This window comes from Rhizobium sp. O111 (assembly GCF_055616315.1).
In genome coordinates this window covers 2220852-2444057 of the sequence record NZ_JBSHXL010000001.1, presented here as the reverse complement: position 1 = coordinate 2444057, position 223206 = coordinate 2220852, and the positions used below count along the sequence as shown (strand labels likewise).

General features: G+C 62.5%; 219 protein-coding genes and 3 pseudogenes (2 of these 222 running past the window's edge). 105 read left to right on the top strand and 117 right to left on the bottom strand.

All coding sequences use genetic code 11. The annotated features are described in order from the left end of the window. Window positions 1-613, bottom strand: partial view of an acyltransferase family protein gene (locus ACVTFQ_RS12435; protein WP_112437459.1) — the 5' portion only. 533 nt of this gene lie to the left of the window's left edge; only the first 613 of its 1146 coding nucleotides appear in the window; the start codon lies at window positions 611-613; the stop codon falls past the left edge of the window. 306 nt (window positions 614-919) lie between these two features. Beyond that, a complete protein-coding gene (iolG, locus tag ACVTFQ_RS12430) occupies window positions 920-1912 on the bottom strand; it encodes an inositol 2-dehydrogenase (RefSeq protein ID WP_111562987.1) in 993 nt (330 codons plus the stop codon). 167 nt (window positions 1913-2079) lie between these two features. Between iolG and ACVTFQ_RS12425 the strand changes: the two genes are divergently transcribed. Continuing rightward, a complete protein-coding gene (locus ACVTFQ_RS12425; RefSeq protein WP_111562986.1) occupies window positions 2080-2346 on the top strand; it encodes a hypothetical protein in 267 nt (88 codons plus the stop codon). On the opposite strand, the gene ACVTFQ_RS12420 is transcribed toward ACVTFQ_RS12425, so the two are convergent. Together ACVTFQ_RS12420 and ACVTFQ_RS12415 are read right to left on the bottom strand one after the other, a co-directional pair. Beyond that, on the bottom strand, window positions 2347-2868 hold the full coding sequence (locus ACVTFQ_RS12420; RefSeq protein ID WP_111563019.1) for a hypothetical protein: 522 nt from the start codon (window positions 2866-2868) through the stop codon (window positions 2347-2349). Between the two features lie 74 nt (window positions 2869-2942). Further along, the gene (locus tag ACVTFQ_RS12415; RefSeq protein WP_047506354.1) at window positions 2943-3947 is read right to left on the bottom strand and encodes a LysR family transcriptional regulator; all 1005 of its coding nucleotides are present in this window, start codon (window positions 3945-3947) and stop codon (window positions 2943-2945) included. Between the two features lie 270 nt (window positions 3948-4217). Here ACVTFQ_RS12415 and chvE point away from each other — a divergent pair, with 270 nt between their 5' ends. The 11 genes from chvE to ACVTFQ_RS12360 all read left to right on the top strand — a co-directional run bounded on the left by chvE (window position 4218) and on the right by ACVTFQ_RS12360 (window position 15823). After that, window positions 4218-5282: a multiple monosaccharide ABC transporter substrate-binding protein gene (chvE, locus tag ACVTFQ_RS12410; RefSeq protein ID WP_018897233.1), complete on the top strand. Its 1065-nt coding sequence runs from the start codon at window positions 4218-4220 to the stop codon at window positions 5280-5282. A gap of 100 nt (window positions 5283-5382) precedes the next feature. Further along, window positions 5383-6921: a multiple monosaccharide ABC transporter ATP-binding protein gene (mmsA, locus tag ACVTFQ_RS12405; protein WP_047506352.1), complete on the top strand. Its 1539-nt coding sequence runs from the start codon at window positions 5383-5385 to the stop codon at window positions 6919-6921. Next, window positions 6918-8126, top strand: coding sequence for a multiple monosaccharide ABC transporter permease (gene mmsB / locus ACVTFQ_RS12400; RefSeq protein ID WP_018897235.1), 1209 nt, complete (start codon window positions 6918-6920; stop codon window positions 8124-8126). Before mmsA ends, mmsB begins: the two co-directional genes overlap by 4 nt. Before the next feature lie 126 nt (window positions 8127-8252). Further along, complete coding sequence (araD1, locus tag ACVTFQ_RS12395) at window positions 8253-9248, top strand: AraD1 family protein (RefSeq protein WP_162718149.1); 996 nt, start codon at window positions 8253-8255, stop codon at window positions 9246-9248. A gap of 83 nt (window positions 9249-9331) precedes the next feature. Further along, window positions 9332-10765: an aldehyde dehydrogenase family protein gene (locus ACVTFQ_RS12390; RefSeq protein ID WP_047506350.1), complete on the top strand. Its 1434-nt coding sequence runs from the start codon at window positions 9332-9334 to the stop codon at window positions 10763-10765. Window positions 10766-10828: 63 nt separating this feature from the next. Next, on the top strand, window positions 10829-12568 hold the full coding sequence (gene araD / locus ACVTFQ_RS12385) for an L-arabinonate dehydratase (RefSeq protein WP_111562983.1): 1740 nt from the start codon (window positions 10829-10831) through the stop codon (window positions 12566-12568). A 145-nt stretch (window positions 12569-12713) separates the two neighbouring features. Further along, window positions 12714-12968, top strand: coding sequence for a hypothetical protein (locus ACVTFQ_RS12380; protein ID WP_111562982.1), 255 nt, complete (start codon window positions 12714-12716; stop codon window positions 12966-12968). 102 nt (window positions 12969-13070) lie between these two features. After that, the gene (locus ACVTFQ_RS12375; protein ID WP_018897240.1) at window positions 13071-13544 is read left to right on the top strand and encodes a VOC family protein; all 474 of its coding nucleotides are present in this window, start codon (window positions 13071-13073) and stop codon (window positions 13542-13544) included. A 115-nt stretch (window positions 13545-13659) separates the two neighbouring features. Then, window positions 13660-13884 carry a hypothetical protein gene (locus ACVTFQ_RS12370; RefSeq protein ID WP_112991165.1) on the top strand — a complete coding sequence of 75 codons (225 nt, stop codon included), beginning with the start codon at window positions 13660-13662 and terminating at the stop codon, window positions 13882-13884. 79 nt (window positions 13885-13963) lie between these two features. Next, window positions 13964-14839, top strand: coding sequence for a transglutaminase family protein (locus tag ACVTFQ_RS12365; protein ID WP_111562980.1), 876 nt, complete (start codon window positions 13964-13966; stop codon window positions 14837-14839). A 99-nt stretch (window positions 14840-14938) separates the two neighbouring features. Beyond that, window positions 14939-15823, top strand: a complete 885-nt coding sequence (locus tag ACVTFQ_RS12360; protein WP_111562979.1) for a transglutaminase-like domain-containing protein — start codon at window positions 14939-14941, stop codon at window positions 15821-15823. Here ACVTFQ_RS12360 and ACVTFQ_RS12355 read toward each other — a convergent pair. From ACVTFQ_RS12355 to ACVTFQ_RS12345, 3 genes are read right to left on the bottom strand one after another with little or no spacing between them, the layout of a single operon-like run. After that, a complete protein-coding gene (locus ACVTFQ_RS12355) occupies window positions 15777-16601 on the bottom strand; it encodes a transglutaminase family protein (protein ID WP_111562978.1) in 825 nt (274 codons plus the stop codon). The genes ACVTFQ_RS12360 and ACVTFQ_RS12355 overlap by 47 nt on opposite strands. Before the next feature lie 12 nt (window positions 16602-16613). After that, window positions 16614-17555, bottom strand: a complete 942-nt coding sequence (locus tag ACVTFQ_RS12350) for an alpha-E domain-containing protein (protein ID WP_111562977.1) — start codon at window positions 17553-17555, stop codon at window positions 16614-16616. Window positions 17556-17559: 4 nt separating this feature from the next. After that, on the bottom strand, window positions 17560-18969 hold the full coding sequence (locus ACVTFQ_RS12345; protein ID WP_018897244.1) for a circularly permuted type 2 ATP-grasp protein: 1410 nt from the start codon (window positions 18967-18969) through the stop codon (window positions 17560-17562). A gap of 355 nt (window positions 18970-19324) precedes the next feature. On the opposite strand from ACVTFQ_RS12345, the gene ACVTFQ_RS12340 reads away from it, so the two are divergent. Beyond that, a complete protein-coding gene (locus ACVTFQ_RS12340; RefSeq protein ID WP_111562976.1) occupies window positions 19325-20224 on the top strand; it encodes a DMT family transporter in 900 nt (299 codons plus the stop codon). Between the two features lie 27 nt (window positions 20225-20251). Here ACVTFQ_RS12340 and ACVTFQ_RS12335 read toward each other — a convergent pair whose 3' ends face one another. From ACVTFQ_RS12335 to ACVTFQ_RS12315, 5 genes are all read right to left on the bottom strand, one after another. Further along, window positions 20252-21109 carry a CsgG/HfaB family protein gene (locus ACVTFQ_RS12335; RefSeq protein WP_113200176.1) on the bottom strand — a complete coding sequence of 286 codons (858 nt, stop codon included), beginning with the start codon at window positions 21107-21109 and terminating at the stop codon, window positions 20252-20254. Between the two features lie 68 nt (window positions 21110-21177). Continuing rightward, the gene (locus ACVTFQ_RS12330) at window positions 21178-21600 is read right to left on the bottom strand and encodes a curli production assembly/transport component CsgF (RefSeq protein WP_313760256.1); all 423 of its coding nucleotides are present in this window, start codon (window positions 21598-21600) and stop codon (window positions 21178-21180) included. Window positions 21601-21602: 2 nt separating this feature from the next. Next, complete coding sequence (locus ACVTFQ_RS12325) at window positions 21603-22106, bottom strand: hypothetical protein (RefSeq protein ID WP_470423899.1); 504 nt, start codon at window positions 22104-22106, stop codon at window positions 21603-21605. Continuing rightward, a complete protein-coding gene (gene csgH / locus ACVTFQ_RS12320) occupies window positions 22103-22426 on the bottom strand; it encodes a curli-like amyloid fiber formation chaperone CsgH (RefSeq protein WP_111562973.1) in 324 nt (107 codons plus the stop codon). The genes ACVTFQ_RS12325 and csgH overlap by 4 nt, the downstream gene beginning before the upstream one ends. Window positions 22427-22492: 66 nt before the next feature. Then, entirely contained in the window at window positions 22493-23809 is a 1317-nt protein-coding gene (locus tag ACVTFQ_RS12315) for a hypothetical protein (RefSeq protein ID WP_146618495.1), read from the bottom strand. A 299-nt stretch (window positions 23810-24108) separates the two neighbouring features. Between ACVTFQ_RS12315 and ACVTFQ_RS12310 the strand changes: the two genes are divergently transcribed. Further along, a complete protein-coding gene (locus tag ACVTFQ_RS12310; RefSeq protein WP_111562971.1) occupies window positions 24109-24837 on the top strand; it encodes a hypothetical protein in 729 nt (242 codons plus the stop codon). Window positions 24838-24994: 157 nt separating this feature from the next. Here the strand turns inward: ACVTFQ_RS12310 and ACVTFQ_RS12305 are convergent, their stop codons facing one another. Next, window positions 24995-26689, bottom strand: coding sequence for a DEAD/DEAH box helicase (locus ACVTFQ_RS12305; protein ID WP_111562970.1), 1695 nt, complete (start codon window positions 26687-26689; stop codon window positions 24995-24997). Between the two features lie 352 nt (window positions 26690-27041). Further along, entirely contained in the window at window positions 27042-27413 is a 372-nt protein-coding gene (locus tag ACVTFQ_RS12300) for a hypothetical protein (protein WP_111562969.1), read from the bottom strand. 279 nt (window positions 27414-27692) lie between these two features. Between ACVTFQ_RS12300 and ACVTFQ_RS12295 the strand changes: the two genes are divergently transcribed. After that, the gene (locus ACVTFQ_RS12295; protein WP_112950304.1) at window positions 27693-30911 is read left to right on the top strand and encodes a response regulator; all 3219 of its coding nucleotides are present in this window, start codon (window positions 27693-27695) and stop codon (window positions 30909-30911) included. Between the two features lie 27 nt (window positions 30912-30938). Here the strand turns inward: ACVTFQ_RS12295 and mnmC2 are convergent, their stop codons facing one another. Continuing rightward, a complete protein-coding gene (mnmC2, locus tag ACVTFQ_RS12290; protein WP_111562968.1) occupies window positions 30939-31679 on the bottom strand; it encodes a tRNA (5-methylaminomethyl-2-thiouridine)(34)-methyltransferase MnmC2 in 741 nt (246 codons plus the stop codon). Here mnmC2 and ACVTFQ_RS12285 point away from each other — a divergent pair. The 10 genes from ACVTFQ_RS12285 (at window position 31678) to ACVTFQ_RS12240 (ending at window position 37969) form a co-directional block, all read left to right on the top strand. Next, the gene (locus ACVTFQ_RS12285; protein ID WP_111562967.1) at window positions 31678-32856 is read left to right on the top strand and encodes an NAD(P)/FAD-dependent oxidoreductase; all 1179 of its coding nucleotides are present in this window, start codon (window positions 31678-31680) and stop codon (window positions 32854-32856) included. The genes mnmC2 and ACVTFQ_RS12285 overlap by 2 nt on opposite strands. 223 nt (window positions 32857-33079) lie before the next feature. After that, window positions 33080-33802 (top strand): DUF1045 domain-containing protein, encoded by a 723-nt coding sequence (locus ACVTFQ_RS12280; RefSeq protein WP_111562966.1) that lies wholly within the window; start codon window positions 33080-33082, stop codon window positions 33800-33802. Between the two features lie 98 nt (window positions 33803-33900). Beyond that, window positions 33901-34824, top strand: a complete 924-nt coding sequence (gene puuE, locus ACVTFQ_RS12275) for an allantoinase PuuE (protein ID WP_111562965.1) — start codon at window positions 33901-33903, stop codon at window positions 34822-34824. Continuing rightward, window positions 34824-35321 (top strand): 2-oxo-4-hydroxy-4-carboxy-5-ureidoimidazoline decarboxylase, encoded by a 498-nt coding sequence (gene uraD, locus ACVTFQ_RS12270; protein WP_111562964.1) that lies wholly within the window; start codon window positions 34824-34826, stop codon window positions 35319-35321. The genes puuE and uraD overlap by 1 nt, the downstream gene beginning before the upstream one ends. Before the next feature lie 60 nt (window positions 35322-35381). Then, window positions 35382-35675, top strand: a complete 294-nt coding sequence (locus tag ACVTFQ_RS12265; protein WP_111562963.1) for a nucleotidyltransferase family protein — start codon at window positions 35382-35384, stop codon at window positions 35673-35675. 41 nt (window positions 35676-35716) lie between these two features. Next, window positions 35717-36007, top strand: a complete 291-nt coding sequence (locus ACVTFQ_RS12260) for a nucleotidyltransferase family protein (RefSeq protein WP_111562962.1) — start codon at window positions 35717-35719, stop codon at window positions 36005-36007. Next, a complete protein-coding gene (locus ACVTFQ_RS12255) occupies window positions 36004-36366 on the top strand; it encodes a HepT-like ribonuclease domain-containing protein (RefSeq protein ID WP_047506317.1) in 363 nt (120 codons plus the stop codon). The genes ACVTFQ_RS12260 and ACVTFQ_RS12255 overlap by 4 nt, the downstream gene beginning before the upstream one ends. Window positions 36367-36371: 5 nt before the next feature. Continuing rightward, window positions 36372-36872 (top strand): ureidoglycolate lyase, encoded by a 501-nt coding sequence (locus tag ACVTFQ_RS12250; protein WP_111563016.1) that lies wholly within the window; start codon window positions 36372-36374, stop codon window positions 36870-36872. Then, window positions 36869-37225, top strand: a complete 357-nt coding sequence (gene uraH / locus ACVTFQ_RS12245; RefSeq protein WP_018897258.1) for a hydroxyisourate hydrolase — start codon at window positions 36869-36871, stop codon at window positions 37223-37225. Before ACVTFQ_RS12250 ends, uraH begins: the two co-directional genes overlap by 4 nt. A gap of 3 nt (window positions 37226-37228) precedes the next feature. Then, complete coding sequence (locus ACVTFQ_RS12240; RefSeq protein WP_111562961.1) at window positions 37229-37969, top strand: metallophosphoesterase family protein; 741 nt, start codon at window positions 37229-37231, stop codon at window positions 37967-37969. Between the two features lies 1 nt (window position 37970). Here ACVTFQ_RS12240 and ACVTFQ_RS12235 read toward each other — a convergent pair whose 3' ends face one another. The 4 genes and pseudogenes from ACVTFQ_RS12235 to ACVTFQ_RS12220 all read right to left on the bottom strand — a co-directional run bounded on the left by ACVTFQ_RS12235 (window position 37971) and on the right by ACVTFQ_RS12220 (window position 40831). Then, the gene (locus tag ACVTFQ_RS12235) at window positions 37971-38375 is read right to left on the bottom strand and encodes a type II toxin-antitoxin system HicB family antitoxin (RefSeq protein WP_111562960.1); all 405 of its coding nucleotides are present in this window, start codon (window positions 38373-38375) and stop codon (window positions 37971-37973) included. A 2-nt stretch (window positions 38376-38377) separates the two neighbouring features. Continuing rightward, window positions 38378-38583 (bottom strand): annotated as a pseudogene (locus ACVTFQ_RS12230) (type II toxin-antitoxin system HicA family toxin). A 43-nt stretch (window positions 38584-38626) separates the two neighbouring features. Next, the gene (locus ACVTFQ_RS12225; RefSeq protein ID WP_111562959.1) at window positions 38627-39769 is read right to left on the bottom strand and encodes an alpha-hydroxy acid oxidase; all 1143 of its coding nucleotides are present in this window, start codon (window positions 39767-39769) and stop codon (window positions 38627-38629) included. A gap of 93 nt (window positions 39770-39862) precedes the next feature. Then, entirely contained in the window at window positions 39863-40831 is a 969-nt protein-coding gene (locus ACVTFQ_RS12220) for a quinone oxidoreductase family protein (RefSeq protein WP_111562958.1), read from the bottom strand. Between the two features lie 98 nt (window positions 40832-40929). Here ACVTFQ_RS12220 and ACVTFQ_RS12215 point away from each other — a divergent pair, with 98 nt between their 5' ends. Together ACVTFQ_RS12215 and ACVTFQ_RS12210 are read left to right on the top strand one after the other, a co-directional pair. Continuing rightward, complete coding sequence (locus ACVTFQ_RS12215; protein ID WP_111562957.1) at window positions 40930-41766, top strand: LysR family transcriptional regulator; 837 nt, start codon at window positions 40930-40932, stop codon at window positions 41764-41766. 95 nt (window positions 41767-41861) lie between these two features. Beyond that, window positions 41862-42458 carry a dihydrofolate reductase family protein gene (locus ACVTFQ_RS12210; RefSeq protein WP_112437107.1) on the top strand — a complete coding sequence of 199 codons (597 nt, stop codon included), beginning with the start codon at window positions 41862-41864 and terminating at the stop codon, window positions 42456-42458. Here the strand turns inward: ACVTFQ_RS12210 and guaD are convergent. The 5 genes from guaD to ACVTFQ_RS12185 all read right to left on the bottom strand — a co-directional run bounded on the left by guaD (window position 42455) and on the right by ACVTFQ_RS12185 (window position 46157). Then, a complete protein-coding gene (gene guaD / locus ACVTFQ_RS12205; protein ID WP_111562955.1) occupies window positions 42455-43762 on the bottom strand; it encodes a guanine deaminase in 1308 nt (435 codons plus the stop codon). The two genes, ACVTFQ_RS12210 and guaD, sit on opposite strands and share 4 nt — an antisense overlap. Window positions 43763-43805: 43 nt before the next feature. After that, entirely contained in the window at window positions 43806-44279 is a 474-nt protein-coding gene (locus ACVTFQ_RS12200) for a hypothetical protein (protein WP_111562954.1), read from the bottom strand. Continuing rightward, window positions 44276-45520 carry a urate hydroxylase PuuD gene (gene puuD / locus ACVTFQ_RS12195; RefSeq protein ID WP_111562953.1) on the bottom strand — a complete coding sequence of 415 codons (1245 nt, stop codon included), beginning with the start codon at window positions 45518-45520 and terminating at the stop codon, window positions 44276-44278. The genes ACVTFQ_RS12200 and puuD overlap by 4 nt, the downstream gene beginning before the upstream one ends. Window positions 45521-45717: 197 nt before the next feature. Further along, window positions 45718-45903, bottom strand: coding sequence for a hypothetical protein (locus ACVTFQ_RS12190; RefSeq protein WP_313760257.1), 186 nt, complete (start codon window positions 45901-45903; stop codon window positions 45718-45720). After that, window positions 45903-46157 (bottom strand): hypothetical protein, encoded by a 255-nt coding sequence (locus tag ACVTFQ_RS12185; protein ID WP_111562952.1) that lies wholly within the window; start codon window positions 46155-46157, stop codon window positions 45903-45905. Before ACVTFQ_RS12185 ends, ACVTFQ_RS12190 begins: the two co-directional genes overlap by 1 nt. Window positions 46158-46370: 213 nt before the next feature. Between ACVTFQ_RS12185 and ACVTFQ_RS12180 the strand changes: the two genes are divergently transcribed. Continuing rightward, the gene (locus tag ACVTFQ_RS12180; RefSeq protein ID WP_112437112.1) at window positions 46371-46733 is read left to right on the top strand and encodes a hypothetical protein; all 363 of its coding nucleotides are present in this window, start codon (window positions 46371-46373) and stop codon (window positions 46731-46733) included. On the opposite strand, the gene ACVTFQ_RS12175 is transcribed toward ACVTFQ_RS12180, so the two are convergent. Beyond that, complete coding sequence (locus tag ACVTFQ_RS12175) at window positions 46727-47632, bottom strand: LysR substrate-binding domain-containing protein (protein ID WP_111562951.1); 906 nt, start codon at window positions 47630-47632, stop codon at window positions 46727-46729. The two genes, ACVTFQ_RS12180 and ACVTFQ_RS12175, sit on opposite strands and share 7 nt — an antisense overlap. 101 nt (window positions 47633-47733) lie before the next feature. On the opposite strand from ACVTFQ_RS12175, the gene ACVTFQ_RS12170 reads away from it, so the two are divergent. Next, the gene (locus ACVTFQ_RS12170) at window positions 47734-47949 is read left to right on the top strand and encodes a hypothetical protein (protein WP_313760258.1); all 216 of its coding nucleotides are present in this window, start codon (window positions 47734-47736) and stop codon (window positions 47947-47949) included. Here ACVTFQ_RS12170 and xdhC read toward each other — a convergent pair. The 4 genes from xdhC to ACVTFQ_RS12150 form a co-directional block, all read right to left on the bottom strand. Beyond that, window positions 47922-48740, bottom strand: coding sequence for a xanthine dehydrogenase accessory protein XdhC (gene xdhC / locus ACVTFQ_RS12165; protein WP_111562950.1), 819 nt, complete (start codon window positions 48738-48740; stop codon window positions 47922-47924). The two genes, ACVTFQ_RS12170 and xdhC, sit on opposite strands and share 28 nt — an antisense overlap. Before the next feature lie 308 nt (window positions 48741-49048). Beyond that, complete coding sequence (xdhB, locus tag ACVTFQ_RS12160; protein WP_111562948.1) at window positions 49049-51388, bottom strand: xanthine dehydrogenase molybdopterin binding subunit; 2340 nt, start codon at window positions 51386-51388, stop codon at window positions 49049-49051. A gap of 199 nt (window positions 51389-51587) precedes the next feature. Beyond that, window positions 51588-53054, bottom strand: a complete 1467-nt coding sequence (gene xdhA, locus ACVTFQ_RS12155; protein ID WP_111562946.1) for a xanthine dehydrogenase small subunit — start codon at window positions 53052-53054, stop codon at window positions 51588-51590. 33 nt (window positions 53055-53087) lie between these two features. Beyond that, entirely contained in the window at window positions 53088-53864 is a 777-nt protein-coding gene (locus ACVTFQ_RS12150) for a 3-hydroxybutyrate dehydrogenase (protein ID WP_111562945.1), read from the bottom strand. Window positions 53865-54257: 393 nt separating this feature from the next. Between ACVTFQ_RS12150 and glpK the strand changes: the two genes are divergently transcribed. Together glpK and ACVTFQ_RS12140 are read left to right on the top strand one after the other, a co-directional pair. Next, entirely contained in the window at window positions 54258-55751 is a 1494-nt protein-coding gene (gene glpK / locus ACVTFQ_RS12145) for a glycerol kinase GlpK (RefSeq protein ID WP_111562944.1), read from the top strand. Window positions 55752-55833: 82 nt separating this feature from the next. Further along, complete coding sequence (locus tag ACVTFQ_RS12140) at window positions 55834-56241, top strand: OsmC family protein (RefSeq protein ID WP_111562943.1); 408 nt, start codon at window positions 55834-55836, stop codon at window positions 56239-56241. Window positions 56242-56539: 298 nt separating this feature from the next. Here ACVTFQ_RS12140 and ACVTFQ_RS12135 read toward each other — a convergent pair whose 3' ends face one another. The 3 genes from ACVTFQ_RS12135 to ACVTFQ_RS12125 all read right to left on the bottom strand — a co-directional run bounded on the left by ACVTFQ_RS12135 (window position 56540) and on the right by ACVTFQ_RS12125 (window position 58866). Continuing rightward, complete coding sequence (locus ACVTFQ_RS12135; RefSeq protein WP_162718225.1) at window positions 56540-57571, bottom strand: acyltransferase family protein; 1032 nt, start codon at window positions 57569-57571, stop codon at window positions 56540-56542. A gap of 111 nt (window positions 57572-57682) precedes the next feature. After that, entirely contained in the window at window positions 57683-58624 is a 942-nt protein-coding gene (locus ACVTFQ_RS12130; protein ID WP_112437148.1) for an HlyD family secretion protein, read from the bottom strand. Then, window positions 58621-58866, bottom strand: a complete 246-nt coding sequence (locus tag ACVTFQ_RS12125; RefSeq protein ID WP_111562940.1) for a DUF3302 domain-containing protein — start codon at window positions 58864-58866, stop codon at window positions 58621-58623. The genes ACVTFQ_RS12130 and ACVTFQ_RS12125 overlap by 4 nt, the downstream gene beginning before the upstream one ends. 192 nt (window positions 58867-59058) lie before the next feature. On the opposite strand from ACVTFQ_RS12125, the gene ACVTFQ_RS12120 reads away from it, so the two are divergent. From ACVTFQ_RS12120 to map, 8 genes are all read left to right on the top strand, one after another. Further along, window positions 59059-59433: a YciI family protein gene (locus tag ACVTFQ_RS12120; RefSeq protein ID WP_018897284.1), complete on the top strand. Its 375-nt coding sequence runs from the start codon at window positions 59059-59061 to the stop codon at window positions 59431-59433. Then, on the top strand, window positions 59430-60689 hold the full coding sequence (locus tag ACVTFQ_RS12115; protein WP_111562939.1) for an RNA polymerase sigma factor: 1260 nt from the start codon (window positions 59430-59432) through the stop codon (window positions 60687-60689). Before ACVTFQ_RS12120 ends, ACVTFQ_RS12115 begins: the two co-directional genes overlap by 4 nt. Window positions 60690-60787: 98 nt before the next feature. Continuing rightward, on the top strand, window positions 60788-61249 hold the full coding sequence (locus ACVTFQ_RS12110) for an SRPBCC family protein (RefSeq protein WP_111562938.1): 462 nt from the start codon (window positions 60788-60790) through the stop codon (window positions 61247-61249). A gap of 30 nt (window positions 61250-61279) precedes the next feature. Beyond that, window positions 61280-61696 (top strand): DoxX family protein, encoded by a 417-nt coding sequence (locus ACVTFQ_RS12105; protein ID WP_111562937.1) that lies wholly within the window; start codon window positions 61280-61282, stop codon window positions 61694-61696. Between the two features lie 72 nt (window positions 61697-61768). Continuing rightward, on the top strand, window positions 61769-62020 hold the full coding sequence (locus ACVTFQ_RS12100) for a type II toxin-antitoxin system Phd/YefM family antitoxin (RefSeq protein ID WP_111562936.1): 252 nt from the start codon (window positions 61769-61771) through the stop codon (window positions 62018-62020). Beyond that, the gene (locus ACVTFQ_RS12095; protein ID WP_470423898.1) at window positions 62020-62442 is read left to right on the top strand and encodes a PIN domain-containing protein; all 423 of its coding nucleotides are present in this window, start codon (window positions 62020-62022) and stop codon (window positions 62440-62442) included. Before ACVTFQ_RS12100 ends, ACVTFQ_RS12095 begins: the two co-directional genes overlap by 1 nt. Before the next feature lie 103 nt (window positions 62443-62545). Beyond that, the gene (locus tag ACVTFQ_RS12090) at window positions 62546-63607 is read left to right on the top strand and encodes an LLM class flavin-dependent oxidoreductase (RefSeq protein WP_112437147.1); all 1062 of its coding nucleotides are present in this window, start codon (window positions 62546-62548) and stop codon (window positions 63605-63607) included. Between the two features lie 113 nt (window positions 63608-63720). After that, window positions 63721-64479, top strand: coding sequence for a type I methionyl aminopeptidase (gene map, locus ACVTFQ_RS12085; RefSeq protein ID WP_047506259.1), 759 nt, complete (start codon window positions 63721-63723; stop codon window positions 64477-64479). A gap of 103 nt (window positions 64480-64582) precedes the next feature. Here map and ACVTFQ_RS12080 read toward each other — a convergent pair whose 3' ends face one another. Next, window positions 64583-65164, bottom strand: coding sequence for a PadR family transcriptional regulator (locus tag ACVTFQ_RS12080; RefSeq protein WP_111562933.1), 582 nt, complete (start codon window positions 65162-65164; stop codon window positions 64583-64585). Between the two features lie 151 nt (window positions 65165-65315). Between ACVTFQ_RS12080 and ACVTFQ_RS12075 the strand changes: the two genes are divergently transcribed. Continuing rightward, a complete protein-coding gene (locus ACVTFQ_RS12075) occupies window positions 65316-66500 on the top strand; it encodes a YbfB/YjiJ family MFS transporter (RefSeq protein ID WP_111562932.1) in 1185 nt (394 codons plus the stop codon). A 123-nt stretch (window positions 66501-66623) separates the two neighbouring features. After that, complete coding sequence (gene bacA / locus ACVTFQ_RS12070) at window positions 66624-67889, top strand: bacteroid development protein BacA (protein ID WP_111562931.1); 1266 nt, start codon at window positions 66624-66626, stop codon at window positions 67887-67889. A gap of 939 nt (window positions 67890-68828) precedes the next feature. Here the strand turns inward: bacA and ACVTFQ_RS12065 are convergent. Continuing rightward, window positions 68829-69875, bottom strand: coding sequence for a polysaccharide deacetylase family protein (locus tag ACVTFQ_RS12065; protein WP_111562930.1), 1047 nt, complete (start codon window positions 69873-69875; stop codon window positions 68829-68831). 134 nt (window positions 69876-70009) lie between these two features. Here ACVTFQ_RS12065 and ACVTFQ_RS12060 point away from each other — a divergent pair, with 134 nt between their 5' ends. From ACVTFQ_RS12060 to der, 3 genes are all read left to right on the top strand, one after another. Next, a complete protein-coding gene (locus ACVTFQ_RS12060) occupies window positions 70010-70594 on the top strand; it encodes an NnrU family protein (protein WP_018897295.1) in 585 nt (194 codons plus the stop codon). Window positions 70595-70698: 104 nt separating this feature from the next. Then, window positions 70699-71382 carry a tetratricopeptide repeat protein gene (locus ACVTFQ_RS12055; RefSeq protein ID WP_018897296.1) on the top strand — a complete coding sequence of 228 codons (684 nt, stop codon included), beginning with the start codon at window positions 70699-70701 and terminating at the stop codon, window positions 71380-71382. Window positions 71383-71397: 15 nt separating this feature from the next. Continuing rightward, on the top strand, window positions 71398-72837 hold the full coding sequence (gene der, locus ACVTFQ_RS12050) for a ribosome biogenesis GTPase Der (protein WP_047506246.1): 1440 nt from the start codon (window positions 71398-71400) through the stop codon (window positions 72835-72837). A 72-nt stretch (window positions 72838-72909) separates the two neighbouring features. Here der and ACVTFQ_RS12045 read toward each other — a convergent pair whose 3' ends face one another. Further along, complete coding sequence (locus ACVTFQ_RS12045) at window positions 72910-73143, bottom strand: hypothetical protein (RefSeq protein WP_111562929.1); 234 nt, start codon at window positions 73141-73143, stop codon at window positions 72910-72912. 244 nt (window positions 73144-73387) lie between these two features. On the opposite strand from ACVTFQ_RS12045, the gene ACVTFQ_RS12040 reads away from it, so the two are divergent. After that, a complete protein-coding gene (locus ACVTFQ_RS12040) occupies window positions 73388-74650 on the top strand; it encodes an MFS transporter (protein WP_111562928.1) in 1263 nt (420 codons plus the stop codon). Between the two features lie 3 nt (window positions 74651-74653). Here the strand turns inward: ACVTFQ_RS12040 and ACVTFQ_RS12035 are convergent, their stop codons facing one another. Further along, window positions 74654-75826: a glycosyltransferase family 4 protein gene (locus tag ACVTFQ_RS12035; protein ID WP_111562927.1), complete on the bottom strand. Its 1173-nt coding sequence runs from the start codon at window positions 75824-75826 to the stop codon at window positions 74654-74656. Between the two features lie 215 nt (window positions 75827-76041). On the opposite strand from ACVTFQ_RS12035, the gene ACVTFQ_RS12030 reads away from it, so the two are divergent. Both ACVTFQ_RS12030 and ACVTFQ_RS12025 read left to right on the top strand, forming a co-directional pair. Next, on the top strand, window positions 76042-76938 hold the full coding sequence (locus tag ACVTFQ_RS12030; protein WP_111562926.1) for a hypothetical protein: 897 nt from the start codon (window positions 76042-76044) through the stop codon (window positions 76936-76938). Between the two features lie 2 nt (window positions 76939-76940). Further along, window positions 76941-77258 (top strand): hypothetical protein, encoded by a 318-nt coding sequence (locus ACVTFQ_RS12025; protein ID WP_111562925.1) that lies wholly within the window; start codon window positions 76941-76943, stop codon window positions 77256-77258. A gap of 13 nt (window positions 77259-77271) precedes the next feature. Here the strand turns inward: ACVTFQ_RS12025 and ACVTFQ_RS12020 are convergent, their stop codons facing one another. After that, window positions 77272-78183, bottom strand: a complete 912-nt coding sequence (locus ACVTFQ_RS12020; protein ID WP_111562924.1) for a sugar kinase — start codon at window positions 78181-78183, stop codon at window positions 77272-77274. 206 nt (window positions 78184-78389) lie between these two features. On the opposite strand from ACVTFQ_RS12020, the gene bglA reads away from it, so the two are divergent. Beyond that, window positions 78390-80039 (top strand): beta-galactosidase BglA, encoded by a 1650-nt coding sequence (gene bglA, locus ACVTFQ_RS12015; protein ID WP_111562923.1) that lies wholly within the window; start codon window positions 78390-78392, stop codon window positions 80037-80039. Here bglA and ACVTFQ_RS12010 read toward each other — a convergent pair. From ACVTFQ_RS12010 to ACVTFQ_RS12000, 3 genes are read right to left on the bottom strand one after another with little or no spacing between them, the layout of a single operon-like run. Next, window positions 80036-80278, bottom strand: a complete 243-nt coding sequence (locus tag ACVTFQ_RS12010) for a hypothetical protein (protein WP_470423897.1) — start codon at window positions 80276-80278, stop codon at window positions 80036-80038. The two genes, bglA and ACVTFQ_RS12010, sit on opposite strands and share 4 nt — an antisense overlap. Continuing rightward, window positions 80205-81392 carry a pyridoxamine 5'-phosphate oxidase family protein gene (locus ACVTFQ_RS12005; RefSeq protein WP_470423896.1) on the bottom strand — a complete coding sequence of 396 codons (1188 nt, stop codon included), beginning with the start codon at window positions 81390-81392 and terminating at the stop codon, window positions 80205-80207. Before ACVTFQ_RS12005 ends, ACVTFQ_RS12010 begins: the two co-directional genes overlap by 74 nt. Then, window positions 81389-81859 carry a pyridoxamine 5'-phosphate oxidase family protein gene (locus ACVTFQ_RS12000; RefSeq protein WP_111562921.1) on the bottom strand — a complete coding sequence of 157 codons (471 nt, stop codon included), beginning with the start codon at window positions 81857-81859 and terminating at the stop codon, window positions 81389-81391. The genes ACVTFQ_RS12005 and ACVTFQ_RS12000 overlap by 4 nt, the downstream gene beginning before the upstream one ends. A gap of 129 nt (window positions 81860-81988) precedes the next feature. Here ACVTFQ_RS12000 and ACVTFQ_RS11995 point away from each other — a divergent pair, with 129 nt between their 5' ends. After that, window positions 81989-82801 (top strand): arylamine N-acetyltransferase family protein, encoded by an 813-nt coding sequence (locus tag ACVTFQ_RS11995; RefSeq protein WP_162718250.1) that lies wholly within the window; start codon window positions 81989-81991, stop codon window positions 82799-82801. A gap of 32 nt (window positions 82802-82833) precedes the next feature. On the opposite strand, the gene ade is transcribed toward ACVTFQ_RS11995, so the two are convergent. Both ade and ACVTFQ_RS11985 read right to left on the bottom strand, forming a co-directional pair. After that, a complete protein-coding gene (gene ade / locus ACVTFQ_RS11990) occupies window positions 82834-84528 on the bottom strand; it encodes an adenine deaminase (RefSeq protein WP_111562919.1) in 1695 nt (564 codons plus the stop codon). 135 nt (window positions 84529-84663) lie between these two features. Next, window positions 84664-85140, bottom strand: coding sequence for a MarR family winged helix-turn-helix transcriptional regulator (locus ACVTFQ_RS11985; RefSeq protein WP_111562918.1), 477 nt, complete (start codon window positions 85138-85140; stop codon window positions 84664-84666). A gap of 315 nt (window positions 85141-85455) precedes the next feature. On the opposite strand from ACVTFQ_RS11985, the gene ACVTFQ_RS11980 reads away from it, so the two are divergent. Then, window positions 85456-86289, top strand: coding sequence for an alpha/beta fold hydrolase (locus ACVTFQ_RS11980; RefSeq protein WP_111563013.1), 834 nt, complete (start codon window positions 85456-85458; stop codon window positions 86287-86289). A 99-nt stretch (window positions 86290-86388) separates the two neighbouring features. On the opposite strand, the gene ACVTFQ_RS11975 is transcribed toward ACVTFQ_RS11980, so the two are convergent. The 6 genes and pseudogenes from ACVTFQ_RS11975 to ACVTFQ_RS11950 form a co-directional block, all read right to left on the bottom strand. Beyond that, on the bottom strand, window positions 86389-87492 hold the full coding sequence (locus tag ACVTFQ_RS11975) for a branched-chain amino acid ABC transporter substrate-binding protein (RefSeq protein ID WP_018897309.1): 1104 nt from the start codon (window positions 87490-87492) through the stop codon (window positions 86389-86391). 427 nt (window positions 87493-87919) lie between these two features. After that, window positions 87920-88237, bottom strand: coding sequence for an ArsR/SmtB family transcription factor (locus ACVTFQ_RS11970; protein ID WP_018897310.1), 318 nt, complete (start codon window positions 88235-88237; stop codon window positions 87920-87922). Between the two features lie 93 nt (window positions 88238-88330). Beyond that, window positions 88331-89086: pseudogene (locus ACVTFQ_RS11965) on the bottom strand (HugZ family pyridoxamine 5'-phosphate oxidase). A 31-nt stretch (window positions 89087-89117) separates the two neighbouring features. Beyond that, on the bottom strand, window positions 89118-90170 hold the full coding sequence (gene choV / locus ACVTFQ_RS11960; RefSeq protein WP_111562916.1) for a choline ABC transporter ATP-binding protein: 1053 nt from the start codon (window positions 90168-90170) through the stop codon (window positions 89118-89120). Next, window positions 90167-91012, bottom strand: coding sequence for a choline ABC transporter permease subunit (choW, locus tag ACVTFQ_RS11955; RefSeq protein ID WP_047506216.1), 846 nt, complete (start codon window positions 91010-91012; stop codon window positions 90167-90169). The genes choV and choW overlap by 4 nt, the downstream gene beginning before the upstream one ends. 80 nt (window positions 91013-91092) lie before the next feature. Then, on the bottom strand, window positions 91093-92049 hold the full coding sequence (locus tag ACVTFQ_RS11950; protein WP_018897314.1) for a choline ABC transporter substrate-binding protein: 957 nt from the start codon (window positions 92047-92049) through the stop codon (window positions 91093-91095). 234 nt (window positions 92050-92283) lie between these two features. Between ACVTFQ_RS11950 and ACVTFQ_RS11945 the strand changes: the two genes are divergently transcribed. The 3 genes from ACVTFQ_RS11945 (at window position 92284) to ACVTFQ_RS11935 (ending at window position 95281) form a co-directional block, all read left to right on the top strand. Further along, a complete protein-coding gene (locus tag ACVTFQ_RS11945; RefSeq protein ID WP_111562915.1) occupies window positions 92284-92886 on the top strand; it encodes a thymidine kinase in 603 nt (200 codons plus the stop codon). A 67-nt stretch (window positions 92887-92953) separates the two neighbouring features. Further along, a complete protein-coding gene (locus tag ACVTFQ_RS11940) occupies window positions 92954-94027 on the top strand; it encodes a hypothetical protein (RefSeq protein WP_470423895.1) in 1074 nt (357 codons plus the stop codon). A gap of 123 nt (window positions 94028-94150) precedes the next feature. Next, window positions 94151-95281 (top strand): DUF2333 family protein, encoded by a 1131-nt coding sequence (locus tag ACVTFQ_RS11935; protein WP_111562913.1) that lies wholly within the window; start codon window positions 94151-94153, stop codon window positions 95279-95281. Window positions 95282-95315: 34 nt separating this feature from the next. Here ACVTFQ_RS11935 and ACVTFQ_RS11930 read toward each other — a convergent pair whose 3' ends face one another. Beyond that, on the bottom strand, window positions 95316-96035 hold the full coding sequence (locus ACVTFQ_RS11930; RefSeq protein WP_047506206.1) for a helix-turn-helix transcriptional regulator: 720 nt from the start codon (window positions 96033-96035) through the stop codon (window positions 95316-95318). Window positions 96036-96310: 275 nt separating this feature from the next. Further along, a complete protein-coding gene (locus ACVTFQ_RS11925; RefSeq protein WP_111562912.1) occupies window positions 96311-96823 on the bottom strand; it encodes a TIGR00645 family protein in 513 nt (170 codons plus the stop codon). 152 nt (window positions 96824-96975) lie between these two features. Here ACVTFQ_RS11925 and ACVTFQ_RS11920 point away from each other — a divergent pair, with 152 nt between their 5' ends. After that, window positions 96976-98655, top strand: a complete 1680-nt coding sequence (locus ACVTFQ_RS11920; RefSeq protein WP_111562911.1) for a formate--tetrahydrofolate ligase — start codon at window positions 96976-96978, stop codon at window positions 98653-98655. Window positions 98656-98729: 74 nt separating this feature from the next. On the opposite strand, the gene ACVTFQ_RS11915 is transcribed toward ACVTFQ_RS11920, so the two are convergent. Further along, window positions 98730-99707 carry an extensin family protein gene (locus ACVTFQ_RS11915; protein ID WP_112436080.1) on the bottom strand — a complete coding sequence of 326 codons (978 nt, stop codon included), beginning with the start codon at window positions 99705-99707 and terminating at the stop codon, window positions 98730-98732. A 250-nt stretch (window positions 99708-99957) separates the two neighbouring features. Between ACVTFQ_RS11915 and ACVTFQ_RS11910 the strand changes: the two genes are divergently transcribed. Beyond that, window positions 99958-102219 (top strand): TonB-dependent hemoglobin/transferrin/lactoferrin family receptor, encoded by a 2262-nt coding sequence (locus ACVTFQ_RS11910; RefSeq protein WP_112436079.1) that lies wholly within the window; start codon window positions 99958-99960, stop codon window positions 102217-102219. A gap of 249 nt (window positions 102220-102468) precedes the next feature. Beyond that, the gene (locus tag ACVTFQ_RS11905; protein WP_111562908.1) at window positions 102469-104658 is read left to right on the top strand and encodes an anthranilate synthase; all 2190 of its coding nucleotides are present in this window, start codon (window positions 102469-102471) and stop codon (window positions 104656-104658) included. Window positions 104659-104734: 76 nt separating this feature from the next. On the opposite strand, the gene ACVTFQ_RS11900 is transcribed toward ACVTFQ_RS11905, so the two are convergent. After that, the gene (locus ACVTFQ_RS11900) at window positions 104735-105643 is read right to left on the bottom strand and encodes a LysR family transcriptional regulator (protein ID WP_111562907.1); all 909 of its coding nucleotides are present in this window, start codon (window positions 105641-105643) and stop codon (window positions 104735-104737) included. 96 nt (window positions 105644-105739) lie between these two features. Here ACVTFQ_RS11900 and ACVTFQ_RS11895 point away from each other — a divergent pair, with 96 nt between their 5' ends. Then, window positions 105740-106570 (top strand): SDR family oxidoreductase, encoded by an 831-nt coding sequence (locus ACVTFQ_RS11895; RefSeq protein ID WP_111562906.1) that lies wholly within the window; start codon window positions 105740-105742, stop codon window positions 106568-106570. 36 nt (window positions 106571-106606) lie between these two features. Here the strand turns inward: ACVTFQ_RS11895 and ACVTFQ_RS11890 are convergent, their stop codons facing one another. Further along, a complete protein-coding gene (locus tag ACVTFQ_RS11890) occupies window positions 106607-107287 on the bottom strand; it encodes a GNAT family N-acetyltransferase (protein WP_111562905.1) in 681 nt (226 codons plus the stop codon). Window positions 107288-107753: 466 nt separating this feature from the next. Between ACVTFQ_RS11890 and ACVTFQ_RS11885 the strand changes: the two genes are divergently transcribed. Both ACVTFQ_RS11885 and ACVTFQ_RS11880 read left to right on the top strand, forming a co-directional pair. Further along, window positions 107754-107990 carry a hypothetical protein gene (locus ACVTFQ_RS11885; protein WP_018897325.1) on the top strand — a complete coding sequence of 79 codons (237 nt, stop codon included), beginning with the start codon at window positions 107754-107756 and terminating at the stop codon, window positions 107988-107990. 8 nt (window positions 107991-107998) lie between these two features. After that, on the top strand, window positions 107999-108685 hold the full coding sequence (locus tag ACVTFQ_RS11880; RefSeq protein ID WP_111562903.1) for a DUF2161 domain-containing phosphodiesterase: 687 nt from the start codon (window positions 107999-108001) through the stop codon (window positions 108683-108685). A gap of 101 nt (window positions 108686-108786) precedes the next feature. Here the strand turns inward: ACVTFQ_RS11880 and ACVTFQ_RS11875 are convergent, their stop codons facing one another. Continuing rightward, on the bottom strand, window positions 108787-109278 hold the full coding sequence (locus ACVTFQ_RS11875; RefSeq protein ID WP_162718093.1) for a hypothetical protein: 492 nt from the start codon (window positions 109276-109278) through the stop codon (window positions 108787-108789). A gap of 256 nt (window positions 109279-109534) precedes the next feature. Next, window positions 109535-109888: a hypothetical protein gene (locus tag ACVTFQ_RS11870; RefSeq protein WP_111562902.1), complete on the bottom strand. Its 354-nt coding sequence runs from the start codon at window positions 109886-109888 to the stop codon at window positions 109535-109537. A 244-nt stretch (window positions 109889-110132) separates the two neighbouring features. Here ACVTFQ_RS11870 and ACVTFQ_RS11865 point away from each other — a divergent pair, with 244 nt between their 5' ends. Further along, window positions 110133-110357: a hypothetical protein gene (locus ACVTFQ_RS11865; RefSeq protein WP_047506184.1), complete on the top strand. Its 225-nt coding sequence runs from the start codon at window positions 110133-110135 to the stop codon at window positions 110355-110357. A gap of 23 nt (window positions 110358-110380) precedes the next feature. On the opposite strand, the gene ACVTFQ_RS11860 is transcribed toward ACVTFQ_RS11865, so the two are convergent. Continuing rightward, a complete protein-coding gene (locus ACVTFQ_RS11860; RefSeq protein ID WP_111562901.1) occupies window positions 110381-111349 on the bottom strand; it encodes a helix-turn-helix domain-containing protein in 969 nt (322 codons plus the stop codon). A gap of 96 nt (window positions 111350-111445) precedes the next feature. Between ACVTFQ_RS11860 and ACVTFQ_RS11855 the strand changes: the two genes are divergently transcribed. The 3 genes from ACVTFQ_RS11855 (at window position 111446) to queF (ending at window position 113517) form a co-directional block, all read left to right on the top strand. Then, window positions 111446-111943: a cysteine hydrolase family protein gene (locus ACVTFQ_RS11855; protein ID WP_111562900.1), complete on the top strand. Its 498-nt coding sequence runs from the start codon at window positions 111446-111448 to the stop codon at window positions 111941-111943. A 194-nt stretch (window positions 111944-112137) separates the two neighbouring features. Continuing rightward, on the top strand, window positions 112138-113052 hold the full coding sequence (emfA, locus tag ACVTFQ_RS11850; RefSeq protein ID WP_047506180.1) for a CDF family cation efflux transporter EmfA: 915 nt from the start codon (window positions 112138-112140) through the stop codon (window positions 113050-113052). Further along, the gene (queF, locus tag ACVTFQ_RS11845) at window positions 113053-113517 is read left to right on the top strand and encodes a preQ(1) synthase (RefSeq protein ID WP_037184229.1); all 465 of its coding nucleotides are present in this window, start codon (window positions 113053-113055) and stop codon (window positions 113515-113517) included. It abuts the gene before it with no gap. Between the two features lie 16 nt (window positions 113518-113533). Here the strand turns inward: queF and ACVTFQ_RS11840 are convergent, their stop codons facing one another. Continuing rightward, window positions 113534-114325, bottom strand: coding sequence for a glycosyltransferase family 25 protein (locus ACVTFQ_RS11840; protein WP_111562899.1), 792 nt, complete (start codon window positions 114323-114325; stop codon window positions 113534-113536). A gap of 316 nt (window positions 114326-114641) precedes the next feature. Here ACVTFQ_RS11840 and ACVTFQ_RS11835 point away from each other — a divergent pair, with 316 nt between their 5' ends. After that, the gene (locus ACVTFQ_RS11835; protein WP_112436078.1) at window positions 114642-115583 is read left to right on the top strand and encodes a sialate O-acetylesterase; all 942 of its coding nucleotides are present in this window, start codon (window positions 114642-114644) and stop codon (window positions 115581-115583) included. Between the two features lie 67 nt (window positions 115584-115650). Here the strand turns inward: ACVTFQ_RS11835 and ACVTFQ_RS11830 are convergent, their stop codons facing one another. Next, a complete protein-coding gene (locus ACVTFQ_RS11830) occupies window positions 115651-116466 on the bottom strand; it encodes a DUF2076 domain-containing protein (protein ID WP_470423894.1) in 816 nt (271 codons plus the stop codon). Between the two features lie 228 nt (window positions 116467-116694). On the opposite strand from ACVTFQ_RS11830, the gene ACVTFQ_RS11825 reads away from it, so the two are divergent. From ACVTFQ_RS11825 to leuA, 3 genes are all read left to right on the top strand, one after another. Then, complete coding sequence (locus ACVTFQ_RS11825) at window positions 116695-117279, top strand: ATP-dependent Clp protease proteolytic subunit (RefSeq protein ID WP_018897336.1); 585 nt, start codon at window positions 116695-116697, stop codon at window positions 117277-117279. Window positions 117280-117588: 309 nt separating this feature from the next. Next, window positions 117589-118773: a benzoate/H(+) symporter BenE family transporter gene (locus ACVTFQ_RS11820; protein WP_111562896.1), complete on the top strand. Its 1185-nt coding sequence runs from the start codon at window positions 117589-117591 to the stop codon at window positions 118771-118773. A 323-nt stretch (window positions 118774-119096) separates the two neighbouring features. Next, window positions 119097-120806, top strand: a complete 1710-nt coding sequence (gene leuA / locus ACVTFQ_RS11815) for a 2-isopropylmalate synthase (protein ID WP_018897341.1) — start codon at window positions 119097-119099, stop codon at window positions 120804-120806. Window positions 120807-120881: 75 nt separating this feature from the next. Here leuA and ACVTFQ_RS11810 read toward each other — a convergent pair whose 3' ends face one another. From ACVTFQ_RS11810 to ACVTFQ_RS11795, 4 genes are all read right to left on the bottom strand, one after another. Next, window positions 120882-121724 (bottom strand): anti-sigma factor family protein, encoded by an 843-nt coding sequence (locus tag ACVTFQ_RS11810; RefSeq protein WP_111562895.1) that lies wholly within the window; start codon window positions 121722-121724, stop codon window positions 120882-120884. Between the two features lies 1 nt (window position 121725). After that, entirely contained in the window at window positions 121726-122232 is a 507-nt protein-coding gene (locus ACVTFQ_RS11805) for an RNA polymerase sigma factor (RefSeq protein WP_018897343.1), read from the bottom strand. A gap of 173 nt (window positions 122233-122405) precedes the next feature. Then, complete coding sequence (locus ACVTFQ_RS11800) at window positions 122406-122966, bottom strand: tetratricopeptide repeat protein (protein ID WP_111562894.1); 561 nt, start codon at window positions 122964-122966, stop codon at window positions 122406-122408. Between the two features lie 147 nt (window positions 122967-123113). Beyond that, a complete protein-coding gene (locus ACVTFQ_RS11795) occupies window positions 123114-124022 on the bottom strand; it encodes a metallophosphoesterase family protein (RefSeq protein ID WP_018897345.1) in 909 nt (302 codons plus the stop codon). 122 nt (window positions 124023-124144) lie between these two features. Between ACVTFQ_RS11795 and ACVTFQ_RS11790 the strand changes: the two genes are divergently transcribed. Next, complete coding sequence (locus ACVTFQ_RS11790) at window positions 124145-124582, top strand: NUDIX domain-containing protein (RefSeq protein WP_051110766.1); 438 nt, start codon at window positions 124145-124147, stop codon at window positions 124580-124582. 14 nt (window positions 124583-124596) lie between these two features. Here ACVTFQ_RS11790 and ACVTFQ_RS11785 read toward each other — a convergent pair whose 3' ends face one another. Next, window positions 124597-125583 carry a glutathione S-transferase family protein gene (locus tag ACVTFQ_RS11785; protein WP_111562893.1) on the bottom strand — a complete coding sequence of 329 codons (987 nt, stop codon included), beginning with the start codon at window positions 125581-125583 and terminating at the stop codon, window positions 124597-124599. A gap of 116 nt (window positions 125584-125699) precedes the next feature. Next, window positions 125700-126590, bottom strand: a pseudogene (locus ACVTFQ_RS11780) (LysR family transcriptional regulator). A gap of 94 nt (window positions 126591-126684) precedes the next feature. Here ACVTFQ_RS11780 and ACVTFQ_RS11775 point away from each other — a divergent pair. From ACVTFQ_RS11775 to ACVTFQ_RS11760, 4 genes are all read left to right on the top strand, one after another. After that, on the top strand, window positions 126685-127788 hold the full coding sequence (locus ACVTFQ_RS11775) for an aldo/keto reductase (RefSeq protein ID WP_111562891.1): 1104 nt from the start codon (window positions 126685-126687) through the stop codon (window positions 127786-127788). Between the two features lie 213 nt (window positions 127789-128001). Further along, window positions 128002-128502, top strand: coding sequence for a GNAT family N-acetyltransferase (locus ACVTFQ_RS11770; protein WP_111562890.1), 501 nt, complete (start codon window positions 128002-128004; stop codon window positions 128500-128502). Window positions 128503-128574: 72 nt separating this feature from the next. After that, complete coding sequence (locus ACVTFQ_RS11765; protein ID WP_111562889.1) at window positions 128575-129888, top strand: MFS transporter; 1314 nt, start codon at window positions 128575-128577, stop codon at window positions 129886-129888. Window positions 129889-129955: 67 nt separating this feature from the next. Further along, on the top strand, window positions 129956-130354 hold the full coding sequence (locus tag ACVTFQ_RS11760) for a hypothetical protein (RefSeq protein WP_112991012.1): 399 nt from the start codon (window positions 129956-129958) through the stop codon (window positions 130352-130354). A gap of 18 nt (window positions 130355-130372) precedes the next feature. Here ACVTFQ_RS11760 and ACVTFQ_RS11755 read toward each other — a convergent pair whose 3' ends face one another. Genes ACVTFQ_RS11755 through ACVTFQ_RS11735 form a run of 5 tightly spaced genes read right to left on the bottom strand, consistent with a single transcriptional unit; the run spans window position 130373 to window position 137649 of the window. Continuing rightward, window positions 130373-130813 carry a GNAT family N-acetyltransferase gene (locus ACVTFQ_RS11755; RefSeq protein WP_111562887.1) on the bottom strand — a complete coding sequence of 147 codons (441 nt, stop codon included), beginning with the start codon at window positions 130811-130813 and terminating at the stop codon, window positions 130373-130375. Between the two features lie 4 nt (window positions 130814-130817). Then, window positions 130818-132887 carry a hypothetical protein gene (locus tag ACVTFQ_RS11750; RefSeq protein WP_112950205.1) on the bottom strand — a complete coding sequence of 690 codons (2070 nt, stop codon included), beginning with the start codon at window positions 132885-132887 and terminating at the stop codon, window positions 130818-130820. A gap of 1 nt (window position 132888) precedes the next feature. Continuing rightward, on the bottom strand, window positions 132889-135699 hold the full coding sequence (locus ACVTFQ_RS11745; protein WP_111562885.1) for a DUF4159 domain-containing protein: 2811 nt from the start codon (window positions 135697-135699) through the stop codon (window positions 132889-132891). Then, window positions 135696-136616, bottom strand: coding sequence for a DUF58 domain-containing protein (locus ACVTFQ_RS11740; RefSeq protein WP_111562884.1), 921 nt, complete (start codon window positions 136614-136616; stop codon window positions 135696-135698). Before ACVTFQ_RS11740 ends, ACVTFQ_RS11745 begins: the two co-directional genes overlap by 4 nt. A gap of 22 nt (window positions 136617-136638) precedes the next feature. After that, the gene (locus ACVTFQ_RS11735; protein ID WP_111562883.1) at window positions 136639-137649 is read right to left on the bottom strand and encodes an AAA family ATPase; all 1011 of its coding nucleotides are present in this window, start codon (window positions 137647-137649) and stop codon (window positions 136639-136641) included. 162 nt (window positions 137650-137811) lie between these two features. Here ACVTFQ_RS11735 and ACVTFQ_RS11730 point away from each other — a divergent pair, with 162 nt between their 5' ends. The 3 genes from ACVTFQ_RS11730 to ACVTFQ_RS11720 are packed head-to-tail and all read left to right on the top strand — an operon-like array spanning window position 137812 to window position 140332. Beyond that, complete coding sequence (locus ACVTFQ_RS11730; RefSeq protein ID WP_111562882.1) at window positions 137812-138435, top strand: DUF1285 domain-containing protein; 624 nt, start codon at window positions 137812-137814, stop codon at window positions 138433-138435. Continuing rightward, window positions 138432-139082 carry a CoA pyrophosphatase gene (locus ACVTFQ_RS11725; RefSeq protein WP_112436410.1) on the top strand — a complete coding sequence of 217 codons (651 nt, stop codon included), beginning with the start codon at window positions 138432-138434 and terminating at the stop codon, window positions 139080-139082. Before ACVTFQ_RS11730 ends, ACVTFQ_RS11725 begins: the two co-directional genes overlap by 4 nt. Next, window positions 139079-140332 (top strand): CCA tRNA nucleotidyltransferase, encoded by a 1254-nt coding sequence (locus ACVTFQ_RS11720; RefSeq protein ID WP_112436409.1) that lies wholly within the window; start codon window positions 139079-139081, stop codon window positions 140330-140332. The genes ACVTFQ_RS11725 and ACVTFQ_RS11720 overlap by 4 nt, the downstream gene beginning before the upstream one ends. A gap of 18 nt (window positions 140333-140350) precedes the next feature. Here ACVTFQ_RS11720 and ACVTFQ_RS11715 read toward each other — a convergent pair whose 3' ends face one another. The 3 genes from ACVTFQ_RS11715 to hemF form a co-directional block, all read right to left on the bottom strand. Next, window positions 140351-140536 carry a DUF1059 domain-containing protein gene (locus tag ACVTFQ_RS11715; protein WP_018897362.1) on the bottom strand — a complete coding sequence of 62 codons (186 nt, stop codon included), beginning with the start codon at window positions 140534-140536 and terminating at the stop codon, window positions 140351-140353. Between the two features lie 153 nt (window positions 140537-140689). Continuing rightward, window positions 140690-140950, bottom strand: coding sequence for a hypothetical protein (locus ACVTFQ_RS11710; RefSeq protein WP_111562879.1), 261 nt, complete (start codon window positions 140948-140950; stop codon window positions 140690-140692). A 102-nt stretch (window positions 140951-141052) separates the two neighbouring features. Further along, the gene (gene hemF / locus ACVTFQ_RS11705; protein WP_018897364.1) at window positions 141053-141967 is read right to left on the bottom strand and encodes an oxygen-dependent coproporphyrinogen oxidase; all 915 of its coding nucleotides are present in this window, start codon (window positions 141965-141967) and stop codon (window positions 141053-141055) included. Window positions 141968-142143: 176 nt separating this feature from the next. Here hemF and ACVTFQ_RS11700 point away from each other — a divergent pair, with 176 nt between their 5' ends. After that, window positions 142144-142404 carry a hypothetical protein gene (locus tag ACVTFQ_RS11700; protein ID WP_018897365.1) on the top strand — a complete coding sequence of 87 codons (261 nt, stop codon included), beginning with the start codon at window positions 142144-142146 and terminating at the stop codon, window positions 142402-142404. Window positions 142405-142407: 3 nt separating this feature from the next. Here the strand turns inward: ACVTFQ_RS11700 and ACVTFQ_RS11695 are convergent, their stop codons facing one another. Next, complete coding sequence (locus tag ACVTFQ_RS11695) at window positions 142408-144054, bottom strand: Na/Pi cotransporter family protein (protein ID WP_112436408.1); 1647 nt, start codon at window positions 144052-144054, stop codon at window positions 142408-142410. Between the two features lie 195 nt (window positions 144055-144249). Beyond that, window positions 144250-144711: a tRNA (cytidine(34)-2'-O)-methyltransferase gene (locus ACVTFQ_RS11690; RefSeq protein WP_047506121.1), complete on the bottom strand. Its 462-nt coding sequence runs from the start codon at window positions 144709-144711 to the stop codon at window positions 144250-144252. A 382-nt stretch (window positions 144712-145093) separates the two neighbouring features. Between ACVTFQ_RS11690 and ACVTFQ_RS11685 the strand changes: the two genes are divergently transcribed. Both ACVTFQ_RS11685 and ACVTFQ_RS11680 read left to right on the top strand, forming a co-directional pair. Then, window positions 145094-146962, top strand: a complete 1869-nt coding sequence (locus tag ACVTFQ_RS11685) for an ABC transporter ATP-binding protein (protein WP_111562877.1) — start codon at window positions 145094-145096, stop codon at window positions 146960-146962. 195 nt (window positions 146963-147157) lie between these two features. Next, window positions 147158-149032 (top strand): methyl-accepting chemotaxis protein, encoded by a 1875-nt coding sequence (locus tag ACVTFQ_RS11680; protein ID WP_111562876.1) that lies wholly within the window; start codon window positions 147158-147160, stop codon window positions 149030-149032. A 90-nt stretch (window positions 149033-149122) separates the two neighbouring features. On the opposite strand, the gene ACVTFQ_RS11675 is transcribed toward ACVTFQ_RS11680, so the two are convergent. Further along, entirely contained in the window at window positions 149123-149365 is a 243-nt protein-coding gene (locus ACVTFQ_RS11675) for a hypothetical protein (protein ID WP_018897370.1), read from the bottom strand. Window positions 149366-149527: 162 nt separating this feature from the next. On the opposite strand from ACVTFQ_RS11675, the gene ACVTFQ_RS11670 reads away from it, so the two are divergent. After that, the gene (locus ACVTFQ_RS11670) at window positions 149528-151396 is read left to right on the top strand and encodes an ABC transporter ATP-binding protein (RefSeq protein ID WP_111562875.1); all 1869 of its coding nucleotides are present in this window, start codon (window positions 149528-149530) and stop codon (window positions 151394-151396) included. An 18-nt stretch (window positions 151397-151414) separates the two neighbouring features. Here the strand turns inward: ACVTFQ_RS11670 and ACVTFQ_RS11665 are convergent, their stop codons facing one another. Next, window positions 151415-152347, bottom strand: coding sequence for an endonuclease/exonuclease/phosphatase family protein (locus ACVTFQ_RS11665; RefSeq protein WP_111562874.1), 933 nt, complete (start codon window positions 152345-152347; stop codon window positions 151415-151417). A gap of 287 nt (window positions 152348-152634) precedes the next feature. Between ACVTFQ_RS11665 and petA the strand changes: the two genes are divergently transcribed. From petA to ACVTFQ_RS11640, 5 genes are all read left to right on the top strand, one after another. Continuing rightward, window positions 152635-153213, top strand: coding sequence for a ubiquinol-cytochrome c reductase iron-sulfur subunit (gene petA / locus ACVTFQ_RS11660; RefSeq protein WP_026282791.1), 579 nt, complete (start codon window positions 152635-152637; stop codon window positions 153211-153213). Between the two features lie 13 nt (window positions 153214-153226). Beyond that, window positions 153227-154504 carry a cytochrome b gene (locus ACVTFQ_RS11655; protein WP_111562873.1) on the top strand — a complete coding sequence of 426 codons (1278 nt, stop codon included), beginning with the start codon at window positions 153227-153229 and terminating at the stop codon, window positions 154502-154504. Between the two features lie 26 nt (window positions 154505-154530). Further along, entirely contained in the window at window positions 154531-155397 is an 867-nt protein-coding gene (locus tag ACVTFQ_RS11650; protein WP_047506103.1) for a cytochrome c1, read from the top strand. Between the two features lie 166 nt (window positions 155398-155563). Next, window positions 155564-156859: a DUF2325 domain-containing protein gene (locus tag ACVTFQ_RS11645; protein WP_111562872.1), complete on the top strand. Its 1296-nt coding sequence runs from the start codon at window positions 155564-155566 to the stop codon at window positions 156857-156859. 140 nt (window positions 156860-156999) lie between these two features. Then, window positions 157000-157542: an adenine phosphoribosyltransferase gene (locus ACVTFQ_RS11640; protein ID WP_111562871.1), complete on the top strand. Its 543-nt coding sequence runs from the start codon at window positions 157000-157002 to the stop codon at window positions 157540-157542. 22 nt (window positions 157543-157564) lie between these two features. Here the strand turns inward: ACVTFQ_RS11640 and ACVTFQ_RS11635 are convergent, their stop codons facing one another. Next, entirely contained in the window at window positions 157565-158029 is a 465-nt protein-coding gene (locus ACVTFQ_RS11635) for a MaoC/PaaZ C-terminal domain-containing protein (RefSeq protein ID WP_111562870.1), read from the bottom strand. After that, window positions 158026-158514 (bottom strand): MaoC family dehydratase, encoded by a 489-nt coding sequence (locus tag ACVTFQ_RS11630; RefSeq protein WP_409527947.1) that lies wholly within the window; start codon window positions 158512-158514, stop codon window positions 158026-158028. The genes ACVTFQ_RS11635 and ACVTFQ_RS11630 overlap by 4 nt, the downstream gene beginning before the upstream one ends. A 75-nt stretch (window positions 158515-158589) precedes the next feature. Between ACVTFQ_RS11630 and ACVTFQ_RS11625 the strand changes: the two genes are divergently transcribed. Further along, a complete protein-coding gene (locus ACVTFQ_RS11625) occupies window positions 158590-159690 on the top strand; it encodes a hypothetical protein (protein ID WP_112436407.1) in 1101 nt (366 codons plus the stop codon). A 127-nt stretch (window positions 159691-159817) separates the two neighbouring features. Here the strand turns inward: ACVTFQ_RS11625 and ychF are convergent, their stop codons facing one another. Beyond that, complete coding sequence (gene ychF, locus ACVTFQ_RS11620; protein ID WP_112436406.1) at window positions 159818-160921, bottom strand: redox-regulated ATPase YchF; 1104 nt, start codon at window positions 160919-160921, stop codon at window positions 159818-159820. Window positions 160922-161111: 190 nt separating this feature from the next. Between ychF and clpS the strand changes: the two genes are divergently transcribed. Continuing rightward, window positions 161112-161423 carry an ATP-dependent Clp protease adapter ClpS gene (gene clpS / locus ACVTFQ_RS11615; RefSeq protein ID WP_018897383.1) on the top strand — a complete coding sequence of 104 codons (312 nt, stop codon included), beginning with the start codon at window positions 161112-161114 and terminating at the stop codon, window positions 161421-161423. Window positions 161424-161425: 2 nt separating this feature from the next. Here the strand turns inward: clpS and ACVTFQ_RS11610 are convergent, their stop codons facing one another. The 5 genes from ACVTFQ_RS11610 to ACVTFQ_RS11590 all read right to left on the bottom strand — a co-directional run bounded on the left by ACVTFQ_RS11610 (window position 161426) and on the right by ACVTFQ_RS11590 (window position 166649). Beyond that, the gene (locus tag ACVTFQ_RS11610; RefSeq protein ID WP_111562867.1) at window positions 161426-161881 is read right to left on the bottom strand and encodes a GNAT family N-acetyltransferase; all 456 of its coding nucleotides are present in this window, start codon (window positions 161879-161881) and stop codon (window positions 161426-161428) included. A gap of 2 nt (window positions 161882-161883) precedes the next feature. After that, window positions 161884-162630, bottom strand: a complete 747-nt coding sequence (pth, locus tag ACVTFQ_RS11605; RefSeq protein WP_111562866.1) for an aminoacyl-tRNA hydrolase — start codon at window positions 162628-162630, stop codon at window positions 161884-161886. A 122-nt stretch (window positions 162631-162752) separates the two neighbouring features. Beyond that, the gene (locus tag ACVTFQ_RS11600) at window positions 162753-163475 is read right to left on the bottom strand and encodes a substrate-binding periplasmic protein (RefSeq protein WP_111562865.1); all 723 of its coding nucleotides are present in this window, start codon (window positions 163473-163475) and stop codon (window positions 162753-162755) included. Between the two features lie 17 nt (window positions 163476-163492). After that, window positions 163493-165850, bottom strand: coding sequence for an EAL domain-containing protein (locus ACVTFQ_RS11595; protein ID WP_111562864.1), 2358 nt, complete (start codon window positions 165848-165850; stop codon window positions 163493-163495). A gap of 187 nt (window positions 165851-166037) precedes the next feature. Next, window positions 166038-166649, bottom strand: a complete 612-nt coding sequence (locus ACVTFQ_RS11590) for a 50S ribosomal protein L25/general stress protein Ctc (protein WP_111562863.1) — start codon at window positions 166647-166649, stop codon at window positions 166038-166040. Between the two features lie 391 nt (window positions 166650-167040). On the opposite strand from ACVTFQ_RS11590, the gene ACVTFQ_RS11585 reads away from it, so the two are divergent. Further along, window positions 167041-169821, top strand: coding sequence for an EAL domain-containing protein (locus tag ACVTFQ_RS11585; protein WP_111563012.1), 2781 nt, complete (start codon window positions 167041-167043; stop codon window positions 169819-169821). 82 nt (window positions 169822-169903) lie between these two features. Next, on the top strand, window positions 169904-171355 hold the full coding sequence (locus ACVTFQ_RS11580; RefSeq protein ID WP_111562862.1) for a hypothetical protein: 1452 nt from the start codon (window positions 169904-169906) through the stop codon (window positions 171353-171355). A gap of 66 nt (window positions 171356-171421) precedes the next feature. Here ACVTFQ_RS11580 and ACVTFQ_RS11575 read toward each other — a convergent pair whose 3' ends face one another. From ACVTFQ_RS11575 to lgt, 7 genes are all read right to left on the bottom strand, one after another. Further along, the gene (locus ACVTFQ_RS11575; protein ID WP_470423976.1) at window positions 171422-171856 is read right to left on the bottom strand and encodes a Kazal-type serine protease inhibitor domain-containing protein; all 435 of its coding nucleotides are present in this window, start codon (window positions 171854-171856) and stop codon (window positions 171422-171424) included. 166 nt (window positions 171857-172022) lie between these two features. Then, window positions 172023-172955, bottom strand: a complete 933-nt coding sequence (locus ACVTFQ_RS11570; RefSeq protein WP_018897392.1) for a ribose-phosphate pyrophosphokinase — start codon at window positions 172953-172955, stop codon at window positions 172023-172025. A gap of 106 nt (window positions 172956-173061) precedes the next feature. Continuing rightward, window positions 173062-173922, bottom strand: coding sequence for a hypothetical protein (locus tag ACVTFQ_RS11565; RefSeq protein WP_111562860.1), 861 nt, complete (start codon window positions 173920-173922; stop codon window positions 173062-173064). Between the two features lie 113 nt (window positions 173923-174035). Beyond that, a complete protein-coding gene (locus ACVTFQ_RS11560; RefSeq protein ID WP_111562859.1) occupies window positions 174036-175187 on the bottom strand; it encodes a M24 family metallopeptidase in 1152 nt (383 codons plus the stop codon). 5 nt (window positions 175188-175192) lie between these two features. Then, window positions 175193-175987 (bottom strand): peptidoglycan editing factor PgeF, encoded by a 795-nt coding sequence (gene pgeF / locus ACVTFQ_RS11555; protein ID WP_112435946.1) that lies wholly within the window; start codon window positions 175985-175987, stop codon window positions 175193-175195. Window positions 175988-176082: 95 nt separating this feature from the next. Then, window positions 176083-177183 (bottom strand): class I SAM-dependent methyltransferase, encoded by a 1101-nt coding sequence (locus tag ACVTFQ_RS11550; protein WP_111562857.1) that lies wholly within the window; start codon window positions 177181-177183, stop codon window positions 176083-176085. Between the two features lie 23 nt (window positions 177184-177206). Further along, window positions 177207-178055: a prolipoprotein diacylglyceryl transferase gene (gene lgt, locus ACVTFQ_RS11545; protein ID WP_181459272.1), complete on the bottom strand. Its 849-nt coding sequence runs from the start codon at window positions 178053-178055 to the stop codon at window positions 177207-177209. A gap of 193 nt (window positions 178056-178248) precedes the next feature. On the opposite strand from lgt, the gene ACVTFQ_RS11540 reads away from it, so the two are divergent. The 4 genes from ACVTFQ_RS11540 to ACVTFQ_RS11525 all read left to right on the top strand — a co-directional run bounded on the left by ACVTFQ_RS11540 (window position 178249) and on the right by ACVTFQ_RS11525 (window position 180596). Continuing rightward, a complete protein-coding gene (locus ACVTFQ_RS11540) occupies window positions 178249-178521 on the top strand; it encodes an accessory factor UbiK family protein (protein WP_047506065.1) in 273 nt (90 codons plus the stop codon). 394 nt (window positions 178522-178915) lie between these two features. After that, entirely contained in the window at window positions 178916-179416 is a 501-nt protein-coding gene (locus ACVTFQ_RS11535; RefSeq protein WP_026282796.1) for a type III secretion system chaperone family protein, read from the top strand. Window position 179417: 1 nt separating this feature from the next. Then, window positions 179418-180239: a pyrroline-5-carboxylate reductase gene (gene proC, locus ACVTFQ_RS11530; RefSeq protein WP_018897400.1), complete on the top strand. Its 822-nt coding sequence runs from the start codon at window positions 179418-179420 to the stop codon at window positions 180237-180239. A 15-nt stretch (window positions 180240-180254) separates the two neighbouring features. Then, window positions 180255-180596, top strand: a complete 342-nt coding sequence (locus tag ACVTFQ_RS11525) for a tRNA-binding protein (RefSeq protein WP_111562855.1) — start codon at window positions 180255-180257, stop codon at window positions 180594-180596. 50 nt (window positions 180597-180646) lie between these two features. Here the strand turns inward: ACVTFQ_RS11525 and ACVTFQ_RS11520 are convergent, their stop codons facing one another. The 5 genes from ACVTFQ_RS11520 to ACVTFQ_RS11500 all read right to left on the bottom strand — a co-directional run bounded on the left by ACVTFQ_RS11520 (window position 180647) and on the right by ACVTFQ_RS11500 (window position 184784). Then, the gene (locus tag ACVTFQ_RS11520) at window positions 180647-181228 is read right to left on the bottom strand and encodes a DUF1349 domain-containing protein (RefSeq protein WP_111562854.1); all 582 of its coding nucleotides are present in this window, start codon (window positions 181226-181228) and stop codon (window positions 180647-180649) included. Between the two features lie 6 nt (window positions 181229-181234). Continuing rightward, a complete protein-coding gene (locus ACVTFQ_RS11515; protein ID WP_111562853.1) occupies window positions 181235-182611 on the bottom strand; it encodes an ATP-binding protein in 1377 nt (458 codons plus the stop codon). Window positions 182612-182637: 26 nt separating this feature from the next. Then, window positions 182638-183339, bottom strand: a complete 702-nt coding sequence (locus tag ACVTFQ_RS11510) for a response regulator (protein ID WP_018897404.1) — start codon at window positions 183337-183339, stop codon at window positions 182638-182640. After that, window positions 183340-183849, bottom strand: a complete 510-nt coding sequence (locus ACVTFQ_RS11505) for a MarR family winged helix-turn-helix transcriptional regulator (protein WP_111563011.1) — start codon at window positions 183847-183849, stop codon at window positions 183340-183342. Between the two features lie 323 nt (window positions 183850-184172). Continuing rightward, window positions 184173-184784 (bottom strand): DUF1236 domain-containing protein, encoded by a 612-nt coding sequence (locus tag ACVTFQ_RS11500; protein WP_018897407.1) that lies wholly within the window; start codon window positions 184782-184784, stop codon window positions 184173-184175. Window positions 184785-184980: 196 nt separating this feature from the next. Between ACVTFQ_RS11500 and ACVTFQ_RS11495 the strand changes: the two genes are divergently transcribed. Continuing rightward, on the top strand, window positions 184981-185631 hold the full coding sequence (locus tag ACVTFQ_RS11495) for an MBL fold metallo-hydrolase (RefSeq protein WP_111562852.1): 651 nt from the start codon (window positions 184981-184983) through the stop codon (window positions 185629-185631). Window positions 185632-185721: 90 nt separating this feature from the next. On the opposite strand, the gene ACVTFQ_RS11490 is transcribed toward ACVTFQ_RS11495, so the two are convergent. The 6 genes from ACVTFQ_RS11490 to ACVTFQ_RS11465 form a co-directional block, all read right to left on the bottom strand. Beyond that, the gene (locus tag ACVTFQ_RS11490) at window positions 185722-186156 is read right to left on the bottom strand and encodes a BA14K family protein (RefSeq protein ID WP_018897409.1); all 435 of its coding nucleotides are present in this window, start codon (window positions 186154-186156) and stop codon (window positions 185722-185724) included. 137 nt (window positions 186157-186293) lie between these two features. Then, window positions 186294-186509: a cold-shock protein gene (locus tag ACVTFQ_RS11485; protein WP_018897410.1), complete on the bottom strand. Its 216-nt coding sequence runs from the start codon at window positions 186507-186509 to the stop codon at window positions 186294-186296. A gap of 463 nt (window positions 186510-186972) precedes the next feature. Continuing rightward, window positions 186973-187887, bottom strand: a complete 915-nt coding sequence (locus ACVTFQ_RS11480; protein WP_111562851.1) for a DMT family transporter — start codon at window positions 187885-187887, stop codon at window positions 186973-186975. Between the two features lie 125 nt (window positions 187888-188012). After that, a complete protein-coding gene (locus ACVTFQ_RS11475) occupies window positions 188013-189131 on the bottom strand; it encodes a PQQ-dependent sugar dehydrogenase (protein ID WP_112435945.1) in 1119 nt (372 codons plus the stop codon). 123 nt (window positions 189132-189254) lie between these two features. Continuing rightward, window positions 189255-190034, bottom strand: coding sequence for a class GN sortase (locus ACVTFQ_RS11470; protein ID WP_409527936.1), 780 nt, complete (start codon window positions 190032-190034; stop codon window positions 189255-189257). Next, window positions 190024-192375 (bottom strand): marine proteobacterial sortase target protein, encoded by a 2352-nt coding sequence (locus ACVTFQ_RS11465; RefSeq protein ID WP_111562850.1) that lies wholly within the window; start codon window positions 192373-192375, stop codon window positions 190024-190026. Before ACVTFQ_RS11465 ends, ACVTFQ_RS11470 begins: the two co-directional genes overlap by 11 nt. Before the next feature lie 340 nt (window positions 192376-192715). Between ACVTFQ_RS11465 and ACVTFQ_RS11460 the strand changes: the two genes are divergently transcribed. Both ACVTFQ_RS11460 and ACVTFQ_RS11455 read left to right on the top strand, forming a co-directional pair. Then, a complete protein-coding gene (locus ACVTFQ_RS11460; protein ID WP_111562849.1) occupies window positions 192716-193918 on the top strand; it encodes a pyridoxal phosphate-dependent aminotransferase in 1203 nt (400 codons plus the stop codon). 142 nt (window positions 193919-194060) lie between these two features. Beyond that, entirely contained in the window at window positions 194061-195215 is a 1155-nt protein-coding gene (locus tag ACVTFQ_RS11455; RefSeq protein ID WP_112435944.1) for a GGDEF domain-containing protein, read from the top strand. A gap of 86 nt (window positions 195216-195301) precedes the next feature. Here the strand turns inward: ACVTFQ_RS11455 and ACVTFQ_RS11450 are convergent, their stop codons facing one another. Beyond that, on the bottom strand, window positions 195302-196399 hold the full coding sequence (locus tag ACVTFQ_RS11450) for a calcium:cation antiporter (RefSeq protein ID WP_111562847.1): 1098 nt from the start codon (window positions 196397-196399) through the stop codon (window positions 195302-195304). Between the two features lie 235 nt (window positions 196400-196634). Here ACVTFQ_RS11450 and ACVTFQ_RS11445 point away from each other — a divergent pair, with 235 nt between their 5' ends. Next, window positions 196635-196916: a DUF2188 domain-containing protein gene (locus ACVTFQ_RS11445; protein ID WP_018897419.1), complete on the top strand. Its 282-nt coding sequence runs from the start codon at window positions 196635-196637 to the stop codon at window positions 196914-196916. 28 nt (window positions 196917-196944) lie between these two features. Here ACVTFQ_RS11445 and ACVTFQ_RS11440 read toward each other — a convergent pair whose 3' ends face one another. After that, entirely contained in the window at window positions 196945-197853 is a 909-nt protein-coding gene (locus ACVTFQ_RS11440; RefSeq protein ID WP_111562846.1) for a LysR family transcriptional regulator, read from the bottom strand. A 90-nt stretch (window positions 197854-197943) separates the two neighbouring features. Here ACVTFQ_RS11440 and ACVTFQ_RS11435 point away from each other — a divergent pair, with 90 nt between their 5' ends. Beyond that, entirely contained in the window at window positions 197944-198942 is a 999-nt protein-coding gene (locus tag ACVTFQ_RS11435) for an NAD(P)H-binding protein (RefSeq protein ID WP_409527937.1), read from the top strand. On the opposite strand, the gene ACVTFQ_RS11430 is transcribed toward ACVTFQ_RS11435, so the two are convergent. The 6 genes from ACVTFQ_RS11430 to trxB all read right to left on the bottom strand — a co-directional run bounded on the left by ACVTFQ_RS11430 (window position 198939) and on the right by trxB (window position 204914). Next, window positions 198939-199742, bottom strand: coding sequence for an aminoglycoside phosphotransferase family protein (locus tag ACVTFQ_RS11430; protein WP_111562844.1), 804 nt, complete (start codon window positions 199740-199742; stop codon window positions 198939-198941). The two genes, ACVTFQ_RS11435 and ACVTFQ_RS11430, sit on opposite strands and share 4 nt — an antisense overlap. A gap of 93 nt (window positions 199743-199835) precedes the next feature. After that, window positions 199836-200957, bottom strand: a complete 1122-nt coding sequence (locus ACVTFQ_RS11425; protein WP_111562843.1) for an alkene reductase — start codon at window positions 200955-200957, stop codon at window positions 199836-199838. Window positions 200958-201003: 46 nt separating this feature from the next. Next, window positions 201004-202173: an MFS transporter gene (locus ACVTFQ_RS11420; RefSeq protein ID WP_111562842.1), complete on the bottom strand. Its 1170-nt coding sequence runs from the start codon at window positions 202171-202173 to the stop codon at window positions 201004-201006. Between the two features lie 2 nt (window positions 202174-202175). Beyond that, window positions 202176-202469 (bottom strand): ArsR/SmtB family transcription factor, encoded by a 294-nt coding sequence (locus tag ACVTFQ_RS11415; RefSeq protein WP_047506019.1) that lies wholly within the window; start codon window positions 202467-202469, stop codon window positions 202176-202178. A gap of 551 nt (window positions 202470-203020) precedes the next feature. Continuing rightward, window positions 203021-203917 (bottom strand): LysR family transcriptional regulator VtlR, encoded by an 897-nt coding sequence (locus tag ACVTFQ_RS11410; protein ID WP_018897426.1) that lies wholly within the window; start codon window positions 203915-203917, stop codon window positions 203021-203023. Window positions 203918-203939: 22 nt separating this feature from the next. Beyond that, window positions 203940-204914, bottom strand: a complete 975-nt coding sequence (trxB, locus tag ACVTFQ_RS11405; RefSeq protein WP_018897427.1) for a thioredoxin-disulfide reductase — start codon at window positions 204912-204914, stop codon at window positions 203940-203942. A gap of 229 nt (window positions 204915-205143) precedes the next feature. Here trxB and ACVTFQ_RS11400 point away from each other — a divergent pair, with 229 nt between their 5' ends. Next, window positions 205144-205611: an Lrp/AsnC family transcriptional regulator gene (locus tag ACVTFQ_RS11400; RefSeq protein ID WP_018897428.1), complete on the top strand. Its 468-nt coding sequence runs from the start codon at window positions 205144-205146 to the stop codon at window positions 205609-205611. A 6-nt stretch (window positions 205612-205617) separates the two neighbouring features. On the opposite strand, the gene ACVTFQ_RS11395 is transcribed toward ACVTFQ_RS11400, so the two are convergent. Beyond that, window positions 205618-206670: a glycosyltransferase family 4 protein gene (locus tag ACVTFQ_RS11395; protein WP_162718063.1), complete on the bottom strand. Its 1053-nt coding sequence runs from the start codon at window positions 206668-206670 to the stop codon at window positions 205618-205620. A 29-nt stretch (window positions 206671-206699) separates the two neighbouring features. Then, window positions 206700-207176, bottom strand: a complete 477-nt coding sequence (gene greA / locus ACVTFQ_RS11390) for a transcription elongation factor GreA (protein WP_018897430.1) — start codon at window positions 207174-207176, stop codon at window positions 206700-206702. Window positions 207177-207423: 247 nt separating this feature from the next. Between greA and ACVTFQ_RS11385 the strand changes: the two genes are divergently transcribed. The 3 genes from ACVTFQ_RS11385 (at window position 207424) to ACVTFQ_RS11375 (ending at window position 210581) form a co-directional block, all read left to right on the top strand. Then, entirely contained in the window at window positions 207424-208656 is a 1233-nt protein-coding gene (locus ACVTFQ_RS11385) for a putative DNA modification/repair radical SAM protein (protein ID WP_111562840.1), read from the top strand. Further along, the gene (locus ACVTFQ_RS11380; RefSeq protein WP_111562839.1) at window positions 208656-210122 is read left to right on the top strand and encodes a UdgX family uracil-DNA binding protein; all 1467 of its coding nucleotides are present in this window, start codon (window positions 208656-208658) and stop codon (window positions 210120-210122) included. Before ACVTFQ_RS11385 ends, ACVTFQ_RS11380 begins: the two co-directional genes overlap by 1 nt. An 81-nt stretch (window positions 210123-210203) precedes the next feature. Then, window positions 210204-210581: a VOC family protein gene (locus tag ACVTFQ_RS11375; RefSeq protein ID WP_065693456.1), complete on the top strand. Its 378-nt coding sequence runs from the start codon at window positions 210204-210206 to the stop codon at window positions 210579-210581. On the opposite strand, the gene ACVTFQ_RS11370 is transcribed toward ACVTFQ_RS11375, so the two are convergent. The 3 genes from ACVTFQ_RS11370 to ACVTFQ_RS11360 all read right to left on the bottom strand — a co-directional run bounded on the left by ACVTFQ_RS11370 (window position 210565) and on the right by ACVTFQ_RS11360 (window position 216693). Further along, window positions 210565-211857, bottom strand: coding sequence for a T6SS phospholipase effector Tle1-like catalytic domain-containing protein (locus tag ACVTFQ_RS11370; RefSeq protein WP_113177559.1), 1293 nt, complete (start codon window positions 211855-211857; stop codon window positions 210565-210567). The two genes, ACVTFQ_RS11375 and ACVTFQ_RS11370, sit on opposite strands and share 17 nt — an antisense overlap. 156 nt (window positions 211858-212013) lie before the next feature. Continuing rightward, window positions 212014-215502 carry a carbamoyl-phosphate synthase large subunit gene (gene carB / locus ACVTFQ_RS11365; protein WP_018897435.1) on the bottom strand — a complete coding sequence of 1163 codons (3489 nt, stop codon included), beginning with the start codon at window positions 215500-215502 and terminating at the stop codon, window positions 212014-212016. Window positions 215503-215664: 162 nt separating this feature from the next. Then, window positions 215665-216693 carry a zinc-dependent alcohol dehydrogenase family protein gene (locus ACVTFQ_RS11360; RefSeq protein WP_111562837.1) on the bottom strand — a complete coding sequence of 343 codons (1029 nt, stop codon included), beginning with the start codon at window positions 216691-216693 and terminating at the stop codon, window positions 215665-215667. Window positions 216694-216867: 174 nt separating this feature from the next. On the opposite strand from ACVTFQ_RS11360, the gene ypfJ reads away from it, so the two are divergent. The 4 genes from ypfJ to ACVTFQ_RS11340 all read left to right on the top strand — a co-directional run bounded on the left by ypfJ (window position 216868) and on the right by ACVTFQ_RS11340 (window position 221725). Next, on the top strand, window positions 216868-217785 hold the full coding sequence (gene ypfJ, locus ACVTFQ_RS11355) for a KPN_02809 family neutral zinc metallopeptidase (protein ID WP_111562836.1): 918 nt from the start codon (window positions 216868-216870) through the stop codon (window positions 217783-217785). A gap of 105 nt (window positions 217786-217890) precedes the next feature. Beyond that, window positions 217891-218784 carry a LysR family transcriptional regulator gene (locus tag ACVTFQ_RS11350; protein ID WP_111562835.1) on the top strand — a complete coding sequence of 298 codons (894 nt, stop codon included), beginning with the start codon at window positions 217891-217893 and terminating at the stop codon, window positions 218782-218784. Between the two features lie 165 nt (window positions 218785-218949). Beyond that, window positions 218950-220197 (top strand): TCR/Tet family MFS transporter, encoded by a 1248-nt coding sequence (locus ACVTFQ_RS11345; RefSeq protein WP_111562834.1) that lies wholly within the window; start codon window positions 218950-218952, stop codon window positions 220195-220197. 139 nt (window positions 220198-220336) lie between these two features. Then, window positions 220337-221725: an MATE family efflux transporter gene (locus tag ACVTFQ_RS11340; protein ID WP_111562833.1), complete on the top strand. Its 1389-nt coding sequence runs from the start codon at window positions 220337-220339 to the stop codon at window positions 221723-221725. 12 nt (window positions 221726-221737) lie between these two features. Here the strand turns inward: ACVTFQ_RS11340 and ACVTFQ_RS11335 are convergent, their stop codons facing one another. Beyond that, entirely contained in the window at window positions 221738-222778 is a 1041-nt protein-coding gene (locus tag ACVTFQ_RS11335; RefSeq protein WP_111562832.1) for an acyltransferase family protein, read from the bottom strand. Window positions 222779-222941: 163 nt separating this feature from the next. Next, on the bottom strand, window positions 222942-223206 hold the end of the coding sequence (carA, locus tag ACVTFQ_RS11330; RefSeq protein ID WP_111563009.1) for a glutamine-hydrolyzing carbamoyl-phosphate synthase small subunit. It continues 941 nt past the right edge of the window; the window shows 265 of its 1206 coding nt (coding positions 942-1206); the start codon falls outside the window, past its right edge; it ends in the stop codon at window positions 222942-222944.

Below are 223206 nucleotides of genomic sequence, written 5' to 3'. Positions count from 1 at the left end.
CGGTGAGGCGGAGCGCCATGGAGATCGCGACGCCGGCGACAACCACGCCGATACTCCCGCGCAGCCATCCGAGCCTGTGGATGAAGAGCATCACGAAGGGCAGGGCCGCGTAGAACTGCATTTCGAGGCTGATGCTCCAATCCGGCAGCGGTGTGCGGAAGGCGTGTGCCGGCGACAGGCCGAAGAGGAAGCTCACATGTAGCAGCAGATTCTCGAGGCTGCCGTCGAGATAGCGTTCGGGCAGCTGCGGCGTCACGCCAAGGAAGTGGTCGATCACCATGCGGCTGTTGAAGATGACTGGGCCAAGCGCGATGGCGATCGCCAGCATCACGTAATAGAGCGGGGCGATGCGGAAGAAGCGGCGGTTCCAGAAATTCGACCATGTCGAGATCTCCGACCACGGCTCCTTTTCCTGGCGCAGCTGATAGTGAAACACCATCAGGAAGCCCGAGAGCATGATGAAGAGATCGACGCCGAGATCGGGGTCGCCGATCAGCGGCAGATGCCATCCGGTGAGCAGCATTGCGTGCCCGATCAGCACCCATAGAGCCGCAATGCCACGCAAGCCATCGAGGCTGCCAATTCGCCCGGAAGAGCCCGAAATTTCCGCCATCTATTGGTCACCCGGTTCGTCGGAGGTGGCATGAATGGCCCGAAAACTGAAGGAAACCAATGCTAATTTAGATATTTAGCGCAATGTAACATGCGCCGGACGTGCGAAAAATTTGCTAATATGCAAAGGCGGGCAATGCACTTGCGAGGGCCGAGCCAAGGTGCGTTTTGTGATCGGACCGGGCGAATGTTACAGGCGGCGTCAGAGGGTAGGGCGGTGACGGCGACTGCGCCGGAGGCAAAAACGAGAAATGGCCGGGTCGGGCCCCGGCCATCTCCTATGTGGCTTTCGGTCGGGAGAAAACCGTCAGCCGATTTTGATCAGCTTGCCTTCCTTGACCGACTGGACGGCCGCGTCGGCGAGCACGAGGGCCGCAAGGCCATCGGCGCCCGAGGGGGAGATCTTGGCGCCCTTTTCGATGGCGGCGATGAAGCTTGCGATCTCGTTGGCATAGGCTTCGGTGTAGCGGGTCATGAAGAAATCGTGCAGCGGCGGGCGGGTATAGCCTTCGCCATTGGCGACTTCGATCGAGACGGCGCGCTGGTTTTCGGCCGAGACCATGCCCTTGGAGCCGTGCACCTCGATGCGCTGGTCGTAGCCGTAGGTGGCGCGGCGCGAGTTTGAGATGATCGCCTGCTTGCCCGACTTGGTCTGCAGGATGACCGAGACGCTGTCGTAGTCGCCGGCCTCACCGATCGCCTTGTCGACGAGGACGGCGGCGGTTGCGGTGACGGCGACCGGCTCTTCGCCGAGCAGGAAACGGGCCATGTCGAAATCGTGGATCGTCATGTCGCGGAAGATGCCGCCGGAACGCTTGATATAGTCGACGGGCGGGGCGCCCGGATCGCGCGAGGTGATCGTCACCATCTCGACGTCGCCGATGCGGCCGTCGTCGATCGCGCTGCGCACGGCCATGAAGTGCGGGTCGAAGCGGCGGTTGAAGCCAACCATCAGCTTGCCCTTGGTCTCGTCCACGACCTTGATGCAGGCCTTGACGCGCTCGACGGAGAGATCGACAGGCTTCTCGCAGAAGATCGCCTTGCCCGCGCGGGCGAAGCGCTCGATCAGGTCGGCGTGGGTGTCGGTCGGCGTGCAGATGACGACGGCGTCGATATCGCTCGCGGCTTCTATCGCCTCGATGGTGCGGACTTCGCAGCCGTAAGCGGATGCGATGGCGTTGGCGGCCTCGGGAAAGGCGTCGGCAACCGCAACGAGCCTTGCATTGGCATCGCCGCTGACTGCCTTGGCGTGAACCTTGCCGATACGACCGGCGCCGAGAAGACCAAATCTGACTGTCATATAAACCTCCCTTGAATTCGGCCTCCCTCTCGCGGAATGGATGGGCCGAATTTATCTCTTTGTGGAATTTTCATTCCATTTTATCCGCGCGTCGTCAAGGCCGTGGGCCTTTCACATTTTAAGAAACCATCTTAAAGACGTGTAACAGTTTTACATATGGGAATGAGATGCAGCTGATCGATCCAAACCATCCGGCCTATCGCGCGCTGTGGGTGCGCGTTCTCATCGTCGCGGTCTGCTTCGGCTGGACCGGGATCGAGGCCTTATGGGGCGATCCCTTCTGGGCGGTACTGGCGGCCGGCGCCGGGGCCTATGCCGCCTACGTGCTCCTCTGGTCCTACAAGCCGGCAGAACCTGCCGAGGAAAAAGTGGCTGTCGAGGACAAGGCTGCTGACGCTGCCGAAACGCAGGACGCTCCCAAGAACGACGCGTAATCAGCGCCTGGCGCTTCTCGTCTTGCGGCGGATCGCTTCGTCGATCAATTGATTGGCGATCGTCATGCGCTTTGTGGCGTTGTCGCGAAACAGCGGGTGAACGCGATCGGGATGATTGGCCTTGGCGAAGCCGCGTCGCTTGTCGCTAAGGCCCTGGATGGTGTCGTTCGCCGAGATCGCCAGTTCGGCGGCGATCTCAGGCAGCGCCGTGCGGGCGAGGTGCTCCGGCATCGCCGGTTCGGGTTCGATCTCGGGGAGTGGCTCGGCCACCGGTTCGGGCGAGGGCGCGGGCGGCGGAGCAGCGTCGGTCGCCTCTCGCGGCGTTTCGAATTCCAGATTGTCGAAATAGGCCTGGCCGGGCCGCGCCGAAGGTGCGGAGACGCCCTCCATCACGTCGAAGGCTAGGCCCGTCGTAAAGCCCGGCATGCGGTGCGAGACGGGAGCGGCCTCTTCAATAGCTTCGCCGTCCTCTTCCTTCAGGCGATCGAGCACCGACTGGAACAGCGATTGTCCGAATAGCATGGAGCCTCCCTTGCGCGAATGCGCATAGAACGCGACCAAGATGGCGTGGGGCTTGTGAGGCCCCATCCAAACAGTCAGGTCCCGCCCTTCCGGCTCTCGGCCAATACCAGATCATAAAGCAGCCGCGCGCTCGGGGGCAGGGCGCGCTCCCTTGCGGTGATCAGGCTGTAGGGCCTGACGTTGATCTCGAAATCGATCGGCAGCACACGGACATCGGAGGCGCGCGAGCGCTGCGCCGCCAGGAAGTGGGCGACGTCGATTGCAATGGGGGCGATCGCGTCGGTCTGGCAGATGATCGCGCAGGTGAGCAGCAGCGACGAGGTGTTGACGATATTTTCCGGCACCGCAACGCCGCGCGACAGGAACATGTCCTCGATCGTGCGCCTGAGCAATGTGCCGGGCGGCTGGAAGACCCAGTCATAGTCCGTCAGGTCGGCCATGGTGGCCACGCCCTTCTGTAATAGAGGGTGGCCGCTGCGCACGATCAGGCAGGCGCGCTCGACGCCGATCTCCTGCACCTCGAAAAGCCGCGGGTTGAGATCATCCGGGATGCGGCTGATGACGAAGTCGTGGCGGGCGGCCAGAAGTTCGCGGGCAAGCACGTTGCTGGTCTCGACCTGGATGTTGACCTCGATGCCGGGAAGCGCCGTGCGGATCTGCTTGATGGCGGGTACGACGAGGCTCATGGCGGGCGCCGTCACTGCGCCGATGAAGACCGATCCGCCCTTGCCGGATCGGAGCTCGGCGATCTCGCGGCTTGCCTCTCTAAGTTCCAACATGATCTTGCGCGCACGCCTTGCGAGTGCCTCGCCGAAGGTGGTCAGCACCACGCCACGGGCTACGCGCTCATAAAGCGGAGTCTTAACAATGGTCTCCATTTCCGACAGCATTCGCGACGCGGCGGGCTGTGAAATGTTAAGTGCTTCGGCAGCCGCCGAAATCTGGCCGCTATCTTCGATTGCGACGATCATCCGCAGGTGATTCAGCTTGAGTCCCGCCCGCAGAAGGCCGTCGTCCCCAAAAATCTCTGTCTGTATATCCACGTTCTCTAATGCCACATGCCCTGAATTGCTCGACATGGTTGCAGCCTCCCCACTGCTCTCCATCAAAAGTAATACTTTTTAACGATATACCAAATTTGTTATGCCTTTTGCCACTTATTCTATTTGACAGTTATAGGAATCCATACCAGTTTGCCGCCGTGTGCTGGTTGGCACTCAACACGTGTGAGAGCGTGGAGGAGACCTACTTCGTTTCTCGCTATTGAAGTATTATCCAATACGAAACCCGCCACAGTTCGGGGTGGGCGAGGAGATCGCCCGCGCATTTATTAACTTAGGGAGAGAGAGATGAAATCCATTATCTCATTGATGGCAGCTGCCGCGTTCGGCGTTGCTTCGTTCGTTATGCCGGCTGTTGCCGCTGACAAGGGTCTCGTCGGTATTGCCATGCCGACCAAGTCGTCCGCTCGCTGGATCGACGACGGCAACAACATCGTCAAGCAGCTCCAGGACGCCGGTTACACGACCGACCTGCAGTATGCAGACGACGACATTCCGAACCAGCTGTCTCAGATCGAGAACATGGTCACGAAGGGCGCGAAGGTTCTCGTCATCGCTTCGATCGACGGCACCACGCTGTCGGACGTGCTGCAGAAGGCTGCTGACGCCGGTATCAAGGTTATCGCTTACGACCGCCTGATCCGCGATTCGGCCAACGTCAGCTACTACGCAACCTTCGACAACTTCCAGGTCGGCGTTCTTCAGGCCGGCACGATCGTCGACAAGCTCGGCCTCAAGGATGGCAAGGGCCCGTTCAACATCGAGCTCTTCGGTGGTTCGCCTGACGACAACAACGCCTTCTTCTTCTACGATGGCGCAATGTCCGTCCTGCAGCCTTACATCGACAGTGGCAAGCTCGTCGTAAAGTCCGGCCAGACCGGCATGGACAAGGTCGGCACGCTGCGTTGGGACCCGGCAACGGCCCAGGCTCGCATGGACAACCTGCTGTCGGCTAACTACACCGACGCCAAGGTTGACGCCGTTCTGTCGCCTTACGATGGTCTGTCCATCGGCATCATCTCCTCGCTCAAGGGCGTAGGCTATGGTTCTGGCGATCAGCCGCTCCCGGTCGTTTCCGGCCAGGACTCGGAAGTTCCTTCCGTCAAGTCGATCATCGCAGGCGAGCAGTATTCCACGATCTTCAAGGATACGCGCGAACTGGCGAAGGTTACCGTTGCCATGGTTGATGCCGTCATGTCCGGCAAGGAGCCTGAAGTCAACGACACCAAGACCTACGACAACGGCGTAAAGGTCGTTCCGTCCTACCTGCTGAAGCCGGTTGCCGTCACCAAGGAGAACTACAAGACCGTTCTCGTCGACAGCGGCTACTACAAAGAAGACCAGCTGAAGTAATCTGACGAACGCCGGAATCCGCGCTTTCGCGCGCGGGTTCCGGTTTCCGATTTTTAGAACGCCAGGCCGATCTTACGGCCACGGCGCTGGAATTTTGATCATGGAAAATACACTCCTCGAAATGCGGAACATCACCAAGACGTTCCCGGGCGTAAAAGCGCTCGAGAATGTGAACCTCAAGGTTCGCCAGGGTGAGATACACGCAGTTGTGGGGGAAAACGGGGCCGGCAAGTCGACCCTGATGAAGGTTCTTTCCGGTGTCTACCCCTCGGGCACCTATGATGGGGAGATCTTCTACGACGGCGACGTCCGCAATTTCAAAGTCCTGAAGGACTCCGAAGAAATCGGCATCGTCATCATTCACCAGGAACTGGCGCTCGTACCGCTGCTCTCGATCGGGGAAAACATCTTCCTCGGCAACGAGAATGCGAAGAGCGGCGTCATCAGCTGGGAAACCACCTTCAACCGCACCAAGCAGCTGCTCGCCAAGGTGGGCCTGCGCGAATCTCCGAACACGCTCGTGACCGACATCGGCGTCGGCAAGCAGCAGCTCGTCGAAATCGCCAAGGCCCTGTCCAAGAGCGTCAAGCTGCTCATTCTCGATGAACCGACCGCGTCGCTCAACGAAAGCGATTCCGATGCGCTGCTGAACCTCCTGATGGAGTTCCGCAAGCAGGGCATCACGTCGATCATCATCTCGCACAAGCTCAACGAGATCCGCAAGGTCGCCGACCAGATCACCGTTCTGCGCGACGGCATGACCGTCAAGACGATGGACTGTCACAAGGAAGAGATCAGCGAGGACACCATCATCAGAAACATGGTGGGCCGCGATCTCGAAGACCGCTATCCGCCGCGCTCGGTGCCGATCGGCGAAACCATCTTCGAAGTGAAGAACTGGAATGCGTTTCACCAGCAGCATCGCGACCGCCAGGTTCTGCACGACATCAACATCAACGTCCGCAAGGGCGAGGTTGTCGGCATCGCCGGCCTGATGGGTGCCGGCCGTACCGAGTTCGCGATGAGCGTGTTCGGCAAGGCCTACGGCCACAAGATCACCGGCGAAGTCTATGTCGACGGCAAGCAGGTGGACACCAGCACCGTTCGCAAGGCGATCGATGCGGGTCTTGCCTATGTGACCGAAGACCGAAAGCATCTCGGTCTCGTGCTCGCCGACAACATCATGCACAACACGTCGCTCGCCAATCTGGCGGGGATTTCGAAGAGCACCGTCATCGACGGCATCAAGGAAAGCAGGGTCGCGACCGACTATCGGTCGAAGCTGCGCATCCGCTCCTCGGGCATCTACCAGGAAACGGTCAACCTTTCGGGCGGGAACCAGCAGAAGGTGGTTCTGTCCAAGTGGCTGTTCTCCGATCCCGACGTGCTGATCCTCGACGAGCCGACCCGCGGTATCGACGTGGGTGCAAAATACGAAATTTATACTATCATCAACCAGCTTGCTGCCGATGGAAAAGGCGTTCTGATGATCTCGTCGGAAATGCCTGAACTGCTTGGCAACTGCGACCGCATCTATGTGATGAACGAAGGTCGCATCGTCGCTGAACTGCCGAAGGGCGAAGCGAGCCAAGAAACCATCATGCGCGCCATCATGCGCTCTGGGGAGAAGAAACAATGACTCCTGTCAACCCGACCAGCCACGAGGAAAGCAACGTCGTTTCCGTCGTCGATTACATCCGCGGCAACATTCGTGAATACGGCATGCTCATCGCGCTCGTCGCGATCATGGTGTTCTTCCAGTTCTACACCGGCGGCATCCTGTTCAGGCCGGTCAACCTGACCAATCTCGTTCTCCAGAACTCGTTCATCGTCATCATGGCGCTCGGCATGCTGCTGGTCATCGTGGCCGGCCATATCGACCTGTCGGTCGGCTCCATCGTCGCCTTCGTCGGCGCGCTGGCGGCGATCTTCACCGTCTCCTGGGGCATGAACTTCTGGCTCGCGGCCTTGCTTTGTCTGGCGATCGGCGGCGTTATCGGCGCCGCGCAGGGCTATTTCATCGCCTATCACCGCATTCCGTCCTTCATCGTGACGCTCGCCGGCATGCTGGTGTTCCGCGGTCTGACGCTCACGGTTCTCGGCGGCAAGAACATCGGTCCGTTCCCGAAGGAATTCCAGATCATCTCCACCGGCTTCCTGCCCGGCGACATGGTCGACATCTTCGGTGTACCGACGCAGATCACCTCGCTGGTGCTCAGCGTCATCCTGCCGGTCATCCTGTTCTACCTTGCATGGCGCCGCCGCAAGGTGAACGAAAGCCACGGCATCGACGTCGAGCCGATGGGCTTCTTCATCGCGCAGAACGTCATCGTTTCGCTGGCGATCGTGGCGCTTGGCTATCTGCTGTCGACCTATCGCGGCCTGCCGAACGTGCTTGTCGTCATGCTGGTGCTGATCGCGGCCTATGCTTTCGTCACGCGCCGCACGACGATCGGCCGCCGCATCTACGCGATGGGCGGCAATGAAAAGGCTACCAAGCTCTCCGGTATCAACACCGAGCGCCTGAGCTTCTTCACCTTCGTCAACATGGGCGTTCTCGCCGGTCTCGCCGGCATGATCGTGGCGCTTCGCCTGAACTCGGCGACGCCGAAGGCCGGCGTCGGCTTCGAGCTCGACGTCATCGCGGCCTGCTTCATCGGCGGTGCCTCGGCATCCGGCGGCGTTGGCAAGATCACCGGTGCTGTCATCGGCGCGTTCATCATGGGCGTCATGAACAACGGCATGTCGATCGTTGGTCTCGGCATCGACTTCCAGCAGATGGTCAAGGGCCTCGTGCTGCTCGCAGCCGTCTTCTTCGACGTCTACAACAAGAACAAGGGCTAAGCGCTTCGGCGCTGCCCACCTATTTGCAGTGACTTGAATTCGCAGTGACATGAACTTGTAATCCGGCTCCCTCGGGAGCCGGAATGGCGGAGCACATTCCGCGCAATGGAAAAAAGGATGAAGACCGTGCTTATTTCGCAGATCAAGGGTTCGAACGGAGAGATCGTCGTCGCCGTGCGCGAGCCGGGCGGTACCGCGAAAGCCGTCAACAATGCCGGCAGCGTCTATGCGCTCGCCATGGAAGCCGCAAACGGTGGCAAGTCGCTCGCATCGGTGATCGAGGCCCATGGCCTTGGTGACACCGTCGATCTCGAAAAGGCTTATGCCGAAGGCCGTTTCTTGGCCCCGATGACGCATCCTGACGCCGCGCACCTGCATCTGACGGGCACGGGCCTGACGCATCTCGGCTCGGCCGCGACGCGCGACAGCATGCACAAGAAGACCTCCGAGGCCGCGGAAGAAACGCTGACGGACTCGATGAAGATGTTCAAGATGGGCCTCGAGAACGGCAAGCCGAAGGCTGGCGAAAAGGGCGTTCAGCCCGAGTGGTTCTACAAGGGCAACGGCTATGGTGCCGCCGCTCCGGGTGCTGCACTCGTCTCCCCGTCTTTCGCGCTCGACGGCGGCGAAGAGCCAGAGATGGCCGGCATCTACGTGATTGCCGAGGACGGCACGCCGTTCCGCATCGGTTTCGCGCTCTCCAACGAGTTTTCCGACCACGTCACCGAGCGCCAGAACTATCTCTACCTCGCGCACTCCAAGCTGCGTCCGGCAAGCTTCGGCCCCGAGATCCGCATTGGCGCGGCGCCTGAGGATATCCGCGGCACCTCGCGCATCAAGCGCGGCGATAAGGTGATCTTCGAGAAGCCCTTCCTGTCGGGCGAGGCGAACATGTCGCACACCTTCGCCAACCTTGAGTACCACCACTTCAAGTACGGCCTGTTCCGCGTCCCCGGCGACGTCCACGTCCACATGTTCGGCACCGCGACGCTGTCGTTTGCCGAAGGCATCAAGACGGAAGAGGGCGACGTGTTCGAGATCGAGGTCGCCGAGTTCGGCCTGCCGCTGCGCAATCCGCTGAAGATCGACGCCGAAGAAGAGATCGTCGTCAAGCAGCTCTGATTTCTCAGCTCTGGTTTCTAGGGCCCGGCGCATTGGCTGTCGGGTCATTCTTTCATAAGCGGTAAAGGAGGCTTGCAGGGCCCATGACCATTTATCAGAACCTGATCGCCGGCGAATGGATCGGCTCGGACGCAACCAAGAACATCAACCCGTCGGATACGAACGAAGTCGTCGGCCTTTATGCCGATGGTTCGGCAGAGGACACCAAGAACGCGATTGCCGCTGCCAAGGCCGCATTCCCGGCCTGGTCGCGCTCCGGCATCTGGGAACGTCACGTCATCCTGAAAAAGGCCGGCGACGAGATCATGGCCCGCAAGGACGAGCTCGGCGCGCTGCTTGCCCGCGAAGAGGGCAAGACGCTTCCCGAAGCGATCGGCGAGACCATTCGCGCCAGCCAGATCTTCGAGTTCTTCGCAGGCGAAGTCCTGCGCCTTGCCGGCGAGACCATCCCGTCGGTTCGCCCGAACATCGGCGTCGAGATCACCCGCGACCCGCTCGGCGTCATCGGCATCATCACGCCCTGGAACTTCCCGATCGCCATTCCGGCCTGGAAGATCGCGCCGGCGCTCTGCTACGGCAACACCATCGTGTTCAAGCCGGCCGAGCTGGTTCCGGCCTGCTCCTGGGCGATCGTCGATATCCTTCACCGCGCCGGCCTGCCGAAGGGCGTCCTGAACCTCGTCATGGGCAAGGGCTCGGTCGTCGGCCAGGCCATGCTCGACAGCCCCGATGTTGCCGGCATCACCTTCACCGGCTCCACCGGCACGGGAAAACGCGTCGCCGCTGCATCGCTCGAGCATAACCGCAAGTTCCAGCTGGAAATGGGCGGCAAGAACCCGATGGTCGTCCTCGACGACGCCGACCTCAACGTCGCCGTCGAAGCCGCCGCAAACTCCGGCTTCTTCTCGACCGGCCAGCGCTGCACCGCGTCCTCGCGCCTGATCGTCACCGAAGGCATCCACGACAAGTTCGTGGCAGCGCTTACGGCCAAGCTCGAGACGCTTATCGTCGACAACGCCATGAAATCCGGGACCCATATCGGTCCTGTGGTCGATGAGAAGCAGCTGAAGACGGACACCGATTACATCGAGATCGGCAAAAAGGAGGGCGCGAAGCTTGCCTTCGGCGGCGAGCTCCTGAAGCGCGACACGCCCGGCTTCTACCTGCAGCCGACGCTGTTTACCGAAGCCACGAACCAGATGCGCATCTCGCGCGAGGAAATCTTCGGACCGGTCGTCTCGGTCATCCGCGTCAAGGATTACGAAGAGGCACTGGCGACGGCCAACGACACGCCGTTCGGCCTGTCTTCCGGCATCGCGACGACCAGCCTCAAGCATGCGACGCACTTCAAGCGCAACGCCGAGGCCGGCATGGTCATGGTCAACCTGCCGACAGCAGGTGTCGATTTCCACGTTCCGTTTGGTGGCCGCAAGGGCTCTTCCTACGGCCCGCGCGAGCAGGGCAAGTACGCCGCCGAATTCTACACATCCGTCAAGACCAGCTACACGCTGGCCTGACGTCAAAATAGCGATACGGGCCGTCGCGAGGACGGCTCGGCATCCCTCAAAAGGCAGAAGACAATGTTTAAAAAAGCGGAATGGCCGCGCAAGCTTCGATCGCAGGAATGGTACGGCGGTACCAGCCGTGACGTCATCTATCACCGCGGCTGGATGAAGAACCAGGGTTACCCGCACGACCTGTTCGACGGACGCCCTGTGATCGGCATTCTCAACACTTGGTCGGATATGACGCCGTGCAACGGCCATCTGCGCGAACTGGCGGAGAAGGTGAAGGCGGGCATATGGGAGGCTGGCGGCTTCCCGATGGAAGTTCCCGTCTTCTCGGCTTCCGAAAACACCTTCCGCCCGACCGCGATGATGTACCGCAACCTCGCGGCGCTCTCGATCGAGGAAACCATTCGCGGCCAGCCGATGGACGGCTGCGTGCTGATGGTCGGTTGCGACAAGACCACGCCGTCGCTTCTGATGGCGGCCGCCTCCGTCGACCTGCCGTCGATCGTCGTCACCGGCGGCCCGATGCTGAACGGCTACTTCCGCGGCGAGCGCGTCGGCTCCGGCACGCACCTCTGGAAGTTCTCCGAAATGGTGAAGGCCGGCGAGATGACGCAGGCCGAGTTCCTCGAAGCCGAAGCGTCGATGAGCCGTTCGTCCGGCACCTGCAACACGATGGGCACCGCGTCCACGATGGCGTCGATGGCCGAAGCGCTCGGCATGGCGCTCTCGGGCAATGCCGCGATCCCGGGCGTTGATAGTCGCCGCAAGGTCATGGCGCAACTGACCGGCCGCCGCATCGTGCAGATGGTCAAGGACGACCTGAAGCCTTCTGATATCATGACCAAGCAGGCCTTCGAAAACGCCATCCGCACCAATGCGGCGATCGGCGGTTCGACCAATGCCGTCATCCATCTGCTGGCCATGGCCGGCCGCGTCGGCATCGACCTGACGCTCGATGACTGGGACCGTTGCGGCCGCGACGTGCCGACGATCGTCAACCTGATGCCATCGGGCAAGTACCTCATGGAAGAGTTCTTCTATGCGGGTGGCCTGCCTGTCGTCATCAAGCGTCTCGGCGAAGCAGGCCTGCTGCACAAGGATGCGCTGACCGTTTCGGGCGAAACCATGTGGGACGAGGTCAAGGACGTCGTCAACTGGAACGAAGACGTCATCCTGCCGGCAGAAAAGGCGCTGACGCAGTCGGGCGGGATCGTCGTTCTGCGCGGCAACATGGCGCCCAAGGGTGCGGTTCTTAAGCCGTCGGCTGCTTCGCCGCATCTGCTGACGCATCGCGGCCGCGCCGTGGTGTTCGAGGATATCGACGACTACAAGGCCAAGATCAACGACGACAATCTCGACATCGACGAGACCTGCGTCATGGTCATGAAGAACTGTGGTCCGAAGGGCTACCCAGGCATGGCCGAAGTCGGCAACATGGGTCTGCCGCCGAAGGTGCTGAAGAAGGGCATCACCGACATGGTGCGCATCTCGGATGCCCGCATGTCCGGCACCGCCTATGGCACCGTCGTTCTGCACACCTCGCCGGAAGCCGCCGTCGGCGGTCCGCTCGCCGTCATCAAGAACGGCGACATGATCGAGCTCGACGTGCCGAACCGCCGCCTGCATGTCGATATCTCCGACGAAGAGATGGCGCGCCGCCTGGCCGAGTGGAAGCCGCAGCACGAGCTGCCGACCTCGGGCTATGCGTTCCTGCACCAGCAGCACGTCGAAGGTGCCGACACCGGCGCCGACCTCGACTTCCTCAAGGGATGTCGCGGCAGCGCGGTTGGCAAGGACAGCCACTAAGCGGTCGTTTCGATCGGATGAATTGACGAGAGGCGGGGCGAAAGCTCCGCCTTTTCCGTATCCGGGAAGCTGGGAACTTATAGTTAAAGATTTAATAAAATCGTGCTAGTTTGCACCTCGCACTGCAATGACGACGAGGCCAGACATGCGCAAGCCCGCGCCGAAGACCACTCACCACGACGCCGACGGGACCGAGACGGAAGACAATCGCCAGCTGGTGAACCGTCTGCTCGAGAACGCGCAGCGTGAGGTGAGGGCGGAGGCGCCTGTTGCTGTCGAAGAGGTCCGCCAGACGCGCCATTCGGTGCTCGAAATCGCCGTGCTCATCTGCTTCATCCCGTTCTACTGGCTCTACTCGCTGGCGACCCGTCGCACGGCTGAAAAATACGAGAGCCTCTGAGCCCGCCTTCACGATCCGCTCCCAAGAGACCATTGCGCTGGTCAACTGATATCGCTGCCTTATGTGTCCTGACATAGGCAACGAACGCGGGAGGAGCGCGTAATGGCAAAGAACACGATCTGCGTATGGTACGACAAGGATGCGGAGGAGGCAGCGCGCTTTTACGCGAAGACGTTTCCTGACAGCTCCGTCGGGAAGATCACGCGTGCACCGGGGGACTATCCCTCTGGCAAGGAGGGGCAGGTGCTCGTCGTCGAGTTCACCGTTGCCGGCGTTGCCTGCATCGGCCTCAATGGCGGCCCCGTCTTCAAGCACAACGAGGCCTTCTCGTTCCAGATCTCCACCGAAGATCAGGAAGAAACCGACCGCTACTGGAACGCGATCGTCGGCAATGGCGGCGAGGAGAGCGCCTGCGGTTGGTGCAAGGACAAATGGGGCGTATCATGGCAGATCACGCCGCGCGTGCTGACGGAGGCGATGAACGCCGGCGGCGCCGAGGCCAAGCGCGCATTCGATGCGATGATGGACATGGGCAAGATCGACGTCGCGGCGATCGAGGCTGCCCGCCGGGGCTGAGCCATTGCTGGGCGACCCCAGCCATATTTCTTCTCCAGACCGCCCGTTCTCAGGAACGAAACGGGCGTCCTGCCGTTATCGCCGCAGGAGAGCGTCAATGCCAGGAGTGCGGAAATTGATTGTGCTGAGCGCGTTCAACATCGATGACAGCGGCGCTCTTGTCCATGCGTTCGAGCCGCGCCGGATGAAGGGCGAGGACACGGCCGTCTATGTCGCCGAAACGATGGTCAATGACTATGCCGGCGTGGTCGTCTGGTGCCGTGAGGCCAATGTGACGGTCGGCGAGCAGGGGCCGTCGATCATTCTCTTCCAGTCGGGGCAGGTACCGGAGTTCGATTAGAAGCGTTGGATTATGCGCGTTCGATTAGCAGACTTCGAGTAGCAAGGCGTCCGCCCGGACCGTGGCGGGCGAGGGCAGCATGACCGTATATTCCGTCAGGCACATCACCCAATACAGCTACAAGCGGCCCGTCACCTTCGGCCAGCACCGGGTGCTGTTTCGCCCGCGCGACAGCTTTGACCAGCGGCTGCTCGACGCGACGATGGTGGTCGAGCCGACGCCCGCGCGGGTGCGCTGGATCCACGACGTGTTCGGCAATTGCATCGCGCTGGTCGATATAGAGGGCGCGTCCGATCATCTCCGCTTCGAGACCAATATCCGGCTCGATCATACACCCGAGGTGCCCGTCGAGTTCGAGATAGACAGCGAAGCGCTGACCTATCCCTTCTCCTATGAAGAGGACGAGCTTCCCGATCTTAACTGCACCATCGCCCGCTCCTATGACGATCCCGAGGGGGCGGTGGCGCACTGGGCGCGGCAGTTCACCGGCGCTGGTGCTTCGGTGCAGACCGGGCATATCCTGATGACGCTGTGCTTTTCGATCCGTCAGAGCTTCGTCTATGCGCGGCGTGTCGAGCGGGGGACGCAAACACCCCTGGAGACGCTGCAGCGGCGGCAGGGAACGTGCCGGGATTTCGCGCTTTTGATGATGGAAGCGGCGCGCTCTCTCGGCTTTGCCGCGCGCTTCGTTACCGGCTACATCTACGTGCCTGATCGCGACGGATCGCGCACGCTTGGCGGTGGATCGACGCATGCCTGGTGTCAGGTCTATCTGCCGGGCGCGGGCTGGGTGGAGTTCGATCCGACCAACGGTATCGTCGGCAATCAGGACCTTATCCGCGTCGGCGTCGCCCGCGACCCACACCAGGCGATCCCGCTCTGGGGGAGCTATGACGGCACTAGTGACGACTTCGGCGACATGCTCGTGCAGGTCAATGTGACCACCGAAACATGATGCCGTGAACCGGCCGCCACGCGTGGAACCGATCGGTGCCGGTGACGTTCCCTGAAAGCGCGCCAATGCCGCCACGCCGCTTTTCGAGAAGGAACGATCATGAAGATCCATGCCGGTTTCACGATAGGATATGAATGCGTGCAGCCGACGCCGATGCTTCTAACGCTCAACATCCATCCCTCGAGACGGGTCGATCTTCTGACCGAGCAGGTGCTGGAGTTCGACCAGCCTATCGAGGCGTGGGGCTACACCGACGATTTCGGCAATGCCTGCACCCGCATCGTGGCGCCCGCGGGGATCACCACCATCTCGACCAGCTTCGACATCTACGACAGCGGCCAGCCGGATGTGATCCCCGTCGATGCGGTGCAGCACGAGATCAAGGACCTGCCTGACGAGGTGCTCGTCTTTCTGCTCGGCAGCCGCTACTGCGACACGGACAGGCTCGCCGATTTCGCCTGGGAGACCTTCTCGGCCACCGCGCCCGGATGGACCCGCGTGCAGGCGATCACCGATTTCGTGCACGGCCATATCCGCTTCGATTACATGAACGCCGATCTCCTGCGCACCGCGCATGGCGGCTACACGGACAGAACCGGCGTGTGCCGGGATTTCGCGCATCTGGCGATTACGCTTTGCCGTTGCATGAACATTCCGGCGCGCTACTGCACCGGCTACCTCGGCGATATCGGGGTGCCCAAGGATCCGGCGCCGATGGATTTCAGCGCCTGGTTCGAGGTCTACCTCGGCGGCCATTGGCACACGGTGGATGCGCGCCACAACACCCCGCGCATCGGCCGTATCCTGATGGCGACCGGCCGCGATGCCACGGACGTCGCAATCTCCACGGCGTTTGGCCCGGCGCGGCTGGCGCAGTTCGAGGTCGTTACCGATGAGATCGTGACTGGCGATACCCTGCCGCCGATGCCGCTGATTTCTAGCTCTGGGACTGACTCTGAGATTGCCCCTGGTCCGCGACCTTGACGATCACCTGCAGCTTTTCGCCCGGCGTGCCGATGCGCATGCCGGAGACGGGCGCTGCGTCCTTGTAGGACAGGCCGCTGGCGATGCGCACATAGCGCTCGTCCGGGCAGATCTTGTTGGCGGGATCGAAGCCGACCCAGCCGAGGCCGGGAATATGCGCTTCGGCCCAGGCATGGGTTGCCGCCTGCTCTATCTTTTCTTCCATCATCAGATAGCCGGAGACGTAGCGCGCGGGAACGCCGAGCGCATGGGCGGCTGCGACGAAGATGTGGGCGTGGTCCTGGCAGACGCCGGTCTTCTTTTCCAGCGCCTGCTCGGCCGTGGTCTCGACGTCGCTGGTGCCGGGCTGGTAGTTCACCGTTTCGTGGATCGCGCCCATCAGCGCATGCATGCGGCCAAGCTCGTTGTCGCCGCTGACACCCTTGATCAGTTCCTTCACCAGCTTGCCGGGCTTGGTGCGCGGCGTGTCGCGCAGGAAGAGCCAGAGCGGGCAGAAGCCCGCGTGTGGGCCGGTGACGCCGTTCAGATCCTCGGTTTCGACCTCGCCCTCGGCGACGATGCGCGTCACCTGTTGCTCGCCTTCCAGCGAGACCAAGTTGACGTGGTTGCCGAACTGGTCGTCATACTCGACTTCAGGCTTGGCGCCCTCGACATGCAGCGACCAGCTCAGCACCTTTTGGCCCGGACCGGACGGCGGTGTCAGCCGCAGGCGCTGCAGCGAGAAAGCGGATGGCTCGTCGTATCGGTATTCGGTGACGTGGCTAATCTTCAGTTTCATGTCGCGACCCGCCTAGACGTAGAACCGGTAACCATCGGAAATTTCCTGTCCGAGCTGGTTGTTGCGTGAGACGAAGTCTTCGAGGAATTCATGCAGGCCCTGATCCATGATGTCCTTGATCGCCTGCTTCTTCAGCGACTGGCGGATGGCGTCGGCGGTGTCGTGCGCCTTCAGCCGCTCGCCGTAATCGGTGGCGAGGTGGCCGAGTTCGCTGGTGATCTTCTCGTAGCAATAGGCGAGCGACCGCGGCATCTGGCCGTTGAGGATCAGGAAGTCGGCGATGTTGGTCGCGCGGTATTCGCCGTCATAGGCCCAACTGTAGGAGCGGTGGGCGGAGACCGAGCGCAGGATCGATTCCCACTGGACGTTATCGATCGAGGTGCCGACGGCCGAGACGGCCGGCAGCAACACGTAATATTTCACGTCGAGGATGCGGCTGGTGTTGTCGGCGCGCTCGATGAAGGTGCCGATGCGGGCGAAGTTGTAGAGCTCGTTGCGCAGCATGGAGCCGTGCAGCGCGCCGCGGATCAGGCCGGCGCGGTGCTTGATGACGTCGATTGCCTGCGGCAGGTCGGCGGGCTTCAGCCGCTTCGACAGGAGATCCTTGAGCTCGATCCAGAACTCGTTGGTCGCTTCCCAGGTCTCACGGGTGAGCGCCGTGCGCACCATGCGGGCGTTGTTGCGGCCGAAATCGACGCAGGACATGACGCTCGACAGGTTGGTGCGGTCGCGCAGCAGGTAGTCGATGGCATCGGGGCCGGTCAGCTTCGAATGGCCCTCGTCATAGGCTTCGCGGACTCCGGCGCTCTGCAGCACGCCGTCCCAGTTGTCGTCGCTGCCGCTGCTTCTGGTCAGCGACATGCGGATGCCGGCATCGATCAGGCGCGCGATATTCTCGGCGCGCTCGAAGTAACGGAACATCCAGTAGAGGCCGTTTGCGGTTCTTCCGAGCATCAGATCAATCCTCCAATACCCAGGTGTCTTTGGTGCCGCCGCCCTGGCTGGAATTGACCACCAGCGAGCCCTGCTTCAGCGCAACGCGGGTAAGCCCGCCGGGAATGATCTGCACCTTGTCGGAGACCAGCACGTAGGGACGCAGGTCGACGTGGCGCGGCGCGATCCCCTTGTTGACGAGGATCGGCACCGTCGACAGCGAGAGCGTCGGCTGGGCGATGTAGTTGCTCGGCTTGGCGCGCAGCTTCTCGGCGAAATCGGCGCGTTCCTTCTTGGACGCGGTCGGGCCGACCAGCATGCCGTAGCCGCCGGAGCCGTGCACTTCCTTGACGACGAGCTCTTCCAGGTGCTCCAGCACGTATTTGAGGCTGGAGGCTTCCGAACAGCGCCAGGTCGGCACGTTTTCCAGAAGCGCCTTGCGGCCGGTGTAGAACTCGACGATCTCGGGCATATAGGAATAGATCGCCTTGTCGTCGCAGATGCCGGTGCCCGGCGCGTTGGCGATGGTGATGTTGCCGGAGCGGTAAACATCCATGATCCCGGGGATGCCGAGGGCGGAATCCGGGCGGAAGGTGAGGGGGTCGAGGAAGTCGTCGTCGACGCGGCGGTAGAGCACGTCGATCGCCTCGTAGCCGCGCGTGGTGCGCATCTTCACCTTGCCGTCGATGACGCGAAGGTCCGAGCCCTCGACCAGTTCGACGCCCATGGTGTCGGCGAGGAAGGAGTGCTCGTAATAGGCGGAGTTGTAGATGCCTGGCGTCAGCACGGCGACGCGCGGCTTGCCCTTGCAGCCGGGAGGGGCGAGCGAGGCGAGCGACTGGCGCAGCAGATAGGGGTAATCCTCGACCGGGCGCACCTTGTTCTCGTGGAACAGCTCCGGGAACATGTGCATCATCGTCTCACGGTTTTCCAGCATATAGCTGACACCGGACGGCGTACGGGCATTGTCTTCCAGAACGTAGAACTGGTCCTCGCCGGTGCGCACGATATCGGTGCCGACGATGTGGGTGTAAACGCCGCCGGGCGGGCGGAAGCCGATCATCTCGGGCAGGAAGGCATCGTTCTTCTCGATCAGCTCGCGCGGAATGCGGCCGGCGCGGATGATCTCCTGCTTGTGGTAGATGTCGTCGAGAAAGGCGTTGAGCGCGATGACGCGCTGCTCGATGCCCTGCGCGAGCTTGCGCCATTCGCGGCCGGAGATGACGCGGGGGATGATATCGAAGGGGATAAGCTTTTCGGAACTGTCGGCGTGGCCATAGACAGCGAAGGTGATGCCGGTCTTGCGGAAGATGTTTTCCGCGTCGCGGGATTTGGCGATCAGATGCGCGCGATCCTGATTATTGTACCACTCAAAGTATTTTTCATATGGCTGTCGAGGGCTTTCGTCCCCGGTGATCATTTCATCAAATGCCAAAGGTGTGGCTCCCCTTTTTTCTTCATTTGAGTACAACGGAGAAAGCAATGCAAGAACCATGCTCAGTTCAAACGGAAGATTCCTAAAATCGTAACGATCGGCCGAAAGAGCCGAAAAACTGAGCATTTCCGGGAAGGTAGCGCCGGGGCGACAAAGAGCAATTGTATCTCGCCGCTTAAAACATGAGCATGTGATTATTTTCCACGCGTGGCGCGATTCATTTTCGGGCGATCGAGATGCTGGAGCGATTTTGCGACGGCTTCAATGAAACTTACAATAAGCATCAACGCTTCGCCTTTGACTGCCGGCACCCGCAGCGGCTATCTCGGCCCATTTCCGTTTTCCAAGGCCGCCCATGTCGCTCGATCGCCTCGCACCCGCCATCTTCGTTCTTCTCTGGTCCACCGGCTGGGTCGTGGCGAAATACGCGGCCATCCATTCCGAGCCCTTCACCTTTCTTTCCGCGCGCTTCGCGCTGTCGGCGGTCGCGTTTCTGGCGCTCTGTCTCGTCATCAGGGTGCAATGGCCGGATAGGGCGGTCATGTGGAAAGCGATCTATTCGGGACTCTTCCTGCACGGCTTTTATCTCGGCGGCCTGTGGTGGGCGATCGCCAATGGCGTGCCGGCGGGTATCTCCGGCATCATCGCGGCGCTGCAGCCGCTTCTGACGGCGATGGCCGCACCTGTACTGATCGGCGAAAGGCTGCAGGCGGTGCAGAAGGCCGGGCTCGCGCTCGGCTTCGTCGGCATCGCGATTGCCATCTCGCCGAAGCTCTTCGATCCCGCCAACGCCAATCTCGCCCATGCCCTCGTGCCGCTCGCCATCAACCTCTTGGCGATGGCGTCGGTCACCTATGGAACGCTCTATCAGAAGAAACATCTGCAGGCCGGAAATCTGCCTGCCATCGCGACGCTGCAATATGTCGGCGCGCTCATCGTCAGCGTGCCGCTGATGCTCAGCTTCGAGCGCATGCATTTCGACGGGTCGGCAACGGCGGTGGCGGCTCTCGTCTGGTCGGTCTTCGGCCTGTCGATGGGTGGCGTCGGGCTGCTTCTCTATCTGATCCGACGCGGGCAGGTGTCGCGCGCGGCATCGCTGATCTACCTGATGCCGCCGACCGTGGCGCTGGAGGCCTTCATCGCCTTCGGCGAACCGCTGACCCTGCCGCTCATTATCGGCACCATCGTGGTCGTCACCGGCGTCTATCTGACCAACCGGCAGGCGGCAGCGCCGCTGCGCGAGCAGGCGCAGTAGAGCGCTCCAGCTAGCAGATGTCCGGCATCAGGACTTCGGCGTCGTGCTGCTTTCGGCCACCTTCATGGCCTCCGCCTCGCTGGGCTTGTCGCGCTGGATATATTGCTGCACCAGCCGTTCGCCCACGCTTGGATCGGCGAAGCTCCAGATGTGGTTGCGCACGCCTTCGATGACGGCGGAATAGACCGCGAGGTCGATCGCCTGGCGCACGGCGAACTGCGTCGGCTCGTTGCGTGTCACGCCGGCTTCGACCTGCAGCAGCTTGTCGACGGAGACGAACTTGTAGACGCTGGCATTGATGCCGGTCGAATAGATCGTCTTCGTCGTCGTAACGCTCGACAGAACCTCGCCTGTTTGTACCGAGACGATGCGCACGCCAACGGTCACGACATCGCGGCGATACTGGACGTCGCCGCCGATACCGAGGAAGTTCGCGCCGACGCCGCCCGTGATGGTGTTGGCGTCGTAGGTCAGGATGCCGCCCTGGACGAGAAGGCCGGCAAACAGGATCGGCGGCAGCGGCTTTGCGATATCCTGGGTGTATTCCTGACGGGTGGCGCGGATCAGCTGGCGCTCCTGCAGGAGATCGTTGAGGCCGGTGCGCTCGACCACCGTGAACCAGTTGCCGTTGCCAGCCCGCTTCAGCGCATCGATGATGAGACCGGAGCCGCCTTGCGTGACGGCGCGCGAGAAGACCGCGACGTTCTCGTTCGGCTCGTTCTTACCGGTGAGATCCGGGAACTGGTAGACGGCGATGCTGACCTTGCGCGACGGGGGCGGCAAGTTTTCGAGATTGACCGCCGTCGGCGACGGGCGGGCCACGATCGGGCGCTCTTCGAGCGGTTCACGCTTGGGCCCCCCCTGGACGCAGCCGGCGAGAAGCATCGTGCTGAGCAGGGCGGTTACGCGGATACAGGAGACTGCCTGTTTTACAAGATGATGCATGGTGCGGTTCACGGTGCTGCGGGAACGGAGATATTGGTGACGGAGGTGCCATCGTTGATGGCGATCTGGATTTCGCCGCCGACGCGCACGAAGGAGATCGTCGTCCCGGCCAGCGTATAGGTGCCGCTGGTCTGGGCATTGGCGCCAAAGATCGCTTGGGTGATCTGGTTGGCGAGCGAGCCGTAGAGCTGGCTGGTCAGCTGACTGGCGAAGATCTGGCCGGTGGTCTGCGATGGCGAAAGCGACGAGGGACCGGCACCGCTTTTCGTATACTGGTTTTGCGCCTGGGCCTGCGACATCTGCCAGTTGCCGTTGAGAGGGCTGCCGCCGAAGGCGGGGTTGACCGGCTGGTAGACGAGCGCGCCGGCGTGGCTGCTCATTGCACTTAAAGAGAACGCTGCGAAAGCGATTACAGATACACGCATCCTCATGGCTATTTGGCTCCTGTCTGATTGATCGTGATGGATTTTCCACTCATCGTGCTGGAGATGCCGTAGCTCAGGTTGCTGCCGACCTGAGACTGCGAGACCGTATTGTTGCTGCCTGTGAGATTGAGGCTGAAGCTGTTGGAATTGCCGACCTGCAGGGTCGAGACGTTGTTAGAATTGCCGGTCAATGTCAGTGAGGAGACGTTGTTGTCGCCGATCTGTGTCTGGGTCGCGGTGTTGGCAAAGTCCTGCTGGATCAGCGCGGTCTCGTTGTTGCTGCCCGTCTGGTTGACCGATGACGTGTTGTAGCCGGTCCCGAGCGGCTGCTCGCTCTGCGGAGCCTGCACGGTTTGCGGAACCGCATCGCTGCTGCCACCGACCAGATAGCCGGAGAGGTCGGTATAGACCGATCCGTCGGCCTGTTGGGCCATGGCGCCGCCGGCGGAAAGGCCGAGCGTGACGAGGGCCGCGATCATCGCGGCGTGGATTGGAAGCGTTGCGCGGGTCATTTGGAAATCTCGTCGAAATCGCAGCTGAATTTCTGTCCGAGGCCTTCGCCGGACAGGCGGGCTCTCACGCGGGTGCCCTTGCTGAAGTCGACCTTGCTCTGGCCGGCGCCGACCGTTTCGCCGACGGACAGCGTGAAGTTTCCGGATTGCTGGACGGAAGAGCTGCCGCTCCTGCCTTCCTTGTTTATCTCGAAGATATAGCGGCCGGTCGCCGGCGAAATGCTGACGATCACGCCATGCACATTGATCGCGCCCCGAGACTTGTCAGCCTCGATGTGGCACGAGATCACCGGCGGTGTCCCCGTATCGGCGGCATCCATCCCGCACATCCCCCTCAAATCATTTGCGGAAGGTGACGGGGCGCCGAGGCGCCCCGTCTTTTGCCGTTAGTTCTGCTGGACCATAGCGATGTTGTTGTTGCCGGTCTGGGTAAGGTTCGAAGTGTTGTAATTTCCGTTCTGCGTCAGGTTCAGGTTGTTGTTGGCGCCTGTCTGAGCGTAGACGGACTCGTTGTAGTTTCCGCTCTGGGCGACGACTGCCGTATTGGTATACGAGCCCCAGCCGCCGGACTGTGAACCGGTGCTCCTGTTACCCGTGCCGGTCTGGGTGATCGTCGCGGTGGCGACATCTGCCTGGACGTTCATCAGGTAGTTGCCGGTGCCGCCGGACTGCTTGGCGACCAGAACATCCGTGCCGTACTGAAAGTTGTAAGCCTGCTGGTAGCTGTTGCTCTGGTCGAAGTCTGCAGTCGAGCCGTTGCCGGACTGATAGGTGCTGATGTAGTTCAGCGAGTCCTTCTGGATGCCGGTCACCGTGTTGTTCGTGCCAGTCTGGGTGTTGAGCAGCTGCTGATTGGAGCCGATCTGGTAGAAGGGCGCGTTTGTTCCGGGACCGACCTTGCCGAGCGAATTGTTGTAGCCGGTCTGGTACGATGTCACACTGTTGCTCGCGCCGTCTTGCCAGACCGATGCAGTCTGCGACATGCCATCCTGTCCGAGCGACATGCTGTTCCAGTCGCCGCCGCCTTGAACGGCGTAAACGAAGCCCTGCGAACCGCCGCCGCCAAGGCCCTGATTGATGGTGATGGTACCGCTGGAGGCGTGGTCGCTCGGGTAGGCTTTGCCATAGGTGGCAGGATTATTATTGTTCAGGACGCTATAGTCCGTGCCGCCGAACGCTTGACGAACGACTGCCTTCTGGTTGTCGCCTGCCTGGGTCAGATTCAGGTTGCTGTAGTTTCCGCCCTGCCAGATGTTGAAGCCGTTGTAGCTGCCGTTTTGGATGACCGACATCTTCGCGTTGCTGCCGCTCTGCAGGATATCGCCCGCAGCGCCATAGCTGTTGATCAGGCTGCCGGTGCCGTTGTACGAGCCTATCTGAAGCAGTTCGACATTGCCGCCACCAAGCTGGCTGATGCTGACATTGTTGCCGGTGCCTGATTGTTTGCTGAGGCCGTAAAGGCCAATGGTATTGCCGCCGGCCCACTGGTCAACCTTCAGGTTGTTGTAACCGTAGCCTGTTCCATTCTCCTGAACGAACGCGCTGGTGCTCGTTCCGACAGAGTTGTTGTTGTTGCTCTGTTTGATATCGGCCTTCTGCGTTTCGCCAGACTGATACAAATACACAGTATTACTGTCAGCAAACGCTGCCGAAGCAAAGATCACACCCAGCGCCGTAGTTGACGCGAAAACAATCCCTCTCATTACAAGTCCTCCTGTTTGATCGATCTTGTTGAGCCCCTTCGTCCAAGGGGTGCCGTAACTCGCTTCAGTCGCGAAACGATACAGTCGGGATATTCTTTTCACGGTTGCAATTATTAAGCAATAGTTAATGTTATGAAGTTTTCATGTATAGATAAGACTCTATTTTTGTTTGCTGCAATGCAAAATGTTATCATAAAGAATCGATCTGACATTTCGTAAAACTGTTGCTATAGATATTCATGGTATTAATGACTTTTACACTTGTGTGGTCATGTGCGTTTTTGCGTGGGGAGGGGTTAATGGTTGAATCGGCAATGTCGGTCCGTTCAAGCATGGTCGTGCGTACTGTTCTGGCTGGCGTTGTGCTTCTGGCGATCGCGGACGGCGCTCTTGCGCAGGCGGCTTCTGCACCGTCGAATGGGGGACAGGCTCAAGCTGCACCCGGTGCTGCGCCGGCACAGGCCGCGGGGTCTGCCGCGCCTTCGCCTCAGGGCTGCGATACCGCCTGCGTCATCGCCAACATGGATCGCGCCGGTCCGGCCTGCACGCGCGCGATCGAGGCAAGGGCGCCGATCGATTTCGACTGGCTCACGCGACCCTTTACCGGCGTTTTCCAGGAGGCGGACCCTGTCGGCGGCGCGTCGCCCGTCGTCGTTTATCGCGGTGATTCCATTCGCTTTCTGACGCCGCGCGGGCAGTGGGTGCGCCATACCTACGAGTGCCCGTTCGATGTCGCTGCCGGTGCCATCGGGCCGGTCAAGGTTTGGGCCGGGCGTATCGGCCAACCAATGCCGGCGGCGGCTGTCGCGGGCAAGCCTACGGCACCCGCCGCTCCGAAGAGCGCCGGCGCGGCGGATGGCAAGGTCGATGGAAAGGCGCTGGCGGCTGCAATTTCGCAGGCAGTTCAGGCACGCGGGGCGCAGGCTGCGAAACCAGCGAGGCAGCCGGCGAAGGCGCCCGCCAGGATCAAGCTTGGCGAAGTCAGCCCCGTCGAAGTCGAGCAGATGGATATGGATGCGCAAAGATAGTCTTGCGCCGATGGGCCGATAGGCGGCCGGGTTTGCGTATCGCTCAAACAAAGACCCCGAGGCCGTTTCCGGTCTCGGGGTCTTTGTTCTTCAGGCGTTTGCGGTTGCCTGCAAGGCTTTTTCGCGCATGCCGCTATTTAAACGAAGCGCTTAAACCTTACGCGCGTTCGCGACGCTGGCCGCCATTGCCGCCGCGCGAGGGGCCGCCGCGGCGGTTGCCGCCGTTGCCTTCGCGACGTTCGCCGCGTTCGCCACCGGCATTCTGCTGTGCGCCACGGTCTTCGCCATGCTTGCGGGCCGGACGACCCTGGCCGTTGCGGGGGGCATTGCGGGCGCCGCCGCCGGGCTGGTGACGGTTGGCGTCGCCATGGGCGTGGTTGCCGTGCTGCGGGCGCTGCTGCTTGCGGGCCTGGCCTGCGCCACGAAAATCCGAGGTCGAGGCGAGATCGTTGTCCGGGCCTGCCGTGACGGGCGCGACTTCGCCGCGACGCTGGCCGCGGAAGTCCTCGTTGCGCTGCGTCTGGCGTTCCGGACGGGGACGACGCTCACGGCGTTCCTCGTTGGCGCGCACTTCCTCGCCAGCTTCCGGGCGCGGACGGCGCTCGGGGCGACCGGCGCGGGCGTTGCCGCGGCCTTCACCACCACGACCTTCACCGCCACGACCCTGGCCCTGGCCACGGTTGCCGCCATTGCCGCGCTTCGGTGCCGCGTTCATGTTGGCCGGTGCTTCGCCAGAGGCAACCGCGATCGAGATGTTCATCAGGCGCTCGATATCGCGCAGCAGACGGGTTTCATCAGGAGCGCAGAAAGCGATCGCGATACCATCGCGACCGGCGCGAGCCGTACGGCCGATGCGGTGAACGTAGGCGTCGGGCACTTCAGGCAGATCGTAGTTGTAGACGTGGCTGACAGCCGGGATGTCGATGCCGCGAGCCGCGACGTCGGTCGCGATCAGTGTCTTGATCTCGCCGTCCTTGAAGGCCTTCAGCGCGCGCTCGCGCTGACCCTGGCTCTTGTTGCCGTGGATCGAGGCGACGGAGTAGCCGACATGCTCGAGATGCTTCATCAGCTTCTCGGCGCCGTGCTTGGTGCGCAGGAAGACGATGGCGCGGCCATCGGGGTTTTCGGAGAGCGACTTCTTCAGAAGGTCGGTCTTGTCGTTCTTGCCGTTGACGAAGTGGACATACTGCTCGACCTTGTCGGCAGCCTTGCCCGGAGGCGTCACTTCGACTTTGACCGGATCGGTCAGGAAGTCGGCGGCCAGATCGGCGATCGCCTTCGGCATGGTGGCGGAGAAGAGCATCGTCTGGCGACGCTTCGGCACCATCTTGGAGATCTTACGCAGGTCGTGCACGAAGCCGAGGTCGAGCATCTGGTCGGCTTCGTCGAGCACGAGGTAGCGCACGGCGGTGAGGCCGATTGCGCGACGGGCGACGAGATCGAGCAGGCGGCCGGGGGTGGCAACCAGGATGTCGGTGCCCTTTTCAAGCTGCAGCTGCTGCTTGTTGATCGACACGCCGCCAACGACGACGTTGATGCGCAGATGCGACTTGCGCAGGAAGTTCTTCAGGTTCTGGGCGATCTGGTTCACCAGTTCGCGGGTCGGCGCCAGGATCAGCGTACGGGTGGTACGGTTGTCGGGGCGGCGTTCTTCCGGGATCAGCTTTTCGATCAGCGGCAGGCCGAATGCGGCCGTCTTGCCGGTGCCGGTCTGGGCAAGGCCGATCAGGTCGCGGCCTTCGAGAAGAAGCGGGATCGCCTTTTCCTGGATAGGGGTCGGCTTTTCGATGCCGAGCTGGAACAATGTGGCGACGATCGGCTTGGAGACACCAAGCGATTCAAAATTGGTCAAGTCATAACCTTTTTAGGGCGCGCCAAAACAAAATCGCCGGAACGCGGGGGTGCGGTCCGGTGTTACTCTGGCGTCAAGCACCCCGCGTGAAGTGGGAACTTGTCTTGTTGGAAAAAGCTTTCCAGCGCTTCTGCCGCGTCCCTTGGGATGCGGTCCATTCGAAATGCGCTTTTGTCCTTCTTCCTGCATCCTATTTGCTGGCAGGGGCACGCTCACGCGGCGGCCGGAAGGTGAAAGCTGGCCTGCATTTGGTCTAGTTCGGCCGGAAAGTCAAGGGGAGGGGCGCAAAAGGCCGAGCAGGGCCACGGCGCGGGAGGCGTATCGCGCGCCGTGGTCGGGCGATCGGCTAATGTCAGTACGGGCAGACGCGAACGCGGTAGGCCTCGCCCCATCCGTTGCGCCGCCATTCGAGATGGCAGGTGCGATAGGGCTGGACATAATGCGTGCGGTAGACCGGATAGGCGCGGTAGGGCCGGTACGCCCTATAGGGATATCCGTAGCGATAGCCGTAGGTATAGGGATAACCGTAGCCGTCGGGATAGCCATATGTGTAGGGGTAGGGGCGCAGCGCCTGCGACAGCAGCACACCGCCGACGAAGCCGGCCGCGGCGCCGCCCCAGGCGTAATGTTCATGCGCTATCGCCGGCGAGGCTGATGTCAGCGTCGCCGCTGTCAGCGTGAGCAGGATAGAGCCGGTTGCCATGCTTTTATGAAGTACGGACATGTTCGCCTCCTATAGCGGAAGAGTTGTTCTTGAGGCCGGCAGCAGAAGATCGCGGCGGCCTCAAGAAATGGCTGCGATTTTAGCACGATTTTCGAGGTTTTGCTTGGCGACGACAGGAGCATCAGCCACTGCAACCACGCATGCTCTTCTTCTACTCTTCTCAATTTGCAGTGTTATTTTTATCCGGCCGGGTCATGGTTAATTCGTTGTTAAACGCCTCTCGGCTATGGTCGATGACGTAGCAATTTGCCTAGTGTTTTCATGGTGGAGCAGGTGTTTTTGGGACCGAACGGGGACATTCTCGAACTGGCATGCCGCCGGATCGCGGATCTGGACAACCCTGCCTATGTCAAGAACAGCGAACTGCGCTATGTCGCGGTCAACCAGGCCTATGCGGATTTCTTCGGCAAGGAGATTTCCGATTTCATCGGCCGCCGCAGCCGCGAGCTGTTCGATCGCCCCGACGAGCAGGACCGCGAGGACAAGGAGCGCCGCGCGCTGGTGTTCGGCAGCGAGGAAAGCGCGCTCTGCTTCGACGCGACAGGCGATCTCCATGACCGCGTGAGGATCGAGAGCTTCGCGCTGTCGGACGAACGAATCTACGTGCTCGGCATGTTCGAAGAAGCGCGTAAGACGGCGCGGCCGAAATGGCCGGCGACGCGGGCGCTCGGTGAAATCAACACGGATATCGATTTCCTGCGCGATGTGATCGAGGCGCTTCCAGTCGCCGCCTTCGTGCGCGACGAGGATCACCGGCTGGTCTATGCCAACGCATCTTACGAACAGTTGACGGGACTGCCGCGGGCCGAGGCGTTGGGCAAGACCGAGCGCGAGATGTTCGGCAAGGCGGCCGGCGACATGGTAAGCCGCGGCCATGTGCAGGCGCTGGCCAAGGGCGAGGCGCGCGATATCGAGAGCCTGGTTCCTGGCGCCAAGGGCGGGGTCTATCCGATCCTGGCGCAGATCAACCGGATCGATGGCGACGACGGTCGGCATTATACGGTCGGTTCCTTCTCGGATGTCTCGCTGCTGAAGGAGCGCGAAAGCGCGCTGATCGCGGCGCAGGCCCATACCGAAATTCTCCATCGCGACATGGCGCGCGTGCTGAATTCTCTGCCGGTCGGCGTTCTGATCCTCGAGAGCGATCTGACGATCCGCTACGGCAACCACGCCTTCTATACGATCTCGGAGCTGCCCGAAGGCCTGTTCGACGGCAAGGGCTTTGCCGAGCTTGTCGAATACAATCACACGCTGGGGCGCTATCCGCCCGGCGTGACGGCCGAGGAGATCCTGGCGCGCCGCACCGATCAGTTCCGTTCCGACCAGCCGGCGGCGGCCGAGATCAACTGGGGCGACAAGTTCCTTCTGGTCGACAGCCGCAAGATCTCCACCGACCGCATCCTGCTCACCTATGCCGATGTCTCGGCCGTGCGCCTACATGAGCGCGAAATCCACGCCGCCCGCGAGGAGCTCGAAAACCTCGGCGAGCTGATGGGTGACGCGACGCATGCGATGTCGCAGGGGCTGCTCGTGCTGCAGGATGGCGAAATCCTGCTCAGCAACGATGCGCTGGCCGGGATGCTGGACCTTGCATCCGAGCGCGTCGCCGTCGGGCGCAACTGGCGCGAGATGCTGGCCTTTTGCGGCAAGCGCGGTGATTTCTCGGAAGATGCCGACCACCTGCTCAACGATATCGGCCAGGCGCTTGCCGACGGCCAGCCCGCGTCACATCTGTTTCGCATGCCCGATGGCCGCTGGGTGCAGATGGACGTCATGGTCAGCGCGCGCCGGCATTGGGTGGTGCTGTTCACCGACATTTCGGCGATGAAGATCCGCGAAGGCGATCTCGAAAGCCTGCTCGAACGCGCCGAGGTCGCCGATCGGGTGAAGTCGGAGTTCCTGGCCAATATGAGCCATGAAATCCGCACGCCGATGAACGGCGTTCTCGGCATGGCGGAGCTGCTGTCGAAAACCAACCTCGATACGCGCCAGAAGACCTTCGTCGATATCATCACCAAGTCCGGCAATGCGCTGATGACCATCATCAACGACATTCTCGACTTCTCGAAGATCGATTCCGGGCAGATGACGCTGCGCCGCGTGACCTTCGATCCGATTGAGGCCGTCGAGGACGTGGTGACGCTCTTGTCGTCGCTGGCGGCGGAAAAGAGCATCGAGCTTCTGGTGCGCGTCATGCCAGGCTTGCCGGCGGCGATCATCGGCGATGCCGGGCGTTTCCGGCAGATCGTCACCAATCTGGTCGGCAATGCCGTCAAGTTCACCGAGCGGGGCCATGTGCTGGTCGAGCTCGGCTATGTCGCGGGTGCGGCCGATGAGATCATGGCGACGCTGCGCATCGAGGATACCGGGATCGGCATGCCGAAGGACAGGCTGGACCAGATCTTCGGCAAGTTCTCGCAGATCGATTCTTCCTCGACGCGGCGTCACGAAGGCACCGGGCTTGGGCTGGCGATCACCGCCGGTCTCGTCGATCTGTTCGGCGGTTATATCGAGGTCGACAGCGCTGTCGGCGAAGGCTCGGTCTTTACCGTCACCCTGCCGTTTACAGTCGGCGCCAAGCGGGCGGAGCCCCGGCCGCTGCCGGTCAATGTGCGCGGCGCGCGCGTGCTTGTGATCGACGACAACGCCGTCAACCGCCAGATCCTGACCGAGCAGCTCACGCAATGGGGCTTCGATGGCGCGGCCGCGGAAGACGGCGTCGAGGGGCTCGCCATTCTCGAGGAAGCATCCGCACTCGGCGTTTCGATCGATGCGCTGGTCCTCGACTACCAGATCCCCGGCATGAACGGCGCCGATATCGCCCGCCTGCTGCGCGCCGACGAGCGCTTCGCCGACTTGCCGATCGTCTTCCTGACCTCGATGGATATTTCGGGCACCGAGAAGGAATTCGCGGCGCTGAACGGCCAGGCGCATCTGATGAAGCCGGCACGGGCCAACGTGTTGCGCAACACCATCGTCGATGTCGTGCGCACCAACCGGATCAGGCTGGCGCCGACGCTGCGGCCCGTTATCGAGGCACCGCCGCTCGAACCTGAGCTCTTGCCGGAACCTCTCAACGAAAGACTGCCGCCATCCTTCATCGACGTGCTCGTCGCCGAGGACAACGAGGTGAACCAGATCGTCTTCACGCAGATCCTGCAGGCGACGGGGCTGAACTTCCTCGTCGTCAAGAACGGCGAAGAGGCCGTTGAGGCCTGGGAGACCTATACGCCGCGCATCATCATGATGGACGTGTCGATGCCGGTCATGAACGGCCACGACGCGGCGCGGCGCATCCGGGAGCTTGAGCGCGGGCAGGGGCACCGCGTGCCGATCATCGGCGTTACCGCGCACGCGCTCGACGCCGACCGCGATCTCTGCCTCGATGCCGGCATGGACGACTACATGGCCAAGCCGATCAGCCCGGAACTGCTGGAAGAAAAGATCGCGCTCTGGCTCGGCAAGGAAGGCCGCGCGAGCGGGATTTCGCTGAGCTGATCCAGATCTCGACCTAGCTCCGGGGGGCTAGCCCTCGGCGCGCTTGACGCCGCAGAGCATTTCGCGCTTACCGGCAAAGCCCGGACGACGCTCGACCGCGAAGCCGGCCGCACCCAGATTGCGCCGGACGAAACCGGCCGCTGCGTAGGTCGCGAAGGTGCCATTTGGGACCGTCTTTTCACAGACCAGCGTCATCAGTTCCTGCGACCACATGTCGGCATTTCGCGACGGCGCGAAGCCGTCCAGATACCAGGCATCGAAGCCGGCCTTAGCGGCGGCCACGCCATCGAGCGCACGGCCGCAGACGACGCTGAGCGTGGTCTGCTCGTCGAGCTTCAAGGACACGGTTCCCTCGGGCATATCCGGCCATGCAGAGGTGAGCGCGATGCGCTCGGCGTCGATCTCCGGCCAGTGCGACAGCGCGCGGTCGATCTCGTCGCGCCGCATCGGGTAGAGCTCGAAGGACATGAAGTGCAGGTGCTGGCCTTCGGCGCGCCTCAGCTTCCAGTTCCGGAATGTCTCGGCGAAGTTCAGGCCGGTTCCGAAGCCGAGCTCGCCGATCAGGAAGTTTTGCGCCACGGCCCATCGCTCGGGCAGGCCGTTTCCGGCGAGGAAGACATGGCCGCATTCGAGGCGGCCGTCGGTCTGGCAATAAAAATGGTCGCCAAATGCCGGCGAATAGGGCATATCGCCGTCGCGCCATTCAAGCGGCCGGTTCGCCATCTCAGCCTGTGCCAAGTTAATCTGATCGGGATCGATGTCTGTCATGTCAACAGCCGATAGTCCGGCCTTGCCCTCGGGTCAATCGTCCACTCAACTGTTGATCGTCGGCGGCGGCATCATGGGGCTCTGGGCGGCTGTCTACGCCGAGCGCATGGGGATCGGCGCGGTACTGATCGATGCCGGCGTGCTTGGAGGCGGGGCGAGCGGCGGCCTGCTCGGCGCGCTGATGCCGCACATGCCGGATAAATGGAACCCGAAGAAGCAGTTTCAGTTCGATGCGCTGGTGGCGCTGGAGGCCGAGGTGGCGCGGCTGGAGGTCGAGACGGGCCTGTCGACCGGCTACCGCCGCTCCGGCCGCCTGATCCCGCTGCCCAAGCCGCATCTGCGCGATATCGCGCTCGGACATTCCGCCGATGCCGACAGCCATTGGCGCGCAGGAGAGCGCCGCTTCCACTGGCATGTGATCGATACGCCCGCAGTATCCGGCTGGCCGGACGCTTCCGGTATGGAGGGCGGCTTCGTGCATGACACGCTGGCCGGCCGGGTGGCGCCACGATCGCTGACGGGTGTGCTCGCAGCCTTTCTCCGCCGCGCCAAACATGTCCGCATCGTCGAGAATTCAGCCGTTCGCGGCATCGACGCCGAGCGCGGGATCGCCGAGACCGATGCCGGTGCGATCGCCTTCGGACATTGCATCGTCGCGGCCGGTTACCAGTCGTTTCCGCTTCTGGCGCGCGATACGGCAGGGCTGACACAGCCGCTCGGCCAGCCGGTGAAGGGCCAGTCGGCACTTTTGAAGGCCGATATCGATCCATCGCTGCCGACCATCTTCCGCGACGGGCTTTATGTGGTGGCGCATGAGGGCGGGCATGTCGCAATCGGCAGCACCAGCGAGAACCGTTTCGACGCACCCTTTGCGACCGACGGGCAGCTGGATGTTCTGGTCGAGAAGGCGCGGGCGCTGGTACCCTTGCTGCGCGATGCGCCCGTCATCGAGCGCTGGGCCGGGCTGCGCCCCAAGGCGATCGACCGCGACCCGATGATTGGTCCGCATCCCGCGCATGAGAGACTGCTGGCGCTGACCGGTGGCTTCAAGGTCAGCTTCGGCCTTGCGCATCGGCTGGCCGAGGCGGTTGTGCACATGGCTATTGGCAGCGCGATACCGTTTGCGGTGCCCGAGAGCTTTCACCTGATCAATCATATTCACGTCGCTTCACGCTAAAGTGCCTCGCGATCGCTTGAATTTTCTCGTTTCGCTTACGCTTTTCCGTTTTTTGCTGTTTAATCCTGAAATCAGCAGCCACTTTCGCGAGATATTTGGCAATTCACGTTAAACGTGAATTAGCACTCGCTATCCTTCGTCAATCTGTCATGCAAATCGCCTATCTGCTTGCAAAACGGCGGCGCGCTGACGAGTCGCGCCTGGTGCCGACGGAGATAATTGCATGCGATACGCCATCTGCTTCACGCCCGCCGCGAATGACCCGCTGTCGCATGCGGCTGCCAATTGGCTTGGCCGAAACGTGTTTTCCGGCGAGATGGTCGAGCCCACGGCGATCCGCGGGCTCAGCATCCACGAGGTCGCCTTTCATACGGCGGTGCCGCGGCGCTACGGTTTTCACGGCGCGCTGAAGGCACCCTTCCGGCTTGCGGCCGAGATGTCGGAGCCGCAACTCCTGCGGGAGCTGATGCGCTTCTGCGGCACGCTCACGCCGTTTTCCATTCCGCGGCTCGAGGTCGCGCGCACCGGTAGCATCTTCAGCCTGGTGCCGTCGCTGCCCTGCGAGAACGTCCAGTATCTGGCGTCCTCGATCGTGCAGCAGTTCGACGAGTTCCGCGCGCCGCTCAGCGATGCCGATATCGAGCGCAGCGATCCGGATGGGCTTTCGGCGGCGCAGTTCGCCAATCTGCATCGCTGGGGTTGCCCCTATGTGATGGACGAATTCCGCTTCCACATGCCTTTGACCGGTCCGGTCAGCCTGATCGACATGTCGCGCATCGAGCGCTCGCTGCGCAGCGTTTTCGAGCCGGTTCTCGTCGATCCCGTGAAGATATCGAACGTGGCGCTGATGGTCGAAGAGGGCAATGGCGGGCCGTTCCGGGTGCATTCGCTGCATCCGATGGGCAAGGTCAGCGCGCGGCGCGAGCGGGTTCCCGTTCCGGCCTAAGCGATTGTGCGATAAGCGCAAAAGGCTGTTGCGCAGTTTCCGTCTCGACATTCGCTCTTGAGGTGTTACCGTTCGCCGACTTTCTGGAAGGTGATTTCATGGTATCCGAGACTTACCCGCGCAATCTCGTCGGCTATGGCCGCAACACCCCCGACCCGAAATGGCCCGGCGGCGCCAATATCGCCGTGCAGTTCGTCATCAATTACGAAGAGGGCGGCGAGAGCTGCATTCTGGATGGCGACGCGGCCTCGGAAAACCTGCTGTCGGAGATCGTCGGCGCGGCCGCATGGCCCGGCCAGCGCAATCTCAACATGGAATCGATCTATGAATACGGCTCGCGAGCCGGTTTCTGGCGGCTGTGGCGGATGTTCACCGAGCTCAAGGTGCAGGCGACCGTCTATGGTGTGACGCAGGCCATGGCGCGTAACCCCGAGGCGGTGGCGGCGATGAAGGAAGCCGGCTGGGAAATCGCCAGCCACGGCTACCGCTGGTTGGAATACAAGGATTTCCAGGAAGAGCTGGAGCGCAAGCATATCCTCGAAGCCGTGCGGCTGCACACCGAACTAACAGGCGAGCGGCCCTACGGTATGTACCAGGGCAAGCCATCTGACAACACGCTGCGGTTGGTGCAGGAGGAGGGCGGCTTTCTCTATTCGTCGGACAGCTACGCCGACGATCTGCCTTTCTGGGTGAAGGGCGTGGATGGCAAGCCGTTCCTGATCATCCCCTATACGCTCGAAACCAACGACATGCGCTTTGCGACGCCGCAGGGTTTCAACTCGGGCGACCAGTTCTTCACCTATCTCAAGGATGCCTTCGACACGCTTTATGAAGAGGGCGGGGCGGGCAGCCCGAAGATGATGTCGATCGGCCTGCATTGCCGGCTTGTCGGCCGCCCGGGCCGCGCGGCGGCGCTGAAGCGCTTCATGCAATATGTGTTGGACCACGAGAAGGTGTGGATCCCGCGCCGCATCGAGATCGCCGAGCATTGGCACAAGCACCACAGACCGGAGACCATCTGATGATCGCGCGCGACGAATTCATCTCCCGCTTCGGTGGCGTCTTCGAACACTCGCCCTTCATCGCCGAGCGGGCCTTCGACGACGGTTTCGTCGGCGAGACGCTCGACGTCGACCGCGTGCACACGGCGCTGGTGGCGATCTTCCGCGCCGCGAGCCCGGAGGAGCGCCTCGGCGTTCTGCGCGCCCACCCGGATCTCGCCGGCCGTCTGGCAATCGCCGGTGAGTTGACCGAGGACAGCAAAAAGGAACAGGCCGGCGCCGGGCTCGACCGGCTGAGCCCGGAGGAGCATCAGCGCTTCACCGAACTCAACCGTGCCTATGTCGAAAAATTTGGCTTTCCCTTCATCATCGCGGTGAAGGGTCTCGACAAGCAGGCGATCCTCGCTGCCTTCGAAAAGCGCATCGACAACAGCCGCGACGCGGAATTCGAAACGGCGACGGCGCAGGTGGAGCGCATCGCGCTGCTGCGGCTTGAGGCGCTTCTGCCCTCGCGCTGAGCGACGCCGCTTTTCTCTTGTCGGTCCGCCGCTTATAGTCGTCGAGAGGGAGCGTAGACGATGAGACCATCGGAAGTGCTGGAGAGAAATAGGCAGGCTATCCGCGAGGCGACCATGCGCTTCAACGCGGCGAACCCGCGTGTGTTCGGATCGGTGGCGCGGGGCGAGGATCGGGCGGATAGCGATCTGGATATTCTGGTGGACGCGTTGCCCGGCGCGACACTTCTTGATCTCGGTGGTTTGCTCGATGAACTCGAGCAGATGATGCTGGGTACGCCGATACACCTTTTGATACCGGGCGACTTTCCCGAAGATGTCCGGCGGCGCGTTCTCGAAGAGGCGAAGCCGATATGAATTCGACCATTATTCTTGCCGAATGGTAGCGTGAGAAGACGATGAGGCCATCGGAAGTGCTGGAGCAGAACAGGCAGGCGATCCGCGAGGCGACGACGCGCTTCAACGCGGCGAACCCGCGTGTGTTCGGTTCGGTGGCGCGCGGCGAGGATCGGGCGGATAGCGATCTTGATATTCTCGTCGACACACTGCCGGGGACGTCTCTTTTCGATCTCGGTGGGTTGTTGGAAGAGTTGAAGGATATTCTGGGGGTGAAGGTGGATCTGGTGACGCCGGGCGGCTTGCCTGAGAACATTCGCGAGCGTGTTTTGTCGGAAGCGACCCGCATATGAGCGCGGAGAGGCTGGTCGATTACATCGGTAGGATGCAGGCCGCCGCCGAGCAGGCGCGGATGCTGACCGAAGACATGGACGAGCAGGCTTTCCTGTCCGACGTGCGCACGCAGCTTGCGGTGACCATGTCGCTGGTGTTGCTCGGCGAGGCGGCATCGCGGATCGCCAGCAATCATCCGGAGTTTCCTCGTGAGCATGAGCAGATACCCTGGGCGCAGATCCGGGGCATGCGCAATCTGATGGTTCACGACTATTATCGCGCCGATCTTCCCGCGATCTGGACCACCGTGCGTCGTGACCTGCAGACGCTGATTTCCGAGCTCGAATCCCTACGCCACTGGCGCATACAAGGCGAATGACCGACGTGACAGACTTCCTCGATATCCAGCCGCTGACCAAAGCCGCCTTCGCGCCGTTCGGCGAGGTCATCGAAGCCGATCCTGATACGATGCGGTATATCAACAACGGCACCACGGAGCGGTTTCACGCGCTGGCGTCGGCCGACGTCGTGGGCGAGGGCGCGCGTGTGATCATCAACCTGTTTCGCGGGCAGCCGCGCGATTTCCCTTACACGGTTGGCATGATGGAGCGGCATCCGTTCGGCAGCCAGAGTTTCTCGCCGATCTCCGGCCGGCCGTTTCTGGTCGTGGTGTCCGAGGACGAGAGCGGCAAGCCGGGGCGTCCGCAGGTGTTTTTGGCGCGCGGCGATCAGGGCGTGAATTATGGGCGCAATGTCTGGCACCATCCCTTGATGTCGCTTGGCGCCGTCAGCGATTTCCTGGTTGTCGATCGCGACGGGCCGGGCAACAATCTGGAAGAATATTTCTTCGACACTCCCTTTATTATCAGCGAGCCCATTTCATGACCGGATTGACCACCCATGTCCTCGACACCGCCTCCGGCAAGCCGGCCGAGGGGTTGAAGATCGAGCTCTTCCATATCGAGGCCGAGGTTCGCCGGCATGTGAAAACCGTCGTCACCAATGCCGATGGCCGCGTCGATGGCGGGCCGATCCTTGTTGGCGAGAGTTTTAGGGCCGGGACCTACGAGCTTCTGTTTCATGCCGGCGATTATCTGCGTGGCACTGGTGCTGCGCTCCCGCATCCCGCCTTCCTCGACCTCGTGCCAATCCGCTTCGGCATCGCCGACGAGAGCGCGCATTATCACGTGCCGCTCCTGATCTCGCCCTATGGCTATTCGACCTATCGCGGGAGCTGAGCGATGCGTTTTGCCGCGATTGCCGATGTGCACGGCAACCACCTGGCGCTGGAAGCCGTGCTTGCCGATATCGAAGCGCAGGGGATTTCCGAGATCGTCAATCTCGGCGATTGCCTGAGCGGGCCGCTCGAGGCCGGCAAGGCGGCGGACCGGCTGATGTCGCTCGATGCGCTGACGGTGCGCGGCAATCACGACCGCTACCTGACCGAAAGCCCCGCCGACGCCATGCCCTCCTGGGAGCAGCATGCCTATGGGCAATTATCGGCCGCGCATCTCGGCTGGCTGCGGAGCCTGCCGTTCAGCGCGGTCTACCGCGACGAGGTCTATCTCTGCCACGCAACGCCTAAGCATGACGAAACCTATTGGCTGGAATCCGTCTCGCCAGACGGTCATGTCTTCCTGAAGCCTCTCGAGGAGATCGAGGCTCTGGCCGAGGGGATCGAGCAGAAGCTGATCCTTTGCGGCCACAGCCATGTGCCGCGCATGGTGCGTCTCAGCGACGGCAGGCTGATCGTCAATCCCGGCAGCGTCGGCTGCCCCGGCTACAGCGACGACACGCCCTATGAGCACAAGGTCGAGGCCGGACATCCGCTGGCGTCCTATTGCATTGTCGAAAAGACCGCGTCCGGTTTCGCGCCGCAGTTCCGGACCGTTGCGTACGACCATATGGCGATGTCGCGGCTGGCGCGGGAGAACGGGCGCGACGGCTGGGCGAGTGCGCTGGCGACGGGGTGGGTGCGCTAAATCAAGCGGCCGCGTTGCGCTCGATCTCATGCTTCGCGGCCTTGGCGAGAAAGGCGGAGCGCGAGAGGCCGGCTGCTGCGGCGACGGCGTCGATGCGGGCCAGAACATCTTCCGGCAGCGTCACATTGATGCGCACGGCCCTGCTGGACGCTGCTTTCAGCGAGACGAGGATAACGACGCCGTCCTTATTCTCCGGGTTGGCCATGACGGTTTCGAGCGAAGAGGGTTGTGGAAGCGTCTCGCCGTCCTCGATTAAACCTTCGACGTGAAATGCCAGAGCTTCTTCCGCCATTTCACGCGCCTCGTCCAGCGTCGAGCCAGCCGTGACGGCGCCGGGAAAATCCGGAAAGGAGACGCCGTAGTCGCTCCCGGCGTCCTTGTGGATGAGTCCGATATAGTTGCGCATGATCACCTCAACTTCAGGCCCGACTGCTTTTCAATGCTGCGCAGCGTCCCGATCGGAGTGTCCCGTTTGGGATGCGGCACCGTCACGCGGCCTAGCTTGTCCGCGTGCTTGAACTGGGCATGACTAAAACTGGCGATTGCTGGCCTTTGCGGCCGACCTCGAACCAGCCGGCTTTCAGCAGCAGGGCAATGACGTCGGCGCTCTTCATCGGGCTGAATTATACACAATGATGTGTATAATTCAAACCGCGCCTACTGCCGTCCCGCGATGATCGAGGAATTCACATCCTTGATGTCACGCTTGCCGCAAAGCGCCATGGTCACGTCCATCTCCTTGCGCAGGATGCTGAGCGCCAGCGTGACACCTTCCTTGCCCATGGCGCCGAGGCCGTAGAGGAAGGGGCGGCCGATGTAGGTGCCTTTGGCGCCGAGCGCCACGGCCTTCAGCACGTCCTGGCCGGAGCGGATGCCGCCGTCGAGATGCACTTCGATCCTGTCGCCGACGGCGTCGACAATTCCTGGCAGCATGCTGATCGAGGAGGGGGCGCCGTCGAGTTGGCGGCCGCCGTGGTTGGAGACGATGATGGCGTCGGCGCCGGTGTCTGCTGCCGCCTTCGCATCCTCGACATCGCAGATGCCCTTGATGATCAGCGGGCCGCCCCACTGCTCCTTGATCCAGGCGACATCGGCCCAGGAGAGCTGCGGGTCGAACTGCTCTGCCGTCCAGGAGGAGAGCGAGGATAGGTCGGAGACGTTCTTGGCGTGGCCAACAATGTTGCCGAAGGAGCGGCGCTTGGTCTGCAGCATGTCCAGGCACCAGAAGGGCCGCGTCGCCATCTGCCAGATGTGTTTGGGCGTGAACTTCGGCGGCGCCGAGAGGCCGTTGCGCAGGTCCTTGTGGCGCTGGCCGAGGATCTGAAGATCGGCGGTCAAGACCAGCGCGGAGCACTTGGCGGCCTTGGCGCGGTTGATCAGGTTCAACACGAAGTCCTTGTCCTTCATGACGTAGAGCTGGAACCAGAAAGGCTTGGTCGTCACCGAGGCGACATCCTCGATCGAGCAGATGCTCATGGTCGACAGCGTGAAGGGAACGCCCGCCTCTTCGGCCGCCTGCGCCGCCAGCATCTCACCATCGGCGTGCTGCATGCCGGTCATGCCCGTCGGGGCGAGAGCGACGGGCATCGACACCTTCTGGCCCACCATCGTCGTCTCCAGCGTGCGGTTCGTCATGTCGACGAGCACGCGCTGACGCAGGCCGATCTTGGCGAAATCGCTCTCGTTGGCGCGGTAGGTCTGTTCCGTCCATGCGCCGGAATCGGCGTAGTCGAAGAACATCTTGGGGACACGGCGCTGGGCGAGGGATTTCAGATCGGCAATGGTGAGAGGTTTGGTCATGGATAAGACTTTCACATCTGAATAATGCAACCGGCCATATCACATATAATTTACATCCGAAACGGTATCTTTCTCGCTCTGTCGGAAGCGCGTTTACGGGATCAGCAACAGGCTGCCGCTGCTCCGTCCGGCCTCCAGTTCAGTGTGGGCCGCGGCGGCATCGGAGAGGGCGAATTCGCGGGTGGGAAGCGTGAGAATGCCGAGCCGGATAGCCTCGATCGCCGCCGTCGCCGCCTCCAGATAGAAGGCCGGATCGGTGCTCGCCGCCATGATGCTCGGGTGCGACAAAGACTTGTTCGGGCGCAGCGCCTCGATCGCCACCGGCGGTATCGGCCCCGCCGCCTGGCCGAAGCTCGCGGCCATGCCAAAGGGGCGGATGCACTGGATGGTCTTCGCCAGCATCGCGCCGCCGATGCCGTCATAGCCGACATCGACGCCGCGCCCTGATGTCAGCGCCATGACGTCTGCGACCAGATCGGCATCGCGGCCGATCACCAGATGGTCGGCGCCGTTCTCGCGAGCCAGTGCCGCCTTCTCCGCGCTGCTGACCGTGCCGATGACGGTGGCGCCGAGGTGCTTGGCCCAGCGCACCAGAAGCGTGCCGAGACCGCCGGCGGCGGCATGCACCAGGATGGTGCTTTCAGGCGTCACCGTGTGGATGCGGTGGAGCAGCATATAGGCCGTCATGCCCTTGAGCATCATGGCGGCGGCCTGTTTCGAGCCGACATCATCGGGCAGGCGGATGGCGCGGTGGGCCGGCAGCAGACGCGTCGAGGCATAGGCGCCGACGGGCGCGCCCATATAGACGACGCGGTCGCCGGGAGAGACCGTCTTCACCTCGGAGCCGACGGCCTCGACCACGCCAGCACCTTCGGCGCCGATGACGGCGGGGTAGGCGGGGAGCGGATAGAGGCCCTTGCGGTGGTAGATGTCCAGGAAGTTGACGCCGGTGGCGTCGTGGCGGATGCGGATTTCGCTCGGTCCCGGCGCCTGCGGTTCTTGCGGGGTGATCTTCAGCTGGTCGATGCCGCCCGGGGTGGCGAGGGTGATTGCGATATCCATTTGTCCGATCTCCTGTGTGTGTCTGGCGCTGAAGATGGGGGATGGCTGCGTGATTGAAAATTCCCTATGATCTCACATTGCTTGGGAAAAAATGATCAATGCTGGATTGGGAAGATCTGCGCCATCTGCTGGCGCTGTCGCAACTTGGAACCTTATCGGGGGCCGCGCGAGCGCTTGGGGTCGAGCATGCGACGGTATCGCGGCGGGTGGCGCATCTGGAGCGCGCGATCGGTGCCAAGCTGGTTGACCGGCGCGGGCGACGCATTCTGCTAACGGCGGAGGGGGTGCGTGTTGCCGCGATCGCCGAGCGCATGAGCGCCGATGCCGTGACCATCGCGCGCGGCGGTATCGGCGCCGATCAGACGCACATCGGCGAGGTCCGCATCAGCGCGCCGCCGGCCTATGCGGGCGCGGTTCTGGCGCCGCCGCTGGTGCGGCTGAGGGCGCGCCATCCCGGCATCCGCGTCACGCTCATCGGCGAGACGCGCTATGCCTCGCTCGGGCGGCGGGAGGCCGATATCGCCGTGCGGCTCAATCGGCCTGAGAGTGGCGACCTGACTGTCTCGAAGATCGGCGAGGTGGGTTTCCATGCCTACGCGGCATCAGGCTATGCTGAGACGGTCGACGAGCGCGACTGGACGTTCATCGGCTATGACGAGGGGATGGCGTCGTCGCCGCAGGAGGAACGGCTGGCCGAGATCGCCGCCGGTCGGCCGATCGCGATCCGGGCCTCGACGCTGGAGTTTCAAGTGGCTGCGGTCAAGGCCGGCGGCGGCGTGGCGCTGCTACCCGATTTCATCGTGGAGGGCCAAGGGCTAGCGCGGCTTGATCTTGATGGCGCCGATATCACGCGGGATCTGTGGCTTGTCGTCCATAGCGACATCAAGGATGTGCCGCTGGTGCGGGCGGTTATGGATGCGCTGCGCGAGCGTTGACGGTGATCGTTGGTTGACGATGCATTTTGGTTCGGCAGATTGTCGGAATATGTCGGGCCACCGCGTCCTTGGGGAGAACACAAGAGGAGGAAGCGATGCGAGAGTTGATCCTGGCCATGGCGATGACGCTCGATGGGTTTGTCAGCGGCCCCGAGGGTGAGACCGAGTGGATTTTCACCGGCGACGAGGAAGCGATCGCCTGGAAGGTCGAGAACGCCTGGAATGCTGGCCTGCACATCATGGGCAGCCGCACATTCGAGGGAATGGCGCGCTTCTGGCCGACATCGACCAACGTCTTCGCACCGGCGATGAATCAGATTCCCAAGGCGGTCTTTTCGAAGAAGGGCACGTCGATCCTGCCGAAGGCGATCGACGCGGCGCCATCAGGCGAGCCGCAACCCGGCGCTGATAGCTGGAGCAAAGCCTATGTGGCGAGCGGCGATCTCGCCGAGGAAATCGCCAGGCTGAAGGCCGAAGACGGCAAGCCGATCATCGCCCATGGCGGCGCCGCCTTCGCCCGCAGCCTCATCGCCCATGATCTGGTCGATCAATATATGCTGATGGTCTATCCGCTGGCGCTCGGTCGCGGCCAGCCGATCTTCTCCGATCTGGCGCAGCCGAGGCAGTTGCAACTGCTGAGCACGCGGGTGTTTCCCAAGGGCGCCATCGCGCAGGTCTATCGGCGGGGTTAGAGAGCCGCCTTCGCCGCCACACCCGCGACATAGGTCTCGACGATGGCGCGGTCGTCGCCCATGGTCTGCAGCAGGAAGAGTTCTTCCGGCAGCGTTTTCACCACTTCCATCTTCAGCGCCATGGCCGGTGTCGCGGCGGCATCGAGCACCACCACGTCGGCATCGGTGCCCTTGTCGAGCGTGCCGATGCGGTCGGCGAGAGAGAGGGATCGGGCATTGCCAAGCGTCATCAGGTAGTAGCTTTCCAGCGGGTTCAGGCGTTCGCCGAGCAGCTGCTGGATCTTGTAGGCCTCGTCCATGGTGCGCAGCATGGAATAGCTCGAGCCGCCGCCGATATCGGTGGCGACGCCGATCCTGACCGGCTTGTCGCGGCGCATCAGCGCCTTCAGCGGGAAAAGGCCGGAGCCGAGGAAGAGGTTGGAGGTCGGGCAGTGGACGGCGATAGCGCCGGCCTCGCTCATGGCGTCCGCCTCGCGCTCCGACAGGTGGATGCAGTGGCCGAACAGCGTCTTGTCGCCGAGCAGGCCGTAGCGGGCGTAGATATCGGTGTAGTCGATCGCGTCGGGATAGAGCTCGCAGGTGAACTTGATCTCGTCGTGGTTCTCGGAGAGATGCGTCTGGATGTGGAGGTCGGGGAACTCGCGGGCGAGCGCCTGCGTCGCTTCCATCTGGGCGGGCGTCGAGGTGATGGCGAAGCGCGGGGTGATGGCGACGTGGTTGCGGCCCTTGCCGTGCCATTCCGCGATGATCTCTCGGGTCTCGTCATAGCCCATCTGAGGCGTGTCGAGCAGGCCCTGCGGCGCGTTGCGATCCATCATCACCTTGCCGCCGACCATGCGCATGTTGCGCTTCATGGCTTCCGCGAAGAAGGCGTCGGCGGAGGTCTTGTGGACGGAGCAATAGGCGACCGCGGTCGTTGTGCCGTGGCGGATCAGTTCGTCGTAGAAATGCGTGGCGATACGCTGAGCGTGCGCGCTTTCGACGAAGCGGCATTCCTCGGGGAAGGTGTAGGTGTTCAGCCATTCGAGAAGATTGGCGGCGTAGGAGGCGATCACCTGCATCTGCGGGAAGTGCAGGTGCATGTCGATGAACCCCGGTATGATGAGATGCGGGCGGTGGTCGATCTCCAGCGCGTCGGCTGCGGCCTTCGCCTTGACCTCGGCATAGGGGCCGCTTTCGACGATGACGCCATTATCCATCAACAGGCCGCCATCGGTCTCGTAGCGATAGCTTTCGCTGTCAGTCAGGCTCTGGGGTGCCCTGACGAAGGAGAGCAGGCGGCCGCGGAGAAGGGTTTGGGTCATGGGCGTTCGCCTTTATCGATTGCGTGTCGTCGTCGGAGTGGGCTCAGGGCGCCGGCTTGGCGGGGAGGGCCGCCACGGATGCGGCGCAGCCGTATAATGTCCTGTCCTGAAATACCAGCTTTGCCGCGAGATCGTAACGCTTCGCGGATGCGCCGTCGACGCAGGTCTCTTTGGTGACTGTCAGCGTGTAGCGCTGCGGCGGGTGGGTGATGGTCCATGTCGCGCTGTCTTCAGTCATCGCCATCGGGCCGGGGTTTATGGTGATGACGTCGTTCTTGCCAGCCCGGCTGAAGGTGATCTGACCCTCGCGGATGCTGAGCGCCCAGAAGGGGCCGGTGCCCAGCACATTGACCTCGCCCCATATTTCCTTGGGGGCGGTGATATCAGCGGGGACGGTTCCCGTGGTCTTCACGTCTTCCTGTTTTGCAATGGCCTCCTCGGCCCGCGCTTCCGTCCATGCCTGCCCCGAGAGGGCGATAAGATTGGCCAGAAGCAGGGGGCGGAGGCCTTTGATCATTCGCGTTTGCCCTCGACAGCACTTTCGAACCAGGCGACGAGCAGCTTGCGCTCGTCCGGCGTGATGTCGGTGACGTTCCCCGGCGGCATGGCGTGGCTGCGGCCGGCCTGGATGTAGATCTCGCGGGCGTGTGCCGCGATCTCGGCGTCGTTTTCGAGGATCACGTTTTTCGGCGGCCGCGCCAGGCCCTCATAGACCGGCTCTGCGGCATGGCACATGGAACAGCGTGTGCCGACGAGCTGCTTGACGGCCGGGAAGTGCGGATCGCCGGCGAATTGCTGGAAGGCGGGGGCGACGGTTTCGGCGGCCGCGTCCTTCTCGCCCGTCAGCACTTTCGGCACTGTCGAGAGCCACATGATCAGGATGAACAGGATCACCGTCGCCAGCCACGTCCAGGTCGGGCGGCCCTTGCGGGCATGCGTGGTGTTGAACCAGTGGCGAATGGTGACGCCCATCAGGAAGACCAGGGCGGCGATCACCCAGTTATAGGCCGTGCCGAAGGCCAGCGGATAGTGGTTCGACAGCATGAAGAAGATGACGGGAAGCGTCAGGTAGTTGTTGTGCAGCGAGCGCTGCTTGGCGATCGCCCCGTACTTCGCATCCGGCGTGCGGCCGGCGATGAGATCGGCGACGACGATCTTCTGGTTGGGGATGATGATCATGAAGACGTTGGCCGACATGATCGTCGCGGTGAAGGCGCCGAGATGCAGGAAGGCGGCGCGGCCGGTGAAGAGCTGCGTGTAGCCCCAGGCCATGAAGACGAGCACGGCATAGAGCACCACCATCAGGCCCCAGGTGTTCCGGCCGATCGGCGACTTGCAGAGCAGATCATAGACGATCCAGCCGACGGCGAGCGAGGCGAGCGAGATGGCGATCGCGACCGGGGCGCTGACATCGAGCACGTGGCGATCGATCAGGAACAGATCGGCGCCGCCGTAATAGACGATACAGAGCATCAGGAAGCCGGACAGCCAGGTGAAATAGCTCTCGTATTTGAACCAGGTCAGGTGCTCGGGCATCTGCGCCGGCGCCACCAGATATTTCTGGATGTGATAGAATCCGCCGCCATGCACCTGCCACTCCTCGCCATAGGCGCCGACGGGCAGATGCGGACGCTTCACCAGACCGAGATCGAGCGCGATGAAATAAAAGGACGAGCCGATCCAGGCAACGGCGGTGATGACGTGGAACCAGCGAGCCGCAAAGGCCAGCCATTCCCACGCTATGGCGTATTCATACATTCAGTTCCCCTATTCTCTCCGATTCAGCAGTGTGCAGAATGTTTGGGCGGGAGAAAAGGGGGATTAGGGCAACACCGCCACGTTGTGGGCGCGGAAATCACGGCTTTCGGACGTAGAGCGGGAATTAGGGTGCCCATAGCTCCCGCCGTGTGTCCCTCTACGCTGCCAACGGAACGCTGCGGCGCTCCCGCGTATCCTTATTTGGCAACCTTGTCCCGCTCGAGCGATTGAAGCAGTTCATCGGCGGTGTCGAAGACCTTGCCGTGACCGGCCTTGATAGCTCGGGCCTCCTCCATCGCGGCGATGGTCTTCGCGTTGGGACGGGCCAGTTCCACGGGCCACGCTTTGCCATGGGCGATCCTGGGCGCGATCTCATCGTCCATCAGCGCAGGCCCCAACGGCGCATTGCGCTGTCTATCTCTCGCGCGATCTCTTCGGGATGCTTTCCACTGAGCGCGTCGCTCGCCACCTGATTGATATAACTAGGATCTCGGGTGTCGTAGCCCAGCGGGTCGGCCGTCCGGCGATGAAGCGCGGGGCGGGATTGGGGTGCCTCGTTCGGCACCGCTTCCACATCGGCTGGACTCAAGACGTCGCCGAGATTTTTCTGCAGGTTGATCGGGCGAATGCTCTGCATATCGGACGCTCCCAACATTACGCAAATTTACATAATCCCGGCTCCGCGCGCAAATATTTCACGCCACTGCATTTGAATGCCCACGGTGAAGCAAAGCCGATCAAGCCGCCGCCATTGAAATGCCAAGACTTCATTACAGTTTTACTCAAGGCCGCCGAGACGAGGGGAAACCGCATCGGCGTGGCGGCGCATTCATCGACGGAGAAGATGCTGATGCGCAGTATTCTTGTGGTTGTGATGATTGCCTTTTCGTCCTGTGTCCAAATCCCCGGCGTCCAGACCAGTGGCGCCCAGGCCCATGACGCCCCGTCCGGTTGGGCTTACGAGCCCTATTGTTGCAACGGCGACAACGAGACGGGCGATTGCCAGATGATCCCGCCGAAGAGCGTCGCGATCACGCCGAACGGCTATCGGGTGACGCTTCTGCCAGGGGATCACCGGCTCGTCACCCACGCCCACGTCTTTCTGCTGCCGATGGGCCGGGCGATGAAATCGGGCGATGGCGACTACCATCTCTGCCTGTTTCCCAACGAGGATACGCCGCGCTGCTTCTATGCGCCTGAAATGGGCTACTGAGCGCTCTCTTTGTCGCGAGCGATCTCTTCGAGGATCCAGCTGCGGAAGGCCTTGATCTTCGGGACGTTGCGGCGGTTTTCGGCGTAGACCAGCCAGTAGCCGCGATCGTCGCTGCAGGTCATCTCGAAGGGCTGGTAGAGGCGGCCCTGGGTAAGTTCGTCGCCGTAGAAGGCGGGCGTCAGGATGGCGACGCCCTGGCCGGCCATGGCGGCACTCGCCTCGAAGGTCTGCGAGCCATACTGGCTGCGCGGGCGCGATTCCAGGCCGAGATCGGTCAGGCCTGCTGCCTTAAACCAGATCTGCCACCAGGGATCGGTGGCGCCGATGATCGGCAGCTTCATCAGATCCTCGGGCTTGTGGATGCCGCCGATGCTTTCCGCCAGTTTCGGGCTCAGCATCGGGGTGAAGTCGACATCGAGCAGCTTGTCGGCGATCAGCCCGCGCCAGTTGCCGTCGCCCGAGCGGATGGCGACGTCGACGGATTCGCGGGTGAAGTCGATCAGCGCTTCCGACGTCGATAGCCGCACCGCGATCGCCGGATGCCGGAGCTGGAAGGTTCCGAGGCGACGCGCCAGCCAGTGCGAGGCGAAGGTGGCGATCGTGTTGATCAGCAGCGTCGATTCGATCTCGCCGCGCGCCTCGGCCATCGCCTCGTTCAGAAGCACGAAGGCGTCGGACACTTTCGGGAGCAGCAGTTCGCCGGTGTCGGTCAGGCTGATCTGGCGCGGCCGGCGCAAAAACAGCGGCTCGCCGATATTCTCCTCCAGCAGTTTTACCTGGTAGCTGACGGCCGTCTGCGTCATGCCGAGCTCGTCGCCGGCCTTGGTGAAGCTGCCCAGCCTTGCCACGGCCTCGAAGACGCGCAGCGCATTCAGCGGAACCTGCTTGGACAGCTTCATGGATAAGTTCTCTTTATGCATGCAGACGGTTGTTCGATTGGAATTGCAGCACTAACCGGCGCAATCTGCAAGTCATCAGATCAGATTATCGAGGTGATGTCATGGCTTGCGTAACCAACGAACATATGGCCCAACGCGTGGCCGAACCGACCCATATCAGGGCTTTCGAGTGGCTGGCGCATCTGTTGCGGGGGCTTGCCGTGCGTCTGGCGCGGCCGGACCGGCTGGATCTCGAGGGTATGCCGGATCGCGTCAAGCGCGACCTCGGATTCATGGACGGGCGCGATCCCTATATCGAGGATGCGCGGACACGGTAGGCGGCGAGCGCGGTCAGGATTTCGGCCGCGGTCATGGCGGCGATCACTTCCGGCCGCTTGTCGCGCACCTGTTGGCCGCCGATCGGCAGCGTCAGCCGCTCCATCCACGCCCTCTCGCCACCCGCCTCGCGCTGCAGCCAGCTTGAGAAGGTGGCGCGCTTGGTGGCCGAACCGATCATGCCGGTATAGGCAAGATCGGTGCGGGCGAGCGCCTCGCGGGCGATCAGGAAGTCGAGGGCGTGGTCATGCGTGAGGATAACGATGACGGCGCCCGCGCGCATCTCCTGCACCAGCGCTTCGGGCATGGCGACGAGCCGGGCGTTGATACCCTCCGGCAGATGCGCGAGTTCGTCCTCACGGGTTTCGATCACGGTGACGTCGAGCGGCAGCGGCGAAAGCGCTATCGCGAGCGCGCGGCCGACATGGCCGGCGCCGAACAGCCAAACCTCCGGCCGCCGCTCCGCCTCGTCGCTGCGCCGCTCCTCCAGCTCGCGGACCACGTCCTCTGTCACACGACGAAACCGCAACTGCGTGCGCCCGCCGCAGCATTGGCCGATTTCGGGGCCGAGGGGGATATCCATCACGTTGCGGCCGTCGGCGCCCTGCAGAAGCTTGCGGGCGTTGGCGATCGCCATGAACTCGAACTGCCCGCCGCCGATGGTGCCCCAGATGGTGTCGATTGCAACCAGCATGAAGGTGCCGGTTTCGCGGGGGGTGGAGCCTTGGGTGCCGGTGATGTCGATCAGGATGGCGTCGGGGTGGGTGGCGATGAATTGGGGGAGGGTGGTCATTGTGGGATGACCGGGGGGGGGTGTGGGGATGGGGTTGTTCGCGGTGGGGCCTTTATGGGCGGAGTTTATGAAGGTGAGGTTTGTGGGTGTGATACCCCCCTCTGCCCTGCCGGGCATCTCCCCCACAGGTGGGGAGATTGGCTGGGGGCGGCCGCTCGTTTCACGCTCAATTTTTGCGAAAGCCTCGCCACTTGCCGATCTCCCCCCTTGTGGGGGAGATGCCCGGCAGGGCAGAGGGGGGTGTGCCACACCCGCAAGGCCAGCAAATCCTGCGAGCCCAGCAAACCCACCAAACCCCTTATTCCCAGTCATACCGCCTTCATCCGCTCGACCGCCATCAGCACCCGCTCCGGCGTCGCCGGCGCGTCGAGCCTCGGGCAGACCTTGTAATCCGCCACGCTCGCCACCGCCATCGACAGTGCCTCCAGCACGGAGATCGCCAGCATGAACGGTGGTTCGCCGACGGCCTTGGAGCGGCCGATCGTCTGTTCGGCGTTTTCGGACCATTCGGCCAGCTTGACGTTGAAGATCTTCGGGCGGTCGGAGGCGAGCGGGATCTTGTAGGTGGAGGGGGCGTGGGTGCGCAGGCGGCCCTTGGCGTCCCACCAGAGTTCTTCCGTCGTCAGCCAACCCATGCCCTGCACGAAGGCGCCCTCGACCTGGCCGATGTCGATCGCAGGGTTCAGCGAGCGGCCGACATCGTGGAGGATATCGGTGCGGTCGATCAGATATTCGCCGGTCAGCGTGTCGATCGAGACTTCGGTGCAGGAGGCGCCGTAGGAATAATAATAGAAGGGCGTGCCCTTTCCGGCGGCGCGGTCCCAGTGGATCTTAGGGGTCTTGTAGAAGCCGGCGGCCGATAGCTGCACGCGGGCGAAATAGGCTTGGCGGATGAAGTCGGGGAAGGGGATTTCCTGGTTGCCGACGCGCACCCGGTTGGGCAGGAAGGCGATCTCGGAGACCGGGACGTCCCATTTCTCGGCGGCGAAGGCGACGAGGCGTTCCTTGATCTGGCGGGCGGCGTCATAGGCGGCCATGCCGTTGAGATCTGTGCCGGAGGAGGCCGCCGTGGCGGAGGTGTTGGGCACCTTGCCGGTGGTCGTCGCGGTGATCTTCACATGCTCGATATCGATCTGGAAGCTGTCGGCCAGAACCTGAGCCACCTTGGTATAAAGGCCCTGGCCCATCTCGGTGCCGCCGTGGTTCAGGTGGATCGAGCCGTCCTGGTAGACATGGACGAGCGCGCCGGCCTGGTTGAAGGCGGTGAGCGTGAAGGAGATGCCGAACTTCACCGGCGTCAGCGCGAGGCCCTTTTTGATGTAGCGGCTGTCGCGGTTGAATTCGATGATCTCTCGGCGCCGCGCCTGGTAGTCGGCGCTCTCCTCGAGCTCGCCGACGATCCGCTCGAGGATGCTGTCCTCGACCTCCTGGTGATAGGGCGTCAGCGTGCGGCCGGAGCCGGGCTGGCCGTAGAAATTCAGCTTTCTGATATCCAGCGGGTCCTTGCCGACGGCATAGGCGATTTCCTCGATGAAACGCTCGGCCCCCAGCATGCCCTGCGGCCCGCCGAAGCCGCGAAAGGCGGTGTTGGAGACGGTGTGGGTCTTGAGCGGCTTTGAGGTCAGGTGCACATGCGGATAGAAATAGCTACTGTCGGCATGAAACAGCGCGCGGTCGGTGACGGGGCCTGAGAGGTCAGACGAGAAGCCGCAGCGGGCGGCATAGGTGGCGTCGACCGCGTGGATGCGGCCTTCCTCGTCGAAGCCGAGTTCGTAATCGACCATGAAGTCGTGACGCTTGCCGGTGGCCGCCATGTCCTCGTCGCGGTCGGGGCGGAACTTGATTGATCGTTTCAGCTTCTTGGCGGCAATGGCTGCGAGTGCCGCGAACTGGTTGCCCTGCGTTTCCTTGCCGCCGAAGCCGCCGCCCATGCGGCGCACGTTCACCGTCACGGCGTTTGAGGGGATGTTGAGCACATGGCCGACGATGTGCTGGATCTCGCTCGGATGCTGCGTCGAGGACCAGACGGCGACTTCGTCGTCCTCGCCGGGAATGGCCATGGCGATCTGGCCTTCGAGATAGAAGTGCTCCTGGCCGCCGATCCGCATCTGGCCCTTCAGCCGGCGGGCGGCGTTTGCCATCTCGCTCTTCGCCTCGCCGCGGCTCAGCGTCATCGGACTGGTGACCAGCGCGCCGCCGTTTTCAAGCGCGCCGTCGATGTCGCTCCAGTGGGCGAGGTCGCGATATTCGATCTTCGCCTTGCGGGCGGCGCGGCGCGCGATGTCGCGGGTCTCGGCGATCACGGCAAAGATCGGCTGCTGGTGGAATTCGACCTTGGTTTCGGCCAGCAGCGGCTCGTCGTGGCTGCCATTGGAGCTGACGTCGTTGATCCCGGGCACGTCCTTGCCGGTGAAGACCCAGACGACACCGGGGGTGGCGGCGACCTCGGAGAGGTCCATGCTGACGATCTCGGCATGCGCCCGGTCCGACAGGCCGAGCGCGCCGTGGAGCAGGCCTGCGGGCTCCGGAAGGTCGTCGATGTAATCGGCCGTGCCGGTGACGTGCTTGTGGGCGCTGTCATGGCGGCGCGAGGCGTGCATCGGGCCGGAGATGATGAAGGTGGGGTCGGGGAAGGCAGACTTGTCCATCAGGGGTTGCCTCCTGTGGTGAGGGTTTGGGGGTGGGGGGTTATTGAGGGCGTGCCGTGTGGCCCCCTCATCCGACCCTTCGGGCCACCGACCGGGGGCGGGCCGCTCGCTCCATCTTCCCTTCGCCCCATAGGGGAGAAGGTGGCCCGAAGGGTCGGATGAGGGGGCCACACGGCACAACGCTGCGTATCAGCAATCATCACGCCACCTCCTCGAACCGCCGCAACTCAGCCGGCGCACCCGTCGTCTCCAGATAAAACCGCGTCAGCAAATTCTTCGCCGTCAGCTGCCGATACGCAGCCGTCGCCCGCCAATCCGAAAGCGGCTGGAAGTCGGCGTCGAAGGCGTCTCGCACCGCCTCGATCGTCTCTTCGCTCCACGGCCGGCCGATCAGTTCGTTTTCGACGGCGCGGGCGCGTTTCGGGGTGCCGGCCATGCCGCCGAAGGCTATCCTCACATCGTTGACGTCGCCTTGCTCGTCGAGCGTCAGATAGAAGGCGCCGAGCACGGCGGTGATGTCCTCGTCACGGCGCTTGGTGATCTTGTAGACGGCAAAATGCGTGTCTTCGGCCGGGTAGGGCACGAAGAGGCTCTCGACGAACTCGCCCGGGCGGCGATCCTGCTTGCCGTAGTCGATGAAATAATCCTCCAGCCGCAGCATGCGCGTGCCCTCCGTCGAGCGCAGCTTGACGGTGGCGCCGAGCGCGATCAGCGGCGGCGGGCTGTCGCCGATCGGCGAGCCGTTGGCGATGTTGCCGCCGATCGTACCCATGTTGCGCACCTGCTCGCCACCGATGCGGGTGATCAGCCGGCCAAGCGTCGGGACCTTGCTCGCGATCGTCTCGAAGGCGCGGGTGTAGGTCACGCCGGCGCCGATGGTGATGCCGCCTTCGCCTGAGGTGATCGTCTGCAATTCCTGGAGATGGTTGATGAAGACCACGGGGTTCAGCGCCCGCATCTGCTTGGTCACCCACAGCCCGACATCGGTCGAGCCGGCGACGATGGTTGCCTTCGGCTCGTCGGCCAGAATGCGCGCCAGCGCTTCCAGCGAGCCGGGCACCAGCAGGCGGTCCTCGCCCGAGGTGATCGAGATTGTGCCCGATCCCTGCATCGCCCACAATCTTGCGACGATGTCGGAGCGCGTGCGCTCCAGTGGGTCGAACAACGCGCTGGGGCGTGTCCTCGCCACCTGTTCGGCGGCCTTGACGATCGGCTCGTAGCCGGTGCAGCGACAGAGATTGCCCTGCAGCGCCTTTTCGATCTCGCCACGATCGGGATTGCTGTTTGCGAGCCACAATCCATACATCGACATGACGAACCCAGGGGTGCAGAAGCCGCATTGCGAGCCGTGACAGTCGACCATCGCCTGCTGCACCGGATGCAGCGTGCCGTCCTTGGCGGCCAGATGCTCGACGGTGACGACATGGGTGGCGTTCAGCGAGCCGATGAAGCGGATGCAGGCATTGACGGATTCATAGTGCAACTTGCCGTCGATCAGCCGGCCGACCAGAACCGTGCAGGCGCCGCAGTCGCCCTCCGCGCATCCTTCCTTCGTGCCCGTCAGCCGGCGCTTCAGCCGCAGGAAATCGAGCAGCGTCTCGGTAGGCTTGACGTCTCTCAGCGTGACGTCTTCCCCATTCAGGATAAAGCGGATGCTGTCGTTCATGTCGTTCCCGATTTTTCTCTTTATTTTAGATGGTTATGCCGCCGTCCAGCCCCCGTCAATCGAGATGTGGGTGCCCGTCACCTGGCGGGCCTCGTCGCTGGCGAGATAAAGCGCTAAGGCGCCGATCTCCTCGGCCTTGACGAATTCATGCGTCGGCTGCGCCTTCAGGATCACCTCGGTCTTGACCTGTTCCTCGGTCATCCCGCGCGCCTTGGCGGTATCCGGGATCTGCTTTTCCACCAGCGGGGTCAGCACGTATCCCGGGCAAATGGCGTTGACGGTCACGCCCGTTTCGGCAAGCTCGAGTGCGGCCGTCTTCGTCAGGCCGAGTATACCATGCTTTGCCGCGACATAGGCGGATTTGAACGGCGAGGCGACGAGCGCATGCGCCGAGGCGATATTGATGATGCGCCCGTGCTTCTTCTCCTTCATCAGCGGGATCGTCGCGCGCATCGTGTGAAACGCGCTGGAGAGATTGATCGCGATGATCTGGTCCCACTTGTCGATCGGGAAATCCTCGATCTTCTCGACATGCTGAATGCCGGCATTGTTGACGAGCACATCGACGCCGCCGAAGGTCTTGGCGGCGGTGGCGATGAGGTCGGCGATCTCCTCCGGCTTGGTCATATCAGCAGGGTGATGGATGACGCCTGCCTTCGAGAGTGATTCAAGCCGTTCGGTTATGCCCTTGATTTCCTCGGGCTTTCCGAAGCCATTGAGGACGATGTTGTCACCCTTGCCGGCGAATGCGGTGGCGATCGCCAGGCCGATGCCGCTGGTGGATCCGGTGACGACGACTGTTCTGGCCATGAGGTTCTCCGATTTGTCCTGCGACGCGGTTGTGTGGAGCGTAGTCCGGAATCGGTTGGGCTGGCAATTGGGGGACGGTGTTGTGGGGAGGCATCGGTGTCGGGAGAGCCATTCCCGTAGTGCGGATGGGACGTGCTTAGATCCTCGGCACGAGGCCGAGGATGACGCCGAGATTTTTGTAACCGATTGAACACTAAGCGAATTCCCGCCCGCAACGTCATCCTCGGGCTCGTCCCGAGGATCTAAGCACGCCGCCAGGAATGCAACGGTGATGGGATCCTCAAGGCCGCAACGCTCAAAACCAACGGCCCAACAAATTTCACTTTAATTTCTTTTCACATTCGTTTGCCTGCATTATTCATTCAATCCGAAGCAGTTCATGGGAGGATGACAATGGCGGGGTATGTACTGGCGATCGACCAGGGGACGACGTCGACGCGGGCGATCGTGTTCGATGGCGAGATGAAGATCGCCGGCGCGGGCCAGAAGGAATTCAAGCAGATCTATCCGCAATCCGGCTGGGTCGAGCATGATCCGGAGGAGATCTGGGACAGCGTCGTCTCGACCATCAAGATGGCGATCCGCGAGGCGAAGATCAGCGCCAAGGACATCGCAGCACTGGGGATCACCAATCAGCGCGAGACCGTCGTGGTCTGGGAGCGCGAGAGCGGCAAGCCTATTCATAACGCCATCGTCTGGCAGGACCGCCGGACCGCGAGCTATTGCGACAAGCTGAAGAAGCAGGATCTGGAAAAGACCTTCACCAGGAAGACCGGCCTGCTGCTCGACCCCTATTTCTCCGGCACCAAGCTTTCCTGGATGCTGGCCAATGTAAAGGGGGCGAGGGCGCGGGCGGCCAAGGGCGAGCTCTGCTTCGGCACGATCGACACGTTTCTGATCTGGCGGCTCACCGGCGGCAAGAGCTTCGTCACCGACGCCACCAACGCCTCGCGGACGCTGATGTACAACATCGCCAGCAACGAATGGGACAAGGACCTCCTGGAGATCCTGCGCGTTCCCTCGGCCATGCTGCCCGAGGTCAAGGATTGCGCGGCCGATTTCGGCGTTACCGAGCCTCACATCTTCGGCGCCGCGATCCCGATTTTAGGTGTGGCCGGCGACCAGCATGCGGCGACGATCGGGCAGGCCTGCTTCGAGCCGGGCATGATGAAATCCACATATGGCACAGGCTGCTTCGCCGTGCTCAACACCGGCGCCGACATGGTGCGCTCGAAAAACCGGCTCTTGACGACCATCGCCTACCGGCTGGACGGCGAGACGACCTATGCGCTTGAGGGTTCGATCTTCATCGCGGGAGCCGCCGTGCAATGGCTGCGCGACGGGCTCGGGATCATCGACAGCGCGTCTAAGACCGGCGAACTGGCCGATGCCGCCGATCCCTCGCAGGAGGTCTATCTGGTGCCTGCCTTCACCGGGCTCGGCGCGCCACACTGGGACGCGAACGCCCGCGGCGCGATCTTCGGCCTGACGCGCAACAGTGGGCCGAAGGAGTTCGCGCGCGCGGCACTCGAAGCCGTCTGCTACCAGTCGCGCGACCTGCTCGACGCCATGCACAAGGACTGGAAGGGCGGCGTCGACGAGACCGTGCTGCGCGTCGACGGCGGCATGGTGGCTTCCGACTGGACGATGCAGCGGCTGGCCGACATTCTCGACGCGCCGGTCGACCGTCCCGTCATCCTCGAGACCACGGCCCTGGGCGCCGCCTGGCTCGCCGGCAGCCGCGCGGGTGTGTGGCCCGACAAGGCGGCGTTCGCCAGGAACTGGAAGCGCAACAACCGCTTCGAGCCCGATATGGACGAGAAGACCCGGGCGGCCAAGCTCAAGGGCTGGCGCAGTGCGGTGAAGCGGACGCTGAGCGAGGGGTGACGCGGACGCGCTGGCGGTGTCTTTGACGCCTTCGCCGATCGTTCTACAATGCCTGCCAATCTTGACATGTGGAGGAGCAGGCATGGTGTCGATGACGGTCGAGCTGCGCAATGTCGCGGGAACCCAGGCGGCGATGGGATGGGCCGGTGGCCATACCATCGTCGTCGACAGGCCGCAGGGCAAGGCGGGCGGGCAGGGGCTCGGCTTCAACGGCGCGCAGTTGCTGGCGCTGGCGCTCGGCGGCTGCTTCTGCAACGACCTGCGCTATGTCGCCGAAGAGATGGGGTGCGAGCTCGGCAGCATCGCGGTGTCTGTCACCGTGGAGCTCGATGGCAGCCCGCTGGTGACGACCGCCGCGCATATGCAGGTCGCCTGCGAGATGGCCGACGGCTCCAGCGCCGACGCGGTGATCGAGAAGGCAAGGGCTAGCTGCATGGTCAGCAATTCACTTCAGCGCGGCGTTGCCGTCTCGATCGAGGCGGTGCGCTAGAGCCTTTCCTGGTTAGATTGAAGCATTCTGTTGGCTCAAACGGAGTCGGATGGTCGACCGGCCGGCGCGCGTCGTAGCCAACGCATACGGCCAAGCCGGCCGGACGATCAGGCGGCCCGTTTCAGCCAACCCCCGCTGGTTTGCTTCGCAAACCGGCTAGGGGCCGGGCATCTCTCCGCCAGGATCAAAGGCGATCGGCTCGACCGTACCTGGGGTATGCCCTTCGCCAATCGCCTTTGCCCTGACGAAAACCTGCTCCGGCAGAATGCTTCAAGCTAACCAGGAAAGGCTCTAGGCTTTACGTCGCAACCACCTGCCGCTGGCGTCTTGCCGGCGGGGCATAGAGCCAGCCGGCGCCGCCGCGGTCGGCCACGGCGCGGATTGCCAGCGACAGGCCGATTGCAACGACCACCACCAGCGGCGCCGTGAGATAGCCGAGCGTTGCGCTTTCGCCGATCGCGGCGGCGATGGTGGCGACCAGGAGCGAGACGATCATCACATGGGTGACGTAGACGGGCAGTGTGTTGCGGCCGAAATAGGCGAAGGCATTGCGCACGCTCTCCCACCGAGACAAGAGGACCGCCGTGCCGCAGAGCCAGGCAAGGCCGGCGATGGAAGAGGCCAGCGCCCAGCTGCCCTTGTCGACGGCCTGCAGCCGCCAGCGCAGCACGTATAGCGCCGAGAACAGAAGGAAGCCGCCGAGCGCCGTCAGAAACGGGCGGGCGGTGATGAGGTGCACGACCGAGCGCCCGTACCAGCATCCGAACAGGAAGAAGACGAAATACTGCAGCACGTTGCGATGGGTGAAGAGATCGATCGCCAGATGGTCGCCGAAGGTGAGGATGGAGACGATGGCGGCTATGGCGATGGTGATCGCATGCGGCGTCGATTGCAGCAGCTTGGTGGCGACCATGAAGATGGCGAGCGCCCAGATAAACCAGATGCCGGTGTTCGGCGCCCACCACATTTCCAGCAGCTGATAGGGATCGCTGCCTTCCGTGGGGACGAGCGCGTTCTGCTGCACGTAGCGGAAGAACAGCCAGCGGGCGGTGCTCCAGATGGCGAAGAGGTAGACCAGCAGCCAGATCTTGCGGCGCAGGAAATCGCTCCACGGCGCGCGCATGGCCGATGCCGCCAGGAAGCCGGAGACGGTGAAGAACAGCGGCATGCGGATCGGCGTCATGATGGCGCTGAAACGGGCGTAGAGATCGGGCGCGATGGCGTGGAAGTCGTGATAGAGCAGCGTGTGGTAGATCACCACCAGGATGATCGACATGCCCTTGGCGATATCGAGCCATTCGATACGGGTCTTCTCCTGCCGCTGCTCCAAGCGCCGTCCTCCATTTTGCATTGCAGCAAATTGAAGGGGGCATTGTGGCGAAAACGTGGGATAGCAGAAATTTATGGTCGCTATCCGCAGTTGTCTTCTGTGGGAGGGCGCTCAGAACGGATTGACGTAGTTGGTGATGGCGATCTGGCGCAGCAGCACCTTGCGGATGATGTGCGTCGGCGTGACGTGATCAGTGTAGATCGCCGCATCGCCGGTGCTGCCGGCCGGCAACACGTCGGCGACGTCCTTGTCGTCGAGCCTGATGCGCACGGCAAGCGGCAGGGCGGCGATTTCCTTCGGCGCCACCGCCAGGCCAGAAGTCTGCGTCTGGCCGCTCGCCACCGCCTGCAGCACGCTTTCCACCTTGCCCGGATAGACCTTGCCCGGCGCGTATTTGAACGTGATCTCGACCGGCTGGCCGGGAGTGATGTAGCGCGCGTTGATCTGCGCGATCTCGATGCCGATGATGGTGTCCGACGTATCGATGAAGGCCATGACGGGTGACAGCGGCAGGCTGCTGACGCGCGCACCCTTGCGAAGCGCGAGATTGGTGACGTAGCCGTCGGCTGGTGCCCGGACCACCGTCTTGTCGAGGTTCCACTGCGCCTCGGCGATCTCGGCCTTCAGTTGGTCGGTTTGCGCCTGCGCCTGCTCGACGTCGAAGCCGCAGCCGGCGCCGGTGGTCTGCAGCCGTGTCGTCTCAGAAAGCCTCAGAGTGGCGAGTTCGAGCTGCGCCTTAAGCGCGTCGAGCTTGGCCTGGTAGGGCACGGGGTCGATGCGGAAGAGCACGTCGCCAGCCCTCAGCGGCGTGTTGGCGATAACAGGGACATCGATGACCTCGCCGGCGACATTGGGGACGATCGCCACGGAATTGCGCACGACCAGTGCCGCTCCCTGCGGCGCGCCCCAGCCCATCGGGATGAACAGGCCGATCAAGAGAAGCAGGAAGACAAGCGCCGGCGAGACCTTCCAGAAGAGGTTGAAGGGTACGATCTTCAACTTCACCAGCAGGAAGAGGATGACCAGATAGACGTTGAGGAGAACGACGATCATCGGTTCTTCTCCGCGCTTGTCACGCGTGGGACGTCAACATAGGCCCAGATCACCACCAGCGGCCAGAACGCGAAGCCGAGCAGCAGCGTCACCCAGCCGCCGACGCTGACGGCCTGAGCCCAGGGATGATTGCGCCTGCGGGCGATCATGCCGGGCAGCATCGCCAGGAAGAGGATGACCGCAAGCGTGCTGGCCGCCAGCACGATCAGCACGATCCACGCGAAAATATCGACGGCGCTCATGCGGGGTCTCCCTGCCGGTCAAGATCGACGGCAGCAGACCATGCGGCGGCGGCGGTGCGGAAGTACGTTACCGTAAATGCAACGGTGCTGTATCCGGTCCCGCCAGACCGCGAGCCCTGACCGCCGCAATTTTTTGCTGCGTCCTGTCGGCGGGCGGGTTACTCCTTCGTCATTGAGGAAGAGGAGTATGAGATGCTGTATGCGATCCTTTGCTATGCCGATGAAGAGCGGGTTTTCTCCTGGACCAAGGAGGAAGAGGACGCCGTGATGGCGAAGCTTTATGCGGTTCAGGCGCCCTTGGCCGAAAGCGGCAAGCTCGGGCCGGTCGGCCGGTTGATGCCGACCACGGCGGCGACCACGGTGCGCAAGGGCAAGGAAGAGCCGCTGGTGCTCGATGGGCCGTTTGCCGAGACCAAGGAAGCGCTGCTCGGTTTCTACGTGGTCGATTTCGACACGCTGGAGGAGGCCGTCGCCTTTTCCAAGGAGCTTTCATCAGTCAATCCCGGCTCCACATCCTATGAAATCAGGCCGTTCTACGTGTTCCGGCCGGGAGAAAGTGCGACATGACAGACATTGCCTGGATCGACGTGACGCTCGCTTCCGCCCGGCCGAAGGCGCTCGGCGCGCTGCTCAGATACTTCCGCGATCTCGATATCGCGGAAGAGGCCTTCCAGGAGGCCTGCCTGCGCGCTGTCAGAACCTGGCCGGACAAGGGGCCGCCGCGCGATCCGACGGCATGGCTGATCTTCGTCGGCCGCAACAGCGGCATCGACGCCGTGCGCAAGCGCTCGAAGACCCAGGCGTTGCCGGATGAGGAGCTGATCTCGGACACGGAGGATGCCGAAAGCGATATCGCCGAGCGGCTGGACACGTCCAACTACCGCGACGACATCCTGCGCCTGCTCTTCATCTGCTGCCATCCCGACCTGCCGGCGACGCAGCAGATCGCGCTGGCGCTCCGGATCGTATCCGGCCTTTCGGTGCAGCAGATCGCCCGCGCCTTCCTGGTCGGCGAGAGCGCCATGGAGCAGCGGATCACGCGGGCCAAGGCGCGTGTCGCCAAGGCCGGCGTTCCCTTCGAGACGCCGGATGCGGCGGAGCGGGCCGAGCGGCTGTCGATCGTTTCGACGATGATCTATCTCGTCTTCAACGAGGGCTACAGCCAGGCCGACCCCAAAGCGGAGGCCTGCGCCTTTTCCGACGAGGCGATCCGGCTGGCGCGGCTTTTGCTGCGCATCTTCCCCGGCGAGCCGGAGCTGATGGGGTTGCTCGCGCTGATGCTCTTGCAGATCTCACGCCGCCCGGCGCGCTTCAGCGCCGACAACGAGATCGTGCTGCTGGAAGATCAGGACCGGTCGCTCTGGAACCGCGAGCTGATCAACGAGGCCCTTGCGCTGCTCGACAAGGCGATCCGCCATCGGCAGCCGGGGAGCTACCAGTTCCAGGCGGCGATCGCCGCGCTGCATTCACGCGCCAAGAGGGCTGAGGATACCGACTGGGAGGAGATCGAGCTGCTCTATCGTGCGCTGGAGCGCATGCAGCCGTCTCCCGTCATCACGCTCAACCGAGCGGTCGCCGTCTCGAAGCTCAGAGGGCCGGGCGAGGCGCTGACGCTTGTGGAGACGCTTGGCGAAAAGCTCGACGGCTATTTCTATTATCACGGCCTGCGCGGCGGCCTTCTAAAGCAGATCGGCCGCCCGCGCGAGGCGCGCGAGGCGTTTGACCGCGCGATCGCGCTGGCGCATTCGGCACCCGAGGCGGCGCATATCCGCCGGCAGATTGACAGCCTGAAGATGGAGCCGGTGCTGCCGGCGGTGAAATAATTCCGAAAATCACCTTGCGCCCTGTCGGATCGGCGACATCTCACACGTTCTTGTAACAGACTGATCAAGAACAGGTTTCACGAAACAGGAGACGACACATGACCGCCATGCACGAGCTTATTCTCGTCCGCGAATTCGATGCGCCGCGCGAAAAGATCTTCAAGGCCTGGACCGATCCCGAGCTGATGAAGGAGTGGTTCGTGCCGCGTCCGTGGACGATATCGGACGCCAAGCTCGACGTGCGCGCCGGCGGCGCCAATCTGATCGTCATGCGCAGCCCCGAGGGGCAGGAGTTTCCCAATCGCGGCGTCTATCTCGAAGTGATCGAGAACGAGAAGCTGGTCTTCACCGACGCCTATACCAGCGCCTGGGTGCCATCCGAAAAGCCGTTCATGACGGCGACCGTGCTGCTCGAGGATCTCGGCAATGGCCGCACCAAATACACGGCAACGGCCGTGCACTGGACCGCCGAGGACAAGAAGACCCACGAGGAAATGGGCTTCCACGAGGGCTGGGGCAAATGCGCAGACCAGCTCGCCGAGCTTCTGGCGCGGATTTGATTTGAACAAACCGAACAAGGGGATGGGACGATGTCCGCAGTCATTGATTCAAATCCGGCGCAGCCACGCTGGCAGACAGTCACAGGCCTCGTGCTGAGCGGCCTCATCGTCGCCTTCCTCGTCTTCGACGGCGCGATCAAGCTGGTGCCGATCGCGCCCGTGACCGAGACGCTGACGGCGCTCGGCTACTCCGCCGACCCGATGCTCGCCCGTAGCCTCGGCATCATCACGCTTGCCTGCGCCCTGCTATACGCCATCCCGCGAACCTCGGTGCTCGGGGCGATCCTGCTCACCGGCCTGCTCGGCGGCGCGATCGCCACGCATTTGAGGGTCGGGAGCCCGGTGTTTTCGCACCTGCTCTTCGGCGTCTATCTCGGGCTGATGGCCTGGGGCGGGCTCTATCTGCGCCACGAGGCGGTTCGCAGGATGATTCCGTTCAGGCTTTGAAGTGCTTGAAATGAGAGTCGGATTTGGCGGCGCGCAACTTATGTAGTAACGTAGCTACAAAGAGGTGCCGCCATGACCATCATCAGCAGCCGCGAATTCAATCAGAACCGATCGAGCGCCTTCCGTGCAACGGCAAAGGGTGCGGTGATCATCACGGACCGGGGGAAGCCGGCCTATGTGTTGCTGACGGTGGACGAGTACCGGAAGCTGACCAAGCAGGAGGACTCCATCAGCGAGGCCTTCTATGTTCCGGGCGCTGACGAGATCGAGTTCGAGATCCCGAAGCTCGATGACACCGGCATCAAGCCGGTCGATTTCTCCTGATGTATCTGATCGACACCAACGTCGCCTCCGAGCTTCGAAAATTGCGAAACGGCAAGGCCGATCCGGCCTTTGCTGCCTGGTTTGGCGGTATCAGTCTCGATGTCGTCTATCTCTCGGCGATCAGCATTTTCGAGATCGAGTACGGCATTCTGCTTCTCAAGCGCCGCGATCCCATTCAGGCGGAGGTTCTGAAGGAATGGCGTGACAAGATACGCGAGCGGCTACAGTCGCGGGTCATTCCTGTTGATGAGGCGATCGCTCTTGATTGCGCCGCGTTGAATGTGCCCGTTACGCGGCCGCTAAGCGATGCCTTCATCGGCGCGACAGCGCGGACGCATGGACTTGTTCTCGTTACCCGCAACGTCAAGGATTTCCAGAACATGGGGCTCGAGGTCGTCAACCCATGGGATGGGCCGGCCTAGCTCCCCCATCAACTTTATCGAACGATCCGTTCTAGAATTTGTCATTGCGCCCCACCTCGGCCATCCTTATCTGCAATCTAAAGATTTCAACGGGATGCACGCCATGGAACTCGGCCTTTATACCTTCGCAGACGTCAACCCCAATCCTTCGAGGAGCAAGGGGGCGGAAGGGGCCGAGAGGTTGAAGCATCTGATCGAGGAGATCGAGCTTGCCGATCAGGTGGGGCTCAATGTCTTCGGGCTGGGCGAGCACCACCGGCCGGATTATGCGGCGTCCGCGCCGGCCGTGGCGCTGGCAGCGGCCGCGGTGAAGACCAAGAACATCCGGCTGACGAGCGCCGTCACCGTGCTGTCCTCCGACGATCCGGTGCGGGTGTTTCAGCAATTCTCGACGCTCGATCTTCTTTCCAACGGCCGCGCCGAGATCATGGCGGGGCGGGGGTCGTTCATCGAATCCTTCCCGCTGTTCGGCTATAATCTTGAGGATTACGACCAGCTGTTCGAGGAAAAGCTCGACCTTCTGCTCGCCCTTCGTGACAGTGAGGCGGTAACTTGGTCGGGCGAGATGCGGCCGGCTATCAACGGGCGCGGCGTTTATCCCCGGCCGCTCCAGGATCCTTTGCCGGTTTGGATCGCGGTTGGCGGCACGCCGCAGTCGGTGGCGCGCGCCGGTGCGCTCGGGCTGCCGGTGGCGCTGGCCATCATCGGCGGCGAGCCGCATCGGTTTGCGCCGCTGTTCGATCTTTATCGCGAGGCCGCACGGCGTGCCGGGCAGGATCAGGCCAAGCTCAAGACATCGATCAACGTGCACGGCTTCGTCGCCGACACGACGGATGCGGCGGCCGATCAGTTCTACGGGCCGCAGGCGGAAGTGATGAACCGGATCGGCCGCGAGCGCGGCTGGGGGCCGACGAGCCGTCCGCATTTCGACGCCTCGCGCGGGCCGAAGGGTGCGCTCTTCGTCGGCGATCCCGAGGTGGTGGCCGAAAAGATCATCGCCCATCACAAGCTCTTCAAGAACGATCGCTTCCTGTTGCAGATGGCGATCGGGCTGATGCCGCACGACCAGATCATGCGCGGGATCGAGCTCTACGGCACGAAAGTCGCGCCGATCGTCAGAAAGGCATTGACTGAGAGCGGCGAAGGGGCGAAAGCCAGCGCCTAAAGCAGGAGCTTCATGGCGTAAAGGATGAATTGGATTTCCCCCGGCGTCGTGTTCTGTTCCAGATTCGAGAGCCGGCCGACCGGCCGTAACCTTAGGGCCGGAAACGGAATTTCATGATTATCGAGACTGAAGACGAACTCCTGAAGCTCAAAGAGATCGGCCGCATCTGCGCCAATGCGATCCAGATCATGGCGTCGTCCATGGAGCCCGGGATCACCACGCAGGAGCTCGACGATATCGGCCGCAAGGTGCTCGAAAGTGCCGGCGCGCGCTCGGCGCCGGAGTTCTGCTACCAGTTTCCCGGTGCAACGTGCATCAGCGTCAACGAGGAGATCGCGCATGGTATTCCCGGTTCGCGCGTCATCCGCCCGGGTGATCTCGTCAATATCGACGTCTCGGCCGAAAAGGACGGTTTCTTCTCCGATACCGGCGCCTCCTTCGTCGTGCCGCCGTCGAAATCCAAGCTCGACAAGCTCTGCCGCGACGGCAAGCGGGCGCTTTGGGTCGGTCTCAACCAGGTGAAATCGGGCGAGCCGCTGGCCAAGATCGGCCAGGCGATCGGCGCGTTCGCGGCCAAGAACCGCTATACGCTGGTGGCGAACCTCGCCAGCCACGGCGTCGGCCGTTCGCTGCACGAGGAGCCGGGCGAACTTTCGACATGGCCGGATCCGTCCGAGAAGCGGATCATGACGGATGGGCTGGTCTTCACCGTCGAGCCCTTCCTGTCGCTCGGCGCCACATGGGCCGAAGGCGGCGACGATGCCTGGACGCTCTATGCGGATCCGCAGGCGCCGACAGTGCAATACGAACACACCGTGGTCGCGACCCGCAACGGGCCTATGATCCTGACGCTGCCGGATGGGCAGGCTTAAAAACGGCTTCGACGATCTGTCTTACGATATAACGGCCCCATAATGCGAGACGCCCTGCTCAGAGAGCAGGGCGTTTCCGTTTGGCTTGGTGAAGCCGTCGTGATTAGTCGTTCTTGGGCTGCTGCAGGATCTCGGCGGCGGCCCTTTCGAGGATGCCGGCGATGCGCTTGGCTTCGTCCTTCGACCAGGGATAGCGCAGCTTCAGCGCCGATTTCAAAAGCATGCGGGCGGCGGCGACTTCGCTCTTGTCCTCGGGGAAGGCTTCTTCCTCGCGTTCCCTGCCATAGCTTTCCGGGCCGCGGCTTTCCGGATCGAAGATACGGCGCACATGCGCCATCTTCTCGCCGATGCGCTCCAGCTTTCCAAGCGTCATTTCGATCATGGAACTGTTCTCCTCGACCTGTTTGCGGCCGCTTTCGGTGATGCGGTAGAGCTTCTTCGTGCCCTCCGCCTCGACCTCGGCGAGGCCGGTTTCTTCCAGATAGGTCAGCGCCGGATAGATGACGCCGGGGCTCGGGACATAGAAGCCGCCAGAGCGCTCTTCCAAGAGCTTGATCAGCTCGTAGCCATGGCGCGGCTGTTCGGCCAGAAGCGCCAGGATCACCAGCTGCAGGTCGCCTGCCGCGAACTTCCGCCCCATGCGAAAGCCGCCGCCACCCATCATTCCACCTCTAAAACCTCTCATCGATCACTCCTTATGATGTATCGTTGATTATGTCGTAAAACATATATCGTAAGATATGACGTTTCAAGGGCGGGCCGAAAATTTCCGGAATTGATGGGTTCATCAGAAAATCTTGATTGCGGCTCGCGGTATGCGGCGCGATAAGCGAGCCATGTTGGCTCGCAATGAACTCCCCCACGCCCCCCTGTTTCGCACGGCATTGGCCGGAATGATCGCCATGGCGGCGGCCATGGGCTTTGGGCGGTTTTCCTATACGCCGATCCTGCCTGGGATGATGAGCGGCGTGCCGCTGTCGGCTGCCGATGCCGGCTTCATCGCGTCCGCCAATTTCGTCGGTTATCTCGTGGGCGCGGTTCTCGCCGCCTATGGCTGGGCGGCGGGGCGCGAGCGCAAGGTGGCGCTGTCGGCACTTCTCGCCAATGCCATCCTGCTCGCCGCTATGGCCACGACCCATTCCGTCATGCTCTTTGCCGTCATCCGCTTTCTCGCCGGCCTCGCCAGCGCCTTCGCCATGATCTTCACTTCGTCGATCGTGCTCAGCCACGGCGCTGCCGCTGGCAACGACCATGTGCAGTCGGCGCATTTCGGCGGGCCGGGGGCGGGGATCGCGCTGTCGTCGGTGATGGTCTTCGTCATCGGGCTCATCGCGCATGGCGGCCCGGATGCCTGGCGGATCGACTGGATCGGCGGGGCGATCTATTCGGCGATCAGCCTGGTGCTCGTCTGGCTGCTTTTGCCTTCGGGTCCCGTTGTCAGCGGGCAGACCGGCAAGGAGCCGCCGATCACATGGAGCCGGCCGATGCTGCTCGTGACACTCTCCTACGGGCTGTTCGGCTTCGGCTATGTCATCACCGCCACCTTCTTGGTCACCATCGCCCGCATGGCGGCATCAGGTGCCGTGGTCGAATTCCTCTGCTGGTTCATCGCCGGATTGACGTCTGCCGTCGCGCTGTTTGCGTGGAAGCCGCTTGTGCGGCCGCTCGGGCTCGGCTGGATCTATGTCGCGGCCCTTCTGGTCGAGGCGCTCGGCGTGCTCGCGACCGTGATGCTGCCGCCATCGGTGGCGCCGCTGATCGGCGGCGCGCTGTTCGGCGCGACCTTTCTTGCCATCACCGCCTACGGGCTGCAGATCGGTCGCAAGCTGGTGCCATCAAGCCCGCGCCGGGCATTCGCAATGATGACGGCGGCCTTCGGCTTCGGCCAGATCGTCGGTCCGATCGTCGCCGGCGCGCTTGCCGAGCGCACGGGAAGCTTCGTCGCGCCCACCTATGTGGCGGCAGCCGCGCTCGTCGTCTGCGCCATCATGGTCATGCCTGTGATCAAGAAGCTCTCCTAAGCGGTTACAATTGCGTAACAATGGCGTCAGGCCATTGCCGCTTTCCGCGAACTGCCTTAATTTCCGGCGCAATCGCTCTTATAGAGCTTGCGAAGACACTCGTTCAGGAAAGCAATCCCACCCGTGTTTCTATCCTACTTCCCGAAGCCGAAACTCTTCTTCACATCGGCCGTCGTCTGGGCGCTCATCGGCGTTCTCCTTTGGTATTTCGGAGGCTCGAGCCTCGGCGCCGCGATCGGCCTGCCGCCGCTGGCACCAGGTCAGGAAGCGCCGATCGGCGTGTCCGTGTTCTGGTCGACGCCGTTCCTGTGGTTCTACATCTACTACGTCGTCTTCATCGCCATCTTCGCCGGCTTCTGGTTCACCTACAGCCCGCATCGCTGGCAGATGTGGTCGGTGCTCGGCTCGGCGCTGATCATCTTCAACACCTATTTCTCGGTGCAGGTGAGCGTCGCCATCAATGCCTGGTACGGTCCGTTCTACGACCTTATCCAGCAGGCGCTGGCAAAGACGGCGCCCGTCACCGCCTCGCAGCTCTATCTCGGCATGCTCGGCTTTGCCGGCATCGCCTTCGTGGCGATCACGGTCGGCGTGCTCAACCTGTTCTTCGTCAGCCACTGGATCTTCCGCTGGCGCACGGCGATGAACGAATACTACATGGCCCACTGGCCGAAGCTGCGCCACATCGAAGGCGCCTCGCAGCGTGTGCAGGAAGATACGATGCGGTTCTCGTCGACGGTCGAAAGCCTCGGCGTCAGCCTGGTCAGCTCCGTCATGACGCTGATCGCCTTCCTGCCGGTTCTCTTCAAGATCGGCGCCAGCATCACCGAACTGCCGCTGATCGGCGACGTCCCGCATGCGCTCGTCTGGGCGGCGATCTTCTGGTCGGTGTTCGGCACGGTGTTCCTCGGCCTCGTCGGCATCAAGCTGCCCGGCCTCGAATTCCGCAACCAGCGCGTCGAAGCGTCCTACCGCAAGGAACTCGTCTACGGCGAGGACCACGCCGACCGCGCGACGCCGCCGACGGTGGCCGAGCTCTTCGCCAATGTGCGCCGCAACTATTTCCGGCTCTATTTCCACTACATGTACTTCAACGTCGCCCGCATCTTCTATCTGCAGGCCGACAACCTGTTCAGCCTGATCGTGCTGGTCCCGTCGATTGTCGCCGGCAAGCTGACGCTTGGCCTGCTAACGCAGATCAACAACGTCTTCGACCAGGTGCGCGGCTCGTTCCAGTATCTCGTCAATTCCTGGACGACGATCGTCGAGCTGCTCTCGATCTACAAGCGCCTGCGCACCTTCGAATCCGCCATCGACGGCGAGCCGCTGCCGGATATCGACCAGCGCTATCTGGAGCGTGAGCAGGGGGTCATTCACGCCGACGGCTAGTTGGGGTGAGGTTGGGTTTGGGAGACGCCGCGTGTCTTGGATGCGCGGCGTTTTTTGTTTGTGGGGTAAAAGACCCTCTCTGCCTGCCGGCATCTCCCCCACAAGGGGGGAGAACGCTGGGGGTGGCGGCTCGCTCCACGTTTGCTGTCTGGGCGAGCGATATCCACGAGTCTTCTCCCCCCTTGTGGGGGAGATGGCCGGCAGGCCAGAGAGGGCATGACCCGGCAAAGCGCCAAACTTATCCCACCCACCACGCACACCAAAACCGCGCGCGAAGCAAAGCCTCGCGACGGTCGACGTCATAAAGCGGGAAGGGCAGGCAGTTTGTTATAGGTGGTATTGGTTGTCAGGCTGTCCGCCTGCCCGATCACCTCGGTTTTCGGTTTGCCCGACCTGACAGGAGCGTCTCTCGGATCGGTCTTGCCGGTGGATCATCGGCCCTGACGGCGTCCGATCCCCTTGGCAACCATCACCACACGCCGGATTTCGAGCGGCTGAGCATCCGGTTCGCGACCCGGCTCCCAGTGCGGTGACGAGGGGAGTATGGCGGGGTGGTGTGGGGTGGGGATGAGAAATGTGTGGGGTTGGGGTTAGGGTGTTGAGTGGGTTGAGGGATTTGTTTTCTGGGGTGGGTGGTCGTGCCCGTGCGGTGGGGTGGTGGTATGGGGAGGGTTCTACGGCGATGTCGCTAATGTCAGTGCCGAGCCATACCCCCCTCTGTCCTGCCGGACATCTCCCCCACAAGGGGGGAGATCGACTCGTGGCGTGCTCTCCATGCAAACATTGAGGTCGGAGCGAGTGGGTGCGCCCAGCCAATCTCCCCACCTGTGGGGAGATGCCCGGCAGGGCAGAGGGGGGTATCACACGGCAAAACGTTCAATGGCAGGTGGCTGAGGGCGGACACGGCAGAACGCCTACGGTTCTCCACCACCCCGCCAATCACAACCCCGAAGCCGGCGTCCCCTGCAGCTTGCCGCGCGCCTTGATCACAGGGATCGCCTCAGAATAGCTCACGCAGGCCACATCTTGGCGATGGCAGACGTCGCTCACCAGCCGGTCGAGCGCCCGCCAGTAGGCGCCGCCGTTCATCTCGACGAAGTGGAAGCCGAGCTGCAGCGGGATGCGGTCGCCCGTATACTGCTTGTCGAAGGCGCGGGAAAAGGCTGCGTAGGCGCGGTCTTCGAATTCCTTGCTGTCGGCCTTGTCTTCCTCGCCCTTGGAGTGGCGGACGAAGAGGTTGTAGTCCATGCCGACGATCGGGCGGTCGCGTGGGCCCTCGGGGATCAAGGGCAGGCCGAAGCGGATGATGCCGCCTTCCTCGACCGGCATGGCCGGACCCTTGGTGACGAGGCTGGCGTCATAGGTGAAGCCGGCCTTCTTTTCGGCGGCGATCATGTCCGAGCCAGCGGTCGCCGACAGATAAGGGGCGCGAAAGCCGTGGATGCCGTGGTCGACGAGATCCTGCCAGCCCTTCGGCTCTTCGAGGCCGACGCCCTTCCAGGCGTTCTTCAATGTCCGATGGAAGGTGGCGTATTCGTCCGACCAGTCGGCCTCGCTCCACTGGCGACCGTCGAAATGGCCGCAGGCGTGGCTGGAGATGTCGTGGCCCTCGAGATGGGCGTGCCAGATGTTGCCGAGGCGCTCGCGGATCTCGTCGTCGCTCTGGGCGAAGCCGATGTTGGAGCGCCCGGGCTTCTGGTGCGGCGCCTGATAGGCCTTCTTCATCTCCTTGTTCATCAGGAAGGTGCAGGAGAGGAAATAGGTGAAATGCGCGCCGTTCCTGGCCGCCATCTCGCGGCTCTTCTGCCACAGCGCGTTGTCGTGGGCGCCGTCGAAGGAGATCATCACCAGCTGCTTCGGCTTGGTCGCCGGGTTGGCGTTTGAGGCGCCGTCGGCGGTCTGGGCGAGCGCCGGGGCAATTGCCGGCGCGAGCAGCGAGAGGGCAAGCGACAGGGAAAGACAGGAACGAGAGATAAAACCAGACATCAAAGTAGACATGGGCACCGCGACAATTTGTTTCGGGCTTTTCTGTTACAGAATTGAGGCGAAGCTGCGGTGCCGCTGGCATTTTCCTCTTCGCGACGATAAGCCTGTCTCATAGTCAAAACAGGAATTTAGCGATGCAGCTTCTCATCTTGAGCCTCATCCTCTTTATCGGCCTTCACCTGATCCGCGTCATCGTTCCGGATTTCCGCCGGTCGATGATCGACAAGCTCGGCAAGCCGGTCTGGGGCGCCGTCCACGGCATCCTCAGCATCGTGACGTTGCTGTTCCTCGCCTACGCCTTCGATCAGGCGCGCGGCATGTATGGCACGCTCTACAATCCGCCGATCTGGATGGCGCATATCACGCTGACCCTGATGCTGATCGCGATGATCTGTCTGGTGGCGGGCTTCCTGCCCGCCGGGCATATCCGCGCCAAGCTGAAGTTTCCGCTTCTGGTGGCGATCAAGATCTGGGCGCTGTCGCATCTTCTCGCCAATGGCGAGCCGGAGGCGATCGTGCTGTTCGTGGCTTTCCTCGCCTGGGCGGTGCTTCTCCGGATCTCGATGAAGCAGCGGCTGCGCAATGGGGAAATCAAGCTGCCCGTGTTCGTCTCGGCCAAGTATGATCTCTATGCCGTGGTCATCGGCGCGGTGCTTTGGGCGGTCATCCTGTTCAAGCTGCACGAACTGGTGATCGGCGTTTCTCCGCTTGTGATGTGACGATTCTTTCACATCCCCCTTACAACGGATGCAAAATGGGGTAGAAGGCCCGACAATGTGCGTGCAACCCGCATGATTTTGCATATCCGCTGCCGGAGACGAGAATGGCATTCAACGACGATAGCTTCATTCGTGAGGTCAATGAGGAACTGCGTTCGGACCAGATGAAGGGTGCGTGGCAGCGTTTTGGCCGCTACCTGATCGTTCTGGCCGTCCTCATCGTTCTCGGCACTGTCGGCTACAAGGTGTTCCAGTATTGGGATAACAACCAGTCTTCGGGCACCGGCGACCAGTTCATCGCGGCCATGAAGCTTGCCGACGAGAACAAGAGCGACGAGGCGCTGACCGCGCTTGAGAAGCTCGAGAAGGAAGGCCATGGCGACTATCCGATCCTGGCCCGTCTGCGTGCTGCCTCCGTGCTTGCCCAGAAGGGTGACGCCACGGGCGCCATCGCCGCCTTCGACGTGATCGGCAAGGACGCCAAGGCGCCGGCACCGATCCGCGATGCCGCCAAGATGCGCGCCGCATGGCTCCTGATCGAAAACGGCACCTATGAGCAGGTCTCGGCCCAGGTCGAGGAAATGGCCGTTCCGACCAACGCATTCCGCCACTCCGCTCGCGAAGCGCTCGGCCTTGCCGCCTATAAGGCCGGCAACATGGCTCAGGCCCGCCAGTGGTACCAGGCGATCGCCGACGATGCGCAGTCACCGCGCAATGTTGCCAATCGCGCCCAGATGATGCTTGATAACATCACCGCATCCGGCAAGGCGCCCGCCGCACAGGGCTGAGTTTAGGGTATTTCAATGAGCTTTACGGTCGCGATCGTCGGTCGCCCGAATGTCGGCAAGTCGACGCTTTTCAACCGGCTGGTCGGAAAGAAGCTGGCGCTTGTCGACGACACGCCCGGCGTCACCCGCGACCGCCGCCCCGGCGACGCGCGTCTGATGGGGCTGACCTTCACCATCATCGATACCGCCGGTCTGGAAAAGGCCGAGGCCGAGAGCCTGCAGGGCCGCATGCGCGCCCAGACGGAAGCGGCGATCGACGAGGCCGATATCTCGCTCTTCGTGGTCGACGCCAAGTTCGGCCTGACGCCTGTCGACAAGGAACTGGCCGAGATGCTGCGCCGCCGCGGCAAGCCGGTCGTTCTCGTCGCCAACAAGTCGGAAGCCAAGGGCTCGGACGGCGGCTTTTACGACGCCTATACGCTCGGCCTCGGCGAGCCGGTGCCGATCTCGGCCGAACACGGGCAGGGCATGCTCGACCTGCGCGACGCGATCGTGGAAGCGGTCGGCGAGGATCGCGCCTATCCGCCGAAGGAAGACATCGCCGAGACCAACGTCAATCTTCCCCACGAGATGGAAGAGGACGAGGACTACGAGCCGGAATATGACGACACCAAGCCGCTGCGCGTGGCGATCATCGGTCGCCCGAATGCCGGCAAGTCGACGCTGATCAACCGCTTCCTCGGCGAGGACCGCTTGCTCACCGGCCCCGAAGCCGGCATTACCCGCGACAGCATTTCCGTCGAGTGGGACTGGAACGGCCGCACGATCAAGATGTTCGACACGGCGGGCATGCGCCGCAAGGCGCGCGTCACCGAGAAGCTCGAGAAGCTGTCGGTTGCCGATTCCTTGCGCTCCATCCGCTTCGCCGAGACCGTGGTCATCGTCTTCGACGCGACCATTCCCTTCGAGAAGCAGGACCTGCAGCTGGTCGACCTCGTGGTTCGCGAGGGACGCGCCGCGGTTCTCGCCTTCAACAAGTGGGACCTGATCGACGAGCCGCAGGCGCTTCTGGCGGACCTGCGCGAGAAGACCGAGCGGCTGCTGCCGCAGGCACGCGGCATCCGCGCCGTGCCGATCTCCGGCCAGACCGGCCGCGGCCTCGACAAGCTGATGCAGTCGATCATCGACACCGACATGACGTGGAACCGCCGCATCTCGACCGCCAAGCTGAACCGCTGGCTGGATTCGATCACGACGCAGCATCCGCCACCGGCCGTCTCCGGCCGCCGCCTGAAGCTGAAGTACATGACCCAGGTCAAGGCCCGCCCGCCGGCCTTCATGATCTCCTGCACCCGCGCAGACGCGCTGCCGGAATCCTACACCCGCTATCTGGTGAACAGCCTGCGCACGGATTTCAACATGCCCGGCGTGCCGATCCGGATCATGTATCGCGAGAAGGACAATCCGTACGAATCCAAGAGCGGCGGACGCCGCAAGCCGCAGCCTGCCAAGTAGCAGCTTGGCCAAGTGATATGTCGGGTGCAGCCAAGGCTGCGCCCGCTTCCTTAGCGATGAAGATGAGCTGTCTCAGCCGTCGAAGTAATAGATCGGCTCGCGGGTCAGTTCGCCGTTGCCGACGTGGCCGTAGACGTCGTTTCCAAGAATCCAGAAGCTTATCGCCTGGGTCTCCATGGAAAAAATATAGTCTCCCGATATCCAGTGCTCGGCTTTACTTCCGGATAGCGAAAACAGGTGTTCGCCGGCCTGGTACATGACCGCCTTGTGCGACTTCGAATCATATAGATAACGTTCGTCAGCCATGTTGCGCCCTGATTCTACATGGAAAGAATCTCACGCCGACCTGTGTTTGTCTAATAATCCTGATTTAATATGTATGACCATTTTTGGTATAAAGGCCGCCGGGGCTGCGCGCCGGACGGGCAATTCTTGAAAATTATGTGACAGGCTGTCGGATGCGGCCGATGTCGGACGTCTTGATGGGGAGGGCACGGATCGTCTTTTATAGGGCATCCGCGCCGGATCGGTTCGCACAGGGAGGTGCACGATGATGAGCCATTCGCATCAGGGGTCCTATCGGTGGGTGATCGTGGCGGCGGGGGCGCTGATGACCTGCGTCGCGCTGGGGGCGATGTTTTCGCTGGCGATCTTCCAGGAGCCGATCGCGCTCGATACCGGCTGGTCGCATATCGGCATCGCCAGCGCGATGACGCTCAATTTCATCGTCATGGGGATCGGTGGCTTCGTCTGGGGCGCCGCGAGCGATCGCTTCGGGCCGCGCGCCGTGGTGCTTGTGGGCGCCGCATTGCTCGGGCTGGCGCTGGTGCTTTCCAGCCGGGCGGTGACGCTCCTGCAATTCCAGCTGACCTATGGCATCCTCGTCGGCATTGCCGCCAGCACCTTCTTCGCGCCGATGATCGCGGCGACCACCGCATGGTTCGACGAGCATCGAGGGCTTGCCGTCTCGCTGGTCTCGGCTGGCATGGGCGTGGCGCCGATGACCATCTCGCCCTTCGCCCGCTTTCTGATCTCGGCCTATGACTGGCGCACCGCGATGCTGATCATCGGCATCGGCGCCTGGGTGCTGCTCCTGCCGGCAGCGCTGCTGGTGCGGCGCGCGCCAGAGAGCGCCGACGATGATGTTGGCGCGGCATCGCCGAACGGCGCGATGGCCGCTGGCTCAACGCCGGCGGAGCGGGGGAATGCGCGGCTCTCCGACGTGTTCCGCTCGCCGCAGTTCATCGTGCTCGGGCTGACCTTCTTCGCCTGCTGCGCGGCGCATTCCGGACCGATCTTCCATATGGTGAGCTACGCGACGATCTGCGGCGTGGCGCCGATGGCCGCCGTCAGCATCTATAGCGTCGAGGGGCTGGCGGGGCTGGGCGGCCGGTTGATCTACGGTTCGCTTGCCGATCGCGTCGGCGTCAAGCCCGTGATCGTCGGCGGGCTGCTGATCCAGGCGATTGCGCTGATGGGCTATCTCTTCGTCAGCCGGCTCGGCGAATTCTACGCGCTGGCGGTGATCTTCGGCAGCGCCTATGGCGGCGTCATGCCGCTCTACGCGGTGCTGGCGCGTGAATATTTCGGGCAGAAGATCATCGGCACCGTCTTCGGCGCCGCCACCATGCTCTCCAGCCTCGGCATGGCCTTCGGCCCGCTGATCGGCGGCTGGATCTTCGATCATTTCGCCAATTATTCCTGGCTGTTCATCGGCTCGGCGCTGGTGGGGCTGGGTGCGGCCGCGATCGCGCTGGCGTTTCCGCCGCTGCCGGGTGAGCGGGGGCGTCAGGTGGTGGGGGCTGCGGAGTAGGGTTTACACCATCGTCGCCGCATCCCCATCGCCGAGGCGCTTGTTGCGCGGCAGGGACTTGGCGGCGTATTGCCAGGCCTTCTTCCATTTCGGGGTGATCACCCCGTTGGCGGCGCGGATGTTGGTGATGAACTGCAGCGTTGCCGCTTCCCAGGAATATTGGACGGCGAGTTCGCGGGCCTTTTCGCGCGAGGCGGAGAGCGCCGCGAGGCAGGCGATACGCAGGTCGTCGTCGAGTGCGCCGACCTCGCTATCCTCGCCGATGATGTCGAGCGGGCCGGTGACCGGGTAGGCGGCGACGGGGACGCCTGAGGCGAGCGCCTCGAGGATGGTGTTGCCGAAGGTGTCGGTCAGCGACGGGAAGACGAAGACATCGGCCTGGGCGTAGATCGCGGCCAGTTCGGGGCCGACCTTGAGGCCGGTGAAATGAACATCCGGATAGTGCTTCTCGAGCTCGGCGCGGGCCGGGCCATCGCCGACGACGACCTTCGAGCCGGGCAGATCAAGATCGAGAAAGGCCGGCAGGTTCTTTTCCAGCGCCACGCGGCCGACCGTCATGAAGACCGGGCGGGCAAGGCCGAAGGGCTTTTCCTCGAGCTCGGCCGGGTGGAACTGATTGGCGTCGATGCCGCGGCTCCAGGGCATCAGGTTGCGGATGCCCTTTTCGGAGAGTTCGCGCGCCAAAGAAGGCGTCGCCACCATGCAGCCGGCGCCGGAATTGTGGAACCACTTGACGAAGGCGTAGAGCCAGCTCTTCGGGATGGGGAGCCGGGCGGCGACATATTCGGGAAAGCGGGTGTGATAGCTGGTGGAGAACGGCATGCGGTTCTTCAGGCACCAGCGCCGCGCCGTCAGCCCCAGCGGGCCCTCGGTGGCGATATGGACATAGGACGGCTTGTGCTTGGCGATTTCGCGCGCGACGCTGCGATAGCGGGCGATCGACAGGCGGATTTCGGGATAGGTCGGGCAGGGGATATTGCGGAAACCCTGCGGCGTCACCATCGCCACCTCGACGCCGATTTTCGCGAGTTCGCGGTTGGTGTTTTCGATCGAGCGGACGACGCCGTTGACCTGCGGATGCCAGGCATCCGTGACGATGACCAGCCGCTCCGGCTTGCCCATCGGCAAGGCGGCGACGTTTTCGCCATCGCTGGCATTTTGCAGGCGTTGCAACATGATCCGACTTTCATCCGCGCCATCGGCGCACAGCTCCGGGCGGGCGCCGGATAATCGATTCCCGCGCTCATATTCTCGCTGCTGTCGATGATGGAAATATTACAGGGTGGGCGGGTGCAGCCGGATGCAACCGGGGTGGCGATCTTTGGTTGTGTGCGGTTTGTTGTTTGCAATCGGCAATGTGCTATCCCTAGCCGAGGTTAGGGGAACAATCCATGTTGAAACGATTGCGGGTGCTGGCGTTGCTGGCGACGTCGATGCTTGTCGCGTGCGCGAGTGTGGATGCGACTGATATTCAGAAGTTTGGCGTGGCAACGGCGGCGGTGGCGCAGGCGGCGCGGGATGCCGGTACGATAAATCAGGCGATGGGAGATAAGCGCGACGTCGAGAAGGAGGCATATCTATTCACCAACGGCAACAGGGCATACGCTTTTCCGCCCAAAGGTGCGCCTTCTCAAGCTCACGTAGACAGACAATGGAACCAGCGGATCGCCTTCGCGCAGGCGCTTTCCGACTATGGTCAATCTCTCGCGAAAGCGGCTGCGGGCGTAGCGGGAGACCAGCTCGATACGTCGCTCAGCAATCTGCAAACGGCGGCGACTACCGTGGCGCCGAAGTTGACTGAAAGAAAGAACTTCGATGCCGTCTCAAGCGGAATTAGCTTGCTCGCGCATAAGGCCATCACGGAGGTTGCGTACCGGAGGATCCAGCACATTGCTGCGCAGGCGCATCCCTCGATCGTCAAAGGACGCGTGCTTCTTGCTGAGGATTTCCGTTTCATGGCCAGAAATGCCCGCTCGTCATATCTCGATTGGGCGCTGTGGCAAAAGGCTTCGCTTGATGCAATCCAATCGCGCTCAAGCGGCCGCGAGCGATACGCGGCCTATCATGACTTCCTGAAAGATCGTGGCGATATGCAGACTGCGGTGGCCGCGCTCGTGCCGCGTTCGTCGACTGATCGGCCCAGCTACGAAGTGCTTCTGGACAAGCTCGTTGCGGCTCACAAGACGCTGGCGGACGGTACGCCAGATCCCGAGAACCTTGAACAGTTCATAGCAGCAGCAAAAGAGCTGCAGGCGGCAGTCGAGCCGTTTCTCGGCGATAGGGGGTAGGGATGGTCACATACCGAAATGCATATGAACGTATCGAGCAGGCCATGTTGGCGGCCACGACCGCGAGCATAAAGTCTACGTCCCATAAAGATCAAAAGCGGTTTGCCGATCTCAGCGATATATTCAAAGCAGAGCTGAATGAACTGACGGCGAAAGCTCTTGAACATAGTTCATCGCAATACGTGCCTCAGACCGCCGCGATGCGGTGGGGGAAGACCAAACTGGACGAAGTAAGAAAGGAACTTGAAGATTGGGCGCGGGTCAGCGATGCGGCAGCGAAAATAGTGGAGGCGATAATGCGGGTTCTCACGTTGCTTTAGCCGACATCCCCACTCAAACCCCAAGCTTATCCTTCGCCACCAGCGCCCCATGCTCGCTGACAACCCGGGCCGCGACCTTGGCGGCGAAGCGGGCGGATGCGGGGGCGTCCTTTGTTTCGAGATAGTGGGCGATGAAGGCGCCGTTGAAGCTGTCGCCGGCGCTTGTTGTGTCGACGACCTGCTCGACCCGCTCTGAGGGCACGAAGGTCTCTTCGCCGTCGAAATCGAGCGTTATCCCGTCGGCGCCGTTCTTGACGACGACGTCGCGGACGCCCAGCGCGCGGTAGCGGTGGATGGTCGCCTCGATCGAGACGTCGCCGAAGTGCAGAGCCTCGTCCTCGAAGCTCGGCAGTACCAGCGATGCGGCGCGCGCGCCTTCGCTGATGGTGGCGTGCATCTCGTCATAGCCCGACCACAGGCGGGGGCGGATGTTGGGGTCGAAGGCGACGAGCTTGCCGGAGGCCTTGGCGCGGCGTGCTTCGGAGAGCAGCGTATCGGCGTCGTCGCGCGAGAGGATCGCGAGCGTGATGCCGGAGAAATAGACGACGTCGGCGCCTTCGATCGCCTGGCGCAGGAAATCCGGATCGGCGGCGAGCTGGCGGGCGGCGGAGTTGTCGCGCCAGTAGCTGAAGGAGCGTTCGCCATCCTTCAGGCTGATCATGTAGAGGCCGGGCGCCTTGCCCTTGATGCGGCGGATGCTCTGCGTGCCGATGCCGGCGTCAGCGAAGAAGGCGACCATCTCGTCGGACATGGCGTCGTCGCCGAGCGCGGTGCAGTAATCGACCGACCAATCCTGATCAAGGCAGGCGCGGGCATACCAGGCGGTGTTCAGCGTATCGCCGGCAAAGCCCTTGCGCAGCAGCCCGGCGCCGGCCTGCGACAGCTCCACCATGCACTCACCGATCGATAGAAAACGTCCGCCCAATGTCATTCTCCCGCTTGTCCTCCGTTCGCTGATACGCGCCGCGCGCGACGCTGACAAGCGCGGATTGGCCGGATATGGCGATGTCCGGCTCGCGGGCTGGCCGGTGTCTTTGCAACTGGCGCGCAAAAAGACGTGAGCGCGGTTGTCTTTTGCTTTCTGCGCTTTAGTCTCGGCATGGACACGAACATGGCGAGGATATGCGACAGATGGTGGTTCGGACGGGCGGGAATGCGGACTGGTGGCGGGGTGCTGTTGTCTATCAGGTCTATCCGAGATCGTTTCAGGATACGAATGGCGACGGGCTCGGCGATCTCAAGGGGATCACCAGGCGTCTGCCCTATATCGCCAGCCTCGGCGTCGATGCGATCTGGCTCTCGCCCTTCTTCAAGTCGCCGATGGCCGACATGGGCTACGACGTTTCAGATTATTGCGACGTGGACCCGATCTTCGGCACGATCGCCGATTTCGACGAGATGATGGTGGCCGCGCATGCGCTGGGGCTGAAGGTGATCATCGACCAGGTGATCTCGCATACCGCTGATGTGCACCCATGGTTCGTCGAAAGCCGCTCCAGCCGCACCAACGACAAGGCGGACTGGTATGTCTGGGCCGACCCGAAGCCGGATGGAACGGCGCCGAACAACTGGCTGTCGATCTTCGGCGGACCGGGCTGGGAGTGGGACGGCGTGCGCCGGCAGTATTACCAGCACAATTTCCTCACCTCGCAGCCGGATCTCAATTTCCACAACGCCGACGTTCAGGACGCGCTGCTGAAAACGGTGAAATTCTGGCTCGATCGTGGGGTTGACGGCTTCCGGCTGGATACCGTCAACTACTATTTCTGCGACAAGCTTCTGCGCGACAATCCTCCGCACGAGCCCGATGTCAGCGATGGCGGGCTGGATGCGCCGGATACCAACCCCTATGGCATGCAGAACCATCTCTACGACAAGACGCAGCCCGAAAACATCGGCTTCCTGCAGCGTTTTCGCGCGCTGCTCGACCGCTATGAGGGGCGCACGACTGTCGGCGAGGTGGGCGATGGGGCGCGCTCGCTGAAGACGGTGGCGGCCTACACCACCGGCGGCGACAAGCTGCACATGTGCTACACCTTCGACCTCCTGGGTCCGGAGTTCACCGCGGCCCATATCCGCAACTGCGTCGATGCCTTCCAGAAATCCGTAGCCGATGGATGGGTCTGCTGGGCCTTCTCCAACCACGACGTCAACCGCCATCTCAGCCGTTTCGCCAAGACGGTCGAGGAGCGGCCTGTCGTCGCCAAGCTGGCGATCTCGGTGCTTGCGGCGCTGCGCGGCTCGATCTGCCTCTACCAGGGCGAGGAGCTCGGTCTGCCCGAAGCTGATCTCGCCTTCGAGGACCTGCGCGACCCCTACGGCATCCGCTTCTGGCCGGCCTTCAAGGGCCGCGACGGATGCCGCACGCCGATGCCCTGGGAAGCAGCCAAGGCCCATGCCGGCTTCACCACGGCCGAGAAGTCCTGGCTGCCGGTGCCCTATGAGCAGGCAGCGCTTTCGGTGGATGTGCAGGAGGGCGATGCGCATTCGGTGCTCACCCACTACCGCGACACGCTGGCCTTCCGAAAAAAGCATCCGGCGCTGATCGACGGGGCGATGACCTTCCTCGATACGAACCAGGATTTGCTGGTGTTTACGCGCAGACAAGAGGGCGAGACGCTGCTGTTTGTGTTCAACCTGACACGGGAGCCGGCGTCGTTTGGTTTGCCTGTTGGCTTTGAGAAGGTATCTCCGGTGGAAATGCCGGGCTTCGTTTCGCGCATCGAAAAGGGTGTGGTGATGTTGAACGCGCTGGATGGCTTCTGCGCGCGGCTTGGCTAATCGCCGTCCATCGTCGTTTCCTCGACGAAGACAGGCTGTCCGTCGAAGGTCAGCGAAAACTGTCCGCGCCCGGTCGGCACCAGCTGGATGGGCGAGGTCTTGTCGGCGAGGCGGCGGCGCAGGAGGAGAAGCCGGGTCTCGAGATTGTCCTTGAATTCGGGAAGCCTAAGCGATGTGGAGAGGCGCAGTTCGCGGTTGGTGAAACCGGTACGGCCGCTCTCCACATGGGCGCGCAGCATGTGGTTCAGCAGCCGGCCGGCAATGCCCTTGATGATGTATTCGTCGGCAATGAAGATGCTGTCGTCGAAGGCGTAGTAGCGGATTTCGATCCGATGGGTGTTCTTCCCCGGCGGCTGCCCTGATGGCGCCGGCTTCTGGTCTTCCGGCAATGCCTGCGACAGGGCGATGATACCGGCCAGATGCTGGGCCGCAAGCGTCAGCGCTGCCTCCCGCACTGCCGCAAAAGGCGAGCCTCCGGCGGCTTTCGGCGCCGAGAACGCCGATGAGGTGACCGCCTGAGATCATCGGCACTGCAATTTGGCTCATGGTCTCGGCATCCATCGGCGGGGCGATGGTGCGGGTCAGATTTTCATTCTCGGCCGATGCCTTGACCGCGGCGCTGTAGCGTCGCGCCCGGCTGAGATCGCTGATCTTGACGATATCCCGCTCACGGGCCGCACTGCCGAAGACGCCGTCTCCGAAGGCGATCTCCGAGCCGACGCCCGACCGCTCGTAGCCCAGGCTGCCCGCCGTCGCGAGCTGGCCGCTGTTTTCGTCGGCGAGAAACACGACGGTCTGGTCGCATTCAAGCGTGTCGCGCATCCATTCCAGCGTCGCGTCAAGGGCGGTGTCGATCTGCGCGGGAAGGTGGGCGAGTGTCATGGCGAGGCTGGCGGTTGCCTCGAGCAGCGGTTCGCGCGCGACCGGCTCGATCGGGGCATCTACGGGCGAGGGGTAGATCGTGATATCGACCACCCGGAAGATATCGACGCCGCGAAGCCGCATGATGCCGGCCATGCCGACCTGCGCGCTCGTCGCATCGAGTTGGGTCGAAACGCGGCTGAACAGCGGACCGTCGAAGACGGTCTTTTCATAAACCGCGCGCAACCGGCACTGGCCGCCACGGGCGCCATCGACCAGCAATATGGCTGCCTTCGGGTTCTCCGCGAGATTGGCCATGGTCGTGTTGAAAAACTGGTTGGAGAGGCCGACGCGCTCGTCGTCCACCAGCACGACATGCGAGAGGTAGGAGACATTGGGAATGCCGTCCGCCGAGGACGTGGCGATGATCGAGGGGACGATGCCCTCGAAGAAGGTTTCCATATCGCGTAGCCGCAGCGCGATCTCCTTCATACGGGTGCTCTGATCAGCGCGCCGGCGCTGCTGCCGGGCGTCTTGATGGAGATGGTGCGGACATCGAGTATGACGGTGGCGAGATCGCGGGATGTCAGCCAGACCTCGATCATCGACGAGGGAACGCCCTGCTCGGCGAGCGCTGCGGTGACGCCGGCGATATAGCGCTCGCAGAGCGCTCGGTCGTCTTCGGTGGCGGTGCGCAGGCTGGCGCTGCCCTTCAGCTGCAGCGAGCGATAGTCGGACGGGCGCACGAAGGTGAAGGCGGCTTGCCCGGTCTCGATTATGTTGGCGAGCGTATCCGGCCACTGCCAACCGGAGATCAAGACTTCGATGGTTTCGCCGCTCGGCAGGACGCGGCAGCCGACGCCGCGGCCGACATCGGGCTGGTTGGCACTATCGCTGGTGCCGACGATCATCATGACAGGGCCGGCAATGAAACCGGCGATTTCCTCATCGAAACGCACCCGACCGATCCCCCAGATTTCCCCGCCGCCAGCATAAGCGAGGGGCTGGGCCGTTAGCAAACTTTTAGGGAGCGGCGGCAAATGGGCGACGGTACAAGCTTGGTGTCACACCAGATGAGGGATCAGGACATGTTTGACTTCGACCAATATGCGAGGCGGATCGGCCTCAAGGACATCGACATCACGTCGGCCGGGCTCACCGCCCTGCAGCGGGCGCAGCTTGCCACCATTGCATTCGAAAGCATCGACCCGTTTCTTGGCCGGGTTCCGAGCCTGCAGCCCGCCGATATCTGGAACCAGCTCGTCGAGAAGAAGCGCGGGGGATATTGCTTCCAGCTCAACTGGCTGTTCGGCGAGGCGCTGAAGCATCTCGGGTTCGAGGCGCGGCCGATCCTCGGGCGTGTGCGCATGGGCGCGCCGGTCGGCGGCATCAGGGCGCATCTCGCCTGGATCGTGACCATCGGCGGCGAGGAGTGGCTGGCGGATGCAGGCTTCGGCGGGCCGGGACCGCGCGATCCGATTGCCATCCGGCCTGGCGAACAGCTGATGGGCGGCATGACCTTCCGCCTGCGGGACGACACGGCAACCGGCGAACTGGTGCTGGAATGGCAGGGGCCGGACGGGTGGTTCCCGCTCTTCGGCTTCGATGAAAGCCCGTTTACGCAGGCCGATCTCGAAGGCGCCAACCAGCTTTGCACCGTCTGGGCGGCGCTGCCGTTCCGCGACAACCTGATGATGAGCATCCGCCTGCCGGATGCCGATGTGGCCTTGATGAACCGTGGCCTCCGGCGCGCGGGCGCGCAGGGAACGAAGAGCCTGCAGATCGGATCGGCCGACGAGCTGGCGACCTCCCTGCGTGATCTCTTCGGTCTCGATTGCGAGCCGGAAACCGTGGCGCGGATCTGGTCAAGGCTCGACACGCCGGTGCGGGCTGCCGCCTGAACCGGAAGGTGGATCTTCTTTCCGCGTGGATGTCAGATCAGCCTGAACTGGTCGACATCCACCATGCCCATGTCCGATATCTTCAGATGCGGGATAACCGGCAGCGGCAGGAAGGCGACCTGGAGGAAGGGTTCTTCTAGGGTCGTGCCGAGGGCGTAGGCGGCTTTTCTGAGGTCGTGCAGTGTGTCGCGGACGGTTTCGTAGGGTTCGAGGCTCATCAGGCCGGCGAGCGGCAGCGGGATTTCGCCGGTGACCTTGCCGTCCTCGACGACGACGAAGCCTCCCTTGATTTCGCCGAGCCGGTTGGCGGCCATGGCCATGTCGTCTTCCGAGACGCCGACGACGCAGATGTTGTGGCTGTCATGGCCGACGGTTGAGGCGATCGCACCCTTCTTCAGACCGAAGCCCTGGACGAAGCCGTTGGCGTGGTTGCCGTTCTTGCCGTGGCGCTCGATGACGGCGACCTTGATGATGTCGTTGTCGAGATCGACCGCGGTCTGGTTGCCCTTGACGGGCAGCCGGTAGCGGCGGTGCTCGGTGATGATCTTGCCCGGCATGACGCCGATGACAGGTGTTTCGCCATCGGCGACCGGCACGCTGAAGTGGGCGGCATTGACCGTTCGGGCCTTGACGCTGTCGAGGCCGACGGGGGCGACGGGCTTGCGGGTTTCGAAGAGCGCCGATGTGACCTTGCGGCCGGCGGAGAAGACCATCTCGGCCTTGCAGTTTTCCAGGCTGTCGAGGATGGCGAGATCGGCGCGCCAGCCGGGGGCGACGAGGCCCCGGTCCCTGAGACCGAAGGCGCGGGCGGCCGAGATCGAGGCGGCGCGGTAGATGGCGAGCGGCTCGACGCCGTTCTTGATTGCGGTGCGGATCATGTAGTCGAGATGGCCCTGCTCGGCGATATCGAGCGGGTTGCGGTCGTCGGTGCAGAGCGCCAGATGCGGCGACAGACGCTCGGTGATGATCGACATCAGCGCGTGCAGGTCCTTGGAGACGGAGCCTTCGCGGACCAGGATGTGCATGCCCTTGCGGATCTTCTCCAGCGCTTCCTCGGCGCTCGTGCATTCATGCTCGGTGCGGATGCCGGCTGAGAGATAGCCGTTCAGATCATTGCCCGAGAGAAGCGGGGCGTGGCCGTCGATATGCGCTCCTTGAAATGCCGCGAGCTTGGCCATGCAGACGGGGTCCTTGTGGATCACGCCGGGGAAATTCATGAATTCGGCAAGGCCGATGACCTTCTCGTGGTCGCGGAAGGGCAGGAGCTTTTCGATCGGCAGGTCGGCGCCTGATGTTTCCAGATGCGTGGCGGGGACGCAGGAGGAGAGCTGGACGCGGATGTCCATGATGGTTTGCTCGGCGGACTCCAGGAAATAGCGGATGCCTTCTTCGCCGAGCACGTTGGCGATCTCGTGCGGGTCGCAGATCACGGTCGTGACGCCATAGGGGAGCACGCAGCGGTCGAACTCGTGCGGGGTGACGAGCGAGCTTTCGATGTGGAGATGCGTGTCGATGAAGCCGGGCACGACGATCTTGCCGGATATGTCGATCTCGGTTTTTCCGGTGTAATCGCCACAGGTGCCGACGATGGTGTCGCCCGAGATGGCGATGTCGGATTGCACCAGTTCGCCCGTCACCAGATCGAAGAACCGCCCGCCCTTGAGCACGATATCGGCCGGTTCGCGGCCGGTTCCCTGGTCGATGAGGCGTTCTAGTCTTTCGGTCATGGGGCTCTCTGGTTCGGTGTCGTTGGGTGGCCACTCTAGAGAGGCGGGCGCTCGATGGGAAGGCGCGGATCGGTCTTGTCCTCGTCCATGCCGTCGCAGGGGGCGCCCCGGTTCCACGGTAGGGAAGGTTTGCGTCTACTCGCTCTTGCCGAGGGCGCCGATCAGCGTGTGGATCTGCTGGTTCAATACTTCGATCTCGGTCAAGGTCATGCCGGAGCGGCTGAGCAGCGTGTCGCCCAGGCATTTGCTGCGGGCGAGCATGTCGCGGCCTGCTGATGTCAGGAAGACGTTCACCTGGCGTTCGTCCTGGGTCGAGCGGCGACGTTCGAGGAGGCCTGCCTGCTCCAGGCGCTTTACTGGCGGGGTGATGGTGCTCGATTCCAGCGACAGCCGGTCGGCGATAGCGCCGATCGTGGCGCCATCCTGCTCGCCCAGCACATTCAGCACCAGATATTGCGGATAGGTGATGCCCATCTCGTCCAGCATCGGCTTGTAGGTGCGGTTGATGGCGAGGCTTGCCGCATAGAGCGAGAAGCACAGCTGGTCGTCCAGCGGCGGCGTGGTGGTGCCGGAGGCGGGGGGCTTATGGGAGGCGTGTATCTGATCGGTCATGCCGAGGCTCCATCTGTCTGTGCGATTACCACTATCATAAAAATGATATCGCGATAATCTTTTTCGTAGACAAGAAAATTTCAGGTGCTATGAATATATTTATCGCGACATCGATTATCGCGAAAACAAATGGAGATGAACATGACTGACGACATCGAAAATGCCTCAAGACGGCATGTTATGGTCGCAGGGCTCGGCCTCGTCGCGACGGCCGCTGCCGCCTCCTTCACCAATTCGGCTGAAGCCGCGAGCCACAAGCATTCCGCAGCCGCCGACCAGAAGACCGCTCACTCGACAGGTAAGGACAAGAACGCCATGACCAGCAGCTACATCACCACCAAGGACGGCACGCAAATCTTCTACAAGGACTGGGGCACCGGTCAGCCGATCGTGTTCCATCACGGCTGGCCGCTCAGCGCCGACGACTGGGATGCGCAGATGCTCTACTTTCTCGGCAAGGGCTACCGGGTGATCGCCCATGACCGTCGCGGCCATGGCCGCTCCAGCCAGCCGGGCCACGGCAACGACATGGACACTTACGCGGCCGATGTCGCCGAGCTCGCTGAACATCTCGATCTCAAGAATGCCATCCATGTGGGCCATTCGACCGGTGGCGGCGAAGTCACCCGTTATGTCGGCAATTATGAAAGCCGCGGCCGTATTGCCAAGGCGGTGCTGATCGGCGCGATCCCGCCTGTCATGCTGAAGTCCGACAAGAACCCGGGCGGTCTGCCGCTTGAAGTGTTCGATGGCTTCCGCACGTCCATTGCCGCCAACCGCGCGCAGTTCTATCGCGACATCCCCGAAGGTCCGTTCTACGGCTTCAACCGGCCGGGCGCCAAGGTCTCGCAGGGCGTGATCGACAATTGGTGGCGGCAGGGGATGATGGGCAGCGCCAAGGATCAGTATGATTGCGTCGAGGTGTTTTCCGAGACCGATTTCACCGAAGACCTCAAGAAGATCAAGGTTCCGGTTCTGGTCATGCATGGCACTGACGACCAGATCGTGCCGATCGCCGATTCGGCCCTGCTTGCCGCCAAGCTTTTGAAAAACGGCACGCTGAAGACCTATGACGGCCTGCCGCACGGCATGGCGACCACACATGCCGACATCATCAATGCCGATCTCCTGAAATTCTTCCAGGCCTGATCGAGGCTTGTGGCGAAGGCCATTTCGAAGGATTCGCAAACGAAAACCGGGCGCCCGCGAGGGCGCCCGGTCTGTATTTGATCGCAGTGGCGAGCCGAATTACTCGGCGGAGACAATCTTGCCGTCTTCCCACTTGTAGAGGGAGAAGCTCTGCGAGGTCAGGTCGCCGGTTTCGCCGTAGGTGAGCTTGCCGATGGCGGTTGCGATCGGCTCGCCGGCCTTCAGCGCCGTTGCGACGGCTTCGGAATCTTCGGCGCTTTTCGCCTTTTCGATGCCGGCCTTGATGACTTCGACGGCGGCGTAGGCGTTCAGCGTGAAGGCTTCGGCCGGGATGCCCTTGGCCTTCAGCGCGTCGGCGGCGGCCTTGGAGTCGGGGCTCTTGGTGGCATCGACGGCGTTGGTGAAGATGGTGCCGGCGGCAGCATCCGTGCCGATGTTCCAGAACTCGGTGTTCGACAGGCCATCGCCGCCGATGATGACGGCATTGACCTGCAGGTCATGAAGCTGGCGGGCCAGCAGGCCGCCTTCCGGGTGGTAGCCGCCGAAATAGACGACGTCGACCTTCTCGGCCTTGAGGCGGGTGGTCAGCGCGCTGAAATCCTTGTCGCCGGGCGAGAGCGCGTCGTCGAGGACTTCCTTGATGCCGCCGGCGTTGATCGTCGCCTTGAAGTTGTCGGCGAGACCCTTACCGTAAGCGCCCTTGTCGTTGATGATGGCGATGCGCTTGTCCTTGAAGTTCTTCAGGACATAGTTGGCGGCGACTTCGGCCTGCTGGTCGTCGCGGCCGCAGGTGCGCAGAACGTTGGCGAGGCCACGCTTCGTCAGGTCAGGGGCGGTCGCGGTCGGGGTGACCATCAGCACGCCGTTTTCAGCGAAGACGTCCGATGCCGGGATGGCGACGCCCGAGGTGACCGGGCCGACGACGAAGCGGATGCCGTCGCCGACGAGCTGGTTGGCGGCCGAAACGCCCTGCTTGGGTTCGCCGGCGTCGTCGGCGGTCTTCAGCACGACCTTCTCGCCGAGGATGCCGCCGGCCTTGTTGATTTCGTCAACGGCGGTCTGGGCGCCGTTCTTCACCTGGTCGCCGTAAGCGGCAACCGGGCCGGTCAGCGGTGCGATCAGGCCGATGGTGATGTCGGCATGCGCCAGCGGCGCGAAAGAGATGGAGGCAACCAGCGCCGCCGTCAGGGTCTTCAGGGTCATTTTGTCTCTCCTTGGATGGGTCTTCGACCCGCGACTGTCCTGCCGCTGCGATCAATCCAGGCCGTACAAACATCCATTTCAGGATGCGCCAAAGACGACGGATTGCGCGCGGCAAACGCGCCAATCGGCCATGTTTGGCTCGAAGGACGCATGGCAAGTTTATTAGGAATTTCGCGGTGAATGCGCAAGAAGATAAAGAAACGCAGCCTGTTTTTGCCACGATCGGCAAAAATCGCGCCGGTTTTGACGATTTTGGATCAAGTTTTTGCGATTTCTGAGTGGCGGTGAAACCACATGCGCGCGTCTTGCGCTTGAGCGCACAAAAAAGGATCGGCAAACCAGAGGTCGCCGATCCATCAATATCAAATGGTGCTAAAAATAGTCAGTCGTTCCATTGAGAAGCGACCGGAAACGGTGTGATGGGATATCAGGCCGCGGACTTGGCGCGGACGGGTTCGGCGTAGATCTGGGTCAGGGTTTCGAGAATGCGAATGACCTGATCGGAGGTGCTGGAATAGTAGATCGTCTGTGCGTCGCGGCGGGTCTTGACCAGCTTCTGGGCGCGCAGCTTGGAGAGGTGCTGCGACAGTGCCGACTGGCTGAGGCCGACTTCGGTGGCCAGCGCGCCAACGGGGATCTCACCCTTGACCAGATTACAGAGGATCAGAAGTCTCTTGGGATTTGCCATTGCGGACAACAGTGCGGCGGCAACATTCGCGTGAGCGGTCAAATCTATTGTGTCCATAATCATCTTCCCATGGAAACGGAATTCAAAAAAACGTCTGCCTGAAATTGCCGACGGTGAAAACTAGCAAGAGGGGTTCAAGATTGTATATAGCTAAATTTCAGGTATTGAGTATTTCATGTTAGATATATGTGAATAAAGTTCAACGCGGCTGCTGATCGGTGTGTCAAACTCGTGCCGCAGCAGCAAATCGCCCGAAATCACATCAAAACCGGCGCAATCGACTCCACAAATAGCCCATCTGGTGCCCGCACGGGCTTTATGCGCGATCGCTGTTTTCCTTGCCAAATCCGGTTCAAGGGCTAGCAAATCTTGCACTACCTCGGCGGCGTTTTCCGCGAGCTCCTCGTTGGCGTCCGAGCGGATGATCAGCTCCTCTCCATCAAGAATTTAGGCGCGGCCGAAGCCGCCATTGAGGCTGGCGCTCTCGGGAATCAGCCGGAAAAACCGGAAATCAGGGAAATCGACGTAGAGTTTCGCCTTGGAATGGCGGGCCAGAAAACGGTCACGAATGCGTGTGTGGGCGGCGCTGTCGCGCTCGACGGCTGCCGCACTGCACTGAGTCGTCAGCCGCGCATGGGCCAACGGGTCGCCCTTGCCGGGCTCGCCGGTCAAAAGCGAGGCGCGCGGATCGGCATCGAGCGCACGGGTGTGCGCCGAAAGACCGGAGACGAGGATGACGGGAACGCCATCGAAATCGGTGCCGAGAAGCACGCGGCTGGCGAAGGGGAAGCCGGTCTTGGGGTCGAGGACCGCAATGGCGGCGTAGCGGGCGGAACGGAGAAGAGTGCGCGCCAGCTTGCGCGCCTCTTCGTCCGTTTCCCTGATGACAGAAGCTTGATCTTTCATGTCCACTTTTTGGCGGAAGCGGAGGAGGGGATCAAGCCTGTTCTTTCTTCCTGTGCTGCGTCAGGCCGGCGACGACGTCCTGGGCGGAAATCGTGCCGATGATGGCGCCGTTTTCGACCACGCCGATGCTGCCCGGCTGGCGGGACAGCGCGTCGAGAATGTCGATCAGCGGGGTCTCTGCCTTGGCCGTGCCGCTGACGCTGGCACCGCTTGCTGCATCGCCGAGGCCCGCATGCATGACGTCGCGGGCGGTCAGCATGCTGATCGGGTTCATGTGCTGTACGAAATCGGCGACATACTGGTCGGCCGGGTTCTTGACGATGTCCTGCGGCGTGCCGCACTGGATGATGCGCCCGCCTTCCATGATGGCGATGCGGTTGCCGATGCGGAAGGCCTCGTCGAGATCGTGGCTGACGAAGAGGATGGTCTTCTTCAGGCGGCGCTGGAACTCGAGCAGTTCATCCTGCAGGCGGGTGCGGATCAGGGGATCGAGCGCGGAGAACGGCTCGTCCATCAGAAGGATCGGCGCGCCGGTCGCAAAGGCGCGGGCAAGGCCGACGCGCTGCTGCATGCCGCCGGAGAGCTCGTTGACCTTGCGATCGGCCCACTTGGTCAGGTTGACCAGCTCGAGCTGTTCGGCGACGCGCTTCTTGCGCTCGCCCTCGGCCATGCCGGCGAGTTCGAGGCCGAAGCCTACATTGTCGGCGACCGTGCGCCACGGGAGCAGCGCGAACTGCTGGAACACCATCGAGACGGTGTGCATGCGCAGGTCCCGCAGGCCCTTGGCCGAGGTCTTGTAGGGGTTGACCGGTCCCGACGACGTATTGACGGTGACCTCGCCGCGCACGACGGGGGCAAGTCCGTTGACGGCGCGCAGAAGGGTCGACTTGCCGGAGCCGGACAGACCCATGAGCACGAGGATCTCGCCCTCCTGGATTTCCAGCGAGGCATCGGCGACACCGAGGACGAGCCCGGTTTCGGCGCCGATCTCGTCGCGGGTCTTGCCCTTGTCGGCAAGGGTGAGGGCAGCTTCCGGCTTGTCGCCGAAGACGATGCTGACATTATCGAAGCGAACCGCGGTCATGCGCCGTCTCCTTCACCCGCCGCGCGGAACATTCGGTCGAGAATGATCGCCAGGATGACGATGCAGAGACCTGCCTCGAAGCCCTTGGCGACGTTGACGGTGTTGAGCGCGCGCACGACCGGAACGCCGAGGCCGTCGGCGCCGACGAGTGCCGCGATGACGACCATCGACAGCGAAAGCATGATCGTCTGGGTCAGGCCGGCCATGATCTGCGGCGTGGCATAGGGAAGCTCGACCTTGCGCAGCACCTGCATCGGGGTCGCGCCGAAGGATTCGGCGGCTTCGACCAGCGAGGGCGGCGTCGAGATGATGCCGAGGCGCGTGAGGCGGATGGGGGCGGGGATGGCGAAGATGACGGTGGCGATCAGGCCGGGCACCATGCCGAGGCCGAAAAGGATAAGCGCTGGAATCAGATAGACGAATGTCGGAATGGTCTGCATGAGGTCGAGTATCGGCCGCAGCAGCGAATTCACCCAGGGGCGGCGGGCGGCCGCGATGCCGAGGGGAATGCCGACGACCATGCTGACGAAGGTGGAGGCTAGCACCAGCGCCAGCGTCGCGGTCGTTTCCTTCCAGTAGCCCTGGTTCATGATGAACAGCAGCCCAAGACAGGTGAAGACGGCGACGACGAAGGAGCGCCTCAGCCAGTAGGCGATCGCGGTGATCGCCAGCACGACGATCAGCGGGTGCGGCTTCTGCAGGACGAACAGGATCCCGTCGATGACGTGGGACAGCACGAAGGCAAGCTGGTTGAAGAACCAGTCGGCATTGGAGGTGAGCCAATCCACGAAGGCTTTCGCCCAGGGACCAATGGGAATTTTAAAGTCGGTGATCCAGTTCAAGGGCGTGCCTATCCAGAAAGAACAACAACAGGGGCGAGGATAGCGAAAACGGGGTGGTCAGAGCCACCCCGTACTCGATATCAGAGGCCGAGGCTTTTCTTGACGGCGGCAACGCCGTCGCCGCTGCCGTCAAGCGTCTTGACGCCTGCGAGCCACGGCTCGATTGCCGTCGGATTGGCCTTCAGCCATTCCGTCGCGGCCTTTTCCGGCTCGTCGCCGTCGTTCAGGATCTTGCCCATGATCTGGTTCTCCATCGGGAGAGAGAAGACCATGTTCTTGAGCATGGTGCCGACGTTCGGGCATTCCGTCAGATAGTTGGCGCGAACGTTGGTGAACACCTTGGCACCACCGAAGTCAGGACCGAAAACGTCGTCGCCACCCGTGAGATAGGTGAGCTTGAAGTTTTCGTTCATCGGATGCGGCGCCCAGCCGAGGAAGACGACCGGCTTGCCGGCCTTCTCGGCGCGGGCAACCTGCGCCAGCATGCCCTGCTCGGAGGATTCGACGACCTCCATGCCCTTCATGCCGAAGGTATCCTTCTCGATCATGTTCATGACGAGACGGTTGCCGTCATTGCCCGGCTCGATGCCGTAGATCTTGCCTTCGAGATCTTCCTTGTGGGCGGCGATGTCCTTGAAGTCCTTGATGCCGAGCTCGGCGCCCTTGGCGTTGGTCGCCAATGTGTATTTCGCGCCGGTCAGGTTCGGGCCGAAGGATTCGACCGACTTGTCATCGATGAAGGGACGAACATCCTTTTCCTGCGTCGGCATCCAGTTGCCGAGGAAGATGTCGATGTCCTTGTTCTTCAACGACTGGTAGGTGACCGGTACGGAAAGAACCTTCACGTCGGGGGTGTATCCGAGACCCTTGAGGATCACGGATGCGGTTGCTGTTGTCGCGGTGATATCGGTCCAGCCCACATCCGACAGATGGACGGTGGAGCAGCTGGCGGGATCAGCGGAATATGCGGCGGTTGCGACAGAGAGTGCAGCAACGGCTGTGGCAGTGATCAGTTTGAATGCGCTTGTCGTTTTCATTTATAGACTCCCAGTCTTACGTTCCCAAGCCAATCACCAATAGCCGAGTTTTACAAGCGACCTCAGTGTGTTTGCGCCGCATTGCGGTATCCGATTGCGACGTGTCGTATTTAATGGATCGCTTGAATTTTGTCAGTTTTGAAGGGGTTTTCAGGCAATTTTCTGTGATTAACGACGGCCGGGGGTTTTCTTGATCGTATCCAGCTTTCAAGAAGCGGAGAGACGGAGAATGCAATGGCGAAGCTCTACTTCAACTACTCGACGATGAATGCCGGCAAATCGACGATGCTGCTGCAGGCCGCGTATAATTACGAGGAGCGCGGCATGCGCGTTCTTCTGCTGATCGCGGCGTTCGACGAGCGGGCGGGCAGGGGCATCATCGGCTCGCGGATCGGGCTGCAGGCCAATGCGGTCGCCTTCGAGCAGGATGCCGACCTGTTGTCGCTGATCGCCGAGCAGGGGGATGCGGGCGAACCGATTGCCTGCGTTTTCGTCGACGAGGCGCATTTCATGACGCGCGAGCATATCTGGCAGCTGGCACGCGTCGTCGACCGGCTGAATATCCCCGTCATGGTCTACGGGCTGCGCACGGATTTCCAGGGCAAGCTGTTTCCCGCCTCGCAGGAGCTGATGGCGATCTCCGACGAGATGCGCGAAGTGCGCACCATCTGCCATTGCGGCCGCAAGGCGACGATGGTCGTGCGTCTCGACGGCAACGGCGCGGTGGCGCGGGAAGGGGCGCAGATCGAGGTCGGGGGCAACGAGAAATACGTGTCGCTCTGCCGCCGCCACTGGGACGACGCCATGAACGGCGAATGGGTCGCCGAGGCGGTCTGAGCAAGCTTCTTCCATTTAGGAATGAACGGCTCTAATTTGACGGCATTCGATTCCCCGGGGATATCAGGTGCGCAAGCCTGTCTCGTTTGACACCACATTTGATGCAGCCAGTGCGATTGCCGACGAACTGCCGGTGAAGGTCAAGACCTGCGCCGATTTCGTCGGCGAGTTCGCGCGCCATCCTGCCGAGATCGACGACGAGCGCTTTCTGGTCGAAAACGAGCGCTTCCAGGGCTTTGCCGCCGATGCGAGGAACCTCGCGGAGCTGCTTGCCGAGCTGGTGGCGACGCTGGATGCAATGACGGTCAGGGTGTCGTCGGATCTCGACAGTTTCCGCGGGCTGACGGCGACCGAGCGGTTTATCGGGCATTTCTCGCGCCAGCGCATGTGGCGACGCCACAGCAGCCGGGTCCGGGCGGCACCCGTGGTCGAGCGGCTGCGCGACCTGATGGTCAAGTCCGACAGCGTTGCGGGACTGATCACGCAGCATCGCGAGGTCGTGCTCACCGCCCACAAGGAGGCGGAGCGCAGGCTGGTCGATATCGTCGAGCGCCGGCGCCGGCTGGTCGATGAGATCGACATTGCCCGCATCCGCATCAAGGAGCTCAATGCCAAGGCGCTGACGACGCAGGGGCGCATCGGCGTCTATGGCAGCAAGGCGGAGTGGGAGCGGATGGAGGAGGAGCGCAAGGCGCTGAAGGCGCAGGTCGATGAGGTCTCCACCCGCGAGCACGAGCTGCGAGACGAGAGCCAGCGGCGCGAGCGCTTCATCGGGATATTCCAGCTTCTGGTGGATGGGCTGAACACCGAGATCGGCCAGTGCAACACGCTGATGCGCAAGCTGATGATCGATACGGAAGAGCGCTTGCTGATCTATCAGGCGCAGGTGGATACCGATATTCCGGGCTCCAAGGTGCAGATTTCGTCCGAGCTGTTTCCAAATATTGCCGATGCCATCGTTCTCTTCGAACGCGACATGCTGCTGCCGCAGGAGATCGAGCATCGCAAGCGCACCGCCGACGCGCAGTTCGGCAAGCGGTTTCCGGCCTATGCGCATCAGAACGAGGATGTGCCAGGTGCGCCTTTGATCGACACGATGAAGATCTCCTCGCGGCTGCGCTTCCGGATGCCACGCCTTTAGGCGTGCCGCCTCTAAACAGGGCCGAAGAAACAATAATATCAGCACGATGTTGCCGTTTCGGATGCGGATGCATATTTGAGAGCGGGTGAAACACGCGCTTTTGGATGCAGAGGGGAATGGGCGATGCTTGACGGAATCTCCGGTTTTTTCAGATCGATCGGCCGGGCGATTGGTCGTTGGGCGCGGCTTTTCGTGGCCTGGGCCTTCTGGCCGTTGATGGCCGCGCGCGGCTGGTATGGCCGGCGTAGCTGGCTGGTCAGGCTTCCCGTCATCGGCGTGCTAGCGCTACTCATCCTGATGTACGGCTATTTCTTCGTTCAGACGCAGATGTGGACCGGCTTCAACCCGTCCTTCGTCGATCAGTACAAGCTTGCCGAACGCAAGGTTCAGGTTGGCCAGGAAGTTCCGCCCGCCGAGGGGGCGACCACGCCTGCGGCCAAGACCTGCCAACGCTCGGCGATCGTCGACGTCACGGCCGATCTCACGGATTTCAACGTCAACCAGAACGCATGGATCTCCTCCATGCTGCTCTATCGTCTCGGCTTCTTCGGGATCGACTGGGACCACACGCCGTTTCTCGACAACAAGGCCTCGTTCCAACGCGGCGTGAACCAGGCGCTGCGCCGCACCTCGGCGGAGCTCGTCGATACGCTGGGCCGCGTGCGTGGGACCTCCGGCATCAACAACGACCTGCAGAGCGCGCGCGGCAACCTGCAGTTCGACGAGTACAGCTGGTATTTCGGGCTTAATCCGTTCGGCCCGAAGACGCCGACGCCGAGTTATTATCGCTCGGCGATCGACAGTCTGCGCAAGTTCAATACGGACCTCTCCAATTGCAACGCGGTCTTCGATACGCGCGCCGACAACCTCATCCAGTTCATCGATCGTATCGCCAACGATCTCGGCGGCACCGCCGACATGCTGGCGGAGCGTTCGGCCAACCATGCGAGCGGCTGGTTCGATACGCGCGCCGACGATCGCTTCTGGTTCGCCTATGGCCAGCTCTACGGCTACTACGCCATTCTGGCGGCTGCCCAGTCGGACTTTTCGCGGGTGATCGCCGAGCGCAATCTCGGCGCGCTCTATGGTGCGACGAACGCTCAGTTCCAGGCGGCGCTGCGCATCCAGCCGGCGATCATCTCAAACGGACGCGAGGACGGCTGGATCATGCCGAGCCATCTGGCGACCATGGGCTTTTATATTCTGAGAGTGCGCTCCAACCTGGTGGAGATGCGCGCGGTGCTTGGCCGCTAAGGGCGAGGCCGGCGGCGCTACATACGGCGTGGCGTCAGGTGATCAGCTTGTAGCGGATCGCCTTGGCGACCAGCTGGGTGCGGTTGACGCAATCGAGCTTCCTGATGGCGCTGGTCATGTAGGCGTTGACCGTGTGGTCCGATAGCGACAGGATCTGGCCGATCTCGATCGAGGTCTTTCCCTGCGATGTCCAGCGCACGACTTCGCGCTCGCGGGCAGACAAGGGCGGGTGCTCGCTGGTCTTGGCCGATTTCACCAGATTGAAGGCGTCGAGCGCATGCAGCAGGATCATGGTCAGTTCGTTGACCTCGGTCTGGCCAAGCGGCGCGCGGGTTCCGGAGAACCAGAAAAGCAGGCGATTGCCATCGACAGAGCAGACGGGAAAAGCAACGCCGACCTGCATGCCGAATTCGCTCTTGAGATCCTGTAGTTCGGGCGGGAAAATGTCGGACTGATCACGAAGGTTCCAGTAACGCGGGAGGACGGAACTGGACATGCCGGAGGAAAACAACGGCAGTTGCATGAAGCGCGCGCGATCGAAACGGCTGACATAGCTATCGGGCAGGTTTGTTTCGATCAGGAGGGACTTGAGGAGAAAACTCTCGGCGGTCGGGGCATCCATCAGCGTGGCATATTTGAAGCCGAAAGCTTCGGCCGTTCGAACCAGAATTTGGACGAATGCCGGCCGCGTCTTCACGCCTGTGATTTCAGCCGTGAGTAACGACTGTCTTTCCGAGGTAGTTACGTAAGACATCAACTAGTCCATTGGTGCGCACAACTCGACTAATAAGATCTACTATCTGATATATTTGCTAGTCAGAATTTGTGCGGTGCACCGTGATTAAATTAAGGTGTTATAATTTAATCACGAAATATCCGCCTGCGGTTGTTTTTAGTTTTTCTTAAATCAACCAGGTGGAGTTTTTCGTATTTTGGCGCACGAAATACGCGCAAAGGCAAATGGAAATGAAACGATTTGCCTTGCGCGATATGTCGCAGGCGGCCGGGCCGCCCGCGAATCGCTTGGCTCTAGATCTTCGACGTATCCTTGGCCTTTTTCATCAGCTGCTCGAGGAAACCGAGCATGACGGCGGAGACGACGAAGGCCAGATGCATGGCGGTCAGCCACATGATCTTGCTGTCGGTGAACTGGTTGGAATTCAGGAAGACCTGCAGCAGGTGGATCGACGAGATGGCGACGATCGACGAGGCGACCTTGATCTTCAGGCTGCCGGAATCGAGCTTGCCGATGAAGGAGACATCGGTTTCGTTGTCGTCGAAGCGGCTGACGAAATTCTCGTAGCCGGAGATCATCACCATGACGATCAGGCTGGCGACCAGCGCCGCGTCGATGAGGCCGAGCATGGCCAGGATCATCTCACCTTCGTCATAGGTAAAGACGTTGATCGCCACCTTGGAGAACTTGTAGGCGAAGGAGATCGCGTAGACGGCCAGCGACAGCGCCAGGCCGAGGTAGAAGGCGACAAGGATCCACCGGCTGGACAGAATGATGCGCTCGACGATGAGCTCGAGTGATTTCATGGTTTACCCCCGTAAATGCTGAATCAATGCGTTGGTGATAGAGGCTGTGGGCTGCTGTGCGCAACCGCCGACGCCTTCAAACTTTCGGTATATTTCACCATGCCATTGGCATAAACGTGACCTTCACGAGACGAAATAGATCTGAGGGCGGCATGGCTGAGTATAAAACCGACATCGAGATCGCGCGTGCCGCGGTGAAAAAGCCGATCTACGAGATCGGCGACAGGCTCGGGATTCCGGCGGCTCAGCTCTCGCCCTATGGCCACGACAAGGCGAAGATCAGCGCCGAATTCACGGCGGCACAGGCGGGCAAGCCCGATGGCAAGCTCATCCTCGTCACCGCCATCAACCCGACGCCGGCGGGCGAGGGCAAGACGACCACGACGGTGGGACTCGGCGACGGGCTGAACCGGATCGGCAAAAAGGCCGTCATCTGCGTGCGCGAACCGTCGCTCGGTCCCTGCTTCGGGGTGAAGGGCGGGGCCGCCGGCGGCGGCTATGCGCAGGTCGTGCCGATGGAGGATATCAACCTCCACTTCACCGGCGATTTCCACGCGATTACCGCGGCGCATAACCTTTTGTCGGCGATGATCGACAATCATATCTACTGGGGCAACGCGCTCGATATCGACGTGCGCCGCATCACCTGGCGACGCGTGATGGACATGAACGACCGGGCGCTGCGCGAGATCGTCGCCTCGCTTGGCGGCGTCTCCAACGGGTTTCCGCGTGAGAGCGGCTTCGACATCACGGTTGCCTCGGAAGTGATGGCGATCCTGTGCCTGGCATCGGATCTTCACGATCTGGAAGAGCGCCTCGGCAACATCATCATTGGCTATCGCTTCGACAAGACGCCGGTCTTCGCGCGCGATCTGAAGGCCGACGGCGCCATGGCCGTGCTTCTCAAGGACGCGATGCAGCCGAACCTGGTGCAGACGCTGGAGAACAATCCGGCGCTGGTGCATGGCGGCCCGTTCGCCAATATCGCCCACGGCTGCAATTCCGTCATCGCCACCAAGACGGCGCTGAAGCTTGCCGACTACGTGGTGACCGAAGCGGGCTTCGGCGCGGATCTCGGTGCCGAGAAGTTCTTCGACATCAAGTGCCGCAAGGCCGGGCTGAAGCCGGATGCGGCGGTGATCGTCGCGACCGTGCGGGCGCTGAAGATGAATGGCGGCGTGGGGAAGGGCGATCTCGGGCGCGAGGATGTCGGCGCGGTGACGCGCGGCTGCTCCAACCTCGGCCGCCATGTGGCCAATGTCCGCAAGTTCGGCGTGCCCGTCGTGGTCGCCATCAACCACTTCGTTTCCGATACGGATGCCGAGGTGCAGGCGGTGAAGGCCTATGTCGCGCATCTCGGCGCGGAAGCCATCGTATGCCGCCACTGGGCGGAAGGCTCGGCCGGGATCGAGGAATTGGCCTGGAAGGTGGTGGAGATGGCCGAATCCGGCGCTGCCAAGTTCGCGCCGATCTATCCCGACTCCATGCCGCTCATCGAAAAGATCGAGGAAGTCGCCGCCCAGATTTATCATGCCGGCGAAGTCAGCGTGCCGAAGACGGTGCGCGACCAGCTGAAGGTCTGGGAAGAGCAAGGCTATGGCGATCTGCCCGTCTGCATCGCCAAGACCCAGTATTCCTTCTCGACCGACCCCAACCTGCGCGGCGCGCCGGAGGGGCATGTGGTCTCGGTGCGCGAGGTGCGACTATCTGCCGGCGCCGGCTTCATCGTCGTTATCACCGGCGAGATCATGACCATGCCCGGCCTACCGAAATCGCCGGCCGCCGAGCGCATCCATCTCAACGAGGATGGCGCGATCGAGGGGTTGTTTTGATCTCTCGCATCAATTGAAGATGCTCGGTTTCTGATTCACCTAGTGCAAGCAAGCCGTTGACGCTACTGCCATTTTCAATGGCAATAGCGGTATCCGCCCTTCCTCTGCAGGACGTCGAGATGGAAGTGGGTCTCGTGGGCGGCGTCGCTTTCGGGGTCGAGCACCGTTGTGAAATAGAGGCAGCCGGCGGCGCTGACGGTGCGCTGGAAGGCGCCGATCAGGGTCGAATCTTCGCGCCTCGGCTTGACCGCGATATCCTCTCCCTTCTCGAAGCTGAAGCTTGCGATATCGACCGCGTTGCCGCGCGCGTGTTCGGAGATCTTGCCGGTCTCGGCGCTGTTGCGCAGGCGGCAGATATAGGAGGAGGCCTGGTTGATGGTGGTGATGCGGCCCTGATCCGCGGCGGCAATGGCTGCTGCCGGGATGACCGTTCCCTTCATCCAGCGCGCCAGCGCCAGCGCCACCGGGCAACGGAAGACGCCATCCGGCTTGAGCTTGATGCCGGGCAGGGCTTCGGTGACCTTGATCGGCTTATCGATACCGCAGCCGTTGCCGTCGTCGATACGGCCGAGATCGGTGGAGACGACGCCGAGCGTTTGCAGCTCCTTGACACATTCGGAGTGGTCGGCATCGCTTTCCGGCTCGATCGTCAGATGCTGGGCCTCGAGCGTCTGCTTGTCTGGAGGGTTGTTGTCTGGAAGGTTGGGGCCCTGCACCTCGCGCTTGGGCGCGGCTGCGTCCTTGGCTGACGTGTCGGAGGCGGGGGCGGGCTGGTCGCCTTCGGTGGTCTTCTCACCGGGCTTTGTGTCCGGCTTTGGAACATCGGGGCTGGCAGCGTCAGGTGCTGCCGTATCGGGTTTAGCACCTGGCTTGGGCTGCGGCTTTGGCGCGACATCAATATTCGCGGGGTCGTCGGCCTGCTGTTCGACTTGTTTGTCGCCGGGTTTTACTTCCGGTTTGGGGCCGGTCTCGGGCAGGCCGGCGCCGGTCAACATGATGAGGCAGAGAAGTGCTATCGCGATCTGGCCTGTCTTCTTCACGCATCCATCCATCGTTTTATTCCCAGCGGAATAACAACGTATGAGGGCGGATTTCGTTGCAATTTCGCAACGTTGATCGGCATCGTTAAAACATGACCATTTAGATCATGATATCTCGGCTACATATATTGACAACTATACTCATGTTTTTTATGCGGCAAGAAGAAGGCGGAATTATTCGCCTCAACACCTAGCCAGCCCCTCCAAGCGCGAATGCGTGACGACCAGCCAGCCCGGTACTTTTTTCATTGAGGGGTTGATTATGGTTATCCGACATTGGCGCTCGGCGCTTTTGGTGAGCGCGGCGTTTGTCTGCGCTGGTCAGGTCTCGCAGGCGCTGGCGCAGAGCGCGCAAACGACGACGCCGGCTGCTACTGCTGAGACGGACGAAAACGGCACGGCGCTGCAGAAGATTGTTGTGAAGGGCAAGCGAGTTGTGAACGCTGGCGATGCCGAAAACACGCCGCTCGCGACCGAGACAAACGAGGCGCAGATCGAGCGCAACCAAATCCAGAGCATCGAGAACCTTGGCCGTACGGTCGACCCGGCCGTGAATTTCAATCGGACGACGAGCTCTATCAACATTCGAGGACTTGAAGGCAACCGAGTAGCAACGCTGGTCGACGGTATCCCACTCAGCTATCTGAGGGATGGTGCACGCGGCACGAGCGGCGGTACCGATAGCTTCGACTTCTTCTCTCTTACAAGCGTCAATGTCGTGAAGGGTGCGGACAGCAGCCGTATCGGTGATGGCGCGCTTGGCGGCGCGCTGCTGCTGCGTACGCTCGAACCCGCAGACCTGATCGGCGAAGGCAAGGACTGGGGCGGCAAGGTCGGCACCGGCTTCGATACCTCCGACAAGAGCTGGTACGGTGGTGCGGCTGTTGCAAAGCGTATCGAGAACACCTCGATCATGTTCCTCGGCAGCTACAAGAAGGGCCATGAGGACCGAAACCAGGGGACGGTCGGCGGCTACGGTACGACGCGCACCGAAGCAAACCCGGCGGACTACGGTCAGAACAACCTCTTGTTCAAGCTGCGCCAGGACACCGATTCCGGACATTCGTTCGGGTTCACCGCGGAGCGGTTCCACTACGACAAGGACACCGACCTGCTGCGAGACAGGACGGCCACAGGCAACTATCGCCCAAGCGGCAAGCATACCTCTGGCGAAGAGAACGAGCGGACCCGCTTCTCACTCGACTATGAATACGAGGCTCCAAGCACCGACGGCCTGATCGACGCCGCGCAAGCATCGCTTTACTGGCAGAAGCAGGTGCGCGCGATTACCCAGGACTCCCAGCGGTTCGGTGCGTTGGCTGGTCCGTTCATCCGCCGCAACGAAATGACCGAAACAGGCGTCGGCTTCAACGGCTATATCGACAGCGGTTTCAAGACGGGTGTTGTCGATCACGTCTTCACCGTTGGAACGAACATTTTCATCTCGAAGGCTGATCAGTATTCCTCCGGCATGGACGCGTGCTACACGCTGACGCCACAGCCGGCCACTTGCGCCTTTCTGCATACCAACCAGTCGGACATGCCTGACGTCGACAGCAAGAAGTTCGGCATCTATGCGCAGGACCGGATGAGCTTCGGAGATACGGGCTTCTCGCTGACGCCTGGCCTGCGTTTCGACTGGTACGATCATAGCCCGCAGGATTCTGCCGCCTACTCCAACGGCCCGTTGTCGCCTTCGCTTCCAAGGGGATCCAGTGACAGCGCGATCTCGCCAAAGCTTCTCGCCGAATACGAAGTAGCACCGGGTGTCACGCTGTTCGGACAGTGGGCCATGGGCTTCCGTTCGCCTACGGCCAACGAGCTTTACATGACCTATGGTGGCGTCGGCACGTATCTGTCGATCGGCAATCCCGACCTTCAGCCTGAAACCAGCAATGGCTTCGAGCTTGGGGCGCGTTTCGGAGACGACGATTTCGGCGGATCGGTCAGCGGCTTCTACAACCGCTATCGCAACTTCATCGATACGCGTGCATTCACCACGGCGGAGGCTCTTGCTGCGGGCTACGATCCGGCTGACTATGGCAACAATGTCAGCGGGTATCAAAACGTCGCGCGCGCCCAGATTTCGGGTATCGAATTCAACGTCCACAAGCAGTTCGATAGTGGTATCAATCTGCGTGCCGGGCTTGCCTACACACGCGGTATCAACCTGGTAACGGACAGGTATCTTAGCTCCGTGGCACCCATGAAGGCTGTTCTGGGCGTTGGCTACGAGCAGGAGACCTGGGGTGTGGACGCCCTGTGGACAGGTGTTGCAGGCGTTTCCGACAAGTCGGCTGCGACCTTCAAGGCGCCGGGCTACGGAATTGTGGACCTGACGGCATGGTGGACGCCGGAGAAGCTGAACGGCATGCAGATCAATGCAGGCGTCTACAACCTGTTTGACAAGAAGTATTTCGACGCACTGAGCAATGCGACCCAGTCGGGTGTGACGGTTGCCAACCGCGACTACTATTCAGAGCCGGGCCGCTACTTCAAGGTTTCGCTGACCCAACGCTTCTAAACCAATCGAAAGGGCGGCCTCCGGGTCGCCCTTTTTCGTGGCCGTATTCGCCTCTTGCGCTCGACCTGATCTCACGCTAACAATTCCGCCCATGAACATGTCCTTGAACATCGCAATCTGGTGGTGGGCTCGCTAAGGCGGCCTCGACCAATCGTGTCCAAAGACGACGATGAGCCGCCCGGAAAACACCAGGCGGCTTTTTTTGTTTTTAAGGCCGCCTGTCATCCGGGCCGATAACGGAGTGAAGCAATGGTAACGATCATCAGGGATGACGGAGCGGAGATTTACGAGACCAAGGGTGGCATCACGGTCACGCGGCAGCGCCGGGCGATCCCTTATGCCGACGCGGTCTCCTCCTATATCGACAAGCTCGACGAGCGGCGCGGCGCGGTATTCTCGTCGAACTACGAATATCCGGGCCGCTACACGCGCTGGGATACCGCCGTGGTCGATCCGCCGCTCGGCATCTCCTGCAATGGCCGCAAGGTCTGGATCGATGCCTATAACGAGCGCGGCGAGGTCATCCTCGGCTTCGTCACCGAGCGGCTGAAGACGATCTCAGAGCTGGAACTCGGCGCGTCGACCAAGCGGCGGCTGGATCTCACCGTCAAGGCGCCGGACCGGGCGTTCACGGAAGAAGAGCGCTCGAAGATCCCGACGGTTTTCACCGTGCTGCGCGCCGTTACCGATCTCTTCTATTCGCAGGCCGATGCCAGCCTCGGGCTCTATGGCGCCTTCGGCTACGATCTCGCCTTCCAGTTCGACGCCATCAACCTGAAGCTCACGCGCCCCTCCGACCAGCGCGACATGGTGCTCTACCTCCCTGATGAAATCCTCGTCGTCGACAATTATTCGGCCAAGGCCTGGATCGACCGCTACGATTTCGAAAAGGGCGGGCTGACCACCGAGGGCAAGGCCGGCGATATTCCGGCCGAGCCGTTCCAGCGCACCGACACGATCCCGCCGAAGAGCGACCATCGCCCCGGCGAATATTCCGAGCTGGTGGTGAAGGCGAAGGAAAGCTTCCGCAAGGGCGACCTGTTCGAGGTTGTGCCCGGGCAGAAGTTCATGGAGCGTTGCGACAGCAAGCCTTCGGATATTTCCAAGCGCCTGAAGGCGATCAATCCGTCGCCCTATTCCTTCTTCATCAATCTCGGCAACCAGGAATACCTGGTCGGCGCATCGCCGGAAATGTTCGTGCGCGTCTCCGGCCGCCGCATCGAGACCTGCCCGATCTCAGGCACGATCAAGCGCGGTGACGATCCGATCGCCGATAGCGAGCAGATCCTGAAGCTCCTGAACTCCAAGAAGGATGAGTCCGAGCTCACCATGTGCTCGGATGTCGATCGCAACGACAAGAGCCGCGTCTGCGAGCCGGGTTCGGTCAAGGTCATCGGCCGCCGGCAGATCGAGATGTATTCGCGCCTCATCCACACGGTCGACCATATCGAAGGTCGCCTGCGCGACGACATGGATGCGTTCGACGGCTTCCTCAGCCATGCCTGGGCGGTCACCGTCACCGGCGCGCCGAAGCTGTGGGCCATGCGCTTCATCGAAAGCCATGAGAAGAGCCCGCGCGCCTGGTATGGTGGGGCGATCGGCATGGTCGGGTTCAATGGCGACATGAACACGGGGCTGACGCTGCGCACCGTGCGGATCAAGGACGGGATCGCCGAAGTCCGGGCAGGGGCGACCTTGCTCAACGATTCCATCCCAGAGGAAGAAGAAGCCGAAACCGAACTGAAGGCGTCCGCCATGCTCTCCGCCATCCGCGATGCCAAGGCCGGCAATACGGCCAAGGCCAGCCGCGACGTCGCCACTGTGGGCAAGGGCGTCAAGATCCTGCTCGTCGACCACGAAGACAGCTTCGTGCATACGCTGGCCAACTATTTCCGCCAGACGGGCGCCGAGGTTTCGACCGTGCGCTCGCCGGTGCCGGAAGAGATTTTCGACCGGCTCGATCCCGATCTCGTCGTGCTCTCGCCCGGTCCCGGCAATCCGAAGGATTTCGACTGCAAGGCGACGATCAAGAAGGCGCGGGCCCGCAACCTGCCAATCTTCGGCGTCTGCCTCGGGCTTCAGGCGATCGCCGAGGCCTATGGCGGCGAGCTGCGTCATCTGGCGCTGCCGATGCACGGCAAGCCGTCGCGCATCCGCGTGCTGGAGCCGGGCCTGGTATTTTCAGGCCTCGGCAAGGAAGTCACCGTCGGCCGCTACCACTCGATCTTCGCCGACCCCTCCACCCTGCCGCGCGATTTCATCATCACCGCGGAGAGCGAGGATGGCACGATCATGGGCATCGAGCACGCCAAGGAACCGATCGCGGCCGTGCAGTTCCATCCGGAATCGATCATGACGCTCGGCGGCGACGCCGGCATGCGGATGATCGAGAACGTGGTGGCGCATCTGTCGCGGAAGGCGAAGACGAAGGCGGCTTGAGGGCTCAAACTCTCAAGGTTTTCCGACATGGCGGACGGGTTGAAAACAGATATCAACCCGTCGCCCGATGGCAAAATCATGCTCGGCTGCGCTGCCGCTCCACCTCTTTCAGGACATCGATGAAGGCGCGCAGCGGGGATGGAACGTGGCGATAGCCGGGGTAATAAAGCACGTTGCCCGGTATGGCCGGGCACCAGTCGTCGAGAAGCGTCATCAGCGCGCCGCGCTCCAGTTCCTCATGGGCAAAGAGGTCAGGCACATAGGCTATGCCGAGACCGCCGGCCGCGCTTTTGACCATCAGGGCGTTGTCATCAAGGGTGAGGTGGCCCGGAACATCGATCGACAGATCCTCGCCGTTACGGCTGAACTCCCAGCGATAGCGTCTGCCACCCGGCAGACGCTGGCGGATGCATGTATGTTTCGTTAGGTCGTCTGGCACCGACGGTTGGCCATGCGCCTGCACATAGCTTGGGGAGGCGACGGCGATGAAGCGAATGCTGCCGCCGAAGGGCACGGCGATCATGTCCTGGGGCACGGATTCGGCCAGGCGGACACCGGCATCAAAACCCTGCTCGACGATATCGACAAGGCGCCCCTCCGAAACGAGGTCGAGTTCGACAGCGGGATAGCGCGCGAGGAATGTCGGCACCACGTTGCCCAGAAGCCATTGGCCGGCGCCCCGGTTGGTGTTGATCCGCAGGATACCCGCCGGCTCGCCGCGTTCGTCGGCTATGCCGTCGATCGCCTCTTCGAGATCGCGCAGAACCGGATCCAGCCTTTCCAGCAGCCGCCGGCCGGCATCTGTGGTGGCGACGCTGCGCGTTGTCCGGTTGAGAAGCCGAACCCCCATGTTTTTCTCGAGGTTGATCAGCGTGTGGCTCAGCGACGAGCGCGACACGCCCAGCGCATCGGCCGCCTTGCGGAAGCTGCGGTGACTGGCGACGGCGCGGAAGGCTTCGAGTTCACTCAGTGTCGGTCTGGTCATTGGTGAAAATATCACACGATCTCATGCGTAATTGGGTGACTTATATCACCAAAAGAAAAGGACGATATGGGGTCTGCTTGAAAAAAGGAGATAGCCATGAGCAAGACCTGGTTCATTACCGGCACATCGTCCGGCCTTGGCCGAGAAATGACCGAGCAGTTGCTGTCACGTGGTGACAGCGTCGTGGCGACCGTGCGGCGCGCCGATCAATTGGACGCGCTGCAGGCGCAGTATGGCGAGCGGCTTGTCGTGCTGACGCTCGACATCCTGGATACAGCCGGCATCCGCTCCGCTGTTGCTGATGCATTCCAGCGCATGGGGCGCATCGATGTCGTCGTCAGCAATGCTGGATATGGTCTATTCGGTGCGGCCGAAGAACTCGGCGATGCGCAGATCGACCAGCAGATCGCCACCAACCTGACGGGGTCGATACAGCTCATCCGCGCGGCCTTGCCACATCTGCGCCAGCAGGGCGGGGGACGGATCATGCAGGTCTCGTCGGAGGGCGGGCAGATTACCTACCCCAACTTCAGCCTCTATCATGCAACGAAGTGGGGCATCGAAGGCTTCGTCGAGGCGGTCGCCAAGGAGGTCGCTCCCTTCGGCATCGACTTCATCATCGCGGAACCGGGCCCGACCGTGACGAACTTTGGAGCAGGTCTGGTGCACGGCAAGCCGATGGATGTCTATGAGGCGACACCGGCGGGCGATGTCCGCCGCGCCGTCGCAAGCGGCAGCTTCGACATCAAGGGCGATGCGGCACGCACCGTGGCTGCGATGATCGCCGCCGCCGACATGGAGCGGCCGGCGCTCCGTTTGGCGCTCGGAAGCATTGCCTACCGCTCGATCTCCACGGCGCTCGCGGAACGGCTTGCGGCGATCGAGGCGCAGCGTGATGTTGCCTTCTCGGCGGATCGCGACGGCTAAGAGGTCATGGGAGAGGCGTGACCGGTCTCGCGCTCCTCAGCCCCGCCGCTGCACGATCTTCACATTCATCCGGCTGCGCAGCTTGAAACCTAGTTGCTCGTAGAGCGCAATCGCCGAGGTGTTGCTGGCATAGGCGTGCAGAAACACCTCTTCACCGCGCGCCGCGATCTCGCCGGCGACGAAGCGGAAGAGGAGGGTGCCGAGGCCGCGTTTCTGGAAATCGGGGTGGGTGCAAAGGCCGCTCAATTCGGAAAGGCCGGGATGGCGCATGCGCTGGCCGGCCATCGCCGCCAGGCGACCGTCGATCTTGACGCCCCAGAAGGTGCCGAGGCGCTGGGCGCCGAGCGTGAAGGGGCCGGGCTTCGTCAGCAGCGCCAGCGCCAGCATCTCCTCGGCATCGTCAGCTGTCAGCGGCTCGATACTCATGTCGTCGATGCGTTCGTACGGTCGGTCGCCGATCATCTGCACGAGCGTGCTTTCGATCAGCACGTCGTAGCCATCAGGGACTGTGATCGGGCCGGCTTCGACCAGCGCCATGATCTCGCCGGGCGCGGAAAGGGCCGCCAGCGCTGCCAGGCTCTCCGGCGTGTCGTCGCGCGGGGCGGCGAAGGGGACGATCGAGGTGGGGTAACGCATCGCGAGCGGACCGCCTTCGGCGAGATCGGCATGCACGGTCAGAAGCGCGTTCCAGGCGGGACGGTCGAGGCTGTGGGTCACTGGTGGTCCTCCCTGATCGCGTTGCGGGCGTATCCGGGACGCGGGCCGGTCCGACGCAATCATTCTTTCGCTCAATTTAGAGCCGTTTGCCGGTCAATGCCATAATGTCGATCGCTTCAATTTCCGGTCTTTGGGGTCTGCTGGGAAGGCGCGCCGCTCGGTTTGCCAGGGCTGTGGGTGTGATGCCCCCCTCTGCCCTGCCGGGCTACCGGGGCAGAGCCACGCGTCTCTGCCCGCGCTTCGCGCCCCCCACAGGTGGGGAGATTGGCTGGGTGCGCCCGCTCGCTCCAAATTTCGTTGGTTGGCGTAAACCTCGCCGCGAGTCGATCTCCCCCCTTGTGGGCGAGATGTCCGGCAGGACAGAGGGGGGTAACGCAGCCTCGACCCATGCTTTCATCCACCCATACCATTGACATCCGCCCTCAAATCAGAACGTTTCAGGAACGATCAATCGGGAATCCTGCGCGTGTCCACTGGTGAAAAGTTTATCGTGATCCCCTACCGCAGCAATCGCGGCAAGCTGGTGCCGGGCGAGATGCGGCAGGCGTCGAATCCGATCAGCGCGGAGAAGATCGCGTCCGCCATGTCGGAGCGCTTCGCGGGTGTCGCGGCCTATGCGATCACCGTTGACGAGGAGACCGGCGACATGCTGTCGCCACGGCTCTTGGCGCAGTTCGGCGAGATCGCCGATCTCAATCCGTAAGCGTTATCATGGAGACCTCGCTCTATCTGCCGGTGAAGGCCTTTCTGGAGGCGGCGGGATATGTCGTGAAGGGGGAGGTCGCGACCTGCGATGTCGTCGGCTTGAGCGAAAGCGAGCCGCCGGTCGTGGTCGTCTGCGAATTGAAGATGTCGTTCAATCTCGAGCTTATCCTGCAGGCGGTCGACCGGGCGGCGATGGCCGATGAAGTCTGGATCGCGGCAAGGGTCTCGGCCAAGGGCCGGGGGCGGGAGGCGGACAGGCGCTATCGCGATCTCTGCCGGAGGATGGGGATCGGCATGCTCGGGATATCCGATACCGGCGAGGTCAGCATCATCGTCAGTTCCGTGTCGCCGATGCCGAGGACGAACCCGAAGCGGCGGACGCGGCTTGTGAAAGAGCACCGGAAGCGACAGGGCGACCCTGCGCTCGGCGGCGCCACGCGCTCGCCGATCATGACCGCCTACCGGCAGCAGGCGCTGATCTGCGCCTCGGCGTTGCAACAGGGGCTGGCGCGGCCGCGCGACATGAAGACATGGGCGCCGCAGGCGGGACGCATCCTGCTCGACAACGTCTATGGCTGGTTCGACCGGCAGGGGAAGGGCGTCTATGCGCTCAATGAGGCCGGCGAGGCGGCGTTGTTGCGGTGGCCGCAGAGGTTGGTGTTTGGTGGCGATGCGGGTGAGGGCGGGGAGTAGTGGCGGCGGTTCCCGCTTTTTTCAGAATTGAATCTCGATCTGCTCGGGTGGCTCCTGGTTGAAATCGGAGTATCGAATCCATCGTGGCGTCGCTTTGAAGATCACGGCCCCTCTCTCGATGAACTCTCTGGCGGCCGGAAGGCTGTCGAGATAAGCCTCCTGGTATTCTTCGATATCCGCGGCAGCAACCCTTGTTGCCTCACCCTCGTTGAGCGGCCCATCAGCGCAAATGTGTATCCCGCGACGGCTCCACCGATCCCTGCAGCGATAATCAGGTTCTGACGGTCTTCGTTGAGGCCGGGTGCCAGATGCAGCATCAGTGCAATCGTGCAAAGACCGGAAACCAAACCTGCACAAGCGAATAGCCACGTGGAACTTTGTCGGGCTAGGGCGATTAGCAGGATTGAAAGTAGAGCGAATGGCAACGCAAATGGAAGTGCAACTAAATAGACCGGAGGCGTCATCATCAGCGCGACTATCAACGGCATAGGGGTACAGAACCCGTCGAGGAGCGCGAATAGAACGACCAACAACACATAGGTTCCGACGAGATGCGCGATCACCAGGTTCTTCAGCGGAAGTCTTGTTACCATCGCAATCGGTCCAATTGGGTGTTCATGCCAAGGCTGTGGTCGGCTAAGGTCAATGGAGGCCTTAACGTCCTCGATAGGTGGCGTTCACCCAGAAATTCCGTCAATCAGCGCAACATCAAGCCGATACTTGCAGCCATTGCTAGACGCAAGGGTCTGATTTGGGTGTAGGTTAATCTGCTTCGACTGAAGGAACGTCCGCTTCTGGCGTGATCCCGCCAAAGAGGCTTTCGCCCCTAAGCGGACAGAGGGTTCCTTCTCATCGGCGCTGCCGGGCTTCGCGCAGCAATCGGCATAGCCCAACACCGTTGAGTATCACGAGCATCCCAGCAAAGATCATGATGAATCCGCTGAACATACCTGCACCGAAGCCGCCAGGTCCGTCATAGAGGCCTGCTTCAAAGCCCGCGGAAATTGGGTCAAGAATCCACCTGAGCCAAAGAAATGCTCCAAGCACTTCTACACCGTACACGACAATGGCGGCGAGGCTACCGATCCTGCGCTTGATCAGTGCGATGAGAGTGTGGAAGACCAAAGCAAACGGGCTTGTGACCGTAAATACGACCAACAGAACGACGAACGGCCCGGCGACATTGACGAGTATCTCTCTCAACTTGGGTCTCTTTGCTCAGACTGTTTTTCCGAAGATAGAATGTATTCCGTTCAATCCCGCAATGGTTCCTATCCGCACAAAGCCGCTTACCGTCAAATGCGCTGGTGGCATTCCTGCGGCGGCTCATTGATCCCCGACGCGAACCTCAGTGCGCGATTACATATCTGCGTTGCACAATAAGCAGTACGCGTTTGCCTAAAACGGGAGCATAAAGCGCGCAGTGCCGCAGGTAAGGATATTTGCCATGGACTGGTTTCCCATAGTCTTCGTGATTTTCAAGGTTCTCGCGTTGGGCACGGGAATGTACTTCGCCATCAAGTGGCATTACGATCAGGTGGACAAGATCGAGAGAGGCTCGGTACTGCTCGCGGGCGGCAAGATCGCGGGAGCCTTCGTGCTGGCGCTTTTGGGCATCGGGGTCGTCGCCTTCGTCATGAGCAGCATGCTTGGGTTGGACCTGGGTCTCTGACGGCGACTTTGGCGCAAAACTAGCTAGGATTTTCCCGACATCAGAGACAGCGCGGCACCGGGGACCCTCTGGTGCGCCAGCCATTGCACCGGCGTCACGCCGACTTCGGTGCGGAATGCCGTGCGTAGTGCATGGGCATCAGGGAAACCGCTGCGCAAGGCGACGTCGTCCAGCCCGCGTACGCCGGCCACCAATAGCTCCTTCGCTCGTGCCACGCGAACGCGCCTTATCCATTCGCCGAGACTGCCTCCGGTACGGGCCCGGATATGGCGTGTCAGGCTCCGGCGGCTCATGTTCGAGCGCTTGGCCAGTTCATCCAGCGAAGGCGGCGCGATGGGATCGGCGCGCAGGACTTCGAGAAGTTCGGTCACTCGCCGATCGGCAGTCGATCCGATCGCTGGTCGCTCGATCAGTTGCGGTTGTCCGCCCGCGCGCTGAGGGGCGACGACGAGATGGCGCGCTATCCGGTTTGCTTCACCAATGCCGCAAATCCGGCCAAGCAGATGCAGGCAGCAATCCAGCCCCGAAGCGACACCGGCGGACGTCAGGACGCGGCCTTCGTCCACGAACAGCGCGGCCGCATCGACCGTTACACGCGGATAGCGGGCCGCGAAGGTCTCCGCATGCGCCCAATGGGTCGTTGCGCGCCGCCGATCGAGCAATCCCGCCTCGGCAAGGCCGAAAGCCCCCAGGCACAAGCCCACGATGATGGATCCTCGAGCATCGGCCGCCTTCAGCTTGGCAACGATATCGGGCGATACGGGCTCGTCCACGCTCCGCCAACCCGGTAAAATGACGATATCGGCGTCATCGACCGCATCCAGCCGATGGGCGGCCTCGATGATCATGCCGCCGCTCGTGTTCAGCCGGAACTGATCCGAGCACACTTGCACCTGATGTCCACCTGCAAGGAGCCCCTCGCCAAACACGGCCAGCGGCGTGGATAGCATGAATGGGCTGATATGGTCGTAAGCGATGATAGCGATGCGCATTGGCCCGATTTACACGATAAAAGGCAATCAGGCCACTCAACGGCGACGAAATCGGATGTCATCACTGTGGGCGAAACATCAAAATGGAGCCTCCGGATGACCCGCACCCTTCTCGTGATCGACGTTCAGAACGACTATTTCCCCGGCGGCGCACTGCCGCTCTGGGAGGCCGAAGAAACAGAGAAGCGGGTCGTCGAAGCGATCCGGCAAGCACGCGCAAGGGGTGACGGGATTGTTCTCGTTCGGCACGTTTCGACAGCTTCTACGGGCCTGTTTGCCGCCGGCGGTGATGGTGTTGCAATCCGCCCGGCTGTTCTGACTGCGGCTGGCGATGCTCCTGTCGTGACGAAGCAGTATGCAGATGCATTTCAGGAGACGAATCTCGCAAATCATTTGAGGGGAACGACGGAATTGCTGATCTGCGGGATGATGACACAGAACTGCGTGGTGTTTACGGCATTGTCACGCGCTGCGGAGGACTTCCAGATCAAGGTGATCGACGATCTTTGCACTGCTCCCCTGGAGGTCGTCCATCTGATCGCCTTGAGTGCCTTGCGGTCCAAGACACGGGTGATCCATTCTTTCGAGGTTTGAGGCGCGGCCAATCAGCCCGTCGACCTCCTGTCGCCACTTCCGCTTTGACAAATCGCCATTTCTGGCCCATATCCCCCCGCAACAGCCGCCTGCGCGATTTTCGCGCGGGCGGTTTTGCGTTTGAATGGCATTGTTTCTGCAATTCGTTCGCATCCGCACCGGTATTTGGAAAGCTAAGAGGCAGAGGGACAGAGATGAGCGAACAGGGAAACCTTACGGTTCGGAAGCTGGCATTCTGGGGCATTCCGATGTCGCTTGGGGTCATGGGCCTGAAGATGGTGGCCTGGTGGGTCACGGGGTCGGTGGCGCTTTTGTCCGACGGGCTGGAATCGACGGTCAACGTCGTGGCCGCCTTTATCGCCTTCTTCGTCATCCGCTATGCGCAGAAGCCTGCGGATCATGATCATCCCTTCGGGCATCACAAGGCGGAGTATCTCTCGGCGGTCACCGAGGGCGTGCTGATCGTTGTCGCAGCCCTTCTGATCGTCAACGAGGCGGTGGGGCATCTTGCCGATCCCCGTATGCTCGAAGCGCCGGTGCTGGGTCTTGCCATCAATTTCGCGGCCGGCGTGATCAATGCCGTCTGGGCGCGGCTTTTGATCACGACCGGGCGCAAGTATCGCTCGGCGGCGCTGACGGCGGATGGCCAGCATATCATGTCTGACGTCGTCACCTCCGTCGGCGTGCTGATCGGCCTGCTGCTGGCGATCGCCACCGGCTATGCGATCTTCGACCCCATCCTCGCCATTCTGGTCGCGATCAACATCCTCTATCAGGGCTGGAAGGTGATCTCGCATTCGATCGGTGGGCTGATGGACCAGGCGGTCGAGCCGCAGGAAGAAGAGGCGATCAAGGCTGCCATCGCCACGCACGCGACGGGTTCGCTCGGGGTGCATGATCTGAAGACGCGTCGCGCCGGCGCCGTCACTTTCATCGATTTCCATCTTGTCGTGCCCGCCGCAATGTCTGTAAGGCAGGCGCACGATATCTGCGATCGCCTTGAGGATGCCATTCGTGCCGTGCATCCGGGCTCCAGCATCGCCATTCACGTCGAGCCGGAGGGCGAAAAGGCCCACGGCATCCGCGTCAAAGTCATCAAGGAGGCTTGAATGCCCAATACAGACGTCTCCAGCCTGTCCATGCTGGGAAAACAGACCGAAGCGCCGACCTCGCCCGAAACGGCGGTGCTGGAAAAAGTGCCCGCCAGCAATGCCGGCACCGATTACGTGGTGCGCTTCACCGCGCCCGAATTCACCTCGCTCTGCCCGATGACCGGGCAGCCGGATTTCGCCCATATCGTCATCGATTACATCCCGAACGAATGGCTGGTGGAATCCAAGGCGCTGAAGCTCTTCCTGCACTCCTTCCGCAACCACGGCGCCTTCCACGAGGATTGCTCGATCTATATTGCCAAGCGCATCGTCGAGCTGCTCGATCCGAAATGGCTGAGGATCGGCGCCTACTGGTATCCGCGCGGCGGCATCCCGATCGACGTGTTCTGGCAGACCGGCAAGCCGCCCGAGGGCGTATGGCTGCCCGACCAGGGGGTTGCGACCTATCGCGGTCGTGGTTGATCGGCCGCGGCTGAGTTTAGTCAGCTGATTTGGCGGGATCGGGCGGGAAACTTGCCCGGTCCATGCGCAGTGGGCGCTTCTCGCCACCAAGCCAGCCACGAATGAGGTTGCGGGCCTTAATCGCCTCCAGCTTCAGCCTGAGCAGGTTCTTGCGCAGCTTGCTCGGCGTGAAGGCGCGGTCGATCGATTTGCGGATGAAGGCCGCCTTGTCTGCGCTGCCGTCGAGAAACTGCATCTGGATGACCGGGGCGGGCTCGATCTGGTAGGCCTTCAGCCAGGCGCGGTGCCACATATAGGCGTCGAGCAGGCCATAGGTCTCGGTGTCCTTCAACATGCGCGCGGCGGCACCCGGGCCGATGACATAGCCGGCCGTGCCGACGCGGTTCTGGAACACGCGCCGGGCGCTATAAGTCCCGTCGGTCCAGAGCGGATGTTTCGCGACGATATGATCGCGTGGCGCGAATTCGAGATCGTAGGCGATATCGTCGCCATCGGGGCGTGCTTCGATGCCTGCAAGGGCGTCGGCGAAACTCTGCGACAGCACGGCGTCGTCTTCCAGGATCAGCATCCGCTGATTGCTATCGATGATCCTGCGCCAGGCGATGCGGTGCGAGGTGAAGCACGCGACATCTTCGCGCAGCGTCGGGCTCGGCCAGCTGTCGGCGGCCTTCTGGCACTCTTCCGGCGTCAGGTCGCGGGCCTCGAAGGCATCCAGAAACTCGAAATCGAGGCCGAGCGCCTGCATCTGCCGCGTCTGGAAGCGCCGCCTTGTTTCCTCGGCCTTGCGGCTGATGATGAGGGTTTTCAATGCTCTGTCGTCCGCTCTGCGTTTCGTGAGGTCGATGATCGCGGCGGACCTTATCGATGCGGCGAGGGCATATCAATCGGTCGCGCGTCGCATGCACTGAAAGCTTGCATCCGGCCTCGGCGCTGCAACAGCGCCACGGTCGAGCATGCGTTGCAGCAATCGGCATCGTTCATTCGTATGATGGCTCATCCAATCAGGGTAATTGCAGTCCTGAGTTTCATATCTAGTGTAGAGAAAGACAATTTGAGCGGGTAGGCAATTGCGAGCGGCGGGGCCTACTGACAGCCATTGATGCTTTCCAGAATTGGACGATCGGATGTTTCGAAATCTCGTTTTCGGATGCGCCGCATTGCTTGCGGTGTTCATCTCCGGTGGCATGAGTGCGCGGCACGAAATGTTTCCCTGGCCCCAGTTTTCAGCGCTGAAACATCAGTTCGTCGCTCCCGAACCGCCGCCTCCGAGCCGCTATACGTTCGATGACAAGGAGCGTCTGATTGGAGACGAGACGAAGACGGCGGTCGCATGCCCCGCCCAGACCGATCGAACCGCTGTTCTCCTGGTTCTCGGACAGTCGAACGCCGCCAATGACGGCGGCCAGCGGCACCGGTCGATGTATGGCGAGCGCGTGATCAATGAATTCGATGGTCATTGCTTTACCGCCGCATCGCCGCTTCTCGGCTCGACGGATACCAAGGGCGAATATTGGACGGAGGTCGGCAATTCGCTGATCGCATCCGGGCGCTATGACAATGTCATCATCGCGCCGGTTGCCTATTCCGGCTCCGAGGTGGCGCGCTGGGTCGAAGGCGGCGATATCAATCCGGTGCTTGTCGACAGCACGAAGAAGCTTCACGCTGCCGGCTATCGCGTGACCAACGTGCTTTGGGTGCAGGGCGAGGCCGATTTCGTCAAGGGTACCAGCACGGAGGTTTACGAACAGCGCTTTCTGTCGATGGTGGGGACGCTGCGCGGGCTTGGGGTCGCGGCGCCTGTCTATATCTCGGTGGCGACCAGATGCCTTGAGCCCGCCAATGGCGGTTTCAAACAGCATACGGACGACAATCCCATCCTGCGGGCGCAGCTTGCTTTGCCGAAGAGCGGCAACGGCATCGTTCAGGGCGTGAACTCGGACGCGCTGCTCACCGGTGACGATCGTTACGATGATTGCCACATCGGCGGTTCGGGCGCCGAGAAAGTCTCGGCCGCATGGCTTGATCTTCTGCTTGCGGGTCCGCAGTTGCAGGCTTCGTCGCAATAAGGATCTACGTGGTACATGTTTGGCAGGGGCCGCCTCAACGCGGCCCCTGATGCGTGTGAGGGGATCCTCAGACGTTGAAGCTGTCGTCGCTGCCGAAGTCGGACTGATCGTCGAAATTGTCGTCGTCGTTATCGTAATCGGCCTGCTGCAGGCCGCTGTCGTCGTTATCGTTGTTATCGGCGACGTTGTTGTCAGCGACTGTGCGGGTGTTGTCGGCCTGCTGGCTGCCGCCGTCATTGTTGTAATAGTTGTTGATGACGGTCTCTTCCGTCGGCGCGCTTGCTGGCGTGGCGCCCGAGCCGAGGCCAAGCGACGACATGTGGTTGCCGCTGAAGATGCCGCTCAGCGAATTGGCGAGCAGCATGCCGCCGGCGACACCGGCTGCGGTGCCGAGCGCGCCCTGCAGGAAGCTGCCGCCGGCGGATGGGGCGGACGCCTGCTGGCTCCAGGGGCCTGAGGGTTGCTGCTGCATGCGCGGGGCGGTGTCGAAGCCCTGGTTTTCACGGATCTGCTGGCGCGGGGCGCTGCCCCAGGGGCCGCTTGATGCCGCGTCCGAAGGTGCCGGCTGCTGCCGCTGCTGCGGCGGCTGGCTGCTGCCGAAGATGGAGGAGAGAAAGCCACCGCCTTGCTCGGCCTTGTGGGCGTCGCTCTGATCTGCCTCCAGCTGGCGGACGCGTTCTTCCAGCTCCTTGATATGGCTGGCGGCGGCCTCGAGGCCCTTTTCCTGCACGATCACGGCTTGGGCCAGATAATAGGCAGCATAGGGCTGCTCGCGGGTGCTTTGCTCGACCAGCTGTTCGGCGTCGCGGTCGCGCGGCGTTGCGGCCGCGGTGCGGACACGCTCGAAAAGGGCGGTCAGGAGTTGGCGTTCTTCGGGTGACATCGGCTGTCTCCTTTGGCTCTGGGCTCGCATGTGGTCTCAAGTGTGTCGCTTGAGAAGGACGTAGGAACGGATTGAGACTTTTCAAAGCCTCCACAAGTTACATTTCAGTAAGCCGATGACCCCTAACCATATCTTCACCCGTTCCGTGGCTTGTCTTTTTCACGCATTGTTTTACGCATTGAGTCGCACTATGTGCGGGGAACCCGAATTTACGTGAGAGAGGTTCGAATGAACGACGAAGACCAGGACGACAAGACGAAGGAACTGCCGCTCGGCAAGGAAACGGAGGCGAACCTTTTCAAGTCGCGTTCCATCTTCATCTATGGACCGATCAACCAGGAACTGGCGCAGAAGGTCTGCTCGCAGCTCGTGGCGCTTGCCGCGGCCAGCGACGAGGACATCCGCATTTACGTCAATTCGCCCGGCGGCCACGTCGAGTCCGGCGATTCGATCCACGACATGATCAAGTTCATCAAGCCGAAGGTCTGGATGATCGGAACCGGCTGGGTCGCCTCTGCCGGCGCGCTGATCTATGTCGCCGCGCCCAAGGAGCAGCGCCTTTGCCTGCCCAACACCCGCTTCCTGCTGCACCAACCCTCGGGCGGCACGCGCGGCATGGCGTCCGACATCGAGATCCAGGCACGCGAGATCATCAAGATGAACGAGCGCCTGAACAAGATCATGGCTGACGCTACCGGCCAGTCTTACGAAAAGATCGCCGCCGACACCGACCGCGACTACTGGCTGTCTGCCGAAGAAGCCAAGGCCTACGGCCTGGTCTCGCGCATCGTGACGTCGCAGAGCGACATCTGATCGGATTGAGATGAGAGCGCCCTTGGCTGCCGGATGGTGGGCGAGGGCGTTTTTTTGTTTTTGTGGGGGAGCTAACTCACCTCATCACGGCCTTGTGCCTGGATCCAGCCACGGTGCGCCTGTGCCGTGAAAGAGCTGCTTCAAGTTATGTGCCGCAAAAGATTCTTTCGCCGCGCGGACGCGCGTCGGCTGGATTCCCGCCACAAGGGCGAGAATGAGGGAGGTGGGGGAGGCAACCGGCCCATCTGGTCTTGCGCCCCCGTTTGCGATACGGCTGCATGACGCCATTCTTCGCTCCGAGTCCCCCGCATGCTTAAAGACTTCTCCGTGCAGGCCCTGTTCATGGGCGTTCTCACCGCTTTCGTCGGTTTCGCCAGTTCGTTTGCCGTCGTGCTGCACGGGTTGCAGGCCGTTGGCGCCACGGAGGCGCAGGCGGCTTCGGGGTTGATGGCTTTGTCGGTCTCGCTCGGGCTGTGCGCGATCGTGCTCAGCGCCACATCGAGGTTGCCGATCAGCATGGCCTGGTCGACGCCGGGCGGCGCGCTTTTGGCTGCGACCGGTGTGGTCGAGGGCGGGTTCAATGCGGCCGTGGGCGCCTTTATCATCTGTGCGTTGCTGATCGTGATCGCGGGGCTGTTCAGGCCGCTCGGGCGTGCGGTGGCGGCGATACCGGCGCCGCTCGCGAATGCGATGCTTTCGGGCGTGCTGATCGGGCTCTGCTTCGCGCCGGTCAAGGCTGTCGGGTTCAATCCGCTGCTCGGGCTGCCGATCGTGCTTGCCTGGATCGTCGTCGGTGCCTTCAAGCGGCTTTGGGCCGTGCCGGCGGCGCTGGCGGCTTTCGTGCTGGTCGTGGTCTTCGGGGTCGATGTGCCCGTGGGCGCGCTCGATACGGTCAAGCGCTCGCTGGTGCCGACAATCGAGTTCGTCATGCCGGTGTTCAACGTGCCGGCATTCGTGTCGATCGCTTTGCCGCTCTTCATCGTCACCATGGCCTCGCAGAATATTCCTGGGATCGCGGTCATGAAGGTCAACGGCTATGAGACCAAGCCTGGGTCGCTCTTTGCCTCGACCGGCTTCTTCTCGCTTTTGTCTGCGCCCTTCGGCGGCCATGCCGTCAATCTTGCGGCGATCACGGCTGCCATGTGCGCCGGGCCGGACGTGCATCCCGATCCGAAGCGCCGCTACTGGGCGGTGATCGTCTGCGGGGTCTGCTATCTCATCCTCGGGCCGCTTGCGGGTGCGGTGACCGCATCCGTCGCACTGGCGCCGCCGATCCTGATCCAGGCCGTGGCCGGTCTTGCGCTGGTCGGCGCCTTCTCCGGCTCCGCTATGGCCGCCTTCCAGGCGCCCGATACGCGGGAGGCAGCTGCGATCACATTCCTGGTGACGGCATCAGGCGTCTCCTTCGGCGGCATCTCCGGCGCCTTCTGGGGGCTGCTGGCCGGCGGGCTGATGATGGCGTTGCAGCGATTTGTGCAGATGAGGAAAAAATAATCGGGCACTTGCCAGTTTTTCGCGCGGCGGCTATACAGGCCGGCATGAAGAGCACGGGCATCATGATTTCTGAGCAGATTGCACGCGGGCGTATCGCCCTGCGCGACAATACGCGCGCCCTGACCTCGCTTCTTCTCCTCGGCCTTACGCGCGGTTGCCGGGTCCGTTGAGGAGCGCCCGGCGGCCCAAAGCCCGCCGGCCATAGCTCCTCTTCACATATCCCAAAAATCGATAAACCGGACGCTTTGCGCCGGATTCGTCATCGCCAACAGGCAAGCCATGCGCTATGACGCGGCCAGATGACGGGAATAGGAAGAGAAGACATGGACACGAAGACCCGCTCCCACGGCATGCCTGACGCGGCGATGAAGTATCGCCCTTATCCGCAGGTCAACATCCCCGATCGCACATGGCCGACCAAGACGCTGACCAAGGCGCCGATCTGGTGTTCCGTGGACCTGCGCGACGGCAACCAGGCGCTGGTCGACCCGATGGGCCATGACCGCAAGGCGCGGATGTTCCAGCTGCTGCTCGACATGGGCTTCAAGGAAATCGAGATCGGCTTCCCGTCGGCCTCGCAGACCGATTTCGACTTCGCGCGCTGGTGTGTCGAGCAGGGCAATGTGCCTGACGACGTGTCGCTGCAGGTGCTGGTGCAGTGCCGTCCCGAGCTGATCACGCGTACATTCGAGGCGCTTGAGGGCGCCAACAAGCCGATCGTGCATTTCTACAACTCGACCAGCGAGCTGCAGCGCCGTGTCGTGTTCGCCAAGGACGTCAACGGCATCAAGCAGATCGCGGTCGACGCGGCGAAGATGATTTCCGACATGGCGGCAAAGGCCGGTGGCGGTTATCGCTTCGAATATTCGCCGGAGAGCTTCACCGGCACCGAGCTGGAAGTGGCGCTGGAGATCTGCAACTCGGTCATCGAGGTGATGAAGCCGACGCCTGATAACAAGCTGATCATCAACCTGCCGTCGACCGTCGAAATGGCGACGCCAAACGTCTATGCCGACCAGATCGAGTGGATGTGCCGCAATCTCGACAACCGCGAGAACCTGATCATCTCGCTGCACCCGCACAACGACCGCGGCACCGGCATCGCTGCCGCTGAGCTGGCCTTGCTGGCCGGCGCCGATCGTGTCGAGGGCACGCTGTTCGGCAATGGCGAGCGCACCGGCAATGTCGACGTCGTGACGATGGCGCTGAACATGTTCACGCAGGGTGTGGATCCCGAGATCGACTGCTCTGATATCGTGCGCATGAAGGACGTGTTCGAATATTCCAACCAGATGCCGATTGGCGAGCGCCATCCTTATGTCGGCGAACTGGTCTACACGGCGTTTTCCGGCTCGCACCAGGATGCGATCAACAAGGGCATGAAGGCGATCAAAGTCGCCAATCACCCGGTCTGGGAAGTGCCGTATCTGCCGATCGATCCGCAGGACGTCGGCCGCTCTTACGAGGCGATCATCCGCATCAACTCGCAGTCCGGCAAGGGCGGCATCGCCTATATCCTGCAGCAGGATTACGGCCTCAACCTGCCGCGCAACCTGCAGGTGGAGTATCGCGAGGAGATCCAGCGGATCACCGACGAAGAGGGCAAGGAACTGCCGTCGAAGCGGATCTACGACCACTTCATCGAGCGCTACGTGACGCAGCCGAAGGGCCGCATCAAGTTCGTCGATCACCAGACCTTTGCCGATCCCGAGCACAAGGGCGTTCGCGTCGTTTCCGCCGAGATCACCGATAACGGTGTGACGAAGACGATCGAAGGGCGCGGCAACGGCCCGATCGATGGCTTCATCAATGCGCTCTCGGAGTATCTCGGGGTCGAGATGGCGGTGCAGGATTATTCCGAGCATTCGCTGCAGCACGGCTCGAATGCATCCGCCATCTCCTATGTCGAGACGTCCTATCCCGGCGGCAAGCTCTTCGGCGCCGGCATCAGCACCAACATCGTCGGCGCATCGCTGGAAGCGATCGTCTCGGCCGCGAACCGGGTGCTTGATGTGAGGGCTGGCAAGGCCTGATCGTAGACCACGGAATCATGAAGCGGGCGTCGCATGCGGCGCCCGCTTTTTTATGCGCGCTTTAAATCTGGCGGTTCAAATCGCGGTGGCGATCTGCATGGCGAGTTGGCTGAGTGATGCCTCGGAGGAGGGGCCGATCAGCATGTAGGAGGTGCCAGCATTGTGCCAGGTGACCAGGCCGATCTCGTCGCGGATCGTTTCCTTGAAATCCTCGGCGTCTTCAGGCTGGTTGTCCTTGCGGAAGGCGATGGTTGCGAGGTCGCCGTCGGAGCTGGTGTAGACCAGCTGGCCGACCGGGCGGCCGCCGGCGAGCGTCACGCGGGCGCCCTGGAAGGTCCATCCCTCGGAGACGAGATCGGGGACGCGGAAGGCGACGCCGACGGAGGTGGTGAGCCAGGTGGAGATCTCTTCCGGCTGCGTGGCCGGGACTTCGAAGATGTGGCGCGGCTGGCGGGCGAGTAGCCTCTGGTTGGCGAGCATGTCGCCCAGCCATTCCGTCGCTTCGCTGGTCTGCGCGGCATCGACGGCCTGCGCAGTCTGCGACGCGGTATGGCCGGCGCCGACGATATAGCCGATGCCGCAGCCGGCGATGAGAAGCACGATGGCGGCCACCAGCGCCTGCGGGCCCGAGGGCGCGAACTTGAACGGCTGGCGCGACTGGCGCGGCGCGACGGGGGCCTTGGGCGGCTGCACGCTCTTGATCGAGCGCACCAGCGCCAGCGGAACCGGCTCCTTCAGTATGTCGTCGAGCCGGCGCTTGCCGAAATCGGCGCCGTTGCGCAGCTTGTCGTAGATCCGCCGCGCGCCGTCGTCGGTTGCCAGGCGCTGTTCCAGCTCGTGCTTCTGCTCAGGCGTCGTCTCGCCATCGAGAAGGGCGGTCAGCTGGGCATCGAGCGGCAGTTTCTTGAAGTCGAGCAAATCAGAACCTGTGGGAATGGTCGTCGGCGAGGCTGGCAAAGTGCAGTTTCGCCTGCGCCAGCTGCGACATGATGAGGGTGGGGGCGACGCCCATGATGTCGCCGGCCTGCTGGTAGCCATGGCCTTCGATCGATACCAGCAGGAAGGCGCTGGCGATGCCCTCGGGCATCTCCGCGATCATCCGGTGGATCGCGTCGGAATCGATGATGGCGGCGCGGTCGCGCGTGGCTGTGCGGATATCGGTGACGTTGGTCTTGTTGACCGCATGCGGCTTGCGCTTGCGGTGGTCCTCGCTCCATTGCTGGCGCATCAGCGTGTAGACCCAGCTGTCGAGCCGGCCTTCGCCCTGCCATTGATTGCTCTTGGCAATCGCCCGCTGACAGCCGGCCTGGACGAGTTCGTCGGCGCCAGCCGCATCACCCGCGAGCGTCATCGCGAACCGCCGCAACCGGGGCAGAAGACCCACTAGATCGCGTCTGATATCGATGGTCGTCACAGGTTGACGCATGGTTTTCCCAAGGTGAATGCCTGGTATCGGGAGCCATTACGGAGCCGTGACCTGGCGCATGTGCGAATTATATCGTCTCTGTGTCCTTTATGAAACAAATCGCCGCTGCTTCGCAAGCAAAAGGCCACTTATCTCACGGGTTCCCAAAGCTTTTTTCGGGTGATCCCTCGGGCTCAATAGGTCCTGTAGCCGTGGAGCGACTGAAGGAGCGAGCGGTAGGCCCAAGTGTTCTCGCCGCCGCGGTCTCGGATCTCGACCAGCTGCACGCGCGCGCCCTGCTCATCACCCTGTTCCATCAAAGCTTGTCCCATATATGACCGTGCGAGAATATAGTTCCCGTCGGCCTGTAGCGCCTTGCGATAATAGGACATGCCAAGCTCCATCCGGCCGGCCTTGCGGTTGGCGTAGCCCAGATAGTTCAGGATGCGCGGGTCGTTCTGGTTGCGGGCGAGGTTGAGCACGGTGATGGCGTTGTCGTACTGGCCCGCATAGGCGAATTCGCGTGCGGCCTTGTAGAGATCGTCGTCGTTGAAGGTCTGCTTGTTCGGCGTGACGCATTCCTTCTTCTTCTTGTCCCAGACCTTGCCGTCGGCGCACTTGGTGGTGGTTTCGGTCTTTGGCGGCGGCTTGGTTTCGTCGGTCTCTTCGCCGGCGGCGAAGGCGGTGGCAGAGAAGGTGAGGGCGAGGCAGCCGGCGAGCGCCAGGCCTCGGAGCGTACGGGTCGTGGATGGCATGCGACGTCTCCGAATATAAGATCGCTAATATAAGGAGTGTACGCCTAGATCGGGAAATACCAAGAGGCGATCGGCGCCGATCTATCGTTTTTCGCCTGAGTTCGCGCAGTGATTCAACTTGCCGCGAAACTGATTCCGGAAATGGCGCTAAAGCCTGAAGATATCGACGCTTTCCGGGTTGATGTCGTCGCCCGAGGGGCTGAGGCTGAAGCGTTCGCCCTTGAGGCTCCAGGCCCCGGGGGAGCCGTCGATGCTGAAGAGATTGTAGGCGGCGGGCGGCTTCGAACCGCCGGGGCCTTGCGAGCCCGAGGCGATGCCGACGACGGGAACCGGTCCGGTCTGGCCGCGCAGCCAGTGCACGGTGTTCAGATGGGTGTGGCCATGCAGCACGAGCTCGGCGCCGCCGGTGGAGATGACGGCGGCGAAACGGCGGATGCCGATCATGCGCTTGTGGAAGGATGTGGCGCCACGAATGGGCGGATGGTGGATCATGACGACGCGAAACAGGCCTGCTTCACCGGCTGCGCGCAGCATGTTCACGGTCTCGCGGGCCTGTCGTTCGCCGAAGAAGCCGCTGGCGGCGAAGGGTGGCGTTGCCACCGCCGTCGAGCAGCCGACGATCGCGACTTTTCCGCGAATGCGCAGATAGGGGAAGATGTGCTTGTTTTCCTGCCATTCGGCAGGCGCGAGATCGCCGCGTACGTTATCGTACCAGGCGCGCATCGACTTTTCGTAGGCGCCGGGCACATAGGCGTCGTGATTGCCGGGCACGACGGAGTAGTCCTTGGGATCGCCGAGCTCGCGCAGCCAGCCGGCGGCGGCGCGGATTTCAAGTCCGCTTGCGAGATTGACGAGGTCGCCCGTGATCGCCATGTGATCCGGCTGCTTTTCGCGGATATCGTCGAGCAAGAGATCCAGCGTGCCGCCGAAAAGGTGCTTGCGCCGATTGCGATGCCAGTTCACAAAGCCGGTGATACGCTTGGAAAAGAGTTCACGGAAAGAGATGTGGGGCAGCGGCCCGAGATGGACGTCTGAAATGTGCGCGAGCTTGAACATGGTTGCACACATAGCTCACGGCAGCCGTATTTCAAACACATCTCCTCGCACATCTGCTTGAACGGATTGATGGAATTGGAAGACGCGTGAAAGAAATCCGCCACTGGCAATCGCGCCTGATGATGCGCGTGGTGCATATCTACTTCGCCTTCGCGCGCGGCATGACCATGGGCGTGCGCGCCGCCTGCTTCGATGACAGGGGCTATGTGTTTCTGGTGCGGCACAGCTACGTGCCCGGCTGGCATATGCCGGGCGGCGGTATCGAGCGCAACGAGACGGCCGAGGACGCGCTGGTCAAGGAGCTGCGCGAGGAGGGCAATCTCGTGATTGTCGGACGGCCGGAGCTCGTTCAGGTTTATCTCAACACCTCGGCCACGCGGCGCGACCATGTCGTGTTCTACCGTGCCAAGGTCGAGCAGACGGCGCCGAGGCTGCCGGACCGTGAGATCGTCGAATGCGGTTTCTTCGCGCTCGACGCGCTACCCGAGGGGACGACGGCGTCGACGCACCGTCGTCTTGCCGAGATCGCCGGAGAGCGGCAGCCCGACCAGGTCTGGTAGGTCGGGCGGCCTAATTAAGCGGCGGCGCGCTCGCCGCGGCCGTGCGGGCGGTCAAGTTCCAGTTCTGGGCCGACGGGGACGATACCGGTCGGGTTGATCGTCTTGTGGCTGCGGTAGTAGTGGTCCTTGATGTGGCGGAAGTCGACCGTCTCCTTGATCCCTGATGTCTGGTAGAGATCGCGCAGATAGGCCGAGAGGTTCGGATAGTCGGCGATGCGGCGGACGTTGCACTTGAAGTGGCCGACATAGACAGGGTCGAACCGCACCAGCGTTGTAAAGAGCCGCCAATCGGCCTCCGTCAGCCGGTCGCCCAGGAGATAGCGGCCCTTGCCGAGGCGGTCTTCCAACATGTCGAGCGTTTCGAAAAGCTTGAGCACGCTTTCCGAATAGGCGTCCTGGGCGGTGGCGAAACCAGCCTTGTAGACGCCGTTGTTGACGGTGTCGTAGATCAGCGCGTTCAGATCGTCGATCTCTCCGCGTAGATCTTGCGGGTAGAAATCGGTGGTCGAGCCGGTCAGCGCGTCGAAGGCGCTGTTGAACATGCGGATGATCTCGGCGGATTCGTTGCTGACGATGGTGTTGGTCTTCTTGTCCCACAGGACGGGCACGGTGACGCGGCCGGAATAGTGCGGATCGGCCTTCACATAGATGTCGGAGAGCGCCTTGGCGTTAAACAGCGGATCGCCGGTGGCGCCGTCGCCGACCTTGAATTCCCAGCCCTTTTCCAGCATCAGCGGATCGACGACGGAGACCGAAATCAGGTCTTCCAGCCGCTTCAGCTTGCGGAAGATCAGCGTGCGGTGCGCCCAGGGACAGGCAAGGGATACGTAGAGATGATAGCGCCCGGCCTCGGCCTTGAAGCCTTCCTTGCCCGACGGACCGGCGCTGCCATCCGGCGTGATCCAGTTGCGGAACTGCGAGGCGGCGCGCTTGAAGTGACCCTTGGTCTCCTTCGTATCGTACCAGACGTCCTGCCAGACGCCGTCGACCAGCATACCCATGGTGTCTACTCCTTCGATCTTTGGTTGCCCGTTAGATATCGCGCTTGGGCGGATTTTGCAGTGGGGCAATGATTGAACAGTGCGTCACGTGATGATTGCGCCCTGCGATGCGATTGCTACTTGACGCTCAAGGCGGCGATCAGCGCGCGCAGCGCCGGCGGCGATTGGCGGCGGCTCGGGTGGTAGAGGTGGAAGCCGGGGAAGGGCGGGCACCAGTCGTCGAGCACCTGCACCAGCGCGCCCGACGCGATCTCGTCGGCCACGTCGTGCTCCATCAGATAGCCGAGCCCGACGCCGGCGCGCACGGCTGCTGCCGGAAGCTCGCCATCATTGACGATAAGCGGGCCGCTGGTGCGGATCTTGATCTCCTTGCCGTCCTTTTCGAACTCCCAGGGAAGCAGCCCGCCCGAGGTCGTCAGCCGGTAGCCGATGCAGGCGTGGCGCTCGAGATCGTAGGGTGTTTCCGGTGGCGGGATGCGTGCGAAATAGGAGGGTGTGCCGACCACGACGGTGCGCAGTTCAGGCCCGACGCGCACCGCGATCATGTCCTTCGCCACCGTTTCGCCGAGGCGGATGCCGGCGTCGAAGCCTGATGTGACGATATCCGTCAGCCCGTCCTGGATGATCACCTCGACGTTGATCTCGGGATGGGCAAGCAGGAAGGCGGGGAGCTTCGGCACGAGCACCATTCTGGCGGCGTAGGCGAAGGTGGTGATGCGGACCGTGCCGGAGGGGTTGTCGCGCCATTCGGCCAGCGCCTCGAGGCCGCCTTCGATATCGGAGAGCGCCGGGTTGAGCGATTACAGCAGCCGCTCTCCGGCCTCGGTTGGCGCGACGCTGCGGGTGGTGCGGGCGAGAAGCCGGACGCCTAATCTCTCCTCCAGCCCGCGCATCGCGTGGCTGAGCGCCGAGGGCGACATGCCGAGGACGGCGGCAGCGCGGGTAAAGCTGCGCTCGCGGGCGACGGCGGCGAAGGCGAGGAGATCGTTGAGCGTTCCGCGTTCCATTACTGCATTCTGCTCACAAGTTCATGCGACAGGCAACCGCTAATCCCGTGGGGTCCGCCGGCCTAAATGGTGGGGGTGAACAAGGAGCACGGATATGGACCTTACCAGCTATCGCACCCTCGGCCGCTCGGGACTGATCGTCAGCCCGCTGGCGCTTGGCACCATGACCTTCGGCGCCGGGCGATGGGGCGCCAACGAGCAGACTTCGCGGGCGCTGTTTGACGCCTATGTCGATGCCGGCGGCAATTTCATCGATACGGCCGACATCTATTCGGCCGGCCGCAGCGAGGAGATGCTTGGCGCGTTTCTCTCCGACAGCGGGCAGCGCGACCGGCTGGTGGTGGCGACCAAATCGGGATTTCCGCGCGGCGCGGGCACACCGCTCTGGGGCGGCAACGGGGCGAAGAACATCCGCCTCGGTATCGAGGGATCGCTGAAGCGGCTGCGCACCGACTATATCGATATGTACTGGATGCATGTGTGGGACCAGACGACGCCGGCCGATGAAGTCCTGCAGACGCTCTCCGATGCGGTGCGCGCCGGCAAGATCCTGCATTACGGCTTTTCCAACACGCCCGCCTGGTATGTAGCGCGGATCGCGACGCTTGCCGAGGCGCACGGGCTGCCGAAGCCGATTGGCCTGCAATATGCCTATTCGCTGATCGATCGCGGCGTCGAGCTCGACCTCATGCCTGCCGGCGCCGAGTTCGGGCTTGGCATGGTGCCCTGGAGCCCGCTTGCGGCGGGTCTTTTGACCGGCAAATACGGCCGCGAGATGTTGGCCGAGGCCGGGCGGGCCACCGCGCTGCCGGACAAGACCTCGGAGACATCGGAAAGCGGCAGCAACGGCCGGCTGAACGGCGACAATCCTTTCGGCGGCATGCTGTTTACCGAGCGCAATTTCGATGTGGTCGATGTGGTGACCTCAGTCGCGGCCGAGATCGGCCGGTCGGCCGCCGAAGTCGCGCTCGCCTGGGTGGCGCGGCGCGGCGGCGTCTCGTCGGTGCTGATCGGCGCCAGCCGGGTGGAGCAGCTGCAACAGAACGTCGCTTCGCTGGATGTTGATCTCGACGAGGCGATGCTTGAGAGGCTGGAGCAGGCAAGCGCGCTGCCGCTGCTCAACCCCTATTTCATCTTCCAGATGCCGACCAGCCGGCTGTTCGGAGGCCAGACGGTCGAGCGCTGGGCGAGGGGATGATATCAGCTGCCGCCGCCGTTTCAGGCGGCGGTGGCATCGACCGCGACGTTTTCCCATAGACGACCGATTTTTTTCCTGCTATCGGCCTTTCCACGATTTCAGGAACCCGATTTGATGTGCGCATACAGAACCCTGCGACGACGCTGATGCTCCCGAACGCCCAAGGGCGTGTTCGAGAACCCATCATTTTGTCTATCCGGTTTCTGTCTCTTCATGCACAAGCACGATCTGGTCTACCTCACTGAGGACGCGTCGCACGACGCCGCTATCGAACACATCAACGAAGAAGCATTCGGCCCAGGCCGGCACACACGCGCCGCCGCCCGCATCCGCGAGCAGGGGCCGCATGACCTGTCGCTGTCCTTCATCTGCGCCGATGACGGCGAGACGATCGCATCGGTCCGGATGACACCCGTCATGGCCGGCGACGTGCCCGGCCATCTGCTCGGCCCGCTTGCCGTTCGCCCCTCGCACAAGAACCGCGGCATAGGCCGCGAGCTTGTGCGGATCGCGGTGGAAGCGGCCAAGCGCAACGGCTCCGAGGCCGTCATCCTCGTCGGCGATCCGCCCTATTACGGGCCGCTCGGCTTCGAGAAAGTCGCCTATAACGCGCTGACTTTTCCGGGACCGGTCGATCCGGGCCGGGTGCTTGTCGTGCCGCTCGGCGAGGACGTGCATGGCCGGCTGAAGGGCACGATCGGCTGGCGCAAATAGGCCATCTGTTCTATTGAGCTATGACGGAGGCCGCGCTTCGCGTGGTCTTTCATAGGCTTGAGGGGGGCGGGCATGAGTCGCATTTCAATCGACGAGGCGCTTGATCGCGCGGGGACCGGACCGTTTCAACGGCGGCTTCTCGGCATTTTTGGTCTCGTCTGGACGGCGGATGCGATGCAGGTGCTGGCGGTCGGCTTTACCGCTGCCTCGATCGCCGCGAGTTTCGGGCTGACGGTGCCGCAGGCGCTGCAGACGGGAACGCTGTTCTTTCTGGGGATGCTCATCGGCGCCTACGCCTTCGGACGGCTGGCCGACAAGGTCGGGCGGCGCAATGTGCTGTTGCTCACTGTCGCCTGCGATGCGGTGTTCGGGGCGCTATCGGTCTTCGCGCCGAGTTTCACCATCCTGCTTGTCCTGCGCTTTCTCACCGGTGTGGCCGTCGGCGGCACGCTGCCGGTGGATTACGCGATGATGGCGGAGTTCCTGCCGTCGAAAAGCCGTGGCCGCTGGCTGGTGGCGCTGGAGGGCTTCTGGGCGATCGGGACGCTGATCGTCGCGCTTGCGGCATGGGCTGCCAGTGTCGCGGGCGTTCAGGATGCCTGGCGCTACATTTTCGCGGTGACGGCGGTGCCTGCCATCCTCGGGCTCGGTCTGCGCCTGTTCGTGCCGGAATCGCCGCTCTATCTCTTGCGTGGGGGGCGCGGCGAGGAGGCGAAGAAGACGATCAACCGGGTGCTGGTGGCGAACGGCAGGCCCGCGCTCGGCGCCGACGACGAGCTGGTGTCGCCGTCGCATGCGGCCTCCGAAGGCGTGTTTTCGGGCGCGCTTCGCCGTCGCACCGTGATGATCCTGGCAATCTGGTTCCTGGTGTCGGTCTCCTATTACGGCGTCTTCACCTGGATGCCGGCGAAGCTTGCGGGCGACGGCTTCGGCTTCGTCCGGGGCTATGGCTTCCTGGTTTTCGTGGCGCTGGCGCAGATCCCCGGCTATGCGCTCGCCGCCTATGGCGTCGAGGCCTGGGGCCGCAAGCCGACGCTGATCGGCTTCTGCCTATTGTCGGCGGCGGGATGCCTGCTGTTCGTCGTCTCCAGCGTCGATATCATGGTCGGGGCGTCGCTGCTGATCATGAGCTTCGCGCTGCTCGGCACGTGGGGCGCACTCTATGCCTACACGCCGGAGCTCTACCCGACCGCGGTGCGGGCGACCGGCATGGGCACGGCGGGCGCGGTCGCGCGGCTCGGTGGACTGCTTGCACCGTCGCTGATGGCGCTTGTCGTCTCCGAAGGGCTCGGCGTTGCGATCGGCCTCTTCGCCGGCTTTCTCGTGATCTCGGCGCTGGCGGCCGTTGCGATCGATTCGGAGACGCGGCAGGTGTCAATCGCCTAAGGGGGCGCTTTCTTGTTCTTTGCATGCCGCAATGCCATATTGAAATAAGGCAGAAGGATCGACGCGCGTGACCGATAGCGAGACGGCAAAAATGCTGGCGATTATGGAAGCCATGTTCAATGGTCAGAAACGGACCTTGGGCATGGTCGAAGCCGCTATCGACAAGTTCAGCACCGTCGAGACAGAAATCTCCAAGCTCAATCGCAAAATGAACAGCCTGCATGAGCTTGCGCTCCGGCATCACAGCGAGACTTCAGGACGGTTGGAGGCGATCTCGGCTCGGCTTGAGGAGACCGAAAGGCTGCTTGACGACCGCGCCAACGACCTCAAGCGAACCCAGATCGATGTGGTGGGGCAGTACAATGAGGTGCTGACAGCCTTGCGCGATGCATCGCATGCATCTCGCATCGCGGAAGAGGTTCAGTCGCGATTGACCGAGGTCGAGGCCAAGATCGCGCATCTCTAAAGCGAGCGACAGGCTCCGCTATTCGGCGCCAGCACCAGAAGGCGTCAGCGCCTTGCGCAGAAACGTCCGTGTGCGGCCCTTCGGGAAGTCCGGCAGTTCGCCGAAGATCTCGTATCCCTGTTTCAGATAGGCCTTGAGCGCCGTTGGGCTGAAGGTGTCGATCCAGGCGCCGTGGCAGCCGCGATTGGCGGCTTCCTCTTCGGCCATTGTCAGAAGCCGGCCGGCGAGGCCGGTGCCGCGTTGGCCTTCGGGGATGAAGAGCAGCTGGGTGAAGAGCCAGCCCCAGGCGGTGTAGCCGGAGAGGCCGCCGATCACCGTTCCATCCTCGTTGCGGATCAGTACCGCCAGCGTCTGGCGATCGGCTGGGCCGACGTCGGCGTGGTTGAAGGCGGTGAGGGTCTCGCCGATGACCGCGAGGTCATCGGGGGAGGGTGTGGCGGTCAGTTCGAGTTGCGGCATCGCGTCAGCGGCCCTCGCGCCACCACATGGCGCCGAAGGCGAGGAGCAGGATGCCGACGCCGGCGAAGCCCGCAAAGAGCGGCAGCGTGTTGATACCCTTCAGCACCGTCTCGTTGGTCAGGCGGATCTGCATGCGGTCGTCGTCGGCGACGCGGATCTGGCCGCGCACGGGAAGGATCGGCGGGATCTCGACATTGCCGTCGGTGTCCGAGACGCGGGCGACGAGGCCTCTGGTCTTGTCCGATATCGGCTTCAGCACGTCGGGCGTCGAAATCATCGCCTTGAACTCCGGCGCATCGACGGCGCCGACATGCACGAGTGTGCTCATTTCGCCGTTGCGGATCTCGAAGAGGCCGATTTCGTCCATGCGCTTTTCGGCCTTGAAGAGGCCGGGCTCGGACTGGACGAGCGGCAGCGTCTCGGTCTTGCCGGAGGGGTAGCGCACGGCGGCGTTGCCGGGATTGTCGCCGATGGTCTGGCGGGTAATCTCGAGCGTGCGGCCGGAAGCGCGGGCGGTGAGCGCTTCCTCTTCCAGCGCCGGTTCCTTCATCAGCCAGTGCGCGACGCGGCGATAGAGCGAGACGTGCGGGCCGCCGCCTTCGAAGCCACGGGCCCAGAGCCAGCCCTGGTCGGACAGGAGCATGGCGACGCGGCCCTGGCCGGCGCGGTTCAGCACCAGGAGCGGATTGTTGTCTGCGCCGACCATGACGGTCTCGCCCTGTGGCGGCTCGACGCCGACCGAGCGGAACCAGCGGCCCCAATGCGGCGGTTCGTCGTTGGAGCCGTCGAGACCACGGGTGACGGGGTGTTTCTTTCCTTCGTCGGAGAGGCGCGGATAGAAGGCCTTTTCGACCATCTGGCCGGTCGGGGCGGCGGGGAGAACCGAGGAGAGCGGTGTCAGCGCGATCGAATCCGGGCCGGCATGCTCGGGACCTGCTGCGATCAGCAGCGCGCCGCCGTTTTCGACATATTGCGCGATGTAATCGTAATAGAGGATCGGCAGCACGCCGCGATGCTGGTAGCGGTCGAAAATGATCAGGTCGAAGTCCTTGATCTTGTCGACGAAGAGCTCGCGGGTCGGAAACGCGATCAGCGACAGTTCGTTGATCGGCGTGCCGTCCTGCTTTTCCGGCGGCCGCAGGATGGTGAAGTGCACGAGATCGACGGAGGCGTCGGATTTCAAAAGGTTGCGCCAGGCGCGCTCGCCGGCATGCGGCTCGCCGGAGACCAGCAGCACGCGCAGGTTCTCACGGATGCCGTCGATGACGTGAACGGCGCGGTTGTTGGCTTGCGTCACTTCGCCGGGAAGGGCGGCGACCGAGAATTCCAGCACATTGCTGCCGCCGCGCTCGACCTTGAAGGAGAAGGGCGTGTCGCGGCCGGGCGTTGCCTGCAGCGTGGCGATCTCGTTGCCGTTGAGCTTGACCGTCACGTCGGCGGTGCCGCCTGGGCTCGGGCCATCGTCGAAGACGCGCAGCACCAGCTGCTGCTCCTCGTTGACGATGCCGAAGCGCGGCGCCTTGATGACCTCGATGCGGCGGTCGAATTCGTTGGCCTTGCCGGTGATCAGCCCATGGATTGGGGCGTCGAAGCCGAGCGCCTGGTTGACGCCGGGCACGTCGTGGATCTGGCCGTCGGTGAGCATGATGGCGCCGCCGATGCGGGCGGGCGGCACGTCGGCGACGGCGGCAGACAGCGCGTTGAAGAGGCGCGTCGAGGGGGCGTTGGAATCTTCTGGCTCCGTGGCGTCGACATAGCGCGGTTCGACATTCGGGAAGCGGGCGAGGCGGTCCTTCAGCGCGGCCAGCGCGTCGTCGGTCATCTTGATGCGCTCAGGCGTCTGCTGGCTCTGGCTGCGGTCGACGATCACGGGGACGACCGTCGAGAGCTGCTCGCGGTCTTCCTGCATCAGCAGCGGATTGGCGAGCGCTGCCAAAAGCGCCAGCGCCGCGACGGTGCGGATCCAGGCGCCGCGTACGCCCCTGAAGATGGCGAGTGCGGCTATGGCGACGACGATGACGGTCAGGCCGGCAAGCAGTGGCCAGGGGATGAAGGGCGCGAAATCAACCGTCATGTCACTGCCCCAGCCGTTCGAGGAGGGCGGGGATGTGGACCTGGTCGGTCTTGTAGTTGCCTGTGAGCATATACATCATGATGTTGACGCCGCTGCGGTAGGCGTATTCGCGCTGCGCCTCGTCAGGGGGTACGGTCGGCAGCAGCGGGACGCCATTGTCGTCCACGGCCCATGCGCCGGCGAAGTCATTTCCCGTGATCAGGATCGGCGAGACGCCATCGGCGGTTGCCGCCGACTTGGCGTTGTTGGAGCGGTTGTCCTGGCGCGCCTCGATCCAGAGCGGGCTGCCGGCATAGCGGCCGGGGAAGCTCGACAGAAGATAGAAGGACTTGGTCAGCACGTGGTCGGAGGGGACCGGCTCCAGCGGCGGGATGTCGAGATTGGCGAGGATCTGCTGCAGGCGCTCGCCATTGGCGCTGCTGCCGCCGCTGTTGTCGAGCGCGCTGAACTGGTCGCGGGTGTCGAAGAGCACGGTGCCGCCGGCGCGCATATAGGCGTCGATGCGGTTGATCGAGGCGGCCGACGGCATGGGCGCGGTGGCCGAGATCGGCCAGTAGATGATCGGATAGAAGGAGAGCTCGTCCTTTGTCAGGTCTAGGCCGACGGGGGCGGCCGGCTCCAGCGTCGTGCGGAAGGTGAGATATTCGGTCAGGCCCTCGAGGCCGCGCTCGGAGATGCGATCGACTTCGGCCTCGCCGGTGACGACGTAGGCGAGGTGGGTGTTGTCGAGCCGCTGGAAGATCTGCTCGTCGCCGGGCTTGCTGTCGTCGGCGCGCGACTGGCCGGGCTGCACCAGGAAGGCGGCGCTGACGGCGACCGCGATCATCGCGGCCGTGCGGGCGGCCGGGCGCAGGCGCGAGAAGGCGCCGCTCATGAACATGACGATCAGGCTGTCGGCAAGCAGGAGCAGGAAGGCGATGAGGAAGAGCGAGGGCTTGGCCGACCATGTCTCGCCGCCGATCAGGCCTTCGCGCACCAGCGTCACGCCCGAGGCATCGAGGGGTTTCAGTTCGGCGTTTGCGGGCAGGACGTTCAAGGCTGTGAACCCTTCCTCGGAGCCATAAAGGCCCGGCGGATTTTCGAAGCTGGCCACAGGGGCGGCCTTGGCGTTGGGGATCAGCGGACGCGCCGCGCCGGTCTCGGTGGTGAGCGCGCCCTTGGCGGTCAGCAGCCGGAAGGGCGGCAGCGCTTCGGCGGTGGTGGCGCCGCCGGATTGCGAGGTGACACCGCCGGAGCGCGACAATTGCACGAGACGGCGTAGCATCTCGACGAAATTGCCTGATATCGGCAGGTCGGACCATGTGGCCTCGGCGCTGACGTGGAAGAGCACGATGCGGCCTGATGTCATCGGCTTCATCGTTACCAGCGGGGTTCCGTCGGCGAGGCTCGCCCATGTGCGCTCGGCGAGATCCGGCGTCGGCTCCGCCAGCACCTGGCGTTTGACGGTGACGTCGGTCGGGCGCGCCATGCCGGCGAAGGGGCCGAAATTGGGGAATTCGGCAAGCTGTTGCGGCTCGGCCCAGGAAAGCGCGCCGCCGAGCGCGCGCTCGCCCTGGCGCAGCGTCACCGGCACCAGCGGATCATCGGCGGGGGCAGCGGCGAGGCGCGGGCCGGCGAAGCGGATGAGGGTGCCGCCATTGTTGATCCAGCGCTGCAGCGGATCATAGGTCTCCTGCGGCAGGCGGCCGATATCGGCCATGACGATGACGGAGGGGTTCTGCGCCAGAAGATCGGGAATGGAGGTGGCGAGATCGGGGGCGTTCGGCTCGATCAGGTCGGCATATGGCTGCAGGGCGCGCTGGATGTAATAGAGCGGCGACAGCAGCGGTTGGAAGCTGTCGCTGGCCTCGCCGGACAGAAGCACGACACGGCGGCGCTTGAAGCCGTCATCGAGCAGGTGGACGGCGCCGGCCGTTGCGTGGTTGTCGATGCTGAGCCGCGCGAAGTCGTTGCGCATCTCGAAGGGGGCGGTGATCGAGCCTGAGGCCACCGACTGGCCGGGCTGGAAGGAGACGGAGCCCGAGGCGATGGCGCGGCCCTGCGCGTCCTGGGCGGTCAGCGGCAGGGTGGCGGCCGAGGCGCCGTCGAGGCGGGTCGCGGTGACGGTCATGGCGTCGGCGGCGTTGTTGGCGCCTGTTATTGCAACCGTCTGCGCGGCGTCGCCGGCGATCAGGCGCAGTTGGCCGGGCTGCAGGTCGGAGAGCTGGCGCACGGTCGCGTCGTTGTCGTTGGCGGCTGCACCGTCGGTCAGGAAGGCGAGCGTGCCGGGATGCACGCCGTTCAGCGCCGCACGCAGCGCCTCGAAGGCGCGCTGGCGGTCGGGGACAAGCGGCTGCGGCTCGGCGGCGCGCAGTTTTTCGCGAGCGACGGCGGCGGTGCCCGCGACGGCATCGTTGCTTGGATCGGCGGTGAAGGTGATGGAGACGGGCAGGCCGGCGCTATCGGCGTCGTCGATCAACGCCTCGGCGGTCTGTACGCGGCGTTCCCAGTCGGGCGCGGTCGCCCAGCCATTGTCGACGAAGAGCACGAGCGGGCCGCCCGCGGCGATCGAGCTGGTGCGCGGGTTGAATACCGGATCGGCGATGGCGAGGATGACGGCTGCTGCGAGCAACATGCGCAGCAGCGTCAGCCACCAGGGGCTCTGCGCCGGCGTTTCCTCGCGCTTCAAAACGGTGGCGAGGATGCGCAGTGGCGGAAAGACTTCCGTCTTCGGGCGCGGCGGGGTCAGGCGCAGCAGCCACCAGATGACGGGAAGCGCCACGAGGGCGCCGAGAATGGCCGGATAGGCAAAGGCGAAGGGAAGCGCGTTCACAGCTGGCCTCCATGCGTTGCTTTCCCGGGCATGCCCGAGAGGTGCATGTGGACGGCGACCAGCGCCTCGGAGGCGAGGTGATCGGTGCGATGGCTGATGAAGGTCCAGCCGAGGTGGCGCAGGTTCTGGCCAAGACCATCGCGGCGGCCGAGATAGGCGCGCGTATAGGCGTCGCGGATATTCTCGGCGCGGCCGGAGGTGAGCTTCGAGCCGGTCTCGGGATCAGTGAACTCGGTGCGGCCGGTATAGGGAAACAGCTCCTCGGCGGGATCGGCCACCTCGATGACATGGCCGCGCAGGCCACGTCGGGCGAGCGGGCCGATGCGGGCCATCACGGCCTCGGCATCATCGAGGAAATCGCCGATCAGCACGAGATCGCTCGAGCCGCGGATCATGGCGGTATCGGGCAGGCCGCCGGTGAGGGGCGCATGCATCAGCGCGACCGCCAGGCGCTCGGCGGCGTTGCGGGCGGAGATCGGTTCCATCACGCCGGGGCAGCCGACGCGTTCACCGGAGCGGGCAAGGATTTCAGCGAGCGCCAGCATGATGACGAATGCGCGGCTTTCCTTCGAGACGCTGCCGAAGGTCGACTTGTACATCATCGACGGGGACATATCGGCCCAGAGCCAGATGGTGTGGGCCGCTTCCCATTCGCGGTCGCGGATATAGGTGTGGTCGTCGCGGGCAGAGCGGCGCCAGTCGATGCGCGCCAGGCTTTCGCCTTCGCTATAGGGCCGAAACTGCCAGAAATTTTCGCCGATGCCACGCTTGCGGCGGCCGTGCCAGCCTGCGATCACGGTGTTGGCGATACGCTTGGCCTCGACGAGGCAATCCGGCAACAGGCTGGCGCGCTGCCTTGCACGTGCAAGGGCATCGCTGCCTGGGGTCGGAGTGACGGTCTGTCCGATCGATGCCACGCGTGAGGCTTCCTTCCTGAGCTTAGCCCTTGGCCTGCTTGACCAGCCCGGCGATCACGTCGCGCACCGACATGCCTTCGGCGCGGGCGGCAAAGGTCAGCGCCATGCGGTGCTGCAGCACGGGTTCGGCCAGCGCGTGGACATCGTCGAGCGATGGGGCGAGGCGGCCTTCATAGAGCGCGCGGGCGCGAGCGCAAAGCATCATCGCCTGGCCGGCGCGCGGGCCGGGGCCCCAGGCGACGTTCTTGTCGGTGGCGGCGTTGCCCTGGCCGGGGCGGGCGGAGCGGACGAGCGCAAGGATGCCGTCGACCACCTTGTCGCTGACGGGCATCTGGCGGATCAGCGTCTGGATCTCGATCAGGCGCTCGGCGCTCAGCACTGCCTGCGGCTTGGTTTCGGCAAGGCCCGTGGTGTCGAGCAGGATCTGCCGTTCGGCGGCGAGCTCGGGATAGTTGACGTCGACCTGTATGAGGAAGCGGTCGAGCTGTGCCTCGGGAAGCGGATAGGTGCCTTCCTGTTCCAGCGGGTTCTGGGTGGCGAGCACGTGGAAGGGCGTCGGCAGGTCGTATCGCTGGCCGGCGACGGTGATGTGATACTCCTGCATCGACTGCAGCAGCGCCGACTGGGTGCGCGGCGAGGCGCGGTTGATTTCGTCGGCCATCAGCAGCTGGGCGAAGACGGGGCCCTTGACGAAGCGGAAGGAGCGGCGGCCGGTCTCGTCCTGGTCCATCACTTCGGAGCCAAGGATATCGGATGGCATCAGGTCGGGCGTGAACTGGATGCGGTTGGCGCCGAGGCCGAGCACTTCGCCGAGCGTGGTGACCAGCTTGGTCTTGGCGAGGCCGGGAACGCCGACCAGCAGGGCATGGCCGCCCGAGAGCACGGCAAGCAGCGTGTTTTCGACGACGCTCTCCTGGCCGAAGATCACCTTGGAGACCTCGCTCCTCACTGTGGCGATATCGGCAAGCGCTTTTTCTGCTGCGGCGACGATCGCCTTTTCATCGAGGGGGGCTTCGGTCTTCATCATACCCATCAGGCATCTCTCCAGCGGCTGATCTCATTCGTCGCGAATCGTCGGACTTTTACACGTGTGCCTCATACCCGATAGAGTTATGAAGATGTTGCGGGCTGACAAGTTCGTTTCGAATGACTATCTCGTGACATTCCTGCGTTAAGTGCAAACAGAGACGGAACAATGGCAACCGAAGAGATCAAGGCAGCGACCGATGCCGCGGATTTGGCCGCGCTGATTTCGCGCGCCGCGGGCGATGGTGGCGATGCGAAACGCGGTCTTCCGCCCGTCGAGAAATGGAATCCGCCGTTCTGCGGCGATATCGATATGGAGATCCGCGCCGACGGGACGTGGTTCTACATGGGGACGCCGATCGGCCGGGCGCCGCTCGTGCGGCTGTTTTCCACGGTTCTGCGCAAGGATGAGGATGGCAAGACATACCTCGTAACTCCTGTGGAAAAAGTCGGTATCCGGATCGTCGATGCGCCGTTCCTCGCTGTCGAGATGAACGCCTCCGTCAGGGACGGGCAGGCGGTGCTGACCTTTCGCACCAATGTCGGCGATGTCATCGAGGCTGGCAAGGCGCATCCGATCAGGTTTGTCATCCACGGCGATAACAATGAGTTGAAGCCATACCTGCATGTACGGGGGCGATTGGAAGCGCTGGTGTCGCGGGCGGTCATGTACCAGCTCGTGGAACTGGGCGAGACAATCGATGTCGATGGCGTCGAGATGTTCTGCCTGCGATCCGGCGGCGAGACCTTTCCCGTCATGCCGGCGGCCGAGCTGGATGCGCTGTCGCGATGATCGAGGTTCAGACCAGAGACGGCGCGCTTTATTCCGCAGCCGAATTCAGACGCCGGGCAATGCACCAAATGGGCGGGCCGGTCGACCTGTCGTGGCGCGAGCATGGCGACCATATCCTGAACCCCGAGATCGTCGCCAAGGTGGAGACCTTCAAGCTCCGCGATGCCGCTGTCCTGGTGCCTGTCATCGATGATGGCGACGAGGCGCGGGTGATCTTCACCAAGCGTACCTCGACGCTGCGCGAGCACTCCGGCCAGATCGCCTTTCCCGGCGGCAAGATCGATGGCGCGGACGAGACGCCCGAGCAGGCTGCCGTGCGCGAGGCCGACGAGGAGATCGGGCTGAAGGGTTCGTTCGTCGAGACGGTGGCGCGGCTGCCTGTTTATCTTGCCTCGACGGGGTTTCGCATCACGCCTGTGCTGGCGGTGGTACAGCCCGGCTTTGATCTCAAGCTCAATCCCGACGAGGTCGACGATGTCTTCGAGGTGCCGCTCTCCTTCCTGATGGCGCCTGGAAACCACATTCGCGACAAGCGCATGATCGACGGGCTCGACCGACATTTCTATCGCATGCCCTATGAAACCAGAATGATCTGGGGCATCACCGCGGGCATTGTCCGCACGCTTTACGAAAGGCTCTACGCATGACCAACCTTGCTCACGAAGCATGGTTCAACGACCCGGCGCTGAAGCGCGTTTTCTCGCTGCTGAATGCCGATGGCGGCGAGGGGCGCGTGGTGGGTGGCGCCGTGCGCAACAGCCTGATGGGGCTCGCGGTCAGCGATATCGACGTGGCGACTACGCTGACGCCCGACGTGGTGATCGAACGCGCCAACCAGGCCGGGATCAAGGCAGTGCCGACGGGCGTCGAGCATGGCACGGTGACGCTCGTCATCGACCGCAAGCCGTTCGAGGTGACGACGTTGCGCGCCGATGTCGAGACCGACGGGCGTCGGGCGACGGTGGCATTCAGCACGGACTGGCAGACGGATGCCGAGCGACGCGACCTCACGATCAACGCGCTCTATGTGGGCGAGAACGGCGAGGTGGTCGATCTCGTCGGCGGGCTTGTCGATATCGAGAAGCGAAACATCCGCTTCATCGGCGACGCGGCGACGAGGATCAAGGAAGACTATCTGCGCATCCTGCGCTTCTTCCGCTTCTTTGCCTATTACGGCTCGGGGCGGCCGGATGCGGATGGGTTGCGGGCGGCTGCTGCTGCCCGCTCCAAGCTTTCGACGCTGTCTGCCGAGCGGGTGTGGTCGGAGATGCGCAAGTTGCTGTCGGCGGAAGATCCGGGGCGCGCGCTGTTGTGGATGCGCACCGTCGGCGCGCTGACGGAAATTCTGCCGGAGACGGAAAAGTGGGGCATCGACGCGATCCCGGCGCTGATCGCGACCGAGAAGGCGCTCGGCTGGACGCCCGATCCGCTGCTGAGGCTCGCCGCGATCGTGCCACCTGACGCCAAGCGGCTGGAGGCGATGGCGGCGCGGCTGAAGCTTGCCAATGCGGAAGCGGCGGTCTTCAAGGCGTGGGCGAATGCAGCACCCATCAACGACGAGATGTCGATGGCGGCCTTTGATCGGTTGCTTTATCGCAATGGTGCCGAGGGCATCACAACGCGGCTGAAGCTGGCGCTTGCGGTGGCGCGGGGCAAGGCCGAGGGCGACATGGCGGAGATGGCGCGATCGGCGCGGCTGAACAAGCTGTTTGATCATGCCGCAGCCTGGGTCAAGCCGAGCTTTCCCGTCAATGGCGGGGATGTGATGGCAGCAGGCATTCCGTCGGGCCGGCAGGTCGGAGAGACGCTGGCCGCGCTGGAACAGCAATGGGTGGAGGAGAACTTCGCCTCCGACCGGGCGATCTTGCTCGCCCGGCTTTCTGATCGCGCGAAATAACGCGACCGCGTCAGATGATCAGGCCGCGTTCGCTTCGTTGCGGATGCGTGCCTTGATGTTGTCGACCATGTTTTCGCGGATGATGGTTTCGCCATGCGCGGATTTCATGTGGTCGACGGCGCGGCGTACGACTTCGGCGTCGTCGCTTGCGCGTGTGTGCCAGCTGCATCCGGGGACCAGCGTTCCACATTCGAAAAGTCTCATCGTCTCCTCCTGACTTGAGTTCTCAATGACGCTTATGCGTTTTGTGGGAATGCTCCAGGGACGGGAAGGTTCCGGCCGGTTGTCGCACCGGCCGTGGGGATCGCGTGTTTCACGCGATCGTTGATGTGTCCGTTCCCCGGACGGTGAGCCCGATTACTCGGGCATCGCCCATGCGCGGTAGCAATCCGTGTGGGCGCTGTTGTTCTGGCCCTTGGCGCGGCGCGACAGCTCCTCGGCGGACAGGCCGCCGGCGAGTTGAAGCTTGACCTGTTCCACAAAGCAGGAAAGGGGCAGATCGGAACCGCTCTTGGCTTTCAGCGCTTCGGCCAGCCTGTTGAGCAGTTCGGGTGTGTCAATTGGGCGGGGTGGCTGTTGAGCACCTGCCGTCGCCGGTGTTCCACTCTGTATCGTCATGACAATCCTCCTCCGATTGTTGAACGCGTACATGCATGAAATGGGTATCCGGTCCGCTTATTGAAAGCCTCTCACACGCAGTTTACCGATCTTTCCTCCCAGTTACGGCCAGCGAACGGCGGGGGGTAGCGATGAGAGAATGGACTCGACATTCCCACCCGTTTTCAAGCCGAAGATCGTTCCCCGGTCATATAGCAGATTGAACTCGACATATCGCCCACGGCGAATCAATTGTTCTTCACGATCTTGTTCTGTCCACTGTTTATTGAAGTTGGAGCGAACAATCCGTGGATAAACCATGGCGAAGGCGCGGCCGACATCGCGGGTGAAGGCGAAATCGGCACTCCAGCCGCCGGCTTCCTCGCTCGAATGCAGCCAGTCGTAGAAGATGCCGCCGGTACCACGCGCTTCGTTGCGGTGCTTGAGGAAGAAGTATTCATCGCACCACTTCTTGTAGGCATCGTAATCGGCAACGCCGGCGTGACTGCGGCAGGCGATTTCCATCGCCTTGTGGAACAGTCTTGTGTCGTCGTCTTCCTGGGTGCGCCGGCGGTCGAGCACCGGCGTCAGGTCGGCGCCGCCACCGAACCAGCGGCTGGAGGTGACCACCATGCGGGTGTTCATGTGCACAGCGGGCACGTTGGGGTTCACCGGGTGGGCGATCAGCGAGATGCCGGAGGCCCAGAAGCGCGGATCGTCCTTGGCGCCGGGCATCTGGGCGCGCAGGTCGGCGCTGAATTCGCCATAGACGGTGGAGGTGTGGACGCCGACCTTTTCGAAGACGCGGCCTTCCATCATCGACATGCGACCGCCGCCACCGGCGCCGTTCTCGCGCTTCCAGTCCTTGGCGACGAAACGGCCGGGCTGACGATCCGAGAGCGGCCCTGCGAGCTCATCCTCGATCGCTTCGAAAGAGGCGCAGATCTGGTCGCGCAGGCCCTCGAACCAGGTGCGGGCCATCTCCTTCTTGTCCTCGATATCCGCGGGCAGGCCGATCGGAAGTTCGGGTCGTTCCATAGTCGTCGTCTCCGGTATGCGCGCGGGCAAAATTCGAGTCACACCCGCTTCAATCGCCCCTGATAGCAGGTCGTTTGGCATAGCGCCAACAGCCGAACGGCGTTGGTGAGCAGGCTTCAGATTCGACTCGCAATATTCAGGCGCCGATACTACCTTTTGCATTAGAGGTAGGTTGTATGACGAAGATCCCAGGACCGCCGTCATTTGACGGCTTGAAACGAAGGATTGCCAAGCACCGGGCCGAGGGCACGCCGCGCAAGAACGACCGGTTCGTGCGGCAGACCTATTGTCTGGCGCTGCTCGATGCGCGCGCAAAGGCCCGCGAGTGGTTCGACGAATATCCCAAGGCCGCCTACTGGACGGAGGTCGAGAGCTGGCGGCAGCTCGACGGCGACCAGATCGAGTTCACCATGCGGCGTCTGCCATCGGCCGATTGAGAATTATTCGGCGGCGTCGCGCAGGCGGCTTTCGATCAGCAGGCCGCTCTCATCCAGGATCGGATGCGCGACCGAGACGATGTGGGCGTTGATGCGCTTCAGGTCGCGCAGCATGTCGAGATGCAGCGAGCTCGTCTGCAGGCTGTCGGCGCGGCCGTCGCGCAGGCGTTCCAGATGGCGCTCGGAGGATTGCTTCTCCATGCGGCGCACTTCCACCTTCACTTCCATCAGCTGGCGGGCGAGATTGAAATCGCGGGTGACGAAGATCGTCTGGGCGATGCGGAGGTTTTCCAGCGTCAGGTGGAAGAGCTTGCTGAGCTCCTCGTAGCCGTCCTCGGAGAACTTCAAACCGAGCGAGACCTTCTTGGCGACCTGCGGCAGCAGGCCCTTTTCGATTATGTCGCCGATATGCTCGAGATTGATGGCGTAGTCGATGATGACGATCGAGCGGCGTCCGTCCTCTTCGCTGAGGCCGCCGCGGCCGAGCTTGGAGAGGTAGATCTTCACTTCCTGCTGCAGGCTGTCGACGCGCTTCTCGAGGCTCGCGATCTCCGTCAGCTTCGACATGTTGTTGCGCTCGAAGGCGTCGGCCGCCCGTTGCAGCATGCGCTCGATCAGGTCGCCGACGCCAAGCACTTCGCGGGTGGCGCTCGCGAGCGCCACGACCGGCGTCGAGAGTTCCTGCGGATCGAGATAGCGCGGCGCGTTGTCGGCCTGCTCGTCCTCGGGGACAAGCTTCAGCATAAGGCGTGACAACAGCCGCGAGAAGGGCCAGGCAAGGGCCGCAAGCAGCAGGTTGAAGCCAAGATGGGCGTCGACCGGGAGCTTGGCGGGAGACAGCTGCAGGGTTTCGAGGAGATCGGCGCCGAAGCCGGCGAGCGGCAGCGCGATCAGGCAGCCGATGGCGCGCACGATCAGGTTACCCAGCGTGACGCGCTTGACCGAGGCCGGGCCTGAAAGCGAGGCGATGACGGGCGGAATGGCGCCGCCGAGATTGGCGCCGAGCACCAGCACGATGACAAGGCCGGCCGACAGGATGCCTGTCGAGGCCAGCGACAGGATGAGGACGACGGCGGCGAGGCTGGAGGAGGAGATGAAGGCGATGCAGGCCGAAAAGGCGAGTGCCACCGGCCAGGCATTGTCGAGCAGGCCGATGAAGGCCGAGAGCGCCGGCGACTGGCGCATCGGCTCGGTTGCGCTGCTCAAGAGGTGCAGCGACAGCAGCATCAGGCCGATGCCGATCAGCGCCTGACCGCCGCCCTGGCGGGAGGGCGAGCCGCCGCGATAGAGCACGATGCCTGCGAGGATGACCAGAGGCGACAGCCACTCGATGCCCGTCGCGACGATCCAGGCAGTGACGGCGGTGCCGACATTGGCGCCCAGAAGCACGATCTGCGCCATGCGCGGCTTGACCAGCTCGCGCTCGACGAAGGAGGCGACCATCAGGGCGGTTGCGGTGGAGCTCTGCAGCGCGATGGTCGCAACGAAACCGGAGACGAAGGAGCGCAGGCCGCTCTTGGTGCCGGAGGCAAGCCCGGTCCTAAGCCGCGCGCCGAAAGCGCGCGATACGCCATCCTTCACCTGCGACAGGCCGAACAGCAGCAGGGCTACGGCGCCGAACAGGTTGATCATGACGATTGTGGATTCCATGCGGGCTTGTCTTTTTCTATCTCTTGGCGCCTTCAGTGGCGCGTTTTTCGACTCTCTGGTTGCGGCAAATCATTGAAATATAGGCATATCGCCCGATTTTTTGTTTGCCCGGCTAAAAATTATACGCCTGATCGGCAATTTCACAACGCCGTTCGCGACATTATGCGCCGCTGAACCGGCATTTCCGTGGCGGGCTCACGACCAGACGGTCTGGCGCATGGCTTCGCCCGTGATCATCGCCGCCGATACGGCGACATTGATCGAGCGCTGGCCCTCGACCATCGGCACCAGGATGCGGGCGTCGGCGGTGTCGTGCACATGATCGGGCACGCCGGCGCTCTCGCGGCCAAAGAGCAGGATGTCGTCGGCGTGGAAGCGGAAGTCGGTGTAGCGGCCGGATGCCTTGGTGGAGGCCAGCACGAGGCGGCGGCCCGTCGTCTTGCGCCAGTCTTCGAACTGCTCGAAATTGACATGGCGGGTGAGGGCGGCGGCGGCGATGTAATCCATGCCGGCGCGCTTGAGATTGCGGTCGGAGATGTCGAAACCGGCGGGTTCTATGATATCGACGGCAAAGCCGAGGCAGGCGGCGAGCCGCAGGATGGTGCCGGTGTTGCCAGGAATATCGGGCTGGTAGAGTGCTATTCTGAGGTCCGCCATGATCGCCCCGTTTGATCGCTTCTGTCCGGCCTGACCTAGTGCAAGTGCGGTATTGGTGCAACAGCCTGCTTTTTGGGCGCGAATCTTCGGCTTTCGGCAAGTTTGGGCTGGAAAACCCATCAATTTCGCGTTATCGGTGCATATCTTCAATCGCCAACAAGGGAGCGTCAAGATGAATGCATTGCCGTATGTCAGCCTCCCGTCCGCCAATTCGCGGATCATGGCGACCCGACGCTCCTGAAGCGTCCTTTTCTTTCTGATTTCCCTTTCGTAATCCATTGCGCGGCCATGTTGGCCTCGTCCCTTGAACGTCCACTGCCCATATAAGCCGTTGCGCGTCTGTGCCGGCGAGGGCAGGAACGCTGAAGTTCGGAGCATTTTCATGTTTGGCTGGTTTGAACAGCGTCTCAATCCTTTCCCCTCCGAGGAGCCCGGCGTTCCTCCCAAGGGGCTGTTTGCCTTCTGCTGGCACTATACGAAGCCCGCGGCCCCGTGGCTTGCGGCCATGGCGGTGCTGACGATGCTGATTGCGGTCGGCGAAGTCGCGCTGTTCCAGTTCCTCGGCAATATCGTCGACTGGCTGACGCATGCCGATCCGAAGACCTTCCTCGAGACCGAGGGTTACAAGCTCTACTGGATGGGTGCGCTGATCCTGATCGGCCTGCCTCTGGCGGCGGTGGCGGATTCCGTCATCATGCATCAGGTGCTGATCGGGAACTATCCGATGATCGCCCGCTGGCAGATGCATCGCTTCCTGATGCGGCACAGCATGACCTTCTTCGCCAACGAGTTCGCCGGACGCGTGGCCACCAAGGTGATGCAGACATCGCTTGCCGTGCGCGAGACGGTGATGAAGATCCTCGACGTCTTCGTCTATGTCGTCAGCTACTTCATCTCGATGATCGTCGTCATCGCGGCGGCCGATTGGCGGTTGATGATCCCGATCCTGGCATGGCTCGGCGTCTATATCGCCATCGTCGCTTACTTCGTACCGCGTTTGCGGAAGATCGCGGCGATGCAAGCGGATGCGCGTTCGCTGATGACCGGCCGCGTCGTCGACAGCTACACCAACATCGCGACGGTGAAGCTGTTCTCGCATGCGGGCCGCGAGGAGACCTATGCCAAGGAGGGCATGGACGGCTTCCTGCAGACCGTGCATCAGCAGATGCGCAAGGTCACGATGTTCCACGCCTCTGTTTACATCAACAACTGCGTGGCGCTGTTCGTGATCTCGGGCCTGTCGATCTGGTTCTGGCTGAACGGTGGCATCTCGGTCGGCGCGATCGCGATTGCCATCGGTCTTGCCATGCGCGTCAACGGCATGTCGCAGTGGATCATGTGGGAAGTCTCGGCGCTGTTCGAGAATATCGGCACGGTCTATGACGGCATGGAGATGATGACGAAAGAGCACGACATCACCGACAAGCCTGGCGCCTCGTCTCTGACGGCCAAGAAGGGCGCGATCCACTACGACCGGATCGGCTTCCACTACGGGAAGGGCAAGGGCATCATCGAGAACCTGTCGCTCGACATCAAGGCGGGCGAGAAGGTGGGTCTGGTCGGCCGCTCCGGCGCCGGCAAGACGACGCTGATGAACCTGTTGCTGCGCTTCTACGATCTCGAAGGCGGCCGCATCACGATCGACGGTCAGGACATCTCGCATGTCTCGCAAGAGAGCCTGCGCGAACTGATCGGCGTCGTCACGCAGGACACGTCGCTGCTGCATCGCTCGATCCGTGACAACATCGCCTATGGCCGTCCGGACGCGACCGACGCGGAGATCATCGAGGCCGCCAAGCGGGCCAATGCCTGGGACTTCGTCGAAGGCCTTGTCGACATGCAGGGGCGCAAGGCGCTTGATGCGCAGGTCGGCGAGCGCGGCGTGAAGCTCTCGGGTGGCCAGCGCCAGCGTATCGCGATCGCCCGTGTCTTCCTCAAGGACGCGCCGATCCTGGTGCTCGATGAGGCGACCTCGGCGCTCGATTCCGAGGTCGAAGCCGCGATCCAGGAGAACCTGTTCGCGCTCATGGAGGGCAAGACGGTCATCGCGATTGCCCACCGTCTGTCGACGTTGACGGAGATGGACCGGCTGGTCGTGCTGGACAAGGGCAAGATCATCGAGGCCGGCTCGCATGTCGAACTGGTGGAGCAGGGCGGCGTCTATGCCGATCTCTGGAACCGCCAGTCGGGCGGCTTCCTTGCCGATCACTCGGACGAGGACGGCGTCCAGAAAGAGGCTGCGGCGGAATAACACAGGCTTCCCCCCGCTCCGCCATGCGCGCGGGGCGGGGGAACTTGACAGGCGTCAATAGTGGCGCGGCGTTTCTGCAGTGCCTCGTTGCGTCACTGATAAAAGCACGCACTGGTGGTAAGTTTTTGTTTAGCGGAGGCTGGCAGAAGGGTTTCATAGACTTAAGCGTTCTTTGAAACTTTTCAGGTGCCAGCCATGAGCTCTCTCAAGATCAAGATTCTTCTGCCCGCTCTCTTTGCCTTCATCGTCATCATCCTCATCGCCCAGGGCGCAGCCGGCATGCGGTCGGTGTGGCAGCTCAACAGCCAGGCCGAGAGCATCAGCCTGCGGATGGACAAGTCGCTGATGATCGCGGAGATGGAACGTCGCATGTCCGACGTCCGGCGCCTCTATTTGGCGCTGTTTGCCGCCGTCAGCGATGAGGAGCAGAAGGCGCTGCTGGTCAAGATCAAGACGGCGACCGCGGCCCGCGGGAACGCGATCGCGACATTCGAAGCCGCACAATCGTCCGGTCCCCGCCCACGCTTCGAGCAGCTCAAGGGGATCATCGCAGATTACGACAAGCTCGGCGACCAGGTCGCAAGCCTGCTCGTCGGCGCGCGAAGCAGCGATGCCAAGGCTGTCATCGAGAAGATGACGCCGATGGGTAACGACGCCGGCGACATGCTGCTGGGCATGATATCCGACAATCGCGCCGCCGCCGACAACGACAAGAAAGCCGCGGCCGACACGACCGAGGTCGTGACGATCGCAACGTTCGCCGGAGTAGCGATCGCCGTGCTTCTGGCGATCGGCGCGGCGGTGCTCAGCCTCGTTCGCGTGACCCGGCCGATCGGCGCGATCACGCAGTCGATGAACGCACTGGCGGCGGGTGACAACCATGCCGCCATTCCTTATGCGGGTCGCCACGACGAGATCGGCGAGATGGCCGCCGCCGTTGCTGTCTTCCGCGACAACGCCCTGGAGCGCGAACGCCTTGAGCAGGAGACGGAAGCCACCCGCTCGATGAGCGAACGCGAGCGGATCGCGCGCGAGGAGCAGAAGGCCCGCGAGGCGGCGGAGGTGTCATTCGCGGTCGATAATCTGGCGCGCGGGCTGAAGAGCCTTTCCGACGGCGACATGACCTTCCGTCTTGAACAGAGCTTCGCCGGCCAGCTGGACCAGCTGCGCACCAACTTCAACGAATCCGTTCAGGGGCTGGAGCGCGTGCTCAGCGTGGTCGGCGAAAACGCCCGCAAGATCGATGCCGGCGCCAACGAGATCCGCGCGGCAGCCGACGATCTGTCGAAGCGCACCGAGCAGCAGGCGGCTTCCGTCGAGGAGACGGCGTCGTCGCTCGAGCAGGTGACGACCGCGGTGCGGGATTCGGCTCAGCGCGCGGGGCAGGCGGGCGAACTGGTCGAGACGACCCGCAGCGGCGCCGAGCACTCCGGTGTGATCGTCGAGCAGGCGGTGGCGGCCATGGAGGCGATCGAGACGTCCTCGAACGAAATTTCCAACATCATCGGGGTCATCGACGATATCGCCTTCCAGACCAATCTGCTGGCGCTGAATGCCGGTGTCGAGGCCGCACGCGCCGGTGAAGCGGGCAAGGGTTTTGCCGTCGTCGCCCAGGAAGTGCGCGAGCTGGCGCAGCGTTCGGCAAGCGCGGCCCAGGAGATCAAGGCGCTCATCACCAAGTCTGGCGATCAGGTGCGCCAGGGCGTGAAGCTCGTCGGCGAGACCGGCCGACAGCTTTCGGTCATCGTTTCCAAGGTGCAGGAGATCAACGGCAACGTGTCGGCGATCGTCAGCACCTCGCGCGAACAGGCGATCGGCCTCGGCGAGATCAACGTGGCCGTCAACCACATGGACCAGGGCATCCAGAAGAATGCGGCGATGGTCGAGCAGACGACGGCGGCGACCCATAGCCTGGCGCGGGAAGCCGCGGCGCTGATCGAACTCCTCTCGCGGTTCAAGCTCGCTGCCCAAGAGGTTGCGGCGGTGCGTGTCGCATCGCAGGAGAGCCACCAGGCCGTTCATTCGCCGGCCCGCGCGCTCGGTGCCCGTGTTGCCCGCGCCTACGCCTGACGATTGGACCTAACTCACAATTGAAAACGCCCTCCCTGGGATATCGGGAGGGCGTTTTTATTTTGTAATCAGTCGCTTGGATGTATCTTCTCAGTGCCTGTCGGCGCTCAGGCTGTCCGCCCAGTCCATGACGCGATGGCCTTCGACCGCCATGCTGCTGGCAAAGGCGAGGGTACGCAACGCCATGAGCCGACGCTGCTCTTCATTATCGATCCAAGCGGCAACGGCTTCCGCCACGACCTGGTCGTGCGCTACGCCGAGCTGCTCTATGACCGCATCGAGTCTTTCCGCCAAAGGCAACGGTATGCTCGACACGAGTGTCCTTTTTTGCATTGTGGCCGTCTCCCGTGAAATCTCATGCTATTCCCACATTGTGGCGGGACATGTCTCATTCAACGACGATGCCGTCGATGTTACCAATCATTACCAAAATATAAGGTTGGTCCGGCGAACGGATTGCTTTCCCCATCCGGCGGATAAGCCTATATCGCAAATATGCTCCTAAATCGACTCTTTCGTGCCTTTGAAACCTGGATTGATCCCTTCCAACCGCGCGACAATATTCAGCCGCCGCGGTCGACGACGGGCTTTATCTGGTTCTACATTGGCCAGGCCAAGCTCCCCTTCATCGCCATGCTGGTTCTCGGTGGCATGTCGGCCGCGATCGAGGCGGCGCTGTTCTGGTTCGTCGGGCGGGTCGTCGATATTCTCGCCAGCATCAAGCCCGACGTCGGCTGGCACGGCCTGCTTGCCGCGCATGGCTTCGAGCTGTTCGGCATGCTCTTCCTTATCGGCCTCGTGCGCTTCATCGTGCAGCTCATAATCGCGCTGGTCGATCAGCAGGTGATCACGCCGGGATTCTACAATCTCGCCCGCTGGCAATCCTACCTGCATGTGTCGCGGCAATCGCTGTCGTTCTTCCAGAGCGACTTCTCCGGGCGGATCGTCACCAAGGTATGGTCGGCGGGGCAGGCGACCGGCGACCTCGTGACATCGTTGATGGAGAGCGTCTGGTTCGTCGGCATCTATGCGGCGACGACGCTGGTGCTTGTCGCGCGGCTCGACCTGTCGCTGGCGGTGGTCGTGCTCTGCTGGCTGGTGGCCTTCGGGGTTCTGGCGCGCTATTTCGTGCCGCGCATCCGGCGCCACTCGCGCGATACGGCCGAATCCGCCTCGATGCTCAACGGACGCATGGTGGATGCCTATAGCAATATCCAGACGCTGAAGCTGTTTGCCAGGGACGAAGAGACCGATCGCTACATGCGGCAGGGCTTCGATGCGTTTCAGGCGACCGTGCTGCTCTTCACCCGCTTCATCACCGGCGTTCGCGCCTCCATGGCGCTGCTCTCGGGCATCATGATCGTGACCATGGCCGGGCTCAGCGTGCATCTGTGGCTGAAGGGGCTTATCAGCTCGGGCGCCGTCGCGTTTTCGCTGGCGCTGGTGCTCAGGCTGAACTTCCTGCTCGGTCGCCTGATGACGCAGTTCAACGGCATCATGCGCAATCTCGGCACGATCCAGAACTCGGCGGAGCTGATCTCCAAACCGCTCGGTCTCGTCGACAAGCCGGATGCACCGGATCTCGTCATCGCCGAGCCCGGTATCCGTTTCGACGACGTGTCCTTCCACTATGGCAAGGGCAGCGGCGTGATCGATCATTTCTCGCTGACCATCGCGCCCGGCGAGAAGGTCGGCATTGTCGGGCGCTCGGGTGCCGGCAAATCGACGCTCGTGAACCTTCTGCTCCGGCTCTACGATCTCGAAGGTGGGCGGATCCTGATCGACGGGCAGGATATCGCCGGCGTCAGGCAGGAATCGCTCAGGATGCAGATCGGCGTCGTCAGCCAGGACACGTCGCTGCTGCATCGCTCGGTGCGCGACAACATCCTCTTCGGCCGCCCGGATGCCGGCGAGGCCGGATTGATCGAGGCGGCGCGTCGGGCCGAAGCGCTGGGCTTCATCCAGCGGCTGGAGGATCAGCAGGGACGCAAGGGGTTCGACGCGCATGTCGGCGAACGCGGCGTCAAGCTTTCGGGCGGGCAGCGGCAGCGGATCGCGATCGCGCGGGTGATGCTCAAGGACGCGCCGATCCTGGTTCTCGACGAGGCGACGTCGGCGCTGGATTCAGAGGTGGAAGAGGCGATCCAGACGAACCTCAACCGGATCATGGACGGCAAGACGGTTCTCGCGATCGCGCACCGACTGTCGACGATCGCAGCGCTCGACAGGCTGATCGTCGTCGACAAGGGGCGCATCATCCAGGAGGGTACGCACGAAGCGCTGCTGCGCGATGGCGGGCTCTACGCGGAGCTCTGGGCGCGGCAATCCGGCGGCTTCCTGGCGGCTGATCTGGAAGAGGTCTAGGCGTTCAGGCGGGCGCTATCAGCGATCGATGGCGATCTCTGCCATCAGCCCGTAGTGGTTGGAGCCGGCATTGTCGCCGATCTGCCTGACCGACATCAGCCGCAGCGGCGGGCGGGCGAGTACGTGATCGATGGCGATGCCGAGCTTGCCGGCTCGGGTCGGCCATGTCGCAGGCTCCGGAAAGACCGTGTTCAGGCCGGTCGCGCGGACGAAATCCTGGATATGCGGATCGATGATGGCCGAGTTGAAATCGCCGGCGACGATGAGCGGCCCGTCCGTTCTTTTGACGATCCCGCGCAAATCCCAGAGTTCATCGATCTGGAAGCCGTCGAAATAGGGCTTGGCGAGGTGGACGGAGGCGAGGTGCACCGGCGTTCCGTCGACATCGATCGTCACCTGGACGAGACGGTTGGGCCAGAGATCGCCAAGGGTTCTCACCCCCTGCTCCAGGAAAGGGCGTTTGGAGAGGACAAGCGTATCGCATCCCGGCGTACCGACGCCGCAGCCGATGCGATAGGGGTAGGTCGCGGACAGCCGGGGAAGTTCCTGAAGCAGCGGTATGGCCTCGAGGATATTGACGATATCGGCGCCGGAGGCGATCACGGCGTCGGCGATACGGCGGCTGTTTTCGAAATTGTCGTTCTCGATGTTGAAAGACATCAGGCGAATGAGCGGGCGCGACGAAGTCGTGGGCGGGGCGGCCTCGAATTCCTTCAGCATCAGGACGCCGTGGGCGGCAAGCACCACCGACGCCGTTACCAGCAGATAGGCGTACCAGTGGCGCCTGATGAGGATCAGGACGAGGCTTGCGGCAAGCCCGGCCAGCGCGAAATGGACCTGAAAGCTGTACACGAAGGCAAGCAGCCAAGTGTGCGTGAGATAACGCAAAGAAATGGCGGCAAGCAGCAGCGAGACGAGAACACTGCCCACGCAGAATAAAGTGTGTCTCATAGGATGGCACCGGGCGTGAGCGAGTAATATTTCGGCGACGTAACACGCGGCTGGATATGTTGCAACGCAACACTGTTGCAGCCACGCGATTGTCCTAAAGAATCAACTCTCAAGGGGCGCGACATTGTGCCCACTTGCCCTGCCGAGGCTGGACATAATTGATGATCGATAATAGAACGCGGCTTAGTGGGTGGGGAATCTAAGTTCGAATATCTGTATGACAGATTCGTCGCCTTGGAGGGATGGCACGGAAAATTCCGTGAAATTTGGGCAGAGGATGTTAAGCCGTGAGCGAACACGAAACGACAGGCGGGGTCTCTAGCGAGCCCACACGCCGTGATTTCCTTTATTTAACCACGGGTATGGCAGGCGCCGTCGGCGCCGTCTCTGTCGCATGGCCGTTTATCGACCAGATGCGTCCCGACGCGTCGACGCTGGCTCTGGCTTCCATCGAAGTCGACGTGTCGAGCCTCGAGCCTGGCATGTCGCTCACCGCCAAGTGGCGCGGCAAGCCGATCTTCATCCGCAACCGTACACCTGAGGAAGTGAAGGCTGCAGATGACGTTCCGATGGCGGAGCTCAAGGATCCGATCGCGCGCAACGCCAACCTCGCCGCCGATGCGCAGGCAACGGGTGTCGACCGTTCGGCCGGCAAGGACAAGGAAAACTGGATCGTCATGATCGGGTCCTGCACCCATCTTGGCTGCGTTCCGCTCGGCCAGGCCGGCGAATACAACGGGTGGTTCTGTCCCTGTCATGGCTCGGTCTACGATACGGCCGGCCGCATACGGAAAGGCCCGGCGCCGCAGAATCTCGCGATTCCGACCTATTCGTTCGTTTCCGACAAAGTTATCAAAATCGGTTGAGGGGGACTGATTTATGAGTGGCCATTCCAGCTACGAGCCATCAACCGGCCTTGAGAAGTGGATCGATGCACGCCTGCCGCTGCCTCGTCTCGTCTATGACAGCTTCGTCGCCTATCCGGTTCCGCGCAACCTGAACTACGCCTACACCTTCGGCGCCATGCTGTCGGTGATGCTGATCGTGCAGATGCTGACCGGCATCGTGCTCGCCATGCATTATGCGGCGGAAACATCCGTTGCCTTCAATTCCGTCGAAAAGATCATGCGCGACGTCAACCACGGTTGGCTGCTGCGCTACATGCACGCCAACGGCGCGTCTTTCTTCTTCGTCGCGGTCTATCTGCATATCGCCCGCGGCCTCTATTACGGCTCGTACAAGGCGCCGCGCGAAATCCTCTGGATCCTCGGCGTTCTCATCTATCTCCTGATGATGGCGACCGGCTTCATGGGCTATGTTCTGCCCTGGGGTCAGATGTCCTTCTGGGGCGCCACCGTTATCACCGGCTTCTTCTCGGCATTCCCGCTGGTCGGCGAATGGGTGCAGCAGTTCCTGCTCGGCGGCTTTGCTGTCGACAATCCGACGCTGAACCGCTTCTTCTCGCTGCACTACCTGCTGCCCTTCGTGATCGCCGGCGTCGTCATTCTGCACATCTGGGCGCTGCACGTCACGGGCCAGACCAACCCGACCGGCGTCGAGGTCAAGACCAAGACGGACACGGTGCGGTTCACGCCCTACGCGACGCTCAAGGATGCGCTCGGCGTTTCTGTATTCTTGCTGGTTTACGCCTACTTCGTCTTCTACCTGCCGAACTTCCTCGGCCACGCCGACAACTACATCCCGGCCGACCCGTTGAAGACGCCGGCGCATATCGTTCCGGAATGGTACTTCCTGCCGTTCTACGCGATGCTGCGTTCGATCACCTTCAACATTGGACCGATCGATTCCAAGCTGGCTGGCGTTCTCGTCATGTTCGGCGCCATCATCGTCTTGTTCTTCCTGCCGTGGCTCGATACGTCCAAGGTTCGTTCCGCGGTCTATCGCCCGTGGTACAAGATGGCTTACTGGCTGTTCGTGATCAACGCGATCATCCTCGGCTGGCTCGGTTCGCAGCCGGCGGAAGGCCTCTACACCACGATCTCGCAGATTTGCACGCTGCTCTACTTCGCCTTCTTCCTGGTTGTCATGCCGGTGCTGGGTCTCGTCGAGACGCCACGCCGGGTGCCGAACTCGATCACCGAGGCGGTGCTGGAGAAGCGCAACAAGTCGGTCGCTGCCGAAGCGGCCAAGGCATGAGCGGGCGGCGAGAGGGAACACACATCATGAAAAAGCTTGTTGCAAGCATCCTGTCACTCGCAGTCGTCGGCTGTCTCGGGAGCGCGGCTGTCGCACAGGAGGCAAAGCCCGCCGAACATCACGAGGCGGCGACCCCGCACTATCCGCTGAAGGAGCCGAAGGAGGTCGACTGGACCTTCGCCGGTCCCTTCGGCCACTATGACAAGGGCCAGCTGCAGCGCGGCCTGAAGGTCTACACCGAAGTCTGCGCCGCCTGCCATTCCATGCACCTCGTGCCGTTCCGCATGCTGGGCGATCTCGGCTACTCGGAAGCGCAGGTCAAGGCGTTCGCCGCCAACTACGAAGTGCAGGACGGCCCGAACGCTGCCGGCGACATGTACAGCCGCAAGGCCGTGCCGTCGGACTACTTCCCGTCGCCATTCGCGAACGCCGAAGCGGCCGCGGCCTCCAACAACGGTGCGGCGCCGCCGGACTTCTCGCTGATCGCGAAAGCCCGCGAAGTCGAGCGCGGCTTCCCGCGCTTCATCTTCGATATCTTCACGCAGTACCAGGAAGGCGGGCCAGACTACATCTACTCGCTGCTGACCGGCTACGAGAACCCGCCTGAAGGCACGACGGTGTCGCAGGGCCAGCACTACAACCCGTACTTCCACGCCGCCTCCGTGCTCGCCATGCCGCCGCCGCTGTCGGATGGCCAGGTGACCTATGACGACGGCACTGCCGGCACAGTCGACCAGTACGCTAAGGACGTCGCCTCGTTCCTGATGTGGGCCGCCGAGCCGCATCTCGTCGAGCGCAAGCACACCGGCTTCATGGTGATGATCTTCCTTTTGATCTTCACCGTGCTGATCTACCTCACCAAGCGGTCGGTCTACGCCCGCAAGGACCACTAAGCCCAAGGGCTTTCGCAGGCAGGGAAGCGTTTTCCTGCCTGCTCTTCTTTTTTCCTTTCCCGTTCATTTCAATAGGGCTTCTTCAGGCGCGTTTGCGATGCGGCTTGCGCGAGCGCTTGTTCGGGCCTATCGATGTATTCGTTGAGATATATCGATAGGTTCAGCAATGCCGCTATTGTCGGGATACCACGCCACCCATGCTCCGCTCGCCAAGCTGCCGGCGACCGCGCAACGGTCTGCGCCGTCATTTGGCGCGACGGCGAAGCGCAGCGGGCGGGCGAAGACCTGGGAGATCAGCTCGCATTTCCATTGCTCGATCATCGGAACCTGCCTGACGGCCGGTGAGCTTCGCCAGGTGCTGATCAAGGTGGGCGAGGGCGATGCGCGTAGCGCAGGCGATCATGCGCTGCATTCACGCGGCGTATGGCTCGCCGGGCAGAAAGGCGTACCGGGCAAGCTTCTCAACAAGGCGCTCGATCGTCGCCACGAGAGCATGATCCGGCGGGCGGCATCGATCGACAGTGCCGAGGAACTCCAGCGGTTCTGGCGGGAGGCGTTTGATCGCGGCGATATCTCGGGGGCCTATTGGACGGTGATGACCCACCCGGCCGCGAACGAAAAGCTGGTGCGGGAAGTCTTCGGCGAGGTGCACATGCTGTCGCATCTGGTCGGCAGCGCGAGCCGGCTCGACATCGCCCGTTTGACCGAGCTGCAGCGCCAGGGCGAGGAAAAGGACGACAAGATCGCCAAGCAGGAGCGTCGCCTGGCTGCGGCCGCGGCCGAGCGCGTCGAGATGCTGCGCGAGATCGAGCAAGTGCGGGAGGCGCTTCGGCGGGCGCAGGCGGCCAGTGACACGCTCTGGTCTTCGGGCGAGGCACGGGCTGATGAAGCGCGTGGCGGGGTGTCTTCGGCCAATGCCGCTCACTCGGAGCTGTTGGCCGAACGGTTAGCCACGGCGCGACAGGAAACACAGCGAGAACAGCAACGCGCGGAGCTTGCTGAAGCCGAACTTTCCAAGTTGCGGTTGGAGAATGACCAGATCGAGGCGCTGCTTCTTGGCGACGGGTCGAGCGTCGGCGATGACGTGACGATGCTTGCATCCGGTATGGCTTCATCCGCGGCGTCGTCCGGCGAGGGGGCGGTGCTCTATGTCGGTGGTCGCCGAAGCCTCTATGACAGACTGCGGTCGCTTGCGTCCGACCACGGCGTGACGCTGCTGCTGCACGATGGCGGCCTTGAGGACAGCACGACGCTTCTGCCGGCCGCGCTTGCGCAGGCAACGACCGTCGTCTTCCCGGTCGATCACATCAGCCACACGGCGGCCGGCATCATCAAGCGGTCCTGCCGGGAGAGCGGCAAGGCCTACATGCCCTTGCGTTCGGCGGGGCTGACGAGCTTCCTGGCGGCGATCCGCGATGCCGCGAATGCCGGCCAGGGGCGAACGCTGCGCGCCGGCGAATAGGCGACGCTGATTATCGAACTTGAGTGCTCGTGCCGCATGCCGGCGCGGCCAGAGGAGGCTGTTTTTTGTTGGAAGCGCGGCGGGCAATTGATAGTGTGCGCCGGGCTTCCAACATGCCTCTCGATAATACGGAATTTTCAATGGACACTATCGCTTCCGAGCTTGCCGCCAGCATTCGCTCGATCCGGGACTATCCCAAGCCTGGCATCATCTTTCGTGACATCACCACGCTGCTTGGTGATCCCCGGGCCTTCCGCCGCGCCGTCGATGCGTTGGTGCAGCCCTATGCGGGCACGAAGATCGACAAGATCGCCGGCATGGAAGCAAGAGGGTTCATTCTCGGCGGCGCCGTGGCGCACCAGCTTTCGGCTGGCTTCGTGCCGATCCGCAAGAAAGGCAAGCTGCCGCACGAGACCGTGCGCATCGCCTACAGCCTGGAATATGGCATCGACGAGATGGAAATGCACATTGACGCGGTGAAGCCGGGCGAGAAGGTGATCCTCGTGGACGACCTGATCGCGACGGGCGGAACGGCTGTCGGCGCGACACAGCTGCTGCGCCAGATGGGCGCCGAGGTGGTGTCGGCCTGCTTCGTGATCGACCTGCCGGATCTCGGCGGGCGCGCCAAGCTGGAAGCGCTTGGCGTGGATGTGCGCACGCTGGTCGAGTTTTCCGGCCACTGAGGCCGATTACGCAGCCGACGCTTTACTCGAATTCGAGCACGCTGCTTTCGAACCTGACGACCGGATCGCCCGCGACATAGCCTTCGCAAAGGATGGTGTTGAGGATGCGGCCCGGGCGTGAGGCCATCGGGCGGCTGGACAACAGGGTAACGGCGTAATCGACGGTTTCGCCGGCGAAGACCGGGCGAATCCATTGCAGGTCCTTGAAGCCTGCGGCCGGGCCGAGCTTGGGCGGCGTGTGCCCCTCGCGGGCGAGCTTCTTGCTCTCGGCGATCCAGTAGGCGACGAATGTCGTCATCCAGCCGGCGCAGGTATGCCAGCCGGACGCGCAGAGGTCACCGAACAGGCTTTCGCGCGCGGCTTGCCTGTCCACATGGAAGCGCTGCGGATCATAGCGCGTGGCGAAGCGGATGATGTTTTCCTCGGTGAAGGCGTAGCTTCCCGTCTCGGTCTTTTCGCCGAGCGCATAGCGATCGAGCATCCTCATGCGCCTGCTCCCGTTTGCGCTTCGGTCGCGGTGGCCATGCGGAACATGATCGGGTTTTCCGACACGCAGACTGTTTCACCGCGCTGGTTTTCGAGCTCGTGGCGGAATTTGACGATGCCGATGCCCGGGCGGGAGCGCAGGGCGCGCGCCTCGAGCACGGTCGAGTGACCGGAGAGCGTGTCGCCAGCGATGACAGGTCGGCGCCATTCCATGATGTCGATGCCGGGCGCGCCCTCGGAGAGCGAATTCAGCAAATAGCTGTCGATCATCATGCGCATCAGCATCGCCGATGTGTGCCAGCCCGATGCTGCAAGCCCGCCGAGAATGCTTGCGCGTCCGGCTGCTTCGTCGGTGTGCATTGGCTGCGGGTCGAACTCGCTGGCGAATTCGATGATTTCCGCGGCGGAGACCGTGACCGGTCCAAGCGCTAAGCGGCGGCCGGGATGAAAATCCTCATAGGCCAGGATCTGATCGGACAAATTCATCTCCGCGTCATAGGCGTTTGTTCACGATTACAATAGCATCCATTGTAACTCAATGATTCATGAGAGATTTCCGATATGCCCGAGTTGAAGTTGATCCTTGATGAGGCCGAGCGGGAGGGCATTCTTCCCGACCGCGTTGCCGATCGGCTTCTGCCGTTTCTGATCGAGCGCGGCGTCAGGGTCGATGCGGTGGTGGCGGAGACGACAGGGCAGGCCGTGGCGTTTTCCGACACGGAGACGCCGAGCTTCGTGCGTGGGTTCCACGACGTGCTTATCACCATCGGGATCGTCGTGGCGCTTGCCGGGCTCTGGGGCCTCGGCTCCATCTATGCGGTGCTGCCCGCCATCATCGTGCTTGCCGAAATCCTCGTGCGCCGCCAGCGGCTGGCGCTGCCGGCGGTGGCGCTGACTTTCGCTTTGGCGATCTGGACCTGCGTCGCGCTGGCGATGTGGACGGGAGCCGTGTCGGCGATGTTGGGAGCATCCGACATCTTCGGGCTTGGTATCCACAATGACGGGCTGCAATATACGCTGGCCTTCCCCGTCGTGCTCGGCCTCTTCTATCTGCTCTACAGGATACCGCTTGCCTTGGCGCTGGCGATCATGGGGGCGGCGGTTGTGGTGCCGAAACTCATTCTGCGCCTGTTCGACTGGCTGAGCGCCACTCCGCTCGACATGGCCACCCATGAGAGCGTGCAGTCGATGCTGCTGGTTGCCTGCGCGATCGGCCTGTTTGCGATGGCCATGCGCTTCGATCTCAAGGATCCGTTGCGCAGGACCGTCAATTCCGACATTGCCTTCTGGCTACATCTCGGCGCCGCCCCCGTGCTGCTTTACAGCATTCTGTGGTTGTCCGGCGGCGGGAGAGGGGCGCTCGTCGGGCTCGACACGGTGTCGATGCGCACGCCTGTCGTGGTGATCACCGTCATGGCGCTGATGCTGGTGGGGTTGATCATCGACCGACGTGCCTTCGTGACGTCGGGACTGGTATCGCTGGGGGCCGCGCTCTACGGGATCTTCCGCCAGGGCAATGCGCAGGTGGATACCTACGTCTTCATCACGCTGCTGGCGGTGGGCGTGATCGTTCTCATCATCGGCACCGGCTGGATGCCGCTTCGGCGCGCCGTTGTGCGCCGTCTGCCTGATGGCATGCAGAAGAGACTGCCGCCAGCTTAAAGCGTGTCGCGATCCTTCGGATTCGCTCGCCACGCTTTAAATTTTTGTTCTGTCGCATGTCGGTGCCGCAAAACCGCTGCACACTTTTGCGCGACCTGCTTCAGGCGGCAGTCCTGTCGTTTCGAAATCAGGTGTTGAAGCGGAAGTGGATGACGTCGCCGTCCTGGACGACGTATTCCTTGCCTTCGTCGCGGCCCTTGCCTGCTTCCTTGGCGCCGACTTCACCCTTGAAGTTGATGTAGTCGTCGTAGCCGATGGTGAAGGCGCGGATGAAGCCGCGTTCGAAATCGGTGTGGATGACGCCGGCCGCCGCCGGGGCCTTGGTGCCGCGGCGGATGGTCCAGGCGCGGGTTTCCTTGGGGCCGACGGTGAAATAGGTGATCAGGTCGAGCAGGTGGTAGCCGGCGCGGATCAGACGGTCGAGACCGGCTTCCGTGAGGCCGAGTGCCGAGAGAAACTCGGTTGCTTCTTCTTCCGGCAGCTGCGCCACTTCGGCTTCGATCGCAGCCGAGATGATGACGCATTCAGCGCCCTGCTTCTCGGCCATTTCGGCGACCGCCTTGGTGTGCTCGTTGCCGTCGACGGCATCGCCTTCGGCGACGTTGCAGACATAGAGAACCGGATGCGAAGTGAGGAGGTTGAGGCCCTTCAGGATCTCGATCTCTTCCGGTGCCAGCGTCTTCAGGAGAAGACGGGCGGGCTTGCCTTCGTTGAGGAGCTTGATGACCGCTTCCATGACCGGAAGCTGGGCCAGCGATTCCTTGTCCTTCGAGGCTGCGCGCTTGCGGGTCTGCTCGACGCGGCGCTCCAGGCTTTCGAGGTCGGCGAGCATCAGCTCGGTCTCGATCGTGTCGGCGTCGCCGACAGGATTGATGCGGCCCTCGACGTGGGTGATGTCGTCATCTTCGAAGCAGCGCAGCACGTGGACCACGGCATCGACTTCGCGGATGTTGGCGAGGAACTTGTTGCCGAGGCCTTCACCCTTCGACGCGCCGCGCACGAGGCCGGCGATATCGACGAAGGAGATGCGCGTCGGAATGTTTTCCTTGGAGCCGGCGATACCCGCCAGCTTCTGCATGCGCGGATCGGGAACGGCGACTTCGCCGGTGTTCGGTTCGATCGTGCAGAAGGGATAATTCGCCGCCTGCGCCGCCGCCGTCTTGGTGAGCGCGTTGAAGAGGGTCGACTTGCCGACATTCGGCAGACCGACGATACCGCATTTGAAGCCCATGGCTGAAACCTGCTGTTCTTGAATTCCTTGGCCGTGCGTATGGGGTAAAAGCCGCCTCCGGGTCAAGCTTTTCGAGCGATCTTGCGTGATCAAAGCGGCTTTGGCTTGAAAGCGGCGCTTGCGGTGCAATATATTATGAGGGCTGAGCATGGCTCGCCCTCTTTCCTGTCATCAACGGATGGACTGCCCGATGAGTGACAACGATGTCGCCCTGAAACCGAAAGTGAAGTCGAAGCCGAAGCTTGATCGGCCGAAGCTCTACAAGGTGATCCTCGTCAACGACGATTTCACGCCGCGCGAATTCGTGACGGCGGTGTTGAAGATCGTCTTCCGGATGAGCGAGGAAGCCGGATACCGGGTGATGATGACCGCACACAAGCTTGGCACCGCCGTGGTGGTCGTCTGCGCCAAGGATATCGCCGAGACCAAGGCCAAGGAGGCCATGGATTTCGGCAAGGAGGCGGGGTTCCCGCTGATGTTTACGACAGAGCCCGAGGAATAGGTTCAGACACTTCGTCTGATCTGGAAGCCCGTCTTGTTCTGCACGAAGCCGCAGCTCTCGTAGAAGCGATGGATGCCGGGATCGGTGCGGCCGGTGAGCAGCATCACCTTGTAGCATCCCTCCTTCCAGGCGAGCTCGATCGCATGAGCGATCAGCGCGCTAGCATAGCCGCGCCGGCGATATGGCGTCGATGTGGCGACGTTTTCGATCAGCGCGTATGGCGCGCCGCCGCGGGTGAGGTTGGGCATGATGATCAGCGTCACGGACGCGGCCAGCGCATCGTCGGTCACGCCAACCAGCACGCGCATTCCGGGATAGGCCAGCATGGACGCGAAGCGCTCTTGCGCCACCGCTGGATCGATGGCGGGGTCGCCGGGGTTCATGTCCTTGTAGAGCGCGAGAAGCGCTGTGAGGTCTCCCGCCTCGGCGGCGCGGATGGCGAGAGGCGAGGGGGACATGCTCAGTCTTCCTTGTTGCCGAACATCTTCTTCAGCATCTCGGCCATCGGTCCTGTCGTCGGCAGCTTTTTCGGCTGGGCGCTGTTGCGGGCCTGATGGATATGCGACTTGCCTGCAGGTTTCTGAGGAGCTACGTTCGCACCAGAAGGCTTGGTGGGCTTCGGCTTGTCCTCGTCTTCCTTGCCGCCGACGGCGAGCGCCAGCTTGTTCATCAGCTGCGAATCCTCGCGCTTGACCAGCATTTCGAGATTGTCGGCTAGCGCGTCGAGCATGGGTTCCAGCCACTGCTGGTCGACCTTGGCGAAATCGCCGAGCACGTAGTTGTGCACCAGATCCTTGTTGCCGGGATGGCCGATGCCGAGGCGCAAGCGCCGGTAGTCCCGGCCGCAATGGGCGTCGAGCGACTTCACGCCATTATGGCCGCCATGGCCGCCGCCGACCTTGATGCGGGCCTTGGCGGGCGCGAGGTCGAGTTCGTCGTAGATGGCGACGATGTCGGATGGCTGCAGCTTGTAGAAGCGCATCGCCTCGCCGACGGATTCGCCCGACAGGTTCATGTAGGTCTGCGGCTTGATCAGCAGTACCTTCTCCCCCGCGATCTCTCCTTCGGAGATCTCCGCCTTGAACTTCTTCGACCATGGCGAAAACGAGTGGCGGCGGTGGATGGCGTCCACGGCCATGAAGCCGATATTGTGGCGGTTGCCGGCATATTGTCTGCCGGGATTGCCGAGGCCGGCGATAACAAGCATGGCGCGTTCATTCCTGGGCGTTTCAAATTCTGAACGTGTTCACCACCGCGAAACGACGCTGAAGTCAAGCGCAAGCAGCCTACGGCGGCCAGAATTGATGAGGCGGGGTCGGAGACGCGCTATCAGTGACGTGAGTGCAGGCCGTATTTGGCGAAGATCGCGCGCTGCGTGCCCTCAGTGATCAATGCGTCGAGCGCCTGCTGCATCCTGGTCCTTATGGCCTCGGGGAAGCTCTTCTCGCAAGCTATCCCGAGCGATTGGGAAGAGAGGGTGGCGACGCGCACGAGCGGCTGATCCAGCTTGAGCTTTTCGAAGTAGATCTCCGAGATCGGCATGAGGTCGATGCGGCCGTTTATGAGCTTGCGCAGCGTCGAGGGGAAGTCGCTGGCGACGTCGATCCTGGGGAAGTCCTTTTCCTTCAGCAATTTCTCGGTGTAGTCGCCGCGATGCGTGCCGATGACGTAACGCCGGGTGTCGTCCAGATCGGTTTCGCGAATGCCCGAGGCGGCGGTGGCCACGAGAATATTGTCGTCCACCAAGAGCGGCTCGACCCATTTGAAGAGCTTGTCGCGCTCGGGGCTGTGCGCCGTGGTGAAGAGGCAGGTCATCGGCGTGGCCTGAGCCGCCGCATAGGCGCGGGTCCAGGGCAGAAGCTCGATGCGCATATCGATATCGGCCTTCTGCATCAGCAGCTGCACCTGCTCCACCGATGTGCCTTTCAGGGTATCGCCTTCGTGATAGCTGAAAGGGGGATACTCCTCGGTGACGAAATTGACGGTGGCCGCGCGCGTCGTACCGGCGAGGAGCAGGCTCAGGAGAGCAAGAAGCAGCAGTGGTTTGATCATCGGCTTCTCTCTTGCGTTTACGAGGCGCGGGCAAGCGTGTTGGCGTCCGCCAACCGGGTCATCAGCTGCTCGACGGTTTGCGGACGGTGGAAGAGGTAGCCCTGGCCGTAGTCGAGACCCATCTCGCAGAGCGTATGGCATTCCTGCTCGGTCTCGATGCCCTCGGCGATCACGTTGCAGCCCATCTTGTGTGAGAGGGTGGTGATGCTTTCGACGAGCGTGCGGCTCTTCTGCCTGATGTCCTCGTTGGCATCGTTGATCGAGCGCGTAAACGACTGGTCGATCTTGATGATGTCGACGGGGAAGCGGTTGAGATAGCTGAGCGAGGAGTAGCCGGTTCCGAAGTCGTCGAGCGCGATGCGGCAGCCGAACTGGCGGATATCGCTGACGATTTTGCGGATCTCGGGGTTGTTGTGCATCAACACCGCCTCGGTGATCTCGACGACGATCCGCTCGGGGCGAATGTTATACCGCATGAGCAGCGAGGCCAGACGTGCCGGCAGCGACGGCTCGAACTGCAGCGGCGAGAAGTTGATGGCGAGGTAGCTGTTCTCAAGGCCCGGCAGTGCCGAGAGCGTCGCCAGGTGCTCGATCGCCTTCTCCATGATGACGTTGCCGACGCGGATGATCTTTCCGGTCTCCTCGGCGACGTTGATCACCTCGGCAGGCGCCATCAGGCCCTTCACCGGGTGGTTGAGGCGCATCAGGGCCTCGAAGCCGGCGACGCCGCGACCTTTGAGATTGACGATCGGCTGCAGGTAGGCTGCGAACCAGTCCTCGATCAGGCCGATCTCGATGCAGCTTTCGATCTCGGCGCGGGCGCGGGCGTGATCCACCATGCCGCTGTCGAAGTGCTGGGCGCCGTTCTTGCCGTCGCGCTTCTTGGCATACATCGCCATGTCGGATTTCTGCAGCAGTTCGGCGGCATTGTCGGCGTGGCGCGGATAGATGGCGATACCGACGCTGGCGCTCAGATGCATGTCGGTGCCGAAGGGCTCGTTGAAGATGGAGGCGAGCATCTCGGCCATGAGGTCGGCACGCTCGGCGGCGTTGCCTGCGGGCAGCAGGATGGCGAACTCGTCACCGCCGAGGCGGGCTGCCACATCCGTGGGCGCAAGCTTGCTCTTCAGACGGCCGACGAATTCGCGCAGCGCCTTGTCGCCCTCGGCGTGGCCGAGGTTGTCGTTGATCCATTTGAAACGGTCGAGATCGACGAAGAGGCAGGCGAGCTCCTGGTTGGCGGCGTCCGCCTCGCGGATCTTGCCGTCGAGGACGGTCTCGAAGCCCTGGCGATTGAGCAGGCCAGTCAGATGGTCGGTGATTGCCTGCTTGTGGTTGCGGGCTTCCGATGCCTTCAGCGCCGTGACATCGGTCATGACCGACAGCGACAGACCGCCCTGGCCGCCGGTGGCAGTCTTCGATTCCAGGATCAGCACGTCCATGACGCGGCCGTCGGCGCAGAGGAACTTCACGGTGACATCGACAGTCGCGCCGCCATTCAGCTCACCCTTGCGGCCGAGGAAGGCGCTGCGGGCGTCCGGGGTGACGAGATCGGTGAAGCGGTTGCCGATGATATCATCGCGCTCGTAGCCGGTGGCGGCGAGCCAGTAGTCGCTGACGGCGGTGATGTGGTCGTTTTCGTCGAGCGAGAACAGCATGGCAGGCGTCAGATTGTAGATGTCGATGGCGCGGCGGTGCGCAAGCTTCAGCTCCTGCTCCTCGCTTTCCAGCTTGGACTGCATGGTGTTGAAGCTCTTGGCAAGGCGGCCCATCTCGTCGTTGGAGCGCCAGTCGACATGATGGCGCGAGCCGAGCTGGCCGGTGGCCTCGATGGCTGCGATCAGGCGCATCAGCGGGCGAACGAGGACGATGCGGTTGCCGATGAGGGCGGCGCAAAAGACGATCAGAACGGCGAAGACGAAGATCGACAGGAAGATGATCTCTTCATTCTTCAGGCCGGAGAACAGGTCCGGCGCGGGATAGAAGACCGAGATCGTGCCCAGCTTCTTCGGACCGTCGAGCGTGGTGTAGGTGATGGCGTGCGAGACTTCGATCAGCTGGCCGTTATAAGAAGCGGGGATCGTCGACTGGGTGACGTCAAGCTGGCCGGATTCATCGCGGACCTGAACCTTGACGATGTTGCCCTGCGAGACGACGGCGGCGCTGATCTGCGCGACACTGTCTTCGTCCAGATCCCAAAGCGGCTTTGCCAGCGCTTGCGAGTTGGCGACGAGAAGAACGGAGATGTGGTCGCGGATTTCCTTTTCGGCGCGTCCGGAGGACAGGAAGAGGAACAGAACAAAAAGCGGGGCTACGAGCAGAAGCAGTGCAGCGAACACAATTCCTAGAAATCTGTTCTGAACGGAATTATGCATTTTCCTGCGTCTGCCCCTTGCCGCACAATTTTTTCGTTCAGAACAGAACTTGCTCTGGAACGATGGGGCATGCTTCCACGAAATGTCTTAATCGAAGTTGAAGCGGCTCTGTCCGAACAAATGAAAAGACCCGCTTTCCGGAGAAAGCGGGTCTTATACTTTACAAAGCGTTCAAGCGATCAAATGATCAAGCTTCAGCTTCGCCAGCTTCTTCTTCTTCTTCCGATACGCCAGCTGCCGGAGCAACGATCGTAGCGATGGTGAAGTCGCGGTCGATAACCGTGGTCACGCCCTTCGGCAGGGTGACTTCGGAGATGTGGATGCTGTCGCCGATCTTCTTGCCGCTGAGGTCAACGTTGAAGAATTCCGGGATCGCATCAGCCGGGCAATGAACTTCGACGTCGTGACGAACGATGTTCAGAACGCCGCCGACCTTGAGGCCCTGGGACTTTTCTTCATTGATGAAGTGAACCGGGATCGCAACGGTAACGGCGGTGTTGCCGGATACGCGCAGGAAGTCCACGTGCATGGTGAAGTCGCGGACCGGATCGAGCTGGTAGTCCTTCGGCAGAACCTTGTACTTCTTGCCGTCGACGTCGATCGTAGCGATGGTGGTCATGAAACCGCCAGCGTGGATGCGCTTCGTTACCTCATTGGTGCTGAGGGAGATCGAAATTGGGGCCTGCTTGTCACCATAGATGACAGCCGGGATGAGACCATTGCGGCGAAGTTCACGGGCGGACCCCTTACCAACCCGTTCGCGCGCCTCGGCCTTGAGCTCGTAGCTTTCGTGGCTCATGACTTTTCCTTCCGAGGTTATTTGGAGAGCTCGGCGCAGGCATCGCCTGTCGCTGAACTGGAGGCGGGTTTCCCCATCCTCATCCGCATTGCCTCCAAGGGTGTCTGTGCGGACGCGTGCGCTATAGTCTAGTTGTGGCGGAATGGCAAGGGCGCGGCGCTTGAGAGCCGTGGCGGTGTGAACGCGACCATGCTGCAATTCTTTAGCATGAGCTGATGCAACTTAGACATCAGCCGTCAGCGCCAGTCAAAACTCAGGATCAACCACCGTTGACGGAGCATTAATGACAGTTGCGATTAGCAATCGTCAAGACTTCGCCGGCTGCCGGAAATTACCGGTTTCTTAAGCGACCGCATATGAAAGCGAAACGGCAAATTGGTCCGGATATATGATGCTTACCGTTTTTAACTGCATTGCCTACATGCATGATCTCAGGCTGGTCGTTTTGGCCGGATGCCTGTGCTTCCTGTCGAGCCTTGCTGCGCTGACACTGCTGCAGCGGGCGCGCAGCACCGTCAAGGTCGCGCGCCTGATCTGGCTTTTGATGGGTGGTGCTGCCGGCGGTTTCGGCATCTGGGCAACGCATTTCGTGGCGATGCTTGCCTATGATAGCGGCGTGGTCGTCGGTTACGACACTTCGCAAACATTGACGTCGCTCGTACTGGTGGTGGTCGCGACGCTTGCCGCCGTGGCTTTCGCTGCCGGCGCGGAGAGCAGGGTGCGGCGGGCGTTCGCCGGCATGCTGTTCGGCGTCGGCGTCACCTCGATGCACTTTCTCGGCATGACGGCTGTGCAGTTTCCCGGCAGCATGGATTGGGACCAGTCGCTCGTGCTTGCCTCGATGTCTTGCGCGGTGGTCATCTCGGCCATCGGCTTTTATATGCTCCCCGATATCAAGACCGATGCGCGCAAGCTGCTTATGCCTGCCGCAACGGTCTGCGCCGCGATCGTGGCGATGCATTTTACGGCCATGGCGGCGCTGACGATCGTGCCCGGCCCGGGACCAGTGATCGATCCGAGCGAGACCATGTCCACCGGCTTCATGGTCGTCACGCTTCTCTCGGTCTCGCTGTCCATGATCACGTCCGGCTTTGCAGCGGCGCTGTTTGCGATGCGTGCGGAAAGCTCGACGAAGGAGAGCGAGGCGCGTTTCGAGATGCTGGTGCAGGGCGTGACCGATTACGCGATCTACATGCTCGACAAGGATGGCCGGGTCGCCAACTGGAATGCCGGCGCCGAACGCGCGAAGGGATATACCGCCGACGAAATCATCGGCGAGGATTTTGGGCGCTTCTACTCCGAGGAAGAGCGCGCGGCCGGCCTGCCGCAGCGGGCACTTTTGAAGGCGCGCACCGAGGGGAAATTCGAGGCCGAGGGCAAGCGGTTCCGCAAGGACGGAACGTCCTTCTGGGCGCACGTCGTGATCGATCCCATCTGGGGCGCCGAAGGCGAGATCGCCGGCTATGCCAAGATCACCAAGGATGTGACCGAGCAGAAGGCCGACCGCGACCGCATCAAGGAAGTCTCGCGCAACCTCGATCTCGCACTTGAAAACGTCTCGCAGGGCATCTGCCTGTTCGATGCCGAGGAACGGCTCGTGCTGGCAAACCGCCGCTATAGCGAGATCTTTGAATTCGAGCAGGGAACGATCCGTCCCGGCATGAGCTACAAGGAGATCATCGCGATCGGGTACGAGATCCACTTCTCGGATCCAGAGGCCGTGGCCAAGCGCGCATCCGAGCATTACGACAAGCTGATGCGGGCGCTCAGATCCGGTGAACGCTCGATCGTGCACAAGGGCGCGCATGGCCGATCGATCCAGCTGAACCTCAACGAGCTTCCCGATGGCGGTTGGGTCGCGACCTACGAAGACATTACGGAACGGCTGATTTCGGAAGAAAAGATCGCCTTCATGGCGCGCCACGACGCGTTGACGGGCTTGCCCAACCGCTCCGAGTTTTCCGAGCGCCTGTCGCAGGATCTGGCTGTCGCCAAGCGCGCCGGTACGAAGGTCGCGGTCATCGGCATCGATCTCGACAAGTTCAAGGAGATCAACGATCAGCGCGGCCATAGCGCCGGCGATCAGGTGCTGGTCACGCTCTCGGAGCGCATGAGCCAGCTGCTCGGCGAAGACGAATTCGTTGCCCGCTTCGGCGGTGACGAATTCGCGGCGATCAAGCAGTTTTCCGATATCGCGGATCTGCATGATTTCGTGGCGCGGCTGGAGGCGAGCCTGACTGATGACTTCCAGATCGATAGTTTCGACATCAATCCCGACGCCAGCATTGGCGTTGCCATCTATCCGCAGGACGGAGCGACCGGCGAGATGTTGCTCGCCAACGCCGATCTTGCCATGTACCGCGCCAAGGCGACGCTTTCTGAGCGCATCTGCTTCTATGAAGTGGCGATGGACGAGGCGGCTCGCGACCGTCGCAAGATGGCAAGCGATCTCTGGTCGGCGATCGAAAAGAACGAGTTGCATCTGCACTTCCAGGTGCAGAAGTCCGTCTCAACAGGTGACATCACCGGCTACGAGGTACTGCTGCGCTGGGATCATGCGACGCGGGGCAACGTGCCGCCGGGCGAGTTTATCTCGGTTGCCGAGGAATGCGGCGCGATCGTTCCGATCGGGGAGTGGGTGCTTCGCGAGGCCTGCAAGGAGGCCGCGGGCTGGACGAATAAGCACAAGATCGCCGTCAACCTGTCGCCCGTCCAGATCGGTCACCAGGATATCGCCCATCTCGTGCATTCGGTCCTGTTCGAGACCGGGCTCGAGCCATGGCGCCTGGAGCTTGAGATCACCGAGTCGTCGATCATCGTCGACAAGGACCGGGCGCTGCTGACGCTGCGTCAGGTCAAGAATCTCGGCGTATCGATAGCCATTGACGATTTCGGCACGGGCTATTCGTCGCTGGAAACGCTGCGCGCCTTCCCGTTCGACAAGATCAAGCTCGATCGCAGCTTCATGAACGAGGTGGAGACGAGCGAGCAGGCGAAGGCGATCATCCGCGCCATCCTGGCGCTGGGGCAAAGCCTCAATATTCCGGTGCTCGCGGAAGGCGTCGAGACGGATGTGCAGCTTGGTATTCTGCTCGACGAAGGCTGCGACGAGGCGCAGGGCTATCTGCTCGGCCGGCCGATGCCGATGCGTTCACGCAAGATCGCTGCCTGAGGTCGCGCATGCAACTGCCGGGTTGACAGGGTGGGGGCCTAGCCTTCACATGCGACCTCAAATGGTACGGGAGAAATTCAGCATGCAACTCAAGACCCTAACGGCGACCGCTGTCGTTCTTCTTGGTTTGGTTTCGACGTCTTACGCGGTCGAAATCAACCAGCAGGGCGCCAAGGAAATCGAGGCGAACCTGTCGAAGCTCCTGCCGAAGGATGCAGCCAAGGGCTTCGTGACCGTCAACCCGGCCGGCACGCGCTACGAGATCGTTTACGACTTCGCGGCGCTGTTGAAGAAGGCAGACCCGAAGAATTTCTCCATCAAGGGCCTGAACCCCTGGTCGATCTTCGCGACGCCTGAAGAGAGCGGCCTGTGGACGATCGAGGGCAATAACTCGCTCGACGTCACCGGCTCGTTCAAGGCGCCCGGCCAGCCGAACACCGAATTCACCTATGTCATCGATTCCCTGATTTCGAACGGCATCTTCGATCCGGCGATCAGCTACCTGAAGTCCGGCGACTTCTCCAGCAAGGCGCTCCGCTTCACGTCTAAGACGGAGAAGGAAGAGGTTAGCGTCGAGACCGGCTCGTCGACCTACAAGATGACCTCGTCGGACGGCGAGCTGAAGGGCCGCACCAATTTCGCCGGCAGCGGCACGATGAACGGCTTTGTCGAGAAGATCAGCGGTAAGGAAGTCCCGCCGGTCGAAATCCGCGCCGACTCGGTGGATTTCGCAGCTGCCGTGAACGGCGTTTCCGTCAACGATTTCCGCGCGATCCTGGCCTTCATCATCGAACATGCCGATGAGAAGAAGCTCAAGCGCGCCGAGAGCGAAGAGATCAAGGAGCTAGTGCGCAAGTCGTTCCCGCTGATGTCGAGCCTCAACGAGACGGTGACCATGAACAAGGTCAGCGTGTCGAGCGTGGCTGGCAGCGGTGGCGCCGATAGCATCGATTACACGATCGGCATGAGCGGTCCGAGCGATGCGATGCGGTTCGATGTCGGCATGGCTGCCAAGCAGATCAGCTTCGACAGCGCTCTGCTGCCCGAAATGTATGCGCCCTTCGTTCCCGAAGAGGTGGACATGCAGTTCGCCTTTCCCGAGCTCAACATCGCGGCTGTCGGCGACGAGCTGATGAAGGTCGATTTTGCCGACGACAAGAAGAGCAAGGCGGAAAGCGACAAGGCTTTCGAGAAGCTCCTGACCAATGGCGAGTTCGTCGTTGCCTTCCCTAAGATTTCGGCGCGCTCCAGCGTCTATGATGCCGAGATCTCGGGTGAAGTCCGCGGCATTCCGGAGTCCACCACGGCCTATTCGTTGAACGCATCGATCGTCGCGCGCGACTTCGACAAGACGATCACCGCCATCCAGGAACTGGCCAAGAGCAATCCCGATCTCAACCAGGTTTCCTTCGGTCTGATGATGGTCAAGGGCTTCGGCAAGACCGATCCGGATGGTCGTCAGCGCTGGGACGTCAGCGTCGCACGCGATGGGTCGATCACGGTCAACGGCCAGGTGATCAAGGGCGCGAACTGAGCCCCAAGTCGTTTCCGGCCCCGTTCGTGGGCCGGAAACCTGCTGCTCGTTAGAGAGCCAGCATAATCAGCGGCGGCATTCGCCCTGACCGACGATGCGGAAGCCCGCATTGCCTGCCTCGCATGAATTCGAAAATGTCCTGATCTGTCTGCCGCGCTCGCCACAAACGGGGCGGTATTCGCGCGTGCAGATGCCGCCGGGCCGCTGCGGCGGCATCGGTTCCTCATGGGGAGGGCGCGGACGAGGCGGGCGAGGGCCAGGTCCCGGCGTCATCGGTGGCCCGGCGCGGCATTCGCCACGACCGACGATCCGGAAGCCGCTGTTGTTGGCCTGGCAGGCATTGCCGAAGGTCTGCGTGCGTCCGCCACGTTCTCCACAGACGGGCGCGTATTCCATGGTGCACATTTGCGGCTGCGGCGGGCGAGGGCGCGGCGGTGGCGCGGGACGAACCGGGCCTGGTCCCGGTCCGTAACCTGGGCCTGGCCCATAGCCGGGACCCATGTCCGCCGTGCAGGCGGAGAGGGCCGGAAGGATGACCAGCATCGCCAGTCTGATCGGAGATTTCAGTATTTTCGCCATGCCTCTTCCTCCCGTCGGCTGGATATCATTGATAATCCTAGCCGAATTGGTGCGGGGGAGGAAGGGCGGAGAGAAAGTCCTTTCAGCCTCAGTCGAAGAGGCTGGAGACGGATTCTTCCTGGCTTGTGCGGTTGATGGCTTCGCCGATCAGCGTTGCGGTGGTCAGCACGCGGATATTGTGCGCCGACTGGACAGCCGTGGTGGGCTGGATGGAGTCGGTGATGACGAGCTCGCGCAGCTTCGAATTGGTGATGCGGGTGACCGCGCCACCCGACAGAACGCCATGGGTGATGTAGGCGGTAACGCTTGCAGCGCCCTTTGCGAGCAGCGCGTCGGCCGCGTTGCAGAGCGTGCCGCCGGAATCGACGATATCGTCGATCAGCAGGCAGTCCTTGCCGGTGACGTCGCCGATGATGTTCATGACTTCGGATTCACCCGGGCGATCGCGGCGCTTGTCCACGATCGACAGAAGACAGTCGAGACGCTTGGCGAGCGCGCGGGCGCGCACGACGCCGCCGACGTCAGGCGACACGACCATGACGTTGGAGATGTCATAGTTGGCCTTGATGTCGCGCGTCAGGATCGGCACGGCATACAGGTTGTCGGTCGGGATATCGAAGAAGCCCTGGATCTGGCCGGCGTGGAGATCGAGCGTCAGGACGCGATCGGCACCGGCTTCGGTGATCAGGTTGGCGACGAGCTTGGCCGAAATCGGCGTGCGACCCGAAGCGCGACGGTCCTGGCGTGCATAGCCGAAGTAGGGGAGGACCGCGGTGATGCGGCGGGCCGACGAGCGGCGCATCGCATCGATCATGATGAGCAATTCCATCAGGTGGTCGTTCGTCGGGAAGGACGTCGACTGCACGAGGAAGACATCCTCGCCGCGTACGTTTTCCTGGACTTCCACGAAGATTTCCTGGTCGGCAAATCTTCGGACCGTTGCTCTGCCCAAGGGCACTTTAAGATAGTTGCAGATCTCTTCGGCGAGGTGCCGGTTCGAATTGCCTGCGAAAACCTTCATCTTGGTCCGCCTGTTGCCTGCTGATAGCCGCGCTTTTTAGCCAGCTTGTTTCCGAATGCAAGGGTAAACGCGACTTGCGCCTTGATATTTCCAAAAAGCTTGTGGCTTAACCGCCACGGGCGTCCCGCCACGAGGAAAACTCGGTGATCGTCTTGGACGCAATCTGCTGCATGACGGAGGCCGGTACCACGGCCCAGGGATCCTGCGCCTGCGAGGGAACGCTCTCCTGTCCCTGGATGCGGTGCAGCCGGGCGCCGCTGTTATCGAGCACATCCCAGACGTAGACCACCGTGACCTTGCCGCTGTCGGAAAAGGCCGAGAGGTAGCCCTTGAGGATGAAGGCGGTGCTGTTGTCGTTGGAGCTCTTGATCGAGAGGCCGTGCGAGCGGGCCTCAGCGCCGAGCTGCCGCGACAGGGGCGTCACGGCTTGAACCGGCGCGCCGATGATCGGCAGGAAGCGGACGGTCGATGCGCTAGATGGCGTCAGCATCGCCGTGCGCTTCGGCTCGGCTGCCTTTTCCTTGGCTTCCGCGTCGGCGATGTCCTGCTCTTCGGCCTGGGCGTTGGATACAGGTTCCGAAACGGTGTCGGAGACCGGCTCGGAAAGAGGCTGGCTGCGGATGGCGGCAGACGCTCTTGGCGATTGTTCGGTCTGGCCGTCGAGCGCATAGGCCTGCGCCTGCATCGTCGTCGGCGGAGCGCCGCGACCGGATATGGGGCCTGATGTGGTGTCCTGCTCGACATAGGCGGGGTGGTAGCCGCCCTCGCGCGGCGAAGACGCAAACGTCTGGCTGCGGCGCGGCGTGCCGGCCATGCGCTCGACCTCGCCCTGGGTGACCGGCGTCGAGCGGATGCTGCCCGAGGTGTCGCCAATGTCGACGAGGGGCGTCAGGGCATCCGTGGTGTTGCAGGCTGAAAGCAAGGCAAGGCAGGCGATGAGCGTGGGCGCTGTCGCAAGTCGCGTCATCCCTCGTGTCATCCTTCTTTCCGTGCGCGTGTCGCCACGCGGCATATGCCCCGGCAAACTTTATGACGGTCGGGGCACTGCAATGTCAATTGTCGATTCTAAAGGGTACCCACTCAGAGGTTGATGAAGTCGAGCGGGTGGCGCGACAACGCCTTCGGCTCGTCGGCCGTCGTGAGGTAGGTCTGGCCGAGGCTCATGGCCGTCCCGCTGTCGGAATCCATGATGATCATGTGGACGAAGAGCGACATGCCGGGTTCGATCGGCTGTGGATTGCCGACGTGGAACATCTGGTGTTCCATCCAGGAGGGCGAGAAGCGGGCGCCGAGCGAATAGCCGCAGGCGTTCAGGCGATGACGCGAGAGGCCGCGCTCCTCCATGATCTTCGAGTGGACGTCGAAGACATCGCCGAAGGTGTGTCCCGGCTTCAGCACGGTTTCGATGGCCTGGATGTTTTCAAGGCAGGCATTGTAGAGCTCGCGGTGGCGGTAGCTCGGCTCGCCGATAACGATCGTGCGCATCATCGCGGCGTGGTAATGCGCGTAGGCGCCAGCCCATTCCAGCGTCAGCTGGTCGTTGGCGTCGAGCCTGCGGCGGCCGGCCTTGTAGCGGCAGAGCAGGGCATCGGCGCCGGAGCCGATGATGAATTCGTTGGCGGGATAATCGCCGCCACCGGCAAAGACCGCGCCCTGCATGCCAGCCAGGATCGCGGCCTCATCGGCGCCTGCCTTCGTCAGCGAAAGGGCTGCGTCCAGCGCGTCGTCGGCAAGGGCTGCCGCGCGCTCGACATAGGCGATCTCCGTCGGGCTCTTGATCAGGCGCAGGCGGCTGACGAGGTAGGACGCGTCGGAAATCTGGCCGAAGGCCATCAGCTGCGTGTCGAGAAGCCTTGCGATGCGGCCGGTCATGCCATGTGTGTCGTATTCGACGCCGATGCGCGCGCCGAGCAGATCCATCTCGACCAGGAGGTTCTTGAGATCGACGGTCGGGTCGGCGTTGACCCGATCGACCCAGATATGAATGTTTTCGATGATCGACGTCTGCCGCGCCTGGCGCAGATCGGCCGAACGGGTGAGAAGCGCCATGGTGCCGTCGGCCTTGACGACCAGCGTCTGGAAGAAGCAGTAGCCGAAGGTGTCGTAACCCGTCAGCCAGTACATGCTTTCTTGGGCGAAGAGGAGGAGGGCATCGAGCTTCTCCTCCTGCATCTGTTGCGTCAGCCGCGCGAGGCGATCGGCGAATTCGGAGGTTTCGAAGTGTAGGCCCATACCGGTCACATCTCCCTTATGGCAATCGCCGAAATCTGTCGGCCGTAGTCCGGTTCCTGGCTGTGTGTCGTGCGTCGGTACGAAAAGAAACGTTCGCTGTCGGGATAGGTGCAGACGCCGAGGCTTTCGGCCTTGACGCCGGCGGCGCGCAATCGATCGATGGTGAAGGACGGGAGGTCGAACATCGAATGGCCGGGCTTTTCCGACTGGGTGAAGTAGCGCTGGTAGTCGCCATTTTCGCTGACGAAGCGCTCGACGAATTCGGGACCGACCTCGTAGCTCGCCTTGCTAATCGATGGGCCCAGGCAGGCGACGATCGCCTCGCGCTTGGCGCCGAGCCTGATCATGGCATCGATGGTGTTTTCGAGCACGCCGGTGAAGGCGCCCTTCCAGCCGGCATGGGCGGCGCCGACCACCCTGTTTTCCGGATCGGCGAAGAGGATTGGGCCGCAATCGGCGGCGAGCACGCCGAGCGCGATGCCGGGGGTTGCGGTCACCAGCGCATCGGCCGGCTGGCGGGTGCCGTCATAGGAGGCGTCGACCACCACGACGTCGGGCGAATGCACCTGATGCACGGTTGCCAGCCGCTCGACCGGCAGGTCGAACCAGCCGGCGACGCGCCTGCGGTTTTCCTCGACCTTGGCGCGCTCATCGTTGGAGCCGAGGCCGACATTGAGGCCGCGATAGATGCCGTCGGAGACGCCGCCCTGGCGGGTGAAATAGCCGTGCTGGATTGTGTCGCCCGTCGCTTCGTTCAGCAGCGCGCTTTGGATCGGTTCCGGGGAGGGCGCATGTGTCATCGGTCATTCCAAGATTTGTTTTAGCGACGCCCAGACGGTGTGCCGGACGAAGCGCTGTCGATTGCGGCGATGTTGACCCCGCCGCGCGCGCCCTGTCAATCCACGGAGCGGAACGGCATCAGATCGATGGCGGGATGGGAAACGGCCATCACCTTGAAGAGTTCCCCCATCTTTCCCTCGCCTTCGCCGGCCAGGCGGTCGACGGCGGCTTGGATGATCTGCTGGGTGCGGGGTTCGCGGTCGCGGCCAAGGGCGGCGGCGCGCTCGAGGATGCCGAGGCCCACCAGGAAGTCGCCCTGATGCAGCTGGCCGTTGACGTGGAGCCCGGCTGCCACGGCGGTCTCGCCGAGCGCTTGGAAATCGACGTGGCTGGTGAGATCGGCTTCGCCGGGGTGGGCGAGCGGCGGGTCGAATTCGTGCATGCGCACGGCCTGCAGCGTATCGCCGAAGCCGGTGATGAGGTGGCCGTAGTCAAGTGCCAGCGCCGTGCCGCCAAAGGCCTTCAGCCGATCGGCGATGGCGACCATGACGGATTCACGGGCAGGGGCGATCTCGAAGAGGGTGCCAAGCGGCACGGTCGCTGCTTGCTCCGGAAGCAGTTGCGGATCGATGCCGGCGACGCCGGTTCCGAAGGACAATTCGTCATCGACGTCGAGGCCGACCATGCGTTCGCGAAAGCCGGTCGCGGTCTTCACGAACTGGCGGATGGGGATTGCGTCGAAGAGTTCGTTGGCTGCGATCAGGGTGAGGCCCGGCGGGATCTCGTCGAAGCCGTCGTGCCAGCTGATCCTGCCCTGATAGGCGGCGAGCGTTTCCGCCTGCACCTCGCGCAGGCGCGGGCTGGTCTCGACGAGGTGAACGCTCATCGTTTCGAAGAGTGGCGGCGCGAGGCGCTCAATGACACGCAACATGTCCGACATCATCGTGCCGCGTCCGGGGCCGATCTCGACCAGCTTTACATCCGACGGCGTGCCGTGGCGCTGCCATGCGTGGACGATGAAGACGCCGATCATCTCGCCGAAGAGCTGGCTGACCTCGGGCGCGGTGACGAAGTCGCCGGAACTGCCGAAGGGTTCCTTTGTCTTGTAATATCCGTATTCGGGGTCGGCGAGGCACAGCGAAAAGTAATCGGTGACGCTGATCGGACCGTTCGCCTGAATGATAGCCTTGATCTTCTCACCGAGTGCGGTGGTCATGTTCTCCTCCTCCGGTGCCGCGATCAGGACTGCAGGGCAGCCTGACGACGGGCGCGGATCATGGCCCAGAGGCCCAGCAGGATCATCGGCGACGACAGGACCATGCCCATCGTCAGCCAGTTGGTGCCGAGAAGGTAGCCGAGTTGTGCGTCAGGTTCACGGAAGAACTCGACGAAGATGCGCGACAGCGCATAGCCGCAGACGAAGACGCCGGCGACGAAGCCGGGGGTCTTCAGCGCCTTCATGCCGTAGATGAGGGCGGCGAGCACGAGAACCAGCACGATGCCTTCGAGGCCCGCTTCATAAAGCTGGCTCGGGTGGCGTGCGAAAGGACCACCTGTCGGGAAGACCACGGCCCACGGCACGTCCGTCAGCCGGCCCCAGAGCTCGCCGTTGATAAAATTGGCGATGCGGCCGAAGAAGAGGCCGACGGGAACGACGGCGGCGACGATATCGAAGAGGTTCCAGAGCGGGATCTTGTTGCGCTTTGCGAAGATGATCATGGCGATCGTCGTGCCGGTCAGGCCGCCATGGAAGGACATGCCGCCGTTCCAGATCTGGATGGCGCGGATCGGGCTCTCGATGATCGCGGGCATGTCGTAGAACAGGATATAGCCGATGCGGCCGCCAAGGACGACGCCGAGCGCCACCCAGACGACGAAATCGTCGAGCTGCGCCTTCGTGATCGGCGAGACATTGCCGGGCCAGAGGCTGTCGTTCGCGGCGATGAGGCGCGCGTAGTACCAGCCGATCATGATGCCGGCGACATAGGCCAGGCCGTACCAGTGAATGGCCACGGGCCCGATTGCAAAGGCGATCGGGTCGATATTGGGGAACGGCATGATGGCCATAAGGTCGGCAGCTGTCTGCAAGGTAATCCCATCCGTTGATGTGGGCGGAAGATGGCCTTGCCATAACAGCGGGTCAAGTTGATTGTTAGTGATGCGAGATAAGTGCGACCGCTTATCCAGTGCAAAGCGCTTGCATCCTTAACGGCGAAGCCCTACCTCATTCCTGAGGGCCGAGAGCGGCCGGAAGCCATTATTTCAAAGGGAGTAAACCGCCATGACGACAGGCGCAAACCGCATCATGGACGAGTTCGCAAAGCTGATGACAGATGCCGCAGGTGCCGCCCAGGGCGTGCGCAAGGAAGTCGAGACGATGTTCAATGCGCAGGCCGAGCGCTGGCTGAACAGCATGGACGTGGTCAAGCGGGAAGAGTTCGAGGTCGTGCGCGAGATGGCGATCAAGGCGCGCGACGAAAATGATGCGCTGCTGGCGCGTATCGCCGCGCTCGAGGCGAAGCTCGAATCCAAGCCTGCCGCCAAGGGCAAGTAAATCCCGTTTGGGGACAGGGCGCGGTGTGGCCTTTGAGAGACACACCGCTGCTTCGGCCAAAAAATCGGGTGTGTTTATCCACCTGTGGACACTGCCAAAAAAGCCAATGGGCAGAGTCGTTTATACCCTCCTTCTGAATCCAATTCCCAACACCTTTCCACAGTGGCGTTCCCTAAAACGGCCCTCAGGGGGCTGGCACACCACCGGGTGCGTTATACACTGATTTTAAATGATGATTCGAAGCAGTTGGTAAGCTCCGGGCAGGTTCACTGCGTAAGTCTGGTAGCGGTTCAACGGTCATCTGGGTTGGTGGTTTCCGGGTTAGTTGCGTGTGTTCGCTTGTGTCTCGTTGGACGAAGTCGTTACGCATTCACTCCGGTCAAGAAGGTGCTGCATGAGCCTCATGGAATTGGAAGTCGAGCGTCAATCGAACCCGGTCGATATGATCGAGTACGTCGCCGCCCACAACGACTGGGCTTTCGAGCGGTCGGGTGACGACGAAATCGCGATGACGGTCGAGGGCAAGTGGACGGATTATCACGTCTCCTTTTCCTGGATGGAGGAATTCGAGGCGCTGCATCTCGGCTGCGCCTTCGACATCAAGATCCCCGAACAGCGTATGAATGAAGTGACGAAGCTTCTGGCCGGGATCAACGGTCAGGTGCTGATGGGCCACTTCGACGTCTGGCGTCAGGAGGATGTGATCATCTTCCGGCAGTCGCTGCTGCTTGCCGGCGGCGCGGAGCCGACGAACCGTCAGGTCGAAGTGCTGCTCGCCAGCGCGCTCGATACCTGCGAGACCTATTATCAGGCGTTCCAGTTCGTGATCTGGTCCGGCATGGACGCCAACCGGGCCATGGAAGCAGTTCTGTTCGAAACCGTGGGTGAAGCGTAATATGTCCGGTCTGTCGTCCTCGGGTCCAATCGTTCTTGTCGGCGCCGGCAACATGGGGGGCGCGATGCTCTCCGGCTGGCTGAAGAATGGTGTGCCCGGTGCCTCCGTCGTCGTCGTCGATCCCGGCCCCTCGGCCCAGATGATGGCGACGATCAATGAGGCGGGCGCCAGGCATGTGACGGCGCTTCCCGCGGAACTGAAGGCCGGCGTGCTGTTTCTGGCGGTGAAGCCGCAGGTGATGGACGCCGTGCTTCCCTCCGTGAAGAGCGCTGTCGGCGACGATACGGTCGTGGTTTCGGTCGCGGCGGGCAAGACGCTCGGTTTTCTCGAATCCCATCTCGGCGAAGCGGCGATGGTTCGCGCCATGCCCAACACGCCGGCCATGGTCGGCCGTGGCGTCACCGGTGCTTTCGCCAATCAACGCGTTGGCCAGAACCAGCGCGATCAGGTGCATGCGCTGCTCAGGGTTTCCGGACCCGTGGAGTGGGTGCCTTCCGAATCCGATATCGATGCCGTTACAGCCCTTTCGGGCAGTGGTCCTGCGTATGTGTTCTATCTCGTGGAGTGCATGGCAGAAGCAGGCCGCAAACTTGGCCTGCAGGCGGACCTTGCCATGCGGCTTGCACGGGAAACTGTCGCGGGGGCTGGTGAACTCTTGCACCAGTCCCCCGACGACGCATCGAAGCTTCGCCAGAACGTGACGTCTCCGGGCGGAACGACGGCGGCGGCGCTCTCGGTGCTGATGGCTGACGATGCGATGCAGCCGCTGTTCGACAAGGCTCTTTCGGCTGCCCGCAAGCGCGCCGAGGAGTTGGCAGGCTAATTCGAGGCTATTTTCATGACCGAAGAAATTACCTATGGCGATTTCGAGCGGGTCGACATCCGTGTCGGCACCGTGATCGAGGCCAATCCGTTTCCCGAGGCGCGCAAGCCGGCCTTCAAGCTTTTGATCGATTTCGGACCCGAGATCGGCGTCAAGAAGTCCTCGGCGCAGATCACCGTGCACTATACGCTCGAAAACCTCGTCGGCCGGCAGGTGCTGTGCGTGGTCAATTTCCCGCCGCTGCAGATCGGGCCGTTTCGCTCCGAGGTTCTGACGCTCGGTTTCGAGGACGAGGCCGGTGCCATCGTGCTCGCGGCGCCGGACAAGCCGGTGCCAAACGGCAAGAAGATCATGTGATTGGTGGAGCGCCGCCATGGCTTTGCGCCCGGCGTTTCATTGCCGACATTCTAGTGAATGTCGCGCGAGGGCGGGTCCGAGAGGCTGAAGTCGTGAAACGTGGCTTCGAAGCCGGCGCGTTGCGGTGAGCAGAAGACCGGGCCGACCATCAATTCCGCAAATTTCGGGTTGAACCAGGCGAGGCGCGCCATGCGCCAATCCGTCATCATGTCGGTCCTGTACTGGATGAACAGCGCATCGCCATTGCGCGTGACTCGCACCGACAGCCTTGCGAAATCATGGTCGATGCGAAATGCCGACCAATCGGAATTGTCGTTGGTGACGACGACGCTGAAGTGGCAGGCGCCGTCCGTATACTCGATCCCGCATTTCATCCAATGCGTCGCGTCGGCGCGCAGCATGATTCCGGCCTGATCGTAGAGCGCCTGGTAGTCCGCCGAAAAGTTCAGTTCGGCGGTGAAGTCGCCATGGCGGGACCGATGAAGGAAGTGGCCGTCGTCGCGGTGGAAGCCGTAATAGGTTCCCTGCCAGAAATCGGTCTTGTCGCCGGAGCGCACGTGTAGGCCGTCGTCGCGCTGCTCGGCAGACGGCGGTGGGTTGAGCCAGGTCATATTGGTGATATCGATCGCCATCGTATCTCAGGCCGGGATGCGGATGACGGCGCGCAGGCCGCCGAGCGGGCTGTCGCCAAGCGTGACGTTGCCACCATGGCTGCGAGCGATGTCGCGGGCGATCGCAAGGCCGAGACCCGTTCCCGACGCATCGAGATTGCGCGCCTCGTCGAGACGGAAGAAGGGCTTGAAGACGTCCTCGCGGTTCTGTTCGGGGATGCCGGGGCCGTCGTCGTCAAACACGATCGTCAGCCACTTGGCGCCGTGCTTGGCCTCGATGTTGAGGGTCTTGGCGTAGCGGCGCGCATTTGAGGCGAGGTTGGTGACGAGGCGTGTGAAGGCGTTCGGCCGGACCTCGATGTCGTCGTCGCCGTCGATGGAGTAGGTGAGCGTCTTGTCGTGCAGGGCGAAGTCCGGCTCTAGCTTCAACAGAAGCTCGCTGAGCTTGAGCTCGCCGACATCTTCCTCGACCTCGCTGCGGGCAAAGGCCATGTAGGCCTCCAGCATCGACTGCATGTCGTTGACGTCGTCGCTCATGCCTTGAAGATCGGGATTGTCGCCGGCGAGCGCCAGCTGCAGCTTGAAGCGCGTGAGGATGGTGCGCAGGTCGTGGCTGACACCTGTCAGCATCGCCGTTCGCTGCTCCATCTGGCGTTCGATGCGTTCGCGCATGAGGATGAAGGCGAGGCCGGCGCGGCGGACTTCGTCGGCGCCGCGCGGGTAGAAGTTTTCGGCCTTCTGGCCCTTGCCGAAGCTTTCGGCGGCGGCCGCGAGTTTCTGGATCGGGCGGATCTGGCCTCTCAGGAACAGGATGGAGATGGTGATCAGCACCAGCGATGCGCCGACCATCCAGACGATGAAGATATGGGTGTTGGAGGCGTAGGTCTGATTGCGCTTGGCAAGCACGCGCAGGATCTTGCCGTCGAGTTTCACCCTGACCTCGACGAGATTGGAATCGCCGACCGTGTCGATCCAGAAGGGGCGCTTGATCTGGTCGCGGATCTCGTCGCTCAGAATGCCGTCGAGAATGGAGAAGAACGGCTTGATGCGGGGCGGGGGGAGCTCGCCATCGGGCTCGATCGAGATCTGCAGGCCGAGCTGGTCGCGGGCGATGCGAGTAGCCTCGCTGTAATCGGTATCCTGCGGGTAAGTCTCGATCATCTGGATGATCGCGGCAATATCGGCGGTCACGGCCATCGACAGGCGCTGGGTGACCATCTGCCAGTGCCGCTCCATGAAGACCGCGGCGACGACGGACTGCAGGAGCACCATCGGCATGATGATGATGATCAGCGAACGGACGTAAAGGCCCTTGGGCAGCTGGCGGCGCAGCAGGCGCGTGAACCAACGCCAGCCGGAAACCGGCGAGCGGTCCTCGCGTCGCAGGGAATCGAATGTCACCATCTAATGCCTTTCCGGGTCCCGGATCATCAATCGATGCTCAGGCGGTATCCTATACCACGAACCGTCTGGAGCCAGACCGGATTTGACGGGTCGTCCTCGATTTTGCGGCGCAGGCGGTTGATCTGCACGTCGATCGTGCGCTCGCCGACATCGACATCGTTGCCGATCAGTTCGTGGCGGGGGATCGTGTCGCCGGCGCGCTTGGCGAAAAGCAGCATGATTTCCTGCTCGCGATCCGTCAGGCGCACGATCTCGGCAGCCTTCTTGAGCTCGCGGCGGGTGAGCGAGAATGTGTAGGGGCCGAACATGACCTGTTCGATCTTCGGCGCATCGCCGGAGACGTTGCGGCGCAGGATGTTGTTGATGCGGAGAACGAGCTCGCGCGGGTCGAAGGGCTTGGGCAAATAGTCATCGGCGCCGGCCTCGAGACCGGCGATGCGGCTGTCGGATTCGGCAAGCGCCGTCAGCATGATGATCGGCACGTTCTTGATAATGCGCAGATCCTTGGTGACGTCGATGCCGGATTCGCCGGGCATCATCACGTCCATGATGATCAGATCGAAATCGAGGCCGCCAAGCTTGCGGCGTGCTTCGGCGCCGTCGGCCGCGACGGTCACACGGAAGCCGTTCTCGCTCAGATAGCGGTTGAGCAGCGCGCGAATGCGCGTGTCGTCATCCACAACGAGCAAGTGTGCCGCATCGTCCGAAATCACTATCTTCGCCGCCATTCAGTCCGCTTTCGAGTTTTGTCTGTTCTGCATGCCACTCAGGAAGGCTTTCACACCCGCTCTGACCTCCGGGGAGGCTCCGTCGAATGCTCTCTCAATACGGCGCGATTGCGGCTCGGCGAGTGCAAGCGCCAGATCCCTGCCTGTTCCGGTGGGATAGAGCTTGCGCTGACGTCGGTCCTCAGGCCCCGCTTTTTGTTGAATATACCCCGAATCGATAAGCTGTTTGAGTACCCTTGCGAGACTCTGTTTGGTTATCTTCAACGTATCCAGGAGATCGGCAACGGTCATGCCGGGGTTTCGGTTAACGAAATGCACCACGCGGTGGTGCGCACGTCCAAAGCCGCTCTTCGCCAGGATGGCATCAGGATCGGAGACGAAGTCCCGATAGGAGAAAAACAGGAGCTCGATGATGTCGAAGTCGATGGTTTCGGTGTTTTCCAACGGCTTGGTCAAAGGCTCCGGCTTGGGCTCCTGCCTGCCGGCTCTCGGGCTGCTCTGTCGTGCCAATTTGGCATTTCCTTTCCTAGTCTGCGCCGCTTGACCGACAGCGCGGAAACATAGGTCAGCAATCATGACATATGTTCCAGTGTCTGTCGGTTTTCGGCTTTCGCGCGTGCAAAGAAGATCGGTGTTGTCAGTCGAACCGAGATGCCTCCGCGCAAAACTCCCCATGCGATACGCAATTCCCCTGCGTGATTGGATTAAGAGGCATATTTGCGGCAACAATCAACAGGCATGACGCGAGCGTTGCGGCGAGTTCACAGCCGACTGGCGAGCGCGCATGAAAAAGGCGGCCGGGTGGCCGCCTTAGCTGTCCATGATTTCAGGTCTTAGTTGTAGACGTAGACGATACGGCGCGTGCCCGGATCGACCAGTACAGGACGGTCGTTGATGCGGGCGTAGCGGTACTGATAGTCAGGGATTTCCTGGAAGGTCACCGTGCCGGGCACCTGCGCGCCGACGACGACGTCACCGCCGACCTCGACCGTGCGGCCAGGGTTGCTCTCGATATAGGTGGTGACCGTCTGCGGCGGTTCGATCGTCTCGACCGAGCCAACCGGGCCGAGCAGTTCGTCGCCCGGAGCGGGTTCGGCGGGGCCGGTCGCTGCCGTGGTTTCATAGGTCACAACGGGGATATCGAGATCGGACTGGTGCTGCTGGACGATCACCTGGTTGCCGTCCTGATCCATCTGCAGGTACTGGGCATAGACCCAGCCGCGCATGCCGTTGACATCAACACGGCACCACTGGCTCCCCGCGACGCAGCCGTCGAGGATGGTTTCGGAGCCGCGCGTCGCAACGCCGACAGCGGGATACTGCTCGCCGGGGCCGGCGTGAATGGTCAGATCGTTGATGGCCGTTGCGGCCATTTCCGCGCGGGCGAGGCCGGCGGTCGCCAGAACCATTGCGCCTGCCAGGAAAAGATTTCGCTTCATGGTCATCGTGGGTCTCCTTTTATAGACGGGTTGGTAACGCCCGGAATAAGGGGAGGTTCCGCCAAGCGCGATCACAGGAGATTACACTTGTCGTTGCGGCGTGACGGAGGGCTCGGCAAAATCAAGGCTGCACGTGCCGGCGTTTGCGACTATATCGACATCGAGACGGACGAACTGCGCAAGACACAAAGCGAGGCACCCCATGAGCATGCTCCAGGCCGGGATCATTCCGGTGACAGCGTTCCAGCAGAACTGCACGATCTTTTTCGACGAGGCGACGAAGGAAGGCGTAGTCATCGATCCGGGCGGCGATGTCGCCAATATCCTGCAGGGGATCGAGCAGAATGGGCTGAAGATCAAGGCGATCTGGCTGACCCACGGCCATCTCGACCATGCCGGCGGGGCCAAGGAGCTCAAGGAAGCGCTTGGCGTCGATATCATCGGCCCGCACGAGGACGACCTGCCGCTGTTGCAGCGGATCGAGACGCAGGCGGAGAAATACGGGCTGCCTTCCGGCCAGATGCAGAATGTCGAGCCGGATCGCTGGCTGAAGGATGGCGATACGGTGTCCTTCGGCGAGCATGTCTTCGAGGTCTATCACACGCCGGGCCACGCGCCGGGGCATGTCATCTATTTCAACCGGGCGCAGAAGTTCGCGCATTTGGGCGACGTTCTGTTCAACGGCTCGATCGGCCGCACCGATCTTCCCGGCGGAAACCACCAGCAGTTGCTGGATTCAATCCGCGACAAGGTGCTGCCGCTGGGCGATGAGGTCGGCTTCATCTGCGGCCATGGCCCGGGCAGCCGGATCGGCGACGAGCGGCGCGGCAATCCCTATCTGCAGGGGCTTTGAGCCGGGCAGGGGATCAGAGCGGGCAACGCCCGCACAAAACAAAAGCGCCGCTGAAAAGCGGCGCTTCGTGCATGAGCGTTCAGTATTCGATCAGTTCGCGACGCAGAAGTGGCTGCGGCCGTCATTGCCGATGAAGGTGCCGCTGCGCGGATCGAACGAACGGTAGCGGTAGGAGCAGTAGCGTTCCCACTGCGGGGTCCACGGCTCGACGCCGACGCGAACCGGAGCCGGCTGGTAGTAGCGTACCGGTGCCGGGCGGTAATAGCGGGGAGGTGCTGCGTAGACCGGACCGTCGTCATAGGCGTAGGGCGGGTCGATATAACGCGGTTCGTCGTAGCGCGGTGCATTGGCGATCGCCGAGCCGACGATCAAGCCTGTGGCAAGGCCGACAGCGCCGCCGACCCATGCATCGTTGTTATGGTGGTGGCGATAGCGCCAGTCGTCAGCCGATGCGACACCGATCGAGGAGAATGTGATGGCAGCCGCGGTTGCCGTCAGAAGAAGGGTCTTGGCAAGGCTATTCATGTGTTCTGTCCTGTTCAAACTCTTGGCCGGTTTTGCACCTTGATGATGGCAAGTTAACGGCTGGCGGCTGAATGCAGGCTGAACGATAAAACCCGGCGGCCCGCCGGGCTTCAACTCGATTGCAAAGGTAGGCTCTATCAGCCGTCGATCTGCAGGTTGACGGCCTTCGGGCCCTTGCCGCGACGATCCGGTTCGGTGTCGAAGCTAACCTTCTGGTTTTCCGTCAGTCCGGCCAATCCGGAAGCCTGCACGGCGGAAATGTGAACGAAGATGTCCGCGCCGCCCTTGTCAGGCTTGATAAAGCCAAAGCCCTTGTCGGTGTTGAAGAATTTTACAGTCCCAGTCTCGGCCATGCGTCAGGTCCTTTGATCTCTGCCCGCCATCCACACGGGCAGCATACTGATATTGCCTCCTCACGGAGACGCTAACAGGCAATTATTGAATTGTGAGAAAAAGGTCCCCTCTAAATCAGTATAGTTCTCCGCAGAACTTCCGCCTGCTTTTTCAGAACCTACCGACCGGAGTATTAGCGTCTCCGGCGCGCACAATCTTAAGGACTTCCCATGCTCGCAAAATGCCCGAACGCCACGAGATTGCTGCGATTATTCACTTTTGGCAAGCAAAAGTTTTCCGACGCAACGCTGCCTCGCGCGCCAATTCCGGGTGGGTTTTGGCCTTTGACGAAAAAAAGCACTCATCAGCCGCCGCTGAATAACGTTTTGTATCGTGAGCAATATATTTTAGGAGCAGATTTTGCCAAAATTACAACGTGCGCGCGACCTCGCGAACGTTAAACTTTTTTTCATATTTTCGGCTTCAGCCCGGATTTTGGCCGATAAGCAGGCCGTTTTGCCGACGTCGGCGGGCTATCTCGGGGACGATTTCAACTAGAAGCATTGCCGCGAACATCAGCGCGCAGCCGACATAGCCGAGAGTGGAAATCTTCTCGCCCAGCACAAGAGCGCCAAGTGCCGCGCCAAACAGCGCTTCGGACGACAGGAAGATGGCTGCTTGCGAGGAGGTGGTGTAGCGCTGGCCGATGATCTGCAGCGAGAAGGCGACGCCTGAGGAGAAGATGCCGACATAGAGGATCTCTGGCGCTGCGTCCCAGATCGCCGCCAGGCTGATGGGTTCGACAATGACGGCGGCGGCCAGCGCGCAGACGGCGGTGACGGCGAACTGCGCCACCGACAGCGTCAAGGCTCGGCCGGTCTCGGAGACGATGATGCCGGCGAGTGTGATCTGGCCGGCGGAGAAGACCGCGCAGAAGATCGTCAGGATATCGCCGCGCGACAGGGCCGACATGTCGCCACCCGACAGAAGGTAGATGCCGGTCAAGGCCATCAAGGCGCCCGGCCAGACGATCCAGTGCGGCGCCCGGCGCAGGAAAACCACGGCGATGATCGGAACGATCACGACGTAGAGCCCCGTGAGGAAGCTTGAATTGGTCACCGTCGTCGTCTGGAGGCCGATCTGCTGGGTGATCATGACGCCGAAGAGGGTGAGGCCTATCAGCAGATAGAGCATCGCGTGGCGCCCGGTGGTCTTGACCTTACTCTTGCGCGCCTCGATCAGCGCGAAGGGGAGCACGGCGACGGTGGCGATGGCGAAGCGCAGGCCGACGAACCAGAGCGGACCGATCGTTTCCATAGCCGTCGACTGCGCGACGAAGCCGCCGCCCCAGATGGCGCCAGCCAGCAATAGAACAAGGTTCGCCTGTATGCGCGTCATGTAAGCCTCAATCTGGGAGGTCGGCCAGACGGGGTTAGCGCTTTGCGGCCGAAAACGGAGTGGTCGAGATGGGCGACCGTTACCAGTTTCGTTCGACCGCAGCAAGACGACGCCTGCCGGCGACATCAGCCGCTGTTATCAGGTGCCCGGGAGACGCGCAGCAGCGCACCATCGTCGTCGTCGGTGACGATCAGAAGCGCGCCGTCGGGTGCCACCACGATATCGCGCATGCGGCCATAGGCGCCGTCGAAGATCCGCTCCTCGGCCACGAAGGCGCCGCTGTCATCGCGCTGCATGCGTGACAGCAGCTGGAATTTCAGGGCGGCGACCAGGAAGTCGCCATTCCATTCCGGAAACATCTTGCCGCGATAGATGGCGACAGCGCCCGGTGCGATCGAGGGATCCCAATAATAGAGCGGCTGCTCCAGCCCCTTCTTGGCGGTGCCTTCGCCGATCTCGGCGCCGGAATAGTCGCGGCCGTAGGTGATGATCGGCCAGCCGTAGTTCTTGCCCGGCTCGATGCCGTTGATCTCGTCGCCGCCGCGCGCACCGTGCTCGACGGTATAGAGCTTGCCGTCGGCGCTATCGAAGGTGATGCCCTGCGGGTTTCTGTGGCCCTTCGACCAGATTTCCGGCAGCGCCTTGGCGCCGTCCTTGAAGGGATTGTCATTGGGGATGCTGCCATCGGCATTGATGTGGACGATCGCGCCGGCATCGTCCTGCCAGTCCTGCGAGCGGTCGCGATCACCGCGGTCGCCGATGCTGATGAAGAGCGAGCCATCCTTGGCGATGGCGATGCGCGAGCCATACTGAATGCTGCCGCTGGTGAACTTTCGCATCTTGTAGATCGACTTGACGTTTTCGAGCGTGGTTCCGTCGGCCGAAAGCGTGGCGCTGAAGGCTTCGGTGCCGGAGCCGCCATCACCTTGGGTCGATGCCGTGAGATAGAGGGTCCGCGAGGTGGCGAAATCGGGTGCCAGTTCCACGTCCATGAGGCCGCCCTGGCTTCTGGCGTAGACTTTGGGCACGCCGGATATTGGTGCGGAAAGCTTGCCGTCGCGGACGATCCGCAGGCGGCCCGGGCGTTCGGTGACGAGATAGCCGCCATCGGGAAGGACCGCGACCGCCCAGGGATGTTCCAGTCCCGAGGCGATCGTTTCGACCTGAACCTGCACCTTCTTGGTCTCGACCGTGTCGGCTGCCATGACAGGGGCTGATTGGGCGATGACCGCAGCTAGCAGCATGCCGATCCCTGGCGCTCTACCAATCCGAAGTGTCGAAACTGATCTCATTCCCCATCCCCTACTGCCAACTTACAAATGTCAATCCGCCTGAGAGTTGGAGGAGCAGGCGCCTTGCTTCAACCCTCAAGGGGTGTGGGATAACGGCATTGTGTTTCGGTTCTGAACCGAACCGGTCGTTTTCGCGTCGACGAGTTCGGCATCGACGATATAGCGCAGCGGCCCGCGTTCGGTAGCGCCGAAGGGCCAGCAGGTCGCCAGCACGAGATGACGACCATGCGCTGAGGGGTCGATGCCGCTGTTGTCCCAGGAGACGACGCGGCCTTCGCCTGCCTTGAAGATCAAGCGTTCGCCGTCGCGGCGCGTCACCTCGATCTCATCGCCCGGCTTGACGTCCTTCAGCCAGCGGAAGTGGGTGTCGCGATGGGCGGCGATGACGGATGTGCCTTCGTCGCCGGGCTGCGGCGTGTTGGTGAGCCATGCGGGCCCGAAGGCAAGGGCTTCGCCGGAGGCGCCGGAGAGAACGATCGCCTGCTTGCCGAGGCGCGGGGCGCTGACCTTCGCCTCGGTGGTGAAGTCGGCCCAGGGCCAGGGCTTGGCATCCTCGCCGCGCAGTTCGGCCGCGAAGGCGCGCGCGAGCAGGAATTGCGACAGCTGCGCCTTCGCCTTGATGTAGATTCCGTCGCCGATCAGGATCATCCCGTAGAGCGCCAGGATGGCGATGCCTGCAGCGATCACCTTTTCGACTGCGGAGAAGCGGGGCCATAGCGCGGAGGGCTGCTTGCTATCAGGTGTATCGAAGGCGGTTGCCGCCGCCGTCGCCATGGCGAGTTCCAGATAGGTGGGAAGCGGGCCGAAATCATCGGCCGGCCCGGCTCCGCTGGTTCTGCCTGTTCTAATGGCCACGGCGGGTCCCTCCCGCCATGGCGTTGCGGCGCTTCCACGCCATCAGCCCGGTTGCGGCCAGCAGTGCCAGTACCATCATGGTCACGCCGCGGGCGATCTGCTCGTCGGCGCGGGTGGCGGTCTGCGGCAACTGGATGGAGGCCGAGCGCTGGGCGATCAGGTTGGCGGCCTTGGGTGTCGGGGCGGCCGCCATGCGGGTTGCCGCGAGCTCGGCCACCTGCTGCAGCGGTGCGGCCATGGCGTGGTCGGGTCCGTTGCCTGACGGGGCCTGCGGGGCAGGGGCGGTTTCGCCGTAGACTTTCTCGAAGTCCCAGCCATCAGGGAGGTTGAGCGGCAGCTTTGCCGAATCCAGCGGCTTGTCTGAAGGGCGCGACGGGGTGACATCGACGGCGACGAGGCTGGTCATGCGCGAGACGAGGTGATGGGCGAGCGCCACGGTCTCGACGTCCTTGTCGAGTGCTGTCGGGTCCTGCCGCTCATAGGCACGGGCTTCGAGGTCGTCGATCTTGCGGCGCGCCCAGAGCTTGGAGATGCCCTGGCCGTCGGCGGCATTGGCGATATCCATCTCGACGCGCCACGGCTGGACGCCAGTCTTGCCCGTGATCTGCAGCTTGCCTGATGGCTTGGCGTCCGGCAGTTCTGCTGTCAGCACCACGGGTTCGCCGGTGTAGAGGTCGGGCATGGGGTTGGGGGTGATGTCCTCGGCCTTGGCGTTTTCGAAGGTCGCTGCGATATCGGTCATCGCCGGGTTCTGCAGCTTCTGGAACAGCTCGGCCATGCGCGTGGCGATCTGGTCGGTGGAGCCGATCTGGGTGAAGGTGCCGCGGCCCATCTCGGCCGCCTTGGTCATGAAGTAGGAGTTGGGCGCCGAGCCGATGCCGACGGTGAAGACACGGGCGTCGCCACGGTTCTGTGTGATCTCGGTGAAGAGCCGCTGCTCGTTGCCGATCGCGCCGTCGGTGAGGAAGACGACCTGGCGCAGCGCGCCCGCCGCGACCGAGCCCTGGTTGCGCAGCGCATCCTGCAACGCCGGCAGCATCTCGGTGCCGCCATCGGCGTTCAGGCTCCTCACATAGGATATCGCCTTTTCGCGATTGTCGGGGGAGGCGGCGACGAGGCCGTTGAAATAATCGGTCATCGTGTCGTCGAAGCGGATCACGTTGAAGCGGTCGTCGGCGTTGAGCCTCGAGATGGCGAGTGCCAGGCTCTCCTTGGCCTGCTCGATCGATGGGCCGGACATGGAGCCGGAATTGTCGATGACGAAGACGACCTCGCGCTTTAAGGGGGCTGCATTCGCATCCGGCGTCGCGGGCGGGGTGACGAAGGCGAGAAGATAGGTCTTGCCGTCGCGCACTTCGCGGAAGAGGCCGGCGCTCGGCGTCTTGCCGGGGGCGGCCTTCCAGGTGAGTTCGAAATCCTTGTCGGCCGGAACGGTTTCATTCTTCAGCGCGATCACGCGGTTCTGGTCGCCGTCGGTCTTGATATCGACTTCGTGGAAGGAGGATTTGACATCGCCGAGCGGGAAGCCGGCCTTCAGCTTTACGGTCAGCGCGACGGGGTTGATCTTGGCGTTTTCGCGCGGATCAAGCACCGGTGCTGCGATCTTCTCGCGGTTTTCGACGGGATCGGACGGGACGGCGAAGCCGGCGCCATTGTTGAATTCGACGGTCTGGACGATCGGTGCCGGATTGTAGCGGGGTGCCACGACCATCGGGAAGCGCAGCGAGAACTCGCCGCCGGACTGGTGCACCGTCTGCTGGTATTCGACCTGCACGACGATGGTTTCGCCGGGGCCGATATTGGCGACCTGGTTGGTGAAGATGTTGGGGCGTTGCTGTTCCAACAGCGCGGTCTTCTTGCCCTCGGCCTTGGCCTGCTCGTAGATCTCGCGGGCTTCCTGTCGCGGCTTGATCTGGCCCTCGATGAAGCGGTCGCCGATCTGCATCTTCAGGACGTCGACGGCGGAATTTTCAGGCAGCGGGAAGACGTAAGTGCCCTCGACCCAACCCTTGCTCGGGTTCTGGAAGCGCTGGGTGACCTTGACGCGGGCGATGGGGCCGGTGACGTCCATCTCGACGTCGGTCTTAAGCCTCGGCGCCTCGACGAAGAAGCCGGGTTCCTTGGCGGGAAAGAGCAGCGAGCCGCTGTTGACGTCGTTCGGCTTGATCAGGCCGGCGAGCTCGCGGGCTTTCGGCTGGCTTTCCTCGGCGGCATAGGCGGCCGTCACCAGTCCTGATGTGACCAGGATGGAGGCGGCGAATGCCACGAATGCGATCAACAGGGATATGGAAACGCGGGCGGCGCGCAGCCGCCTGATGGTGACTTCATCTTCCAGAAACATGGCATGCCCTCAGTAACCAATTTCGGAGATGCAAGAATGCGGCTTCGATCTCGGCGGGCTCGCGACCGAATTGCGGCATGCCACGGCATTTGTTGCGGCCAATTCGTGGCGAAGGGCCGATTTGGCGAAGTTTTTGATTTCAAGGCGTAAATCGGGATCGCGTCGACGATACGGCTTCGGATTATGCGAATCACGATCTCGATGGCGCGAATGATCACGAAGAATCATCCGATTCATCACCCCTTTGGCCTTGAAAAGCCTGCCTACATTGGACATAGACCGTAGCGCAGAAATCCGGCCCCGGCCGTCTGCTAAAATCAAACCGTATAGGACCGATATCATGGCCTTTCTTGCCGATGCTCTTTCCCGTGTGAAGCCTTCCGCCACCATCGCCGTTTCCCAGAAAGCGCGCGAGTTGAAAGCAAAAGGCCGTGACGTGATCGGTCTTGGCGCCGGTGAGCCGGACTTCGATACGCCCGACAACATCAAGCAGGCGGCGATCGACGCGATCAACCGCGGCGAGACGAAGTACACGCCGGTTTCCGGTATCCCTGAACTGCGCAAGGCGATCGCCGCGAAGTTCAAGCGCGAGAACGGCCTGGATTACTCCTGGGAGCAGACGATCGTCGGCACCGGCGGAAAGCAGATTCTTTTCAACGCCTTCATGGCGACGCTGAATGCCGGCGATGAAGTCGTCATCCCGGCTCCGTACTGGGTGTCGTATCCTGAAATGGTGGCGCTGTGCGGCGGTACGCCCGTCACGGTCATGACGACGCAGGAAAACAACTTCAAGCTCCAGGCAGCAGATCTCGACAAGGCGATCACGCCGAAGACGAAGTGGTTCATCTTCAACTCGCCGTCCAACCCGTCGGGTGCCGCCTATACGCATGACGAACTGAAGGCTCTGACCGATGTGCTGCTCAAGCATCCGCATGTCTGGATCCTGACCGACGACATGTATGAGCACCTGACCTATGGCGACTTCAAGTTCGTCACGCCCGTCGAAGTCGAGCCGAAGCTCTATGACCGCACGCTCACCATGAACGGCGTCTCGAAGGCCTACGCGATGACCGGCTGGCGTATCGGCTACGCGGCCGGCCCGTTGCAGCTGATCAAGGCCATGGACATGATCCAGGGCCAGCAGACCTCGGGCGCATCGTCGATCGCGCAGTGGGCGGCTGTCGAGGCGCTGAACGGCACGCAGGCGTTCATCCCCGAGAACAAGAAGATCTTCGAAGGCCGCCGCGACCTCGTCGTGTCGATGCTGAACCAGGCCAAGGGCATTTCGTGCCCGAACCCGGAAGGCGCCTTCTACGTCTACCCGTCCTGCGCCGGCCTGATCGGCAAGACGGCGCCGACGGGCAAGGTCATCGAGACGGATGAGGACTTCGTGTCCGAGCTTTTGGAATCGGAAGGCGTTGCCGTGGTTCACGGCTCTGCATTCGGCCTCGGCCCGAACTTCCGTATCTCCTATGCGACCTCGGAAGCACTGCTGGAAGAAGCCTGCAAGCGCATCCAGCGCTTCTGCGGCGCCTGCAAGTAAGCAGTCTTGCTTTGAACTTCGAAACCCGCCGGCGACGGCGGGTTTTTTGTTGCGGGTGTGTTTTGCTCCCGCCCATTTAAGGATCGCTAATGACTGGCGTCTATTGGTGCGGTGTTTTTATAGATTTCATTGCCTCCGGATCATGACGCTTCAATCCTTCCAGCTCGACCTCGCAACGGTTCTCCTGTTGCATCAATGCTCGTTTCTCGTCGGCGCTCTCTGCTTTCTCTATACGCGCTGGCAGTCGAAGCGCGGCGAGGGGTTGGGCACGCTGGCGATCGGCTTCCTGTCGCTGGCGATGTCGTCGACCTTGGCGGGGCTGGGCGAGCGTTCGGTGCTCTCCCATGAAATATGGACGTTCGGCACCTTCGTATTCGGCCTTATCGGCTATTCGGTTTTCTGGGTCGGCATGCGCCAGCTCAGCAGCGGCCGGCGGCGGCGGATCGATTGGCTTGTGCTGATCATTCCAGCGGTGCTGATTGTGACCGCGATCGTCACACAATTCTACCTGGTCGACTCGCTTCGCGGCGCGGTCGGGAATTTCGTTTCCTTCCTGTCGCTTGCGGCGGCCACGGCCACCGTGCTGCACGATCGGCGGCCGGAACAGCTGCCGGTGCGGATCGTGCTGTCGGGCGTGATCGCGCTGTCGTCGCTTCTGGCCTTGCTTATCGTCATTGCCATGCTGACGCCAGCAATCGCTCCGATGACGCCGCGCTGGGCGTTCTTCATCCGCATCATCTGCCATTTCGCGATCGCGCTCTTCGTCATCATCCTGGTGAAGGAGCGCGCCGAGGCGGCGCTGCGGCATGTGGCCGATACGGACATGCTGACCGGCGTCGGCAACCGCCGCTGGTTCACCTCGCGGATGCCGAAGGTCATGCGCGCGGATGATGCGCTGCTGTTGATGGATCTCGACCTATTCAAGCAGGTCAACGATCGTTTCGGCCACGATACCGGCGATCAGGTGCTCGTCAGCTTCGCCGATGCGATCCGCTGCAACCTCAATGCAAGCGGCAGCTTTGCGCGTCTGGGCGGCGAGGAGTTCGCGGCCTATCTGCCGAAGACGAATGCCTTGGAAGCCATGAAAGCGGCCGAGCGTCTGGTCGATCTGATCGGCAAGCTCGAAGTCGACAGCAACGGTCAGCGCGTGCCGCTCACCGTCAGCATCGGCGTTGCGACGAGCGCGGATGCGGGCCGCTCCTGGAGCGATCTGCTCAAGATGGCCGACGCGGCGCTTTATGCCGCCAAGGATGGCGGGCGCAATCGCGCCGTTCTCTACGACAAGATCGCGGCGTAATCGCTTTTCTCAGTTGGCAATCCGATTCAGCTTTTCGCCGTAAGGCGTTGATTTCGGATTCTATCTGCCGCTGAGGTTCTCGATCTTCATAACCCCAGGCTCGCCAGCATCAGGAACGTCGCGAACAGGATGAAGTGCGTCATGCCCTCGATGGCGTTGGTCTCACCATCGTTGAGGTTGATGGCGGCGGCGATCAGGGTGATCGTGACCATCACTGTCTGCACCGGCGTCATTGCCATGATGAAGGGCTGGCCGGTGTAAAGCGCGATCGCTTCCATGACCGGCACGGTCAGGATGACGGTCGAGAGCGAGGCACCCATGGCGATGTTGACGGTTGCCTGCATGCGGTTCTTCAAGGCTGCGCGAAGCGCGGTCAGGATCTCGGGCGCGGCCGATATGGTCGCGACGACCAGCGCGGTGAGGCCGATCGGCGCGCCAGTGCCCTTGAGGCCCGTCGTCATGAAGGCCGACATGAATTCGGCCAGCAGGCCGATGATGACGACGCCAGCCAGGATCGTGGCGATCGAGACCGCCGTCGACCCTTCGTCGCCATGCTCCTCCGATGCGTCCTGCTTGCGCTCGGCGCGGGGGTAGCTGTAGCTGAAGAAATAGCTGTGCTGGCCGACCTGCATGCGTAGGAAAAGCGCGTATAGCGCGATCATCGCCACGATGGTGAAGGCGGAATAATAGTGCCACTTCTCATCGGGCACGAATTCCGGGACGATCATCGAAATGCCGATCGCCGTCAGGATCATCACGCCGTAGGTCTTGCCGGAGTTGTCGTTATAGGGCTGCTCTCCATGCTTCAGGCCGCCGAGCAGGGCGGCGAGGCCGAGGATGCCGTTGATATCGAGCATCAGCGCCGAATAGATCGTGTCGCGCACTAGCGTCGGCGAGCTTTCGCCGGCCATCATGATGGCGAGGATGATGACCTCGACGGCGACAGCCGAGAGCGTTAGGATCATCGTGCCATAGGGATCGCCGACCTTGATGGCGAGGATTTCGGCGTGATGGGCCACGCGCATGGAGGCGAGCACGATGGTCACGATGAGGGCGGCAGCGGCAATAAGGGCCGCGCCCTGGCCCATCTCCATGATCGCGTGTTCCGACAGAAAGGCCGCCACGCCGACCGCAATCGCGATCAGCAGGTACCGTTCGGTTTTCAGGCGTGACACTATCCCCAACGTCGAGCTCCGATCTTGATTCATGTATCAAGTCTAAGGCGATGATTTCACATATCAAGTCGGCGATTGCGCGGGGCAGGTTTGCAGTCTTGGGCATTTAATGGAATACTGCCTCATCGGTCAGCCGGAAGCATATCGCGGCGCCTCTCGTCTTTTTGCCAGATGGCACCGCGCTAAACAGGATCCGATCCTGTCGGTTCGGTGTGTTGAACCAAGCAAAAGAGGAGTGAAGTGCATGGTCAAGGTGGTCTATGAAGTCGTCCAGCACGATGGCGGCTGGGCCTACCGGCTGGGAAACGTGTATTCCGAGGCCTTCCCGACACATTCCGAAGCGCTTGAGGCGGCCCGTATCGTCGCGGCCGAGCAGCAGGTCGGCGGCGATTCCGCCGAGATCAGCTGGCAGGACGACAAGGGCAAGTGGCACGAGGAATATGCCGAAGGTGGCGACCGTCCGGAGACCGAGGTGGTCGATGGTAACTGGAAGACCCACCAGGCCGCAACGTCGCCACGCGCTTGACCGATCGCACTCTTCATGAGGCGTTCCATCAGTCCCGGCGGCCGAGCGCTCCTTCCCTGATATAATCGAGCAGGCCCGTGACCAGTGCATCGAAGGTGACGCGGTAGCGTGGCGAGGTTCTGATCGCCTCGTGCATCACCACCCAGGTCGCGAGCGGGATTTGAAACGCCTGCGGCAGAACGTGGACGAGATTCTCATCCGACGTCGTCAGCCCTGTCTGGCACATTCCTATCCCCAATCCCGAGCGGATCGCCGCCAACTGCGCCAGCGTGCTGTCGGCCTTGAAGCCGAATGTGAGGTCGGCGAAGACTGGGTAGCGTTTCAGCATCGTCCTGACATAGCCGGTGTGCCGGTCGAAGCCGATCAGGCGGTGGTTGCTTAGATCGGCTAGCGTTTGTGGTGTTCCGCGTTGATCGAGGTAGCGGCGATGGGCGTGGAAGCCGAGCGGGATATCGCCGATGCGGCGTACCACCAGCGCGTCCTGTGTCGGTTCGCTCATGCGCACGGCGATATCGGCTTCGCGGCTCAGCAGATCCTCGACCGCGTCGGAGGCGGAGAGCTCGATCTCGAGCTCCGGGTACTGCCCCATCAGCGGCGCCAGGATCGAGGGCAGCACCTCGACGCCGATCACCTCGCTGGCACTGATGCGGACTGGGCCGGCGATGCGGTCGCGATGGCCGGAGGCGGTGCGCAGCAGGGCGGCGGAGGTGGATGCCAGCGTTTCGGCGTAAGGCCGGAGTTCGAGGGCGGCTTCGGTCGGCATCAGGCCGCTCTGCGAGCGGACGAAGAGTTGCGTGCGGACGATCTCTTCCAGGGCGTCGATATGGCGGCCGATGGTCGGCTGCGTCAGTCCAAGCTCGCGAGCGGCGGCCGATAGCGATCCGTGGTGGAGCACGGCGAGAAGGGTGCGGTAGAAATCCCAGCTTGGCTCTGTCATTCAAATACGTATAGATGAGATACGAATTTCGTCAATTTCGTTTATCTCTGCGGGAGCGCATCATCTGATCATCAACAGATGGAGACGATGATGACACAGCAGATCGCACTTGTACTCGGAGCAAGCGGTGGCATTGGCGGCGTGGTTGCCCGCAAGCTTGTTTCGCGCGGCTGGAATGTCCGGGCGCTCAACCGCAATATAGAGAAGGCGCGCGCCGCCGAGCCCTGTTTGAACTGGGTGCAGGGAGACGCGATGCGTGCGGCCGATGTGATGGCCGCCGCGCAAGGGGCGAGCCTGATTGTGCACGCGGTCAATCCGCCCGGCTATCGCGACTGGGAAAAGCTGGTGCTGCCGATGCTGGACAATACGATCGCGGCCGCCAAGGCGGTCGGCGCAACGATCGTGCTTCCAGGCACGGTCTACAATTTCGGGCCGGACGCGTTTCCTGTTCTGCGCGAGGATAGCCCGCAGCATCCGGTGACGAAGAAGGGTGCCATCCGCGTCGAGTTGGAGAAGCGACTGGAGGCCGGATCGCGAGAGGGCGCGCCCGTTATCATTGTCAGGGCCGGCGATTTCTTCGGGCCGGGGGCGGGGAGCAGCTGGTTCTCGCAGGGCATGATCACGCCGGGCAAGCCCGTCTCCACCGTGACCAACCCGGCACGCAATGGCGTGGGGCATCAGTGGGCCTATCTGCCTGACGTGGCGGAAACGATGGTGCAATTGGTCGAGCGCCGCGAGCGGCTGCCTGGTTTTGCCGTCTATCACATGGACGGCTTCTGGGATCGCGATGGGCAGCAGATGGTCGAGGCGATCAGGCGCTCCGTTGGCGGGCGGGTGAAGGTGCGGGGATTTCTCTGGTTTGTCGTGCCCTTGGCGGCACCCTTTGTGACCTTCATGCGCGAGCTGAAGGAGATGCGCTATCTCTGGCGCGAGCCGATCCGGATGAGCAATGAGCGGCTGGTGGCCGAACTCGGTTTCGAGCCGCGGACGCCTGTCGATGAGGCCGTCAGGACGACCTTGCTGTCGCTCGGCTGCCTTGAGGGGCGGATGGACGGTGAGGTGGCGGGCGCAGTGGCGCCGCGCGGTTAGCCTTGGCTGAGTTCCGCGAGCGCGATGCGGGCGACCGTTAGCGGGCTCTGCGCTTCCGACTGCATGCCGTCGTCGAGAAACCAGGCGGCGGAGAGGCCGCAATAGGCGGCGATCCAGCGTAGTAGGCGCTCAGGCTCGATGTTGGCCGCGGCCGATATGATGGGGAGTTGGCGCCGGAGGCGATCGGGATCGGTGACCGTCGAGAGTTCCGGGTTGGCGAAGATGTTGGCGTAGTCGAAGCCGCGCTCGCCAACCAGGCCCTTCGGATCGATCGCCAGCCAGCCGTGCTCTTCGAAATCGAGGACGTTGCCGTGGTGGATATCGCCGTGCAGGACGGTCTCGTCACGGGGGTCGGCGAGCAGGGCGGTGGAGATCTCGTGGCACTCGGTGAGCACAGCGCCATATTTTCCGGCGGCTGGAGCGAGGTCGCGGAACCATCGGGCAAGGGGAATGAGCGACGGCTTCGATGCATCGCGCGGCGCATGCAGTTTGGAGACGGTGTCGCAGAGGATGCGGCTTGCCTCGTCATCCTCGCCTTCAGCGGCCATGGTCAGTAGTGAGCGGCCACCTTGGGCTCGTTCGAGCACGATGGCATCGGCGTCGTGGCAGTAGACCCTCGCCGCACCGTTTCCGTCCCACCAGTCCATCACGGCGGCACCCGAGCGCTCGGCTTCGTCGGCGCTCAGCTTCAGGATGGCCGGCTTGCCGCGCCACAGCACGGGCAGGAGGTTGCTGGAGTGGGTGACGACAGGCTCGCCGTCAGGGGTGAGATGCCAGCGGTCGAGATAGGGCTTGAACATGAGGGGATGCTAGCCGGTCGCGGCCGGAAAGGGAAACGAGGTCGCCTAAAAAAGAAATCCCGCCGGGTGGCGGGATTTCGAGGCTCGGGTTGATCAAGCGACCGTTTCGAGGGCCGGGTAGTCGATGTAGCCCTTCGGGCCGCCGCCGTAGAGGGTGGCCTGGTCGATTTCGTTGAGCGGGGCGTTGGCCTTCAGGCGCTCGACGAGATCGGGGTTGGCGATGAAGGGCTTGCCGAAGGCGATCAGGTCGGCCTTGCCGTTTTCGGCGGTGTCGATGGCGAGCTGACGATCGTAGCCGTTGTTGACCATCCAGCTTGCCTTGCCACCGGCCTTTTCATAGGCGGCGCGCAGGCCGGCATAGTCGAAGGGCTTGTCGCCCTGCTGGAAGTTGCGGTCGCCGCCGGTCGCACCTTCGATGACGTGGATGAAGGCAAGGTCGTATTTTGCCAGACCCTCGACGACGTAGTCAAAGAGCGGCTGCGGGGCGGCGTCGGATGCGTCGTTGGCGGGGGTGACCGGCGAGATGCGGATGCCGGTGACGCGCGGGCCGATTTCCTTGGTGATCGCGTCCACCACTTCGAACAGGAAGCGGGCGCGGTTTTCGATCGAGCCGCCGTACTGGTCGGTGCGGTCGTTGATGTCGGCGCGCAGGAACTGGTCGATCAGGTAGCCGTTGGCGGCGTGGATTTCGACGCCATCGAATCCGGCATCGATCGCGGCGCGGGCGGCCTTGCGGTAATCCTCGACGATGCCAGCAATCTCGGCGGTTTCAAGCGCGCGGGGCTCGGAGGTCTCGGCGAAACTGCCGGTGCCGTCGGCGTTGACGAGGTAGGTCTTCGATTTGGCGGTCTTGTTGCTCGAGGAGACCGGCTTGCCGCCGTTCGGCTGCAGTGTCGTGTGCGAGATACGGCCGACATGCCACATCTGGACGACGATCTTACCGCCATGGGCGTGCACGGCGTCAGTTACGCGCTTCCAGCCGTCCAGGGCTTCCTTGCTGTAGAGGCCGGGGACGTCGGCATAGCCCTGGCCCTGGTGGGTGATCGCGGTCGCTTCGGTGACGATCAGGCCGGCGGAGGCGCGCTGCGTATAATATTCGACGTTGAGGTCATTCGGCACGGCGCCCGGCGAGCGGTTGCGGGTCAGCGGGGCCATGACGATGCGGTTCTTGACGGCGATGTCGCCAACCTGCGTCGGTTCGAAGAGCTTGCTCATGGGAAGTCCTTTCGGTGTTTATGATGGTTTGGGGGCGTTGGAAGGATCATTCAGCCGGGGCGGGCATGGCTGCCTTGCCCTTGGCGGAGAGATAGGTAAGCGCCGTGACGACAAGGCCGATCAGGGCCATGAAGGCGGCGACGAGCGGTACGCGGGTCATGTTGAAGCCGAGCTCGATGGCCATGCCGCCCGCCCAGGCGCCGAGCGCGTTGCCGGTGTTGAAGGCGCCGATATTGATCGTGGAGACCAGATTGGGCGCATCCTTGCCGAAGTGCACGACACCGACCTGCAGGGCGGGGACGGCGGCGAAGGTCGCTACGGCCCAGACGAAGAGGGTGATTTCGGCGGCGGTGAAATAGGGGCTGGTGAAGCCGAAGGCGACCGAGGTGACGGCGATCATCGCGAAGACGCCGGCGAGCGTCGGCCCGAGCTTCCAGTCGGCGAGCTTGCCGCCCAGCAGATTGCCGACGGTGAGGCCGAGGCCGATCAGGAACAGCGTCCAGGTGACGCCCTGCGGCGACAGGCCGGTGACATCACGCAGGAGCGGCGCGATATAGGTGAAGAGCGCGAACATCGAGGCGGAGAAGAAGACGGTGGTCGACAGCGCCAGCCAGAGGTGGCCGTTCTTCAAGGCGGCGATCTCGCGGAAGATGTTGCCCTGTTCTTCCTGTTTGTCCCTGGGGAGCACGGCGATCAGGCCGGCGATGGTGATGACGCCGAGGACGGTGACGACAGCGAAGGTCGAGCGCCAGCCGAATGCCTGGCCGATGGCGGTCCCAAGCGGCACGCCCAAGACGTTTGCGAGCGTCAGGCCGGTGAACATCAGTGCCACGGCGCGGGCGCGGCGATCCGGCGCCACCAGGCTGGCGGCGACGACGGAGCCGATGCCGAAGAAGGCGCCATGGCAGAGCGCGGTGACGACGCGGGCGATCATCAGCACCCAGTAGCTCGGCGCCAGCGCGCAGAGCAGATTGCCGGCAATGAAGAAGGCCATGAGCGCGATCAGCGCCGTGCGGCGCTTCAGATGCGCGGTCGAGACCGCCATGACAGGGGCGCCGACGGCAACGGCGAGCGCGTAGCCGGTGACGAGCCAGCCGGCCTGCGGGATCGTCACTGCAAGGTCGGTGGCGACTTCGGGCAGCAGACCCATGATGACGAATTCGGTCGTGCCGATCGCAAAAGCGCTGAGCGCCAGGACGAGGAGGGCGAGGGGCATGTCTAGAGATCCTGTGCCAGTTGCTTGAGGAAGGCAGCGATGGTTTCTTCGTTGCGCTTGTAGAAGATCCACTGGCCGACCCGGCGCGTGGTCACGAGATTGGCGCGGCTGAGCGTGCCCAGATGGGCGGAGACGGTTGATTGCGAGAGGCCACAGCGTTCGAACTGGCTGGCACAGACACCCATTTCGAGCGGATGCTCCTGCGAAGAGAAATGCTCTTCGGGATTCTTCAGCCAGTTCAGAATCTCCATCCGCTTCGGATGGGATATCGCTTTCAGGATTTCGTCGTTGTCCATCGTCGTTTGCCGAACCATAAATCGTTTCTGATCGATATATGGATCGACGGTTTTCGATGTTCAAGACATGCGCGAACGGCGCGTGCGATTTTTTCCGTGGTTAAATTTTAAGCAAAAAAAGAGGGCCACCGAATGAACGGGGCCCTTTAAGGTGTGAAGGTTATTCAACCTCCAGAGGGGAACAGCTAATGCAGCGGCACTGGGAGAGAACCGCCATGTGCATCAACTGAGTGCGATATGATGCTTTGGCGGGCAGATTTCAATGCCCGTTTGCGCATGCCTGCTATGCAATGCAGCATTTTATGCTGCGATGCGGAAAATTAGGGCAAATCAAGGCAAAAAAAGAGGGCCACCGAAAGCTCGGGGCCCTTTATAGGTATGAAGGTCTAAACCTCCAGAGGGGAACAGCTAATGCGGTGGAACTGGGAGGAAAAGCCACCGTGTGCATCAGCTGAGGTTGATATGGTGTTTTAATGTGCAGTCGGCAACCAATTTTTGTGCATGTCAGACATGCGTGAACTGCACGGCTGCGAATTTTGTCGCAAAAACAGTTAGAAACTCCAGTTTCTGGCCTTGCTGACGATGAAGTCGCGGAAAGCCTTGAGCTTGGCGGCGTTCTTCATTTCGTCGGGGTAGCAGAAATAGGTGTCGAAGGACGGCACGTCGGCGTTGATCGGCAGCTGAATCAGGCCCGGGTCGCGGCCGACGATGTAGTCGGGCAGGCAGGCGACGCCCATGCCGAGCAGGCAGGCGCGCTTGATCGAGGTCTGGCTGTTGATCTGCAGGTGCGGAATGCGCTTGTTGTCAGACGAGCGGCCGGCGATTTCGAGCCAGTTCACGTCGAGCAGGTAGTTTGGCGCCGGTTCGCCGAAGGTGATGATTCGGTGGTTGTCGAGATCCTCGACCGCCTGCGGCTCGCCATATCGGTTGATATAGGAGGGGGCCGCGTAGACGTGCATGTGCACGGTAAACAGCTTGCGCTGGATGAGATCTGATTGCTGCGGCTGGCGAAGACGAATCGCGCAGTCGGCGTAGCGCATGTTCACATCCACTTCCTCGTTGTCGAGGATGAGCTGGATCTGGACATCCGGATAGAGCTGCATGAACTCCTGAATCTTGTCCGTGAGCCAGCCCTGGCCGAGACCGACCGTGGTGGTGACGCGCAGCTTGCCCGACGGCGTTTCCGTCGTCTCGGTCAGCTGCATCTTCACGGTTTCGAGCTTCAAGAGCACGTCATGGGCGGTGCGGTAGAGCAGCTCGCCCTGTTCGGTGAGGATGAGGCCGCGGGCGTGGCGGTGGAACAGCTTGGTGCCGACATCCTGCTCCAGCGCGCTCACCTGACGGCTGATCGCGGATTGGGACAGATGCAGCTTGTCGGCCGCGTGCGTGAACGAACCGGCTTCGGCAGCTGCGTGGAAAATACGCAGCTTGTCCCAGTCCAACGGCATTCCACCACCCCTCATGCCGATATTACTCCGCAGCTACGGCGACGGGCACAAGGCCCGTGAGATAACGTTCGGCCTCGAGCGCTGCCATGCAGCCCATGCCGGCGGCGGTGATCGCCTGGCGGAAGGTGTCGTCGGTGACATCGCCGGCTGCGTAGACGCCCTCGACCGAGGTCGCGGTCGAATCCGGCGCGGTCCAGAGATAGCCGTTGTCCTTCAGCTTCAGCTTGCCCTTGAAGAGCTCGGTTGCCGGCGCATGGCCGATCGCCACGAAGACGCCGTCGATCGTGTGGTCGGCAACAGTGCCGGTGCGCGTGTCGCGCAGGCGAACGCCGGAGACGGACGGCGGCATCGGCGGCTTGGCCGGCGCGCCGGTGATTTCGGCGATCTCGGTGTTCCAGAGGATATTGACGTTCTCCTTGGCGAAGATGCGTTCCTGCAGGATCTTTTCCGAGCGGAAGCTATCGCGGCGGTGAACGACCGTCACGGTCTTGGCGATGTTCGAGAGATACAGCGCTTCCTCGACGGCAGAGTTGCCGCCGCCGACCACGATCACGTCCTTGTTGCGATAGAAGAAGCCGTCGCAGGTGGCGCAAGCGGAGACGCCGAAGCCCTGGAAGGTCTGCTCGCTCTCGATGCCGAGCCACTTGGCCTTTGCGCCGGTGGCGATGATCAGCGTGTCGGCGGTCCAGACCTGGCCGCTATCGGTGCGGGCGACGAAGGGGCGCTGGTTCATCTCGACTTCGGTGACGATGTCGTTGACGATCTCGGCGCCGACATGCTTGGCCTGCTGCAGCATCTGGTCCATCAGCCAGGGGCCCTGGATCGGATCGGCGAAGCCCGGATAGTTCTCGACGTCGGTGGTGATCATCAGCTGTCCGCCTTGCTCCATCCCTGCGATCAGGACCGGCTTCAGCATCGCGCGCGCCGCATAGACGGCAGCGGTATAGCCGGCGGGGCCGGAACCGATGATGAGCACCTTGGTGTGGCGGGCGGACATGAGACTTCCTTTCAACTGGCTGGACGCGCTGGATATAAGGCGAATACGGCCATCACGCGTCCATGCGTTATTTATGAACGACCAATGCTTTTATTCAAGGGCAGCCTTGCGTTACCAACAAGGCATTCGGTGTGGATGTGCAAGATTCCGTCATCTCAGGGAAAGATTCTTGCGTATTGTGCCGCTTTATATAGAAGCTGGATTCACGATTTTAAAGAAAGGCACTCGCTTGGTTCGCGCTGAACTGGACGCCATCGATATCAAGATCTTGCGTGAGCTGCAGGCGGATGGCCGCATGACCAACGTCGAGCTCGCCGACCGGGTCGGCATCTCGGCGCCGCCCTGTCTTCGGCGTGTGCGCAAGCTGGAAGAGTCCGGCGTTATCGAAGGCTACCACGCGATGCTGAACAGCCCGAAGCTGGGCTTCGATCTCGTCGCATTCTGTATGGTCGGTCTCAAGCATCAGTCGGAAGCCAATCTCAAGGCGTTCGCCGCAGCGACGACACAGTGGCCGCTGGTGCGCCAAGCCTGGATGGTCTCGGGCGATAGCGACTTCCTGTTGCATTGCGTGGCTGAAAACCTGACGCGGTTCCAGGACTTCGTCATCGAGGTGCTGACCGCCAACGAGCATGTCGACACCGTGCGCACCATGCTGACGATCCGCCAGATCAAGAAACTCGGATTGACCGAAGTCTGATTTGTCTCAGCCGAGGCTGTCGTAGATAGCCTTCAGCTTCGTGGCTTCGCCTTCGATGCGGAAGTTTTCCATGACATGCGTCTGGGCATTGGCGGCGAGCCGCGCCAGGCGGCTTTCATCATCCATGAGTTCCGAAACGGCCTTTGCCATCGCATCGAGATCGTCGCGGGCAATCAGCACGCCCGCGCCGTTATCGCCCGTGGTCACGATCTCCGGAAAAGCGCCGACATCGGTTGCGACGACGGGGACGCCTGTGGCCATGGCTTCGAGCGGGGTCAGGCCGAAACCTTCCCAGCGCTGCGGCGCAACGAACAAATCAAGCGCGCGGTACCAGTCGTTGATGTTGGTGTGTTCGCCGACGAAGAGGATGCGGTCGGAGAGGCCGGCGGCGGCGACCTTGGCCTTCAGGCCGTTCTCGAACTCGACATGCTGGGCCGTGGCGCGGCCGGCGATGATGGCGCTCCACTCAGGATGATCGGGGAGAAGCCGCAGCATGGTGTCGACGAAGAGGTCGGTGCCCTTCTGGTGGCGGACGCGGCCGAAGCAGCCGGCGATCTTCTTGTCCGGGTCGAGGCCGCATTCGCGCTTGGCCTGCGCCTTATCGGATGGCGGCGAGAAGCGGGCGGTGTCGATGCCGTGCAGGATGACGGTGCTGGGCACTTCCAGATAGTTGGCCGTCTTGCCCGAGGTCGCGATGACCGCGTCCATCTTCGAGACGAGGAACTTCGTCCAGCCGCTGTGTTTGCGCTGCGATGCGGAGGTGAAGACGATCTTCAGCTTCATGCGCAGGAGGTCGCGCATGATGAGGGCAGGGAGCATCTCGATGTTGCGGCGCGCATGCCAGACGCGGAAGGGCCGGGTCGAGGGCGCGCGCCATAGTTTCGAAAGGTCGCGAAAGCGGATATGCGGGATCGATTCCGGCAGGCCCGGCCCGAGCGCCGCGATCTTTTGACCGAGCGCCCGCTGGACCGGGATAAGCTGGATGATCGTCGAGGTGACGCCTGACAGACGCTTCTTGAAGTTCGGCGCTACGATTTCGACGTCAGCGATATCGACGATGTGCGATCGGCCGCGATCCGCCAAGGTCCTCAGCCCCAGGTGATGGCCAGAACTTCGTAAGCCTTGGAGCCGCCGGGCGCGTTGACCTCGATGGAATCGCCGACTTCCTTGCCGATCAGCGCGCGGGCGATCGGGGAGGAGATGGAGATGCGGCCGGCCTTCACGTCGGCTTCCTGGTCGCCAACGATCTGGTAGGTCTTTTCTTCCTCGGTGTCTTCGTCGACGAGCTTCACCTTGGCGCCGAACTTGATCGTGCTGCCGGACATCTTGGAGAGGTCGATGACCTCGGCGCGCGCCGTCAGATCCTCAAGCTCGCCGATGCGGCCTTCGTTGTGGCTCTGGGCTTCCTTGGCGGCATGGTACTCGGCGTTCTCCGAGAGGTCGCCGTGTGCGCGGGCCTCGGCAATCGCCTCGATGATTCGCGGGCGTTCTTCCTGCTGACGCCAGCGCAGCTCTTCCTGCAGCTTGACGAAACCACCCTGCGTCATCGGTACCTTATCAACCATTTTCTTGTCCTTCAGTCTTTGTGTCGGCTAGGCAGAGACACAAAAGAAAACAGGTCCCGAAGGGGAACTTCGGAACCATGCAAAAACTCTATCTGCTTCGTTTATAGCAGATTGCCTCCGTCGATTTCCAGAGAATTCGATGAAGCGACTTGCAACCCCTCATGGCTTTTCGCGTCAAACTTGAAAAACATCGATCCATGGCGGCTTTTCTTGACTGTTAGCGATAGAACATATAGTGAACATAGGCATGAAGAAGTCACTCGAAGAGCGGTTGGCCATCCTCTCGGACGCGGCCAAATATGACGCCTCCTGCGCCTCCAGCGGAACCACCAAGCGCGATTCCGGCAAGAGCGGCGGGCTTGGTTCGACCGAAGGCGCCGGCATCTGCCACGCCTATGCGCCGGATGGGCGATGCATTTCGCTGCTGAAGATCCTGCTCACCAACTTCTGCATCTACAACTGCGCCTATTGCATCAATCGCTCGTCCAGCAATGTGGAGCGGGCGCGGTTCACGCCGGAGGAGGTTATCTGGCTGACGCTGGAGTTTTATCGGCGCAATTATATCGAGGGGCTTTTCCTGTCGTCTGGCATCATCCGCTCCTCCGACCACACGATGGAGGAGATGGTGCGGATCGTGCGCGAGCTTCGCACCACGCATAACTTCCGGGGCTACATTCATCTGAAGTCCATTCCCGAGGCCTCGCCGCATCTGATCGAGGAAGCCGGGCTCTATGCCGACCGTTTGTCGCTCAACATCGAGTTGCCGACCGATCGCGGCATCGCGCAACTGGCGCCGGAGAAGAAACCGGCCAGCATTCGTCGGTCGATGGGCGATCTCAGATTGAAGATCGAGGCGGCCTCCGAGCCGACGCTGCAGACCAAACGGCGCAAGCGTTTCGTGCCTGGCGGGCAGAGCACGCAGATGATCGTCGGCGCCGATGGCGCCAATGATGCGACCATTCTGGGAACCAGCGCGCAGCTTTACGGGAGCTACGGGCTGAGGCGCGTCTATTACTCGGCCTTCAGCCCCATTCCCGACTCGTCGAAGAACCTGCCGCTGATCAAGCCGCCGCTGATGCGCGAGCATCGGCTTTACCAGGCGGACTGGCTCTATCGTTTCTATGGTTTCGGGATCGACGAGATCACGTCCTCGCAGGAGGGCGGGATGCTCGACCTCAATCTCGACCCGAAGCTTGCCTGGGCGCTCGGCAACCGCAACGATTTCCCCGTCGATATCAACAGGGCGCCGCGCGAGACGCTGCTTCGCGTGCCGGGGCTGGGGACGAAGACGGTGAAATCGATCCTCTCGGCGCGGCGCTTCCGAAAGCTGCGGATCGAGGACCTGACGCGGCTTGGCGTGTCGATCAAGAAGGTGCAGGCGTTCATCTCGGCCGAGGGTTGGTCGCCGCGCCGGCTGATCGACCGACCGGATCTGAGGGCGATGTTCGAGCCGAAGCCGGAACAATTGTCGTTGCTGTGATGATTGCCGTGTTGCTGGAGGGCCGGGGGGAATTGGCCGAGTGGCGCGACGCGGCGCGGCGGTTGGCCGCATCAGGTGTTGCGCCCGAGGAGATCGACTGGCGGGAGCGATATCGCGAGACGGATCTGTTTGCCGCGCCCGAGACCGTGCCGAAGCTGCCGGCGCTGGATGCTTCCAAGCCGCTGACGGTGCCGCCTGCCTTTATCGGGCTTGCGGAAGCGGTGATCTGCCATAGCGATCCGATGCGCTTCTATCTGCTCTATCGGCTGCTCTGGCGGCTGCAAAGTGACCGGTCTTTGCTCGACGTCGCCTCGGACGAGGACGTGGCGCGGGCGCGCGCCATGGACAAGAGTGTGCGCCGCGACGCCCACAAGATGACGGCCTTCGTGCGCTTCAAGGAGGTGGGGTCGGGGATCTCGCTCAACGGACGGCGGAAGTTTCTCGCCTGGTTCGAGCCTGATCATCACATCGTCGCCCGCAAGGCGCCGTTCTTCCAGAAGCGGTTCAACGACATGGACTGGGTGATCGCGACACCCAAGGGGTCGGCTGCCTGGGATGGCGAAAAGCTGACCGTCAGCCATGATCCATGCGAGAAGCCTGATCTGACCGACCCGGCCGACCAGCTGTGGCGGACCTATTATGCCAACATCTTCAATCCGGCGCGCCTGAAGGTGAAGGCGATGCAGGCGGAGATGCCGAAGAAATACTGGAAGAACCTGCCCGAGGCCGATCTCATTCCCGGCATGATCGCCGATGCGGAAAGCAAGGTTCTGGAGATGGCCAAACGCCAGGCAAGCGAGCCGCTGCCGTTTCACGACCGGCTGCAGGAAGCCGCGCGTCGGGTGCCCGCAGCACCAAGGGCGCCCGTGGGCACGCTGGCAGCGCTGCGCGAGGAAGCAGCCGTCTGCATGCGCTGTCAGTTACATGAAAAGGCGACGCAGACGGTGTTCGGCGAGGGGCCTGAAGATGCGAAGGTGATGTTCGTCGGTGAGCAGCCGGGCGACCAAGAGGATCTCGCCGGGCGGCCGTTTGTCGGGCCTGCGGGCAAGGTGTTCGATCAGGTGGTCGTCGACGCCGGGATCGACCGGCAATCGGTCTATGTCACCAATGCGGTGAAGCACTTCAAATACGAGCCGCGCGGCAAGCGCCGCATTCACCAGCGGCCGAACATGGGCGAGGTCACGCATTGCCGCTGGTGGCTCAATCTTGAGATCGAACTCGTCAAGCCGAAGCTGATCGTCGCCATGGGCGCCACCGCGCTGACGGCACTGACGGATACGAAGCACAAGCTGTCCGATATCCGAGGACAGCCGATCAGGATGGGCAAGGAGCGAACACTGTTCGTCACCGTCCACCCGTCCTATCTGCTGCGCATCCCCGACGAGCGGCTGAAGGCGGAGGAGATGGCGCTGTTTCGGGCGGATATGGTGCGGGTGCGGGAGCTGATGGCGGGCATGGCGGCCTGACGATCGCTCGCCTTGCGAATTGCCATGGCGCTTCGGCGCGAATGTTGTAGCGTTGCCGGCAAAACAATCTGGAGACCGTTTATGTTCGATCATGTGTCGATTGGTGTGAAGAGCCTTGAGAAGTCGCAGGCGTTCTACGATGCCGCGCTGGCCCCGCTCGGCTATGAGCGGCTGACGAATTTCGGCAATGTCAGCGGCTATGGCGCTGATCGGGTGGGGCTCTGGGTCGGCGAGGTGGCGCGGCCGGTGGTGCCCGACATGGAATCCGGGCTGCATTTCTGCTTCGTGGCGCCGAGCGAGGAGTCGGTCGATGCGTTTTACGCGGCCGGGCTTGCCAATGGCGGAACCGATAATGGTGCGCCGGGCGTGCGGCCGGATTACAGTCAGTTCTACTACGCAGCCTTCATCATCGATCCTGACGGTTACCGGCTCGAGGCCTATTTCAAGCGGCCGGAGTAATTGAAACAACCTCCGAATCTTCTGATGGTGGCGGGCCGTCGTTGCTCCAGGGCTCGGTCTCGAAGCGTAGCGGCAGGTTCGGCGGGGTGTAGGGCGGCGCTGTCGTCGACGACAATCGGTCGATGACGGATTGGTGCAGCGAGGCGCTGTCGGGGATGAAGCGGCGGTCGGCCAGCGGCAGGTAGATGCGCGTCGTGTCGCCGCGCTTGCGCCAGGAGGTGATCGGCACGCGCCTCGGCACATATTCGAGCAGCCTCCACGCCCAGTTCATGGAGTCGTGCAGTGGTGCCGTTGGGGCAGGCCGGACATAGCTCTTGGTCGGGTTGTCGCCATGGACGAGTTCGTTGACGGCGTCCTCATTGTAGTTGAGGCCGGTGTTTCGGGTCTCGGCGATCATCCAGGCGAGCGGTATCTTGATCGCCGCACTCTCTGCTTCCGGATAACCGCCGCCGATATCGCCATGGACACCGGAGAACCAGACTTCCTTGATATTTTGCGGGGGCGGGGCCGGCGGCTTGAAGGGGCCGCCCCAATAGTCCTGTCCCTGTCGCCATGGCAGCGGATTGAACATGGTTCGCCGCTCGTCGATGGCGAGCGCGTGGCGCACCACTTCGACGCTCGGATTGCGATCGGTAAAGGGAAGCGTCAGGAGCTGCGGGCGCCATTTGCCCCAGACGATGACCGAGGACACACTGTCGAAGAGGCCAAGCAGCTTGATCGGCGGGCGGTCGGTCTTCAGCGTGCGTTCGTAGAGGCGCATGGTCTTGAAGGCAGAGGGCGCATCCCAATCGACATCGGCGGCATCCGCTCCGCCCTGTTGCTGCTCGCTTTCGGAGATGCCCTTGTAGGTGTTGTAGGCGTAGTCGATCAGGTTGACGTGGTACTTGCTCATCAGACCGAGCGAATGGACGAAGCCTGCGAGAACCCGTGCCGTATAGGCGCCGCGGCTGAAACCGAAGATGTAGATGTTGTCGCGGTCCCGATACTCTTGATCGTCTCCGGGTTCGCCGGGCTCGTAATTGTCGACGAGGAAGCGGTAGGCCTCCTTGACGTTCTGGTCGAGGCCCCATCCGGTTGCCAGGCCCCAGAGTTCGACCGTCTTGCGGTAGGCGTTGGACCAGGCATTGGCGGCGCCGAAGGTGCCGACGCCGGGATCGTAGTAGACGATCTGTTTGTCGCTACGGTCGAGAACGCCGCATAGCCTCAGAATATTGGTGCGGTCGGCGGAGATTTCGTTCGACGTGCCATCGAACAGAATGACGATATTCTTGCCCATCGATGCCCCTCACGTGTGGGGACATCGTAACATGATCGCGAAGGGTTTGAAATCTCAGGTGGATTGTCGCGTTTTGCGACACTTCAGCGTGTCGTCGCGTTGGCCGTCGTGCGGCGGAAAAGCCGGCCGTGAAGGGTCACGGCCGGCCTTGATATCTTAGGCGAAGTAGCTCTGCAGCGGGCGAACCTCGAGGTTGCCGGCCTTCAGCGCCTTGATTGCCTGGGCGGCTGCCTCGGCGCCGGCCATGGTGGTGTAATAAGGCACCTTCTGCATCAGCGTCGCGCGGCGCAACGACTTGGAGTCGGAGATCGCCTTGTTGCTATCGGTCGTGTTGATGACCAGCTGGACCTGACGGTTGCGGATGGCGTCCTCGATGTGCGGACGGCCCTCGAGCACCTTGTTGATCTTCACGGCCTCGATGCCGTTTTCGGCGAGGAAACGGGCCGTGCCGCCGGTGGCCAGAACCTTGAAGCCCTGTTCGACCAGCATGCGGATCGCCGGAAGGACGCGCGGCTTGTCGTCGTCGCGTACCGATACGAAGACCGTTCCGTCACGCGGCAGTTCGACGCTGGCGCCGAGCTGCGACTTGGCGAAGGCCAGCGCGAAATCGGTGTCGAGACCGATGACTTCGCCGGTCGAGCGCATTTCCGGGCCGAGCAGCGTGTCGACGCCGGGGAAGCGGGCAAACGGGAAGACGGCTTCCTTGACGGCGATGTGCTTCAGGTTGCGCGGATCCGGCTTCTCGCCATAGGCGGCAAACAGCGGATCGAGCTTTTCGCCGGCCATGGCGCGGGCGGCGATCTTGGCGATCGGGGCGCCGATGGTCTTGGCGACGAAGGGAACGGTACGCGAGGCGCGCGGGTTCACTTCGAGCACGTAGACGGTGCCGTCCTTGATGGCGAACTGGACGTTCATCAGGCCGACGACGTTGAGAGCCTTGGCCATCGACTTCGCCTGGCGCTCGAGCTCGTCGATCATCTCGGCTGAGAGCGTGCGTGGCGGCAGCGAGCAGGCCGAGTCGCCGGAGTGAATGCCGGCTTCCTCGATGTGCTCCATGATGCCGGCGATGAAGGCGTCCTTGCCGTCGGAGAGGCAGTCGACGTCGACTTCGATGGCGTTCGACAGGTAGCTGTCGAAAAGCAGTGGGTTCTTGCCGAGCAGGGTGTTGATCTGGCCGGTCTTGTCGTTCGGGTAGCGCTGCTTGATGTCTTCAGGCACGAGTTCCGGAACGGTGTCGAGCAGATAGGTCTGCAGCATGCTCTCGTTGTGGATGATCTGCATGGCGCGGCCACCCAGAACGTAGGACGGGCGAACGACCAGCGGGAAGCCGATTTCGGTGGCGACCAGGCGGGCCTGCTCGACCGAGTAGGCGATGCCGTTGTTCGGCTGCGTCAGGTCCAGCTTGATCAGGAGCTTCTGGAAGCGATCGCGGTCTTCGGCGAGGTCGATCATGTCGGGCGCGGTGCCGAGGATCGGGATGCCGTTCTTCTCAAGCGCTTCGGCGAGTTTCAGCGGGGTCTGGCCGCCGAACTGCACGATGACGCCGACGACTTCGCCCTTTTCCTGCTCAGCGCGCAGGATTTCGATCACATCTTCTGCCGTTAGCGGCTCGAAGTAGAGGCGATCGGAGGTGTCGTAGTCGGTCGAGACCGTTTCCGGGTTACAGTTGATCATGATGGCTTCATAGCCGGCGTCACGCAGAGCGAACGCGGCATGGCAGCAGCAATAGTCGAACTCGATGCCCTGGCCGATACGGTTCGGACCGCCGCCGAGGATGACGACCTTCTTGCGGTCGGAGATCTCGGCTTCCGAGCGGGCGGCGCCGACGAAGGGCGTCTCGTAGCTCGAATACATGTAGGCGGTCGGCGAAGCGAATTCGGCGGCGCAGGTGTCGATGCGCTTGAAGACCGGGCGGACGTTCAGCGAATTGCGCAGCTCGGCCACTTCCTTCGGGCGCTTGCCCGAAAGCGTTGCGAGGCGCGCGTCGGAGAAGCCCATGGCCTTCAGCGTGCGCAGGTTTGCGGCGTCGGTCGGCAGGCCGTGTTCGCGAACACGGGCTTCCATGTCGATGATCGCCTTGAACTGGGCGATGAACCACGGGTCGATCTTGCAGCCTTCGTGTACTTCCTCGGGGCTCATGCCCATGCGCAGTGCCTGGGCGACCATGCGCAGGCGATCAGGCGTCGGCGTGCCGATGGCGGCGCGGATGGCGTTCTGGCTGCCTTCGCCTTCCTCGACACCGGGGATTTCGATTTCGTCGAGGCCGGTGAGGCCGGTTTCGAGGCCGCGCAGGGCCTTCTGCAGCGATTCGGCGAAGGTGCGGCCGATCGCCATGACTTCACCGACAGACTTCATGGCTGTCGTCAGAACCGGCGAGGCGCCCGGGAACTTCTCGAATGCGAAGCGCGGGATCTTGGTGACGACGTAGTCGATCGACGGTTCGAACGAAGCGGGCGTTGCGCCGCCGGTGATGTCGTTGTCGAGTTCGTCGAGCGTGTAGCCGATGGCGAGCTTGGCGGCGACCTTGGCGATCGGGAAGCCGGTGGCCTTCGATGCGAGAGCCGACGAGCGCGAGACGCGCGGGTTCATTTCGATGACGACGAGGCGGCCGTCCTTCGGATTGACGGCGAACTGGACGTTCGAGCCGCCGGTTTCAACGCCGATCTCGCGCAGAACCGCGATCGAGGCGTTGCGCATCATCTGGTATTCCTTGTCGGTCAGCGTCAGTGCCGGCGCGACGGTAATCGAGTCGCCCGTGTGGACGCCCATCGGGTCGATGTTTTCGATCGAGCAGATGATGATGCAGTTGTCCGCCTTGTCGCGGACGACTTCCATTTCATATTCCTTCCAGCCGAGAACCGATTCCTCGATCAGCACTTCTGTCGTCGGGGAAGCATCGAGGCCGCCGCCGATGATTTCGAAGAACTCCGAGCGGTTATAGGCAATGCCGCCGCCGGTGCCGCCCATGGTGAAGGACGGGCGGATAATGGCTGGCAGGCCGACGACGTCGATCGCCTGTGCGGCAATCGCCATGGCGTGGCTGATGTAGCGCTGCTTGCGGTCGGTCTCGCCGAGGTTCCACTGGTTTTCCAGCGCGTCGAGCGCCTTGTCGAGTTCGGCACCCGAGAGGCTTTCCTTCAGCTTGTTGCGCTCGGCTTCATGCGTCTTGCGGTCGGCATCCTTGATGTCGGTGGCGTTGGCGAGCATCGAGCGCGGGGTTTCGAGGCCGATGCGGTCCATGGCTTCACGGAACAGGGCGCGGTCTTCGGCCATGTCGATGGCGGCCGGCTTGGCGCCGATCATCTCGACATTGTAGCGATCGAGAACGCCCATGCGCTTCAGGGAAAGTGCTGTGTTGAGCGCGGTCTGGCCGCCCATGGTTGGGAGCAGCGCGTCCGGGCGTTCCTTGGCGATGATCTTGGCGACGACTTCAGGGGTGATGGGCTCGACGTAGGTTGCGTCGGCGAGGCCCGGGTCGGTCATGATGGTGGCCGGGTTGGAGTTGACGAGGATGACGCGGTAGCCTTCCTCTTTCAGCGCCTTGCAGGCCTGGGTGCCGGAATAGTCGAACTCGCATGCCTGGCCAATGACGATCGGTCCTGCGCCGATGATGAGGATCGATTTGATGTCTTGGCGCTTCGGCATGGGCTTTTTTCCGTTTCCTAGCTGCGCAGAAAGCCGGCCAGGGTGGGAGGCACCGGCCGGGTCGCGCATATGATGGTCTTTTCAGGCTAGAAGCGGCTTATAGGCAAATGTATCCGTGAACGGAACCCCATAATTTTCGGAATCGACAGGAATCGGAAGGGGCTAGCCAAGACCTGGCAAAACGAGCGCTCGAATCTCGCCCGGACGCGCCGGATTGCTGATCGCTTCCACTGCTTCGGCAAGCCCGATACGGCGCGATATCAGGGGCTCCACCTTGATAACGCCCGAGGCAACCAGATCTGCTGCGCGCCTGTGGGTGAAGGGGTTGATGAAGGAGCCGATCAGCCTGATTTCGCGAAACAGCAGGTCGAAGGGCTCGATCGACACTTTCGCGCCCTGCGGCATGACGCCGAGAATCACGACCGTGCCGCCATGACGTGCAAGGGCAGAGGCCTGCTCGACGGTCTCGGCGACGCCGGCGCATTCGATGACGATGTCTGCGCCGCCCGGCAGCAGACCATTGGGCGCGGTGATGTGTTTGATGATGTCGCCATCACCAGGGTCTGCGGTCACTGTCGCGCCGAGGCTTTCTGCCAGCCGCCGCTTGTCGGCGCTGCGGGTGACGAGCACCACGTCGGTGGCGCCGGCGAGCCGCGCGAGTTGCACGACCAACAAGCCGATGACGCCGCCGCCCAATACGACCACGGACGAGCCGGTCCGGATGTCGGCCAGATCGACACCGTGCAGGCAGCAGGCGAGTGGTTCGCAGAAGGCGCCGTGGACGGGATCGAGGTCGTCGGGCAGGGCGAAGGCCTGCTTTTGCGGGACAATCACATACTCCGCGAAGCCGCCGTCGCGGCTGATGCCGATTGCCTGCAGGTTGCGGCAAAGATTGACGCGGCCGCGCTGGCACTGATCGCATTGGCCGCAGGAGATGTTTGGGTCACCGGTGATGCGCATGCCCTCGCGAAAGCCGCTGACGGCGGGGCCGATCTCCTCGATGATGCCGGTGAATTCATGGCCGAGCGTGATCGGCGGGCGGGATGGAAACTCCCCATGAAGCAGGTGCCTGTCGGTACCGCAGATGCCGCAGGCCTCGACGCGGACCAGCACCTCGCCCGGACCGGGGCTGGGCTTTTCCACCTCACTAAGCGAGAGTTTCCCGATTGCTTCCAGCCGCACTGCCTTCATGCCCAGTTCTCCTCCGATATCTCCCTCGTTCAGAAGGAGCGAAAGTAGGGCGCGCGTCAAGCGCTTGTCGCGGCCGCGAAGGGCGCGTGAGCGTAGCTGAAATCGGCTGGAATTTCCCATTCCCCCGGATATATAAGGGATGAGAGAGCAAGCAGTCTCTGCGGGGAGATCATCATGGAATGGAAAGGCCGGCGTCAGTCCGACAATATCGAGGATCGTCGCGGTGATCCTTCCATGGGTGGATTGGGAAGAGGTGGCGGCTTCAGCTTCCCGTCCGGCGGCGGTATGGGCCGGCGCGGTGGCGGGCTCAGCATCGGCACCATCATCTTCCTCGTCGTGCTCTATCTCATCTTCAAGGCCATGGGCATCGACCTCCTGCAGGTGATGGATGGCGGCATGTCCAGTGGGCCGGGTTACGAGCAGAGCCAGTCCGGCGGCAGCCAGACACCCGCCAACGACGAGATGACCGCCTTCGTGCGCACGGTGCTCGCCGAGACCGAGGATACGTGGCAGGGCATCTTCCAATCGATGGGACGCGAATACGAAGATCCAAAGCTGGTGCTGTTCTCAGGCCAGACGCAGTCGGGCTGCGGCTTCGCATCCGCCGCGACGGGGCCGTTCTATTGCCCGCAGGACCGCAAGGTCTATCTCGACACGGCCTTTTTCAACGAGCTTAGCCGCAAGTTCGGCGCATCGGGCGATTTCGCCGAGGCCTATGTCGTCTCGCACGAGGTCGGCCATCACGTGCAGAACCTGCTCGGCATTCTGCCCAAGTTCAACGAAGCGCGCCAGCGCATGAGCGAGGCCGACGCCAACAAGATGTCGGTGCGCGTCGAGTTGCAGGCCGATTGCTTCGCCGGCATCTGGGGCAAGTTCACCCAGCAAAAGGGTATCCTGGAAGCGGGCGATCTCGAGGAGGCGCTGAACGCGGCGCAGCAGATCGGCGACGATACGCTGCAGAAGCGCAGCCAGGGCTATGTCGTGCCCGAGAGCTTCAACCACGGCACTTCGGCGCAGCGCGTGAAATGGTTCAAGCGCGGCTTCGACACCGGCCAGATGCAGGCCTGCGACACCTTCTCCGGTCCAGTCTGACGGTTGCAGGTCCCGTCTCCGGCGCCGCGTCCACCGGCTTTCGTCTTGTGCATCCTTGTGCGATAGTTCGGCTCAATTTGAGCCGATCGTGCGGGAAAATGCACAATGGATGATCTTCCACTCAGCGACCTCGATGCCTTCACGGCAATCGCGACGGAGAGAAGCTTTCGCGCGGTGGCGCGCAAGCGGGGCGTTTCGGCCTCTTCGCTCAGCGATTCGCTGCGGCGGCTGGAAGAGCGGCTGGGGGTGCGGCTTCTCAACCGGACGACGCGCAGCGTGACGCCGACGGAGGCCGGGCAGCGGCTTCTCGAACGGCTGGCGCCGGCGTTGGGGGAGGTCGCGTCGGCGCTCGGGCAACTCGACAGCTTCCGTGAGGGACCATCCGGAACGCTCAGGCTCAACGTGCCGACCATCGCGGCGCGCTCCTTCCTGTCCGATATCATCAACCGTTTTCTGAAGGCCTATCCGAAAGTGCGGATCGAGGTGATCGGCGAGGACAGTTTCATCGATGTGCTCGGTGCCGGCTATGATGCGGGCATTCGCTACGACGAGCGGCTGGAGCGCGACATGATCGCGGTGCCGATCGGTCCGCGCCGGCAGCGCTATGTGACGGCTGCGTCGTCCGATTATCTCAAGCGGCGCGGGATGCCGAAGCATCCGCGCGATCTCATCGACCACGATTGCATCATCCACCGGTTCCGGAGCGGTACGACCGCGACGCCTTGGGAGTTCGATCGGGACGGCGAAACGCTGATGATCACGCCGACGGGGCAGGTGTCTGCCAATGCGCTGGAGATCGAGGTGGGAGCTGCGGTTGCCGGCCTCGGCATCATACGCACCTTCGAGGAGGTGGTCATGCCCGAGGTTGAGGCCGGGCGGCTGGAGCTCATTTTGGAGGAGTGGGTGACGGAGTTTTCCGGACCGCTCCTCTATTACGCCAGCCGTCGCCACATGCCGGCAGCGCTGCGGGCCTTTATCGACTTCATAAAGGCGGAGTAATAAAAGGTCCCGAAGTCCACTATTTGTTCCTGTTGTCTATCAATATAAGTCTTTAGCCTATCAAAACAATTGAAATGTTCACGTATTGTTTCCATTCTCCCGGCTATGTAGCATAGCGGCGGACGAGATCGTCCTCTGGAACACGTACTGATTTAGAGATGCAGCATGCTTGATCCAAAATTCGTCCGCCGTGGACTGTTCCTCGTCTTCATGATCCTTTTTCTCGACGTGATCGGGATCGCGATCATCATGCCGGTGCTTCCTGTTTATCTGGAGCAGCTCACCGGCGGTTCCGTCAGCGATGCGGCGCTCGATGGCGGCTGGCTGCTTGTTGTCTATGCCGGCATGCAGTTTTTGTTCGCGCCGTTGCTCGGCAATCTGAGCGATCGCTTCGGGCGGCGGCCGGTGCTGCTGCTTTCGGTTCTGACCTTCGCGATCGACAATCTCATCTGCGCGGTGGCGACCAGCTTCTGGATGCTGTTCATCGGGCGCATGCTGGCCGGCTTGAGCGGCGGCAGTTTCGCGACCTGTTCGGCCTATATCGCCGATATCAGCAACGAAGAAAACCGCGCCAAGAATTTCGGCCTCATCGGCATCGCGTTTGGCGTCGGCTTTACCGTCGGTCCCGTCATCGGCGGTTTTCTCGGCGAGTTCGGGCCGCGCGTGCCGTTTTATGGCGCGGCGGCGGTGTCGTTCCTCAATTTCGTCGCGGCCTGCTTCCTGCTGCCGGAGACGCTCGATGCCAAGAACCGGCGCCGTTTCGAGTGGAAGCGGGCCAATCCGCTTGGCGCGCTGAAGCAGATGCGAAACTATTCCGGCATCGGTTCGATCGCTGCCGTCATGTTCCTGTTCTGGCTGGCGCATGCGGTCTATCCGGCTGTCTGGTCGTTCGTCACCAGCTACCGCTACAATTGGAGCGAGGGCCAGATCGGGCTTTCGCTCGGCATTTACGGGATCGGGGCCGCCGTCGTCATGGCGCTGCTGCTGCCCCGGATCGTGCCCGTTCTCGGCGAGTGGAAGACGGCGGTGGTCGGGCTCTGTTTCTCAGTGGTGGGCCTCACGGGCTATGCATTCGCCTGGGAGGGATGGGTGGTCTATGCGGTCATCGTGCTGACCGTGATGGAGAACATCGCCGACCCACCGCTTCGCAGCATCGCCGCCGGCAAGGTGCCGCCCTCGGCGCAGGGCGAGCTGCAGGGGGCGCTGACGAGCCTTTCCAGCATCACGACGATCATCGGCCCGCTGATCTTCACGCAGATGTTCGGCTATTTCACCAAGCCGGATGCGCCGATCACCTTCGCGGGTGCGCCGTTCCTGATGGCGGCGTTCTTCATCCTGATCGCCACGCTGGTGTTTCTTCTCAGGGTGCGTATATCAAAGACAGACAAGGCGCTCGGTCAGGCGGCCGAGTGATCGATCAGAATCGATGATGTGATGATGAATATTTCATCATCTGCATGTTTTTGGGTGTCGTTTCCTCGGGATTTCGGCTAGAGCCTTGGTCATATTGTCGCGATTTGCGGCCATTTGCATCAACTCACAGGACACCGTCATGGATACGCCGATCGACGCGCGAAAGCTGGCGCCGGTAACCGATAACCGTTGGAGCGCGCATATCCGCGCGACGCTGGCGCTCGGCGTGCCGCTGATCGGTGCGCAGCTGGCCCAGCTCGGTATCAACACCACCGACGTGATGATCGTCGGGCGGCTCGGTGCAGAGCATCTGGCGGCGATGGTGCTGGCCGGCCAGTTCCTGTTCACGATCCTCGTCTTCGGCTCCGGTTTCTCGATCGCCGTTATCCCGATGGTGGCGCAGGCCTATGGCCGTGGCGACGTCGTCAGCGTGCGTCGGTCGCTGCGCATGGGCCTGTGGGTGGTTCTCGTCTTCTGGGTGCTGATGCTGCCTGCCTTCTTCAATTCCGAGCACATCTTGCTTGCCGCCGGGCAGAAGCCCGAGGTGGCGGCGCTGGCGCACAGCTATATCGTCATCGGCCAGTTCGCCGTGCTGCCGGGCCTGCTCTATAACGTGCTGCGCGCGCTGGTCAGCGCCATCGGCAAGGCGGCTGTGATCCTCAACGTCACGATCGCCATGCTGGTGCTGAACGCCGTCTTCGCCTATGCGCTGGTGCTCGGCCATTTCGGCCTGCCGGCCATGGGGCTGCGCGGGGCGGCGATCGTCTCGGTGCTGGTGCAGACGGCGGGCTTCTTCTTCATTCTGGCCTATGTCCAGAGCCGGCCGGAGACACGGCGCTACGAGATCCTGGTTCGCTTCTGGCGGCCGGACTGGAAGGCCTTCTTCGAGGTCGTGCGCCTTGGGTTGCCGATCAGCGTCACCATCCTTGCCGAAGTCAGCCTGTTCACGATGGCATCACTGTTGATGGGCCGGATCGGCACCATCGAGCTTGCCGCGCATGGTATCGCGCTGCAGTGGGCATCAATCGCCTTCATGATCCCGCTCGGCCTGTCGCAGGCGGCGACGGTCCGGGTGGGTGTCGCACACGGGCAGGGGGATCGTGTGGCTCTGGTGCGCGCGGCCGTGTCAGTGTCGGTACTCGCCTGCGTGATCTCGGCTATCGGCGGGTTGCTGTTTGCGATCATGCCCGGTTTTTTCGCGGGCTGGTTCCTCGACACGCACTCGGCCGAGGCGCCGCAGGTGCTCGAATATGCCGGACCGCTGATCGTGATCGCCGGGCTGTTCCAGCTCGTGGACGGTCTGCAGGCGATTGCCAATGGTCTGCTGCGCGGGCTGAAGGATGCGCGCGTCCCGATGATCCTGGCGTTGATCGCCTATTGGCCGATCGGCTTCTTCCTGGCCTGGGCGCTGGCGTTTCCGCTGGGGCTCGGCGGCATCGGCATCTGGCTCGGCTTCCTGATCGGATTGTTCACGGCCGCGCTGATGCTCTGCGCGCGGTTCTACATCCTGATGCGGCGCGAGGTTTAAACCTGGCGTCGCTTAGCTGCGGGTGTTTGGCTGCGGATTGGCGAAGACCTTCGACCCGCGTTGATGCCAGAGCGATACCAGCGCCCGGCGGGCCGGGGTCTCGATGCATTCGTAGCTGATCCAGGCGATCAGCAGGGCGGCGGCGAGTGCCGCCGGGACGACGATGTAAAGCGGCAGCGACGACGACAGCGCATTGCCCATCAGGAACATCACCGGCACGTGGAAGAGATAGAGCGAGAAGCTGATCTTGCCGAGAAAGCGCATCGGCGCGGCGGCGAAGACCACTGCTGAAATCCGATGCTCCTGCGCCACCAATAGAACGGCGAGCGCGCCGGCGAAGGCGGGCGCCAATCCCCAGGCATTGTCAGCATTGGGAAACAGGTCGTTCGAGATCAGGATGACGAAGGGTAGCGTCAGCGCCAGCACACCCGTCAATGTGCCCTCCAATCGCTTGTTCAGCAGCGGTTGCAGCCTGCCGACGGTGGCGCCGAGAAGGAAGAAAGCGAGCTTCGAGACCAGCAGGATGCCGGGGCCGGGGAAGCCGTCTAGCGCGTCGAGCGCCAAAAGGCCTGCAAGCACCACGCCGATTGCCTGGTATCGCCTCATGTCGCTGAAGAAGAGCCAGATCACCGGAAAGAGCAGATAGAACTGGATCTCCGGCGGGACCGACCATAGGACGCCGGTCGAGCCCAGAAGAAAGACATGGCGCAGGATTTCCTTGCCGCCATGGATCGGGTTGATGAAATCGAAGCCCGGAATGCTCGACAGAACCGCGACAACAAGCACCGCAACCAGATAGACCGGATAGATGCGCGAGAAGCGGCTGACCAGGAAGTCGGCCACTGCCTTGCGGCTGATTGGCCGGTCACCGTAGAGATAGGCCATCAGGAAGCCGCTGAGGGCGAAGAAGATGGCGACTGCCCGGCCGCCGACGCCTGTTATCATGTAGGGCGCAAGCGAGGGGAAGATCAGATCGAGATGCGAGAAGACCACTGCCGCAGCGGCCATGCCGCGCAAGCCGTCGAGACTGGCTATGTGCTTCTTTTCCTGCATCGATGGCACCTTCGGCCGACGTCGCGCGCGCCTGGGTGCGGATCATGAAATGCCGGCCTTAAATTGCGATTAACAAATGCCGCAAGACCATGCCCAAGGCCTGATATGAAAAGAGCGGCGCCGTGGTTTTCGGCGCCGCTCTCTTTAATCTCTGTCTATCCGCTCAGCGTTCGGCCAGTGCCGCTTCGCCCTTCTTCTCGCGCACCATGTTGATGAAGCGGCGGAAGAGGTAGTGGCTGTCCTGCGGGCCGGGGGAGGCTTCCGGATGGTGCTGGACGGAGAAGATCTGCTTGCCTGAAACACGCAGGCCGCAGTTCGTGCCGTCGAAGAGCGAAACGTGAGTCTCCTCAACACCTTCGGGCAGCGACTTCGTGTCGACCGCGAAGCCGTGGTTCATCGAGACGATCTCGACCTTGCCCGTCGTATGG

Bases quoted from the DNA above. Each gene is read 5' to 3' on its own strand.
- iolG (WP_111562987.1), bottom strand. From the start codon at position 1,912: ATGACAGTCAGATTTGGTCTTCTCGGCGCCGGTCGTATCGGCAAGGTT.
- ACVTFQ_RS12425 (WP_111562986.1), top strand. From the start codon at position 2,080: ATGCAGCTGATCGATCCAAACCATCCGGCCTATCGCGCGCTGTGGGTG.
- ACVTFQ_RS12420 (WP_111563019.1), bottom strand. From the start codon at position 2,868: ATGCTATTCGGACAATCGCTGTTCCAGTCGGTGCTCGATCGCCTGAAG.
- ACVTFQ_RS12415 (WP_047506354.1), bottom strand. From the start codon at position 3,947: ATGTCGAGCAATTCAGGGCATGTGGCATTAGAGAACGTGGATATACAG.
- chvE (WP_018897233.1), top strand. From the start codon at position 4,218: ATGAAATCCATTATCTCATTGATGGCAGCTGCCGCGTTCGGCGTTGCT.
- mmsA (WP_047506352.1), top strand. From the start codon at position 5,383: ATGGAAAATACACTCCTCGAAATGCGGAACATCACCAAGACGTTCCCG.
- mmsB (WP_018897235.1), top strand. From the start codon at position 6,918: ATGACTCCTGTCAACCCGACCAGCCACGAGGAAAGCAACGTCGTTTCC.
- ACVTFQ_RS12390 (WP_047506350.1), top strand. From the start codon at position 9,332: ATGACCATTTATCAGAACCTGATCGCCGGCGAATGGATCGGCTCGGAC.
- araD (WP_111562983.1), top strand. From the start codon at position 10,829: ATGTTTAAAAAAGCGGAATGGCCGCGCAAGCTTCGATCGCAGGAATGG.
- ACVTFQ_RS12380 (WP_111562982.1), top strand. From the start codon at position 12,714: ATGCGCAAGCCCGCGCCGAAGACCACTCACCACGACGCCGACGGGACC.
- ACVTFQ_RS12375 (WP_018897240.1), top strand. From the start codon at position 13,071: ATGGCAAAGAACACGATCTGCGTATGGTACGACAAGGATGCGGAGGAG.
- ACVTFQ_RS12365 (WP_111562980.1), top strand. From the start codon at position 13,964: ATGACCGTATATTCCGTCAGGCACATCACCCAATACAGCTACAAGCGG.
- ACVTFQ_RS12360 (WP_111562979.1), top strand. From the start codon at position 14,939: ATGAAGATCCATGCCGGTTTCACGATAGGATATGAATGCGTGCAGCCG.
- ACVTFQ_RS12355 (WP_111562978.1), bottom strand. From the start codon at position 16,601: ATGAAACTGAAGATTAGCCACGTCACCGAATACCGATACGACGAGCCA.
- ACVTFQ_RS12350 (WP_111562977.1), bottom strand. From the start codon at position 17,555: ATGCTCGGAAGAACCGCAAACGGCCTCTACTGGATGTTCCGTTACTTC.
- ACVTFQ_RS12340 (WP_111562976.1), top strand. From the start codon at position 19,325: ATGTCGCTCGATCGCCTCGCACCCGCCATCTTCGTTCTTCTCTGGTCC.
- ACVTFQ_RS12335 (WP_113200176.1), bottom strand. From the start codon at position 21,109: ATGCTTCTCGCCGGCTGCGTCCAGGGGGGGCCCAAGCGTGAACCGCTC.
- ACVTFQ_RS12330 (WP_313760256.1), bottom strand. From the start codon at position 21,600: ATGAGGATGCGTGTATCTGTAATCGCTTTCGCAGCGTTCTCTTTAAGT.
- ACVTFQ_RS12325 (WP_470423899.1), bottom strand. From the start codon at position 22,106: ATGACCCGCGCAACGCTTCCAATCCACGCCGCGATGATCGCGGCCCTC.
- csgH (WP_111562973.1), bottom strand. From the start codon at position 22,426: ATGGATGCCGCCGATACGGGGACACCGCCGGTGATCTCGTGCCACATC.
- ACVTFQ_RS12315 (WP_146618495.1), bottom strand. From the start codon at position 23,809: ATGAGAGGGATTGTTTTCGCGTCAACTACGGCGCTGGGTGTGATCTTT.
- ACVTFQ_RS12310 (WP_111562971.1), top strand. From the start codon at position 24,109: ATGGTTGAATCGGCAATGTCGGTCCGTTCAAGCATGGTCGTGCGTACT.
- ACVTFQ_RS12300 (WP_111562969.1), bottom strand. From the start codon at position 27,413: ATGTCCGTACTTCATAAAAGCATGGCAACCGGCTCTATCCTGCTCACG.
- ACVTFQ_RS12285 (WP_111562967.1), top strand. From the start codon at position 31,678: ATGTCAACAGCCGATAGTCCGGCCTTGCCCTCGGGTCAATCGTCCACT.
- mnmC2 (WP_111562968.1), bottom strand. From the start codon at position 31,679: ATGACAGACATCGATCCCGATCAGATTAACTTGGCACAGGCTGAGATG.
- ACVTFQ_RS12280 (WP_111562966.1), top strand. From the start codon at position 33,080: ATGCGATACGCCATCTGCTTCACGCCCGCCGCGAATGACCCGCTGTCG.
- puuE (WP_111562965.1), top strand. From the start codon at position 33,901: ATGGTATCCGAGACTTACCCGCGCAATCTCGTCGGCTATGGCCGCAAC.
- uraD (WP_111562964.1), top strand. From the start codon at position 34,824: ATGATCGCGCGCGACGAATTCATCTCCCGCTTCGGTGGCGTCTTCGAA.
- ACVTFQ_RS12265 (WP_111562963.1), top strand. From the start codon at position 35,382: ATGAGACCATCGGAAGTGCTGGAGAGAAATAGGCAGGCTATCCGCGAG.
- ACVTFQ_RS12260 (WP_111562962.1), top strand. From the start codon at position 35,717: ATGAGGCCATCGGAAGTGCTGGAGCAGAACAGGCAGGCGATCCGCGAG.
- ACVTFQ_RS12255 (WP_047506317.1), top strand. From the start codon at position 36,004: ATGAGCGCGGAGAGGCTGGTCGATTACATCGGTAGGATGCAGGCCGCC.
- uraH (WP_018897258.1), top strand. From the start codon at position 36,869: ATGACCGGATTGACCACCCATGTCCTCGACACCGCCTCCGGCAAGCCG.
- ACVTFQ_RS12240 (WP_111562961.1), top strand. From the start codon at position 37,229: ATGCGTTTTGCCGCGATTGCCGATGTGCACGGCAACCACCTGGCGCTG.
- ACVTFQ_RS12235 (WP_111562960.1), bottom strand. From the start codon at position 38,375: ATGCGCAACTATATCGGACTCATCCACAAGGACGCCGGGAGCGACTAC.
- ACVTFQ_RS12225 (WP_111562959.1), bottom strand. From the start codon at position 39,769: ATGACCAAACCTCTCACCATTGCCGATCTGAAATCCCTCGCCCAGCGC.
- ACVTFQ_RS12220 (WP_111562958.1), bottom strand. From the start codon at position 40,831: ATGGATATCGCAATCACCCTCGCCACCCCGGGCGGCATCGACCAGCTG.
- ACVTFQ_RS12215 (WP_111562957.1), top strand. From the start codon at position 40,930: ATGCTGGATTGGGAAGATCTGCGCCATCTGCTGGCGCTGTCGCAACTT.
- ACVTFQ_RS12210 (WP_112437107.1), top strand. From the start codon at position 41,862: ATGCGAGAGTTGATCCTGGCCATGGCGATGACGCTCGATGGGTTTGTC.
- guaD (WP_111562955.1), bottom strand. From the start codon at position 43,762: ATGACCCAAACCCTTCTCCGCGGCCGCCTGCTCTCCTTCGTCAGGGCA.
- ACVTFQ_RS12200 (WP_111562954.1), bottom strand. From the start codon at position 44,279: ATGATCAAAGGCCTCCGCCCCCTGCTTCTGGCCAATCTTATCGCCCTC.
- puuD (WP_111562953.1), bottom strand. From the start codon at position 45,520: ATGTATGAATACGCCATAGCGTGGGAATGGCTGGCCTTTGCGGCTCGC.
- ACVTFQ_RS12190 (WP_313760257.1), bottom strand. From the start codon at position 45,903: ATGGACGATGAGATCGCGCCCAGGATCGCCCATGGCAAAGCGTGGCCC.
- ACVTFQ_RS12185 (WP_111562952.1), bottom strand. From the start codon at position 46,157: ATGCAGAGCATTCGCCCGATCAACCTGCAGAAAAATCTCGGCGACGTC.
- ACVTFQ_RS12180 (WP_112437112.1), top strand. From the start codon at position 46,371: ATGCGCAGTATTCTTGTGGTTGTGATGATTGCCTTTTCGTCCTGTGTC.
- ACVTFQ_RS12175 (WP_111562951.1), bottom strand. From the start codon at position 47,632: ATGAAGCTGTCCAAGCAGGTTCCGCTGAATGCGCTGCGCGTCTTCGAG.
- ACVTFQ_RS12170 (WP_313760258.1), top strand. From the start codon at position 47,734: ATGGCTTGCGTAACCAACGAACATATGGCCCAACGCGTGGCCGAACCG.
- xdhC (WP_111562950.1), bottom strand. From the start codon at position 48,740: ATGACCACCCTCCCCCAATTCATCGCCACCCACCCCGACGCCATCCTG.
- xdhB (WP_111562948.1), bottom strand. From the start codon at position 51,388: ATGGACAAGTCTGCCTTCCCCGACCCCACCTTCATCATCTCCGGCCCG.
- xdhA (WP_111562946.1), bottom strand. From the start codon at position 53,054: ATGAACGACAGCATCCGCTTTATCCTGAATGGGGAAGACGTCACGCTG.
- ACVTFQ_RS12150 (WP_111562945.1), bottom strand. From the start codon at position 53,864: ATGGCCAGAACAGTCGTCGTCACCGGATCCACCAGCGGCATCGGCCTG.
- glpK (WP_111562944.1), top strand. From the start codon at position 54,258: ATGGCGGGGTATGTACTGGCGATCGACCAGGGGACGACGTCGACGCGG.
- ACVTFQ_RS12140 (WP_111562943.1), top strand. From the start codon at position 55,834: ATGGTGTCGATGACGGTCGAGCTGCGCAATGTCGCGGGAACCCAGGCG.
- ACVTFQ_RS12130 (WP_112437148.1), bottom strand. From the start codon at position 58,624: ATGATCGTCGTTCTCCTCAACGTCTATCTGGTCATCCTCTTCCTGCTG.
- ACVTFQ_RS12125 (WP_111562940.1), bottom strand. From the start codon at position 58,866: ATGAGCGCCGTCGATATTTTCGCGTGGATCGTGCTGATCGTGCTGGCG.
- ACVTFQ_RS12120 (WP_018897284.1), top strand. From the start codon at position 59,059: ATGCTGTATGCGATCCTTTGCTATGCCGATGAAGAGCGGGTTTTCTCC.
- ACVTFQ_RS12115 (WP_111562939.1), top strand. From the start codon at position 59,430: ATGACAGACATTGCCTGGATCGACGTGACGCTCGCTTCCGCCCGGCCG.
- ACVTFQ_RS12110 (WP_111562938.1), top strand. From the start codon at position 60,788: ATGACCGCCATGCACGAGCTTATTCTCGTCCGCGAATTCGATGCGCCG.
- ACVTFQ_RS12105 (WP_111562937.1), top strand. From the start codon at position 61,280: ATGTCCGCAGTCATTGATTCAAATCCGGCGCAGCCACGCTGGCAGACA.
- ACVTFQ_RS12100 (WP_111562936.1), top strand. From the start codon at position 61,769: ATGACCATCATCAGCAGCCGCGAATTCAATCAGAACCGATCGAGCGCC.
- ACVTFQ_RS12095 (WP_470423898.1), top strand. From the start codon at position 62,020: ATGTATCTGATCGACACCAACGTCGCCTCCGAGCTTCGAAAATTGCGA.
- ACVTFQ_RS12090 (WP_112437147.1), top strand. From the start codon at position 62,546: ATGGAACTCGGCCTTTATACCTTCGCAGACGTCAACCCCAATCCTTCG.
- map (WP_047506259.1), top strand. From the start codon at position 63,721: ATGATTATCGAGACTGAAGACGAACTCCTGAAGCTCAAAGAGATCGGC.
- ACVTFQ_RS12080 (WP_111562933.1), bottom strand. From the start codon at position 65,164: ATGAGAGGTTTTAGAGGTGGAATGATGGGTGGCGGCGGCTTTCGCATG.
- ACVTFQ_RS12075 (WP_111562932.1), top strand. From the start codon at position 65,316: ATGTTGGCTCGCAATGAACTCCCCCACGCCCCCCTGTTTCGCACGGCA.
- ACVTFQ_RS12065 (WP_111562930.1), bottom strand. From the start codon at position 69,875: ATGTCTGGTTTTATCTCTCGTTCCTGTCTTTCCCTGTCGCTTGCCCTC.
- ACVTFQ_RS12060 (WP_018897295.1), top strand. From the start codon at position 70,010: ATGCAGCTTCTCATCTTGAGCCTCATCCTCTTTATCGGCCTTCACCTG.
- ACVTFQ_RS12055 (WP_018897296.1), top strand. From the start codon at position 70,699: ATGGCATTCAACGACGATAGCTTCATTCGTGAGGTCAATGAGGAACTG.
- der (WP_047506246.1), top strand. From the start codon at position 71,398: ATGAGCTTTACGGTCGCGATCGTCGGTCGCCCGAATGTCGGCAAGTCG.
- ACVTFQ_RS12045 (WP_111562929.1), bottom strand. From the start codon at position 73,143: ATGGCTGACGAACGTTATCTATATGATTCGAAGTCGCACAAGGCGGTC.
- ACVTFQ_RS12040 (WP_111562928.1), top strand. From the start codon at position 73,388: ATGATGAGCCATTCGCATCAGGGGTCCTATCGGTGGGTGATCGTGGCG.
- ACVTFQ_RS12035 (WP_111562927.1), bottom strand. From the start codon at position 75,826: ATGTTGCAACGCCTGCAAAATGCCAGCGATGGCGAAAACGTCGCCGCC.
- ACVTFQ_RS12030 (WP_111562926.1), top strand. From the start codon at position 76,042: ATGTTGAAACGATTGCGGGTGCTGGCGTTGCTGGCGACGTCGATGCTT.
- ACVTFQ_RS12025 (WP_111562925.1), top strand. From the start codon at position 76,941: ATGGTCACATACCGAAATGCATATGAACGTATCGAGCAGGCCATGTTG.
- bglA (WP_111562923.1), top strand. From the start codon at position 78,390: ATGGTGGTTCGGACGGGCGGGAATGCGGACTGGTGGCGGGGTGCTGTT.
- ACVTFQ_RS12010 (WP_470423897.1), bottom strand. From the start codon at position 80,278: ATGCTGCGCGCCCATGTGGAGAGCGGCCGTACCGGTTTCACCAACCGC.
- ACVTFQ_RS12005 (WP_470423896.1), bottom strand. From the start codon at position 81,392: ATGAAGGAGATCGCGCTGCGGCTACGCGATATGGAAACCTTCTTCGAG.
- ACVTFQ_RS11995 (WP_162718250.1), top strand. From the start codon at position 81,989: ATGTTTGACTTCGACCAATATGCGAGGCGGATCGGCCTCAAGGACATC.
- ade (WP_111562919.1), bottom strand. From the start codon at position 84,528: ATGACCGAAAGACTAGAACGCCTCATCGACCAGGGAACCGGCCGCGAA.
- ACVTFQ_RS11985 (WP_111562918.1), bottom strand. From the start codon at position 85,140: ATGACCGATCAGATACACGCCTCCCATAAGCCCCCCGCCTCCGGCACC.
- ACVTFQ_RS11980 (WP_111563013.1), top strand. From the start codon at position 85,456: ATGACCAGCAGCTACATCACCACCAAGGACGGCACGCAAATCTTCTAC.
- ACVTFQ_RS11975 (WP_018897309.1), bottom strand. From the start codon at position 87,492: ATGACCCTGAAGACCCTGACGGCGGCGCTGGTTGCCTCCATCTCTTTC.
- ACVTFQ_RS11970 (WP_018897310.1), bottom strand. From the start codon at position 88,237: ATGGACACAATAGATTTGACCGCTCACGCGAATGTTGCCGCCGCACTG.
- choV (WP_111562916.1), bottom strand. From the start codon at position 90,170: ATGACCGCGGTTCGCTTCGATAATGTCAGCATCGTCTTCGGCGACAAG.
- ACVTFQ_RS11950 (WP_018897314.1), bottom strand. From the start codon at position 92,049: ATGAAAACGACAAGCGCATTCAAACTGATCACTGCCACAGCCGTTGCT.
- ACVTFQ_RS11945 (WP_111562915.1), top strand. From the start codon at position 92,284: ATGGCGAAGCTCTACTTCAACTACTCGACGATGAATGCCGGCAAATCG.
- ACVTFQ_RS11935 (WP_111562913.1), top strand. From the start codon at position 94,151: ATGCTTGACGGAATCTCCGGTTTTTTCAGATCGATCGGCCGGGCGATT.
- ACVTFQ_RS11930 (WP_047506206.1), bottom strand. From the start codon at position 96,035: ATGTCTTACGTAACTACCTCGGAAAGACAGTCGTTACTCACGGCTGAA.
- ACVTFQ_RS11925 (WP_111562912.1), bottom strand. From the start codon at position 96,823: ATGAAATCACTCGAGCTCATCGTCGAGCGCATCATTCTGTCCAGCCGG.
- ACVTFQ_RS11920 (WP_111562911.1), top strand. From the start codon at position 96,976: ATGGCTGAGTATAAAACCGACATCGAGATCGCGCGTGCCGCGGTGAAA.
- ACVTFQ_RS11915 (WP_112436080.1), bottom strand. From the start codon at position 99,707: ATGGATGGATGCGTGAAGAAGACAGGCCAGATCGCGATAGCACTTCTC.
- ACVTFQ_RS11910 (WP_112436079.1), top strand. From the start codon at position 99,958: ATGGTTATCCGACATTGGCGCTCGGCGCTTTTGGTGAGCGCGGCGTTT.
- ACVTFQ_RS11905 (WP_111562908.1), top strand. From the start codon at position 102,469: ATGGTAACGATCATCAGGGATGACGGAGCGGAGATTTACGAGACCAAG.
- ACVTFQ_RS11900 (WP_111562907.1), bottom strand. From the start codon at position 105,643: ATGACCAGACCGACACTGAGTGAACTCGAAGCCTTCCGCGCCGTCGCC.
- ACVTFQ_RS11895 (WP_111562906.1), top strand. From the start codon at position 105,740: ATGAGCAAGACCTGGTTCATTACCGGCACATCGTCCGGCCTTGGCCGA.
- ACVTFQ_RS11880 (WP_111562903.1), top strand. From the start codon at position 107,999: ATGGAGACCTCGCTCTATCTGCCGGTGAAGGCCTTTCTGGAGGCGGCG.
- ACVTFQ_RS11875 (WP_162718093.1), bottom strand. From the start codon at position 109,278: ATGGTAACAAGACTTCCGCTGAAGAACCTGGTGATCGCGCATCTCGTC.
- ACVTFQ_RS11865 (WP_047506184.1), top strand. From the start codon at position 110,133: ATGGACTGGTTTCCCATAGTCTTCGTGATTTTCAAGGTTCTCGCGTTG.
- ACVTFQ_RS11860 (WP_111562901.1), bottom strand. From the start codon at position 111,349: ATGCGCATCGCTATCATCGCTTACGACCATATCAGCCCATTCATGCTA.
- ACVTFQ_RS11855 (WP_111562900.1), top strand. From the start codon at position 111,446: ATGACCCGCACCCTTCTCGTGATCGACGTTCAGAACGACTATTTCCCC.
- emfA (WP_047506180.1), top strand. From the start codon at position 112,138: ATGAGCGAACAGGGAAACCTTACGGTTCGGAAGCTGGCATTCTGGGGC.
- queF (WP_037184229.1), top strand. From the start codon at position 113,053: ATGCCCAATACAGACGTCTCCAGCCTGTCCATGCTGGGAAAACAGACC.
- ACVTFQ_RS11835 (WP_112436078.1), top strand. From the start codon at position 114,642: ATGTTTCGAAATCTCGTTTTCGGATGCGCCGCATTGCTTGCGGTGTTC.
- ACVTFQ_RS11830 (WP_470423894.1), bottom strand. From the start codon at position 116,466: ATGTCACCCGAAGAACGCCAACTCCTGACCGCCCTTTTCGAGCGTGTC.
- ACVTFQ_RS11825 (WP_018897336.1), top strand. From the start codon at position 116,695: ATGAACGACGAAGACCAGGACGACAAGACGAAGGAACTGCCGCTCGGC.
- ACVTFQ_RS11820 (WP_111562896.1), top strand. From the start codon at position 117,589: ATGCTTAAAGACTTCTCCGTGCAGGCCCTGTTCATGGGCGTTCTCACC.
- leuA (WP_018897341.1), top strand. From the start codon at position 119,097: ATGGACACGAAGACCCGCTCCCACGGCATGCCTGACGCGGCGATGAAG.
- ACVTFQ_RS11805 (WP_018897343.1), bottom strand. From the start codon at position 122,232: ATGCGTCAACCTGTGACGACCATCGATATCAGACGCGATCTAGTGGGT.
- ACVTFQ_RS11800 (WP_111562894.1), bottom strand. From the start codon at position 122,966: ATGCCATCCACGACCCGTACGCTCCGAGGCCTGGCGCTCGCCGGCTGC.
- ACVTFQ_RS11795 (WP_018897345.1), bottom strand. From the start codon at position 124,022: ATGTTCAAGCTCGCGCACATTTCAGACGTCCATCTCGGGCCGCTGCCC.
- ACVTFQ_RS11790 (WP_051110766.1), top strand. From the start codon at position 124,145: ATGCGCGTGGTGCATATCTACTTCGCCTTCGCGCGCGGCATGACCATG.
- ACVTFQ_RS11785 (WP_111562893.1), bottom strand. From the start codon at position 125,583: ATGGGTATGCTGGTCGACGGCGTCTGGCAGGACGTCTGGTACGATACG.
- ACVTFQ_RS11775 (WP_111562891.1), top strand. From the start codon at position 126,685: ATGGACCTTACCAGCTATCGCACCCTCGGCCGCTCGGGACTGATCGTC.
- ACVTFQ_RS11770 (WP_111562890.1), top strand. From the start codon at position 128,002: ATGCACAAGCACGATCTGGTCTACCTCACTGAGGACGCGTCGCACGAC.
- ACVTFQ_RS11765 (WP_111562889.1), top strand. From the start codon at position 128,575: ATGAGTCGCATTTCAATCGACGAGGCGCTTGATCGCGCGGGGACCGGA.
- ACVTFQ_RS11755 (WP_111562887.1), bottom strand. From the start codon at position 130,813: ATGCCGCAACTCGAACTGACCGCCACACCCTCCCCCGATGACCTCGCG.
- ACVTFQ_RS11750 (WP_112950205.1), bottom strand. From the start codon at position 132,887: ATGACGGTTGATTTCGCGCCCTTCATCCCCTGGCCACTGCTTGCCGGC.
- ACVTFQ_RS11735 (WP_111562883.1), bottom strand. From the start codon at position 137,649: ATGGGTATGATGAAGACCGAAGCCCCCCTCGATGAAAAGGCGATCGTC.
- ACVTFQ_RS11730 (WP_111562882.1), top strand. From the start codon at position 137,812: ATGGCAACCGAAGAGATCAAGGCAGCGACCGATGCCGCGGATTTGGCC.
- ACVTFQ_RS11725 (WP_112436410.1), top strand. From the start codon at position 138,432: ATGATCGAGGTTCAGACCAGAGACGGCGCGCTTTATTCCGCAGCCGAA.
- ACVTFQ_RS11720 (WP_112436409.1), top strand. From the start codon at position 139,079: ATGACCAACCTTGCTCACGAAGCATGGTTCAACGACCCGGCGCTGAAG.
- ACVTFQ_RS11715 (WP_018897362.1), bottom strand. From the start codon at position 140,536: ATGAGACTTTTCGAATGTGGAACGCTGGTCCCCGGATGCAGCTGGCAC.
- ACVTFQ_RS11710 (WP_111562879.1), bottom strand. From the start codon at position 140,950: ATGACGATACAGAGTGGAACACCGGCGACGGCAGGTGCTCAACAGCCA.
- hemF (WP_018897364.1), bottom strand. From the start codon at position 141,967: ATGGAACGACCCGAACTTCCGATCGGCCTGCCCGCGGATATCGAGGAC.
- ACVTFQ_RS11700 (WP_018897365.1), top strand. From the start codon at position 142,144: ATGACGAAGATCCCAGGACCGCCGTCATTTGACGGCTTGAAACGAAGG.
- ACVTFQ_RS11695 (WP_112436408.1), bottom strand. From the start codon at position 144,054: ATGGAATCCACAATCGTCATGATCAACCTGTTCGGCGCCGTAGCCCTG.
- ACVTFQ_RS11690 (WP_047506121.1), bottom strand. From the start codon at position 144,711: ATGGCGGACCTCAGAATAGCACTCTACCAGCCCGATATTCCTGGCAAC.
- ACVTFQ_RS11685 (WP_111562877.1), top strand. From the start codon at position 145,094: ATGTTTGGCTGGTTTGAACAGCGTCTCAATCCTTTCCCCTCCGAGGAG.
- ACVTFQ_RS11680 (WP_111562876.1), top strand. From the start codon at position 147,158: ATGAGCTCTCTCAAGATCAAGATTCTTCTGCCCGCTCTCTTTGCCTTC.
- ACVTFQ_RS11675 (WP_018897370.1), bottom strand. From the start codon at position 149,365: ATGCAAAAAAGGACACTCGTGTCGAGCATACCGTTGCCTTTGGCGGAA.
- ACVTFQ_RS11670 (WP_111562875.1), top strand. From the start codon at position 149,528: ATGCTCCTAAATCGACTCTTTCGTGCCTTTGAAACCTGGATTGATCCC.
- ACVTFQ_RS11665 (WP_111562874.1), bottom strand. From the start codon at position 152,347: ATGAGACACACTTTATTCTGCGTGGGCAGTGTTCTCGTCTCGCTGCTG.
- ACVTFQ_RS11655 (WP_111562873.1), top strand. From the start codon at position 153,227: ATGAGTGGCCATTCCAGCTACGAGCCATCAACCGGCCTTGAGAAGTGG.
- ACVTFQ_RS11650 (WP_047506103.1), top strand. From the start codon at position 154,531: ATGAAAAAGCTTGTTGCAAGCATCCTGTCACTCGCAGTCGTCGGCTGT.
- ACVTFQ_RS11645 (WP_111562872.1), top strand. From the start codon at position 155,564: ATGCCGCTATTGTCGGGATACCACGCCACCCATGCTCCGCTCGCCAAG.
- ACVTFQ_RS11640 (WP_111562871.1), top strand. From the start codon at position 157,000: ATGGACACTATCGCTTCCGAGCTTGCCGCCAGCATTCGCTCGATCCGG.
- ACVTFQ_RS11635 (WP_111562870.1), bottom strand. From the start codon at position 158,029: ATGAGGATGCTCGATCGCTATGCGCTCGGCGAAAAGACCGAGACGGGA.
- ACVTFQ_RS11630 (WP_409527947.1), bottom strand. From the start codon at position 158,514: ATGAATTTGTCCGATCAGATCCTGGCCTATGAGGATTTTCATCCCGGC.
- ACVTFQ_RS11625 (WP_112436407.1), top strand. From the start codon at position 158,590: ATGCCCGAGTTGAAGTTGATCCTTGATGAGGCCGAGCGGGAGGGCATT.
- ychF (WP_112436406.1), bottom strand. From the start codon at position 160,921: ATGGGCTTCAAATGCGGTATCGTCGGTCTGCCGAATGTCGGCAAGTCG.
- clpS (WP_018897383.1), top strand. From the start codon at position 161,112: ATGAGTGACAACGATGTCGCCCTGAAACCGAAAGTGAAGTCGAAGCCG.
- ACVTFQ_RS11610 (WP_111562867.1), bottom strand. From the start codon at position 161,881: ATGTCCCCCTCGCCTCTCGCCATCCGCGCCGCCGAGGCGGGAGACCTC.
- pth (WP_111562866.1), bottom strand. From the start codon at position 162,630: ATGCTTGTTATCGCCGGCCTCGGCAATCCCGGCAGACAATATGCCGGC.
- ACVTFQ_RS11600 (WP_111562865.1), bottom strand. From the start codon at position 163,475: ATGATCAAACCACTGCTGCTTCTTGCTCTCCTGAGCCTGCTCCTCGCC.
- ACVTFQ_RS11595 (WP_111562864.1), bottom strand. From the start codon at position 165,850: ATGCATAATTCCGTTCAGAACAGATTTCTAGGAATTGTGTTCGCTGCA.
- ACVTFQ_RS11590 (WP_111562863.1), bottom strand. From the start codon at position 166,649: ATGAGCCACGAAAGCTACGAGCTCAAGGCCGAGGCGCGCGAACGGGTT.
- ACVTFQ_RS11585 (WP_111563012.1), top strand. From the start codon at position 167,041: ATGCTTACCGTTTTTAACTGCATTGCCTACATGCATGATCTCAGGCTG.
- ACVTFQ_RS11580 (WP_111562862.1), top strand. From the start codon at position 169,904: ATGCAACTCAAGACCCTAACGGCGACCGCTGTCGTTCTTCTTGGTTTG.
- ACVTFQ_RS11575 (WP_470423976.1), bottom strand. From the start codon at position 171,856: ATGGGTCCCGGCTATGGGCCAGGCCCAGGTTACGGACCGGGACCAGGC.
- ACVTFQ_RS11570 (WP_018897392.1), bottom strand. From the start codon at position 172,955: ATGAAGGTTTTCGCAGGCAATTCGAACCGGCACCTCGCCGAAGAGATC.
- ACVTFQ_RS11565 (WP_111562860.1), bottom strand. From the start codon at position 173,922: ATGACGCGACTTGCGACAGCGCCCACGCTCATCGCCTGCCTTGCCTTG.
- ACVTFQ_RS11560 (WP_111562859.1), bottom strand. From the start codon at position 175,187: ATGGGCCTACACTTCGAAACCTCCGAATTCGCCGATCGCCTCGCGCGG.
- pgeF (WP_112435946.1), bottom strand. From the start codon at position 175,987: ATGACACATGCGCCCTCCCCGGAACCGATCCAAAGCGCGCTGCTGAAC.
- ACVTFQ_RS11550 (WP_111562857.1), bottom strand. From the start codon at position 177,183: ATGACCACCGCACTCGGTGAGAAGATCAAGGCTATCATTCAGGCGAAC.
- ACVTFQ_RS11540 (WP_047506065.1), top strand. From the start codon at position 178,249: ATGACGACAGGCGCAAACCGCATCATGGACGAGTTCGCAAAGCTGATG.
- ACVTFQ_RS11535 (WP_026282796.1), top strand. From the start codon at position 178,916: ATGAGCCTCATGGAATTGGAAGTCGAGCGTCAATCGAACCCGGTCGAT.
- proC (WP_018897400.1), top strand. From the start codon at position 179,418: ATGTCCGGTCTGTCGTCCTCGGGTCCAATCGTTCTTGTCGGCGCCGGC.
- ACVTFQ_RS11525 (WP_111562855.1), top strand. From the start codon at position 180,255: ATGACCGAAGAAATTACCTATGGCGATTTCGAGCGGGTCGACATCCGT.
- ACVTFQ_RS11520 (WP_111562854.1), bottom strand. From the start codon at position 181,228: ATGGCGATCGATATCACCAATATGACCTGGCTCAACCCACCGCCGTCT.
- ACVTFQ_RS11515 (WP_111562853.1), bottom strand. From the start codon at position 182,611: ATGGTGACATTCGATTCCCTGCGACGCGAGGACCGCTCGCCGGTTTCC.
- ACVTFQ_RS11510 (WP_018897404.1), bottom strand. From the start codon at position 183,339: ATGGCGGCGAAGATAGTGATTTCGGACGATGCGGCACACTTGCTCGTT.
- ACVTFQ_RS11500 (WP_018897407.1), bottom strand. From the start codon at position 184,784: ATGACCATGAAGCGAAATCTTTTCCTGGCAGGCGCAATGGTTCTGGCG.
- ACVTFQ_RS11495 (WP_111562852.1), top strand. From the start codon at position 184,981: ATGAGCATGCTCCAGGCCGGGATCATTCCGGTGACAGCGTTCCAGCAG.
- ACVTFQ_RS11490 (WP_018897409.1), bottom strand. From the start codon at position 186,156: ATGAATAGCCTTGCCAAGACCCTTCTTCTGACGGCAACCGCGGCTGCC.
- ACVTFQ_RS11485 (WP_018897410.1), bottom strand. From the start codon at position 186,509: ATGGCCGAGACTGGGACTGTAAAATTCTTCAACACCGACAAGGGCTTT.
- ACVTFQ_RS11480 (WP_111562851.1), bottom strand. From the start codon at position 187,887: ATGACGCGCATACAGGCGAACCTTGTTCTATTGCTGGCTGGCGCCATC.
- ACVTFQ_RS11475 (WP_112435945.1), bottom strand. From the start codon at position 189,131: ATGCTGCTAGCTGCGGTCATCGCCCAATCAGCCCCTGTCATGGCAGCC.
- ACVTFQ_RS11465 (WP_111562850.1), bottom strand. From the start codon at position 192,375: ATGTTTCTGGAAGATGAAGTCACCATCAGGCGGCTGCGCGCCGCCCGC.
- ACVTFQ_RS11460 (WP_111562849.1), top strand. From the start codon at position 192,716: ATGGCCTTTCTTGCCGATGCTCTTTCCCGTGTGAAGCCTTCCGCCACC.
- ACVTFQ_RS11455 (WP_112435944.1), top strand. From the start codon at position 194,061: ATGACGCTTCAATCCTTCCAGCTCGACCTCGCAACGGTTCTCCTGTTG.
- ACVTFQ_RS11445 (WP_018897419.1), top strand. From the start codon at position 196,635: ATGGTCAAGGTGGTCTATGAAGTCGTCCAGCACGATGGCGGCTGGGCC.
- ACVTFQ_RS11440 (WP_111562846.1), bottom strand. From the start codon at position 197,853: ATGACAGAGCCAAGCTGGGATTTCTACCGCACCCTTCTCGCCGTGCTC.
- ACVTFQ_RS11435 (WP_409527937.1), top strand. From the start codon at position 197,944: ATGACACAGCAGATCGCACTTGTACTCGGAGCAAGCGGTGGCATTGGC.
- ACVTFQ_RS11430 (WP_111562844.1), bottom strand. From the start codon at position 199,742: ATGTTCAAGCCCTATCTCGACCGCTGGCATCTCACCCCTGACGGCGAG.
- ACVTFQ_RS11425 (WP_111562843.1), bottom strand. From the start codon at position 200,957: ATGAGCAAGCTCTTCGAACCGACGCAGGTTGGCGACATCGCCGTCAAG.
- ACVTFQ_RS11420 (WP_111562842.1), bottom strand. From the start codon at position 202,173: ATGCCCCTCGCCCTCCTCGTCCTGGCGCTCAGCGCTTTTGCGATCGGC.
- ACVTFQ_RS11415 (WP_047506019.1), bottom strand. From the start codon at position 202,469: ATGGACAACGACGAAATCCTGAAAGCGATATCCCATCCGAAGCGGATG.
- ACVTFQ_RS11410 (WP_018897426.1), bottom strand. From the start codon at position 203,917: ATGCCGTTGGACTGGGACAAGCTGCGTATTTTCCACGCAGCTGCCGAA.
- trxB (WP_018897427.1), bottom strand. From the start codon at position 204,914: ATGTCCGCCCGCCACACCAAGGTGCTCATCATCGGTTCCGGCCCCGCC.
- greA (WP_018897430.1), bottom strand. From the start codon at position 207,176: ATGGTTGATAAGGTACCGATGACGCAGGGTGGTTTCGTCAAGCTGCAG.
- ACVTFQ_RS11385 (WP_111562840.1), top strand. From the start codon at position 207,424: ATGAAGAAGTCACTCGAAGAGCGGTTGGCCATCCTCTCGGACGCGGCC.
- ACVTFQ_RS11380 (WP_111562839.1), top strand. From the start codon at position 208,656: ATGATTGCCGTGTTGCTGGAGGGCCGGGGGGAATTGGCCGAGTGGCGC.
- ACVTFQ_RS11375 (WP_065693456.1), top strand. From the start codon at position 210,204: ATGTTCGATCATGTGTCGATTGGTGTGAAGAGCCTTGAGAAGTCGCAG.
- ACVTFQ_RS11370 (WP_113177559.1), bottom strand. From the start codon at position 211,857: ATGGGCAAGAATATCGTCATTCTGTTCGATGGCACGTCGAACGAAATC.
- carB (WP_018897435.1), bottom strand. From the start codon at position 215,502: ATGCCGAAGCGCCAAGACATCAAATCGATCCTCATCATCGGCGCAGGA.
- ACVTFQ_RS11360 (WP_111562837.1), bottom strand. From the start codon at position 216,693: ATGAAGGCAGTGCGGCTGGAAGCAATCGGGAAACTCTCGCTTAGTGAG.
- ypfJ (WP_111562836.1), top strand. From the start codon at position 216,868: ATGGAATGGAAAGGCCGGCGTCAGTCCGACAATATCGAGGATCGTCGC.
- ACVTFQ_RS11350 (WP_111562835.1), top strand. From the start codon at position 217,891: ATGGATGATCTTCCACTCAGCGACCTCGATGCCTTCACGGCAATCGCG.
- ACVTFQ_RS11345 (WP_111562834.1), top strand. From the start codon at position 218,950: ATGCTTGATCCAAAATTCGTCCGCCGTGGACTGTTCCTCGTCTTCATG.
- ACVTFQ_RS11340 (WP_111562833.1), top strand. From the start codon at position 220,337: ATGGATACGCCGATCGACGCGCGAAAGCTGGCGCCGGTAACCGATAAC.
- ACVTFQ_RS11335 (WP_111562832.1), bottom strand. From the start codon at position 222,778: ATGCAGGAAAAGAAGCACATAGCCAGTCTCGACGGCTTGCGCGGCATG.